Below are 229,164 nucleotides of genomic sequence, written 5' to 3'. Positions count from 1 at the left end.
CATCACAAAAAGAGGCTGCGCGCCGAGCGCAGGGCGAGGAATGTATGACGTACAACCGCTGGTCCACGGTGCATATCGCGCCGCTTTCGCGAGCGCAGTTCTGGAGCGATGCCAGCCGCGAGGCGCAGATGCCGCACACGCCCTTGGTCGCGCAGCCCGAGCGCTTCGAGGCCGTGCTGACGTCGCGCGGCGTGGGCGCGGTGGTGCTCAACCGCATCCAGATGGCGGCCGAACATGGCATGGAGCGCCTGCATGACGATGGCCAGCGCGCAGGCCCGCCCTGCCTGCTGTGCGTGCTCTATGCCAAAGGTGGAGCCCAGGTATTCGCACCGGATGCACCTGACGTGCCGGACGTACCGGATGCCTCGGCGTCATCCGGGGAGCCGGGCATGGCGGTTGCGGGCAGGAGGCTGCAGGCGCAACCCGGCCAGCTGTTCCTGCTGGATGAGCGGCGCGGCTACCGCATCTGGCAGAAAGAGGCCGTGGACCTGGTGGTGCTGGCCGTGCCGCTGGCACTGATCGATTCGCGTGGCGGCCTGGCTTCGCAACTGCTGGCACGCAGCCTGCCCGACTGTGCATCGCTTCAACTGCTGGTCCAGCAGATGCAATTGCTGGCCGCGTGGCAGGACCCCTTGCCCGAGGCCGAATCCGCCAGGCTGTCCGACTTGGTCATCAACACCGTGAAGACCGTGCTGCAGGCCAGCGCCGACATGGCGACGGCCCGACCCGGCGCGCCCATGCACGTGCTGTTGCGCAGGGTGCGCCAGCTCATTGCCCGCCAGTACCCGGACCCGGCGCTGGAGCCCGAGCGCGTGGCGTCCAGGCTGGGGCTGTCCGTGCGCTCGCTGCAATCCCAGCTGTCGCGCGAAGGCACCAGCCTCAGCGCCGAACTCATGGCCTATCGCCTGGAACGCGCCCATGCGCTGCTGCGTGGCACGGAGCCTGGAACGCTGGGCATCGCGGAGATCTCGCAGCACTGCGGTTTCAGCTCACCCGCGCATTTTTCCCGGCGGTTCAGGGCACGCTACGGCAGCACGCCGCTGGGGCTGCTGCGGGATGCGGAGGGCGGGGAGGGGGCCTAGGCAGGCTGGGCGGTGCCGCGCCCGGCGTGGCGTGCGCAGATCAGGCCGAGGATTTCGAGCATCATCTGCGCGCCTGCGTGGGCGGTGTTGGTGGTGGCGTCGTAGGCGGGAGACACCTCGACCACATCGCCGCCCACGATGTGGATGCCGGCCAGGCCGCGCACCATGGCCTGTGCCTCGCGCACGGTGAGTCCACCGACCTCGGGCGTGCCCGTACCGGGCGCAAAGGCCGGGTCCAGGCAGTCGATGTCGAAGGAGACGTAGACGGGCGCATCGCCCACCACCTCGCGTGCGCGGGCAATGACGCCGTCCACGCCCAGCGCGGGAATGTCTTCGGCATGGATCACGGTCATGCCCGACTCATAGGAAAACTCCCAGAGATATTCGGCCGCGCCGCGTATGCCGATCTGAATGGTCCGCGTGGGGTCGAGCACGCCGTCCAGCACGGCCTGGCGAAACGGGCCGCCGTGGTGAAAGCGGCTGCCGTCGAAGGGGCCGCCGGTATCGCAGTGGGCGTCGAAATGCACCAGGGCCAGTGGCCGGTCGCGGCCCAGCGCCCGCAGTATGGGCAGGGTGATGGAGTGGTCTCCGCCCGCAGACAGCGGAATCACGCCGGCCGCATGGATCTTCGCGAAGGTCGACTCTATGTCGCGGTGCGACTGCTCCAGGCTGTAGCGGCTGGACAGCGGCACGTCGCCGATGTCCGCCACGCGCAGCTCGCGTGTGGGAGCGGATCGAAGCACATGGTTGTAGGGGCCCACGCGTTCGATGGAACGCAGGGCCCGGGGGCCGAAGCGGCAGCCGCTGCGGTTGCTGATGCCCAGGTCCATGGGCACGCCGATCAGTGCGGCCTGGAGGTCGCCGAAATCCGGGCGGCTCCAGTCCATGGGACGCATGGACGCGTCCAGCAGCGTGGGCATGCCTGCGTAGGGTGCGTTGCGCGTGCCGTTGGCATCGATGATGTGGGCGGCCACGGCGCGGAAATGCGGGTCGTGGATCACGGACTCGTTGGCGCCGCCGAAGCGTGCGCGCAGCGCCTGCAGCCTGTCTGGTGTGAAAAGCGTCATGTCGTCTCCGATTCAGTGCCGGGTTCAGGATTGAATGCCCGACAGCGAGCGCTGCTGCGTGCGCTGCGCCAGGCTGATGAGGATGAAGCTGGCCATGCTCACGGCCAGGCTGGCATAGATGGGCGTGTTGGCGGCCAGGCCGTCCCTGACCATGAAGGCGACGGCCGTGGTACAGCCCAGCAGCATGCTTGCGATGGCGCCCGCCGTGGTGGCCCGGCGCCAGTAGATGGCGCCGATCAGCGGCACCAGCATGCCGCCCACCAGCAGGTTGTAGGCGGTGGTCAGGGCATTGAGCACATCGTCCACCACCAGGGCGATGCCGAGCACGGCCAGCCCCACCAGCAGCGTCAGAAGCCGGTGCCAGCGCACATCGACCAGCGGCCGGCCGCCCCGCAGCAGGGGCACGAGGTCCTCGGCCAGCACGGTGGAGCCGGCCAGCATGGCGGCGCTGGCGGTGGACATCATGGCCGCCAGTGCGGCAGCGATCACAAGGCCGCGGATGCCGTCCGGCAGGCTGGCCTGCACGATGGCGGCAAAGGCATTGTTGGCGTTGTCCAGGTCCGGCAGCAGCACGCGCGCTGTCATGCCCACCAGGGCGCCGACCAGTCCGTAGACCACGCAGTACACGCCGGCGAGGCTGCCCGCCACGGCGGCCACCCGTTCGCTGCGGGCCGTGAACACGCGCTGCCACACGTCCTGGCCGATCATGATTCCGAAGAAATAGATGACGAAGTAGGTGGCGATGGTGTCCCAGCCGATGTGGGTGACATCGAAGCTGGACGCAGGCAGCCGTGCAACCAGCTGGTCCCAGCCGCCCACGCGGTACAGGCAGATGGGCAGCAGGATCAGCATCAGGCCCGCGGTCTTGATCACGAACTGCACGATGTCCGTCAGCGTCAGCGACCACATGCCGCCCACGGCCGAGTAGATGACCACGACGCCCCCGCCCACCAGGATGGAGATCCACAGCGGCAGGTCGAACAGCACCTGCATCACGGTGCCGATGGCGATCACCGACGTGGCCGCCAGCATCAGCGAGTAGGCCAGCATCACCAGGGCGCTGGCCTGCTTGGTACGGGCGCTGTAGCGCCGCTCCAGCACCTGGGTCACGGTGCAGATGCGCAGCCTGAGAAGGGGCTTGGCCAGGAACAGGTTGAGCACCAGCAGGCCCGCGCCCAGCGCCGCGCACAGCCAGAATCCGGAGATGCCGTACACATAGCCCAGGCGCACCGTGCCCACGGTGCTGGCGCCGCCTATCACCGTGGCGGCCATGGTGCCCATGTACAGGCCGGGCCCGAGGTTGCGGCCGGCCACGAGAAAGTCCTCCTGCGTCTTCGCGCGGCGCATGCCGTACCAGCCCAGCAGCAGCATGGCCGCCGCGTAGATCACCACGACCGAGATATCGAGCAACATGGTTTGTCTCCCTTTTGTTGCGGCCCTGTTGGCAGGGGCCTCTTGAAACAGCGGTATCCATGGAAGTGAATCCCCTGGACCGCCCCTCTTGTTCTGTATTGCAGTCCCTCTTTGTTCAATCCAGATGTGCTGCAACAGCCGTGGATGCTAGACAGCAGCCCGGATTGCATCCATTTCAAGTTCCATTTACAAACATCGATAAGAATCGATCTTTTCCGAGTGAAAACCCCATGCTCCATACCGTTTCAGACTTGGACCTGCGGCTGCTGCGCGTGTTTCTGGCCATCGTTGACGCGGGCGGCGTGTCGGCGGCGCAGGCCAGCCTTGGCGTAGGGCAGTCCACGCTCAGCAGTCAGCTGTCCACACTGGAGACGCGGCTGGGTTTCAGTTTGTGCGAACGGGGGCGCGGCGGCTTTCGCCTGACGGCCAAGGGCCGGCGCTTCGTCGATATGGCTCGCACGGCCCTGCAGGGACTGGAAGGCTTCAGTGCGCAGGCGCGCAACATGCACCGGCAGCTGGTCGGCAGCCTGGCCATCGGCCTGATCGGCAATGCACCCATGGAATACAACGCGCTCATGGGGCGGGCCATACAGCGCTTTCGCCAGCGCGACGAGGCCGTGCGCCTGTCGGTGCTGGTGCGCGGGCCGCGCGAGCTGGAGGAAATGCTGCTGCGCGACGAGCTCCAGGTCGCCGTGGGCTATTTCCTGCACCGTGCGCCGGCGCTGGAATACACGCTGCTGTTCAGCGAAAGGCAGGTGGCCTATTGCAGCGCCAGCCATCCCTTTGCCGCACGCGCGGGCCGCATCGGCGCGCAGGAGGCGGGCGAGGCCGACTGGACCTGGCGCACCTATCCACTGCCGCAGGCCCCGCTGACGGGGCGCCCGCGCCATGTCACCTCAGAGGCGGACAACATGGAGGCGGCCGCCATCCTCATCCTGTCAGGCGCCCACCTGGGCTACCTGCCCGAGCACTACGCGGCGCCCTATGTGGCTGCCGGCCTGCTGCATGCGCTGGACGAATCCCTCTTCAGCTATGACGTGGACATCACCATGGTGGCCAAGAAGCGCGCACGCCAGGACGACATCACGGCCGCCTTCACGGACGATATGCGTGCCGTGCTGTAGGGGCACCGCGGCACAGCGGCATCAGTACTGCAGCAGGCTCAGCGCAAACGGCAGGCTGAGCACGCCCAGCAGCGTGGACAGTGTGACCAGCCCCGCCACATATGAGCCGTTGTAGCCCATGCGCGCGGCCAGCACATAGCATGACGATGCGGTGGGCAGGGCCGAAAAGGCCATCAGGATCAGCGCCTGCTCACCGCTCAGGCCAAACGCCCGCACCATGGCATAGGCGATCAGCGGCTGCACCAGATGCCGCACGGCCAGCAGGCACACGGCCAGCAGCTTGCCGGCGGCCAGCGCGCCGAACTGCATGCCGGCGCCGGCCGACATCAGGCCCAGCGCGATGGAGGCTGCGCCTATGCGGGAGATCGACGGCTCGATCAGCGCCGGCAGCTTCAGCCCTAGCGCGCTGAACACCAGGCCCGACAGCGTGCCCACGATCAGCGGATTGCGCACCAGCTGCCCCAGGAAGTGCTGGTTGCTGCCGCGCGCCATGGGCCAGACGGCCGCGATATTGCACAGCGGCACGCTGACGCCGATCAGCACCGAGATGAACAGCAGGCCCTCAGGCCCCGCCAGCCGGCTGGCCAGCGCCAGGCCGATGAAGGAGTTGAAGCGAAACGCCACCTGCACGGCGCCGGCATGCTCGCGTGTGTCGATCCGGCCGCGCAGGCCCGGCCACCAGGGCAGGCTGTAGGCCAGGCCGATGCCGACCAGGGCAGCACACACGCCAGCGGCCAGCAAGTGGGAGGTGGCACCCCAGTCCACCGGGCTCTTGACGATGGAGTGGAACAGCAGCACGGGGAACAGCAGGTAGTACACCAGCGCTTCCACCGCCTGCCAGACCGTGCGGTTGAGCTGTGTGAAGCGGCACAGCACGTAGCCAAGCACGATGAGCGAAAAATCGGGGAAGAGCAGCACGGCGTAGTTCACGGGGGCAGAGCATAAGCGCAACCCCGCAGTCGCCGCGTCTCCCGAGAAACCATGGCGCGAGGCTAGGGGTAAACACCGGGAAATCAGTGCTGCGACAAACTGTGACAACCGGGCCCCGGGCCTTAGCATCGCTGGGGTCCACACAGCCGATCCGAAAGCGCAGGTCCTGACGACCGTCAAGCGCGCAGCGGGCTCCAGGCCCCACCATGGCTGTTCCGTGGCAGCGTTTGCGAGCCTTCGTTTTGCAGACCATCCATCCGCAGGCACGGCCTTGCGGATGTCCATGAAACCTTCTTCGTCAACACGACCCCCAAAAGGAGATCTTGTATGAATCGTCGCAGCTGGATGGGCCTGACCCTGGTCCTCGCAAGCACCGGAGCCCTGGCCCAGGCCTATCCCACCAAGCCGATCAAGCTGGTGGTGCCCTTCGCCCCCGGTGGCACGACCGACATCATCGCCCGCGTGATCGCCGAACCCCTGACCAAGGAACTGGGCCAGCCCGTGGTGGTGGACAACCGCGGCGGTGGCGGTGGCGTGATCGGCGCCATGGAAACCGCGCGCTCGCAGCCCGATGGCTACAGCCTGGGCATCGCCACGGTCTCGACCACGGCGACCAACCCCGCGATCAACCCCAAGATCTCGTACAACACGCTGACGGACTTCACGCCCATCATCAACGTGGCGGCCACGCCCAACGTGATTGCGGTGAACCCCAAGTTCCCCGCCAAGGACTACAAGAGCTTCGAGGCCGAACTCAAGAAGTCCCAGGGCAAGTACTCCTATGCCTCCTCGGGCACGGGCGGCATCCAGCACATGCTGATGGAGCTGTACAAGAGCCTGACCAACACCTTCGTCACCCACATCCCCTACCGCGGTGCGGGCCCTGCGCTCAACGACGTGGTGGCGGGCCAGGTGCCCATGGTGCTGGACAACCTGCCCTCGGCCCTGCCGTTCATCAAGGACAACCGCCTGGTGCCCATCGTGGTGGCCGCGCCCCAGCGCCTGGCCGTGCTGCCCAATGTGCCCACCTTCAAGGAAGTGGGCCTGGAGCCGGTGAACCGCATGGCCTACTACGGCATCCTGGGCCCCAAGAACATGCCCAAGGACGTGGTGGACAAGATCAACGCCGCCGTGCGCAAGGTGCTGCAGGACCCGGCTGTGCGCAAGCGCATCGAGGACACGGGCTCCCTGGTCATCGGCAACTCGCCTGAAGAGTTCGCCAAGCAGATCAAGGACGAGTACGAGACGTACAAGAAGGTGGTTGCTCAGCAGAAACTCACGCTGGAGTAAGCACCGCATTGAGCGGTTGGCTCAGAACCCGAGGCTCCTTGCGGACCTCGGGTTTTTTCGTTGTAGGCTTGATGGGATGTCCCAAGTGCCTGTTGCTTCCATCGCTTCCCCATCGGCTGCCGAATCCGAATCTGCTGCCGATCCTGCATCCTGGCCGGCGCCGCTGCCGGCCAGCCTGGATGCGCTGGACCTGTTCATGGATGCGCTGCTGCTGGAGGACGGGCTGTCGCGCAATACGCTGGCGGCCTATCGCCGGGATCTGACGGCCTGGGGCGGTGGCTGGCGCACCAGCAGCCGCCGCTGGCGCTGGATGCGGCGGGCGAGCTGGAGCTGCAGGGCTATTTCGCGGTGCGGGTGGAGCAGACCAAGGCCAGCTCTTCCAACCGGCGGCTGACGGTGCTGCGCCGCTACTACCACTGGGCGCTGCGCGAGCAGCGCATTGCCGCCGATCCCACGGCACGCATGCTGGCGGCCCGGCAGCCGCCGCGCGTGCCGCATACGCTGACGCAGGCGCAGGTGGAGGCACTGCTCAGGGCGCCCGATGTCGATACGCCACTGGGCCTGCGTGACCGCGCCATGCTGGAGCTGATGTATGCCAGCGGCCTGCGCGTGAGCGAGCTGGTGGATCTGCCCTTGCATGGCATCGATCTGCGCTCGGGCGTGTTGCGCGTGACGGGCAAGGGGCAAAAGGAAAGGCTGGTGCCCTTCGGCCAGGAGGCGCACTGGTGGCTGGAGCGCTACCTGGCCACGGCGCGCGGTGCCATCCTGGGCGGGCAGCGCAGCGATGCGGTCTTCGTGACCCAGCGCGGAGCGGCCATGAGCCGCGTGATGTTCTGGGTCATCGTCAAGCGCTGCGCGCAGGTTGCGGGCGTGACGGCACCGCTGTCGCCGCACACGCTGCGCCATGCCTTCGCCACCCACCTGCTCAACCATGGCGCAGACCTGCGCGTGGTGCAGATGCTGCTGGGCCATGCCGACATCTCCACCACCACCATCTACACCCATGTGGCGCGCGAGCGGCTCAAGGCATTGCACGCTTTACACCATCCGCGTGGTTGATTGGATGTGGAGGGTTCGCCGGTTTGGGTGTTTCTGCCGTTGAAATCGTCGAAGTGGCAAAGCCTGTCCCGGGGATATGCGCTTTGCAGAACAATCACCGCCGTGTTCGATGTGTTTCTGCGGAGTTTTCGATGACTGATTTCCTGCGCCGGCATGTGCTGGTGACTTCCATGCTGGCGGCGACGGTCGCTGCTGCGGCCTTGCCGATGTCCGCGTCGGCCGCCGATGCCGCCTGGCCCAGCCGACCCATCCGCGTGGTGGTTTCCTATCCGGCCGGTGGCGTCAGCGACGTGGTGGCGCGCGCCCTGGGCGAGAAGCTGGCCGCCCGCCTGGGCCAGCCCGTGGTGGTGGACAACAAGGCCGGCGCCGGCGGCGCCATCGGCCTGGACCTGGTGGCCAAGGCCGCACCTGATGGCTATACGCTGGGCTTTTCCTCCATCAGCCCGCTGACGCTGAGCCCGCACCTGGGCAAGCCGCTGTTCGATCCGCAGCGCGATCTCGTGCCCGTGACCAGCGTGATGTATTCGCCCGTGCTGCTGCTGGGCACGGCCCGCTCCACGGCGACCGATTTCAAGGCACTGGTGGCGCAGGCCAAGGCCCAGCCCGGCGAAGTCCGTTGGGCCACGGCAGGCCTGGCCTCGCTGGGCCACATCATGCTCGAGCAGATCATGTATGCCTCGCAGGCCAAGATCACGCACATCCCCTACAAGGGCGGCGGCCAGCAGCTCAATGATGGCCTGAGCGCCCAGTTCGAGGTGCTCTCCACCAACGCCGGGCCGGCCGTGCTGCAGCACATCAAGGCGGGCAAGTTCAAGGCCCTGGCCGTGGGCGCCCCCCAGCGCCTGGAGTCGCTGCCCGGCGTGCCCACGCTGGCCGAGCTGGGCTACAAGAGCGCCAACATGACCTCGGTGTTCGGCATCTTCGCGCCCGCAGGAACGCCCGCGCCCGTGCTGCAAAGGCTCAATGCCGAGATCAACCAGGTGCTGACCCAGCCCGACATGCGTGCCAAGCTGGAGGCCACCGACAACGTGGCCACGGGCGGCAAGGCCGAGGATTTCGCGCGCCAGATCGAGGCCGAGTCCCAGTCCAACGCACGCATCATCCAGGCTGCAGGCATCAAGCTGAACTGATACCGCTGCGGCGCGCGGCATGCAAAAAGGGCTTGCGGCTTCCCGGCCGCAAGCCCTTTGCCATGGTGGCTGACCCGTTCAGACCGTGGCGTCGTCCGCCGTGAGGTTGTCGGCCCAGGCCAGGGCCTGCAGATGCGCCCAGTTGACCTGGTGGTTGGACAGCTGCAAGGCGTTGGCGGCGCGCGCAAAGCCTTCGTCGTCGCCGCTTTCGCAGGCGCGCGTCAGCTCCAGGAAGGGCGCGAACACGCCCTTGTTGTGCACCAGCGCATCGATCACGGGCTGGGGCAGGGCGATGGATTCCAGCGCCTTTTCCATGGGCTGGCCCAGCATCACGTCCAGCAGCGAGAACACGCCCACCACGAAGGCGTTGTCGCATTCCTCGGGCGAGAGCAGCTCGGCCGTCAGCAGCTCCATCAGGCGTCCGCGCACCACGGCGGTCTGGCCCACGGCCGGTGGCGTGCCGCCCGCGCGCGAAGTGGTCAAAAGCAGGGCCGCCCAGCGGAACAGCTTCTTGAGGCCCAGGATCATCACCGCGTGGCGGAACGAAGTGATCTCGCAGGACAGGCCGAATCCCGAGGAGTTGATGAAGCGCAGCAGGTTGAAGGACAGCGTGGGGTCCTTCTTGAGCAGGGCCTCGATCTCGTCCGTGCTGGCCTGCTGGCGCACCAGGTTGATCAGCTGGATGATGGTCGCCTGCGTGGGGCGGATGGTGCGTGCCTGCACGAGTTGCGGCTGGGCGAACCAGAAGCCCTGGAACAGCCGCACGCCCAGGTCGCGCATGCGCTCGAACTGCTCGGAGGTCTCGACTTTTTCGGCCACGATCTGGGCATTGGTATGGGCGCGCGCGAAATTCACCAGGGTCTCGGCATCGGCCAGTGCAAAGGTCTGCATGTCCAGCTTGATGAATGCGGCCGCAGGCAGCCAGCTGGCATAGGCGCGGCGCAGCAGGTGCTGGTTGAAGGCCAGGCGGAAGCCGCGCTGGCGCAGGGCCTGGAAGGTGGGCAGGCGCTCTTCGATATCGGCTGTGGTGGCGTTCTCGCCCAGCGTGGTCACTTCCAGCACCACCTTGTCGGGGTGGATCAGTTCCAGGTGGCCGCCGGCCAGGCTGTCATGCGTGCAGTTGATGAAGACCGTCTTCTTGCCCACCAGCGCCTCGGCTCCCGCATACGACAGTGCGTTGAACAGCAGGGCGGCATCGGAGGCCGCCGTGTGCGCATGCTGGGCTGTGGAGCGATCGAAGAGTTCATAGCCGAAGACATCGCGCGCCTCGTTGACGATGGCCTGGCGCGCAATGACGGCCACCTGTCCGTCCTCCACTCCTTCTGGCAGGGGTGGTGGCGGAGCGGAGGAATTGTCGTTGGTAGTCATTTGGAAGCTGAGAAAGATGAAGGAGCGGCGGCGTTGAGTTGCGTGCGATAGCTCATGACTATAGCGAGCTGTCTGCCAGTTGATCGGTCCAGGCCAGGGCCTGCAGATGGGCCCAGTTGATCTGCTGGCTGCTCAGGCGCAGTGCGTCTGCGCTGCGGTTGAAGGCTGCGTCGTCGCTGGCTTCGCAGGCCTGGGCCAGGATCAGCAGCTCCCCCAGCACGCCTTCATGGCGCAGCACGGCGGCGGAGACGGCATCGGGCACGGGGATCAGGCTCATGGCCACGTCCTGGGGCAGGTCCAGCATGCTGCCCAGCAGCGAGAAGATGCCGACGACGAAGGCCTGGTCGGAGTCTTCCTCGCTCAGCGATTCCTGGGCCAGCAGCTCCATCAGCCGCCCGCGGATCACGGCGGTCTGGCCGATGGCCGGCGGCGGGCCGCCGTTGCGCGATGCGGTCAGCAGCATGGCCGCCCAGCGGAACAGCTTCTTGAGGCCCATGAGCATCACGGCCTGGCGGAAGGAGGTGATCTCGCGTTGCACGCCAAAACCCACGGAATTGATCAGGCGCATCAGGTTGAAGGCCAGGCCCGCATCCTTCTTGAGCACATCCTCGATGGCATCGGTGCTGGCCTGCTGGCGCACCAGATTCAGCAGCTGGACGATGCTTTGCTGCGAGGGCGACAGCAGCTTGGTACGCACCACCGTGGGCCGCGCAAACCAGAAGCCCTGGAACAGCTGTATGCCCAGGCGGCCGACCTGCTCATGCTGCTGGGCGCTTTCCACCTTCTCGGCGATCAGCTCGGCGCGCGTGTGGCGGCCAGCGAAGTTGACCAGCACGGCCAACTGGTCAGGGGCCAGCACGGACAGGTCGAACTTGATGTAGTCGGCCAGGGGCAGCCAGGCCGCATAGGCGGACTCCAGCACCGTGTGATTGAAGGCCAGGTTGAAGCCGCGCGCGCGCAAATTGCTGAGGATGGGCAGGCGGGCCTGCACCTCTTGTTGTGCGGCCAGGCCCAGCGGCGGGATCTCCAGCACCACCTTGTCGGGGTTGAGCAGCTCCAGATGTCCGCCGGCCAGGCTTTCATGCGTGCAGTTGACGAACATCAACTTGGTGCCGACCAGGTCCTCTTCGCCGGCATGCGACAGGGCCGTGAACACCAGGGACACGTCCGAGGCCGCCGTATGGTCCGGGTAGGCGCGCGAACGGTTGAAAAGCTCATAGCCGATGATCTGCTGCACCCCGTTGACGATGGCCTGGCGCGCGATCATTCCCCGGTCTGTGGACGCGGGGCTGGCCGCAGGGGCATCGTTGAAGAGATGGACAGGCAATTCGGTCATGGAGTGTTCGGTCGAAGAGGCACGGTAGGCAGCAGATCTGATTGTAGGAATGTTCTGAATAAATATGCCGACAGGCAGTGTCTGCTGGGACAAGTCCGATTGCGGAGTCGGACCCATCCTAGTTTGTAAACCATTGTGCGGCCATGCGGACGGGACGGGCCCGTCCGCGCGGCTGCGGCAGTCTTTCTTCAGACCTGCTGCAGCCAGGCCAGTTCGGTATCGGTGAAGCCAGCGGCGCGGCGCGCGCGCTCGTTGAAGGGCGGGCGCAGGCGCGGTGCCTCGTAGCGCTGCGTCAGGTGCTGGTAGTGCGCTTCCGGCTCCAGGCCTTCACGCTCGCACAGCCAGCGGTACCAGTGGTTGCCTATGGCCACGTGGCCCACTTCCTCGCGCAGGATGATGTCGAGGATGTCCACGGCCGCCAGCGCATCGGGCGCGCGCGTGTTGCGCAGCTTGTTCTGTATCTGGGGCGTGGCGTCCAGGCCCCGTGCCTCCAGCGTGCGTGGCACCAGGGCCATGCGGGCCACCACGTCATGCGCGGTCTTCTCGCACATGGTCCACAGGCCCTGGTGGGCCGGGAAGTCGCCATAGTCGTGGCCCAGGTGCGCGCGCAGATGCTCGCGCAGCAGGCGAAAGTGCTTGGCCTCCTCGGCGGCCACCTGCAGCCAGTCCAGGTAGTACTGCTGCGGCATGCCGTCAAAGCGCCAGACGGCATCCAGCGCCAGATTGATGGCGTTGAACTCGATGTGGGCAATGGCGTGGATCAGCACGGCCCGGCCTTCGGGCGTGGCCGGCGAGCGCCTTGCAACGGCAGTGTGGTGGCGCAGCTCGGGCCGCAGCGGGCGGCCCGGCAGGTCCGGTGCGGGATCGGGCAGGGCCGGTGCCTGCGCTGCTATTGAATAAAGCGCCTGCCGTGCATACATGTCCAACGCGGCGGCGGCCTTTTCTTCGGGGTCCGGGAGGCACAAAACCTCAAGGGCGCGGTGACGTAACTCCATCCCTACAATTCTAGGTTTCTTGCCATCACCAATAATTGACGGAGACAAAGACCCATGGCGATTTATGAACTGGATGGAGTGGCCCCTGAAGTGGCAGCATCGGCCTGGGTGGCCGACAGCGCCGAGGTCATGGGCAATGTGCAGCTGGCCGAAGACGCCAGCATCTGGTTCGGCGCCGTGCTGCGCGGCGACTGCGAGAGCATTTCCATCGGCGAGGGAAGCAACATCCAGGACGCCAGCGTGCTGCATGCCGACCTGGGCAAGCCGCTGGTCGTGGGGCGCCATGTGACCGTGGGCCACCAGGTCATGCTGCATGGCTGCACCATCGGCGACGAATCGCTGATCGGCATCGGTGCCGTGGTGCTCAACGGCGCGAAGATCGGCAGGAACTGCCTGGTCGGCGCAGGTGCCCTCATCACCGAGGGCAAGGAGTTTCCCGATGGCTCGATGATCATCGGCAGCCCGGCCAAGGCCGTGCGCCAATTGACGCCCGAGCAGATCGAAGGCTTGCGCCGCAGCGCCCAACACTATGTCGATAATGCGCGCCGGTTCAAGACCGGGCTGCGCAAGCTGGGCTGAGCGAGGCCCGGCACTTTTTTACGGAATCCATCAGCGTGTCTGAACTGCATAAATTCATCTTCGAAGGCCTGCCCGTGCGCGGCTCCATCGTCCGCCTCACCGACGCCTGGCAGGAAATCCTGCAACGCCGCGCGGGCAACGGCGAGACCGGCGCCTACCCCGCTGCCGTGCGCGAACTGCTGGGCGAAATGGCGGCTGCCGGCGTGCTCATGCAGTCCAACATCAAGTTCAACGGCGCCCTGGTCTTCCAGGTCATGGGCGACGGCCCGGTCAAGCTGGCCGTGGCCGAGGTGCAGTCCGACTTCGGCCTGCGCGCCACCGCCACCCTGATCGGGGAGGCGCCCGAAGGCGCCACGCTGGAGCAATTGCTCAATGTGAACGGTGGTGGCCGCTGCGCCATCACGCTGGACCCCAAGGGACGCCAGCCGGGCCAGCAGCCCTACCAGGGCGTGGTGCCGCTGCAGGATGCGCAAGGCCGCAGGTTCTCCAAGGTGTCCGATGCTCTGCAGCACTACATGCTGCAGTCCGAGCAGCTGGACACCGTGCTGGTGCTGGCCGCCAATGACCAGTTGGCTGCCGGCCTGCTGATCCAGCGCATGCCGGTCAAGGGCGAGGCCAACCTGGCCTCCGCGACTGAAAGCGAGCAATCGGGCCAGGACGCCATCGGCCTGAACGAGGACTACAACCGCATCGCCACGCTGGCCGCCAGCCTGACGCGCGACGAACTGCTCACGCTGGATGTGGAAACCATCCTGCGGCGCCTGTTCTGGGAAGAAAAGCTGATGCGCTTCGTCCCCCAGCAGGACGAAGAGCGCCCGCGCTTTGCCTGCACCTGCAGCCGTGAGCGCGTGGGCGCCATGCTGGTGTCGCTGGGCATTGAAGAGGTGGACAGCATCCTGGAGGAGCGCGGCAATATCGAGGTGGGCTGCGACTTCTGCGGCAAGCAGTACGAATTTGATCCCATCGATGCCGCCCAGCTGTTCACCGAGGCCGGCAAGCAGCCGCCGACCTCGACGAACGTCCAGTAAATACGCTCGGAGTCAGTCTCGCCCGCTGCGCAGCGCGTCGAACAATCGCCGCTCGCAGTCCGGGTCGCTGCATTGCTCGCAGCCGTAGGGGCGAAGGCGCGCGCTGCGTTGCGCGGGGCTTGCGGGCAGCCAGGACCAGTCCATTTGCGGAGCCTTGAGCCTGAGCGACTCGGCCAGCTGTTGCCATTGCCGGGCGGTATTGCCGTAGAGCACCACGTAGTCGCGCGACTGGCCTTGCAATTGGTCGCGCCAATGCTGGAGCTGAGCGGCAGGGCCATTGCTCACTCCTTCGTGCTCGGTGACGGAGGCTCTCCAATCCAGTCCCAGCAGGTAGACGGCCCCATGTTCCGGCAGACACTGCCCCGGCTCGGCCGCCAGGCATTGCCAGTCAGCAGGAGATGCTCCGTGGTGCCGCCAGGCCTGGCGCAGTGCATGGGCCATGGAAAGCGCGAGCGCGGGCGGCGATCCCAGAAGAATCACAGGGGCGGGGGCAAGCGGTCTGTGTCCAAGTACCTGTCTCGGCTTGAGCGCGGGCCCGGTAACGGGCGCAGGCGCCTTGTTGCAAAAGCACAAGGCCGGCATGAAGCCGGCCCTGATGCAGGAAATCCCAACCCTCAGCGCCGCACGATCTGCACGAAGATCTCGTTGGGCTTGACCATGCCCAGCTCGCTGCGGGCCTTTTCCTCGACCATGGCCAGGCCGTCCTTGAGGTCGTTGACTTCGGAGGCCAGGCGGTCGTTCTCGGCCTTTTCCAGGGCATTGGCCACGTTCTGGTCGTGGATCTGCTGCTGCAGTTCCTTGACGTAGGCCACGCTGCCATGGCCCAGCCACAACTGCGCGTGCACGGCGGCGAGCAGGGCGAGCAGGACAAGGGGGACGACACGGTTGACCATGGCAGCAGATGTTGCGGAAAGGAAAAAGGCTTGCAGGCCGGATGGCTTGCAAGCCTAACGCTTTTCAGCGCAGGTTGTAGAAAGCCTCGCGGCCGGGGTAGTGGGCGATGTCACCCAGGTCTTCCTCGATGCGCAGCAGCTGGTTGTACTTGGCGATGCGGTCCGAACGGCTCAGCGAGCCGGTCTTGATCTGGCCGGCATTGGTGCCCACCGAGATGTCGGCAATCGTCGAATCCTCGGTTTCACCCGAGCGGTGCGAGATCACGGCCGTGTAGCCTGCGCGCTTGGCCATTTCGATGGCGGCGAAGGTTTCGGTCAGTGTGCCGATCTGGTTGATCTTGATCAGGATGGAGTTGGCGATCTTCTTGTCGATGCCTTCCTTCAGGATCTTGGTGTTGGTAACGAACAGGTCGTCGCCCACCAGCTGGACCTTGGCGGCCAGGCGGTCGGTCAGGATCTTCCAGCCATCCCAGTCGCCTTCGGCCATGCCGTCCTCGATGGAGATGATGGGGTACTTGTCGCACCAGCCGGCCAGCATGTCGGTCCACTGGGTGGCGGTCAGCGTCAGGTTGCCTTCACCGGCCAGCACGTACATGCCGTCCTTGTAGAACTCGCTGGCGGCGCAGTCCAGGCCCAGGGCGATCTGTTCGCCGGCCTTGTAGCCTGCGTTTTCGATGGCCTGCAGGATCAGCTGGATGGCGGCTTCGTGGTTTTCCACGGAAGGCGCAAAACCGCCTTCGTCGCCCACGGCCGTGCTCATGCCCTTGTCGTGGATGATCTTCTTGAGCGCGTGGAAGACTTCGGCACCCCAGCGCACGGCTTCGCGGAACGACGGCGCGCCCACGGGGATGATCATGAATTCCTGCAGGTCCAGGCTGTTGTTGGCGTGCGCGCCGCCGTTGATGACGTTCATCATCGGCACGGGCAGCTGCATGCCGCCCATGCCGCCCAGGTAGCGGTACAGGGGCAGGCCGGCCTCTTCGGCAGCGGCACGGGCCACGGCCATGGAGACGGCCAGCATGGCGTTGGCGCCCAGGCGGCCCTTGTTGTCCGTGCCGTCCAGGTCGATCAGGGTCTTGTCCAGGAAGGCCTGCTCGGAGGCGTCCAGGCCTAGAACGGCTTCGGAGATCTCGGTGTTGATGTGCTCGACGGCCTTGAGCACGCCCTTGCCCAGGTAGCGGCTCTTGTCGCCGTCACGCAGCTCGATGGCTTCGCGCGAGCCGGTGGACGCGCCCGAAGGCACGGCGGCGCGGCCCATCACGCCCGATTCCAGCAGCACGTCGCATTCGACGGTGGGGTTGCCGCGGCTGTCCAGCACTTCGCGGCCTACGATGTCAACGATTGCACTCATGGCATTTCCTTTGCGGTTTTTGAAATCGGTGTGCAGGCGGGTTCCGGTGAGGTTGCGCCCTGGTGCTTGCCGGGCAAGCGGTATGGGTGGTCGATGGCGTGGCAGGCTGCCGCGCCACCGGGCACAGCCGTGCTCCGCGGCGCAGTATCTGCGATCGGGCGGCGGCTATTGTGCACAAATTGGTTGTATGGCTTTGTATGCGCTGCGCTCTTGACGAGCCGGGGTGGCTGGCCGTCAGACGCCTTCCACGCAGACCATGCGCATGATGGATGCGCCTTCACGCGCCTCGCGGGCACGCAGGTACTCGGGCGTGTCGTAGAAGGCCCGGGCTGCCTCGAAGCTGGGGAACTTGAGGATCACGGTGCGGCCGGGGTTCCAGTCGCCTTCGAGCACTTCGACCTTGCCGCCGCGCACGCAGACTTCGGCGCCATGCACGCGCATGGCCTCGGTGCTCCACTTGCGGTATTCCTCGTACTGCTCGGGCTTGGTGACGGTGACGGACGCAATGATGTAGCCGCTGGCCATGGGTCAGACTCCAAAGTCGTTTTCGAGGAAGCCGTTCTTCTTGGTCACGTCGTCGAGCGCGACCAGGGTTTCGAGCAGGGCCTTCATGTGCTTGAGCGGCACGGCGTTGGGGCCGTCGCTGAGGGCGCAGGGAGGGTTGGGATGGGTTTCCATGAACAGGCCCGCCACGCCCACCGCCACGGCCGCGCGCGAGAGCACGGGCACCATCTCGCGCATGCCGCCGCTGCTGGTGCCGTTGCCGCCGGGCAGCTGCACGCTGTGCGTGGCGTCGAAGACGACGGGCGCGCCGGTCTCGCGCATGATGGACAGGCTGCGCATGTCCGAGACCAGATTGTTGTAGCCGAAGCTGGCGCCGCGCTCGCAGGCCATGAAGCTGTCCTCGGGCAGGCCGGCTTCCCTTGCAGCCGCACGGGCCTTGTCAATGACATTCTTCATGTCATGCGGGGCCAGGAACTGGCCCTTCTTGATGTTCACCGGCCGGCCCGACTGGGCGACGGCGCGGATGAAGTCGGTCTGGCGGCACAGGAAGGCCGGCGTCTGCAGCACGTCCACGACCTGGGACACGGCCGGGATTTCGGACTCGGTGTGCACGTCGGTCAGGATGGGGACCTGCAGGTCCTTCTTCACCTTGGCGAGGATCTCCAGGCCCTTGTCCATGCCCGGGCCGCGAAAGCTGGCGCCCGAGCTGCGGTTGGCCTTGTCGTAGCTGCTCTTGAAGATGAAGTGGATGCCCAGGGCCGCCGTGATTTCCTTGAGATGCCCCGCCACGTCCATCTGCAGCTGTTCGGACTCGACGACGCAGGGTCCTGCAATGAGAAAGAAGCGCCGGTCGAGGCCGACATCGAAGCCGCAGAGTTTCATGGTGGGGATTCCTTGGGAAATGGTGGGCGGCGTTGCGGGGGTCAGGGCTTGCGCGGCGCCTTCTGGCGTTCGATCGCAGCCTTCACGAAGGCATTGAACAGCGGGTGGCCGCTCCACGGCGTGGACTTGAACTCGGGGTGGAACTGCACGCCGATGTACCAGGGGTGAACTTCCTTGGGCAGCTCGACGATCTCGGTCAGCTGCTCGCGCTGCGTCAGCGCCGAGATCACCAGGCCCGCTTCGCGCAGCTGGTCCAGATACTGGACGTTGGCTTCGTAGCGGTGGCGGTGGCGCTCGGTGACCACATCACCGTAGATGCTGTGGGCCAGCGTGCCGGCCTGCACGTCGGAGGACTGGGCACCCAGGCGCATGGTGCCGCCCAGGTCGGAGTTCTCGTCGCGGGTCTTGACCGTGCCGTCGGCATCCTTCCACTCGGTGATCAGGGCGATCACGGGGTTGGCGGACTTGGGGTCGAACTCGGTGGAGTTGGCGCCTTCGAGGCCGGCCACGTGGCGGGCGTATTCGATGGTGGCCACCTGCATGCCCAGGCAGATGCCCAGGTAGGGCACCTTGTTCTCGCGGGCGTAGCGAGCCGTGGAGATCTTGCCTTCCACGCCGCGCGAGCCGAAGCCGCCGGGCACGAGGATGGCGTCGTACTGCGAGAGCTTGTCACGCGCATTGGCGTCGCTGATGGTCTCGGAATCGACGTGGGTGATCTTCACTGCCACATGGCTTTGCATGCCGGCGTGCTTGAGCGCCTCGTTGACGGACTTGTAGGCGTCCGACAGCTCGACGTACTTGCCGACCATGGCGATCTTGACCTCGCCCTGCGGGTGCTCGGTCTCGTGGACCAGGTCGTCCCAGCGCTTGAGGTTGGTGGGCGGTGTGTTCAGGCGCAGCTTGTCGCAGATCAGGCCGTCCAGGCCCTGCTCGTGCAGCATGCGGGGCACCTTGTAGATGGTGTCCACGTCCCACATGGAGATCACGCCCCACTCGGGAACGTTGGTGAACAGCGAGATCTTTTCCTTCTCCTCTTCCGGCACCTGGTGCTGCGCGCGGCACAGCAGGGCGTCGGGCTGGATGCCGATCTCGCGCAGCTTCTGCACGGTGTGCTGCGTGGGCTTGGTCTTGAGCTCGCCCGCCGTGGCAATCCAGGGCAGGTAGGTCAGGTGCACGAAGGCCGTGTTGTTGGGCCCCTGCTTGAGGGCCAGCTGGCGAACGGCTTCGAGGAAGGGCAGGGACTCGATATCGCCCACCGTGCCGCCGACTTCGCAGATGGCGACATCGACAGCGTCAGGCGTGCCCAGGCCGGCGCCGCGCTTGATGTACTCCTGGATTTCGTTGGTCACGTGCGGGATCACCTGCACGGTCTTGCCCAGGTAGTCGCCGCGGCGCTCCTTTTCCAGAACGCTCTGGTAGATGCGGCCGGTGGTGAAGTTGTTGGACTGCTTCATGCGCGTTTCGATGAAACGCTCGTAGTGGCCAAGGTCCAGATCGGTCTCGGCGCCATCATCGGTCACGAACACTTCACCATGCTGGAAGGGCGACATGGTGCCCGGGTCCACGTTGATGTAGGGATCCAGCTTGATGAGGGTGACTTTGAGGCCGCGCGATTCGAGGATCGCAGCAAGGGAGGCTGAGGCGATTCCCTTGCCCAGGGAAGACACCACACCGCCTGTGACGAAGACAAATTTGGTCATGTCTTTTATTGGTGGTGGTAAAGCAGGATTATAGATGCGCCGCCGAATTCGCCGCGCCGCGCGGGGCTGCTCGGATGCTCCGGCTCTGCTAAATTGCGCGCCATGACTGAAGTGTTCGCAGGTAAACATCTGGTGCTCGGCCTCTCCGGAGGCGTGGCTTGTTACAAATCTGCCCAGCTGGTGCGCCTGCTGGTGCAGGCCGGGGCCACCGTGCAGGTGGTGATGACCGAGGCGGCAGAGCAGTTCATCACGCCGGTGACCATGCAGGCGCTGTCCGGCCGTCCGGTCTATGGTTCGCAGTGGGACGCGCGCGAGCCCAACAACATGCCCCACATCAACCTCAGTCGCGAGGCCGATGCCATGCTGATCGCGCCCTGCAGCGCCGACTTCATCGCACGCCTGGTGCAGGGCCGTTCCGACGAGCTGCTGAGCCTGATGTGCCTGGCTCGCCCCATGGACCGCGTGCCCCTGTTGCTGGCGCCTGCCATGAACCGCGAGATGTGGGCGCACCCGGCCACGCAGCGCAATCTGGCGCAGGTGGCGGCCGACGGTGCGCTGGTGCTGGGCGTGGGAACGGGCGACCAAGCCTGTGGCGAGGTGGGCGACGGCCGCATGCTGGAGCCCGAGGAAATCATGGAGGAGCTGGCTGCCTTCTTCACGCCCAAGCTGCTGCAGGGCCGCCAGGTGCTGGTCACGGCGGGCCCGACCTTCGAGGCCATCGACCCCGTGCGCGGCATCACCAACCATTCCAGCGGAAAGATGGGCTTTGCCATTGCGCGCGCCGCCCGCGAGGCGGGCGCCCAGGTGACCCTGGTGGCCGGGCCCGTGCACCTGCGCACGCCGCGCGGCGTGAAGCGCATCGACGTGCAATCGGCGCAGCAGATGTTTGACGCCGTTCACCAGCAATTGCCGCAAGCCGGCGTGTTCATCGCCACGGCGGCCGTGGCCGACTGGCGCCCGGCCACCGCGTCAGACCAGAAGATCAAGAAGGACGGCTCGGGCCAGGCCCCCACGCTGACCTTCGTCGAGAACCCCGACATCCTGGCGGCAGCCGCGCAGTCCGAGCCCGCACGCAGCGGCCGGCTGTACTGCGTGGGCTTCGCCGCCGAAAGCCATGACCTGCTGCAGCACGCCAGCGCCAAGCGCCTGCGCAAGCAGGTGCCGCTGCTGGTGGGCAATATCGGTCCCGCAACCTTTGGGCGGGATGACAATGCCCTGCTGCTGATCGACGAGGCTGGCACCATGGAGCTGCCGCACGCCTCCAAGTCCCTGCTGGCGCGCCAGCTGGTGGCCGAGATCGCCCGGCGCCTGCCACCCGTCCGTTGACACCACCGAAGGCCCGCATGTCACAGAACACCTACGAAGGCCCCCGCCACGGCGACTATGTGCGCTATGTGGATGAGCTGCTGCGCGCCAGCCCCCTGTACCGCTCTGCGGCCCACGGCTGGATGGTGCAGGGACGCAGCGATTTCACCGATGCGGTGGCCACGCCGGGCGCGCAGTCCCAGTCCGTGGTCGAGCGCGTGCGCGAGCAGGTGCAGGCTGCGGCCGAGAAGGCGCGCATCGCCGCGCAGCAGGCTTCGGTGCCCGCCCTGCCGGGGCGCCAGCCATCTGCAGGCGACAGGCATGGCGACAGGAACGGCGATAGAAATGGTGGCAGGGCCGATCGCGGCCGGCAGGCTGCGCGGGCACAGCAAGCCCAGGCGTCCTCCGCCGTCAAGGCCGTCAAGAAGACGGTCTTCAAGATAGGTCCGGGCCAGTTGCTTGGTATCGTGATCGGCCTGATCCTGGCCGTGGTGATTCCGGGCATCGGCCCTTTCATCCTGCTGCTCACCATCATCAATGCCATCGTCAAAGGCTTTCGCAGCGGGCTCAAGTCGTCCGGGTGACGGCGCGGGGCACAATGCGCGCTTTGCTTTTCAAGAGAGCCTGCCGTGAGGCGCTCCCCAGATTGTTTCCATGAACGTTGATATCAAGATCCTTGACGCGCGCCTGCGCGAGAACATGCCCGCCTACGCCACGCCGGGAAGCGCGGGGCTGGACCTGCGCGCCTGCATCGATGCGCCGCTGACGCTGGAGCCCGGCCAATGGCAACTGGTGCCCACGGGCATGGCCATGTACCTCAAGGACCCCGGCTACGCGGCCATGATCCTGCCGCGCTCGGGCATGGGCCACAAGCACGGCATCGTGCTGGGCAACCTGGTCGGCCTGATCGACAGCGACTACCAGGGCCAGCTCATGGTCAGCGCCTGGAACCGCTCGACCACGGCCTTCACGCTGCAGCCCATGGACCGCCTGGCCCAGCTGATCATCGTGCCCGTGGTGCAGCCCAGCTTCAATGTGGTCGAGGAGTTCGAGTCGGCTTCCGAGCGCGGCGCGGGCGGCTACGGCTCTACAGGCAAGCAATAAGGCGCTCAGCCAGAAAACGCCCGCAGCCGCGCTGCCCGGGCATCGCTCCAGGGAGGAATCCGCATGGCCAGGCCATCCCGGCGCACGCGCCACCGCCCATCCGCGTCATGGACGCGCGTGATGCTGACGCAGGAAGACCGCATGCGCCGCCGTCTGCAGCAGCGCCACTGGCTGCGTCTGCATGCGGCACTGACGGGCGGGTTGAGCCTGGCCGGCATGTCGCTGTTGAGCCTGGGCCTGCTGCACGCGGGCATGCACAGCATGGCGCTGCGCTATGGCGTGGCCCTGGCCTGCGGCTATCTGCTGTACCTGCTGCTGCTGCGCCTGTGGGCCGAATGCATGCTGCGCCGCGACTGGGAGGGGTCCGATGTTCCCGATGTGACGCCCGGCGGCAGTGGTTCTTCACCGGCCCGCACGCCGGAGGCTGGCGGATTCGACAGCGGGCAGGGCGGCTCGTATGGCGGCGGTGGCTCCAGCGGCAGCTGGGATGACGGCGGCGCCATGTCCGAGGCCGCTTCCTCGGCCTCGCAAGGCTTTGATCTGCCGGGCATCGATGGGCTGGACGACGGCGCCGTCGTCCTGGTCCCCGTGCTGCTGGTGTTTGCGGCGCTGCTGGTCGCGGTCACGGGGGCAGGGTCGCTGCTGTGGCTGGTCTTTGGGGCCGACCTGTTCCTGGCCGTGGCGGTGGAGGTGGCCTTTGCGCTGCTGATGGCGCGCACGCTCTACGTGGTGGAGCGCGAGGGCTGGCTGCTGGCCGCGCTGCGCCTGAGCTGGAAGCCGGTGCTGGGCGCACTGGTGGCCGCCGTGGCGCTTGGCGCGCTGGCCGACTGGCTGTTTCCCCAGGCAGACACCCTGGTGCAGGTGCTGCGCGCGCTGAGAGGGCACTGAGCCGCTGCTGCGCGGCTCCTGCCGTCACGCCTGTCTTTTTGCCCCCGGCAGGCGCAGTTGCATGCGCAGGCCGCCCAGCGGCGAGCGGCTGGCTGCGATGCTGCCGCCATAGGTCTGCACCAGGTCACGCACGATATCCAGGCCCAGGCCTGCGCCGGGCCTGCGTTCGTCCAGGCGCTCGCCGCGCTCGAAGATGCGGCCAAGGTCGGCGTCTTCGATGCCGGGGCCGTCATCGTCCACTGTCAGCAGCAAGGGGCCGCCGGCCTGGTCGTGCTCCAGGCCCTGGACTTCCAGGCTCACGGCCTGGGCCGCCCACTTGCCGGCGTTGTCCAGCAGGTTGCCCAGGATTTCCATCAGGTCCTGGCCATCGCCCAGAAAGTCCCAAGGCTGCGCATCGCCCTTCAGCGCGAAGCGGATGCCGCGGCCGGCGTGCAGCCGCTCCATGGTGCGCACCAGCGAGGCCAGCGGCGGCTCCAGCGGCGTGCGCAGGCCTGTGGCCTGGCGGGCCGCAGCGCGGGCGCGTGCCAGATGGTGGTCCACCTGGCGGCTGGCGCTGGCGACCTGCTCGCGGACCAGTTCGGCCAGCGCCCCGCCTTCCTGCGCGGCGGCATTGCCGAGGATGGACAGCGGCGTGTTCACCGCATGGGCCAGGTTGCCGGCCTGCGTGCGCGCGCGCTGCACCATGTCGGCGTTCACATCCAGCACATGGTTGAATTCCTGCACCAGGGGGCGCAGTTCCTGCGGAAACCGGCCTTCGAGGCGCGGCGTTGCCCCCTTGCGCACGTCGGACAGGCCCTTGCGCAGCAACTGCAGCGGCCGCAGCGCCAGTCGCAGCTGCAGCACCACGGCCAGCACCAGCCCGGCCGCCAGCGTGCCCAGTGCGGCGATCAGCATGGTGGTGAAGCGCTGCATGGGCTCGGCCAGCAGGGCGCTGTCGGCCGCAACGATCAGGCGCAGCGGTGGCGCGTCGGCTTCGGGCAATTGCAGGGGGCGTGCCACGGCCACGAGCTGGTGGCCCTGGCCATCGGGCAGCATGCCGGTGTTCAGCGCCGTGTCCTCGTGGTGCTCATCCGGGCGGCCGGCGTCGGCACGGAACTGGTGCCAGTCCAGCGTCTGGTCCCACAGCGAACGAGAGCGCAGCAAGCCGGCCTTCTCGGGCGGACCCGCGCCATCGCTCACCTGGTCGATCTGCCAGTACAGGCCCGACAGCGGCTGCGCCAGGCGCGGATCGCCCACGGCCAGTCCGACTTCGATGCGCCCGCCGGGCAGGCTGTTGACGGCTGCGCTGAGCTGGTCGAGCTGCAGCACCAACTGCGCCTGCAACTGCTGCGCGATGTGGTCGCGGAACAGGCCGCGCAGCCCCCAGCCGGCCAGCAGCACGGCCGCCAGCACCCAGGCCAGCGTGCCGGCCAGCAAGCGCAGGCGCAGCGAATCGCCAAGCCGGGATACCTGTCTTTCCTGTGGCGCGTTCATGCAGCGGGCGCGCCTTCCACCAGCCGGTAGCCCAGGCCGCGCACGGTCTCTATGCTGCCGGCCGGCAGCTTCTTGCGCAGGCGGCCGACGAAGACCTCGATGGTGTTGGAGTCGCGGTCGCTGTCCTGCGGGTAGATGTGTTCGGACAGTTCGGTTCGCGATATCACCTGCCCCACGCGCTGCATCAGCAGGGCCAGCACCTTGAATTCATGGCTCGTGAGCGTGAGCGGCTGGCCGGAGACGCTCACGCGGGCATGGCGCGAGTCCAGCACGATGGGGCCGCATTGCCACTGGGCGCTGGCGTGCGGGCTGAGCCGGCGCAGCAGGGCGCGTAGGCGGGCCATCAGCTCTTCCATGTGGAAGGGCTTGGCCAGATAGTCGTCGGCGCCGGCATCCATGCCGGCCACCTTCTCATGCCAGGCGCCGCGCGCCGTGAGGATCATCACCGGCATGACCCGGCCCTGCGCGCGCCAGGCGCGCAGCACGGTGAGCCCGTCGCGCACGGGCAGGCCCAGGTCCAGCACGGCGGCGTCGAATTCCTCGACCTCGCCCAGGTACTGGGCCGTTGCGCCGTCCGCGGCCGTCTCCACCGTATGGCCTGCCTGCTGCAAGGCCTGTACCAGTTGCCCGCAGAGCGTGGGCTCGTCTTCCACCACGAGGATTCGCATCTGCGTCTAGTCCTTGCGCTTGAAGCTCAGCACCTTGCCATCGCGTGCATCGATCTTGAGCTTGGCCACGCGGCCGCCCGATTGCAGCAGCCGGATCTCGTAGATGAAGCGGCCGTCGTCATGCTCGAACTCGACCTTGATGACCTGGCCCTGGTAGTCGCGCTCGACCTGGTCGAGCACGGTGCGCAGCGGCAGCACGCGGCCTTGCTGCAGGGCCTGGCGTGCGAGTTCATGGTCGCTGTCGCCGGCGTCCGAGGGCGTGGTCCAGGATGCCAGGGCCGCCGCCATCAGCAGCAGTGCGGCCAGCAGCATCCAGGACCTGCGAGGAATGGAGAAGGATGGAGTGGGCATGGAAAACTTTATAGCCCAGCGTGGATGAACCTCGGATGAACGGCTGCTTCAGCTTGCGTTCATGGCCTGCATCGAACAATGGCTGCACGCCGTCGCAATCCAACGGAAACGAAGGCGCAGCAGCCGGCAGATGCGGCCTTTTCAGATGCATCGCCAGCCCAATCGCCGACCCAATCGCCGGCCCAGTCGCCGACCTTCACATGCCAAGGAGAACCTCATGCCTTCCATCCGACAACTGATTTCCCGCGCTGCACGCCATGGCCTGACGGGCCTGGGCATTGTGCTGATCGCCACTGCCGGGCTGGTCGCCCAGGTGCAGGCCCAGGCCGCCGCCACGGGCGGGCCTTCCGTGACCGTACAGGCCGGCGAGGCCGTGGCCACCACGGTGGCCTCCGTGCGCGGCGCCTTCCAGGGGCCGGGCCTGAGCATCCGCGAAATCTTCGAGCGCATGGAAGTCCTGGGCTACCGCGACCTGCGTGAGATCGAGTGGGAGGACGGCCTCTACCAGGTCAAGGGCCAGACCGGCGATGGCCGCCCTGTGAAGCTCTACGTCGATGGCAACAACGGCAACGTGCTCAGCATCCGCGCACGCAATTGAGGCCGGGTGGGCAGGCTGATTTTTGTCAGCAAGTGTTCTGTCCGGTCGGCAGGCATGCGGCCTGGGACGTTGAAGCGGTATGCAGCCGCCGGCCGGTCCGGTGGCTGCCCTTGATCGATCCACGGACAGTACACAGGAGATTCTCATGCCTTCCATTCATCGCTTGAGCGCCATGGGCGCCGGCTGCATTGCCGCGCTGCTGCTCAGCGCCTGCGCGGGCTACCCCCAGCAGGGCGGATACCCGGGTGGCGGCTATCCGACCAGCGGCTATCCAGCCGGGGGCTATCCGACCAGCGGCTACCCCAACGGCGGCTATCCCAACGGCGGCCAGCCCGGCACGGCCTACCCGGGCGGCGGTGGCTATGTGCAGCAGGGGCGTGTGACCAATGTGCAACTGGTGCAGATCCAGCAGCCCAGCGGCATTGGCGGCTCGGGCATAGGCGCCGGGGCCGTGGTGGGCGGCGTGGTCGGCGGGGTGCTGGGCCGCCAGGTGGGCAAGGGCAGTGGGCGCGACATCGCCACCATTGCGGGCGTGGTGGGCGGTGCCATGGCGGGCAATGCCATCGAGAAGAACACCGGCCCTGGCGACCTGCGCGATGTCTACCGCGTCACCGTGCAGTTGAACGACGGCAGCACGCGCGTGTTCGACTACCAGAACAATCCGCAGCTGCGCATAGGCGAGAGCGTGCGCGTGGACAACAACCAGCTGATTCGCTGAGTACCAGGCTCGCTCCATGCAAAAGGGCTCCCCGCAGGGAGCCCTTTGCCATTTCAGCGCGGCAATTTCAGTGCAGCGTGTCGTTGCCCGGCGCCATGGGCTGGATGCGGAAGAAGCCGGTACCGGCCGAGCCGCGGCCGATTTCTTCCTCGGTGGCTTCGCGCACGCCTTCGACCTTCAGGTGCAGGCGCAGCGCAATGCCGGCCAGCGGGTGGTTGCCGTCCAGCACCACGTGCTCTGGATAGATTTCCGTGACGGTGTAGAGCAGATCGGGCTGCACGGCGCTGCAGCCCTTGGGCAGAGCGCTGGCCTCGAAGCTCATGCCTTCTTCCAACTCGGCCGGGAACAGGGCGCGCGGCTCCAGGAAGATCAGGCTTTCGTTGTAGTCGCCAAAGGCTTCCTCGGGCTCCAGGTGCAGGTCCAGGGTCTTGCCCTGGCCGTGGCCCTGCAGGGCTTCCTCGATGCGCTTGAGCAGATCGTCGCCGCCGACCAGGAACTCCACGGGCTCATCGAGCACGTCCAGTTCCTCGCCCAGGGTGTCCTTGAGTGTCCAGGTCAGAGCGACCACGCATTGTTCTGTGATTTCCATGGTGTGCAGCTTGTGCGGCCCATGCCGCGGTGGGGAAAAAGAAAGACCGCCGCGCGCGCCCGTGTTTGACGAAGGCGTGCCGGCGGCCGCGTTGGCGCGATTTTCCCACGGCTGCCCGGCTGCTGCGCAGGCCGGGCGGCGAGTCCTGCCGATCAGAACGGATAGTTGCGGGGGGTGGTCTGCATGGTGATCCAGCGCGTCTCGGTGAAGGCATCGATGCCTGCCTGGCCGCCGAAGTGGCCGTAGCCCGAGTTTTTCACGCCGCCAAAGGGCATCTGTGCCTCGTCGTGCACGGTGGGGCCGTTGACGTGGCAGATGCCGGCCTCGATGCGCGCGGCCACGCGCCAGCCGCGTGCAGTGTCGCGGGTGTAGACGGACGAGGACAGGCCGAATTCGTTGTCATTGGCCATGGCGATGGCCTGCTCCTCACCGCGCACGCGCACGATGGCCTTGACGGGGGCGAAGGTTTCCTCGCGGAAGATGTCCATCTCGGGCGTGACGCCGTCGATCAGCGTGGCGGCCATCAGCGTGTTGGTGGCCTTGCCGCCGCACAGCAGCCTGGCGCCCTTGGACAGCGCGTCGTCGATCAGGCGGTTGGCGCGCTCCACGGTGGCCATGTCCACCACCGAGCCCAGCACCACGGGGCCCTTGCGCGGATCGCCCAGCGGCAGCGAAGTGGCGCGGGCCACCAGCTTGTCCAGGAAATCACCGGCCACGGACTCGTCCACGATGATGCGTTCGGTGGACATGCAGATCTGGCCGGAGTTGGCGAAGGCACCGAAGGTGCAGCCGGCCACGGCGGCGTCGATGTCGGCATCGTCCAGTACCACGAAGGGCGCCTTGCCGCCCAGCTCCAGAATGGCGGGCTTGAGGTACTTGGCGCAGGTCTGGCCGAGGATGCGGCCCACGCGCGTGGAGCCGGTGAAGTTCACGCGGCGCACGGCCGGGTGGGCCACCATGGCTTCGACCACGGCCCCCGCATCTTCGGGCGCATTGGTCACGAAGTTGACCACGCCGGGCGGCAGGCCGCCTTCCTGCAGGGCCTCGATGATCAGGCCGTGCGTGGCGGGGCACAGTTCCGAGCCCTTGAGCACCACGGTGTTGCCGCAGGCCAGCGGCGTGGCAATGGCGCGCACGGCCAGGATGACGGGCGCATTCCAGGGCGCAATGCCCAGCACCACGCCGGCGGGCTGGCGCACGGCCATGGCCAGGCTGCCGGGCACGTCCGAGGGAATGATCTGGCCATTGATCTGGGTGGTCAGCGATGCGGCCTCCAGGAACATGTTGGCAGCCAGGTGCACGTTGAAGCCGGCCCAGATGCCCGATGCGCCGGTCTCGGCGGCCATGGCGGCGGCAAAGGCCTCGGTCTTGGCCTCCAGCGCCTGCGATGCCTTCATCAGCATCTGGCGGCGCTCGGTCGGACCCAGCGCGGCCCAGGCGGGGAAGGCCTTTTGCGCGGCCTCGACGGCGCGCACGGCATCTTCGGGCGTGGCGGCCGGGGCGCGCGTGGCCACCGATCCGTCCAGCGGATTGCGGCGCTCGAAGGTGGCGCCATTGCCGGCCTGTGCGGCCTGGCCTGCGATGAGCATGGTTTGTTCGATCATGACTGTCTCCTTGGTATGCGGTTGTGGCGTTGGCATTGGCAATGGCGTTGGCGTTGGCGCTGCCGGGCGTGCCGGTCATCGTAGAAGCAGGCGATGGCGCAGGCAGCCCGCTGCGCGCACAAAGCGCATGACGGATCGTGCACAGGCTCCGGGGTTTACCCTTGTCCTGGCTGTCCGCGGGGAAAGCCATGGGGCGCGACGGGCCTGCACTTTCCCATAATCACGTCCATGGCCGCACACAGATCCTTCACCCGTGCGGCGAGCAGGAGAGACCGCACATGACCGATGCCATGGTGTTGAGCACCGACGGACTGCCGCCCGGCGAGACGGCGTCGGCCTGGCACGCCTGGATGTCGCGCCTGTTTGCGGGCCTGGATACCGATGTCTATGGCGATCGCCTGTTCGAAGGCCATGTGCGCGTGGCCAATGCCGGCGATGTGGTGCTGACCCGGCTGGAGGCGGGCCGCCACCGCGTCATGCGCAGCATGCAAGGCCTGCGCGCCCATGAGTCCCCCTATCTGAAGATCGTCGCGCCCTGGGAGGGCGTGGCCAGCGTGCGCCAGCACAACCGCGAGGCCAGCGTGCGCAAGGGCAGCTGGGTGATCTATGACACGGCGCAGGAGTACGAGGTCACCAACCCCGAATGGTCCGAACACCTCATCGTGATGCTGCCGCGCCAGGCCATCGTGGAACGGGGCATCCGGCTGGAAGGGCTGATGGGGCGCAATGTGGGCGGCAGCTCGGGCATTGCCCGCATCGCGCTGGAAACCATGCGCAGCACCTACCAGGAGTTGCCCGGCATGGCGCCGCATCTGGCGCGCCGCGCGGGCGAGCTGCTGGTGGACATGGTCCATCTGTCGCTGCAGGAGCTGGCCGGGCAGGGCACGGCAGGCACGCAGCAACTGGCGCTGCAGGACCGCATCCGCGCCCATGTGGCGGCCCATCTGCGCGACCCGGGCCTGTCGGTGGAGTCCGTGGCCGCCGCGCTCAACTGCAGCAAGCGCCACCTGCACAACGCCTTCGCGGACAGCCAGACCAGCCTGGGCGCCTTCATACAGCACAGCCGCCTGGAGCTGTGCATGCGCGAGTTGCTGCAGCCCGCCCAGGCGCAGCGCACCATCACCGAGGTCGCCATGGATTGCGGCTTTGGCAGCACCGCGCATTTCAGCCGCGCTTTCAAGATCTATACGGGCCTGTCGCCCTCGGATTTCAGGGCCATGCGCAAGCCGGCCGGCTGACTGCCACGAAGCCATTGCGGGGCAGCTTGCGCTGGCGCCAGGACAGGGCAATGCCCGCATAGGACAATGCCGCCCTGTCTCTTCGCTCACTTCGGACCATTTCATGGACACCAACACACCGCTTGCCCTGCTGGGCGGGCTTACCGCTTCCCAATTCATGCGCCGCCACTGGCACAAGAAGCCCTTGCTGGTGCGCCAGGCAATCCCGGGCTTCAAGCCCCTGATTCCCCGCGCCAGGCTGCTGGCCATGGCAGGCGAGGACGGTGTGGAATCGCGCCTGATCCAGCAGCAGGACGGTGGCCACTGGAAGCTCAGCCACGGCCCGCTGTCGCGCCGCAGCCTGCCCTCGCTGCAAAAGCCCGGATGGACCGTGCTCGTGCAGGGCGTGGACCTGCACGACGACGGCGTGCACCAGCTGATGCAGCAGTTCCGCTTCGTGCCCGAGGCGCGGCTGGACGATCTGATGATCAGCTTTGCCACCGACCAGGGCGGCGTCGGCCCGCATTTCGACAGCTACGACGTCTTCCTGCTGCAGGCGCATGGCCGCCGGCGCTGGCGCATCGGCCGCCAGAAGGACCTGTCGCTGCAGCCCGATGTGCCGCTGAAGGTGCTCTCGAATTTCGAGCCCGAGGAGGAGTTCGTGCTCGAGCCCGGCGACATGCTCTACCTGCCGCCCAAGTGGGCCCATGACGGCATCGCCGAGGGCGAGTGCATGACCTACTCCATCGGCTTTCGCTCGCCCGCGCGCGACGAACTGGCCCGCGAGCTGCTGCTGCGCATGTCCGACGAGCCCGATGAACCCGAAGCGCCCATGGTCTACCGCGACCCCGACCAGCCCGCCGTCGAGGCCCCGGGCGAGATTCCGTCGAGCCTGCACGACTTCGCGCGCAAGGCGCTGGAGCGCGCGCTGGCCGAGCCGCTGGCGCTGGAGCGCGCGCTGGGCGAGTACATGACCGAGCCCAAGGCCAATGTCTGGTTTGAGCATGGCGAGGAACACGGCATGTTCGAGAGCGTGGTCCTCGACCGCCGCACGCGCATGATGTATGACGCAAAACACATCTTCATCAACGGCGAAAGCTATCTGGCCGGTGGCCGCGATGCCACCCTGATGCGCAAGCTGGCCGATACGCGTGCCCTGTCACGCGCCGATCTGGCCAAGGCCAGCGATGACGCGCTGGAGCTGCTGTCCTCCTGGTTTGACGCCGGCTGGGTGCGAGGCGGGCCGCTGTCCTGAACCGGGTAGACGCTGTGACGCAGTCATGCTAAGTTCGGGCATTCACCGTTGACAGCGTTCTGCTGATTCATGACGGACTCCGATAGATTTGTAAAGAATTGTCTTGGGTTCGTCAGTAAATTGACAGCAACCTGGTTTTGTTACACAGTGGACGCCAAGGCAGCTTCTTGCTGCCCCATTCGGACTTGGCAAGAGGATTTGTGCGGAATTGTTCAGAGGTTGTCAGTTTCAGTCAGCCTCGAAAAAATCTCCCTATAATTCGCTCCAAGTCGAATGAATGTGTTTGACGTGGCCTGGCTGCCGCGTACCGGTTGCCCGCATCCGGTGGCGCAAGTGGCGGGGCCCCTCCTGTGTACTGTCTTCTTACCTACTCTCTAGGAAACTGTGATGAAGAACTCTCTGATCCTGGCTACCGTGATCGCTGCTGCAGCTCTGGCCGCTTGCGGCAAGAAGGAAGAGGCTCCGGCCCCCGCTCCCGCACCCGCCGTTGAAGCTCCCGCACCGGCAGCTCCCGCTCCCGCAGAAGCTCCTGCTGCTCCCGCCGCCGACGCTGCTGCTCCCGCAGCCCCTGCCGCCGACGCTGCAGCACCTGCTCCCGCTGCTGACGCTGCCGCTGCAGACGCCGCCAAGGCTGCTGCCGACGCTGCCGCCAAGGAAGCCACCAAGCAGTAATTCGGCCCTTGCCGATGGCAGAGGTTTCGGCCTCTGCCGCGAAAGAACCGCATCCTTCGGGCTGCGGTTTTTTTTCGCCTTCGCTTTGCTTTAGTCCAGTAAAAAAGCCACCGGCAAATGACTGCGCGGTGGCTGCAAGCCAAGGGCAGACGCTGCCGCCCCAAGGCCCGAAAAGAGGCTTGCTTACTTCATGTCGTCGGTGATGACGCGCACGATGCGCTGGGCATTGGCCGATGTCTCGGGCTGGCCCTGGGTGTTGAGCACGGTGACGGTGGACTTGTCGCCTTCGCTGCGCACCTGGATCTGGTACTTGACCGGCGCGGCCGCATCGGGCGAGCGGCTGAACAGCTTGCTGAAGAAGCCCTTGGGCTCGACCTTGGCGTCAGGCGCGACATAGCGCACGAAGTAGATGCCGCGGCTGCGGTCACGGTCTTCCACGGTGAAGCCCGTGCGGTCCAGGGCCACGCCGACACGGCGCCATGCGCGGTCAAAGCCTTCGTCGATCTGCAGCACGGGCTGTCCGTTGGCGGATTCCATGCGCACGCTGCCGGTGGCGGCTGCCGTGGTGGTGTTGGCCTTGGCCACGGCATCAGCCTGCTCCTGGCTCACGCCGAGCTTGACCATCAGGCGGCGCAGGAATTCGGTTTCCAGTTCCGGGTCGGAGGGGCGCGGCTGCCAGATGGTCTGGTCCTTCTGGGCGCTGGTGTAGACCTCCTGCATGCCGCGGTGCGTGATGTAGACCTCGGTGGAGCCGTCGGCCGAGCGCTCCAGGCGTGTGCGGAAGCGGTCGCGCTCGCTGGTGGAGTACAGGCCGTCGAAGACCTTGCCCAGCGTCTTGCGGATCACGTCCTGCGGGATCTTGGCGCGGTTCTCGGCCCAGTCGGTCTCGATGATGCCCAGCTGGCGGTCTTCGGTGGTGAAGATGAAGCCGTTTTCCAACCAGAAGTCACGCACCGGCTCCCACAGCTGGTCTGCCGGGCGCTTGATCACCAGCCAGCGCTGTTCGCCATTGCGCTCGATGCGCACATCGCCCATTGCAACGGTGGCCGTGCGGCCTTCGCTGGGCTTTTGCGCCTTGGAGTTGGCTTCCATGGCTGCGGCGGAGACCACGCCGCCGGGCACGGCATAGCGGGAATCCGTGGACAGCTGGGTCAGATCCGGGGGGACTTCCAGGGTGGGCGCCTGCTGCTTGCCGGCGCTCTTGTAGTCGATCTTGCTCTCTTGGAACGTGGTCGTGCAGGCTGTCAGGCCGATGGCCAGGCTCAGCAGGCTCAGACGTGCAATGGGCTGTTTCACGCGAATATCCTTGGTGCGTTCGGTCGGTGGGGCGGGGCGCCTCACAGCAGGCCAGCGGAGCCCAGGGCGGCTTCCACGGTGGCTTCCAGGTTCTTGCTCAGAGGTGTCATCGGCAGGCGCATGGCCGGGCCGCACAGGCCCAGGCGCGCTGCGGCCCACTTGACGGGAATGGGGTTGGCCTCGACGAAGAGGTTCTTGTGCACGGGCATCAGGCGCAGCTGGATGTCCATGGCGGTGCGCACATCACCGGCCAGGGCCGCCTTGCACAGATCGCTCATCAGGCGCGGTGCCACGTTGGCCGTGACGCTGATGTTGCCATGGCCGCCGCACAGCATCAGGGCCACAGCGGTCGGATCATCGCCGGAGTACACGCCGAAGTCCTTGGGCACTTCGCGGATCAGCCATTGGGCGCGCTCGATGTTGCCCGTGGCTTCCTTGATGCCGATGATGGCGGGGATCTGCGCCAGGCGCAGCACGGTGTCGTGCTGCATGTCGGCCACGGAGCGGCCGGGCACGTTGTAGAGCACCACTGGCAGGTCGCCCACCGCTTCGGCAATCGCCTTGAAGTGCTGGTACTGGCCTTCCTGCGTGGGCTTGTTGTAGTAGGGCACGACCTGCAGCTGGCTGTCGGCGCCGACCTTCTTGGCGTAGCGGGCCAGCTCGATGGCTTCGTGCGTGCTGTTGGCGCCGCAGCCGGCCATCACGGGCACGCGGCCTGCGGCCTGCTCGACGGACACGCGGATGATTTCGCAGTGCTCCTCCACGTTGACGGTGGGGGATTCACCTGTCGTTCCCACCACGCCGATGCAGTCCGTGCCTTCGGCCACATGCCAATCGATGAGTTTTCGCAGCGCCGGGTAGTCAACACTACCGTCCTCGTGCATGGGCGTGATGAGGGCAACGATGCTGCCAGTGAGAGCGACGGAGGAGGATGTCATGTCCGCAAGAAAAAACGGGAAAGGATCATTCTAACGAGTGTCGGAGGCAGGCCCAAGGCGGGCGCCTGTAGGGATTCAGGCGATTGCAGAGCCTGACGCCTTCTGATGCGCCAGCATGGCCACGGGTTCCCGGCCTGTTGCATCGGGGCGCAGCGCCGCAATGCGCTGGACCATGCGATCGGGCTCGCCCAGCTGGCCGTGCTCGTAGGCCACGATGTGCCAGCCCGCGCAGGCCTGCAGCAGCTCGCCGGGCGCCAGCAGGAAATCGGGGCGGGAAGGCTTGCCGAAAGCCTCGTTGCCCTGGGCAAAGGTTTCGTACAGCAGCACGCCGCCGGGGGCCACGCTGTCCAGCAGCGCCGGCCACAGCGGGCGCCACAGATAGTGGGTCACGACCACGGCGCCGAACTGCCGGCCGGGCAGGGGCCAGGGGCCGTTTTCGATGTCGGCGCACAGCCGCTCGCCCACGCCCTGCAGGCCGGCCAGGGCCTGGGCGTCGCGGTCCACGCCGGTGACGGCGTGGCCACGCGCATGGAACCAGCGCATGTGCCGGCCGGGCCCGCAGGCCACATCAAGCACCGAGGCCTGGGGTGCCAGAAGGTGCGACCAGCGTTGGATCCAGGGCGAGGGCGGCGTGGCTGCGTGCATGTGCAATTTTGGAAATAAAGTGAAAGCGGCCGACATTGTGCCGGCAGGCCTTCGCCGCTGCCGCTTCCATTTCAGAAGCAGGCCCAGATCTGGTCTGCCATGCCCAGTATGAACTGCGGCTGCAGGTAGAGCATGAAGACCAGGCCCAGCACCAGCAGCACGGCGGCCCACAGCGCCAGCCTGCGCAGGATGCGTGGGCGGGGCCTGGTGGATGTGGTCATGGATGTCGTCATGTCAGGCCGCGGCCTGGGCCGCGCGCAACCGTGCCACCGGGGCTTCGCGTATGGGCAGGTTCAGCAGGCCGGCGGCCACGCCCAGGCCGATGGCCAGGTACCAGACCACCTGGTAGCTGCCTGTGTGGTCATACAGATAGCCGCCCAGCCAGACGCCCAGGAAGCTGCCCACCTGGTGGCTGAAGAACACCATGCCGCTCAACATGGACAGATGCTGCACGCCGAAGATCTGGGCCACGGTGGCATTGGTCAGCGGCACGGTGGACAGCCACAGCAGGCCCATGGCGGCAGAGAAGATGTAGACCGACCAGGGCGTCAGCGGCGCCAGCAGGAAGAGCACGATCACCACCGAGCGCGTGAAGTAGATGGTGGACAGCAGATAGCGCTTTGGCAGGCGCTGGCCCAGGTTGCCGGCCACGTAGGTGCCAACGATGTTGAACAGCCCCACCAGCGCCAGCGACACGCTGGCCACTTGTGGCGCCAGCCCGTAGTCCTTGAGGTAGCTGGGCATGTGCACTCCGATGAACATCACCTGGAAGCCGCAGACGAAGTAGCCGGCCGTCAGCAGCACGAAGCTGGGTGTGCGCAGGGCCTCGGCCACGGCCTGGCCCGCGCTCTGGTCGCGCACGGGACGGGCGTTGCCGGGCTGGAAGCCCGGCTCGCGCAGGCCGAAGGCCAGCGGAATGATCATCAGCGCGCACAGCGACAGCAGCAGCAGGGCGTTGGACCAGCCGAAGTTCGAAATCAGGCTGCCTTCCACGGGCACCATGAAGAACTGGCCGAAGGAGCCCGCCGCCGCCGTCACGCCCATGGCCCAGCTGCGCCGCGCCACGGGAATCTGGCGGCCCAGCACACCGTAGATCACGGCATAGGTGGTGCCTGCCTGGGCTGCGCCGATCACTACACCGGCCGTCAGGGCGAACCAGGTTGTCGTGGGCGCCATGGCCATGCCGGCCAGGCCCAGCGCATACAGCAGCGCGCCCACCAGGAGCACGCGGAAGGCGCCGAAGCGGTCGGCCAGCATGCCGCCGAAGATGCCGAGCACGCCCCAGGACAGGTTCTGGATCGCGATGGCCAGCGCGAAGGACTCGCGCGTCCAGCCCATCTCCTGGGTGATGGGCTGCAGCCACAGGCCGAAGCCATGGCGGATTCCCATGGACAGCGTCACGACTGCGCCCCCGCACAGCAGTATCTGCACCATGGACATGGGTTGGTTGTTTTTTTGCATGCGGCAAACTTTAGCGAAACTCCGGGTTTTGCGCTGTGCCGCTTGGGTCGCCCGTGCGCCAGCGCGGCCCTTGATGGCAGCGGCTTTTTCGGGATAGTCACTGTCAATGACTGTGAATGCATCCAGCACTGAGCCGGGCCGCGCACTACAATCCGCCCCCATGGCAGTCAAACCATCTCCCACTTCCGCCAGCGAATACTCCGAAGGCTCGATACGCGTGCTCAAGGGCCTTGAGCCCGTCAAGCAGCGTCCCGGCATGTACACGCGCACCGACAACCCCCTGCATGTGCTGCAGGAGGTGATCGACAACGCGGCCGACGAGGCACTGGCCGGCTTCGGCAAGAAAATCCGCTTCACCCTGCATTCCGACGGCTCCTACAGCGTCGAAGACGACGGCCGGGGCATCCCCTTCGGCATGCATCCCGAGGAAAAGGCGCCCGTGGTGGAGCTGGTCTTCACCCGGCTGCATGCGGGCGGCAAGTTCGACAAGGGCAAGGGCGGCGCCTACAGCTTCTCGGGCGGCCTGCACGGCGTGGGCGTCTCGGTCACGAATGCGCTGGCCACGCGCCTTGAGGCCTGCATCCACCGCGAGGGCAAGGTGGCCACCATCGCCTTCTCGGGCGGCGACGTGGTCGAGCCCCTGCAGTCGCGGCCACTGGCCGCGGGCGAACGCAAGCAGGGCACGACCGTGCGCGTGTGGCCCGATGCCCGCTATTTCGAATCGCCCCAGCTGCCCATGGGCGAGCTGATGCACCTGCTGCGCAGCAAGGCCGTGCTCATGCCCGGCGTCTCGGTGACCCTGGTCAACGAGAAGACGCGCGACACCCAGACCTGGCAGTTCAAGGGCGGCCTGCGCGACTACCTGCAGCAAAGCCTGCATGGCGAGGCGGTCATCCCACTGTTCGAGGGCGGGGGCTTTGCCGACCGCCACCACGACAGCTTTGCCGAAGGCGAGGGCGCCGCCTGGTGCGTGGCCTTCACCGAGGACGGCGCACCGCTGCGCGAAAGCTATGTCAACCTGATCCCGACCACCGCCGGCGGCACGCATGACAGCGGCCTGCGCGACGGCCTGTTCCAGGCGGTCAAGGCCTTCATCGAGATGCACTCGCTGCTGCCCAAGGGCGTCAAGCTCATGCCGGACGACGTCTTTGCGCGCGCCAGCTATGTGCTCAACGCCAAGGTGCTGGACCCGCAGTTCCAGGGCCAGATCAAGGAGCGCCTGAACTCGCGCGATGCCGTGCGCCTGGTCAGCGGCTATGTGCGCCCCGCGCTGGAGCTGTGGCTCAACGAGCACGTGGAATGGGGCCGCAAGCTGGCCGAGATCGCCATCAAGGCCGCGCAGACCCGCCAGAAGGCGGGCCAGAAGGTCGAAAAGCGCAAGGGCTCGGGCGTGGCCGTGCTGCCGGGCAAGCTCACTGATTGCGAAAGCCGCGACCTGAGCCTGAACGAGGTCTTCCTGGTCGAGGGCGACTCGGCCGGCGGCAGCGCCAAGATGGGCCGCAACAAGGAAACCCAGGCCGTGCTGCCCCTGCGCGGCAAGGTGCTCAACACCTGGGAGGTGGACCGCGACCGGCTGTTCGCCAACAACGAAATCCATGACATCTCGGTGGCCATCGGCGTGGACCCGCATGGCCCCAACGACACGCCCGACCTGTCGGGCCTGCGCTACGGCAAGGTCTGCATTCTTTCGGATGCCGACGTGGACGGCTCGCACATCCAGGTGCTGCTGCTGACGCTGTTCTTCCGCCATTTCCCCAAGCTCATCGAGGCCGGCCACATCCATGTGGCGCTCCCGCCGCTGTTCCGTGTGGACGTGCCTGCGCGCGGCAAGAAGCCTGCGGCCAAGATGTACGCGCTGGACGAGGGCGAGCTGACCGCCATCCTGGACAAATCGGCCAAGGACGGCGTGCCGCGCGAGAAATGCCAGATCAGCCGCTTCAAGGGCCTGGGCGAGATGAATGCGGAGCAGCTGTGGGAGACCACGCTCAACCCCGACACGCGCCGCCTGCTGCCCGTGCAGTTCATGAACCTGGACTTCGCGGCGGCCGAGCAGGTCGTCACCAAGCTCATGGGCAAGGGCGAGGCCGCAGCGCGCCGCGAGCTCATGGAGCTCCATGGCGACGCCATTGAAGTCGATATCTGACCCATGACTGTGCTCCGCGCCGCCCCGAAGCACCGCCCGCCCCTGGCGCGCGGCGCCGGGGTGCGCGCGCTGGCGGCGCTGGGCCTGGCCCTGGCGCTGTGGGGGCTGGCGCGGCCGGCGCATGCCGATCTCTGGGCCTTCGTGGACGAGCGCGGCATCACGCACTTCGCTGCCGAGGCGCTGGACGAGCGCTACAGGCTGTACTTTCGCGGCTCGGTCTACGACAGCGCCGAGCAGGGGCTCAAGCCCCCGATGGTGCAGGCCGAGGCCGCTGCCGACGCTGACGGCAGCGGCGATGCCGGCCGCAGGCTGCAGGCGCATACGCGGCTGCAAAGCTTCTTCGACATCTCGCCGCGCTACAAGAGCGTGCGCGGCCATCTGCGCAAGGCGGCGGACCACACGGGCGTGGACTACGACCTGCTCAAGGCCGTGATCGCCGTCGAGTCGGGCTTTGACGCGCAGGCCATCTCGCCCAAGGGGGCGGTCGGCCTGATGCAGCTGATGCCGGCCACGGCCCAGCGCTTCGGCGTGGAGGCCAGCCGCCAGCGCAGCGTGCAGCAGCAACTGGCCGATCCGGCCGTCAACGTGCCGGCCGGCGCGCGCTACCTCAACCATCTGATGGGGCTGTTCCCCGGCCGGCTGGACCTGGTGCTGGCCGCCTACAACGCAGGCGAGGGCGCCGTGCGGCGCGCGGGCCAGGCCATCCCTCCCTTCCAGGAAACCCGCAATTACGTGAAGGCCGTGCTCGGCATCTACGAGCAGCTGCAGGGCGGGCGCGAGCGCGCGGGCCCTGCAGCGCCTGCAGCAGCGGCGTTGCCGGGCACCACGCCCCGGGTGCGCATGACGCTGCCCACAGGACTGCCCACGCCGCAATGAGCGGCATTCATTGCATTTTTTGAGATCACGAATTTCTTCATGAGCGACCAAACCTCTCTGGATCTGGCACAACAGGCGGCCGGCGATGCACTGGACCTGGGCCAGTACGCGCAACGGGCCTATCTCGAATACGCACTGTCCGTGGTCAAGGGCCGGGCACTGCCCGATGTGACCGACGGCCTCAAGCCCGTGCAGCGGCGCATTCTGTACGCCATGGACCGCATGGGCCTGAGCTACAGCGGTCCCAACCACAACACGGCGGCCAAGCCCGTCAAGAGCGCACGCGTGGTCGGCGATGTGCTGGGCCGCTTTCACCCGCACGGCGACCAGTCGGCCTACGACGCGCTGGTGCGCATGGCGCAGGACTTCAACCAGCGCTATCCGCTGGTCGATGGCCAAGGCAACTTCGGCAGCCGCGACGGCGACGGCGCAGCCGCCATGCGCTACACCGAGGCGCGCCTGTCCAAGATCACGGGCCTGCTGCTCGACGAGATCGACATGGGCACGGTGGACTTCGTGCCCAACTACGACGGCAGCACGCAGGAGCCGCAGCAACTGCCCGCGCGCCTGCCGTTCGCCCTGCTCAATGGCGCCAGCGGCATTGCCGTGGGCCTGGCCACGGAAATCCCCAGCCACAACCTGCGCGAGGTGGCCGACGCCTGCGTGGCCCTGATCAAGCGGCCCCAGCTCAGCGACGAGGAACTGTTCCAGATCATCCCCGGCCCCGACTATCCGGGTGGCGGGCAGATCATCAGCAGCGCCTCCGACATCCAGGACGCCTATCGCACGGGCCGTGGCAGCCTCAAGCTGCGCGCGCGCTGGAAGATCGAGGAGCTGGCGCGCGGCCAGTGGCAGATCGTGGTGACCGAGCTGCCGCCCGGCGTCTCGGCGCAGAAGGTGCTCGAAGAGATCGAGGACATCACCAATCCCAAGGTCAAGACCGGCAAGAAGGCCTTGAGCCAGGAACAGACCCAGCTCAAGGCCAGCATGCTGGCCGTGCTCGACGGCGTGCGTGACGAGTCCAGCAAGGACGCGCCCGTGCGCCTGGTCTTCGAGCCCAAGACCGGCAAGGTGCCGCAGCAGGAGCTGATCACGGCGCTGCTGGCGCATACCAGCCTGGAGTCGTCCAGCTCCATCAACCTGACCATGATCGGCCTCGATGGCCGCCCGGTGCAGAAAAGCCTGCGCCTGATGCTCGAGGAATGGATCGCCTTCCGCCAGACCACGGTCACGCGGCGCAGCCAGCACCGGCTGGCCAAGGTGCTGGACCGCATCCACATCCTCGAAGGCCGTCAGGCCGTGCTGCTGAACATCGACAAGGTCATCGCCATCATCCGGGCCAGCGACGAGCCCCGGCAGGCGCTGATCGATGCCTTCGCGCTGTCCGAGCGCCAGGCCGACGACATTCTGGAAATCCGCCTGCGCCAGCTGGCGCGGCTGGAGGCCATCAAGATCGAGCAGGAACTCAAGGAGCTGCGCACGGAGCAAGGCAAGCTCGAAGACATCCTGGGCAGCGAAAGCACCATGCGCCGCCTGATCTGCAAGGAGATCGAGGCCGATGCCAAGCAGTTCGCCGATGCGCGCCGCACGCTGATCCAGGAGGAAAAGAAGGTAGTCGCCGAGGTCAAGGTGGTCGATGAACCCACCACGGTCATCATCTCGGACAAGGGCTGGGTGCGCACGCGCCAGGGCCATGGCGTCGATGCGGGCACGCTGAGCTTCAAGGCCGGCGACAGCCTGCACGGCACCTTCGAATGCCGCACCGTGGACCAGTTGCTGGCCTTTGGCAGCAATGGCCGCATCTATTCGGTGCCGGTGGCCCAACTGCCCGGCGGGCGCGGCGATGGCCAGCCCGTGACCACGCTCATCGAGCTGGAGGCCGGCACCCAGATCCTGTACTACTTCGCCGGTGCCGAGGGCACGGCGCTACTGCTGTCGGGGTCGGGTGGCTACGGCTTCGTGGCCATGGTGAGCGACATGGTCTCGCGCCAGAAGGCGGGCAAGGCCTTCGTCACGCTGGCCGATGGCGAGACGCTGTGCGCCCCGTCCACGGCCTACGGCGTGCCCATGGGCGCACGCGCCGAGCCGCAGGAAGGCGAGCAGGGCGCGGGCCTGCTGCTGCCGGCCACGCATGTGATCTGCGCTTCCACGGGTGGCCGCATCCTCACCTTCGAGATCGCCAGCCTCAAGCACATGGCCAAGGGCGGTCGCGGGCTGATGCTGCTCGATCTGGAGGACAAGGACACGCTGGCGGGCGCTGCCGCCTACACGCGCAGCATCCGCATCGATGGCCTGGGCCGCGGCGGCAAGGAGCGCAGCGAGACGCTGGAGATCCGCAGTCTCAACAATGCCCGTGGCACGCGCGGCCGCAAGGGCAAGTCGGCCGACCTGGGCTTCAAGCCGCAAAGCGTGACGCGCGTGGAGTAAGAGCGCGGCTGCCCCTGCAATGCCCTCCGCGAAAGGGGCGGATCAGGGGTTTCCTCTGGGTTTTTCCGCCCACCAGGCCCTCTTCCAGGCCTCAACATGGAGTCTTCCAAAATGAGGGAGACTGGATATGCTGCGACTTTGCATGGCACACAAGCTGTGGCTTGCAGTGGCCGCCATCGTGGTGGCGCTGGTGGGCGTGGTCGGCTTGTCGGGCTATCGCTCGGCCCAGGTCCAGGCCCGGTCCGAGGCGGTGACCCAGGAGATGCAGGCGCGGGTCCAGGCCGCCGTGCGCTGGATGGGGCTGACCGAAACCAACGCAGCCCGCACCCAGGCCGTGGTGGTCAGCAGTGATGCTGCCGTCGAGGCCGAGTTCAAGGACGTGATCAGCGCCACCTCGGCGCGGATCACCGAGGTGCAGAAATCGCTGGAAGCCATGCCCCTGTCCGACGCAGACAAGGCGCAGATGGCCAGGATTGCGGCAGCCCGCAAGACCATGATCGAACTGCGTGCCCAGGCACGCCAGCTCAAGGCCGACGGCCGGCAGGAGCAGGCGTTGGTCCTGGTCAAGCAGTCCTACAACCCCGCCGTGGATGCCTACCTGCAGTCGCTGCGCGACTTCGTGCAGATGCAGGAGCAGGTGGCGCGCAGCAGCCAGCAAGAGATGGCCGCCTCGCGCAGGCTCACTGTGGGCTTTGCCGCTGCGGCCGTGGGCCTGCTGCTGCTGGGCATCGTCATCGGCGCCCATTTCCTGATTGCCAGCATCCGCCGGCCCCTGGCCGAGGCCAGCGAACTGGCCGAACGCATTGCCGCAGGCGACCTGAGCGCAGGCGTGCAGGGACAGGCACAGCGTGCTGATGAATTCGGCGACCTGCTGCGCTCGCTGCAGGCCATGAGCGAATCGCTGTCGAGCATGGTGCAGCAGGTGCGCCAGAGCACGGACAGCATCGCCATCGCCAGCGCCGAGATCGCCACCGGCAACCAGGACCTGTCCGTGCGCACCGAGCAGACCTCCAGCAACCTGCAGGAGACGGCTGCCGCCATGGAGCAGTTCACCAGCACGCTGCAGCAAAGCGCCAGCAGTGCCCAGCAGGCCAGCAGCCTGGCGGCGGGCGCGTCACAGGTGGCCCAGCGCGGCGGCGAGGTCGTGGCCCGGGTGGTCGAGACCATGAAGGGCATCAACGACAGCAGCCGGCAGATTGCCGACATCGTCGGCGTCATCGACTCCATTGCCTTTCAGACCAACATCCTGGCGCTGAACGCCGCCGTGGAGGCGGCCCGCGCCGGAGAGCAGGGCCGTGGCTTTGCCGTGGTGGCCAGCGAGGTGCGCACGCTGGCACAGCGCAGCGCGGCGGCTGCCAAGGAAATCCGCCAGCTCATCGGCGCCTCGGTGGAGCGGGTGGAGGACGGCGCCCGCCTGGTGGGCGATGCCGGCACCACCATGGAGGGCATCGTGCAGTCCGTGCAGCGCGTGGCCGACACCATCAGCGAGATCACGGCGGCCTCTTCGGAGCAAAGCGCGGGCGTGGCCCAGGTCAATCAGGCCGTGGGACAGCTGGACCAGATGACGCAGCAGAACGCGGCCCTGGTCGAGCAAAGCGCGGCTGCAGCGCAAAGCCTGCGGGAGCAGGCCGAGCAGCTGTCGCGCACGGTGGCGGTGTTCAAGGTGGCGCACCTGGCGCCTTCGCCGACGACGCTCGCAAGGCAGGCTGCGCCGGCGGCGCGCACTGCGCACAGCGCTGCCGCAGCGCCAAGGCGGCCGGCAGCAGCCGTGGCGCCTGCGGCTGCCGGGCCGGTTGCCGCGCGGCCTGCCGCAGCAAGGGCGGCGGCGCCCAAGCTGGCCTCGGCACCCCGGCCTGCCGCACCGGCAGCCGAGGATGGACAATGGGAGAGTTTCTAGCCGCCTGCGAGCACGGCGGCGCCGTGCGGCGGCATGCTGCCGATCAGGCCAGTTCGGCGATCAGCTCGATTTCCACGCAGGAGCCCAGCGGGATCTGGGCCACGCCGAAGGCGCTGCGCGCATGCGTGCCGGCATCGCCGAAGACCTGGCCCAGCAGCTCGCTGCAGCCGTTGGCCACCAGGTGCTGCTCGGTGTAGTCGCCCGTGGAGTTGACCAGGCACATCAGCTTGACGATGCGGCGCACGCGGCCCAGGTCGCCGCCGGCGGCATGCTGCAGCGTGCCCATCAGGTCGATGGCGATGGCGCGCGCGGCCTGCTGGCCGTCGGCAGTCTGCAGATCACGGCCCAGCTGGCCGGCCCAGACCTTGCCGTCCTTGCGCGCGATATGGCCGCTCAGGAACACCAGATTGCCCGTCTGCACATAGGGCACGTAGGCCGCCGCCGGGATGGCGGGCGACGGCAGTTCGATGTTCAGGGCCTTCAGTTGTTCGTAAACGCTCATCGTTGATTCCTTCGAGACAAGAAAAATCCGGCACCAGTGCCGGGGTGGCGGACAGTGTGACACAGCCCCTTGCACCCTGGCATGTCAGGGCCTGGGCTTCCGTCAGTCTGATTGTTGTCTGAATCCGAGGCGGTGCATGGTGGCTGCGCGGCATCCGCTCCTAGCATGTGTGGATGCACCCTGCGGCACCTGCCCAAACCCTCTCGCCGTCTTCCTGGACGCCCCTGCTGCTCGGCTGCGTGGCCGGTGCGGCCTGGCAGGTCACGCAGCCGCGCCTGTGGCCGTTGTGGATGTATCTGCTCTTGGCGGGCATGGGGCTGGCAGGCCTGGCCTGGAGGGCGTGGCGGGCATGGGCAGGCCGGTGCGGCCATGGTGTGCACGGCCTGTGGGCCGCTGTCTGCGCCGCTTTGCTGGTGGGCGGGTTGACCGGCTGGCGGGCCCAGGACTTTGCGGGCCAGGCGCTGTCTGCGCCGTTGGAGGGGCGTGACCTGCGCATCGTCGGCGTCGTGGCATCGCTTCCCCAGAACATGGCCCAGGGCATACGCTGGCGCATGGAGGTGGAGCAGGCTCGGATCGTCGGCAGCGAAGAGGTCTTGGCGCCGTTTCCTGCACTGATCGAACTGTCCTGGTATGCCCCCCGGGGCCGGCAGTCCAGGGGTGTTGCCATGCTGCCCGATCTGCGACCGGGCCAGCGCTGGGCGCTGACCGTGCGGCTCAAGCGCCCGCATGGCGCGCGCAATCCCCATGGCTTCGACTATGAGCTGTGGCAGTGGGAGCAGGGCGTGCAGGCCACGGGCCATGTGCGCGAACAGCCCGCTGCACGCCCACTGGCCGACACCGGAAGCCATGCCCTGCAGCGCTGGCGCCAGCAGATGCGCGACGCCATCCTGGGCCGCACATCCGCGCTTGCGGCATCCCTGCAGCGCATCGGCCTGGACCCTGCCCATGCGCCGCGCATGCTGGGTGTGGTGGCCGCCCTGGCCATGGGTGATCAGCAGGCCATTGCGCGGGATGACTGGGCGCTGTTTAGGCATACCGGCGTGGCCCATCTGATGAGTATTTCCGGCCTGCACATCACCTTGTTCGCCTGGCTGGCAGCCCTGGTGGTGGGGCGGCTTTGGCGCTGCAGCGCACGGGCCTGCCTGTGGTGCCCGGCGCCGCAGGCGGCCCTGCTGGCCGGCGTGCTGCTGGCGGGCGGCTATGCGCTGTTCAGCGGCTGGGGGCTGCCGGCGCAGCGCACCGTCTGCATGCTGGCCAGCGTGGCTGCGTTGCGCGGCGCCGGACTGCGCTGGCCCTGGCCCGCCGTCTGGTGCCTGGCGCTGGCCGTGGTCGTGGTGCTGGACCCCTGGGCCCTGTGGCAGGCCGGCTTCTGGCTGAGCTTTGTGGCCGTGGGCGTGCTGCTGGCCACCGATGCGCGCATGCAGAGCACGCAGCGGCCTTCGCTGCCTGCCCGTGCGCTGGCCTTGTGGGGCGAGCAATGGCGCATCTCGCTGGCACTGGCGCCGCTGGGCCTGATGCTGTTCGGCCAGCTGTCGCTGTCGGGGTTGCTGGCCAATCTGGCGGCCATTCCCTGGGTGACCTTCGTGGTCACGCCGCTGGCCCTGCTGGGTGCCTTGTGGTCGCCCTTGTGGACAGGCGCTGCGCTGGCGCTGGCCCCGCTGCTGGAGCTGCTGCAATGGCTGGACCAGTGGGCATGGGCCGTGGTGCAACTGCCGCAGCCACCGCTGTGGGCAGGGCTGGCTGCGCTGTGCGGTGGCCTGGCGCTGGTGGCTCCGGTGCCTGCCGGATGGCGCTGCTGGGGCCTGGCCATGTGCCTGCCGGCCCTGTGGTGGCCGTCGCCAGCACCGGCGCATGGCGAGTTCGATCTGATGGCCGTGGACATAGGCCAGGGCAATGCCGTGCTGGTGCGCACGGCGCGGCACAGCCTGCTGTATGACACGGGGCCGCAGTACGGCCTGGACAGCAATGCCGGGGACCGGGTGCTGGTGCCGCTGCTGCAGGCTCTGGGTCTGAGGCTGGATGCCCTGTGGCTCAGCCACCGCGACAATGACCACACGGGCGGTGCATTGGCCGTGCATGCCGCGCAGCCGCAGGCGGAGGTCTGGGGATCGGATTCCGTGATCCTCGACCCTGCGCTGGCCGGCCTGGGCGCTGTGCGCCGCTGCCAGGCGGGCCAGCACTGGGAATGGGATGGCGTGCGGCTGGAGGTGCTGCATCCGTCTGCCAGCGAACGGTTGCCCTCCGCACGGGCGCTGGCCCATGCCAATGCGGGCAGCTGCGTGCTGTTGCTGCGCTCGGCATCTGGCGTGCAGGCCTTGCTGGCCGGTGACATCGAGGCTGCGCAGGAGCGGTCCCTGGCACGGGCCGGCGCCCTCACGCCCGTGCAGTGGCTGCTGGTGCCCCACCACGGCAGCCGCACTTCATCGAGCACCGCCCTGGTGCAGGCCCTGGCACCGCGCTGGGCCATGGTGCAGGCGGGATATCGCAGTCGCTATGGCCATCCTGTCCCCGAGGTGGTGCGCCGCTATGAGGCCCATGGCGCCGGCGTGGTGCAGTCGGCCCGCTGCGGTGCGGCGCACTGGCGCTCTTCGGACCCCGTGCACCTGGTCTGCGAGCGGGAAAGGGCGCGCCGCTATTGGGATGTGCACGTCACGCAGGGGCAGGGCGGATAGGGCGTGCGCCGATGTCGGAACAGGATGCATATGCTGGATACCGCTTGTCCGGATTGAGGTTACCTATCGCTACACTGGTGCGATACGAGGGCTGGCCCGTAGCTTGCTAGACCCCGTACACATGCAGCGACAGGAGGTGACGAATGCATCCATTTGACGAGATGTACACGATGACGCCGTTCGACGGCAGCGATGTGCGCCTGCACTACAAGGACTACGCGCAATGGCTTGCGCGCCAGTCCGAACAGACGCTGCGAGCGCGCAGCGCCGAGGCCGAGATCATCTTCCGGCGCGTCGGCATCACGTTCGCCGTCTACGGCGACAAGGACGAAAGCGGCGCTGGCAACGAGCGCCTCATCCCCTTCGACCTGATACCGCGCGTCATTCCCGCACATGAGTGGTCGCGAATGCAGGCGGGCCTGGTGCAGCGCGTGACGGCGCTCAACCGCTTCCTGCACGATGTCTATCACGACCAGGAGATCCTGCGCGCGGGCCTGGTGCCGCGCGAACTGGTGCTGAACAACAGCCAGTACCGGCCCGAGATGCGGGGCCTGGCGGTGCAGGGCGGCATCTACGCCCACATTGCCGGCATCGACATCGTGCGCGCCGCCAATGCCCAGGGCGAGGGCGTGTACTACGTGCTGGAGGACAACCTGCGCGTGCCCTCGGGCGTGTCGTACATGCTGGAGAACCGGCGCATGATGATGCGGCTGTTCCCGGACCTGTTCTCGCGCCATCCCGTGGAGCCCGTGGCCCACTATCCCGACATGCTGCTGGAGACGCTGCGCGCCAGCGCGCCGGCCGGCACGCCCGAGCCCACGGTGGTGGTGCTGACGCCCGGCATGCACAACAGCGCCTACTTCGAGCATGCCTTCCTGGCCCAGCAAATGGGCGTGGAGCTGGTCGAGGGCCAGGACCTGGTGGTGGACAAGGACGTGGTCTACATGCGCACCACGCGCGGCCCGCAGCGCGTGGACGTGATCTACCGGCGCGTGGACGATGATTTTCTCGACCCCGAAGTCTTCCGCCCCACCTCCACGCTGGGCTGCCCCGGCCTCATGCGCGCCTACCGTGCCGGCAACGTGAGCATCTGCAATGCAGCGGGCACGGGTGTGGCCGATGACAAATCGGTCTACCCCTATGTGCCGGAGATGATCCGCTTCTACCTGGGCGAGGAGCCCATCCTGCAGAACGTGCCGACCTGGCTGTGCCGCAAGCCCGATGACCTGCGCTACGTGCTCGACCACCTGGACGAGCTGGTGGTCAAGGAAGTCCACGGCGCCGGTGGCTACGGGATGCTGATCGGGCCTGCCGCCTCGCGCGGCGAGATCGAGGATTTCCGCCGCGCGCTCATCGCCAATCCCGGCGGCTATATCGCGCAGCCCACGCTGGCGCTGTCCACCTGCCCCACCCTGGTGGAGCAGGGCATCGCACCAAGGCACATCGATCTGCGGCCCTTCGTGCTCAGCGGCAACCAGGTGCGCATGGTGGCCGGCGGCCTCACGCGCGTGGCGCTCAAGGAGGGTTCGCTGGTGGTCAATTCATCACAGGGCGGCGGCACCAAGGACACCTGGGTGCTGGGGGCCGGTGAGTCAAACGAGGGAGGACATTGAATGCTCAGCCGTACTGCCGATCATCTGTACTGGATGTCCCGCTACACGGAGCGTGCGGAGAACACCGCCCGCATGCTCAACGTCTCCTATGACACCTCCATGCTGCCCCAGGCGCCGCAGGTGGCGCGCAAGGCCTGGCAGGGCGTGCTGTCCATCAGCGAGCTGATCCCCTCCTACGCCGCCCGCCACGGCGAGGTGCAGCGCGAGGCCGTGCTGCACTTCATGGTGCGCGACGAGAGCAACTCCTCGTCCATCGCCTCCTGCCTGCGCGCTGCGCGGGAGAACGCGCGCGCTGTGCGCGGCGCCCTGACCACCGAGGCCTGGGAGACCCAGAACCAGACCTGGCTGGAGCTCAAGCGCCTGCTGGCCGAGGGCGACTGGGAGCGCGATCCGGGCCAGTTCTTCGAATGGGTCAAGCACCGCTCGCACCTGTCGCGCGGCGTGACGCTGGGCACCATGCTGCAGGACGAGGCCTTCCACTTCCTGCGCCTGGGCACCTTCATCGAGCGCGCCGACAACACGGCACGCCTGCTGGACGTGAAGTTCCACGCCATCGAGCGCGACTACCACGGCAGCGCACGCAACGGCGCATCGGGCAAGGCGGCCACGCCGTTCGACTTCTACCACTGGAGCGCGCTGCTGCGCAGCGTCTCGGCCTTCGAGGTCTACCGCAAGGTCTACCGCGACGTGATCACGCCCGAGCGCGTGGCCGAGCTGCTGATGCTGCGCAGCGACATGCCGCGCTCGCTGCTGGCCAGCATGCTGGAGGTGGTGGCCAACCTGGAAAGCGTGGCCAACGCCCAGTCGCGCGAGACCCAGCGCAAGGCAGGCCGCCTGCTGGCCGACCTGCGCTATGCGCGCATCGACGAAATCCTGGCCACGGGCCTGCACGCCTATCTCACGCAGTTCCTGGACCGCGTGCACGACCTGGGCCAGGGCATCAGCCGGGACTTTCTGGTGCCCGCCTGAGTCCGCCGGCCGCCATGCAGCACAAAGCCGCCCTCGGGCGGCTTTGTTCATTGGTTCATTGGGCGGGCCGAATTCAGGCCTGCGCGCTGTCCAGGTCCAGCACAACGCCCTCGGCGCCGCCGATGGGCAGCACGTCGCAGTTGTCGCCAGGGCCGCCACGGTCGATCACGATGAAGCGCGCCGGCGCATTCAACGCGATCAGCGAGTGGTGCCAGACGCCGCGCCGGTAGTTCACGCCCTGGCGGCCGTTGGTGATGAAGGCGCGCAGGTCGGCGGTTGCCACCTGTTCGCCCAGGGGGGCAACCACCACGATGAAGGGCTGTGCATCCAGCGGCATGAAGGCCTGGCTGCCCAGGGGGTGGCGCTCCATGCTGGTCAGCCGCAGGGGCAGCGCATAGGGCCGGGCATGGAACAGGTTGATCAGCCCATGGCCTTCGCTGCCGCCCGTGTCCACGCGGGCCAGGGCGTGGTAGCGCTCGGTCATGCCATCGTTGATGAGCAGCGGTGTGTGGCCTGTGCTGTCCAGGACCTCGCCAAACTCGGCAAAGGCCTCGGCGGTCAGCGGCTGGGCGCGCAGGCAAAGGCTGGCGGGGCGGGTCTCTGACAAGGTGTTCACGAAGTTTTGCCTCTTGTTTTCGTACTGGTAATACCAGTTTGCAGTTGGACCGGATTTTTGTCAAACCTCGGGGAATTAGTTTTGCTTGCGTTGAATTGGGGTAAATGCGAGTGCACATGGCAAAGCGCTGGGGGTACCGTTCGCTTCGTAATTTCATACCGGTAATACCAGTTGGTCGCAACTCCTCAACCAAGGACTCCCTGATGTCATCTCTTCCCGCATCCGCCGAGGCCGCCGGCGCGGCGCCGGCGCTGGCCAGCGAAACGCCGGCCGAGGCCGCCGTCTACCGCAAGGTGGCCTGGCGCCTGCTGCCCTTCATCATGGCCTGCTATGTGGCGGCCTACCTGGACCGGGTGAACGTGGGCTTCGCCAAGCTGCACATGCTGGCCGACCTGCAGTTCAGCGAGGCCATGTACGGCCTGGGTGCGGGGCTGTTCTTCATCGGCTACTTCTTCTTCGAGGTGCCCAGCAACATGCTGATGCACCGCATAGGCGCCAAGGCCACCATCTCGCGGATCATGATCATGTGGAGCCTGATCTCGGCGGCCATGATGTTCGTGAGCACGCCCACGCAGTTCTACGTGCTACGCTTTCTGCTGGGCGCGGCCGAGGCGGGCTTCTACCCCGGCATGATCCTGTACATGACCTACTGGTTTCCGTCGTACCGGCGCGCCCGCATGGTGGCGCTGTTCATGTGCGCGATTCCGGTCTCGGGCATCCTGGGCGGCCCGCTGTCGGGCGGCATCATGGACCTGATGCAGGGCGTGGCGGGCCTGCGCGGCTGGCAATGGCTGTTCCTGCTCGAGGCCATTCCCTCGATGATCCTGGGCCTGGCCGTGCTCTGGTACCTGGACAACGGCATCCGCGCCGCACGCTGGTTGACCGAGGCGGAAAAGACCCTGCTGGAGCGCAACATCGCCCGCGAGAACGCCAGCAAGAGCGATAGCCATGTGACGCTGCGCGCGCTGTTCTCCGACCCGCGCATCATCAAGATGGCCCTGATCTGCTTTTGCACCGTCATGGGCCAGTACGGGCTCACGTTCTGGCTGCCCAGCCTGATCCGCCAGTCGGGCGTGGAGGGGGCCTTTCACATCGGCCTGCTGACGGCCGTGCCGTTCTCGGTGGCCGTGGTGTCCATGAACCTGGTCAGCCGCAGTTCGGACCGCATGCGCGAGCGCCGCTGGCACCTGATCGTGCCGTTCTGCGTGGGCGCAGCGGGCCTGATGCTGTCGGCCATCTTCAGCGGCAACGTCTATCTGTCGCTGGCCGCCCTGGCGCTGGCCGCGGGCGGCAGCCTGGCGACCTCTCCGCTGTTCTGGAGCCTGCCCACGGCCATCCTGTCCAGCGCGGGTGCGGCAGCCGGCATTGCGCTGATCAACTCCTTTGCCAACCTGGCCGGCTTCATCAGTCCCTACATGATCGGCCTCATCAAGGATGCGACACAGAGCACCAATGCCGCCATGTTCGTGCTGGCCGGCGTGCTGCTGTTCGGCGCCTTCCTGACCTATACGGTGCCGGCCAAGCTGGTCAACAAGTAGAGGCACCAACGCTGCACGACCCACGACCATGCGGCAGCGGTGCGCAGTCGCTAAGATCAGCGCACCTGCCGCCCCCGACCCCGAGACCTGCCAACGCATGGAACCCAGCACCGCTTCCAGTCCTTCCGCCAGCACCGCCGTTGCCGGCAATGCCGCCCGCGTGATCCGCGAGTGGATCGAGGGCGGCGTGTATCCGGTGGGCGCGCTGCTGCCGTCGCAGCGCGACCTGTCGGAGCAACTGGGCATCAGCCGGACCTCGCTGCGCGAGGCGCTGTCCACGCTGCAGGGGCTGGGCCTGGTCGTGGCGCGGCCCGGCAAGGGCATGTACGTGACCGAGGCCACCGACGCCCCGGCCTCTGCCGCAGAGGCCTGGCGCTTTGCCGACTCGCATGCGCTCACCGATGTCTATCAGCTGCGCTATGCGCTGGAGGGCTTTGTCGCACGCCTGGCCGCCCTGGTGGTGCAGCCCGAAGACGTGGCGGCCCTGCAGGCCAACCTGCAGGCCATGCAGCAGAGCATCGAGCTGGCCGATTTCGTGCAGGCCACGCGCCTGGATTTCGAATTTCACCTGCAGATCGCCACTATCTCGGGCAACCATGCGATTGCCGACGTGCTGCGCGGCAGCGGCGAGGTCATGCAGGAAAGCCAGCGCCTGCCGTATTACAAGCGCGGCGCGCGCCATGCGACCGCCGAGGAGCATGCCGCCATCATCGAGGCCCTGTCCCAGGGCCGGCCCGAGCTGGCGCAGCAGGCCATGGCCACGCACATCGTGCAGGCTGCCCAGCGCGCGGGCGTGCACTTTCCCACCGGCCTGTAGGCGCGCCGGCACGAGCCCGATCGGCCGGGTTTTTGGCCTTACCATCCTTGGCGCAACGCATTTTTCCCCTCTCCACAGACCGCCACGGATGCCGATCCATGACAAGCCAAGGAAATGAACTCTGCATACTGGCAGACGCCCTCGCGGCGCAGCGCGAAGGACTCTTGCAGACATGGCGCAAGGCCGTCAGGCGGGACCCGGCACTGACCGCCGGCGAGGCGCTTCCCCGCACCCAGTTGAACGATCACATTCCGGCCGTGCTGGCCGCGTTCGAGCAGCAATTGCGGGCCCTCGGCGGTGCCCCGGCAGGCGCTGCCGAGCCGCCGGTCGATGGCGAGCAAGCCGCCGCCCACGGTCTGCACCGCTGGCAACAGGGCTATGACCTGCATGAAGTCGTGCGCGAGCTGGGCCTGCTCAACGAAGTCATGGTGGCGCAACTGGAGGCCTATGCCGAGGAGCATCCCGATGCGCATGGCGCCATGCCCGTTGCGCGCAAGGCCTGGGCTGCCACCTACACGCGCGACGTGCAGGACAGCAGCACCCAGTATTTCCGCCTGCAGCAGCAGGAGGCCGAGGGCCATGTGCGGGACCTGGAAGCGGCGCTGCATGACGTGAGCACGCTGGACCTGCAGCGCTCGCAACTGTGGGAGCAGGTCGCGCATGACCTGCGCAGCAACGTCGGCGTGGTGGCCAATGTGACCCATGGCCTGGGCATGCAGCATGCGCCGGCACAGTCGCGCGAGAAACTCCTGCGCATGCTGGACCGCAACGTCCAGTCGCTGCGCCATCTGCTGGATGACGTGACGGAGCTGGCCAAGCTGCACGCCGGGCGCGAGCATCGCCAGCTGACCTCCTTTGACGCAGCCGAGGTGATCACCCATCTGTGCGAGGGACTGCAGGCCCTGGCCAACGATCGCGGCCTGTACCTGCACCTGCAGGGGCCGGGGACGATGCCGGTGGAAGGGGATGCCTTGAAACTGCGCCGCATCGCGCAGAACCTGATACTCAACGCGCTCAAGTACACCCAGGAGGGCGGTGTCACGGTGAAGTGGGCTCTGGGCGATGGGGAGGACCGGCGCCGCTGGATGCTCTCCATCGGGGACACGGGCCCTGGCATGGCGCCTGCGGCGCCTTTGGTTGCCGCCCTCAAGCAGGCCACGGACATGGACCCTTCGGGCCACCTGGGGACGGCGGCGTCCGGGGAGGTCCGCACCGGGGGCGTGCCGCAGCAAGGCGGTGCGGCGGCCAGCTACCGCAGCGGCGCAGGCGAGGGGATCGGCCTGTCCATCGTCAAGCGGCTGGCGGAATTGCTGGACGCCACGATCGAGGTGCAGTCGGCCGCGCAGACCGGCACGACCTTTCTTCTGTTGTTTCCGCTGCGATACGCCGACGAGTGACCGATAGCCGGGCCAGAAGATGAAAAAACGGGCACACAGGCCCGTCGTTTCGAGTGCGGGGTGCGGCCTGTGCCGCCGCCCCTGAGTCCGATGCTCAGGACTCTTCGTCCATCTGCGACTGCAGGTAGTTCTGGATGCCGACCTTGTCGATCAGGTCCAGCTGGGTTTCGAGGTAGTCGATGTGCTCCTCGGTATCGTCCAGGATCTTTTGCAGCAGGTCGCGCGAGACATAGTCGCGCACGCTTTCGCAGTGGGCGATGCCATCCTTGATGGTCTGCTGCGCGGTTTTCTCGCTGCTCAGGTCGCAAGCCAGGGCTTCGGGCACGTCCTCGCCGACTTGCAGCTTGCCCAGGTCCTGCAGGTTGGGCAGGCCGTCGAGCACGAAGATGCGGTCCATGAGCCAGTCGGCGTGCTTCATCTCGCCGATGGACTCCTTGTATTCCTTCTTGGCCAGCTTGTCGAAGCCCCAGTGCTTGTACATGCGGTAGTGCAGGAAGTACTGGTTGATGGCCGTCAGCTCGTTCTTGAGCTGGGCTTGCAGCCAGGTGATGACTTGTGCGTCGCCTTGCATGGGGAACTCCTTTGTTGTACGTGGGGGACCGCGCCGATCGCCGGCCGCTATAGGGGTGGATTGTCTAGGGTTTCTGCGTCAGATCAAGCAAACCCCTGTTATCGCGCATTGGCTGCTTATGAGGCGCGTTCTCGTTTGCGGGCCGGCTGCCGACGCGGCTGCGGGGTTGCTGCATTGCCTTGTCATATTTCGGCCCAAAATAGCCTCTTCAGGCCGGTGGCGGGCTGGTCAAGCCCGCAGGCCTGGAGAGCAAGGATGTTCACATAGTTTTTGGCAATCGGATGAATTCAATCAATTCATTGGATCAATCGATTGCCTGGGCCTAGACTTCGTCCTGTGTTCACTCACCAACCACAAAGGAAACAGCAATGTCCGTGATCAACACCCAAATCAAGCCCTTCAAGACGCAGGCCTTCAAGAATGGCAAGTTCATCGAAGTGACCGAAAAGGACGTCCTGGGCAAGTGGGCCGTGTTCTTCTTCTACCCCGCTGACTTCACCTTCGTGTGCCCCACCGAACTGGGCGACGTGGCCGACCATTACGACGAACTGCAAAAGCTGGGCGTGGAAGTCTTCTCCGTGTCCACCGACACCCACTTCGTGCACAAGGCATGGCACGACACGTCGGACACCATCCGCAAGATCAAGTACACGATGCTGGGCGACCCCACCTGGGAAATCAGCAACAACTTCGAAGTCCTGCGTCCCGGCCAGGGCCTGGCTGACCGCGGCACCTTCATCGTCGATCCCGATGGCGTGATCCAGGCTGTGGAAATCACCGCCGAAGGCATTGGCCGCAACGCCGTCGATCTGCTGCGCAAGGTCAAGGCTGCCCAGTACGTCCGCAACCACCCCGGTGAAGTCTGCCCCGCCAAGTGGGAAGAAGGCGACAAGACCCTGGCTCCTTCGCTCGACCTGGTCGGCAAGATCTAAGCGGTACACCGCTTCCTGTTCACAGTTGAACTGTTGAAGACGCCCGGGTGCCTGGCGCCCGGGCTTTTTTTTCCGAAAATTCGTATTTCCCTAGGAGTCCGACATGCTTGACAACAACCTGAAAGCCCAATTGCAGGCCTACCTGGAGCGCCTGCAGCGTCCGGTGGAGCTGGTGGCTTCGCTGGATGACAGCCAGGGTGCGCGCGAGCTGAAGGAACTGCTGCTGGAAATCCGCGAGCTGAGCGACAAGATCACCGTCGTCGAGCACAACGACGCCGAGGTGCGCAAGCCCTCGTTCCTGATCACCAATCCAGGCGTGGACAGCGGCGTGCGTTTCGCAGGCGTCCCCCTGGGCCATGAATTCACCTCGCTGGTGCTGGCCCTGCTGCAGGTCGGCGGCCATCCGTCCAAGGAATCGGCCGAGCTGCTGGAGCAGGTGCGCAATATCGACGTGCCGCTGCACTTCGAGACCTATTACTCGCTGTCCTGCCACAACTGTCCCGACGTGGTGCAGGCGCTGAACCTGATGTCCGTGCTCAATCCCAAGATCAGCCATACCGCCATCGACGGCGGGCTGTTCCAGAAGGAAGTCGAGCAGCGCGAAGTCATGGGCGTGCCCACCGTCTTTGTGAACGGCGAGCGCTTCGGCCAGGGCCGCATGGAGCTGGCCGAGATCGTGGCCAAGGTCGATACCGGTGCCGCTTCGCGTGAAGCGGCCAAGATTTCCGCCAAGGATGCCTTCGACGTGCTGATCGTCGGCGGCGGCCCGGCCGGCGCGGCGGCTGCCATCTATGCGGCACGCAAGGGCATCCGCACCGGCATCGCCGCCGAGCGCTTCGGTGGCCAGGTGCTGGACACCGTGGACATCGAGAACTTCATCTCGGTCTCCAAGACCGAAGGCCCGCAACTGGCCGCCGCCATGGAGCGCCATGTGCGCGACTACGAGGTGGACATCATGAACCTGCAGACGGCGTCCAAACTGATTCCGGCTGCCACGGAAGGCGGGCTGATCGAGGTGCAGACCGCCTCGGGCGCCAGCCTCAAGGCCAAGACCGTCATCCTCTCGACCGGCGCGCGCTGGCGCAACATGAACGTGCCGGGCGAGGACAAGTACCGCACCAAGGGCGTGACCTACTGCCCGCACTGCGACGGTCCCTTGTTCAAGGGCAAGAATGTGGCCGTCATCGGCGGCGGCAACTCGGGCGTGGAAGCGGCCATCGACCTGGCCGGCATCGTGCGCAGCGTGACGCTGCTGGAGTTCGCCAGCGAGCTCAAGGCCGACGCCGTGCTGCAAAAGAAGCTGCGCAGCCTGCCCAACGTCACGGTCATCCTCAACGCCCAGACCACCGAGGTCAACGGCGATGGCAAGAAGGTCACCGGCCTGACCTACAAGGACCGCACGACGGAAGAGGTCAAGACCGTGGCGCTGGAAGGCATCTTCGTGCAGATCGGCCTGCTGCCCAACACCGACTGGCTCAAGGGCACGGTGGAGCTGACACGCTTCGGCGAGATCGTGATCGACGCCAAGGGCCACACCAGCGTGCCCGGCGTGTTCGGCGCAGGTGACTGCACCAACGTGCCGTACAAGCAGATCATCATCGCTGCCGGTGCCGGCTCCACGGCTGCGCTGTCGGCCTTCGACCACCTGATCCGCCACTGACCAGCCATTGACCAGTTGCTGCTCCGCCATGGCGCGGAGCAGGCGGAGAAAGGGCCCGGATGCCATGGCATCCGGGCCCTTTTTTCATCGCCCGACCAGGGGCAGAAGGCCTGGCGCAGCAAGGGGAGGGCGGGGGCTGTTTTTCATGCCCGCGTCTTCAGGCGCGGGCCTTGTCGCTGTGGGTGTCGCGCAGATAGCTGCCTGGTGGCACTCGGCGCCAGCAGGGATTGTTCCGGGGACCATGCGCCAGATCAAACCAATAAATGAGAACTATTCGCATATAATTTTTCTTCATCCAGCCAGCACATGACGCGCCAACGGCTGGCGGGCCACCCGCCAGCCGCTGCAAGCAGAAGCCAGCTCTCGCACATCCATGTTGATCAGAGAGAGAGGGCTTCGCAATGGCTTACGACTTCGCAATGCAATCAAGCGCCCGGCGGGCGCGCCATCCCCTGGCCGCCGCCTGCGCGCTGCTGTGCGCCTCCGCTGCCCTGGCCCAGGATCCGGGGCAGGCCGCCGCAAACGTTGCAAATGCCGGGGATGCCGACACGCAATTGCTGGCGCAGGCCGCGTCCGGGGTACGGACCCGTGCCCCGGCCCTCAAGGAGATGGTGATCAGCGCCTCGCGCGAGGTGCAGGACCCTGACACCCTGCCCATGAGCATCGACGTGATCGACGCCGGCCGCATGGAACGCGAGCAGGCCAGCGACATCCGCGAGATGGTCAACCTCCTGCCCAATGTCGAGGTGCCGCGTGCCCCGGCCCGCTTCTCGCTGGCGACCTCTCCGGCCGGGCGCGATCAGAACAGCGGTTTCAACATCCGTGGCCTGGACGGCAACCGCGTGCTCATGCTGGTCGATGGCGTGCGCCTGCCGCGCAGCTACAGCTTCAGCGCCAACAGCTTCGGCCGCGACTACCTGGACCTGGGCCTGGTGCAGCGCGTGGAAATCCTGCGCGGCTCCACGCCGGCGCTCTATGGCTCGGACGGCATGGGCGGCCTGGTCAACTTCGTGACCGTGCAGCCGGACGATCTGCTGGGCAAGGACAAGCGCATCGCCGGCCGCGTGGCTGCCGGCTACGACGGCTCGGACAACGGCCGCAAGCTGGGCGCCACCGTGGCGGGCCGTGCCAGCCCCGAATGGGCATGGCTGCTGTCGGCGGGCCTGGGCCGCTCGCACGCGCTGGAGAACATGGGCACGAACAACGTGACGGGCGCGGCGCGCACCACGCCCAATCCCGAGAAAGACCGCAGCGAATCGCTGATGGGCCGCCTGGTCTTCACGCCCAGTGCCGTGCAAAAGCATGTCTTCACCTTCGAGAACGTGGACAAGCGCGCCGACTACGCCCTGCTGTCCGCGCGTTCGGCCACCGTGGCCAATTCCGACTCGCGTACCGACATGAAGCGCTGGCGGGCCAGCTGGCAGGGCCAGTGGCAGCAACTGGGCACGGCGCTGGCCGACGAACTGCAGCTGATGGCCAGCTACCAGAAGTCCGACGCGCGCGAATTCGTCACCGAGACGCGCATCGGCCTGCCCTACCGCGAGCGCGACGTGACCTATGACGAGGACGCGATCCAGCTGCACGCCCAGGCCAGCCGCCTGCTGCGCTGGAGTTCTTCGGCCAGCGGCAAGTTCACCTACGGGCTGGACTACCTCCGCAACAAGGTGGTCAACGCGCAAAACGGCATCACGCCGCCCGTGGGCGAGAGCTTCCCGCTCAAGCGCTTCCCCGACACCACCGAAAGCGCCACCGCCCTGTTCGCCCAGGCCGAGTTGCACAACGGCCCCTGGAGCGTGACCCCGGGCCTGCGCGCCGAGCACTACAGCATCAAGCCCCGGCAGAACGGCTTTGTGCCCACCGTGGTCAGCAACTCCGACTCCGCGCTCTCGCCCAAGCTGGGCGTGATGCTGCAGGCCAGTCCGGTCTGGTCCGTCTATGGCAACTATGCGGCGGGCTTCCGGGCGCCCAATGCCGGCCAGATCAACGCTTTCTTCGAGAACCCGGTGGCGTTCTACCGGAACATTCCCAACCCGAATCTGCGGCCTGAAAAGAGCCAGACCTTCGAGCTGGGCCTGCGCGGGCGCATGGACAGGCTGCGCCTGGACGCCGCCGTGTTCACGGGGCGCTACAAGGACTTCATCGTCGACCAGCAGTTGGTTGCGGGCCAGCCCGGCAACACGGCCAACCCCGCCATCTACCAGTCCATCAACGTGGGCCGCGCCCGCATCAGCGGCTTCGAACTCAAGGCCGATTACGACTGGGGCCGCTGGGCCGGCGGCGACTGGCAGACGCGCCTGGCCTATGGCTATACCGACGGCAAGGACACGCAGTCCGACAAGCCGCTGGACACCATCTCGCCCCAGCAACTGGTGCTGGGCGTGCGCTATGAGCGCTCTGCCGTGGGCGTGCAGTTCAACGTCTCGCACTGGAGCGGCAAGAAGCCCGGCGACGTGTCCAACGGCAGCGCCGCCTGGCTCAGCCCCTCGGCCACCGTGGCCGACCTGAGCGCCCAGTGGCGCATACGCCCCGACCTGCGCCTGAACGCCGGCATCTACAACCTGACCGACAAGAAGTACTGGCGCTGGGCCGATGTGCGCGGCCTGGCTGCCAGCACGGCGATTGCCGACGCCTACAGCCAGCCCGGCCGCCATGTGCGGGTGTCGATGGTCAAGGATTTCTGAAGCATGCGCCTGTGGCGCGGGCGCATGCATGTGCAACGCTGCCAACTGAAACGCAAGGAGAACCCCATGCATCCATCCAAGAGTGAGAGCCTTGCCCAGGACGAGGAATACCTGCTGCCCGAGAACGAGGCCGCGCTGGCTGCCACGCTGGCCCTGATGACCGGCTTCGGCCACGGCTGCTGCGACACCCATAGGCCGGCCATGGCCGCCCGGGTGGCCGAGCAGCTCGAAAACCTGGCCTGCGCGGGCGGCTTGTCCCATGACATGCGCGCGCTGCTGGGGCGGCTGCAGCAACGCTGGCAGGCAGTGGCCGATGCGGGCGCGCCGTCGCGCTCGCACCGCGCCGTGTCTGAGGCCGGAGTGTCTCTGCCCGGAGTCCATGCAGCCCAGCCGGTGCCCCATGCGCTCTGGCACGCACCGCTGGACACCCTGCAATGAGCAGCGCCGTCCACGATGCCGAGGAGGGCGGGCTCCTGATTCCCGTCGATGCTCCCGCAGTCCGCCAACGCTTTGCGCGGGCGCGCCAGGGTGGCCTGCGCGCCAAGGAGGCCGCCGATTCCCTGGGCCTGCCGGAAGGCGCCGCCATTGCCGCGCATGCGGGCCAGCATGAGGGCAGCCTCCAGGCCGTGCCGCTGCGCGCCGAATGGCTGGCCATCCTGAAGGGCTTGCAGGACTGCGGCCCCGTGATGGCGCTGACGCGCAACGAGTCCACGGTCCACGAAAAGACCGGGGTCTACCAGAAGCTTTCGGCCAACGGCGGCGTGGGCCTTGCCCTGGGCCGCGACATCGACCTGCGAATGTTCTTTGCCCAATGGCATGCCGGCTATGCCGTGACCGAGCAGCCTGCCCAGGCCGGCAGGCCGGCCATGCGCAGCCTGCAGTTCTTCAATGCGCAGGGCCGTGCCGTGCACAAGGTCCATGCGCGCGAGTCCACCGACCTGCAGGCGTGGGAGGCGCTGGTGCAGCGTTTCGCCGAGCCCAGCGCTGGTTACCTGTTCCGCCATGCCCGCCCACGTGCGCTGCCGCAGGCCGACGAGGCCATCGACGTGCCCGGCCTGAGCACTGCCTGGGCCGCCATGCAGGACACGCATGAATTCTTCAATCTGCTGCGCCGGTTCGGCGCCGAGCGCCAGCAGGCCTTCCGCCTGGTGCCCGGCCACTGCGCGCGGCTGGCGCCCGAGTCCGTGGCCCAGTTGCTGGGCGATGCGGCCGTGGACGGCCTGCCCATCATGGTCTTCGTGGACAGCGGCGGCTGCATACAGATCCACACCGGCCCCGTGCACAACATCCAGCCCATGGACACGCCCGGCGGCGCACAGTGGATCAATGTGATGGACTCGGATTTCAACCTGCATCTGCGCTGCGACCTGATCGCCAGCGTCTGGGCCGTGCAAAAGCCCACGGCCGATGGCGTGGTCACCTCGGTCGAGGCCTTCGATGCCCAGGGCGACCTGATGGCCATGTTCTTTGGCGAGCGCAAGCCGGGCCGGGCCGAGCTGCCGGGTTGGCGCGAACTGGTGGCAGGCCTGCCGCGCCTGGCAGCGCAGGCGCTGGCCTGAACGCACCCAGGCCCTGAAAACAAAGATCCGGCCATGCGACGGGCCGCGTCAGAGATGCACGGTGGCGGCCACCAGCCTGCCCACCAGCGGACGCACCACCATCACGCAGACAAAGGCCACGGGCATGGCCAGCACATAGGCCTGTATCACGCGCTGCAGGTAGTCGGCGCCCAGGCCGCTGTTGGCGCCGACGATGGCGCAGCACATCAGAAACGCCATGATTGCCGACATGTAGAAGGCAAAGACGATGGGTGCGAAGCGGCGGTGCAGCTTGCGGCTGCGGGGGGCTGCAGGGGTTGCGGGAGCGATGGAGGCAGAGGTATCGGGCATGAAGGCGTATCCGGTCAGACCGCTTGTCGATTCGGCGCGGCAAGTGCAGGACTGTAGGCAAGGCCCGTGCTGCCGTGTAGAGGGCTGCAGCTTGGTGCACTCGTAAGCTATATTGATGAATCCATTTTTCATCCATAGTTTTTTGTGCCTAATCTGCGCTCCATCGAGACCTTCGTCAAAGCCCTGGAAGGCGGCTCCATTGCCTCGGCTGCGCGCCAGCTGGGCATTTCTCCGGCGGCGGCCAGCCAGAACATCGCCCGGCTGGAGCGCGAGCTGGGCACGCGGCTGATCACGCGCACCACGCGATCCATGGCGTTGACCGAGGCGGGCGAGCGCTATCTGGCGCGCGTGGGCCCCGTGCTGCAGGAGCTGGAAAAGGCGCAGTCCGACCTGTCCCAGCTGCACGGCGAGTTGCAGGGCCGGCTGCGCATCGCCTGCATGGCAGCCTTTGGCCGCCATGTGCTGGCGCCGCTGCTGCCGGCCTTTGCCGCGCAGCATCCCCGGCTGGAGCTGGAGTTGCTGGTGGTGGACCGGCAGGTGGATGTGCTCAAGGAAGACGTGGACATCAGCGTGCGTTACCGCGATGTGCTGGAGCCCGGCATGGCCGTGCGCCAGCTGGCGGCCGTGCCGCGCGTGCTGTGTGCATCACCGGCCTATCTGCAGGCCCATGGCAGGCCACGGACGGCCCAGGATCTGCTGGACCATGCCTGCCTGCTGTACCGGCGCGAGGCCGATGGCCGCTTCATGCGCTGGCCGTTTTCACGCGACGGCAAGCGTGTGGACCCGCAGCTGCGCGTGACCGCCATCGCCAGCGACGTGGATGCCCTGACCGAGATGGCCGTGGCCGGGGGCGGCATTGTCTGGATCGGCAGCTTCATTGCCCACCGCTACATGCGCGAAGGACTGCTGCAGCCGCTGGCCCTGGGCCCGGCCCGCAAGGGGCAGCTGCATTTCGAGGACACCACGCTGGATTTCTTCGCCTGCTTTCGAGACCGCCAGTACGTGCCGACCAAGGTGCGGGCCCTGGTGGACTACCTGGTCGACACGCTGCCGCGGCAGCCCATGCTGCGCTGGAACGTCCCGGCCTGAGCAGCGCAGGGGAGGCTAGTGCCCCAGGTGCTGGGGCAGCACCTCCTGCAGGATGGTGGTGGCGATTTCCTCGATGGACTTGGTCGTGCTCGACAGCCACGGTATGCCGCTGCGGCGCATCATGGATTCGGCCTCGGCCACCTCGTAGCGGCAATTGACGAGGCTGGCGTACTTGGAGTCGGGCCGGCGTTCGTTGCGGATGCTGGACAGGCGCTGCGGATCGATGGTCAGGCCGAACAGCTTCTTGCGCGAGGGCACCAGGGCGGGCGGCAGCTGCTTGCGCTCGAAATCCTCGGGGATCAGCGGGTAGTTGGCCACCTTGAGGCCGAACTGCATGGCCAGGTACAGGCTGGTGGGGGTCTTGCCGCTGCGCGAGACGCCGACCAGGATCACGTCGGCGCCCGTCAGGTCCTGGTGGGTCTGGCCGTCGTCATGGGCCAGCGTGTAGTTGATGGCCTCCATGCGCTCCAGGTATTCCTTGCTCTCGCTGATGTCGGCGAAGCGGCCCACGCGATGCAGCGATTTCTGGCCCAGCTCCAGCTCCAGCGGCCGCACGAAGGTGCCGAACATGTCGAACACCTTGCCCTTGCACTGGCTCTCGATCAGGTCGAGCATGTCCTGGTTGACCAGGGTGGTGAAGACGATGGGCTTGTGGCTTTCCGACTCGGCCACATGGTTGATCTGGCGCACGGCCTGGTGCACCTTGTCCATGGTGTCCACGAAGGGGATGCGGACCAGACGCGACTTGGTGTCGAACTGGGCCATGATGGCCGTGCCGAAGGTCTCGGCTGTAATGCCAGTGCCATCGGAGATGACGAAGATGGTGTGGGTGTGCATGGTGGTCGGACTCTGGACAGGGGGGCTGCCGTCGGTTCACGGCAAACGCCTACAATGGCGCCCATTATTCCCAATTTCCCATCCATGCTCGCTGCCGGCCTCCAACCAGAACAGCAAAGCCTCGCGCATGCCTGCGTGGATGGATCGACCGTGCCCGGCTTTGGCAGCCGGGGCGGCGCACGACGGTTTTCAACTTCTGGAGCTTTCCCATGTCTCAACTGTTCGAGGCCACCGCCCTCGTCGTTCCGTTTGAACAACTGAGGATGACCGATGTCGAGTCCGTAGGCGGCAAGAACGCCTCGCTCGGCGAAATGATCTCGCAGCTGCCGCAGGGCGTGCGCGTTCCCACGGGCTTTGCCACCACGGCCCACGCCTTCCGCCAGTTCCTGGCCCACGACGGCCTGGCCGACAAGATCAGTGCCAAGCTGGCCGCCCTGGACGTGGAAGACGTCCGCGCCCTGGCCCAGGTCGGTGCCGAAATCCGTGCCCTGGTCGAGAACCAGCCCTTCCCGGCCGATCTGGAGCAGGCCATCCGCGAGGAATTCGTGCGCCTGCAGGGCGGCAACGAGGCAGCCTCGTTCGCCGTGCGCTCCTCGGCCACGGCCGAAGACCTGCCCGACGCTTCGTTTGCCGGCCAGCAGGAAACCTTCCTGAACGTGGTGGGCATCGAGTCGGTGCTGCACAAGATGAAGGAAGTGTTCGCCTCGCTGTACAACGACCGCGCCATCTCCTACCGCGTGCACAAGGGCTTTGCCCACGACGTGGTGGCCCTGTCGGCCGGCGTGCAGCGCATGGTGCGCTCCGACCTGGGCGCGGCCGGCGTGATGTTCACCATCGACACCGAATCGGGCTTCGAGGAAGTCGTCTTCATCACCTCCAGCTACGGCCTGGGCGAGACCGTGGTGCAGGGCGCCGTCAATCCTGACGAGTTCTATGTGCACAAGCCCATGCTCAAGGCCGGCAAGAAGGCCCTGATCCGCCGCAACCTGGGCTCCAAGCTGATCCAGATGGTCTTTGCCTCGCCCGAGGAAAAGGCCGCCAGCGGCAAGCTGGTCAAGACCACCGACGTCGCCCATGAGCTGCGCAACCGCTACTCGCTGTCCGACGAGGACGTGCAGCAGCTGGCCCACTATGCCCTGGTCATCGAGCAGCACTATGGCCGCCCCATGGACATCGAGTGGGGCAAGGACGGCACGGACGGCCAGCTCTACATCCTGCAGGCCCGCCCCGAGACCGTGAAGAGCCAGGCCAAGGGCCAGGCCGAACAGCGCTACGCCCTCAAGGGCACGGGCAATGTGCTGGCCGAAGGCCGCGCCATTGGCCAGAAGATCGGCACGGGCCCCGTGCGCCTGGTCAATGACATCGCCAACATGGACCAGGTCCAGCCCGGCGACGTGCTGGTGACCGACATGACCGATCCCAACTGGGAGCCGGTGATGAAGCGCGCCTCGGCCATCGTCACCAACCGTGGCGGCCGTACCTGCCACGCGGCCATCATCGCGCGCGAACTGGGCATTCCGGCCGTGGTCGGCTGCGGCAATGCCACCGACCTGCTCAAGGACGGCACCCTGGTCACCGTCAGCTGCGCCGAAGGCGATACCGGCAAGATCTACGACGGCCTGATCGAGACCGAGATCACCGAAGTGCAGCGTGGCGAGATGCCAGCCATCAAGACCAAGATCATGATGAACGTGGGCAACCCCCAGCTGGCCTTCGACTTCGCCCAGCTGCCCAACGAGGGCGTGGGCCTGGCCCGCCTGGAGTTCATCATCAACAACAACATCGGCGTGCACCCCAAGGCCATCCTGGACTACCCCGCCGTCGATGCCGACCTCAAGAAGGCCGTCGAGTCCGTGGCCCGCGGCCATGCCTCGCCGCGGGCCTTCTATGTGGACAAGGTTGCCGAAGGCGTGGCCACGATTGCCGCCGCCTTCTGGCCCAAGCCCGTCATCGTGCGCATGTCGGACTTCAAGTCCAACGAGTACCGAAAGCTCATCGGCGGCAGCCGCTACGAGCCCGAGGAAGAGAACCCCATGCTGGGCTTCCGTGGCGCCGCGCGCTACATCTCCGAGGACTTCGGCGAGGCCTTCCGCATGGAGTGCGAGGCACTGCGCCGCGTGCGCGAGGACATGGGCCTGACCAACGTGCAGATCATGATTCCCTTCGTGCGCACGCTCAAGCAGGCCGAGCGCGTCACCCAGCTGCTGGCGGCCAACGGCCTCAAGCGCGGCGACAACGAACTCAAGCTCATCATGATGTGCGAGGTGCCCTCCAACGCCATCCTGGCCGACGAGTTCCTCGAGTTCTTCGACGGCTTCTCCATCGGCTCCAACGACCTGACCCAGCTGACGCTGGGCCTGGACCGCGACTCCGGCCTGGAGCTGCTGGCTGCCGACTTCGACGAGCGCGACCCGGCCGTGCGCAAGATGCTGTCGCGCGCCATCAAGGCCTGCCTGGACCAGGGCAAGTACGTGGGCATCTGCGGCCAGGGCCCTTCGGACCACCCGGACTTCGCCCAATGGCTGGCTGACGAAGGCATTGCCTCCATCTCGCTGAATCCCGACAGCGTGGTCGCCACCTGGCAGCGCCTGGCGCAGTAAGGGCTGGCAGCGTCGCCATGCATACGCCGAAAGCGCACTTGCATGACGACGCGGTCGGGGGACCGTCCGAAGGCGAGACCTTTGCCCCCGACCTGCACGACATCCGCCATCTGTGGCTCAAGGCCGTGCTGTTCGCGGTCTGGGTGGCCGTCTCGTTTGGCGCCTGCTACTACGCGCGCGACCTGCAGGCGCTGATGCCGGACTGGCCGCTGGCCTACTGGTTCGCGGCCCAGGGGGCAGTCCTGATGTTCCTGGCCATCGTCATCGTCTATTGTCTGTCCATGGACCATTTCGAGCGCCGCGAGGCCCGGGCCGCTTTTGCGACGGCACCGGCTCCCGCATCCCTATCGGCCGATACGCAACCGTCCGCACCGCCATCGCCTCCCGGCCATGGCTGAGCGCGCACCGCTGACGGCGGCCTCCCACTGGCGGCTGCACCGCATCGTGGCCCTGTACACGCTGGGCGTGCTGGGTTTTCTGGCCCTCATGTTCTGGGCCGAGCAGCAAGGCCTGTCCCGCCACTGGATAGGCCCCATCTTCCTGTTCTTCACCGTCATGGTCTATGCGGCCATCGGCGTGTACCTGCGCACCAGCGACCCCGAGGAGTACTACGTCGCGGGCCGGCGCATTCCGCCCTTCTACAACGGCATGGCGGCTGCGGCGGACTGGGTCAGCGCGGCCTCGTTCATCAGCCTGTCGGGGGCGCTGTACTTGCAGGGCTTTGCCGGCGTGCCGGGCCAGGCCGGTGGACTGGCCTACCTGCTGGGCTGGACGGGCGGCTTTTGCCTGGTTGCCATGCTGATCGCGCCGCACCTGCGGGCGATGAAGCTCTACACCATTCCCGATTTCTTCCAGCAGCGCTACGGCGGGCGCTGGCCGCGTGTGATCGCGGCGCTGGCGGCCGTGATCTGCTCGTTCACCTATGTGGTGGCGCAGATCTACGGCGTGGGGCTGATCGCCTCGCGGCTGACGGGCGTGCAGTTCGAGATCGGCATCATGCTGGGCCTGGGCGGCGTGCTGCTGTGCTCCTTCCTGGGCGGCATGCGCGCCATCACCTGGACCCAGGTCGCGCAGTACGTGGTGATCCTGCTGGCCTTTCTGATCCCCGTGTCCTGGCTGGCCTACCGGCAGATGGGCAATCCCGTGGCGCCGCTGGCCTATACGGCCCAGCTCAGCCAGATTGCGGAGATGGAGCAGCGCCTGCTGGACTCGCCGGCCGAGCAGGAGGTGATCGCCGCCTACCGCCTGCGCGCCGAGGTGCTGGAGGACAAGCTCAAGGACGTGCCGCGCGTTCTGGCCGCCGAGCGCCAGGCGCTGGCCGAGCGCATACGCGATCTGCGCACGCGCAGTGGCGATATCGGCGCCATCATGGCCGCCAGCCGCGAACTGGCCGCCATGCCGCGTGACGAAGCGGCCGCGCGCGCGCTGTGGACACGCCAGCTGCAGGAAATGCGCGAGCGCGAGAAGCCGCTGGGCGGCATCCCGCTGCACAGCCTGCCATTCGCCGGCAACCCCGACGGATCGCCCCAGGAGCAGCAGATCTACGAGGACAGCCGGCGCAACTTCCTGGCGCTGATGTTCTGCCTCATGGCCGGCACGGCCGGCCTGCCGCACCTGCTCACGCGCTACTACACGGCGCCCTCGGTGTCGGGGGCGCGGGCCTCGGTGGGCTGGACGCTGTTCTTCATCGGCGTGCTGTACATGAGCGCGCCGGCACTGGCTGTGCTGGTCAAGTTCGAGGTCATGAACAACCTCGTGGGCATCCGCTTTGACGAGCTGCCCAACTGGATGGCGCAGTGGGCCCGGGTGGATGCCTCCTTGCTGGCCGTGGAGGATGTCAACGGCGACGGCGTGCTGCAGTTCGGCGAGATCCGCATGGGCGCCGACCTCATCATGCTGGCCACGCCCGAGCTGGGCGGCATGCCCTACGTGGTCTCCGGCCTAGTGGCGGCCGGCGGCCTGGCTGCGGCGCTGTCCACGGCCGATGGACTGCTGCTGACCATCAGCAACGCGCTGGTGCGCGACCTGTACTTTCGCGAGCGCCGCCGCCGCGCCTCGCCCGAGCAGCGCGTGATCCTGTCCAAGTTCGCGCTGCTGGTGATGGCGCTGTCGGCCGCCTTCGTGGCCTCGCGCCGTTCCTCGGACATCCTGCCCATGGTCACGGCATCGTTCTCGCTGGCGGCCTCGGCTTTCGTTCCGGCCATGGTGCTGGGCATCTTCTGGCGTGGCACCACGCGCCGGGGCGCCGTGGCCGGCATGCTGGCCGGGCTGGGCGTCACGCTGTACTACATGGTCTCGCATGTGCCGGCACTGCAGCCCGTGCTGCCCGAAGCACTGCACGCGCGCCTGTGGTGGGGCATACAGCCGATTTCATCGGGCGTCTTCGGCGTGCCGGCCGGCCTGCTGGTGACCTGGCTGGTCAGCTGCCTGGACCCGCGCCGCCGGGCACCGGCGCGTTCCGTGCCCGCAAAAGCGTCCTGACGGCAGAGGCCGCCGGGCGGGAGGATGGCCATTTTCTGCCCCGTTTTTGCGCTTTTGGCAGATCTGGATCATTGCCGGCCCCACTGAAGCCCGTGCGTGCTGGAAAACCCGCTTTTGGGAGCCGGAGGCTCATGACACGCTGCGAGCCGTGTCCGATCCGATCCCTTGCAGAGAATCCCGTCCGCCATGTATTTTGTGAAAACGTCCGCCGGCCAACAGGCATTCAAGGAACGCCATGCCGATCTCTCGCCCCGGTTGCGCTCGGCCTTTTTGCTGTTTGACGGGCAGCGCAGCTTGGCGCAGGTGCTGCAGGCCGTTGCCGGCATGGGCGTGACGCAGGACGAGATCCTGGCGCTGGTGGAGCGCGAATGGCTGGCACCGCGCGACGCGGCCGAGCCCCGGCTGGGCGTGGTGGCCGTTGCGGTGCCTTCGGTCCCTGCCGCGCCTGCTGCAGCGGCTTCTTCCACGGATTCGGCTGGCGATGCCCCCGCGCAGTCCGAGCCATCGCTGGCCGTGCGCTATCGCAACGCCTATCCGCTGGCCGTGGCCATCACGGCCAACCTGGGTCTGAAGGGGTTCCGGCTCAACCTTGCCGTGGAAGCGGCCATGGGCTACGACCAGCTGGTGGCGCTGGCGCCGCGCCTGCGCGAGGCGGCCAGTCCTGCCAGCTACCTGCCGCTGCACGAGGCGCTGTTCGGCAAGGCACCTTGAATGAGGAATGGCCCCCACGCTCGCCGAGGGTGCGCTTTTCATCTTGGATGGCCCGGCAATGAAAAAGGGCAAGGCGCCTTCGCACCTTGCCCTTGCATGAACCCGTGGGTGCAGGCTCAGACGGCCAGCAGCTCCACGTCGAACTTCAGCGTGGCGTTGGGGGGATCACGCCGCCGGCGCCGCGGGCGCCATAGCCCAGCTCGGCCGGGATGATCAGGGTGCGCTGGCCGCCCACCTTCATGCCTTGCACGCCTTCGTCCCAGCCCTTGATCACCATGCCGCCGCCCAGGGGGAAGACGAAGGGATCGTTGCGGTCCTTGCTGGAGTCGAATTTGGCGCCCTGCACGCCGTTGTTGTAGAGCCAGCCCGTGTAGTGCACGGTCACGCTGCGGCCGCGCTGGGCTTCGGCGCCGTCGCCCACGACGGTGTCTTCATACTGCAGGCCGGATGCGGTGGTGGTGAAAGCCATGGTGGTATTCCTTGAGAGAGAAACGGTAGGGGGAAAGGAGACGACCCGGCGGGCCGGTGGCCCTGCGCGGGAAGAGGCCGTGGCGCCTGGTTCCGCGCCCGGCCTGACATCACTTCTTGGCGCGCGCGGCTACCCAGCGGTTGGCAAAGGCCTGCACATCGGACAGGCGCTTGAGCAGGTCCTGGCCGGCCAGCGTCACGGTGTAGCCGTCGGAGCCATGCTCCAGCAGCCCGCACTCGCGCAGCTCCTTGATGCGGGTGTTCAGCGTGTTGGGCGTGATGCCGCCCACGCTGTCTTGCAGCAGTCGAAAGGTCTGAGGATGGCCGTCCCGCAGCGCCCACAGCACGCGCAACGCGTAGCGGCATTCGAGTTTCTCGAACAGCTGGTTGATGGCGGCGTTTTCCTTGGAGCTCATGACGCTTCTCCTTGCGCAATGGTGTGGGTGAGCCGGCGGGTGCGTCCGGGTGGGACGCGCGCCGAGCCAAGTCCCGGGGAACTATAGCTCTGGATCCATTCTGCTACAAGTTTGGTAGCTCAAAACCCACAGCGGCAATGCCCCACGCTAGAGGAATACGCGTATGACCAAGCCAGTGTTGCAGGCCCGCCACGTGGCCTGCCCGCTGCGCGGCGGTTTCTCAGCTCTTGAGTTTGAGCAGATAGGTCATCACGCTGGCCGTGGTGTGCTCCAGCTCCAGAAAGCCGTTGAAATCGCGGCCCGCCTGCCAGGAAGGCTCCCAGCGGTTCTGGCGCAGGGCGCGTTGCCAGCTCTCGTGCTGCGTGGCCTGCTCCACGGCGCCCAGCAGGGCCTGGGCACGTGCGGCGCTGACCTGCTTGCCAGTGAAGACGGCGCGCCAGTTGGCCATGTCCGCATCCAGCCCCTGCTCGCGGAACGAGGGCAGGCCGAACAGGCTGCGGCGCGAGGACACGCCGATGGCGCGCAGCTTGCCGCTGGCCAGCGCCTCGCTGAACTCGCTGTAGCCGGACACGCCCATGCGCGCATCGCCCTTGAGCAAGGCCTCCACCACCTGGGCGCCGCCTGGAAAGGGCTTGTAGACCAGTTGCTCGGGCGCCGCCTTGGCCGCGCGCGTGAGCAGGCCGGCGAACATGTGGTCCACGCCACCGGCCGAGCCACCCGCAAACGACTGGTGGGCCAGGTCGCTGCGCAGCGCGGCCACCAGGTCCTTGGCATTGCGGATGGGGGAGTCGGCCGGTACGGCCACGACCAGGTAGTCGCTGGTCAGGCGGGCAATCGGCTGCACATGCGACATGTTGACGGCCGGCTTTTGCAGTGCCACCGCGCCGACCATCACCATGCCGCCGATCAGCAAGGCGTCGGGGTCCTTGCCATGGCGCTCGGCAAACTGGGCCAGGCCGATGGTGCCTCCCTTGCCGCCCACGTTTTCGTACTCCACGCGCTCTGCCGCGCCGCTGGCCACAAGGGCCGCGCCCAGCGCGCGGCCGGTCTGGTCCCAGCCGCCGCCGGCATTGGCCGGAATGACGATGCGCAGGCTGGTCGCCACGCGCTGGGCGCTGCCGGCAGCCCGTGGCGCATGGGCTGCAGGTGCTGCCGCTGGCGGTGCGGCATGGGCCAGAGGAGAGCACAGCATGGCCAGGGCAGCGCCCTGGGCCAGCATCTGGCGGCGGTTCTGGCGCGTTCCATCGGCGGTATGGGCGGCGGTATGGGCGGCGTTGGCGGCGGTTTGCGAAAAGCTCGGAAGGCGCATGCAGTCTCCAATCGGGTTCGCGCGCCATTGTGGGCGCAAATGAATCAGAAAAGCAGATTATGTAAGCATGTGCGTCAGCTGCTTGACACAACACAGTACAGCGCAGTCCGGCCCGCGCGGCTCTGGGGTCCCTGGGCCGGTGCGGTCCCTCAGCGCTCAGAAGTCGTAACGCATGCTCACGTTGACGCTGCGCGGCGCACCCCAGGTGTAGTACAGGCCCTGGGCATTGAAGTTGGTCACGCCAGAGAAGTAGTGCTTGTCGAACAGGTTGTTGACGTTGGCCGCGATGCTGAGATGGCGGTTGATCTGGTAGCGCGCCATCAGGTCCATCACCCAGTAGGCGTCCTGGCGCAGCGTGGCGGCGCCGCGGCTGGTGGAGATGGCGCTTTGCCAGCGCGCGGCGCCGCCCACGGTCAGGCCGGACAGCGCGCCCTGCGCGAAGCGGTAGGTGGTGCCCAGCTTGAACTGGTGGCGCGGGCTGGTGGCGGCGTTGTCCAGATTGCTGTTGATGGTCACGTAGCTGCCCTGGGCCTGCCAGCCCTTGGCCAGCTCGCCGGACAGTTCCAGTTCGAAGCCGCGCCTGCGCGCGCCCTGGACCGCGCGGTAGGCCGTTTCGCCATTGGGCATGAGCCCGTCTTCCACGGCCGTGTTGTCGGTGCGCATCCAGAAATGGGCGACGCTGGCGTTCAACCGCTTGTCGAAGAATTCGCCCTTGGCGCCGATCTCGTAGGTCAGGCCCTCCTCGGGCGGCAGGGTGCGTTCCTGCAGATCCTTGGCGCTTTGCGCCTTGAAGATGCTGGCGTAGCTGCCATACAGCGAGATGTTCGGGCTGACGTCATACACCAGGCCCGCATAGGGCGTGACCACGCCGTGCTCGCGCATGTTGTAGTTGTACCAGCTGATGTCGGTCACATCCTTCTGGTCGTAGTTGGTCACGCGCAGGCCGGCGATCAGCTTCAGCGGATCGGCCAGATTGAAGCGCGCCGCGCTGTAGAGATAGCTGCGCTTGTTGCTGAACAGGTCGTTGGAATAGGGGATGTTGTCCGCTGGCGCCGGGATGGCTGCGCCGCCCTGGCTGAAATCCACCTGCGGCAGGTCCAGGCCGGGGCGCGCGCCGCGCAGCAGCGTGGTGCGGTTGCGTGCGGCGCCCGCGCCCACCAGCAACTCATGCTGGCGGCCGAACAGCGTGAACGGGCCCTGCACGTCGATGCTGATGTTCTGGTTGCGGGACTCGATGTCCTTGTAGGCCGCGAACTGGGCCGAGCTGGGCAGGGCGTAGCGCAGCAGGCCGATCTGCATGTCGGGCGTCTTCACCTCTTCATGCGACATCTGCAGCTTGGCCTTCCAGCCGCTGGCAAAGCGGTGCTCCAGGCGCGCGAAGCTGTTGAGCGACTCCTGCTCGTAGCCCGACCAGGGCGCGGCGATGTTCAGCGAGCGCGGCATCCAGCCGACGAACTGGCCGGTGCCCGTGTAGCCCTGGATGGGCGTGGTGCCGCCCGAGCCGCGCAGCTCGCGCTGGCGGTAGGTGATGCCGGCGCTCAGCAGGGTGTCGGGGGTGAGGTCGTATTCCAGCGTGCCGTACAGCATGGAGCTGTTGCTGTGCTGGTGGTCGCGGAAGCTGTCGCCGCTCTTGCGCGAGGCCACCAGGCGGCCGCGCAGGCTGCCTTCCTGGTTCAGCGGGCCGGCAATGTCGGCATCGGCACGGTAGGTGCCCCAGCTGCCCGCGCTGGCCATTGCGCTGGCCTGGAAGTCGCGCGTGGGGCGCTTGCGGATCAGGTTGACCGTGGCTCCGTAGGCGCCGTCGCCATTGATCAGGCCCGACGAGCCCTTGAGCACTTCAACGCGGTCGATCTCGGCCAGATCGTCCAGCGAGTACATGATGTGCGTGTTCCAGCCCCAGCCATTGGTGAGCTGGCGGCTGCCATCGGTCTGCAGGTTGACGCTGGAGCCGCGCACGTTGAAGGTGGTCATCTCGCTTTGGCGGACCACGGCCACGCCGGGCGTCTGCTCCAGCACGTCGGCCAGCGTCTCCAGCTTGAAGTCGTCCATGCGCTGGCGCGTCATCACGCTCACCGACTGCGGCGTCTCGCGCAGCGACAGGCCCAGGCTCGTGGCCGTGCTGCTGGGTCCGGTCGCGGTGTAGGCGCCCGTGCCTTCCGTGGCGCTGCCGACCTCGGCCTTGGCGGTGACGTGCACCTCGCCCAGCGTGGTGGCGCCCACGGCTGATGCGGCAGGCGCTGTCGAGGACGCAGGCGATGCCTGCGAGCGGCGCAGCGTATAGCCGCCGTTGCCTGAGGTCGCGGCCGCCAGGCCCGAGCCCGCCAGCAGGCGGGTCAGCGCCTCGGCCGGCGCATGGCTGCCCTGCAGGCCCGGGCTTTGCAGATCGCGCACCAGCTCAGGCGTATAGGCCAGCAGCACTCCCGAGGCCTTGGCGAAGCGCGTGAGCGCGGCCTCCAGCGGTCCTGCCGGAATGTCGTAGGCCTGGGTGCGCTCGGTACCTGTCTGGGCCTGGGCCTGGGCCTGGGCATTCGCGGGCAAGGGCAGGGCGGACAGGCTGGCCAGTGCGGCGGCCAGGGCCAGGGTCAACGCGGACAGGTGGAACACGGGCGCAGGCTGCGCGCGGCGGAGGACGCGTGCCGCCGCGGTAGCGAGGCGGCGCTGGTGATGGAGGTCGGACATGTTGGTGCGGTCTTTGGATCAGGGAGGAAACATGGCGCCGCAAAGCGCCTCTCCCCTGCTTGTCACGCGAGATGGGAAAAGGTACAGACCGATGTCACCCGGCCGGATTGTCCCGCCGCCTTTTCTTCATGCCGGACCTATGCGCACCCAGTAGCGCACCGGCACATGGATGCGCACGGGCAGCACCTGTACCAGGGACTGCAGGATGCGGTCCGTATCGGCGAGCGGGAAGACGCCCGACAGGCGCAATCCGGCCACCTCGGGTGCCAGCGTGATCAGCCCGGGTCGGTAGCGGCGCAGTTCGTCGATGAAGCGGTCCAGGCGCATGTCCGAGGCCACGAGCACGCCTTCGTCCCAGCCCGGCCCCTCGCCGGCCGCGCCGGCCGGCAGCGCCTGCGTGGCACTGAGCCTTGCGGCTTCGCCGCTGTCGACACGCAGCAACTCGCCCGTGCGGCTGCGGGCCTCGACCGCACCCTCGAAAACGGCCACGCGCGTATCCGCAGTCTCCATGTCATGGCGCACCGTGAAACGCGTGCCCAGGGCGCGCAGCCTGCCCGCGGGCGTGTCCACCACAAAGGGGCGCGCGGGCTGGGCCGTGTCATGGGCGGTGGTGACCATCAGCTCGCCGCGCAACAGCAGCACGCGGCGCAGCTGGTCGTCGAAGGCAAGGTCCACGGACGTCTCGGTGTTGAGCAGCAGCTGCGTGCCATCGGGCAACTGCAGGGAGCGCCGCTCGCCCTTGGCGGTGCTGACATCGGCATTCCAGGCCTGCCAGGGCAGGCGCTCATGCGCAGTCCATGCCGCAGCACTTGCGCCGGCCAGGCCAGCGACGCTGGCCAGCAGGCGGCGGCGTGACTGGGCGGTCTTGAGGCTGCGCGCCAGCGTGGCCGTGGCAAGGGGGCCATTGAGGGGACCGCTGTCCGGGCGTGCGTCGGGCAGCCTGAGCCGCGCATTCGTGGCCTCGATGCGCTGCCAGGCCCGCTCATGCAGCGGATGGGCCGCGCGCCAGTCCAGCCATTGCGCGCGTTGTTCCTCTGTGCACTCGCCTGACCACAGCTGCACCAGCCAGTCCACGGCGCTGTGGACCACGTCAGGCGGCAGCGCGGGGTCGGCACTATGGGTGGAGCCATCGGCGCCATGGACGCGCCCGGCAGCGCAGCGCTGTGTCATGCCGCATGTTCCGGGAAGTAGCAATGCCGGATGGCGCGCGCCATGTACTGCTTGACCGAGCTGACCGAGACCTGCAGCAGCAACGCGATCTCGGCATAGGCCATGCCGTCCAGCTGGGCGTGCAGAAAGGCCGCGCGCACCTTGGGCGGCAGGCCGTCGAGCAGGCGGTCCAGCTCGCACAGCGTCTCCAGCACGATGGCGCGTTCCTCGGGCGAGGGCGCCAGCGGCTCGGGCTGCAGCGCCAGCGTGTCCAGATAGGCACGTTCAATTTCTCGGCGGCGCAGGTGGTTGGCCATCACGCGCTTGGCCACCGTGGTGAGGAAGGCGCGGGGCTCCCGGATCTCGGACAGTTCGGTGCGGGACTCCATCACGCGCACGTAGGTGTCCTGTGCGAAATCTGCCGCATCGCCTGCATGGCCCAGCCGGCGCTGCAGCCAGGTGCGCAGCCAGCCATGGTGCTGCTGGTAGAGATGGGCAAGGGCCTGGTGGGGAGTCACGGCGGGACAGGACACGAAGGGTGAAGAGGGGGATGCAAGTGATAAGCATTCTTATTTTACTTTGGGTGATGCTGGCACCGCCTTGGCGTGGCGCACGATTAAGCCGGTAAAGCTTGTGTAAATGCGATCAATTCTTATTTGTGGGCGGTAGAATCCCCGGGCCTTTCCTTTCCTGGGCTCCCGTGCCCGCCATCCGTGATGGTTGACGCCGCGTGGCGCTGCCGCCTTTTTCTGTTGCGATGACATCCCCCAAACCGGACCCTCGGCGCCGTTCCTACTGGCTCAAGACACTGCACGAGTGGCACTGGGTCAGCTCCGCGCTGTGCCTGATCGGCATGCTGCTGTTCGCCGTCACGGGGTTCACGCTCAACCATGCGGGGCAGATCGAGTCCAAGCCGCGCATCGTGCGTGGCGAGGCGGCATTGCCCGATGCGCTGCGCGTGCAGTTGGTCCAGCAGCAGGCCAGCCAGCCGCGCGACCGGGCGCCCGTGCCTGCGCCGTTTGCGGACTGGGTGCGCGGCCAGTGGGGCCTTGAGGCCGAGGGCCGCGAGGCCGAATGGACGGCCGACGAACTCTATGTCTCCCTGCCACGCCCTGGCGGCGATGCCTGGGTGCGCGTTGCCCTGGCCGATGGCGAGGCCGAATACGAGCGCACCGACCGGGGCTGGATCGCCTATCTGAACGACCTGCACAAGGGCCGCAACACGGGCGCCGCCTGGAGCTGGTTCATCGACATCTTTGCCGCAGCCTGCCTGGTGTTCACCGTCACGGGCCTGTTCATCCTGAAGATGCATGCAGGCAACCGCCCCTTCACCTGGCCCATGGTCGGCATGGGGCTGGTGATTCCCATGCTGCTGGCCCTCCTGTTGATCCACTGAGAACCGAAAGAGCCTTGCCAATGAATCCGCACTTCTCTCTGCGCTACACCATGGCGCTTGGCGCCTGCCTGGGCGCGGTCCCGGTCTTTGCCGCCGGCCTGAACGTGGGCGTGGAAATTCCGCGCCTGGATGTCGCCGAATACCACCGCCCCTACGTGGCCGTGTGGATCGAGCGCGCCGACGCTTCGGTGGCCTCCACGCTGTCGGTCTGGTACGACGTGAAGATGCGCAATGCCGAAGGCACGAAGTGGCTCAAGGACATGCGCCAGTGGTGGCGCCGCACGGGCCGTGACCTGACCCTGCCGATCGATGGCGTGACCAGCCCCACGCGTCCCGTGGGCAAGCACCAGCTGAGCTTCACCGAAGGCGCCAATCCCTTCGCCAAGCTGCCGCCCGGTGAATACAAGCTCGTGGTCGAGGCCGCGCGCGAAGTCGGCGGCCGCGAAGTGGTCACCGTGCCCTTCAAGTGGCCCGCGGCCAAGGCCGAGCAACTGAGCGCCAAGGGCAGCAGCGAGCTGGGCGAGATCAGCGTCGAGCTCAAGCCTTGAAATTGAAAGCCGCCGAGGCGCTGTGCACATTCCCCCTCACGAGGGGACGACGCCATCGCTGCACGTGCCAGACCCATCCACGAACCAAGGAGATTTTTCATGAAGTCCAAGACCCGCTTTGCCGTCCGTCTGGCTGCCAGCCTCGCCATTGCCTGCGGCGCCTTCCAGGCCGCGCAGGCCCACAACCTGTGGCTGCTGCCCTCGACCACGGTGCTGTCCAAGGCCGAATGGATCACGGTGGATGCCGCTGTCTCCAACGACCTGTTCTTCTTCAACCACGTGCCGCTGGGCCTGGACAACCTCGTTGTCTCGGCGCCGGACGGCTCGGCCGTCGCGCCGCAGAATGCCCATCGCGGCAAGCTGCGCAGCGTGTTCGACCTGGACCTGCAGCAAAGCGGCACCTACCGCCTGGCCATCGTCAACGACGGCCTGTTTGCCTCCTGGAAGGACAAGGCCACGGGCCAGAACCGCCGCTGGCGCGGCTCGCCCGAGAAGTTCGCCGCCGATGTGCCCGCCGACGCGCAGGACCTGAAGGTGACCCAGTCCGTGGGCCGCATCGAGACCTTCGTGACCGTGGGCAAGCCCAGCGCCGTCAAGCCTTCCGGCAAGGGGCTGGAGCTGGTGCCCGTGACCCATCCCAACGACCTGGTCAAGGGCGAGAAGGCCACCTTCGCCTTCCATGTGGACGGCAAGCCCGCCGCCAACCTGGAAGTCGTGCTGGTGCCCGGCGCCACGCGCTACCGCGACAACAAGGGCGAGATCAAGGCCACGACCGACGCCAAGGGCGAGTTCAGCGTGACCTGGCCCACCGCCGGCATGTACTGGGTGGATGCCGATGCCCAGGACAGCAAGACATCGCTGCCCCAGGCCAAGGAGCGCCGCCTGTCCTACGTGGGCACGTTCGAGGTGCTGCCCTGAGCCTTGCGTCCCCACCCGGGGCTCCGTCTGCGCCCGTGCCCGTGCGCGTGAGCTTCGCGCCCGCCCTGTTGCAGGGCAGCGCAGGCCGGGGCCTTGCCACGCCTGTGCCCACAGGCGCGGCGTCCTTTGCCGTCTCCGGCTACGCGCCGCAGGCGGTGCGGCGGGCAGACCCCGCCGCGCTGCAAACGCTCACCGGCGAGGCCATGGGCACGACCTGGAGCGTGCGCCTGCACAACCCGGATTTCCGCCCGCTCGATGAGGCGTGCCAGGCCATAGAGGCTGCACTGGCCCTGGTCGTGCGCCAGATGAGCAACTGGGAAGCCGGCTCCGACATCTCGCGCTTCAACCGCGCCGAGCCCGGCAGCTGGCATGCACTGCCGCCCGAATTCGTCACCGTGCTGGCCTGTGCACTCGAGTGGGCACAGGCCAGCGGCGGCGCCTGGGACCCTACCGTGGGGCCGCTGGTTGATCTGTGGGGCTTCGGCCCGCGCGCGGCAAAGGCGCAGGGCGCCGGCATCCCCGATGCCGATGCGCTGCGGCGGGTGCGCGAGCGCGTGGGCTACCAGCGCATCGTGCTGGACCTGGCGGGCCGGCGCGCGCTGCAGCCCGGCGCCGTCCATGTGGACTTCAGCGGCATCGCCAAAGGCTATTCGGTGGACCTGGTCGCCGAGCGCCTGCAGGCGCTGGGCCATACCGATTTCCTCGTCGAGGTGGGAGGCGAGCTGCGTGCCTGCGGTCAGCGCCCTGGCAACCAGCCCTGGCGCGTGGCAGTGGCCAGCATGGCGGACCCGTCCACGCCGCTGGCGCTGCCGCTGCGCGACATGGCCATCGCCACCTCGGGCGACCACTGGCATGCCTTCGAGCAGGGCGGGCGCCGCTACTCCCACACCATCGATCCGCGCAGCGGCGAGCCCGTGGCGCATGGCCTGACCAGCGTCACCGTGCTGCATGCCGAATGCATGCAGGCCGACGCCCTGGCCACCGTGCTCACCGTGCTGGGGCCGCGCGAGGGCCTGGACTTTGCCGAGCAGCGCGGCGTGGCGGCGCTGCTGTGCGAGCGCACTGCGCAAGGCCCTGCCATGGCGATGACAACGGCTTTTGCCGCGCTGCTGCCGTGAGCGTTTCCTTCCCTTTTTCCGCCGTGTAGATTCCCGGTCCCCGCCATGACCTTGTCCGAACCTGGGCTGCGCTTACTCGCAGCCGCCGTGCTGGTCCTGCTCTATGCGGCCATGTGCGCCGCCATCTGGTGGCGCGAGCGCCGCCAGCGCATGCGGGCCCGGCAGGAAGCGGCTGCGCTGACCAGCGCACGCGAGGGCGCGCTGCCCCTGCTTGTGGCCTATGCCAGCCAGACCGGCCAGGCCGAGGAGCTGGCGCGCGAGACCGCCCGGCTGCTGCACACGGCCGGAGAAAGCGTGCACCTGTGCGCCCTGGACGCTGTGGATGCCGACCTGCTGGCGCGCACGCAAAGGGCGCTGTTCATCGCCAGCACCTATGGCGAAGGCGACCCGCCCGACAACGCGGCGCTGTTCCTGGCGAACGCCATGGCCGATGCACGGCCGCTGTCCCATCTGCAATACGGTCTGCTGGCGCTGGGCGACCGGCAGTACGCGCAGTTCTGCGGCTTTGGCCGCGCGCTGGACAGCTGGCTGCGTGCCGGTGGCGCCAGGCCCTGGTTCGAGCGCATTGAAATGGACAACGGCGCGCCGCAGGCGCTGACCGCCTGGCAGCACCAGCTGACCCAGATCAGCAGCCTGGGCGACATGCCGGCATGGGAGCAGCCGGTCTTCAGCGAATGGACGCTGGCCGCGCGCCGGCACATGAACCCGGGCAGCGCAGGCGAGCCGGTGTTCCACATCGAGCTGCAGCCCCCTGCAACGGAGCCCGCGCTGTGGGAGTCCGGCGACCTGGCGCAGGTCTGCATTCCTGCGGACCCGCAGCATCCGCGCGAGTACTCCATCGCCTCCATCGCCCAGGATGGCTGCGTGCACCTGCTGGTGCGCCAGGCGCGGCGCGAGGATGGCTCGCCGGGCCTGGCCTCGGGCTGGCTCACGCAGGGCGCGCCCCTGGGGGCTGCCATCACCCTGAGGCTGCGTGCGCACCGCAATTTCCGGCTGGAAGACAACCTGCAGCGCCCGCTGGTGCTGATCGGCAACGGCACGGGCCTGGCCGGCCTGCGCAGCCACCTGCGCGCGCGTGCTGCGGCGGGCCTGGGTCCCAACTGGCTGCTGTTCGGCGAGCGCAATGCGGCGCACGACCGGCTGTACGGCGACGAGCTTCAGGCATGGTGCGATGGCGGCGTGCTGCAGCGCCTGGACCTGGCCTTCTCGCGCGACCGCAGCGAAGGCGCGCCGCGCGCCTATGTGCAGGACCTGCTGGCGCAGTCCGGCGATGTCTTGCGCCAATGGGTGGCGCAGGGCGCAGCCATCTACGTGTGCGGCAGCCTGCAGGGCATGGCCCAGGGCGTGGACCAGGCGCTGCACGCCGTGCTGGGTGAGGCGCAGATGGACCAGCTGGTGCGCAGCGGCCGCTACCGGCGTGATGTGTATTGAGGTGGTGAGAGCAGCTTGCGCCAGCGCAAGCATTGGTGCCGTCAGCGCTTTCTGCTCCTAGGAACGTAGCATCCGTGCGACAGATAAATCCTATTGTGATCATGAGAATGGAAATGATTCTCAATGTTCATATAATTTCGTTGCATATCCCCATCCCATCGCATAACCAAACATTTCAAAGCGAGTTTCACGGGCCCCACAGCCCGTTTTCCGTTTCTGGAGTGTTTGCATGTCGTATCGCGATCTGCGCGGAGTTCTTCCGTCGCGTCCTTCCCATCTGGCCCTTGTGGTGGCTGCCGTCTGCGCTTCGGGTGCCGTCTCTGCTCAGACGGCAACAGGCAATGCCGCGTCCGCCACGGAGCTGCGCGAAGTCGTGGTCTCCGCCTCGGGTTTCGAGCAGGACATCAAGGAGGCGCCGGCCTCCATCACCGTCATCCCGCGTGAGGAACTGGCCAAGGGCCGCTTCGGCAGCCTGACCGACGCGCTGGAAAGCGTGGAAGGCATCGACGTGGGCGCCCCCGCAGGCAAGACCGGCGGCCTGAACATCAGCATCCGCGGCATGCCCAGCGACTACACGCTGGTGCTCATCGACGGCCGCCGCCAGAACTCGGCCGGCAACGTCACGCCCAACGGCTTTGGCGAGACGCAGACCAGCTTCATGCCGCCCATCGGCGCCATCGAGCGCATCGAGGTCATCCGCGGCCCCATGTCCACGCTCTACGGCTCCGACGCCATGGGCGGCGTGATCAACATCATCACCCGCAAGGTCGGCAAGACCTGGACGGGCAGCGTCAGCGCCGACTACACGCTGCAGCAAGAGTCGGAGTTCGGCGACATCAAATCCGGCAAGTTCTACCTGAGCGGCCCCATCAAGGAGGACCTGCTGGGCCTGTCGATCCGCGGCAGCACGCAGCGCCGGGCCGCTTCGGACATCACCTATGCGGGCGCCAACGGCCAGCCCGCCGTTCCCCTCATGGGCGGCAACCCCGTCAAGTCCGAGATCAACAACCTGGGCCTGCGCCTGGCGCTCACGCCCAACAGGTACCACGACATCACGCTGGACCTGGACTCGGGCCGCCAGACCTATGACAACTCGCGCGGCCAGCTCGGCACGCTGGGGCTGCAGGGCGGCTACGGCCCCGAGCAGAAATACAACCGCGACCAGCTCACACTGGCGCACACGGGCCGCTTCGGCTTCGGAACCTGGGACACCAGCTTCATGGTCAACCGCACCGAAACCATGGGCCGCACCGTTCCCCCGGGAACGCCGGGCGCGACACCGGGCGCTGCGCGCACGCTGGAGGTGGAAAGCAAGGTGCTGGACAGCAAGCTGGTCCTGCCCTGGGGTGCCCACCTGACCACGCTGGGCGGCCAGTGGTGGGATGCCGAGATGAAGGACGGCGTGGCGCCGAACAAGTTCGCCTTCACGCAGAAGGCCCTGTTTGCCGAGGACGAATGGAGCCTGACCGACGCCTTCAAGCTCACCATGGGCGCGCGCTATGACCGCCACAGCCTCTTCGGCGGCAAGCTCAGCCCGCGCATCTACGGCGTGTGGAATGCCGCGCCGCAGTGGACCGTGAAGGGCGGCGTCAGCAACGGCTACAAGACGCCGCGCGTGGAGCAGCTGGCGCCCGGCATCAACGGCTTCGGCCAGCAGGGCCGCCTGCCGCTGGTGGGCAGCCCCAACCTCAAGCCCGAAACCAGCCGCACCACCGAACTGGGCGTCTATTTCGACAGCCCCACGGGCTTTGCGGGCAGCGCCACGGTGTTCAACAACGAGTTCAAGGACAAGATCACCAGCGGCCCGGGCCTGATCAACTGCGACTTTGCGGCAGCGCCCAACCGCCCCGGCTGCGTGAGCTTCGGCAACTGGCCCCTGGTGGATGCCTTCGGCCAGTCCATCAACGTGGACGAGGCCGTCACGCGCGGCCTGGAGCTGAGTGCGCGCATGCCGCTGGCGCGCGGCTGGAATGCCAGCGCCAACTACACCTTCACCAAGAGCGAGCAAAAGAGCGGCCCCAACCGCGGCAACCCGCTGAGCGACACGCCCAAGCATGCGCTCAACGCCCGCCTGAACTGGGAGCCGGGTGCCCAGTGGAACCTGTGGCTGCGTGCCGAATACCGCAGCGAACGCTACCGCGACCCCGGCACCAGCGCCAGCTCCCAGGCCGCCAAGGCCGCGCTGGGCAACTACAAGGCCTATACCCAGTTCCACCTGGGTGGCAGCTACCGCGTGAGCAAGCAGTTCACCATCAACGCGGCCATCTACAACCTGTTCAACAAGGATTTCGTGGACTACCAGCCCTACAACGTACCGGGCCAGGTCCAGGGTACCGTGATCTTTGGCAACCGCTACGCGAACAACCAGGAAGGCCGCCGCCTGTGGGTGTCCGCCAACTACGAGTTCTGAGGCGGGTTACGGGGCGCCTGGCTGGCCTGCATGCGTGAAGGGGCTAGCCTGACCAGCACCTGCAGCGTGCGGTTCAGCGGCACGGGCACGCCCAGGGCCTCGCCGCGCCGCACCACGTAGCCGTTCAGGTGGTCGATTTCGCTGGGCTTGCCCAGCGCCAGATCCTGGGCGGTGGACGAGAACTGGCCCGGCATGGTGGCCGGCAGGCCCCGCACGGCAGCGGGCACGTCGCCGGGCAGGGCCACGCCGTCGGCCCTTGCCACGGCCAGGCATTCGGCCACCACATCGTCCACCACGTGCGCCACGCCGGGCGCCTGCACCAGCGGGCCGTAGGGCAGCTGGCACAGCGCCGACAGCGCGTTGTAGGCGCAGTTGATCACCAGCTTGGCCCACAGCGCGCCGCGCACATCGGGCGATACCTGCACGGCAATGCCCGCCGCGCCAAATTGCCGGGCCACCTGTTCGCTGAGTGCAGAGGGCGCGATGACCAGCTCGCCACGCCCGAAGTGGCGCACATGGCCGGGACCGGCCATGGCCGTGGCCACATAGACCACGGCGGCCGCCACGGCAACGGACGGGCCCAGCACGGCGCGCACGCGCTCGTCGTTGTCCACGCCGTTTTGCATGGTCAGCACCAGGGCGCCCGGCGCCAGGTGCGGCTGCATCTCGCGGGCCGCTTCCTCGGTGGCCGTGGACTTGACGCAGAACATCACCACATCGGCATCGCGCACGGCGCTGGCCTCGGTCGATGCCTGCATGGGCACCTGGATGTCCAGCGCCGCCGTCTCCAGCCGCAGGCCATGCTGCTGCACGGCCTGCACATGGGCGGGACGGCCAATCAGCGTGACCTGGTGGCCGGCGCGTGCCAGCAGTGCGCCGAAATAGCAGCCCACGGCGCCTGCGCCCATGACGGCGATGCGCAGCGGCGCGGTGGGGGAGGAGGGGCTGGCGGAAGAAGCGTCCATGGTGCGAATCGGATAGGCCTTTGATGGCACCCAGTCTAGCCAGGCTGCCGTCAAGGGCCCATGCTGTCTTCCCTGCGGGGGGGCACTGCGGACTTCAGGCCGTCCTCATGCCGTGCTCATACCGTGCTCATGCCGTCTGCAGGCACAGGTACTTGGTTTCCAGGTATTCCTCGATGCCGTGGCGCGAGCCCTCGCGGCCCAGGCCGGACTGCTTGACGCCGCCGAAGGGCGCGACCTCGTTGGAGATCAGGCCGGTGTTGATGCCCACCATGCCGTACTCCAGCGCACGCGATACGCGCCAGATGCGGCGGTTGTCGTTGGTGAACAGATAGGCGGCCAGGCCGTAGATGGTGTCGTTGGCGCGGCGCACCACTTCGTCCTCGTCGTGGAAGCGGAACAGCGGCGCCAGCGGGCCGAAGGTCTCTTCCTCGCAGACCCGCATGCTGTCGTTCACATCGGCCAGCAGCGTGGGCTCGAAGAACAACTGGCCCGGCACCGGGCGCCTGCCACCGGCCAGCAGGCGTGCGCCCTTGGACAGCGCGTCGGCCACATGGCTTTCCACCTTCTGCACGGCGGCCTCGTTGATCAGCGGGCCATGCGTCACGCCGGGCTCCAGGCCGTTGCCGACCTTGAACTCCGCCATGGCCCGCGCCAGGCGGCGGGCCAGTTCGTCATGGATGCGGTCGTGCACATAGATGCGGTTGGCGCATACGCAGGTCTGGCCCGCGTTGCGGAACTTGGAGGCCAGGATGCCGGCCACGGCCTGGTCGATATCGGCATCGTCGAACACGATCAACGGCGCATTGCCGCCCAGCTCCAGCGACAGCTTCTTGACCGTGTCGCTGCACTGGCGCATCAGCAGCCGCCCGGTGGCCGTGGAGCCCGTGAAGCTGAGCTTGCGCACCACGGGGCTTTGGGTCAGCGCCTGGCCGATGTCCTGCGGGTGGCCGGTCAGCACCTGGAAGACGCCGGCTGGAATGCCGGCCTCCTCGGCCAGCACGGCCAGGGCCAGGGCGGTGAAGGGCGTGCTTTCGGCCGGCTTGACCAGCATGGTGCAGCCGGCGGCCAGCGCCGGGCCGGCCTTGCGCGTGATCATGGCGGCCGGAAAGTTCCAGGGCGTGATGGCGGCGCACACGCCAATGGGCTCGCGCAGCGTCAGCAGCTGCTGGCCGGCCGTGGGCGACTGCAGCAGTTCTCCGTCCACGCGCTTGCCTTCCTCGGCAAACCATTCGATGAAGGAGGCCGCGTAGGCGATCTCGCCGCGCGCCTCGGCCAGGGGCTTGCCCTGCTCCAGGGTCATCAGCCGCGCCAGATCGTCCTGGTGCGCCAGCATCAGGTCGAACCAGCGGCGCAGGATGCCGGCGCGCTGCTTGCCCGTCAGCGCGGCCCAGGCGGGCAGGGCGCGCTGTGCGGCGGCAATGGCGGCTTCGGTCTCGCCGGCCTGCAGGGCAGGCACCTGGCCCAGGCGCTCGCCCGTGGCGGGGTTGAAGACGTCGATGGCGGGGCCGGAGCCCACGGCTCGCCAGCCCTCGGCGAGCAGGCAGGCCTGGCGGAACAGATCGGGGCGTTGCAGTGAAAGACTCATGGTGCAGCAGGGTGTGGCTGGGATGGGGATTCAGGCGGCGACTGGCTGGGACGCGCTCTGGGTGATGGCGCTGTCGATGATGTCCAGGGCCCTGGCGAACAGCGGCTGTGGAATCGTCAGCGGATAGAGAAAGCGGATGGCGTTGCCGTACAGGCCGCAGGTCAGCAGCAGCAGGCCCTGCTCCTGCGCGTGCCGGACGACGGCGGCCACGCGCTGCGCATCGGGCTCGCCGCTGCCGGGAAGGCGGAACTCCACGGCCAGCATCGAGCCCAGTCCGCGCACGTCGGCAATGCCGGCATCCTGCGCCTGCAGGGCTTGCAGGCGCGCGCGCAGCTGGTTGCCCAGTGCGTGGGCGCGCTCGCACAGCCGTTCTTCATCGATCACGTCGAGCACGGCATGGGCCGCGGCCACGGCCAGCGGGTTGGCGGCATAGGTGCCGCCCAGGCCGCCGGGATGGGGTGCGTCCATGACGGCCGCGCGGCCCACCACGCCCGAGATCGGCAGGCCGCCGCCCAGGCTCTTGGCCATGGTGATCAGGTCGGGCTGCACGCCGTAGTGCTCCATGGCGAACAGCTTGCCCGTGCGAGCGAAGCCGGTCTGCACCTCGTCGGCGATCAGCAGCATGCCGTGCTGGTCGCACAGCTGGCGCAGGCCGGTGAACAGGGCGGCAGGCACGGGGTGAAAGCCCCCTTCGCCCTGTACGGGCTCCACGATGATGGCGGCCACGCGCTGCGGGTCCACCGAGGTCTTGAGCAGCATGGCAATGGCGTCCAGCGACTGCTGCACGCTTACGCCGGCCTGCTCGCTGGGGAAGGGCGCGTGGAAGACTTCGCCCGGCATGGGGCCGAAGCCCTGCTTGTAGGGTGCCACCTTGCCTGTCAGTGCCATGCCCAGCTGGGTGCGGCCATGGAAGGCGCCCTGGAAGGCGATCACGGCCGAGCGGCCCGTGGCATGGCGCGCGATCTTGACGGCGTTCTCCACGGCCTCGGCGCCCGTGGTGAAGAAGGCGGTCTTGGCCGGGCCGTCGATGGGCGCCAGCGCATTGATGCGCTCGGCCAGTGCAATGGCGCTTTCGTAGGGAACGATCTGGAAGGCCGTGTGCGTGAAGCGCTCCAGTTGCTGCTGCACGGCCTGGACCACGCGCGGATGGCGGTGGCCCGTGTTGAGCACGGCAATGCCGGCCGCGAAATCGATGTACTGCCGGCCCTCGGCATCGGTCAGCAGGGCGTTGTCGGCCTGCACGGCATGGAAGCCGCACATCACGCCCACGCCGCGCGGCATGGCGGCGTTGCGCCGGTTCTGGAGTTGCTGGTTCGGGGAAGAGGCGGTGGCGCTGGACATGAGAGGGTTCTCCGTTGATGGGGATGCAAGGCTTCCCGTTATAGTGGCCATTGGTTCCATGACTGGAGCCATCTTTTGAAAAGATGGTGGTGCCAATTGAGCGCGCCTCCACCTCCACCTCTATCCTCACTCCACCAAGGCAGGCATGGCAAAACCCTCCGTGTGCGCGGATCTCATCCTCCAGATGGACTGGCGCGGGCTGGGCGGCGACCGCACTCATCTCAACCGGGGCCTGTACCTGGCCATCCGCCAGGCCATAGACAGCGGGGCCCTGTTGCCGCGCAGCCGTCTGCCTGCCTCGCGTGACCTGGCGCGCGAGCTGGGCGTGTCGCGCAATACCGTCAACCACGCCTACGAGCAGCTGCAGGTGGAGGGCTATGTGCGCAGCCAGGTGGGGCGGGGCACGCATGTGGTGGACACCCTGCCTGCGGCCTTGCTGCTGAGCGGCGGGCGTGCACCCGCACGCCGCGCCACCGCCGCGGCGCCCGCACCGGGCGGCGGCCTGTCTGCACAGGCGCAGGCCCTGCTGAAAACGGCCCAGGCCTCCGAGCAGCAATGGGGCGCCTTCATGCCCGGCGTGCCCGACGTGACCGAATTTCCGCGCGCCACCTATGCGCGCATCCACAACCGCCTGCTGCGCCACGCCGGGCCGCAACTGCTGACCTACGGCACGCGCGGCGGCGTGGACACGCTCAAGCAGGCCCTGGCCGAGCACCTGCGCGTGGCGCGCTCGGTGGACTGCGGGCCGGGCCAGGTGCTGATCACCGAAGGCGTGCACCAGGCCATCGACCTGGTGGTGCGCAGCCTTGCCGATCCCGGCGACTGCGTGTGGATGGAGGAGCCCGGCTACTGGGGCATTGCCAACGTGCTGCGCATGCAGCACGGGCTGCACCTGCACAGCGTGCCCGTGGACGAGGAGGGCATGCAACTGCCCGAAGGCCTGCCCGCGCCCCGGCTGATTTTCGTCACGCCCTCGCACCAATATCCCCTGGGCGCCGTCATGAGCATGGCCCGGCGCCGTGCGCTGATTGCCTATGCGCGCCGCGTGGGCGCCTGGATCGTGGAGGACGACTACGACAGCGAATTCCGCTTCTCCGGCAGTCCCGTGCCCAGCATGCAGGGCATGGAGGAAGGTGCGCCCGTGATCTACATAGGCACCTTCAGCAAAACCCTCTATCCGGGGCTGCGCATGGGCTACATGGTGCTGCCACCGGCGCTGGCCGAGCCCCTGCGGCGCATCCATTCCGAGCTGTACCGCGAGGGGCACCAGCTGCCCCAGCAGGTGATTGCCGAGTTGATCACCGAAGGCCACTACGCTGCCCATATCCGCAAGATGCGCCTGCTCTACGGCAAGCGCCGCCGCATGCTGCTGTCCCTGATCGAGCGCTACCTGGGCGCCGACCACCTGCCCTGGGTGGAAAGCAGCGCAGGCCTGCATTTCGTGATGCAGCTGCCGGGCCAGGACGACGATGTGGAGCTTGCCGAGGATCTCCGGCAGGTGGGCATCTTCGTCAAGCCGCTGTCGCGCTACTACGCAGGCCCGCACAAGCGGCGCGGCCTGCTGCTGGGATACGCCTGCGTCTGCGAGGAGGAGATCGGTGCCGCCTTCTTCCGTATGCTGGCGGTGCTCGCAGCCCGGCATGGCCGGGGCTGAGGTTCTCTTTCCCAACCCCTTTGCCTGACGCAGAAAGCTCCATGATCTCCATCCGCACCGTTGATCCCCATGAATGGCCGCAGTACCGCGATATCCGCCTGCGTGCCCTGCGCGATGCCCCCGACGCCTTCGGCAGCACCTGGGCGGCAGAGGCTGCAAGGGCGGACGCGGACTGGGCTGCACGGCTGCAGGCCGCTGCTGCCGGGGGCAGGGACAGGGTGCTCTTCGCCGTCAACGGCGAACAGGCCTGCGGCCTGGTCTGGTGCAAGCTGTGTGCCGACGAGCCCGGCGTGGCCGACCTCTTTCAGATGTGGGTCGATCCTGCCGCGCGTGGCCGGGGCGCGGGCCAGGCGCTGCTGGCGCAGGCCGTCGCCTGGGCCTGGCAGATGGGCATGCGGCGTGTGCGGCTGGGCGTGACCGCAGCAGACTCTCCCGCCATGCGGCTGTATTTGGCGCATGGCTTCCGGGCGCAGGGCGATCTGCAGCCGCTGCGGGAGGGCTCCGGATTGCAGGTGCAGGCCATGGCCCTGGACCGGGCAGGCGGCTGAACCGCTGCACAGCGCAGGCAGTTCCGGCAGTCAGTCCCGGCAGTCAGTCCCTATAGCCCCGGGGCGTCCACAGGGCCGTCCTGCTTCAACCCGGCAGCACGGCCGGCGAAGGCAACTGCCGGGTCTTGGCCAGTTGCGAATTGCTGTAGCGCAGGTCGGTGGTGACCTCCGCGCCCAGCCAGGCGGGCGATGGCGGCTGGATATCCTCGCTCGCCAGTTCGATCTCGGCCGTGACCAGGCCGGCCAGGGGGCCTTCGAACACATCGACCTCGAAGTCGAAGCCGTCCACCGGCACGATGTAGCGCACCTTGTCGATGGCGCCATGCGCGCAGTGCTGGGCCAGCAGCGTCTCGGCATCGGCCAGCGGGATCCGGTATTCGAATTCGGCCCGGCTCATGCCGCGTGCCGGGCCCTTGAGCGTGAGAAATCCGGTGTCTCCGGCGATGCGCACCCGCACCCACATGCCGTTGTCGGCGATGTATCCCTGCGCCATGCGCACGCCGGTCAGGCCTGCCACGATGCCAGGGTCGGCCACCAGGTATTTGCGTTCGATTTCGAGAGCCATGCTGTTGCCCGTGCAGACAAAGGCGGCAGTCTATCGCGCCACCGTCGCCCTGCCGGCAGATGGCCCGCCACAAACAAAAAGCCCCGCAGGGGAGTGCGGGGCTTTCCTGGGGGGCGATTGCCGGCCCGGGGGCCGGCATCCACAGCGCCTTACAGCGAGTCGATGAAGCTGCGCAGCTTGTCCGAGCGGCTCGGGTGCTTGAGCTTGCGCAGGGCCTTGGCCTCGATCTGGCGGATGCGTTCGCGCGTGACGTCGAACTGCTTGCCCACTTCTTCCAGCGTGTGGTCGGTGGACATTTCGATGCCGAAGCGCATGCGCAGCACCTTGGCTTCGCGCGGGGTGAGGCCGTCGAGGATGTCCTTGACGACGTCGCGCAGGCCGGCCTGCATGGCGGCGTCCACGGGAGCGGTGTTGTTGGTGTCCTCGATGAAGTCGCCCAGGTGCGAATCGTCGTCGTCGCCGATCGGCGTTTCCATGGAGATCGGCTCCTTGGCGATCTTCATGATCTTGCGGATCTTGTCCTCGGGGATCTCCATCTTGGCCGCCAGGATGGACGCATCGGGCTCGAAGCCGAACTCCTGCAGATGCTGGCGCGAGATGCGGTTCATCTTGTTGATGGTCTCGATCATGTGCACCGGGATGCGGATGGTGCGCGCCTGGTCGGCGATCGAGCGCGTGATGGCCTGACGGATCCACCACGTGGCATAGGTCGAGAACTTGTAGCCGCGACGGTATTCGAACTTGTCCACCGCCTTCATCAGGCCGATGTTGCCTTCCTGGATCAGGTCCAGGAACTGCAGGCCGCGGTTCGTGTACTTCTTGGCGATGGAGATCACCAGGCGCAGGTTGGCCTCGATCATCTCCTTCTTGGCGTCACGGCTGGCGCGCTCGCCATCGTTCATGCGCTTGTTGATGCGCTTGAGCTCGTCCAGCGGCACGACCACGCGCGATTGCAGGTCGATCAGGTTCTGCTGCAGCTCCTGCACGGGCGGGATGTTGCGCTCGAGCACATTGCTCCAGGGCTTGCCGGCCGCGACCTGCTGCACCACCCACTGCAGGTTCAGCAGGTTGGGCGGGAACTGGGCGATGAAGGTCTCCTGCGGCATGCCGCACTTGTCCACGATGATCTTGCGCAGCTCGCGTTCCTTCTTGCGCACGTCATCCACCTGGGCGCGCACGAGGTCGCACAGCTTCTCGATGGTCTTGGCCGTGAAGCGGATGGTCATCAGCTCTTCGGTCAGGGCCTTCTGCACCTTCATGTACACGGGCGTGCCGTAGCCGTCCTTGTCGTACACCTTGTGCATCTTGTCGAAGTTCTCGCGCATGGCGTCGAAGCGGCGCAGCGCCTCGTTCTTGAGTTCTTCGAGCTTCTTGGTCAGCGCCTTGGAGCCGCCCTTGCCGTCGTCGTCGTCCTCTTCGTCGTATTCGTCGAAGTCTTCTTCGGCCACGTAGTCGTCGTTCTCATTGGCGTTGACGAAGCCGTCGACGATGGTGGAGATGACGACCTTGCCTTCGCGGATTTCCTCGGACATGGCCAGGATCTCGGCGATGGTGGCAGGCGAGGCCGAGATGGCCTCCATCATGTCCATCAGGCCGCCTTCGATGCGCTTGGCGATTTCGATTTCGCCTTCGCGCGTCAGCAGCTCGACCGTGCCCATTTCGCGCATGTACATGCGCACGGGGTCGGTGGTGCGGCCGAACTCGGAGTCCACCGTGGACAGGGCGGCTTCGGCCTCTTCCTCGGCTTCCTCTTCGGTGGTGGCGGACTGGCCCGTGTTGTTCAGCAGCAGGGTTTCCGCATCGGGAGTCTGCTCGTAGACGGCCACGCCCATGTCGTTGAGCATGGAGATCACGACTTCCAGCGTCTCGGCATCGACCAGCTTGTCGGGCAGGTGGTCGTTGATTTCGCTGTGCGTCAGGTAGCCGCGCGTCTTGCCCAGCTTGATCAGCGCCTTCAGACGCTGGCGGCGGGTGGACATTTCCTCTTCGGTCAGGACGGTTTCGTCCAGGCCGAATTCCTTCATCAAGGCGCGTTCCTTGGCCTTGCTGATCTTCATGCGCAGGGGCTTGACCTTTTCGGCCGGGGCCGAAGTGGTCTCGACCTCGACTTCCACTTCGGTCTCGACCTCGGACTCGCCTTCACCTTCGCCGTCGATGTCGCCATCGATATCGGACAGGTCGGCATCATCGATGTCGTCGCCGCCTTCCTTGGCCTTGGGCTTGCGGCCGCGCTTGGCGGGGGTCTTGGCAGCGGCGGTGGAGCTTGCGGCTGCCTTGGCCGGCGCCTTCTTGGCGGCGGCAGGCTTCTTTTCGGTCTGGGCGGGGGCGTCGTCGCCTTCGGCTGCCTTCTTGCGGCCGCGCTTGGGGGTCGCGGCGGCGAGCAGCTCGTCGGCCATGGCTTTGAGTTCGGCTTGGGACTTGGTTACCACGTCGGTATCTTTCTTTGCTTTGGCCGCAGATGCGGCGCTCTTCGGTCCTGCAGCGGCTTTGCCGGCACCGGCCTTGGCCGGGGCTGAAGAGGTTGTCGAAGTCTTGGGCTTCGCTGGAGCTTCGGGGGCCTGCTTGGACTTCACGGACTTTGAAACGGGCATGAACACCTCACGGTCAGGAGCGAACACACACAAAGGGAAACTCAAACAAGCGCCGCCTAGGCGCACGCGCGGACGGACTAGGTCCGCCAGGGAAGCGAAAAACGTTCCAGGCAAGATGTCTGGGCGAACATTTGGTGTGCAGTCCTTGCGGGAAATTGGGCCGTGCAGTTGCTGCAATCACGTGAGTTCTTCACGGGGCCCGGTCCGGAGGTGCTGCTGTCGCTCTTGCCGATAGCCCCTAATTATATCTGCTTACCTCGATTTCAAGAGGAAGTACGCATCTGGTTTTCCAGGACCTGCTGTCGGGCAAAGAGATCGCGATAGCGCTGGGCGGCGCTGGGGTCCCGTGCCATGTCGCGCACGGCTTCGTCGATCTGGGCCTTGATGTGGTCGATGACGATGCGGTTGAGCACGCCGCGCAGCTCGCGGCGCAGCTCGGACAGCTCGCCTTCGGGGTGGGCGTGGGGGCCGCTCATCAGCTTGTCCGCCAGCACCTCATGGGGCAGGCCGCGCAACTGCTCGCGCAGTACGGCGAAGGGCCGGGGGCCGGATTCCTGGAACTGTGCTTCCATCCAGCGGAACAGCGCGCCGTGCCCGGCGGCGCAGCGCGCCAGCGCCTCGAAGTCCTCGTGGGTGAGTTCTTCCATGAACTCCATGTGCGCCATGAGCAGGCGCGCCGCCTGGTCCGTGCGTGTGGCGGGGGCTACGCGCGGCCCCATGGGCGGCGGGTTGAAGTCGCTGCGGCCATTTTTGTCCCAGGGCTTGCGCGGCCAGGGCTTTTTGCCGCCGCGCCCGGGCTCGCCGCCACGCCAGCCGCCTGTGCCGCCGCCCTGGCTGCCCCCCTCGGGCCAGCCCGATGGGGCGTTGTATTCGGCCGGCTGGCCCCAGTCGGCCGCGGCCGGTGCATGGCTGGCCTGGCCCGGATGGTGGGCGCCACCGGCCATGGAGCCCCGTGCCGGGCCGCTGCGGGCGGCTTCCTGCGACCACAGGTCCGAGAGATCGCGCGCATCCAGCTGCACGAGTTCGGCGATCTCGCCCAGCAGCTGGCGCTTGAGGGCGCCGTCAGGCAGTGCCGTCCACAGCGGGCGGGCATTGCTGGCCATGTGGGCACGGCCTTCGGCCTGGCCCAGGTCGCAGCCCTCGCTGGCGGCTTCGATGAGAAAGCGGCTCAACGGCAGCGCGTCGCCCACGTAGCGGGCAAAGGCTTCGCTGCCGTATTCGCGGATGAAGCTGTCCGGGTCATGCTCGGCGGGCAGGAAGAGGAATTTGACGCTGCGCGTGTCGCTGGCATAGGGCAGGGCGGCATCAAGCGCCTTGCGCGCGGCGCGCCGGCCCGCCGCGTCGCCGTCGAAGCTGAAGACGACGGCCTCGGTAAATCGAAACAGTTTGTGAATATGGTCGGGCGTGCAGGCCGTGCCCAGCGTGGCGACGGCGTTGGCAAAGCCCAGCTGGGCCAGGGCCACCACGTCCATATAGCCTTCGGTGACCAGCGCATAGCCCATGTCGCGCAGGGCGGTGCGGGCCTCGAACAGGCCGTAGAGCTCGCGCCCCTTGTGAAAGACCGGGGTTTCGGGCGAATTCAGGTATTTGGGCTTCTCGTCGCCGAAGACGCGGCCGCCGAAGCCGATGCACTCGCCCTTGACGTTGCGGATGGGAAACATCAGCCGGTCGCGGAAGCGGTCGTAGCGCTTGTCGTCGCCCTCGCCAACGATGACCAGGCCCGATTCTTCGAGCTGCGGATCGTCGTACTGCGGAAACACGCTGGCCAGCGACCGCCAGCCCGCAGGCGCGTAGCCCAGGCCGAAGCGCTTGGCGGTCTCGCCCGAGACGCCGCGGCGCTTGAGGTAGTCGATGGCCTGGGGCGATGCCTTGAGGTGCTTGCGGTAGGCGTCGCCTGCCTTCTCCAGCACGTCGGTGAGGGTGGCCTGTTTCTGCTTTTGCGCGGCCTGGCGCTCGCGCTCGGCGGGGCTGATGTCGTCCTGCGGCACCTGCAGGCCGACCTGGCCGGCAAGATCCTGCACGGCTTCGACGAAGCCCATGCCGGCATGGTCCATCAGAAAGCCGATGGCGTTGCCATTCTTGCCGCAGCCAAAGCAGTGATAGAACTGCTTGCTGGGACTGACGGTGAAGGAGGGCGACTTCTCGCTGTGGAACGGGCACAGGCCCATGAAGTTGGCGCCGCCCTTCCTGAGCTGCACGTAGCGTCCCACGATATCGACCACGTCGACGCGCGAGAGCAATTCCTGGATGAACGATTGGGGAATGGACACCCGCGTATTGTGCCTTCGCGGGGCCATCCGGCCGTGCCCCGGGGGCACTGGCTGGGGGCCCGGCCCTCAGCCCAGGCGCTGGAAGGTCAGCGTGAAGGCCACGCCATCGCGCGTGTTGTGCGCCTTGATCGTGCCGCCCATCTTCGCCATGTAGGTCCTGGCCACGAACAGGCCCTGGCCCCGGTGCTCGGCGCTGCCGGCGGCCGCCGGCTCCTGGGGGCGGACACGCCCAGCTCGAAGATGCGCTCCAGCAGGTCCTCCGCAATGGTGGCACCCTGGTTGTGCAGCGTGGCGCTGGCGGCGGACTCCGAGGCCGACAGCGACAGCGTGATGGCCGTGCCCGCGGGCCGGTAGCTGTCGGCATTGCGCAGGATGTGGGTGACCACGTCTTCCAGCGCAAACTCGTCGGCGCGCACGATCACGGCGCCCGTGACGTCCCTGTTCCCGCCCCCGTCCTCGCTCCCGCCTTCGTAGACCACGTTGGCAATGCCCGCGAAGTGCGCGTTGGCGGCCACGTGGGACAGGAAGGCGTTCAGGTCCAGCCGGCCTTCGGGCACGTTGGCGGCCTGCAGCGCCTCGGCCGGCGATGCCGTGCCGTAGAGCACATGCACGGCCTGCTGCATGCGCTGCACGTAGCGGTGGCCGGGGTCGTCGGGCCCGTAAAGCACCATCAGCGATTGCAGGGGCGACATGATTTCGTGGCCCACGGCATGCCACATGTCGCGTTCCTGCTGGGCGCGCAGCTGTTCGCGCTGCAGGTCGTCCTTCACGCGCTGCAGCAGGTCGGCCAGGCCACCGGCCAGAATGCCCAGCTCGTCGGAACCACGAAGGTCCGACACTTCAAGGTCGCCCAGGCGCGGGCCGACATGGCCGTCCTGCACGTTGTACGACACGGCGGCGGCGCGCCGGGTGAGGGCGGTTACGCGGCGGATCAGCCCCAGCTCGACGATCAGCCAGGCCAGCGCAATGGCGGCCAGCATGGCGCCCAGGTACCAGGACAGGCGCGTGGCCACGGCGGCCAGGCCCTGCTCCACATCGCGCGGGTGGCCGGTGAAGCTGACGGTGTAGTTGCCCGTGGGCGTGTCCAGAATGTCCTGGCCCGTGGGCACGGCCGGGGTCATGGTGGCGGCGGAGACGCCGGCCGCATCCAGCGGCAGCCAGCTGATCAGGCGCAGCAGCCAGGGCGCCGACGGCGCGGCCTGCACATCCACGCCCTTGAGGGTGATGGCGCTGGCTTCGTCGGCACCCACCTTGCGGATCTGCACGCGCTCGCCCGGCAGCAGGCTGCGCGAGATGTCGTTGAGCGAGGCCGCAAGCTGCGCCCCAGGCGAGTTGCTGTCGAACAGCGGCGGCTCCGTGTCCCCGGGGGCCAGCATTTCCACGCGCACACGCATGCTGCCCAGGTCTTCGGGCGGCCAGACGGGGCGCACGTCCCTGCGGAACAGGGCTTCGCGGAACAGCTCGACCGGCAGGCGGATGGAGTAGTACGTGCGGCGCAGGCAGTCGGCTGCAGGGGGTGTCTTGTCATTGCCCGCACTGCCCTGCACGCCAGGCGGCAGGTCGCGGCAATGGCCGTTCTGCCAGAGCCAGCCACGGAAATCGCGCACGGGCCGCGCGCGGGCCTCAAGCTGGGGCGTGCCGTTGTCCACAAAGCCGGTGAGCCGGCCGTGCTCGCCGTTGCCGGACTTGTTGCCCTGCTGCGGCATGGCCTCATAGGGCGCAATCCAGCGGTAGGTGCTGCCGCGCATGTCCAGCGTGATGCGGGCGCGGTGCGCCTGGGCGGGCTCGCGCGAGCCGCGTTCGCGCGGTGTCAGCTCGCCTGCGAAGAAGCTGCCCACCAGATAGATGAATCCGCCTGCGTAGGGATTGTTGCCAATGGCTGCGCACAGCGAGGCGCCATCGGAGTACTGGACCGAGCAGCCGGCCATCTCCACGGCCTGCTGCGACTTTTGCGGATCGTCGAAGTCGATGGCCGCGTAGGGCAGTAGCAGCGGCGCCAGCGGCGTCACGCCCTGGCCCAGGTGGCCGGCGTTGAGCAGGGCCAGCCGGCCCGAAGGATGGCGCAGCCGCGCCATGACCTCGGCCTGGCTGCGCACAAAGCCGTGCTGGTAGGCCTGCCAGGCGCGTTCCTTCTCGTCCTTGAGCACCACCACGCTCAGCGCCACCGTGGCCACTGCCAGCAGCACGAACACGCCGCGCAGCAGGATGCGCTGGCGGAAGGCGGCCAGGCCCAGGCGAGGCACCTCCAGCCGGGGCAGCTCCAGCCTGGGGTTGAGCAGGCGCTTCATGTGCGGACGGCGGCGCCGGCCTGGCCCACCCAGCGAAAGCCGCGCATGGGCACGTTCTCTATGCCTTCGAAGCCCGGGTCCACCTCGCGCAGGGCCTCGCGGATGGTGCTGACGTGCTTGCGCACGTTGTCGCGGTTGCGGCCGCTTTTGACCACCTCGAACAGCTCGTCGTAGGACACCACTTCGCCGCTGCGCTGGTGCAGCGTGGCAAGGATGCGCTGGGCAGTCAGCGGCAGGTTGATGCGCTCGCCGCGCCAGGTGGGCGTGCGCTGCCACAGCGGGTCCAGCACCAGGGCGTCGCCTGCGGGCGCTGCGGCGGCCTGCGCGGCCACGGGCGCTGCGCGCTGCGTGGTGCGCAGGATGTCCAGGAAGGTCTCGATGAAGTCCGCCTCCTCGAAGGTGGTCTTTTGCAGGTAGTCCCAGGCGTCCAGCGCCTTCATGATGCTGCGGTAGATGGCGGCCGGCATGGCCGAGACCACCAGCACCGGCGTGCCCTGGCCCAGCTTGTTGATGGCGTTGATCAGCGCCACGCCCGCATGGCGCTCGCGGCCCAGCTCGATGTCCAGCACCACGGCGTCGTAGTGCTCGCGGGCCAGGGCGGCCTCGGCCTCGTCGCGCGTGAACCACTGGTCGATCACGATGCCGCTGCGCGCACTGCGTATCCATCCCGCCAACTGGTTGCTGGTGGGCAGGTCGTCTTCGATCACGGCGATACGGGTCATGGGGCTGTGCAGTGGTGGGGTCGGGGGAGGCCGCCGTGGCGGTGTTCGCGGGATTATCTCGGCCCTGCGCCGGCCCGGGTGTGAGTTTTTCTTCCGGGGCCGGAGCGTTTGCGCTGCCGGTGTGAGCGCTTTGGTCCGTGCGCTGCGTTGTTGCTTCCGGGGTGGATCCGAACAATCGGTCCTCAATGAGCCACCCCTGTTTCCGGTGCCTCAGAAACAGCCAACAACAGCCATCACAGCCGAGAGAGAGAACACCATGAAAGCCACCTGGAACCGCATCATGCAGGCCCTGACGGGCCGCAAGTCCGCCCGTCTGGACGAAGCCGGCACTGCCGCGCCCGCAGCCGGGTCCGATGCTGCAACGCTGCCGGGCAACGCGCCCCGCCGCCAGCCCGTGGACTGGGCGGTCCTGCTGCCCACGGCACGTACCGTGCGCTGGTTGGCCATCGGCGCCGTGGTGGTGGCGGCAGGTCTGGTGGTGGTGCGCAACCCGCCCGTGCAGCACCTGGAGCAGGGCACGCTGGGCGTGCGCCTGAACCAGTTCACAGGCTCCGTCAGCCTGTGGCGCGATGGCAGCGTGTGGGTGGTGCCGGGCCTGCACACGGTGCGCGTGTTCTCCCTGCGCGACCAGAGCTACCGCCCGGAGGCCATGCGCCAGGCCAATGGCAGCGCACCCCTGCAGTCGGTCGAGGGCCTGTCCCTGGGTCTGGACCTGAACGTGCGCTATGCGCTCGATCCCGCATCGCCCGCCGTCAAGGCCGGCAACCTGCCTCTGGACATAGGCGGCGACATCGTGGAGCCCGCCGTGCAGGGCCTGGTCTACAAGGTGTTTGCGCGCTACACCGTGCGCGAAATCTTCTCGACCAAGCGTGCCGAGATCGCCCAGATCATGGAGACCGAACTGCGCACGCGCCTGGCGGCCGACGGCGTCACGCTGCGCAGCATCCAGATCGGCAAGGTGGACCTGCCCGCCGAGTACCGCCGCGGCATGGACAGCCTGCTGGCCGAGGAGCTGGCCTCGGAGAAGATGCGCTACACGCTGGAACTCAAGGACAAGCGCGTCAAGGAAACCGAGCTGGATGCCAATGCCGACAAGGTGCGCCGCGAAGTGGCCGCCGAAGCCGCCGCCCGCGAGCAGGTGATTGCGGCGCGTGCCCAGGAAGAGGCCATGAAGCATGTGCTGCCCTTCAAGCAGCGCCAGATCGAGCAGCGCCAGCTGGAGGCCGAGGCCGAGCGCGTGGCCCGCGTGAAAGCCGCCGAGGGCAGCGCCCAGGCCCGCCGCATCGAGGCCAATGGCGAAGCCGATGCACGCCAGAAGCTGGCCGAGGCCGAGGCCTTCCGCATGGACCGCCTGGGCAAGGTCAACGCCGAGCAGATGGCGCGCGAGGGCACCCTGGTCACGCGCTACCCGCTGCTCATCCAGAAGACGCTGGCCGACAAGCTTTCGGACAAGATCCAGGTCATCATCGCGCCCCCGCCGACCAATGGCGACTTCATCGGCGCGGCCCTGCTGGGCGGCAGCCGCAATGCACAGGCCGGCGCAGCCTCCGTGGCGGCCGAAGATGCCAACGCAGCCGTTCAGGAGCAATAAGCCATGCTGACCGTATCGACCTTGGCCGCCGCAGCGCTGGCCACCGGCATGGGCAGCGCCATCGTGGTGCAGGACCAGGCCAGCCTGCGCGCCGCGCCGCGCGATGGCGCCCAGCAGCAGGCCAGCCTGTGGCAGGGAGAGGTGCTGGAGATCAGGGGCGAACGCCTGGACTACCTCCAGGTCTGGGACCACAAGCGCGAGCGCGGCGGCTTCATCCGCGCCGGCGATGTGCGCCGCGTGGCCATGACCGAGGCCGATGCCCCCGCCTTGCTGGCCGTGCTGCGCTTCGTGCAGGACACGCCCGGTGCCGAGGCGCTGGGCATCGGCCTGGTGGCCGCCTACCTGCAGGCTGCGCCCGCCAGGACCCTGGCCGGCGCCGAAGGCGCGCAGGCCTTCGACGCACTGGGCGGCTTTGCCGACCGGCTGGCGCGGCGCGCCTCCGCTGCGGCGCCCGGCAAGGCCTCGGGCGCCACGCTGTCGGCCCACCTGGATGTGGCCAACGGCTACGGCCTGCGCTTTGCGACCTATGAGGTCGAAGGCCGCATGCAGGTCTGCTATGAAGGCGAATTCTTCCGCCGCGTGCTGGCCATGCCCGCCGCCGACGCGCCGCAGCGCGCCCGCGCCGCCCTGGCGCTGACAAGGCCCGAATGCGTGGACCCCGATCTGCCGGCCCATGAGCGCGCCCGCATGCATGCCTGGCAGGCCGATGTGCTGGAGCGCGTGGACGTGACCGGCCTGCCGCCCTACCTGCGCGGCCGCGTGCAGATGCGCCGCGCCAGCGTGTGGGCGGCGCTGGCCTTTCAGCAGGCGCGCAAGAGCATGGCCGACCCTGCCGTGGCGGCATCGGCCGCCCGGGCGCTTGCCGAGTTCACGGGCGTCAGCAAGTCCGAGCTGCCCGATGAAGACCAGAGCGCCTACAACGACGCGGCCATGCGGGTGAGCGCCGTGCGCTGGGCGCTGTCGCCTGTTGCTGCTGCGGCTCCTGCTGCCGGAGCCCGCCCGACGCTGCTGACCGAGCCCGGTGCTGCCGGCGAAACCTGCGTGCTGCTGGTGGACGCCCAGCACGGCGCCAAGGCCCCGCTGCTGCGCCGCTGCACCTATGGCGTGGTGTGGGCTGCATCGGCCAGCACCAACCGCGAGGGCACGGCCGTGGCCCTGGCCGTGCAGCCGCTGGAAGGCTGGCGCGAACTGTGGGTGCTGCGCAAGACCGAAGGCGGCTGGCTGGCCGACGTGCTGCCCCCGGCCGCCACCGCCCCGGAGACCGGCGTGGCCGAATGGGCGGGCTGGGTGCCTGGCGGCCAGCTGATGCTGGTGGCGCGCGAGGCCCGTGGCCAGGGCCGCTACCGCAAGAGCTTCGAGGTGGTGCGGCTGGACGGCCTGGCCACCGAGCGCGTGACCGGCGATGTGTCTGCCCTGCCGCTGTTCCAGCGCTGGCAGGACCCGGCCTGGAAGCGCCAGTCCCTGAGCCTGCGCTGAAGCAAAAAAAAGCCTGCACCGGTGGGGTGCAGGCTCGTCTCCAACGATGCCTGGAGCGTTGCCAGGCGACTCCTCTAGGAACTCCTTGTTCGCCTTCCAGCGGTGCTGGCCGGCGAATCCAAGCGGCGATTCTACGAGTGAAGCCGGGGCCGTGCGGCCGAGTCATCTGATAAATGATGTCTTATAGAGGACTGTGGTTGTGCAGTCGCCTGGGGGACAGCCGGAGGCGTGTCCGCAGGCAGGTCAAGTGATTGTTCTGCATAGGTATTTTCAATTTCCATGAAATTCTGAAAGTTGTGATGCCCTGCAAAGACCATGCATGCCGCTTTGGTTATCCGGGCCTGTGCGGTGGCGAGCCGGGTGGATGCGCATCAAGCTTGTGTAAGCCTGTCTTGCTATATCTTCAGGTTTCGCCAGCCTGCGGCGGCAGGCGGGCATCTCACCAGAAAACCCAGCGAACCGGAGACCACGATGACCCACATTTACGACCAGCATCTGGAGCGCAACAGCGCCAACCATGCGCCGCTCAGCCCCTTGGGCTTCATCGCCCGCACGGCCGAGGTCTATCCCGAGCGGCTGGCCGTGGTCCACGGCACGCTGCGCCGCAACTGGGGCGAGACCTATGCGCGCTGCCGCCAGCTGGCCAGCAGCCTGCACAAGGCGGGCGTGGGCAAGAACGACACCGTGGCCGTGATGCTGCCCAATACGCCGCCCATGGTGGAGGCGCATTTCGGCGTGCCCATGGCGGGGGCCGTGCTCAATGCGCTGAACACGCGGCTGGATGCGGAAACCATTGCCTTCATGCTGGACCACGGCGAGGCCAAGGTGCTGATCGTGGACCCGGAGTTCACGGGCGTGGTGGCCAAGGCACTGAAGCTGCGCCAGCGCAGCGCGCCGCTGCTGGTGATCCAGGTCGAGGACGCGCTGTACGGACCGGCCGCCGAGCAGGTGGGCAGCCTGGACTACGACGACTTCGTGGCCGGTGGCGATGCCGGTTTCGACTGGCAGCTGCCTGCCGACGAGTGGGATGCCATCGCGCTGAACTACACCAGCGGCACCACGGGCAACCCCAAGGGCGTGGTCTATCACCACCGGGGTGCGGCCATCAATGCCATCAGCAATGTGCTGGAGTGGGACATGCCCAAGCACGCCGTTTACCTGTGGACCCTGCCCATGTTCCATTGCAACGGCTGGTGCTTTCCGTGGACGGTGGCGGCGCGCGCGGGGGTCAATGTCTGCCTGCGCCGGGTGGAGGCCCAGGCCATCTTCGATGCCATCCGCAACCACGGCGTCACGCATTACTGCGGCGCGCCCATCGTGCACGGCCTGCTGGTCAATGCGCCGGCCGCCATGAAGGAGGGCGTGCCCGCCGGAGTCAAGGCCATGGTGGCGGGCGCCGCGCCACCGGCGTCGATGATCGAGGGCATGGAGCAGCTGGGCTTCGACATCACCCATGTCTACGGCCTGACCGAGGTTTACGGCCCGGCCACGGTCTGCGCCAAGCACGCGGCCTGGGATGCGCTGGACATCGGCGAACGCGCGCGCCTCAATTCCCGCCAGGGCGTGCGCTACCACCTGCAGCGCTCGGCCAGCGTGCTCGATCCGGAGACCATGGAACCCGTGCCCCATGACGGCCAGACCATGGGCGAGATCATGTTCCAGGGCAACATCGCCATGAAGGGCTATCTGAAGAACCCGCAGGCCACGGACGAGGCCTTCCGCGGCGGCTGGTTCCACACGGGCGACCTGGCCGTGCAGCATCCGGACGGCTATATACAGATCAAGGACCGCAGCAAGGACATCATCATCTCGGGCGGGGAGAACATCTCGTCCATCGAGGTCGAGGACGTGCTCTACCGCCACCCGGCCGTGCTGGCCGCCGCCGTGGTGGCCAAGCCCGATCCCAAGTGGGGCGAGACGCCCTGCGCCTTCATCGAGCTGAAGGCCGGCGCGCAGACCACGGCCGAAGACATCGTGGCCCACTGCAAGAAGCACCTGGCCGGCTACAAGGTGCCGCGCGCCGTGGTCTTTGGCGAGCTGCCCAAGACCAGCACGGGCAAGATCCAGAAGTTCGAGCTGCGCCGCCAGGCCGGATCGGTCCAGGCCATCACGGGCTGATGGCCGGGCCGCGGCGCGGGCAGCGGCTCAGTGTCCGGCCGTCTTGGAAAACAGCTGGATGACCAGCACGCCCGCCACGATCAGGCCCATGCCCGCCAGCGCGGGCAGGTCCAGCGTCTGGCCCTGCCAGAGCCATCCGACCAGGGAGATCAGCACGATGCCCGCGCCGGACCAGATCGCATAGGCCACGCCCGTGGGCACGGTGCGCAGCGTCAGCGACAGGAAGTAGAAGGCCAGCGCGTAGCCCAGGACCGTGACCACGCTGGGCCACAGCCGCGTGAAGCCTTCGGACTGCTTGAGGCAGGAGGTGGCCGCCACCTCGGCGACGATGGCCAGGCCCAGGTACAGGTAGTTGGACGCCATGCTCAGATGGCCGCGTAGCTGCCCGTGCCCTCGGGCCAGCGCGTGAGCACGTCGAAGCCCGTGTCGGTCACCACCACCATGTGCTCCCACTGGGCGGACAGCGACTTGTCGTTGGTGATCACCGTCCAGCCGTCGGCCAGTTCGCGCGTGGCCGCCTTGCCGGCGTTGAGCATGGGCTCGATGGTGAAGATCATGCCGGCCTCCAGCACCATGCCCTGGCCGGGCTGGCCGTAATGCAGCACCTGGGGGTCGTCGTGGTAGACCTTGCCGATGCCGTGGCCGCAGTACTCGCGCACCACGCTGAAGCGCTCGCGCTGGGCCACGGTCTGGATGGCATGGCCGATGTCGCCCAGCGTGGCGCCGGGGCGCACGGCGCGGATGCCGGCCAGCAGGGCCTCGTAGGTGGTCTCCACCAGGCGGCGCGCCTGGTTGGAGGGCTGGCCCACGTAGTACATGCGGCTGGTGTCGCCGATCCAGCCCTCGGGCGTGGTCACGGCCACATCGACATTGAGGATGTCGCCCTCGCGCAGGATCTGCCGGGCGTCGGGGATGCCGTGGCAGACCACGTGGTTGGGCGAGGTGCAGACCGTCTTCGGAAAGCCGTGGTAGCCCACGTTGGTGGGCACGCAGCGCAGTTCATCGACGATGAAGTCATGGCAGAGCTTGTCCAGGTGCTCGGTGCTGACGCCCGGCTGCACGTGGGGCACCAGCATCTGCAGGACGCGGGCGGCCAGGCCACCGGCCTTGCGTGATTGCCCGATATCGAGGGCATCGTGCAGCGGGACGCTGCGCAGCTTGGCCCCCCTCATTGCAGACCTCCCGACAGGCGCACGGGGCGCGGGCGGCGTGCTGCCGTATCGGCGGGAGCCGGTGCCGCTTCGGGCTCGCCCAGCTTCAGCGTGGCCGCGGCCTCTTGCAGCAGCAGGGCGCAGATGCCTGCGTAGTCGAGATGGGGATGGTGTTCGGCCAACTGGCCGACACGCAGCCAATGCTCGGCCTGGGCGTTGATGGATCGACCCAGGGCCGCGCTGGACAGGCGGATCTGGTCGTGCAATTGGTCGGATATTTTGACGATTCCCATGGGGTGGCGATCATACGGGGAATATACGTTTCGTATATTGACAATCGCAAATCGCGGGCTCTGCGGCGGGACATTCGTGCAGGTCTTCAGATGCAGGCCGCCATGTCGTCGGCAAGACTGCGCGAAGTACGGTGTGAATGCTCTTGTGTTGATAGCGCAATGATCAGGTCTGGCTGGCCATCCGGCAGGGATGATGTTTTTCCTGCAGAGCGGTCCTGTACAAGACTGGGCCTTGCGCGATCTGCGGTCTTCTATCAGATATCTGTTGCAGATCTGGGGCTTACCCCTAGCAAGTCGCCTGCTACCCAAACTGACAAGAATCAAGACTGTCTGGAAGCGAATGTCCTGCAAGCCGGCGCATGGTGCGGCCGGCCGGGCCTTCCGGCAGGGAGCAGCAATGGGCAAGGAACAAGAAGCGGGTTCGGCAACGGGATCGGGCGGGGCGCGCATCGTCGTCGTGGGCGGTGGCGTGGCGGGGCTGGAGATTGCCACGGCGCTGGGCAAGGGGCGCACGGGGGCCATCGGCTCGGTGACCCTGGTGGACAGCGATTCGGCCCATGTCTGGAAGCCCATGCTGCACACCATTGCGGCCGGCACGCGCGACCTGGCCCAGCAGCAGACCACCTACCTGGCCCAGGCCAGCGACGCCAGCTTTGCCTACCAGCCCGGCGAAATGTGCGGCCTGGACCGCGAGGCCCGCGAGGTGCTGCTGGCCCCCATCGAGGCGCCCGATGGCCGCGAGATTGTGCCGGGCCGGCGCATTGCCTACGACAGGCTGGTGATCGCCGTGGGCAGCGGCGCCAATGATTTCGGCACGCCGGGCGTGGACGAGCACTGCTTCATGATCGACTCGCGCCGCAAGGCCGATGCCTTCAACAGCGAGATCCGCCTGCGCATGGTGCGCTGCATGACCAGCGGCGAGCAGCTGCGCGTGGCCATCGTGGGCGGCGGCGCCACGGGCGTGGAGCTGGCGGCCGAGCTGGTGCAGCTGGCCGAGAGCGCCCGGGCCTATGGCGCGCTGGGCGAGGCCGCGCGCTTCGGCATCGTGCTGATCGAGGCCGGGCCGCGCCTGCTGCCCGGTTTTCCTGAAGAGATTTCCGAAGCCACGCGCCTGCGTCTGCAGGCCCTGGGCGTTTCGGTGATCGTCAACGGCCGCGTGCAGTCGGCCAGCGAAGAGGGGTTCGTGCTGGCCAGCGGCGAGTTCGTCCCCGCAGGCCTGCGCGTCTGGGCAGCGGGCGTGAAGGCCCCGGCCTTCCTGGCGCAGCTGGGACTGGAGACCACGCAAGGCAACCAGCTCAAGGTCAACGGCCAGCTGCAGACCAGCGACCCCCATGTCTACGCCGTGGGGGATTGCGCCAGCTTCACCCTGCCCGGTGCCAGCGTGCCGCTGCCGCCCACCGCCCAGGTGGCGCACCAGCAGGCCCGCTATCTGGTGGAGACGCTGCCGCGCCTGCTGAAGGAGCCGGGTTTCCGCCCCGAAGGCTTTGCCTACCGCGACTTTGGCGCCCTGGTGTCATTGGCCCATTACGACGCCTATGGATCGCTGGGCAAATTCGGCCTGTTCAACGGCGGCGTGATCCGCGGGCGCATGGCCATGCTGAGCCACATCATGCTGTACCGCTCGCACCAGGCGCGGATCTACGGCTTTTGGCGCGGGGGGCTGCTGTGGCTGATCGATTTGATGAATTCGCGCCTGCGCCCGTCGATCCGGCTGGACTGAGCAGCCGGGCCCGGCATCAAAGCAGCCCCTCGATGGGCAGCCAGCCCAGCACGCGCAGCATCAGGCGCTTGAATGCACTGCTGCCGGGCTCGGTGGTGGTGGTGAGTGGCTCAGGCGGCGTGCCGCTTTCCGTAGTCCAGCTCAGGCGGCCCTGTGCATCGATCTGCACATGGTAGGCGGCCGCTGACAGACTCTGGTCGAGCATGCGGCTCATCTGCGAAGCCATCTCGGGGCTGTCGATCAGCAGGCCCATTTCGGTGTTGAGGTGGGCCGAGCGCGGGTCGAAGTTGAACGAGCCCACGAAGATGCGCTCGCCATCGACCGCAAAAGTCTTCGCATGCAGGCTGGAGCCCGAGCTGCCGGGGCGGCTGCCCGAACCCACGCCCGACTTCCCGCCCGAGGACGCGGCGGGCGACGGTAGCCCTTGCCTGGGCTCGCCTGCATCGGCTGCGGGCGTGTCCGGCTCGCCGATCTGGCGGCGCAGCTCATACAGCTGCACGCCTTCCTCGATCAGCGGGCGCCGGTACCGGGCATAGCCGGCATGGACCACGGCCACGTCGGTCGCCTCCAGGCTGTTGGTGAGCACGCGCACGGCAATGCCCTGGTGGCGCAGGCCGGCCAGGGCGCGCACACCGGCCTCGGTGGGCACGAAGTAGGGCGAGACCAGGTCCAGCTGGCGCTGCGGCTGGCCGATGGCGGGTGCCAGCTGCGTGATCAGCAGCCCCTGCCTGGGCACCTGGCCCAGCACCTTGGCCGGGTCGTCGCTGACCAGGGTGGTGCGGGCCCAGCGCAGGGGCAGGCGGCCGGCCAGCAGCTCTTGCGTGAACGGGCTTTGCGCCACGGCGCGCACATAGGCCTGGGCCTCGGGGCGCTGCACCTCGGTGGCCAGGGCCTCGCTGGCGCGCGCCACCGCATAGTCGGGCAGCGGCGGCAGCAGGCTGGCCACGGGGTAGGCCGAGGCGCTGGCCCAGTACTGGTCGAACGAGTGCGCGATATCGGCCACCACCGGCCCCATGGCGACCACGTCCAGGTCGGCGAACAGCACGCCGTCGGTGGCCGCGAAGTACTCGTCGCCGATGTTGCGTCCACCCACGATGCTGGCCTGGCTGTCGGCCGTGAAGCTCTTGTTGTGCATGCGCCGCTGCGTGCGCGAGAAATCCGTCACATAGCCCAGCGCCTTGGGCGTGCGCTGCGCAAAGGGGTTGAACAGCCGCACCTCGATCTGCGGATGCCGGTCCAGCGCGCTGAGCTGCGTGTCCAGCCCCGCCGTGCCGCCGTCGTCCAGCAGCAGGCGCACGCGCACGCCCCGGTCGGCGGCCTGGCGCAGTTCGTCAAGCAGCAGGTGGCCCGTGGTGTCGTCACGCCAGATGTAGTACTGCACATCCAGCGTGCGCTGGGCCACGCGGGCCAGCAGGGCACGCGCCGCGTAGGCGTTGCGTGCATCGGAAAGCGCGTGGATGCCGGTAAGCCCCGGATGCTGGTCCAGCAGCGGTGCCAGCGCCTGGCCCAGCAGCGTGGCCTGGGCGGCCCCGGGCGGCAGCGCCGTGGATTCGCTGCGGCCGGCCAGCGGCGGCAGGCTGCAGCCTGCCAGCAGCAGGGCCAGGACGAGCGCCTGGGTGGTGGCAAGGGCGCGGCGCAGCAGCGGCATGGTGCGTTCGGTGTTTGCGGTGGTCAGTGCAGCCAGCGGATGAACAGCTGGATCACCGTGGCATTGACGATGTCGACGAAGAAGGCGCCCACCATCGGCACGATGAGGAAGGCCTTGTGCGAGGGGCCGTACTGGTTGGTGATGGCCTGCATGTTGGCCACGGCCGTGGGCGTGGCACCCATGCCGAAACCGCAGTGGCCGGCGGCCAGCACGGCCGCATCGTAGTTGCTGCCCATGATGCGGAAGGTCACCAGCGCGGCGTACAGGCCCATCACCAGGGTCTGGGCCGCCAGGATCACCATCAGCGGCGCCGCCAGCCCCGCCAGCTCCCACAGCTTGAGCGACAGCAGGGCCATGGCCAGGTAGATGGACAGCGAGGCATTGCCGAAGACGTCGATGGCCCGGTCGAATACCTGGAAGTGAAAGACATAGTCCAGCGTATTGCGGATCACGACGCCGCCTGCCAGCGCCCAGACGAAGGCGGGCAGGGAGAACAGGGTGCCGGCGGTGAACTGCGCCATGAACTCGGCAAAGCCCAGGCAGCCTGCGAACAGGGCCAGTGTTTCTATGGCCGCGCTGGTGGTGATCAGGCGCGTCTGCTCGGGATTCTCGAAGCCGCCGTGGCTTGCACTTTCGCCCAGCGGGGGCTGTTTTTCGGGGGCGGCTGCGGGGTCGTGCACGGCAAGCCTGCGGCGCGTGATCAGGGCCTTGGCCAGGGGGCCGCCGATCAGGCCGCCGATCACCAGTCCGAAGGTGGCACAGGCAATGCCCAGCGTGACCGCGCCCTGGATGCCGTACTCGCGCTCGAAAACCTGGCCCCAGGCGCCTGCCGTGCCATGGCCGCCCGTCAGGGTGACGGAGCCTGCGATCAGCCCGAACAGCGGATCGAGCCCGAGCATCGTGGCCAGGCTCACGCCCACCAGGTCCTGCAGGCCGATGAAGACGGCGACCACGGCCAGGAACAGCAGCAGCGAACGGCCGCCTTCGCGCAGCTTGGCGAAATTGGCGCTCAGTCCGATGGATGAGAAAAACACCAGCATGAAGGCCATCTGCAGCTCGCTGCTGAAGCTGAAGGTGTAGCCCAGGGTCTGGTTGAGCACGAACAGGGCGACGGCGGCGACCAGACCGCCGGCCACGGGCTCGGGGATGTTGAATTCGCGCAGCAGGCGCAGGTGCTGCACCAGCCATTTGCCCAGCAAAAGGACGAGGGCGGCGAAGATCAGGGTGTAGTAGGCGCTGAAAGTCAGGTGCATGGCTTCCGTGTTCTGGTGGGCGGGGCAAGGCAGCTCACCATACGATAGGCGGCATGCCGGGTGGCGATGTCAGGATAGCCACTGATTCCGAGGCCTGCTGAAAGTGCCCTTCGGTCGTGCCCTGCGTCAGTGCCCTGTCAGCTGGCTACGGGGCCGGGCCGCCTGTCCTCGACGGTGAAGCGGGCCAGCGTGTAGATGCGGCTGTCGGCGCGCATGGGGTTGGCCACGGCACGCAGCTCGCTGGTCCAGCGTTCGGGCGTGATGTCTGCCAGGCCATAGCCGCGTTCCTCGCAGCGTGCGTACAGCACCTGCGGGTTGTGGGCGACGATGGCATCGACCTTGGCCTGTGTGGTGCCGCTGCGCGAGGTGATCGAGGTGCTGCAGAACTCGCTGGCCACGATGGGGTTGCGCCGTTCGGGCGCGGCCTCGGGATCGGCGTGCACGGCACAGACGTAGTTCTGGTGCAGGTCGCCGCCCAGCAGCACGCTGTTGCGCGGCGTGGGCTGGGCGCCCGGCGTGAGGTGGCGCACCAGGCGCTGGCGCGCGGCCGGGTAGCCGTCCCAGCTGTCCGTGGCCTGCGATCCCGAAGGCGGCCGGTGCGCCGACAGCAGGGTGGGCTGGGCCAGGATGCTCCAGCGCGGCCCCTCGCTGCCCTGGTGGCGTGCGTCCTCGGCCAGTTGGCGGTACAGCCACTGCTCCTGGGTCCAGCCCAGGAAGCTGCGCGCCGTGTCCGACAGGGCCGCACATTGCGCAGGGCGCACGCTGCCCTTGTCTGCCTCGCCCTCGATGCGGCAGGCCTGGGCGCTGCGGTACTGGCGGCCGTCCAGCAGATGCAGCCGGGCCAGCCGGCCCCATTGCAGGCTGCGGTACAGCTGCAGGCCGCCGCCGCCATGCGATGCCCCGGCGCCCGTCAGCGCGCTGGCACGCAGCGGCATGTTTTCGTAGAAGGCCTGCCAGGCGGCCATGCGCCGGGCCAGGAAACGCGCGGCATCGCCCTGGCCCTGGTCGCCCGCGTAGTTGTTTTCCACCTCATGGTCGTCCCAGCCCACGGACCAGTTGCACAGGGCGTGCGCGGCCTGCAGCAGCGGGTCGCTCTTGTGCAGGGCGTAGCGGTCGCGGTAGTCCTGCAGGGTCTGCGCGGCGCGCAGGCTGTGCGTGCGGGCCAGGCCCAGCGTCATGGCGGGCGTGGCGTATTCGTAGATGTAGTCGCCCAGGAAGATCACCAGGTCCGGCGCATCCTGCACCACCTGGCGCCAGGCCGCGTAGTAGCCGTGCTCCCAGCGCTGGCAGGAGGCATAGGCCAGGCGCAGGCGCTGCGGCATGCTGCTGGGGGCAGGCGCCGTGCGGCAGCGGCCCGTGCCGCTGACCGCCTGTCCCAGCATGAAGCGGTAGTGGTACCAGCGGTCGGGCGCCAGTCCTCCCACCTGCACATGCACGCCGTGGCCCCATTCGGGCTGGGCCATGGCCTCGCCGCTGCGCACGATCTGGCGGAACAGCGGGTCGTGCGCCAGCTCCCAGCGGATCTTGAGCGCAGGCATGGCCGTGGTGTCGGTCTCGCCCAGCTGGGCCAGCGGTGGCGTCAGCCGCGTCCACAGCAGCACGTTGTCGGGTTCAGGGTCGCCGCTGGCCACGCCCAGCGTGAAGGGGTTGTGCGCAGGCCGCTCGCCCAGCCGGGCCCAGGCAGGCAACTGGCCCAGCGCCGTGGCCAGGCCCGAGCCGACCAGAAACTGGCGCCGCGGTGCAGGGACGGAGGCGCTGAAGGGCAGGTGCATGGCGGTTCGGGGCAGGTGGCGCAAAAAAGCGGGGAAAGACGGGGCGTGGCCTTGGGTGGATCAAAGGCCGGCGCCTGCGTTTCCAACTGGCTGCCATTGTGCGCCTGATGCCGTGGCAATGCAGTGCTTGCCGCGCTCCTTGGCCTGCAGCATGGCGGTGTCGGCGCGGCGCAGCACGTCCATGCCGTTTTCGTGGCTTTGCAACTGGGCGACGCCCGCGCTGAAGCTCAGGGGCCGGGGTGCGGGCTGGCCTGGGGTCTGCGCAGATGCGGGCAAAGGCGCCTGCTCCAGCAACTGCAGAAGGCGCTGCAGTGCCTGGGCGCCTGCCGTCTCCGGGGTCTGCGGCAGCAGCAGCACGAAGGCCTGGCCTTCATAGCGGCCCACCACGTCTTCAGGGCGCAGCCCTTGGCGCGCCAACTGGGCCACATGCACCAGCGCGGCATCGCCCATGGCATGTCCCAGCTCGGCATTGAGGGCCTGCATGCCGTCCATATCGACCAGGGCAACGCTCAGCGGCTGGCCATGGCGCTGTGCGCGTGCCACCTCGCGGTCCAGTGCCTCGCTCACGCCCAGGCGGTTGAGCTGGCCGGTCAGCGGGTCGTGGCGTGCGCGGCGCGCGGCCTCGTCCAGTTCCTGCTGCAGTGTTTCGATGCGGGCCTCGCAGGCATCGACATGGGCGCGCAGCGCCTGCAGCTCCTCCTGGGCCACGCGGCTGCCGGCAGCCATGGTGCGCGTGGCCTCCAGCACCTGCTGCAGCAGCGGGGCTGCGTCTTCCAGGCGCTGGATGCCGTCCAGCTGGCGTGCCGCCTCTTCCATGCGGGCGCCCAGCGTTTCGTTGCTGCTCGTGATCTGCGCCAGATGCTGGACGAAGCCGCCCAGCATGTCCCTGAGCGCCTGCTGCGCGGCGGCCATGCCGTCCTGCAACTGCAGGCGCCGGTGGATCACGGTCTGCAGCTCGCGCCGTGCATCGGCCAGGGGCGCGGGCGACAGCGGCGGGGTGATGGCCTGCTCGATGGCCGTGAGCTGCTGCACCAGCCAGCTGCCATGCGTGGGGTCCTGGGCCAGGTGCTGCACCAGGGTCTGCAGCAACTCCTGCATCAACTGCAGGACCTGAAGCTGGTCGGCGATGGCGAACGACAGCTGGTAGTGCTGGTCGTGCAGGCGCCGCGCCAGGGCCTTGGCATCCACGGGCGGCGATTGCAGCTGCTCCATCAGCTGCTGGTGCAGTTGCCCGGTCTTGGTGTCCTGGGTGTCCAGCAGCGTGGACAAGGCCTCGAAGCGCCGCGCCAACTGCTGGGTCAGGTCGTCGGGCAGGGCCTGGACGGGCGGCGGCACGGGCAGCTCCACGGGCCTGGCCTCATGGGCAGGCGGCTGCAGGGCCGCGTTGGCATAGGCGGTGATGACCTGCTGCAGCCCTTGCCAGTCGCTGCGCTCTATGGCGGCGCCCAGCTGGTCGCGCAGGCGCTTCTGTCCGGGCGTCTGCGCAGGCAAAAGCGCATGCACGTGGCGCAGCGGGCCCTGGGGAAAGCTGGCGGGGCTGGGCTCGCCAGCCGCCTGTTCATAAAGGCGGGTGTAGTTTTCCGGGGTGGGCGGCAGGCGGTTCAGCGCCAGTTGCCGCAGGGTTTCGCGTGCCAGTTCGGAAGCGGAGCGCTCGGCCATGGGTGGGCAGTTGTTTCAGAATGCAATGCCCTCCAGTGTGGCATGGCCAGCGCCCGGTTCACTGCTCGTTGACCATCACCAGCTTGCCCTGCACCTGGCGCGATCCCATGCGCGCATAGGCGGCGTGCAGCTCGGCCATGGGCATGGTGCGGTCGATCACGGGCTTGATCTTTCCCTGGCCGTACCACTGCGCCAGCTCCTGCATCATGGCCGCATTGGCCTTGGGCTCGCGCCGGGAGAACTCGCCCCAGAAGACGCCCACCAGCGATGCGCCCTTGAGCAGCGGCAGGTTCAGCGGCAGGGCAGGAATCGGGCCTGCGGCAAAGCCCACGATCAGATAGCGGCCGCGCCAGGCGATGGAGCGGAAGGCCGGCTCGGCGAAGTCGCCGCCCACGGGGTCGTAGACCACGTCGGGGCCCTTGCCGTCGGTGGCTTCCTTGATGGCGGCGCGCAGATCGCCCTGGCTGTAGTTGATGGTGGCATCGGCGCCCTGTGCCTTGCACAGCGCGCACTTTTCGTCGGTGGAGGCCGCTGCGATTACACGCGCACCCGCCGCCTTGGCGATCTGGATGGCGGCCGTGCCCACGCCGCCCGCTGCGCCCAGCACCAGCACGGTCTCGCCCGCGCGCAGCTGGCCGCGGTCGATCAGCGCATGGTGCGAGGTGGCATAGGTCATGATGAAGGCCGCAGCATCGACAAAGCTGAAACCGTCTGGCAGCGGCATGCACAGCGCGGCCGGCGCCAGCGTATGGGTGCCGAAGCCACCCGTGCCCGACAGGCAGGCCACGCGCTGGCCCACGGCCAGGTGGCTCACGCCTTCACCCACGGCCTGGACCACGCCCGCGTATTCCGAGCCCGGCACGAACGGCAGCTCAGGCTTCATCTGGTACTTGTTCTGCACGATCAGCAGATCGGGAAAGTTCAGGCTGGCCGCCTTCACTTCGAGCAGTACCTGCCCCGGGCCCGGCGTGGGCGTGGGCAGCTGCGTCCACTGCAGTTGATCGACGCCTGTGGGCGTGGTGCAAAGCCAAGCGTGCATGGTGGTTGTCTCCTGTGATTGAATGCCTGGCCGATGATAGGAGTGTGGTGGGAATGCCTCCTGTCCCTCGGGCGACGAGACGCCCGCCTACAATCGCCCGCAATCCCTGCTGTATCCATGAAGATTCTCATTTGTAACGACGACGGCTACCAGGCGCCCGGCATCCAGGCCCTGTACGAGGCGCTGCGCACGGTGGCAGACGTCGAGGTGGTGGCACCGGAGCACAACAACAGTGCCAAGTCCAACGCCCTGACGCTGAACGCGCCGCTGTATGTGCACCAGGCCCACAACGGCTTTCGCTATGTCAATGGCACGCCTGCGGACTGCGTGCACATCGCCCTGACCGGCCTGCTGGGCTACCGGCCCGACCTGGTGGTCTCCGGCATCAACAACGGCGCCAACATGGGCGACGACACCATCTATTCCGGCACCGTGGGCGCCGCCATGGAGGGCTTTCTGTTCGGCATTCCCTCCATTGCCTTCTCGCAGGTGGACAAGGGCTGGTCCGAGATCGAGGCCGCTGCCGCCGCCGCGCGCCAGCTGGTCATGGACATGCAATCGCAGGAACTGATCGGCCTGTCGCCCTGGCTGCTCAACGTGAACATTCCCAACATGCCCTTGTCCGCGCTCAAGCCCCTCAAGCTGTGCCGGCTGGGCCGCCGCCATGCGGCCGAACGCGTCATCACCCAGGAGAGCCCGCGCGGCGAAATGATGTACTGGATAGGCAGCGCAGGCGCGGCCAAGGATGACTCGGAAGGCACGGACTTCCACGCCACGGCGCACGGCCATGTGTCCGTCACGCCGCTGAAGGTGGACCTGACCGACCATGACAACCTGGGCTACTGGGCACAGACGGCGGCCAGGCTGGCGTCGGCCGGCCAGGGCGTGCAGGCAGCCCAGGGCGGGGCGGTGCAACCGTGAGCGAGCGCCGTCCCGGAGTTCCCTCGTGGGTGGCGCGCTCGGTGCAGACCCCTGCGCCGGCCTCGCGCGCGGCGCCTGCGCGCTCTGCGCTGGCGCCGGCCGGTGCCCGTGCCCCGCAACAGCCCTCGGGCATCGGCCTGGACTCGGCCGCCGTTCGCGCCCGCATGGTGCAGCGGCTGGCTGCCACCGGCATACAGTCGCCGGCCGTGCTGGCCGCCATGGGATCGGTGGAGCGCCACCGCTTTGTGGACAGCGCCCTGGTCAACCAGGCCTATGAAGACACCAGCCTGCCCATTGGCCTGGGCCAGACGATCTCCAAGCCCAGCGTGGTCGCCCGCATGACCGAGCTGCTGCTGGGCTCGGAAGCCGCGAAGTCGGGCCTGGGCCGCGTGCTGGAAATCGGCACGGGCTGCGGCTACCAGGCGGCGGTGCTGGCGCGCGTGGCACGCGAGGTCTATTCGATCGAGCGCCTGCGCGGCCTGCACGAGAAAGCGCGCAGCAACCTGCGTCCCTGGCGGCTGACCAATGTCCATCTGATCTTTGGAGATGGCATGGAAGGCTATGGCAGCGGCGCGCCGTATGCGGGCATCATCTCGGCCGCTGGCGGCGAGAGCATGCCCTCGGCCTGGTGCGACCAGCTGGCCGTGGGCGGGCGGCTTGTCGCCCCCATGGTGGTTACGGGTGGTAAGCAGGCACTGCTGGTGATTGACAAGAGTTCACACGGGTTTACGCAGTCGATTTTGGAGGCCGTGAACTTTGTCCCCCTAAAATCGGGCATCGCCTAGAAGGGAATAACTTATGTTGGTATCGCGAAGTCTTGGGGCTTGGGGAACGGTGGTGCTGGCCGGCATGGTTCTGGCAGGCTGCACATCCCAAGTGAACAGGGCTCCCGTGGAGGACCGTGGAACGACCACCACCTCCTCCACCTCTTCCTCGCCATCGGCAGCCGTCAAGCCGCTGCCCGGCGTCGAAAACGCCGGCAAGCCCGGCTACTACACGATCAAGCCCGGTGACACGCTGATCCGCATCGGCCTGGAAACCGGCCAGAGCTGGAAGGACATCGCGCGCTGGAACAATCTGGAGAACCCCAACCTGATCGAAGTCGGTCAGGTGGTGCGCGTCGTGCCGCCGACCAGCTCGGACAGCGTCGGCACGCGCCCGTCGTCCACTGCCTCCTCCACGCCCAGCGGCTCGCCCGTGGTGGCAACGCCGCTGCCACCCGTGGCATCGTCGGGCGGCTCCACGGCAACGCCTGCACCCGCACCGACCCCGGCACCCGCCCCTGCACCCGCAGCCGGCAAGGGCGCCGACGATGTGGACTTCATCTGGCCTGCATCGGGCAGCCTGATCGCCGGTTTTGACGAGGCGCGCAACAAGGGTTACGACATCGCAGGCAAGGCCGGCGATCCCGTGATGGCCGCTGCCGATGGCCGCGTGGTCTATGCCGGCGCCGGCCTGCGTGGCTATGGCAACCTGATCATCCTCAAGCACAACAACACCTACCTCACGGCCTACGCGCACAACCAGACGCTGCTGGTCAAGGAAGACCAGACCGTGCGCAAGGGCCAGAAGATCGCCGAGATGGGCAGCACCGACGCGGACCGCGTGAAGCTGCACTTCGAGGTGCGTCGCCAGGGCAAGCCTGTCGATCCTTCGCGCTACCTGCCTTCTCGCTGATGAGCCGCAGCACCAGGCAAACCGGACAAGCCCCTGCCCCGCAGGGGCTTGTTTCTTCTGCGCCCGGCGAATCGCCGTGGGAGCCGGTCGAGGACGAGGCCGAAGGCGGTGAGGTCGAGGCCGCCGCAGCCGAGCTGCGCGAGATCACCGTGCCGCCGGCCCAGCACGGCCTGCGCGCCGACAAGGTGCTGGCCGAATGCGTGGCCGAGTTCTCCCGCAGCTATCTGCAGCAACTGCTGGCGCAGGGCGCGGTCACGCTCAATGGGCGTGTGCTGGTCAAGCCGGCCACCAAGGTGGCCGCCGGCGACCGGATGGTGCTGGAGATGCGGCCCACGCAGCAGAGCATGGCCTTCCAGCCCGAAGACATGGCGCTGGACGTGGTGTATGAGGACGAGCACCTGCTGGTCGTCAACAAGCCGGCTGGCCTGGTCGTGCACCCGGCCCCGGGCAATTGGACGGGAACCCTGCTCAACGGCCTGCTGGGGCGCGACCCCAAGGCGCGGGAGGTGCCGCGCGCCGGCATCGTCCACCGCCTGGACAAGGACACCAGCGGACTCATGGTGGTGGCGCGCAGCCGCGCCGCCATGGACGCGCTGGTGGCCATGATCGCCGCGCGCGATGTCAGCCGCCAGTACCTGGCGCTGGCCCACAAGGCCTGGGGCCCGCGCAAGCGCCGCGAGGTCGATGCGCCCATCGGCCGCGACCCGCGCAACCGCCTGCGCATGGCCGTGGTCGACCTGGCGCAACATGCAGGCAAGACCGCGCGCACCGACATCGACCTGCTGGCCGGCAACGAGGAAGTCAGCCTGGTGCGCTGCACGCTGCACACGGGCCGCACCCACCAGATCCGCGTGCACATGGCATCGCTGGGCCACCCGCTGGTGGCCGATGCCGTCTACGGCGGCAAGGAGGCTGGCGGCATGGCGCGCCAGGCGCTGCACGCCTTCCGGCTGGCCTTCAACCATCCCATGACAGGCCAGGCCCTGGTGCTGCGCGCGCCGCTGCCGCCCGATATGGCACAGGCGCTGGAAAATTGGGGGCTGAGCTACAATCCCGCCGAAAGCCTCTGACCATCTCTCGCATGGCATCCGTGGAGCGCTTGCTTCCTCTTCTTTGATTCGGCGCACCCTGGCTGCCACCTCTGGTGGCACGCGCGCCTTTGTTCCCGAGACGCTGAGCCATGAATACGGTAGATGCCAAGCGGGTCCTGGAAACTGCATTGATCTGTGCGCCGCAGCCTGTCACGCTGCGTGAGCTGCGCTCGCTGTTCGATGACGTGCTGGGCTCCGACACGCTGAAGGACCTGCTGCTGGACCTGCAGAAAGACTGGGCGCAAAAAGGTGTGGAGCTGGTGCAGGTGGCGTCTGGATGGCGCTTCCAGAGCCGGCCCGAGATGCGGGTCTATCTGGACCGGCTGCATCCCGAAAAGCCGCCACGCTACACCCGCGCGACCCTGGAGACGCTGGCGATCATCGCCTACCGCCAGCCAGTGACGCGTGGCGACATCGAGGACATACGCGGCGTGACGGTCAACAGCCTGCTGATCAAGCAACTGGAAGACCGGGGATGGATCGAGGTCATTGGCCACCGGGAAACCGTGGGCCGGCCCTCTTTGTTCGCCACCACGCGCCAGTTTCTGGACGACCTGGGTCTGCAGTCGCTGGACCAGTTGCCCATGCTCGAGGAGCCCGAATCCCAGCAAAGCCTGTTCAAGGCGCTGGAAGAGTCGGGTGCGCAGGAATTGGCAGCGGACGAGGCCGCGCCAGCCGGTGACGCTCCCTTGCCCGAAGAGCCCCAGGGCGAGACAGATGCCTCGGGATCGGACGGGGCAGATGCCGCAATGGCAGCAGATGCGGCTCAAGCAGATACAGCAGACCTGGCGGTTGCGGCAGATGCAGCGGATGCGGCAGAGGCAACAGACGCAACGGATACAGCGGATACAACGGATACGGACGGCACTGCAAAGCAGGCCGAAGAAGGAAAGCCATGACGGGTAGTGATATCTCCAAAGACCAGGACGCCCAGCCGGCGTCCGATGAGGCCGGCGCGCAGCGCAAGGCCCGCCCCGCGCGCTCGCGCGCTCCCAAGGCCGGGGCGCGGCCCGGCGCCAAGCCTGTGCGCAAGCCGCGTCCGGCCGCCGAGGCGGTGCATGCCGAAGACACCGTGCAAGAGCTGGTGACGGCTGACGCATCAGAGTCAAGCGACTCAGGGTCTGTCGAAGGCTACGGTTTTGCGGACGTCATCTCGGGCGAACTCGACGCCGCCGAAGAGCGCGACGATGCCGCGCCTGCCAAGCGCGTGCTGCTGCCCCAGGTCGATTCGCCCAAGCTGCACAAGGTGCTGGCCCAGGCCGGGCTGGGATCGCGCCTCGAAATGGAGCAGCTCATTCTTGAAGGCCGCATCTCGGTCAACAACGAGCCTGCCCACGTGGGCCAGCGCATCCAGTTCGGCGACCAGATCAAGGTCAATGGCCAGCCCATCCGCTTTCGCATCGACCCGCCGCCGGCGCGTGTCATCGCCTATCACAAGCCCGTGGGCGAGGTCGTCACGCATGACGATCCGCAAAACCGTCCCACGGTGTTCCGCAAGCTGCCTCGCCTGCAGCATGGCAAATGGCAATCGGTGGGTCGCCTGGACCTGAACACCGAAGGCCTGCTGCTGTTCACCAGCTCGGGCGAGCTGGCCAACTCCCTGATGCACCCGCGCTTCGGCCTGGAGCGCGAATACGCGGCCCGCGTGCTGGGCGCGCTCAGCAAGGAAGAAAAGCAGCGCCTGACCGATGGCGTGCAGTTGGAAGACGGCGTGGCCGCCTTCGGCTCCATTGAAGACGGCGGTGGTGAAGGCGCCAACTGCTGGTACCGCGTGACCATTTCCGAAGGCCGCAACCGCGAAGTGCGCCGCATGTTCGAGGCGGTGGGCCATGCCGTGAGCCGGCTGATCCGCATCCGCTACGGCGCCATGGTGCTGCCGCGCGGCCTCAAGCGCGGCGCCTGGGTGGAGCTGGACCAGGCCGATATCCAGTCCCTGGCTTCGGCAGCCGGCATGCAGGCGCGTGCGCCCGCTGCACCCAAGCCACCGGCCGGAGGCCGCCGTGGTGGCCCGGCAGACCGCAACACCGTTCGCCGCGAAGGCGGCGGCCGCTACTTCGACGGCAATCGCCCGGCGCCCAACGCCATGCTCGACGGCCCGCGTGCCAAGCCTGCAGCCAAGGGCGGCAAGGCTGACGGCGGCCAGGGACAGGGCAAGGGGCAGGGCGGCGCAGGCGGGCGGGGCAAGGGCGGCGGCAGCCAGCAGCCCGATCCGATGCGTACATCGGTGGGCTACATCGGCTCCGACAGCCTCTCGCGTGCACGCCAGAACGCCAAGCGCAAGCCGGGAGGACGCCGCTGAAAGGCGGCCGGGCCGTCCGCCTTCTGGTTCATCCAGAGGTGGTCGGCCCGCCCTGTAAGCCTGCCATTTGGCAGCACCATGTCATCAAGGACTTTGATGGCACAGCTAGAATCAACGGTTTTGTCCAATTGACAAAAATCCATAGTAACCCTGATTAGGAACCATTCAAATGGCCATCGAACGCACTCTTTCCATCATCAAGCCCGACGCCGTTGCCAAGAACGTGATCGGCCAGATCTACGCACGCTTCGAAGGCGCTGGCCTGAAGGTCATCGCTGCCAAGATGGTGCACCTGTCGCGCGGCGAAGCCGAGCAGTTCTACGGCGTCCACAAGGAGCGTCCTTTCTTCAAGGACCTGGTGGACTTCATGGTCTCCGGCCCCGTGATGATCCAGGCTCTGGAAGGCGAGAACGCCATCCTGAAGAACCGCGAACTGATGGGCGCCACCGACCCCAAGAAGGCTGAGAAGGGCACGATCCGCGCCGACTTCGCCGACAGCATCGACGCCAACGCCGTGCACGGCTCTGACGCCGCTGAAACTGCAGCCGTGGAAGTGGCTTTCTTCTTCCCCGGCATGAACGTCTACTCGCGCTAATCCCCGCGTCTTCCGCGGCCGTCATGGTCTGTCCGGTGCAGGCCGTGCCTGCCGCGGAAGAGCCGAGAGCGGCGTGGCACCGGCCTGCCGACATGAATACCAATTTGCTAGATTTTGATCTCGACGGACTTGCCGCTTACTGCGAGCAACTCGGCGAGAAGCGTTTCCGCGCGACGCAGCTGTTCCGCTGGATCCACCAGCGAGGCGCCAGCGACTTCGACCAGATGAGCGATCTGGCCAAGTCCCTGCGCGAAAAGCTCAAGGCGTGTGCCCACATCACGGCCCTGCCGGTTCTGACCGAGCATGTGTCTGCCGATGGAACAGTCAAGTGGCTGTTCGACGTGGGAGGCGGCGATGCCGTCGAAGCCGTTTTCATTCCCGAAGATGACCGGGGCACGCTGTGCGTGTCGTCCCAGGCGGGCTGCGCCGTGGGCTGCCGCTTCTGCTCCACGGGTCACCAGGGCTTCAGCCGCAACCTCAGCACGGGCGAGATCCTGGCCCAGCTGTGGTATGCCGAGCATGCGCTGCGCAAGCGCCTGGGCACGGGCGGCGAGCGCGTCATCTCCAACGTGGTGATGATGGGCATGGGCGAGCCGCTGCAGAACTACACGGCCCTGGTGCCGGCGCTGCGCGCCATGCTCGACGACCATGGCTACGGCCTCTCGCGCCGCCGCGTGACCGTGTCCACCTCGGGCGTGGTGCCGATGATCGACCGGCTGTCCCAGGACTGCGCCGTGGCCATGGCCGTGTCGCTGCATGCGCCCAATGACGAGCTGCGCGACCCCCTGGTGCCGTTGAACCGCAAGTACCCCATCCACGAGCTGCTCGATGCCTGCGAGCGCTACCTGGAATTCGCGCCCCGTGACTTCATCACGTTCGAATACTGCATGCTCGATGGCGTCAATGACCAGCCTGAGCATGCGCGCCAACTGATAGAGTTGGTCCGCGCGCGTGGCGACGGCCGCAGCTGGTGCAAGTTCAACCTGATTCCGTTCAATCCGTTCCCGGCCTCGGGGCTGCTGCGTTCACCCGCAGCGCGGGTGACGGAGTTCGCCAGCCTGCTGAGCAATGCCGGCATCGTGACCACGGTGCGCAAGACACGTGGCGACGACATCGACGCAGCCTGCGGACAGCTGGCTGGCGATGTCAAGGACCGCACGCGCGCTGCCGAGCGCATGGCCAGGCAGCGCACCATTGTTCTCAAGCAGGTGCCTTGAGAAGACCTGGGGCATGCCTGGCATGCCCCGACGGAACAAAGGACAGTTCATGAAGTCAGTGGCTCGGCGGCTGCGAACGGGGGATTTCGGTACAGGCATGCGCTGGGCAGTGCCCGCGCTGGTTCTTTTCTTGGCGGGCTGCGCAGGCAAGCAGCCTTTGGTGCCCCCGACGAATTCTGGCGCCGGCAACGCTTCCTCCGTCTCCAATGCCTCGATGGCTTCTGCCGCCGAGGCCGATCCCCGCCGCCGCGCAAGCATCCGCCTGGAGCTGGCGGCTTCCTATTTCCAGGCTGGCCGCATCGATGTGGCCCTGGAAGAGGTGAACCAGGCGCTGGCCGCTGACCCCAGTTCCGCCGACGGCTACGGCCTGCTGGCCCTGATCTACATGCGCAACCAGGACTGGGACCAGGCCGACGCCAGCCTGCGCAAGGCGATGTCGCTGCGTCCCCAGGACGGCGACCTGCAGCACAACTACGGCTGGCTGCTGTGCCAGCGCAAGCAATACGCGCAAGCCCAGGAATGGCTGGACAAGGCCCTGGCCCAGCCCGGCTACCTGGAGCGCCCCAAGACCTGGATGGCCAAGGGCCTGTGCCTGCAGCAGGCCGGCCTGCTGGTCGAGGCCCAGCAGGCGCTGCTCAAGGGATATGAACTCGATCCCGCCAACCCGGTGATCGCCTACCACCTGAGCAACGTGATGCTGCAGGGCGGCGACGCTAAGAGGGCGCAGTTCTACATCCGGCGCCTGAACAGCAGTCCCCAGTCCAATGCGGAAAGCCTGTGGCTGGGGATCAAGATAGAGAGGGCGCTGCAGCAATCTGCAGCGATGCGGCAGCTGGCTGACCAGCTGCACCAGCGCTTCCCCGAGTCCCGCCAATGGCTGGCCTACGAGCGTGGAGCATTCAATGAGTGAGGTGTTGGCGGTGCATGACGAAGCAGGTACGCAAGGCGAGAACGCACAAACTTCCATGACGGCGGGTACGCTGCTGCGTCAGGCGCGCGAGGCGGCGGGTCTGTCTCTGGCCGGGCTTGCGGCGGCACTCAAGGTGCCAGCCCCCAAGCTGGAGGCGCTGGAGGCGGATGACTACGCCGCATTCCAGGACCATGTCTTCATGCGGGCCCTGGCGCAAAGCGTCTGCCGCACGCTGCGCATGGACTCTGCATCGGTGCTGGCCCTGCTGCCGCGCACCCAGCTCAAGAGCCTGGCCGATGATCGCGGCAGCATCAACGCCACGTTCAAGGAGCGCTCCTTCAAGGCCACCGGGACATCGCTGGGACGTGAAAACGGCTCGCGCAAGGTGGCCATCATCGTGCTGCTGCTGCTGGCCGCTGCCGCTGCCGTCTACTTCCTGCCCAAGCATGAAGGCGATGCCGAAGAGCCGCAGGCCGGCGCTTCCGATGCCGCTGCCCTGGTGCAGCCTGCAGGGACTGTGTCCGAGCCCGTGGCCGCCCAGGAGCCCGTTGCGCCTGCTGCGACGACGCCGGCCGATGTGCCGGCTGCATCTGCATCTGCACCGGCAACTTCAGCGCCTGCAGCGGCAGCCGTTCCGGCTCCTGCGTCCACCACAACGCCTGCTGCCCCTGCCGCCGATGCGCCTGCCGAGGGCGCCGCAGCGACATCGGCAGCCACCGCGGCGCAAACGCCTGGTGGCGTGCTGGTCATGAAGGCCAACGCACAATCATGGGTACAGGTCAAGGATTCCAGCGGCCGCGTGGTGCTGCAAAAGACGCTGGCGGCCGGTGAATCCATTGGCGCCGAGGGCGCGCTGCCGCTGTCGGTCATCATCGGCAATGCCAGCGGCACCGAGGTGCGTGTGCGTGGCGAATTGCTGGAAGTCGCCAAGACCACCCGCGACAATGTGGCCCGCTTTGAGGTGAAGTGACCGTGCAAGATCTCCCCATCACGCAGCAGCCGATAGCGATTGCCTCGCCGCTGCCGCGCAAGTCCCGCCAGGCCCGTGTGGTCTGGCGCAACAACGTCGTCACCGTGGGTGGCGATGCGCCTGTGCGCGTGCAGTCCATGACCAACACCGATACGGTGGACGCGGTCGAGACGGCCATACAGGTGCGCCAGCTGGCCCAGGCCGGCTCGGAGATGGTGCGCATCACCGTCAACACGCCCGAGGCCGCCGCCGCCGTGCCCTATATCCGCGAGCAGCTGGACCGCATGGGCGAGTACGTGCCGCTGGTGGGTGACTTCCACTACAACGGCCACCGCCTGCTCACCGAATACCCGGCCTGCGCCGAGGCACTGTCCAAGTACCGCATCAACCCCGGCAACGTGGGCAAGGGCGACAAGAAGGACAAGCAGTTCGGCCAGATGATCGAGGCGGCGGCCCGCTACGACAAGGCCGTGCGCATCGGTGTCAACTGGGGCTCGCTGGACCAGGAACTGATGGCCCGGCTGATGGACGAGAATTCGCGCCGCGCCCAGCCCTGGGACACGCGCCAGGTCATGTTCGAGGCGCTGATTTCCTCGGCCGTCGATTCCGCGCGCTTGGCCGAGTCCATGGGGCTGAACGGCGACAACATCATCCTGTCGTGCAAGGTCAGCGGCGTGCAGGACCTGATCTCGGTCTACCGGGCCCTGGCGCAGCGCTGCGACTATGCGCTGCACCTGGGCCTGACCGAAGCCGGCATGGGCACCAAGGGCACGGTGGCCTCGGCCGCCGCGCTGTCCGTGCTGCTGCAGGAAGGCATTGGCGACACCATCCGCGTCTCGCTCACGCCCCAGCCCGGCGAGGCGCGCACGCAGGAAGTGGTGGTCGCCTCCGAAATCCTGCAGGCCCTGGGCCTGCGCATCTTCGTGCCCAGCGTTACGGCCTGCCCGGGCTGCGGTCGCACCACCAGCACCACCTTCCAGGAACTGGCCAAGCAGATCGATGACTATCTGCGCGGCCAGATGCCGCTGTGGCGCATGAAGTATCCCGGTGTCGAGGCGATGAAGGTGGCCGTGATGGGCTGCATCGTCAACGGCCCCGGCGAGAGCAAGCACGCCAACATCGGCATCAGCCTTCCCGGCACGGGCGAGGCGCCCGCCGCCCCGGTCTACATCGACGGGGAAAAGGCGCTCACGCTGCGCGGCGAGCGGATTGCCGAGGAATTCCAGGCACTGGTCGAAAATTATGTGGCGCGCACCTATGGCGCCACCGCCGCTGCACCCGCCTGATCGGCTGCATCGAGCATTGCAGTTATTGCAAAATAGATAGCGCACCACGCTTTGCCTCATTGGCTCTTACGCGAAACAGGCGTTGAGAGCATGGGGCGAAAAAAGCGGGGTCAGCGCCTGTTTCCGAGCATTCATCGAACGAGAACAACGTGGCCAAACCCGAAAAACTTTCCGCCGTCAAAGGCATGAACGACATTCTTCCCGCCGAGTCCGCTCGCTGGGAATGGCTGGAAGCGCAGGTGCGTGAATTGATGGCGCGCTTTGCCTACCGCAATGTGCGCACGCCCATCGTCGAGCATACGCAGCTGTTCGTTCGTGGCATCGGCGAGGTGACGGACATTGTCGAGAAGGAGATGTACTCCTTCGAGGACAAGCTCAACGGCGAGCGCCTGACGCTGCGCCCCGAAGGCACGGCCAGCCTGGTGCGCGCCACCATCGAGAACAACTTGCTGTACGACGGCGGCAAGCGCATGTGGTACATGGGCCCCATGTTCCGCCATGAGCGCCCGCAGCGCGGCCGTTACCGCCAGTTCCACCAGATCGGCGCCGAGGCCCTGGGCTTTGCCGGCCCCGATGTCGATGCCGAACTCATCATGCTGGCCGTTTCCCTGTGGAAGCAGCTGGGCCTGACCCAGTGGCGCCTGGAAATCAACAGCCTGGGCCAGCCCGAGGAGCGCCAGGCACACCGCCAGGCCCTGATCGCCTACCTGGAGCAGCACCAGGACGTGATGGACGAAGAGGCCAAGCGCCGCATGTACAGCAACCCGCTGCGCGTGCTGGACACCAAGAACCCCGCCATGCAGGAAATGGTCAACGGCGCGCCGCGCCTGCTGGACTTCCTGGGCGAGGGCTCGCTGGCCCACTTCGACGGGCTCAAGGCCATCCTGGACGCCAACGGCGTGCCCTGGACCGTGAACCCGCGCCTGGTGCGCGGCCTGGACTACTACAACCTGACGGTGTTCGAGTTCATCACCGACATGCTGGGCTCGCAGGGCACCATCTGCGCGGGCGGCCGCTACGACTACCTGATCGAGCAGGTGGGCGGCAAGAGCGCGCCTGCCGTGGGCTGGGCATTGGGTGTGGAGCGTGTGCTGGAACTCGTCAAGGAGCTCGGCACCGACATTCCCGCGCCCACGCTGCATGCCTACGCCATCGTCCCCGATGTGGCGGCCATGCCCGTGGCGCTGCGCACCCTGCAGCAGCTGCGCGAGGCCGGTGTGCGCGTGCAGATGCACGCGGCCAGCGCCGAAGGCATGGGCAGCATGAAGTCGCAGTTCAAGAAGGCCGATGCCAGCGGCGCACATTTCGCGCTGATCTTCGGCTCCGATGAACTGCAGCAGGGCCTGGTCACCGTCAAGTCGCTGCGCGACGGCGCGGGCCAGCAGGTGCAGCAAGCCCTGGCTGATGCGGCCCAATGGGCTGCCACCCTACAATCGGCGGTTTGACCAGCATCCGCAGCTTTTCAAGCGACCGCTCCAGCGGCGACCTCCATACTTAAAGCGACACAGGCGATCCATGGCAAACCATTTCGATCTCGAAGAACAAGAGCAGATAGAGCAGCTCAAGCATTTCTGGAATACCTGGGGCACGTTGATCACCGGCGTGCTCGTGGTCATCTTCGTCGGCTTTGCCGGCTGGAATGGCTACCAGTACTGGGAAAAGCGCCAGGCCACGCAGGCTGCCGCTCTGGCGCATGCCGTTGACGTGGCGCTGGCTGGCAAGGACGCGGCGCGCGCCGGCCAGGCCTTCGCCGATCTCAAGGACAAGTACGCCGGCACCACGCAGGCGGCCCAGGCCGGCCTGCTGCTGGCCAAGGCTGCAGTGGACGAAGGCAAGCTCGATGACGCCAAGGCAGCCCTGAGCTGGGTGGCCGACAAGGGCGACGAAGGCTACAAGGCCCTGGCCAAGCTGCGCCTGAGCGCCGTGCTGGAGCAGCAAAAGCAATACGACGAAGCCCTCAAGGCGCTGGAAGGCAGCATGCCCGAATCCTTCGCCGGCATCGTGGCCGATCGCCGTGGCGACATTTTTGCGGCCCAGGGCAAGCAGGCCGAGGCCATTGACGCCTACCAGCGCGCCCATGCCGCCCTGGACAAGGGCGTGGACTATGGCCGTCTGATCGAGTTCAAGCTCAATGCGCTGGGTGCTGAACCCACCGTGCTGGCACAGGCCAAGACGTCGACTTCGGAGAAGCAACCTTGAAAACCTCGGCTGATCAATTGATGGCGATTTCGCGCCCGCGCGGCGTTGCGCGCTGGATGGCTCTGGGCCTGCTGGCCGGTGCCCTGGGTGGCTGCTCCACCGTGTCCTCGTGGTTCAGCAGCGACACCAAGCCCAAGCCCCAGGAGCTGGGTGCCAACCCCGGCCTGCTGGCCGTGCACCAGGCCTGGACCGCCAAGCTCGGCGCCGAAGTGCCGCTGGCCACCGACATCCATGTGCAGGGCGACACGCTGCTGATCGCTGCCAAGGACGGCAGCGTCACGGCCCTCGATGCACGCAACGGCAGCCAGCTGTCGCGCTTCACTGTTGGCGAGCCGCTGACCGCGGGCGTGGGCGGTGACGCCGAGCGCCAGGCCGTGCTCACGCGCAGCAACCAGGTCATCGTCTACTCGCAAGGCAAGCAGCTGTGGAAGCAGCCGCTGCCCGCAGCCGCCTACACGCCGCCGCTGGTGGCGGGAGGCCGCGTCTTCGTGCTGGCCGCCGACCGTTCGCTGGCCGCTTTCGATGCCGCCAACGGCCGCAAGCTGTGGACCGCGCAGCGCCCGGGCGAGCCCCTGGTGCTGCGCCAGCCCGGTGTGCTGATCGCCGTGGGCAACACGTTGGTGGCCGGCTTGTCGGGCCGCATGGTGGGTATCGATCCCGACACCGGCGCCGTGCGCTGGGAGGCCCCGCTGGCCAGCCCGCGCGGCACCAATGACGTGGAGCGCCTGGTGGACCTCGTGGGCCGCGTCAGCCGTGTCGGTGACAGCGTCTGCGCGCGTGCCTTCCAGGCTGCCGTGGGCTGTGTGGATACGCAAAACGCATCGGTGCGCTGGACCCAGCCGTCCAAGGGTGCCGATGGCATCGACGGCGATGGTGATGCCGTGTTCGGCGCCGAGAGCAATGGCACCGTCCAGGCCTGGCGCCGCGGCGACGGCTCGCGCGTGTGGTCCATCGACCAGCTGCAGCACCGCCGCCTGACGGCGCCGTTGATGCTGGGCCGCTCGGTGGTGTTTGGTGATGACTATGGTGTGGTGCACCTGCTGTCCAAGACGGACGGACAGGCGCTGGCACGATTGAAGACGGACGACTCCGGCGTGGCCTCGCCCCCGGTATCGGCTGCCAATACGCTGGTGGTGGTAAGCCGCAGCGGAACTGTGTACGGCTTCAGGCCGGATTGATAGGTATTTTCGGGAATGAAGCCAGTTATTGCCCTGGTAGGGCGACCCAATGTGGGCAAATCGACGCTGTTCAATCGGCTGACCAAGTCGAGGGATGCAATCGTCGCGGATTTCGCGGGCCTCACGCGTGACCGCCACTATGGACAGGGCCGCCAGGGTAAGCACGAGTACATCGTGATCGATACCGGCGGTTTTGAGCCAGATGCATCCAGCGGCATCTTCAAGGAGATGGCGCGCCAGACGCAGCAGGCTGTTGCCGAGGCTGACGTCGTGGTCTTCGTTGTCGATGCGCGCCTGGGCATGTCCGCCCAGGACCACGACATCGCCAAGTACCTGCGCCGGCTGGGCAAGCCCTGCGTGCTCGTGGCCAACAAGGCCGAGGGCATGAAGGAAGGCGTGCAGCTGACCGAGTTCTACGAACTGGGCCTGGGCGATGTGCTGCCGGTTTCCGCAGCACACGGGCAGGGCGTGCGCGACCTGCTCGACCTGGCCCTGGGCCAGCTCAACCTGCCCGAGCCCGAGGAAGACGACCCGTTCGACGATGTGGCCCAAAAGCCCATCCGCCTCACCGTGGCAGGGCGCCCCAATGTCGGCAAATCCACGCTGATCAACACCTGGCTGGGTGAGGAGCGGCTGGTCGCCTTCGACATGCCGGGCACCACGCGCGACGCCATCTCGGTGCCCTTCGAGCGCGCCGGCCAGAAGTTCGAGCTGATCGACACGGCAGGCCTGCGCCGCAAGGGCCGGGTGTTCGAGGCCATCGAGAAGTTCTCCGTGGTCAAGACGCTGCAGGCCATCGAAAGCGCCAACGTCGTGCTGCTGCTTATCGATGCCACGCAGGGCGTGACCGACCAGGATGCGCACATTGCTGGCTACGTGCTGGAAAGCGGCCGTGCCGTGGTGCTGGCCGTGAACAAATGGGATGCGGTGGACGACTACCAGCGCCAGATGCTGGAGCGCTCGATCGAGACGCGCCTGTCCTTCCTCAAGTTCGCTCCCATGCATTTCATCTCGGCGGAAAAGCGCCAGGGCCTGGGTCCGCTGTGGAACTCCATCATCCAGGCGCACAAGGCTGCCACCTGCAAGATGCCCACGCCGGTGCTCACGCGCCTGCTGATGGAGGCCGTACAGTTCCAGACGCCCAAGAAGACGGGCATCTACCGCCCCAAGATGCGCTATGCGCACCAGGGCGGCATGAACCCTCCGGTCATCGTCATACACGGCAATTCGCTTGAGCATGTGACGGAAGCCTACAAGCGCTTCCTCGAAGGGCGATTCCGCAAGGAATTCAATTTGGTCGGCACGCCGTTGCGGATCGAGTTGAAAACCTCTCATAATCCTTTTGCCGACAAGGACAAGTAACAAGCCACGGGATTTCGGGAAAACCCTTGTGCGAACAAGGGCCCCAAAACACTGTGGTAAGGTGTCGGTTTACAACAACACTCTTCGAACACGGAGAATATCGTGAGCAACAAAGGCCAACTCCTCCAAGACCCGTTCCTGAACGCGCTTCGCCGCGAACATGTTCCGGTGTCCATCTACCTCGTCAACGGCATCAAGCTGCAAGGCCAGATCGAATCCTTCGACCAGTACGTGGTTCTGCTTCGCAACACCGTCACGCAGATGGTTTACAAGCACGCCATCTCCACCATTGTTCCCGGCCGCGCCGTGAACTTCTCCACGGCCGAAGCTGCCGGCAGCGACGCCAGCGCTTGAGCTCGCTGCGCCCTGATGCCTCCCCGCACCGCCGGGGAGCTTCCTCACCCTTCGGGAGAGGTTTTTCTTGAGTTCTGAATCTTTTGACCGGTCCACGCCAACGCCAGTGCTGCTGGTGGGCGTGGATTTCGGCTTTCCCCATTTCGATGGCGAGTTGGAAGAGCTGGGCCTGCTGGCCGGCACGGCCGGCCTGCGTCCCGTTGCACGCCTGACCTGCAAACGCAAGGTGCCCGATGCGGCGCTGTTCGTGGGCAGTGGCAAGGCCGACGAAATCCGCATGCTCGCCCAGATGCACGGTGCCCAGGAAGTGCTGTTCGACCAGGCCCTGAGCCCGGCCCAGCAGCGCAATCTGGAACGCCATCTGCAGATGCCGGTCAACGACCGCACCCTGTTGATCCTGGAGATCTTCGCCCAGCGCGCGCGCAGCCATGAAGGCAAGCTGCAGGTGGAGCTGGCGCGCCTGCAATACGTGGCCACGCGCCTCGTGCGGCGCTGGACCCACCTGGAGCGGCAGATGGGCGGCATCGGCGGCCGTGGCGGCCCTGGCGAGAAGCAGATCGAGCTGGACCGCCGCATGATCGACGAGTCGATCAAGCGCACCAAGGAGCGGCTGCAGAAAGTCAAGAAGCAGCGCGCCACGCAGCGTCGGCGGCGCGAGCGCCATGGCATCTTCAATATCTCTCTGGTTGGCTACACCAACGCCGGCAAGTCCACGCTGTTCAATGCGCTGGTCAAGGCGCGCGCCTACGCGGCCGACCAGCTGTTCGCCACGCTGGATACGACCACGCGCCAGCTGTACCTGAATGAAGCCCAGCAATCGGTGTCCCTGTCGGATACCGTGGGGTTCATCCGCGACCTGCCGCACGGCCTGGTCGATGCATTCCAGGCCACGTTGCAGGAGGCGATCGATGCCGATCTTCTGCTGCATGTGGTCGACGCCTCCAATCCGAATTTCCCAGAGCAAATCCAACAAGTCCAGAAAGTTCTGAAGGAAATCGGTGCCCAGGAGGTGCCTCTGGTACTGGTTTTCAACAAATTGGACGCCGTCGATCCGGAGCGGCTTCCAGCGCAGTTGCAGGACCAGTACGAGCTTGACGGACTGCCTGTTTCACGGGTGTTCGTCAGCGCCCGCTCCGGCGAGGGGCTGCCGCAGCTGCGGCAGTTGCTGGCCGAGCATGCGCTGCGCGCGGAGGCGGAACACGCCGAAGCGCACGGTGGTGATGAGCGGGATCAGGAGGAGGTGGATGGCGCGATGCCCCCTGGGCAGGACGCCGAATACTAGGGGCTAGCGCCCTGATTGGGCAAAATGCCGATTGGGTCCCTGTCTTTACCGAAGAAACCGAGACTTCTCGCATGAATCTTTCACAACGCGCCCATCGCTGGGCGATGCTGCCGCAGCGCCTTCGCGGGATGTTCAACCTGAATGATCCGCGATGGGGACGTGGCGACGACAAGAACGACGATGCTTCGCGCCCCGATGCCGACCGTCCCGCGCCGCCGCCCCCGCCTGCGGAGCCTGCACGCGACAACCGCGACAGCCGTGACAACCGCCCCTCGTCGGGCGGCGGCCAGCCGCCTGATCTGGATGAGCTGTGGCGCGACCTCAACCGCAAGCTCTCGGGCCTGTTCGGCGGCAAGCCGGGCGGCGGCCGTGGCCAGCCGCCCATCCGCAATGGCGGCGGCAGCCAGCCGCCGGACATGCGCAGCGCCGGCATGGGCGTGGGCCTGATCGCCGGCATTGCCTTCATCATCTGGATGGGCACGGGCATCTTCATCGTCCAGGAAGGCCAGCAGGCCGTCATCACCCAGTTCGGCAAGTACAAGAGCACGGTGGGCGCCGGCATCAACTGGCGGCTGCCGTACCCGATCCAGCGCCATGAACTGGTCTTCGTGACGCAGATCCGCTCGGCCGACGTGGGGCGCGACACCATCATCAAGAGTACGGGCCTGCGCGAGTCGGCCATGCTCACCGAGGACGAGAACATCGTCGAGATCAAGTTCGCCGTCCAGTACCGCCTGAGCGACGCGCGCGCCTGGCTGTTCGAGAGCAAGAACCCGTCCGAGGCCGTGGTCCAGGCCGCAGAGACTGCCGTGCGCGAAGTCGTCGGCAAGATGAAGATGGACACGGCGCTGGCCGAGGAGCGCGACCAGATCGCCCCGCGCGTGCGCGACCTGATGCAGACCATCCTGGACCGCTACAAGGTGGGCGTGGAAGTCGTGGGCATCAACCTGCAGCAAGGCGGCGTGCGTCCGCCCGAGCAGGTTCAGGCCGCCTTCGACGACGTGCTGCGTGCCGGCCAGGAGCGTGAGCGTGCCAAGAACGAAGCGCAGGCCTACGCCAACGACGTGGTGCCGCGCGCAGCCGGCTCGGCGGCGCGCCTGCTGGAAGAGTCCAACGGCTACAAGGCCCGCATCGTGGCCCAGGCCCAGGGTGATGCGCAGCGCTTCAGCTCGGTGTTCACCGAGTACCAGAAGGCTCCCCAGGTCACGCGCGACCGCATGTACCTGGAAACCATGCAGCAGATCTACGGCAACGTGACCAAGGTGCTGGTGGAATCGCGCCAGGGCTCCAACCTGCTGTACCTGCCGCTGGACAAGATCATGCAAGGCGTGAGCGGCAATGTGCCGGCAGCCGACAGCTCGGCGGCCCCCAGCACCCAGGCGCCTGCGCCTGCCGCCATTCCCGGCCTTTCGAACGATGCGCGCAGCCGCGACAGCAGTCGCAGCCGTGACCGCGAAGCACGCTGAGGAGCAGCCCAAGTGAACCGAGTTGGATTTTTCATCACCAGCATTCTTCTGGCGCTCGCGCTGCTCAGCTCCATGCTGTTCGTCGTCGATCAGCGCCAGTTCGGCGTGGTCTATGCCCTGGGTCAGATCAAGGAAGTGATCACCGAGCCGGGCCTGAACATCAAGATGCCGCCGCCGTTCCAGAACGTGCGCTACATCGACAAGCGCCTGCTCACGCTGGACAGCACCGACACCGAGCCCATGCTCACTGCCGAAAAGCAGCGCGTGGTCATTGACTGGTACGTGCGCTGGCGCATCTCCGATCCGTCGGAGTACATCCGCAATGTGGGCCTGGACGAGTCGGCCGGCGCCATGCAGCTCAACCGCGTGGTGCGCAATGCCTTCCAGGAGGAAATCAACCGCCGCACCGTGCGCGAACTGCTGTCCAGCAAGCGCGATGCGCTGATGAACGACGTCAAGCGCGAAGTGCTGGAGACCGTGCGCGGCGCCAAGCCCTGGGGCGTGGACGTGGTCGATGTGCGCATCACGCGCGTGGACTATGCCGAGACGATCACGGAATCGGTCTACCGCCGTATGGAAGCCGAGCGCAAGCGCGTGGCCAACGAGCTGCGCTCCACCGGCGCCGCCGAAGGCGAGAAGATCCGCGCCGAGGCCGATCGCCAGCGCGAGATCACCATCGCCAATGCCTACCGTGATGCCCAGAAGATCAAGGGCGAGGGCGATGCCGAGGCCGCCCGGACCTACGCCGAGGCCTTTGGCAAGGACCCGCAGTTTGCGCAGTTCTACCGCAGCCTGGAGGCCTACAAGGCCAGCTTTGCCAAGAAGAGCGATGTGCTCGTGCTCGATCCTTCGCAGACCGATTTCTTCAAGGCCTACCGCAGTGGTGGAAGCTCTGGAAAATAAGCGCGCCTGAGCGGCAACGCCGCCCGGCCCCTGCACGGCGCCCCTGTTGGGGCGCCGTTTTTTCTTGCGCCGCCGCTGTCGCCCGTGCACCGAATCGATTCGGAATACCGAACACCCGCCGTGGGCCTTGGGTCACCCCCAATTTGGGCTGGCCCGCAACAGCCGGTAGAATCACGTTTTTAACAGCCTCCCCCTTTTCCATGTCTGCTTGGGTCCTGCCGGATCACATCGCCGATGTCTTGCCTTCCGAGGCCCGGCACATCGAAGAATTGCGTCGAGGCCTGCTCGATACAGCGCGTGGCTATGGCTATGAACTGGTCATGCCGCCCATGCTGGAGTACCTCGAATCCCTGCTCACCGGCACAGGGGAGGCGCTGGACCTGCAGACCTGCAAGCTCATCGACCAGCTGACAGGCCGCACCATGGGTCTGCGTGCAGACACCACGCAGCAGGTGGCCCGCATCGACGCCCATCTGCTCAACCGCAAGGGCCTCACGCGCCTGTGCTACTGCGGCCCCGTCGTCCATGCCCGCCCTGACCGCCCCCGCGCCACGCGCGAGCCGCTTCAGTTCGGTGCCGAGATCTACGGCCACCAGGGCATGGAGGCCGACCTGGAGGCACTGCACCTGGCGCTGGACTGCCTGCGCAGCGCAGGTGTCACCAACATCAATGTCGATCTGGCCGATGTGCGCATCGTGCGCAGCCTGCTGGCTGGCGTGATGGTGGACATGCAGGTGCTGCGCGGCGTGCACGCTGCGCTGGCTGCCAAGGATGCGAGCGAACTCGAGCGCCTCACGCGCGACTTCCCTGCCGCATCGCGCGAAGGCCTGATGGCCCTGCTGCAGCTGTATGGCGGCATCGAGGTGCTGGACCGCGCTGAGAAGCTGCTGGCCCGCACCGCAGGCGTGCAGCCGCTGCTGGACCAGCTGCGCTGGCTGGCGCAGCGCCTCGAAGGCGTGAGCGTGAGCTTCGATCTGGCCGATCTGCGCGGCTATGCCTACTACAGCGGCACGCGCTTCGCCATCTATGTGCCGGGTGCCAGCGATGCGCTGGTGCGCGGCGGCCGCTATGACGAGGTGGGTGCGGTCTTTGGCCGCAACCGGCCCGCCGCCGGCTTCAGCCTGGACATCAAGCAGCTCGTCGCCGTCGTGCCCGAGCGCCCGCTCAAGGCTGCCATCCGCGCGCCCTGGGGCGACGATCCCCAGGTTGCGGCTGCCATTGCTGCATTGCGCCGGCAGGGCGAGACCGTGGTCTGCGTGCTGCCAGGGCATGAAAGCGAAGTGGACGAATTCCACTGCGACCGCGAGCTCGTGCAGGTTGCCGGGCAGTGGGCCGTGCAAGCCATCTGACGCATTTGTCAATTTCTTCGGATTTCATCGGATTTGAATATGAAAGCTACCAAAGGTCGCAACGTGGTCGTGGTCGGCACCCAGTGGGGTGACGAAGGCAAGGGCAAGCTGGTGGACTGGCTGACCGAAAGCGCCCAGGGCGTGGTCCGCTTCCAGGGTGGCCACAACGCTGGCCACACGCTGGTCATCAACGGCGTGAAGACCGCACTGCACCTGATCCCCAGCGGCATCATGCGCCCCGGCGTGAAGTGCTATATCGGCAACGGCGTGGTGCTCTCTGCCGCCAAGCTGTTCGAGGAAATCGAAGGCCTGGAGAAGGCTGGCGTGCAGGTGCGTGACCGTCTGCGCGTGTCCGAAGCCTGCCCGCTGATCCTGCCCTTCCACTCGGCGCTGGACGTGGCGCGCGAAGCTGCGCGCGAGCAGGGCGGTACCGAGAAGATCGGCACCACCGGCCGTGGCATCGGCCCCGCCTACGAAGACAAGATTGCCCGCCGCGCACTGCGCGTGCAGGACCTCAAGTACCCCGAGCGCTTCGCCACCAAGCTGCGCGAACTGCTGGCCCTGCACAACCACATCCTGGTCAACGTGCTGGGTTCGAAGAACTTCACCTTCGGTGACGCGCTCAAGCCGTACATCAAGGATGGCGAAGTGCAATTCGACGCGGTGTACGAAGAGGCCATGCGCCATGCCGAGCTGCTCAAGCCCATGATGGCCGATGTCTCGCGCGAGCTGAACGCCGCGCACGCCGAAGGCGCCAACCTGCTGTTCGAAGGCGCGCAGGGCACGCTGCTGGACGTGGACCACGGTACCTATCCCTATGTCACCTCGTCCAACTGCGTCGCCGGCAATGCGGCTGCAGGCTCGGGCGTGGGCCCCGGCATGCTGCACTACATCCTGGGCATCACCAAGGCCTACTGCACCCGCGTGGGCGGCGGTCCTTTCCCCACCGAACTGGATTGGGAAAAGGAAGGCACGCCGGGCTGGCACATGAGCACCGTGGGCGCCGAAAAGGGCGTGACCACCGGCCGCTCGCGCCGCTGCGGCTGGTTTGACGCCGCGCTGCTCAAGCGCAGCGCCCAGGTCAACGGCCTGTCGGGCCTGTGCATCACCAAGCTCGACGTGCTCGACGGCCTGCAGGAACTGCTGCTGTGCGTGGGCTACGAGCTCGATGGCGAGAAGATCGACCTGCTGCCCATGGGCGCCGACGAGATCGCCCGCTGCAAGCCCATCTATGAGTCCATCCCCGGCTGGACCGATTCCACCGTGGGCGTGACCGACTACGACAAGCTGCCGGCCAATGCCCGCCGCTATCTGGAGCGCATCGAGGAAGTGACGGGCGTGCCCATCGCCATGGTTTCGACCAGCCCCGACCGGGATCACACCATCCTGATGCAAAACCCCTACGCCGCCCAGTGAACTGCTGGCGGCTGAACCCCAAGATTGAACCAGGAGCCATTCCATGCTGACGGAAGACGGTCAACACCTGTATGTGAGCTACGACGAATACCACGGACTGATCGAAAAGCTCGCGATCAAAGTGCACCAGTCCGGCTGGGAATTCGACACCATTCTCTGCCTGGCCCGTGGCGGCCTGCGTCCCGGTGACATGCTCAGCCGCATCTTCGACAAGCCGCTGGCCATCATGTCCACCAGCTCCTACCGCGCCGAAGCCGGCACGGTGCAGGGCCATCTGGACATCGCGCGCTTCATCACCACGCCCAAGGGCGAGATCGCCGGCCGTGTGCTGCTGGTCGATGACCTGGCCGATTCGGGTCACACGCTGAACGCCGTGATCGCCATGCTCAAGACCAACTACCCGCCGATCACCGAGCTGCGCAGCGCCGTGATCTGGACCAAGGGCCTGTCGGCTTTCACGCCCGACTACTCGGTGGACTACCTGCCGACCAACCCCTGGATCCACCAGCCCTTCGAGCACTACGACACCCTGCGTCCCGAAAAGCTCATGGAGAAGTGGAAGATCTGATCGCCACTGCGCCTTTGGGTGCATGCCAGCGAGAAGGGAGCCTGTCGGCTCCCTTTTTCGTTGTGGCGGGTATTTCCATGCGCCGTTGTCATGCCTTGATGCAAGTCATGGATTGGCGCGCTTGCCGCGATATCTCGGGCCAACGTCGCGCAAATGTCGGTTTTTTGCACAGCAGCAAAAGCCGATGCCCCAGAGCGTCCGAGGGGCTGATTGGCGCAGCTACACTGCGCAGATTCTCAGAAGGTGGTGCTTTGTGAAACGTCTTTCCGTCGGGCGCTTGAGCGCGGCTGTGGCTTTGGTTGTGGGCGGCGGTGCGCTGGCCTGGCTGGCCGTGGCATCCCTGCCCGGATCCAAATCGGCCCGCGCGGCCTCGGCCACGTCTGCTGCCGTGCAGGCGCAAGCCGCATCGGCCCAGGCGGCCGCCGTTCCTGCCGCGCCTTCCGTTCCCTCGGCTACGGCCGCTCCCGCGGCCCCGGTCGCGCGTGTCACGCCGCCACCGCAGACCCAGGGCCCCACGCCCATCTTTGTGCTCAACTCGCTTGATGCCAACATCAGCATCGTGGACCCGGTCACCTGGCAGGAGACGGCACGCATTCCCACGGGCAAGGAGCCGCATCACCTGTACCTCACGCCGGACGAGAAATCGCTGGTCGTGGCCAATGCGCTGGGCGACACCCTGACCCTGGTCGATCCGCGCACGGGCGAGGTGCAGCGCGTGATCCGCGACATCATCGACCCCTATCACCTGCGCTTCAGCCCGGACATGAAGTGGTTCGTCACGGCGGCCAACCGCCTCAACCACATCGACATCTACCGCTGGGATGGCCAGAACCCGCAGCTGGTCAAGCGCGTGCCCACGGGCAAGACGCCCAGCCATCTCTGGATCGATGCCAAGAGCACGACCATCTATTCCACCATGCAGGACAGCGATGCCCTGGTGGCCATCGACATCGCCACCCAGACCATCAAGGCCCGCGTGCCCACCGGCCCCATGCCGGCCGATCTCTATGGCAGCCCGGACGGCACCAAGCTGTTCATCGGCCTGACCGGCAGCGATGGCGTGGAAGTCTTCGACATCACCGGCCCCGAGCCACGCAGCGTGGCCCGCATCAAGACAGCCGCTGGCGCCCACGCCATGCGCGCCGCCGGCGACGGCCGCCACCTGTATGTGAGCAACCGCGTGGCCAACACCATCAGCAAGATCGACATGCAGACCAACCAGGTCGTGGCCAACTACCCGGCACCGGGCGGTCCCGACTGCATGGACGTCTCCGCCGACGGCCGCTACCTGCTGGTCAGCTCGCGCTGGGCGCGCAAGCTGTCGGTGATCGACACCGTGGAAAAGAAGGTGGTCCAGCAGGTCAAGGTCGGCAAGTCGCCGCACGGCGTGTGGACGCTGGCCCACGCGCAACGCTGATGGACCGCCGTCTCTTTGCGCAATCGCTGGCCGGTGCGGCGGCTTTCGGCCTGCTGCGCCCCGCGCTGGCGGCAGGGCAGGGCACAGGCTGTGCCAAGACCGTGTATCTGACCTTCGACACGGGCCACATGGGCATTGCCGACCTGGTGGCCGATGTGCTCAAGCGCCATGCGGTGCCAGTGACGTTTTTCGCGGCCAACGAGCCCACCCAGCAAGGCGATGGCAGCCTGGGCGAGACCTGGGCGCCCTGGTGGCGCGCACGCGCTGCCGAAGGCCATGAATTCGCCTCGCACACCTACGACCACATGTACTGGCGCGGTGATCTGCGCGCCTCGAAGAACGGGCCGGTCACGGGTTTTCGCGTGCGCCCCTCGGCAGGGCCGCGCGCCAACGAGAACTTCACGGTCGATGCGGCAGGCTATTGCGACGAGATCCGCCGATCCGCACAGCGGCTGCAGCAGATCACGGGGCGCAAGCCCCTGCCGCTGTTCCGTGCGCCCGGCGGCAAGACCTCGCCCGCGCTGCTGGATGCCGCGCGGCAGGGCGGCTACATGCATGTGGGCTGGGCCAGCGCGGGTTTTCTGGGCGATGAGCTGCCCAGCGACCGCTACCCGAATGCGCAGCTGCTGGCCCAGGCGCTCAAGAACATCCGCAGCGGAGACATCCTGCTGGCCCATCTGGGCATCTGGTCACGCAAGGACCCCTGGGCACCTGCCGTGCTGGAACCTTTGATCACGGGCCTGCTCAAGCAGGGGTTCTGCTTCCGCACGCTGCGGGAGCATCCCGACTATCGGGATTGGGTAGCAAAATTCGCATAGTGTCCGCGCGCGCAGCGCGGCGGGCGATGGGAGCGTGGTGTGGACTGGTGGATTCAGTGGTTCGGTAATGCGCAGCAGCGCCTGTTCGAGGGCGTTGTCCAGCCCCTGCTGTTCGGCCTGGGGCAGGCCAGCCTGCTGGAGGACGCCTATGGCGCCACGGGCTGGCTGCTGGTGGGCCTGCTGCAGATCTTCATCATGGTGGCGGTGATCGCGCCGCTGCAGTACTGGCGGCCGGTCGAGCCCGTCACCGACCGGCGCGCCATCCACGTGGACATCATCTACACCGTGGTCCATCGGCTGGGCCTGTTCCGGCTGGCCCTGTTCTTCACGCTGGACCCGCTGTGGGACGAGCTCATGGGTCGCCTGCATGTCTGGGGGCTGCCGAGCTTTCACCTCGACGGCGTGTGGCCCGGCGTCACCGACCTGGCCTGGGTCAGCCTGATCATCTACCTGCTGGCCTTCGACTTCCTGGACTACTGGATACACCGCGGCCAGCACAGCATCGGCTGGTGGTGGAAGCTGCATGCGCTGCACCACTCGCAGCGCCAGATGACGGTGTGGAGCGACAACCGCAACCACCTGCTCGACGATGTGATCCGCGACACCATCATCGTGCTCGTGGCCCAACTCATCGGCGTGGCGCCGGGCCAGTTCGTGGCCATCGTGGCCTTCACCCAGCTCAGCGAGAGCTTCCAGCACGCCAACCTGCGCGTCTGGTTCGGCACCATCGGCGAGCGGCTGTGGATCAGCCCGCGCTTTCACCGCCGCCACCACGCCATCGGCATTGGCCACGAGCCCATGGCGCCCGTGCGCAACAAGAAGGCGCATGGCAACAACTTCGGCGTGCTGCTGCCCTGGTGGGACATGCTGTTCGGCACCGCCAACTTCGAGCTGCGCTTCGATCCCACCGGCGTGCGCGACCAGGTCCAGCCCAATGCCCAGGGCCAGCTGCGCGACTACGGCCAGGGCTTTTGGGCCCAGCAATGGCGTGGGTTCCTAAGGTTGATGGGTCGCGCTTGAGGCTGGGCTCGGGGTATGCTTGCCGGCATGGGCTTGCTACTCGATTCCTTCTGGCGTGCGACGGCGTATTGCCTGCATAAGCGGGTGATTGCATGGTCGCTGTTTCCCTTGCTGTTCATGGCCATCACGGCCTGGCTGCTGGGCTATTTCTTCTGGGCCGATGCGGTCGTCTGGACGGAAGGGGTCCTGCAGGGCGTGGGCTGGCTGCACACCGTCTGGTCCTGGATGGGCGTGCAATCGCTGCCCGAGCTGGTGGCGCCGGTGCTGGTCGTGCTCTCGGTCACGCCGGTGCTGGTCGTGGTCTCGCTGCTGCTGGTGGCGCTGTTCATGACGCCGGCCCTGGTCGAGCTGGTGGCCCAGCGGCGTTTTCCCGCGCTGGAGCGCAGGCAGGGCGCCACCCTGGTCGGCAGCCTGGTGTGGTCCGCAGGCTCTTCGCTGATTGCCTTGATCGCGCTGCTGGTGTCGGTGCCGCTGTGGTTCGTGCCGCCCCTGGTGGTGGTGATCCCGCCGCTGATCTGGGGCTGGCTGACCTACCGCGTCATGGCCTTTGACGCGCTCTCTGCCCATGCCAGCAAGCCCGAGCGCCGCAGCCTGTTCCTGCGCCACCGCCTGGCGCTGATGCTCATGGGCGTGGTCTGCGGCTATCTGGGCGCGGCGCCGGCCATTGTCTGGGCCTCCGGCGTGGTCTTCATCGCGGCCTTCTGGATACTGATTCCGGTGGCCATCTGGATCTATGCGCTGATCTTCGCTTTCTCCTCGCTGTGGTTTGCCCACTTCTGCCTGGCCGCGCTGCAGCGCATGCGCGAGGAGGAGCCGGCGCTGCCCGACACTCCCATCGTGCCCTACGCTCCCGACGCGCCGCTTGGAGCCGGCGCGGCCTCTCCCCCCTCCACCCCGCAAGAAAAGACCTCATGACCCTTCAAGTAGGCGCACTCATCATCGGAGACGAAATCCTGTCGGGCAAGCGTGCCGACAAGCACCTTCCCAAGCTGATCGAGCTGCTGGGCGCGCGTGGCCTGTCCCTGGCCCATGCCGAGTACGTGGGCGATGACCGGGCGCGCATCACCGACGCCCTGCGCCGCGCCTTCGCATCGCAGGCCGTGGTCTTCAGCTTTGGCGGCATAGGCGCCACCCCCGACGACCACACGCGCCAATGCGCGGCCGAGGCCCTGGGCGTGCCGCTGGCACTGCACCCGGAAGCCGTGGCCCTGATCCGCGAGCGCATGCGCGATGTGGCCACCGAAGAAGGCAAGCCCTACGAACCCCAGCGCGCCGACAACCTGCACCGGCTGCAGATGGGTAACTTCCCCGAAGGCGCGCGCATCATCCCCAACGTCTACAACAAGATCCCGGGATTTTCCTGCTCGGGCACAGCGGGCACCGTGCACTTCGTGCCCGGTTTCCCTGTCATGGCCTGGCCCATGGTCGAGTGGGTGCTGGAGCAGCGCTACGCCAAGCATTTCCACAGCACGGTGCAGCGGGAGCATTCGGTCATCGTCTACGGCGGCATGGAGGCCACGCTGACGCCGCTGATGGTGGCCATAGAGCGCGACCACCCGGGCGTCAAGGTGTTCAGCCTGCCCAGCGTGGATGATTCCAAGCACGGCCGGCACATAGAACTTGGTGTCAAGGGCGAAGCTGGTGCTGTCACCAAGGCCTGGCCCACGCTGCTCGAAGGTCTGCACTCATTTGGTGCAAGTCTTGGCCCTGAATTGGTGCGCAATATCTGATTTACGGGCCGGCCCCTGAATCTGCACCGATTTGGTGAAGATGCTGGGCGGTGGATCGAATGCCGACAGAGGCCTCAATGTCATCCACAAGCCCTTCCCAAGGCGGCAGAATCACGGGGCTGGCGCGCCAAGCAGGTGCCAGTCTGCAGGCATGCACTCAATGGATGCAGCCTGGCACGCAAACTGCTTAAGAGTATTTATCTTTTTTGATCAGCCAGATTGGCAGGAGAGATCTGATGGCAAAGACCGTTGCAGACGTGTTGAACATGGTGAAGGAGAACGAGGTCAAATTCGTGGACCTTCGTTTTACGGACACCCGTGGCAAGGAGCAGCACGTCACGGTGCCGGTGTCGCACTTCGACGAAGACAAGTTCACCTCGGGCCACGCCTTCGACGGCTCGTCGGTGGCAGGCTGGAAGGGCATTGAAGCATCTGACATGCAGCTGATGCCCGATCCCGCTACCGCGAACATCGACCCCTTCTTTGAAGAGACCACGCTGTTCCTGCAGTGCGATGTGATCGAACCCGGTGATGGCAAGGCCTACGACCGCGATCCCCGCTCCGTGGCCAAGCGCGCCGAAGCCTATCTGAAGGCATCGGGCCTGGGCGACACCGCCTACTTCGGACCCGAACCCGAATTCTTCATCTTCGACGGCGTGCGCTGGAACACCGAACCCGGCAGCACCTTCTACGAAATCGAAGAGTACGAAGCACCCTGGAATTCGGGCGCCAAGTTCGAATCCGGCAACCGCGGCCACCGTCCGCGCAACAAGGGCGGCTACTTCCCCGTGCCCCCCGTGGACAGCACCCAGGATCTGCGCGCCGAAATGGTGCTGCTGCTCGAGCAACTGGGCATTCCCGTCGAAGTGTTCCACCACGAAGTGGCAGGCGCCGGCCAGAACGAGATCGGTACCCGCTTCAGCACCCTGGTGGAGCGCGCCGACTGGACACAGGTCATGAAGTACGTGATCTGGAACGTGGCCAACACCTACGGCAAGACCGCCACCTTCATGCCCAAGCCCTATCCGGGCGACAACGGCTCGGGCATGCACGTGCACCAGTCCGTCTGGAAGGATGGCAAGAACCTGTTCGCAGGTGACGGCTACGCCGGCCTGTCCGACTTCGCGCTGTACTACATCGGCGGCATCATCAAGCACGCCCGTGCCCTGAACGCCATCACCAACCCCGGCACCAACAGCTACAAGCGCCTGGTGCCCGGCTTCGAGGCTCCGGTCAAGCTGGCCTACTCGGCCAAGAACCGCTCGGCATCGATCCGCATCCCCTACGTGGCCAACCCCAAGGGCCGCCGCGTCGAGGCACGCTTCCCCGATCCGCTGATGAACCCCTACCTGGGCTTCTCGGCCCTGCTGATGGCAGGTCTGGACGGCGTGGAAAACAAGATCCATCCCGGCGAAGCCGCGACCAAGGATCTGTACCACCTGCCCCCGGAAGAGGACAAGCTGGTGCCCACGGTCTGCCACAGCCTGGACCAGGCCCTGGAAGCGCTGGACGCGGACCGCTCGTTCCTGACCAAGGGCGGCGTGTTCTCGGACAGCATGCTCGATGCCTACATCGAGCTGAAGATGGGCGAAGTGACCCGTTACCGTCAGGCCGTGCATCCGGTCGAGTACGACATGTACTTCTCGCTGTAAGGCGAGTCGGCAAAAAGGCGGCGCAAGCCGCCTTTTTTGCTTTCGGCCAGGACCTGGGTATGCTGGGCGCGGAACCAAAAGGGGTTGGCCCGCTCAAGAAATGACGTCCAGCCCGGAAGATGGAGCGATACTTGCCCGGATAAGCCGGGCCCTTCCGATCTGGCTACCCGAGGGAATGGAATGAAGAAACTGTTTGTGTCACTGCTGCTGCCCCTGCTGTCGGTGGGAGCCTGGTCCCAGGATGTGATCTACCGCTGCGGCAACGAGTACACCAACAACGTCAGCCAGGCCAAGGCCAAGGACTGCAAACCGGTGGATGGCGGGCATGTGACGGTGATCCATGGCGGCAGCAAGCCGGCGGCCTCGGGCGGCAGCCAGGCACCGCGCACCTCCGCCGCTCCGGCCGCAGGATCGCCCGCTCCGGCCAAGGTCAACAGCAGCGCCCAGAAGGCCCGCGACTCCGACGCGCGGACCATTCTGGAAAGCGAGCTGGCCCGCGCCCAGGAGAAGCTGACACAGCTGCGTCAGGAGTACAACGATGGCAATCCCCAGCGCACCGCATTGGAGTTGCGCAATCCCCAGGGCTATCTGGAACGTGTCGAGCAGCTCAAGAGCAGCATCTCGCGGCAGGAAGGCGATGTCGCCGGCATCCGCCGTGAGCTGGATCGACTTCCCAAGAACTGACGGGCCCGCGCGGCCCACCGGAGCCCGGCCATGATCCAGGACGACCGGCCGGCGCCCCCGGCCTCCTATCAGGCGCTTGACCTGCTGTGCACGCTGATGACCGTGCTCGACGAGCAGGGTGCCGTGCTTTTCGCCAACGCCGCCCTTGAAAACGCACTGGGCCTGTCGCGCCGCATGCTCGAAGGCAGCGAGCTGGCGGCCTGTTTCACCGAGCCTGCCTTGCTGGACAAGGCCTTGCGTGGCGCCCAGGACAACGACTTCGCGGCCCTGCGCTTCGAGGCCAGCCTGCACCGCGTGGGCGGCGATGCGCTGCCCGTGCACGTCACGGTCTCGCTGGCCGAGCGGCCCGGCCATGTGCTGGTCGAGTTCTGGCCGCTGGAGCAGCAGGCCCGCCAGGACCGCGAGGAGCGGCTGCGCGAGCAGGCCCAGGCGCACAAGGAGCTGATCCGCAACCTGGCCCACGAGATCAAGAACCCGCTGGGCGGCATCCGTGGCGCAGCCCAGCTGCTGCAGATGGATCTGGACGCCCCCGAGCTGCGCGAGTACACCGAAGTCATCATCCACGAGGCCGACCGGCTGCAGGCGCTGGTGGATCGGCTGCTGGCGCCGCACCGCCATCCGCATGAGGTGGGCGACGTCAACATCCACGAAGTCTGCGAGCGCGTGCGCTCGCTGGTGCTGGTCGAGCACCCTGCCGGGCTGACCATCACGCGCGACTACGACATTTCCATCCCGGAGTTCCGAGGCGACAGCGCCCAACTGATCCAGGCCGTGCTCAACATCGTCCAGAACGCCGCGCAGGCGCTGCAGGAGCGCATTGCGGCTGGTGATGCCGAGATCATTTTGCGAACGCGTGTGGCCCGGCAAGTAACTTTTGGTCGCCAGCGCTATCGGTTGGCATTGGAATTGCATGTGATCGACAACGGGCCAGGCGTTCCCGATGCCATCAAGGAGCGGATCTTCTATCCGCTGGTATCGGGAAGGGATGGCGGTTCGGGACTGGGGCTGACGCTGGCGCAGACCTTCGTGCAGCGCCACCAGGGGCTGATCGAATGTGAAAGCCAGCCGGGCCGCACGGATTTCCGCATCCTCATTCCCCTGCCTTGAGGCCCACGGAAGTCAACACTGCAACAAGGGAAGGATGCACCACCAATGAAACCGATCTGGATCGTGGATGATGACCCTTCCATCCGCTTCGTGCTGGAAAAGGCACTGGGCCGGGAAGGCTGGGCAACGCGCAGCTTCATCCAGGCTCGCGATGTGCTCACGGCACTGTCCGATGTCGATGCCGGCGACCCGGCGCGCCAGCCACCCCAGGTGCTGGTGAGCGACATCCGCATGCCCGGCGGCTCGGGGCTGGAGCTGCTCGAGCAGATCCGCGCCCAGCAGCCGGGCCTGCCCGTCATCATCATGACCGCGTACTCCGACCTGGACAGTGCCGTCTCGGCCTTCCAGCGCGGAGCCTTCGAATACCTGCCCAAACCCTTCGACCTGCCCAAGGCCGTGGAACTCATCCGGCGCGCGGTCGAGGAAAGCCTGCGCGAGGATGTGGCGGAGGCCCAGGCTCCGCTGCAGGCCGAGATGCTGGGCCAGGCGCCTGCCATGCAGGACGTGTTCCGCGCCATCGGCCGGCTCAGCCAGAGCCAGGTCACGGTGCTGATCACGGGCGAGTCGGGCTCGGGCAAGGAACTGGTGGCGCGCGCGCTGCACAAGCACTCGCCCGTGGCGGGTGGCCCCTTCGTGGCCATCAACACCGCCGCCATCCCCAAGGACCTGCTGGAGTCCGAACTGTTCGGCCACGAGCGCGGCGCCTTCACGGGCGCCCAGACGCAACGGCGCGGACGCTTCGAGCAGGCCGAGGGCGGCACGCTCTTTCTCGATGAAATCGGCGACATGCCCTTCGACCTGCAGACGCGCCTGCTGCGTGTGCTGTCGGACGGGCACTTCTACCGCGTGGGCGGCCACCAGGCCGTCAAGGCCCATGTGCGCGTCATCGCCGCCACCCACCAGGACCTGGAGCAGCGCGTGCGCAACGGCGGCTTCCGCGAGGATCTGTTCCACCGCCTCAACGTCATCCGCCTGCGCCTGCCCGCGCTGCGCGAGCGCAATGAAGACGTGCCCATGCTGGCTCGCCACTTCCTGCAGCAAAGCGCGCGGCAACTGGGCGTGGAGCCCAAGCGCATGGGGGTCGATGCCATGCAGCGGCTGCAGACCTTCGCCTTCCCCGGCAACGTGCGACAGCTGGAGAACATCTGCCACTGGCTGACCGTCATGGCCCCTGCCCAGGTCATCTCGGTCAAGGACCTGCCCCCCGAGGTGCTGGGCGAAGCCGCCCCGCCAGTGGGCGGTGGCAACGGCGGCGTGCCTGCACCGGCCACGCTGCCGCATGCGCCTGCACCGCTGGCGGAAGAGGGCCTTGGCCGACTGGCCGTGCCCGTGTCCGCGCTGGCCCCGCCGCATGACGCGGCCCTGGCCGCATCCGACCTGGACTGGGTCCATCTGCTGGGGCAGCAGGCGCGCCAGCTGCTGGAGCACACCCACGCCCAGGGGCATGGTGAAGTCTGGGACCAGCTGTCCCGCCGCTTCGAGGCGCAGCTGATCCGCTCGGCCCTGGCCGTCACCCACGGCCGCCGGGTCGAGGCCGCCCAGCGCCTGGGCATCGGCCGCAACACCATCACCCGCAAGCTGCAGGAGCTGGGCATGGACGAGGACGCCTTCGAGTAAGGCAAGCCGGCGGGCGGCCGGGCCCTTGCCTCGGCAAGGGTCCGGCTCCTACAGGCCGGCGCCCGGGGTGCTGACGGGCCGGGCCGCCCGGGCTTGGGACAATGGAGTCCTCTTCGCTGGAACGGCCTACGTCCCGACCTATCGTGCCCACAGTCCTCTCCAACCTCTGGCAAAAATCCAAGCCCGCTCGTCCGGGCCTGATGTACCCATCGACACCGCGCACGCTTGGCGAGCCGGTCGATGCGTACTGGCATGACCGCTACTTCCTGGAGCCTTACTTCGTTGCGGGGCGTGGTTACGACCAATACCGTCCCGCCTACGCACTGGGCTGGAAAGCGTCACTTGAACCCGAGCACGCGCAGCAGGATTTCGACGATGTCGAATTCGAGCTCGAAGAGCGCTGGGAGCAGGTTCGGGGCAGCAGCCTGCTGCGCTGGAGCCAGGTGCGCGAGGCCGTCGAGGCCTCATGGCTGCAGGCGCGCCAGCGCACGCCCACACAGCCAGTGGCCACTACGCTGGAATTGCAGAGCACGGCCCTGCTCAATGCCGTGCTGGCCCTGGGCCGCCAGGCCCATGCACGCCTGGGTGAATGCATGGATCCCATGCCCCAGGGGCTGATCGGGCAGGTGCTGGCGCGGCACTTCAATGCCAGCCAGATCCTGGTCGAGGACCTGGAACGCGCCATCGGCTCCAGCGGCGGCGTGGTCCTGCCCGTGCGCGACAGCCGTGCCGCACTGCGTCGCAACGCCTTCTGGGACGGGCTGCTGGGCAGGGAAGAGGGCGCGGACTACGTGCTGGACCAGGCCGAGTCCTGCCAGCAGCAATGGCTAAGCGCCTATGAGGCCGCCGAGCAGGTACGTCTGCCCAGGGCGCTCAACGAGATTCTTCACCGCCAGTCCCTGATGCTGCGCGGCCATATCGAGGCCATCCACTGGCTGCGCCGGTACATGCTGTAGCCGGCTGGCTGGAATTCAGCCCAAGGTCACGACCACGGGCGCGTGGTCGCTGGGCTGCGGGTTCTTGCGCGGCGCGCGGTCCACGCTGCAGGCGGTGACGCTGGGGCGCAATGCCTCACTGACCAGGATATGGTCGATGCGCAGGCCCCGGTTCTTCTGGAAACCCAACATCCGGTAGTCCCACCACGAATAGCTTTTCTCGGGCTGGTCGAACATGCGGAAGGCATCGGTCAGGCCCAGCTGCAGCAGCGCCTGGAAATGCGTGCGCTCTTCCACCGTGTGGTGGATCGTGTCCTTCAGGCCGATGGGATCGTAGGAGTCGCGGTCCTCGGGCGCCACGTTGAAGTCGCCCACCAGCACCAGGCGCGGGTGGGCCGCCATTTCGCTTTTCACCCAGTCCTGCAGCGCCTGCAGCCAGCGCATCTTGTAGGCGAACTTGTCGGTGCCCGGCGCCTGCCCATTCACGAAGTAGCCATTGATCAGGCGCACCGGGCCGCCTTCGGCATCGAGGGTGGCGGCAATGATGCGGGCCTGCTCGTCATCCAGGCCCGGGATATTGCGCACCACGTCGCGCACCGGCGTGCGCGTCAGCCAGGCCACGCCGTTGTAGGTCTTTTGCCCATGGCTGACCGCGTGGTAGCCGGCCTCCTGCAGCGCCTGCAGCGGAAACTTGTCGTCGGTGAGCTTGAGTTCCTGCAGCGCCAGCGCATCGACAGGATTGGCCTGCAGCCAGGCCAGCACCTGCGGCAGGCGCACGGACAGGGAGTTGACGTTCCAGGTGGCGATTTGCATAAATAAATCCAATTAAATCAAATGATTGCGTGATTTTTCGATGGTTGCTCTTGTGGCGGTTGCCAGCCTGTTCACCCGAAAAATCATGCCCTTGCCGCAGCAGTCAGCCCCTATTTTGATGCGCGATTGCGCTTGGGTGTTTTTCAGGCGATTCGGCAGCGCGGCTGTCAGCCCTGGCTTCGGCCAGCGTATCGGCATGCGGGGCTGTTGACGTGATGGGGCCTGCCTCGCCACGACCTTCATGGCACCGGGCAGACCTTGAATCAGATTGATCTGATTTCATCTCGGATGAAAGGTATCTACGATTGAAAATTTTCCAAGGAAATGCGGCCTTGGAATTTTTTCATTATCCGGAGGTATTCAAAATGCATATATTCATAGGTGCTTTTTGCAGAATAAACAAGGCTGTCATGATATTTATTTTGGCAATGATGGCCACCTCCGCATGGTCCGCATGCGCAATTGAAAATACAACTGATGGGTCAGGCTATTACAAGTATGTGTTCAGTAATTTCAATCCTCCAGAATTCAATTCCAATGTGGCCAAGAATACGGTGATTTACTCAAAAACCGCTGTAGCGGTAATAAGTAATGGGCTTGGCGCTAGATTGATGAATTGTGTTCCATCGGTCACGGGCTATATTTTAGGTAAATCTACACCAGTCAATAATATATATCCGACGACAGTCGAGGGTATTGGCATGAGGGTTTCGACTAGATATGGTGCTGCGCCTGTAAGTGGTTTGGGGTATTCCAATCACCCCGGATCTTTTGCATATCCACTTATCGATGTCACAGTTGAGTTGATCAAGACCGCAGATGGCGATATCACTGCAGGTGGCGTGCTGGACAGCGATTTCCTGTACGAACGCGCGAATAATGCATTTGGCCAGATTCTCGCTCAATACAACTTTTCCTCGCCCGTCGTCGTCCGGCCCAAGGTGCCCACCTGTACCCCACAGGCGCCGGAGCCCGTGCGCATGGCCCAGACTGTCACTCAAAAACTCACCTCAATCGGCTCAACCGGTGCTCCCCGCTCCTTCCTCATCTCGTTGTTGTGCAAGGGCGGCATCCCAGGTTCGTTGACCAACGCCTATGTCACGCTGACGGATGTGGCAAATCCTGGAAATATCGGCAATGCTCTGACCCTGTCCAAAACCTCGGTGGCAAAAGGTGTGGGTGTGCAGATCCGCAAGGATGACCAGATACTGGGCTTTGGCCCGGACTCCAATGCCGCCGGCAACAGGAATCAATGGTTTGCAGGGGCTGTTGCCTACGGGCAGGCGCGGTTGGATATCCCGCTGACGGCGCGCTATGTCAAGACCGAAGAGAACGTGACCATAGGCAGTGCCAATGCGGCGGCGACCTTCACCATCAGCTACCAGTAGTTCCCCCTGATCCCTTGCGCTTTCGGTCTGACCGCTGGCAGGCCATTCAGCGTGGTCAGGCAAGTCTGCGGGTGTGCGGCCATGCCCGCAGAATACGCAGATGCTTGATCTACTCGTCATTCACGCCACGCTGCCCGACGGCCGCCAGGACATGTCCATCGCCGTGCGGGGCGGGCGCATCGTCGAGGTCGCGGCCGGTCTTTCGGCGCCTGCCCATCAGGTCATCGATGCACAGCACCAGCTGGTGTCGCCGCCCTTCGTCGATCCGCATTTCCACATGGATGCCACGCTGAGCCACGGCCTGCCGCGCGTCAACCGCAGCGGCACGCTGCTGGAGGGCATAGCGCTGTGGGGCGAGCTCAAGCCGCTGCTCACGGCCGAGGCGCTGATCTCTCGCGCGCTGGAGTATTGCGACTGGGCGGCGGCCAAGGGGCTGCAGGCCATCCGCAGCCATGTGGATACCAGCGATGCCCGCCTGCTGGCCGTCGATGCGTTGCTGGAGGTCAAGCGCCAGGTGGCTCCCTATATCGACCTGCAACTGGTGGCGTTTCCGCAGGACGGCGTGCTGCGCTCGCCCGGCGGCGTCGCCAACCTGCGGCGGGCGCTGGACAAGGGCGTGGACGTGGTGGGCGGCATTCCCCACTTCGAGCGCACCATGGCCGAGGGTGCCGACAGCGTCAGGCTGCTGTGCGAGCTGGCGGCCGAGCGCGGCCTGCTGGTGGACATGCACTGCGACGAGTCCGACGACCCGCTGTCGCGCCACATCGAAACCCTGGCCTTCGAGGCGCAGCGCCTGGGACTGCAGGGCCGCGTCACGGGCTCGCACTGCACCTCCATGCACAGCATGGACAACTACTACGTGAGCAAGCTGCTGCCGCTGATCGCCGAAAGCGGCGTGGCCGTGATTGCCAATCCGCTGATCAACATCACGCTGCAGGGCCGCCAGGACAGCTATCCCAAGCGCCGCGGCATGACGCGCGTGCCCGAGCTGCTGGCCGCAGGCGTCAACGTGGCCTTCGGCCATGACTGCGTGATGGACCCGTGGTATGGCATGGGCTCGGGCGACATGCTGGAGGTCGCCCACATGGGCCTGCATGTGGCGCAGATGACCAGCCAGGACGGCATGCGCGACTGCTTCGACGCCGTGACCACGCGCGCGGCGCGTGTGATGCACCTGGACGGCTATGGCATCGAGGCCGGCTGCGATGCCAGCTTCGTGCTGCTGCAGGCGCGCGATGCGGCCGAGGCGATACGGCTGCGCGCCACGCGCCTGAAGGTGTTCCGCAAGGGCCGGTTGCTGGCCGAGGCGCCTGCTGCAACGGCTGCGCTGCATCTGCCGGGCCGCCCGGCAAGAATCGACTGGCGGCGCTGAACCGCAGCTGAACCGGCGCCGGCCTCAGGCGCCGGCCAGGCTGGCCTCGCGCACGATGGTCTGCAGGGCCACCAGGTCCCTGACCACCAGGCCCTGGGCTTCCACGCGAATGCAGTTGTCGCGCTCCATGCGCTTGAGTTCCTGGTTCACGCGCTGGCGCGAGGCACCCAGCAACTGGGCCAGCTCCTCCTGCACCAGTTGCAGGCCTATGCGCAGCTCGCGCGGGTCGTCCAGCACCTGTGTGCCGTAGCTGCGCGACAGGTGCAGCAACTGCTTGGCCAGGCGTGCGCGCAGGGGCAGGGTGTTGAGGTCTTCCACCAGCCCGTAGGTCTGGCGTATGCGGTGGGCCTGCAGGCGCAGCAGGGCGTCGTAGAACTCCACATGCGTGGCCAGGATGGCGTGAAAGCTCTCCTTGTCCACGCACAGCAGCGTGGTGTCGCCATGGGCATAGGCATCGCGCGTGCGGGGCTCGTCAAGAAAGGTGGACATGGCACCGAACCAGGCACCCGGCTCCACATAGGCCAGCGTGGTCTGCCGACCCGACAGGCTGGTCGAGCTCATGCGCACGGCGCCCTGCGCACAGGCATACCACCTGTGCGGCACATCGCCGCGTGCATAGATCAGTGCCCCGTTCTTGAGCCGCCGGACCGTGGTCTGGCGCAGGATGTCATGGCGCAGCGAGGGCGAAAGGCTGCAGAACCACTGGCCGGAATTGATGGCCTCGCGCTCGGCGGGGGTGAGCATGGGCTCGTGGGTACTCGTTTGCAAACCGCTTGTCTCCAATCGGCCGCAATTTTAGGGCGTGCGGGCCTGCGGATAGGCGTGCAATTGCTCGCGCAGCAACTGCACGAAGCAGTCAGCCCTTTCGGTGGGCGCGTATTGGGGCGGCAGGGCCAGCACCACCTCCACCGCGCAGGCTGGAAGCAGTGGCAGCACACGCAGGTCGCGCGCGAACACCGAGGCCATGTAGGGGTTGACCACGCCCAGCCCCAGCCCCTGTGCGGCCAGGCTGCAGATTGTGGAGGAGTAGGTGGTCTCCATGGTGGAGCCGGCCTCTATGCCCTGCTCCTGCATGGTGCTGCGCAGTTGCAGGTAGATGTCGTCATCGGCGTTGAGGGTCAGCAGCAGCTGGCCCTGCAGGTCACGCACATGCAGCCGCGTGCGCGTGGCCAGCGCATGGTCCGGGTGCATGACGCAGACGGCGCGGCTGCGGTGCAGCACGGTGGCATCCAGCTCGGGCGTGCTCAGCGCCATGGTGCTGACCACCAGGTCGAAGTGGCCATGCAGCAGGCCCTCGCGCAAGGGCGTGGAGCCCAGGGTCTGCAGGCTGATGTGGGTGCCCGGGTAGCGCTGCGCGAAGCTGCGCACCACGGCCGGGATCACGCTCAGGCCCAGGGCCGGCGTGCAGCCTATGCGCAGCGTGCCGGCGCCGGACTGGCGCAGTGCGGCCAGGTCGCGCTCTATGCGCTCGCGCCCCAGGAAATGCTGCTGCACGGTGGCGAACAGTTCCACGGCCTCGGCCGTGGGGCGCAGCCGGCCCTTGTGCATGTCGAACAGCTTGAGCCCTGCGGCCGCCTGCATCTGGGCCAGCAGCCGGCTGACCGAAGGCTGCGTGGTGTGCAGCAGCCGCGCGGCGGCCGTGGTGGTGCCGGTCTGCATGACGGCACGGAAGGCTTCGATCTCTCGGGCGCTCAGGGGTCTGGACATGGCGATTCGGTCCTGCTCGGGTGGCTGGCAATGTATATCTTTTCTGTATAGAGGCCACGGAAAAATGCATTTTTCCAAAGATGCCCGGATTTCTACACTGGCCCCATTGCATCGTTTGCCCAGGCGCAGCAGCGCCATCGAAAGGATTCCATGATCAAGACAAGCGCAGGCCGCAAAGCCGCCATGCTCGCTGCGGCCATCTCCGCCTCGGTGGCAGGCACGGCGCCCGTCGCCGCCATCGCGCAGGATGGCTTTCCCCAGCCAGGGCGCCAGCTGCGCATCATCGTGCCTTTCACTGCCGGCGGCAGCTCCGACGTGCAGGCACGCATGCTGGCTGACCGCCTGAGCAGGCTCTGGGGCCAGCCGGTGGTGGTGGAAAACAAGCCCGGCGCGGGCGGTCATCTGGGAGGCCGATATGTGGCCGATCAGCCGGCTGACGGCTACACGCTGATGGTGGGCTCCATCGGCCTGCATGCCGCCTATGGCGTATACAGCAAGCTGGCCTATGACCCCGCAAGGGATCTGCGCGTGGTGACCGTGCTGGCCGAGATGCCGCATGTGGTGGTGGCCACGCCCAGCCTTGCCGCCAGCAACCTGGCCGAGCTGACGGCGCTGGCCAAAAAGGCGCCTGGCACGGTCAACTTCGGCTCGGCCGGCGTGGGCTCGTCCGTGCACATGATGGGCGAGCTGTACAAGCTGCAGGCGGGCGCGCCCATCGTGCACGTGCCTTATCGCGGCAGCTCGGCCGCGCTCAACGACCTGCTGGGCGGCCAGATCCAGCTCATGTTCGAGAACCCGCCCACGGTGCTGGCCCACATACGCGGCGGCAAGCTCAAGGCGTTGGCCGTCACGGGCAGCCAGCGCCTGGCGGCCCTGCCGGACGTGCCCACGGCGGCCGAGTCCGGGCTCAAGGACTATGTGGCCACCTCCTGGACCACGGTGGCCGTCTCCTCCAAGGTGCCCGAGGCCATCGTCAAAAAGCTCAATGACGACATCCGAAAGGTCGTGGCCACGCCCGAGTTCCGCAAGGGCCTGCAAGAGCAGGGCATGAGCGCCGTCGCCAACAGCCTGCCTGAGGCGCAATCCTTCGTTGCCCGCGAAAAGCAGCGTTGGGACCGCGTGATCGCCGAAGGCCACATCTCCGCCCAATGAAACGCTCCATGACTTCGAACACCCCCGCATCCTTCGTCCCCTGCCGTCGCCTGGGCGATGGCCGCCAGCACCACTTCTTCGGCTACTACAACAAGTCCAGCTGGGACCGCAGCAATCGCCTGGTGCTGGCGCAGCAAACGCCGTGGATGGACCAGTACCTCACGCCCCAGGCGCGGGCGTCCATCGGCTACTTCGATACCGAAAACGGCGACCGCTTCCACGCCGTGGGCGAGACCGGCGCCTGGAACTGGCAGATGGGCAGCCAGCTGCAGTGGCTTGACGGGCTGGCGGGCCGCCAACTGATCCACAACGACAGGACGGCAGAATCCGGGGGGCGCTATCCGGGGTTCGGCTCCGTGGTCATCGATGTGGACAGCGGCGAGCGGCGCACCCTGCCCATGCCCGTCTATGTGGTGGCGCCCAGCAGCGCCTGGGCGCTGTGCGTGGACTACCGGCGCCTTTACATCACGCACGAAACCATCGGCTACAGCGAAGAGGGTGCTCCCTTCGCCTTGCCCCTGGCGCCCGAGGACGACGGCATCTGGCGCATGGAGGTCGCGACGGGCGAGGCAAGGCTGCTGGCCAGCTATGCGCGGCTCAAGGCCTTTCATCACCGCACATCGATGGACAAGGCCATCCACTGGGTCAGCCATATCGAGGTCAACCCCTCGTCAACGCGCATCCTGTTCCTGCACCGCTGGACCGAACGCGTCAAGGACGAAACCTGCTTTCTGCACCGCCTGATCACCATGGCGCCCGACGGCTCCGACATGCGCCTGCTCGAATGCTCGGACCATCCGCTGCCCCAGCTGGCCGACGACTTCGACCCGATGGCCGTGGGCACGTTCGACTACGAAAAGTCCGAATACCAGATCTCGCATCCGCTATGGCAGGACGACAGCCACATCATTGTGTGGGGCCCGCATGCCGGGGAGATCCACTATCACCTCTATGACGATGTGGAGGGCGGTGACGTGCAAGTGGTGGGCGCAGGCGTGCTGGTGGAGAACGGCCACATGAGCTTCTCGCCCGTGGACACGCGCTGGCTGCTCAGCGATACCTACCCCGACGACCGCACGCACGAGCGCTTCCTGTTCCTGTACGACATGCACACGGGCGAGCGCCACGACCTGGGCAGCTTCTACGCCTCGCCCGATCTCAGCAAGGAAAACCGCTGCGACCTGCACCCGCGCTGGAGCCGTGACGGGCGCCAGGTCTGCATCGACTCCGTGCACGAGCACCAGCGGCAGATGTATGTGCTGGATGTGTCGGGGATCGTGGAGGCTTGACTCGGGTAGTCGGGGGCGCGTGAGCAGCCCCCGGCTACAGCGTACGACTCAGCGCGGCTTGCGCATTCGCGTGCGGCGTCCGGCCAGGACTGCGACGCCCAGCATCAGCGCTGCCAGCATCCACTGACCCCATTGCGAAAGCGTGGGAATGGCCGCGGGGCTGCCGCCGGCAGCGGCAGCCACCACGGCCACGCCGCCCGGGTCACTGATGAAGGCGTTCACATCCAGGTCGTCATCGCCGTTCCTGCCGTCTTCAATCGTCAGCGTCACGCTGTTGTCGCTGGCGTTGAACTGCGCGCCGGTGAAGTGATACCAGTGCGGCGTTGCGTTGTCGGACGTGGGGCCGTACTTCCAGTACTGTGCATTGCGGGGCAGATTGTTCGGGAACGTGAGCTTGATGCTCACCGTGGATCCCGGCGCACCGTTGTGGACAGCGAAATCGAACAGGCCCAGCGGGAACTGAAGATTGGCAGGCGGTGCGTCGGCAGGTGACCTGATGTGCCCCTGCAGCGGGATGAAGCCCGCAGTCTGCGCCGGGCCTGTTCCCATGGGTGTGAAGACCCATGGGCTTCCCGCAGCAATCTCTGCCGAGACCGTCGTTCCGCCCACGGCACCGGTGATGGTGCTCAGAGAGTGGGGGGGCAGGGTGATCGTGAAGGTCTGGTTCACGGGCGTTGCCGCGGCGTACTCGGCATCGCCGGCCTGGCTGGCCTGCAGCGTGCAATCTCCCGTGCGCATCAGCCGCAGCGAGGTGCCGGTGACCACACAGGTCTGAGGAGTGAGGCTGCTGAAGCTGATGGGCAGGTTGGAGTTGGTTGCGGCGGCGTTTGCCAGCGACAGGGCCTGGGGGCTCAGATAACGCAGGGACGAGAAATCGAAGGTGATGTTCTGGATTGCCTTGCCGACTGCAATCTGTACCGAGCCGGTGGCCTGTGCATGGTTGGCATCGGCCGCCTTGGTCGCCGTCACCGTGCAGCTGCCTACGGCCGTGCCGGTGACAGTGCTGCCGAACAGCGTGCAGTTGCCAGCGCCTGCCGTCAGCGCCAGCGTGAGTGCACCGCTGCCGCTGCCGCCAGTGACGGTGACCGTGCTGGAGTCGCCTTTGGGAATGCTGGCGGGTGATGCCACCACGGACAGGGCCACCTGGCTTGCCTGTGACACCGTCACCGAAGTGCTGGCCGTGGCCTCTTCATGGTCGGCATCCGCTGCCTTGGTGGCCGTGACCGTACAGGTTCCGACACCCAGGCCGGTGAGCGTGGAGCCCGCGATGCTGCAGGGGCCCGCGACGCTCAAGCCGATGGCGCCGGTGCCCGAGCCGCCCGTGGTGCTCAGTTGCGAAATGCCGCCAAAGCTGATGGCTGCAGGACTGGCCTGCACCGACAGTGCTGTCTGTCCAGCCTTGGCCACGATGACGGTGGTGCTGGCGCTGATGGCCTGGTGGTTGATGTCGCCAGCCTTGGTGGCCGTGATGGTGCAACTGCCGGCGCCAATGGCACTCAACTGGTTGCCCGTCACCGCGCAGAACTGGGCACCACCCGTCACGGCGTAGGTGACGGCGCCGCTGCCCGAACCCCCAGTGGTCGCCAGGGTTGCCGTGGCGCCGAAGGTCAGGGTCGAAGGCGTGGACTGCATGCTCAGGGTGACCTGGACTGCAGGGGTCACGGTCACCACGGTGGTGGCCAGCGTGTCCTGGTAGTTGGCATCGCCCAGCTTGGTGGCAGTCACTGTGCAGGAGCCCGTGCCTTCCGCAGTGAGCGTGTTGCCGTTGACGGAGCAAAAGGCGGCTCCATCCGTGATGGAAAAGCCCACGGCGCCGGCCCCTGCGCCGCCACTGGTTGACAGCGCGGCCGTGCTGAAGGCCACCAGCGTGCTGGGCGTTGCCATCGCCGTCAGAACAGGCTGCTGGGCCTTGATCACCGAGATGTCCACGGTGGTCGTGGCGGCCAGGTAGCTGGCGTCTCCCGCCTTGGTCGCCGTCACGGTGCAATCGCCCACGGCCGTGGCTGTGACCGTGTTGCCTGTCAGGGCGCAATAGGCCGCGCCTGCGGTTACGGCGTAGCTGATGGCGCCTGCGCCAGAGCCGCCGTTGGTGCTCAGCGTGGTGGTGCTGGCATAGGGCAGGGTCTGGAGTGCTGCACTTGCCGTCAGTGCAGCCTGCGGGCTCTTGTCATTGGTCAGCGAGAACGAGGTGCTGGCCGCCCCTGCCTGCGCCGTCACGGTATAGCTGCCGGCGAACAGGTTGGCCGTGGCACTCAGCGATGCGATGCCCTGGGCGTTGGTCGTGACCGAGGTTCTTGTGGCAAAGGTCGTGGATGGCCCCGATGCGGCAGGCGCATTGAAGTCCACCATGATGCCGGCAAGCGGCTGGTCGTCGATGTCGGTGACCTTGACCGACAACGGCGTGGCAAAAGGCTGCTGGATGCGGGTGGACTGTTGAGAGCCAGTGAGCACCGCCATGGCCGCAGGTGGGCCGAAAGGATCGATGCGAAATACCAGGCCATTCGAAAGGCTCTCGTTTGCGCTGAGGGCGCTGTTCGCAGGGTTGGTCAGGCCGTTGGTGCCCGATGTGGTGGTGGCGCCGCCCACGGAAAGAAGGGTCCTGCCCTGCACATTGGTTGCGGCCAGGCTGCGCATGGCCTCGTTTTCCGAGGTGCCCAGGAACCCGGCATAGTCCCAGCTGTTCGGATTGTTGGTTGCGACGCTGACCAGGAAGCCGTCCTGCTTGCCACCTGGCGTGGTGGACAGGCCGCTTTGAGCCTTGACGGGAAAGCCTGCGCCATTGTTGGTGCTGCCCGTGGCGAACCAGTTCCTGCTGTCGCTGGCCAGCCCTTCCACGCTGTCGTAGCCATTGCCACCCAGGTAGGTGGCGTCCAGCACCTGGTCTCCTGATGCATTCAGGCGCAGCACAAAGCCGTCCATGCCGGTGCTGCGCGCGATCTGCGGCCCGAGGCCCTGGCGCCGTCCGCTATTGTCGGCGGGAAAGTTGTCGGACCCGGTCTCCCCGCCCACGAGCAGTGAGCCGTCATACATCAGGTTCAGGGCCAGTGCACGGTCCGCACCGGCGCCCGAGCCTGTCAGCAGCGTGAAGTAGTCGAAGGCGCTGCCGTCGGCCCGGATCTTGGCGACGAAGCCGTCTGATCCATCGATGGCGCGCGAATTGATTTGTGTCCTGAGGCCCGTGGCGCTCGGCATCCCCGAGACAGAGTCGGTCGCGCCAGCCACATAGGCCGCGCCGGTGCCGTCCACGGCAATGGCATATCCGATGTCGGCGCCGCCGTCGCCGCCGATGTATCCGGCGTACTCCAGCCCGCTGCCTGAAGCGTCGATGCGGGCCACGAAGGCATCCCGCATTTCTGACTGCGCAGGGCCGGAGCCGTGGTTGAGCTGCGGCCCGTTCACGGCAGGAAAGCCTTTGCCTTCCGTGAATCCGGTCACATAGACCCGGCCAAGGGTGTCCAGAGCCAGGGCATTGGCCTGATCGTCACCCGTTCCACCAATCAGGCCCGAATACAGAATGCCGGCACCGTCTGGTGCCAGGCGCATGACGAAGGCATCCCTATCCGTCGTGCTCTTGCTGCGCCGAAAGCGTTGGTTGGCATCTGTGCCAAGCAGGGGGAAGCCGGTGGATTCCGTGCTGCCCGCCAGGTGGATGCGGTTTTGTATGTCCACGGCCAGGCCGTTGCAGGCGTCGTCTTCCGATCCGCCCACATAAGTGACGCTCATGGGGACACCCTTGGGATCGAATCTGACGACGAAGGCATCCTCGCCACCTTTGCTGCTGCCCGCGTTGGGCAGGTCGGACGATTGCGTCACGCCACAGGCGTAGGTGTTGCCGTCGCTGTCTCGCGCCACGGCGTTGACCTGGTCGGCCGAGTTGCCTCCGACCAGGCCCGAGTAGCCGGTCCAGGCCGGATCGATGACCAGCGGCAGGCCTTTGTCATGGCTGCCCAGCTCAAAGCCCACGCGCCAGGTGGTGGCGTCCACCTGCTCCAGCCGGTAGCGGGCGGGCACGTCCACGCGGCCATTGCCCCGGGGTTGGTAGACCAGCGGTGCATCGTCGGTGAAAAGGTCGTTGCCTATGCTCCACTGCAGCGCTCCCGTGGGCAGGATGCGTGCATCCGTCGCACCTTCCACGCGCAGCCAGACCTGTGCGGCATCGGCACCAGGAGCCAGTTCAAACTGGTACTTCAGACCGCCGGGCTCGCCCTGGAAAACGGCATCAATGCCTGGCCAGACGCTGCGGTAGCCCAAGGCGCCGAAGCTGCGCAGGCCCTTGCGCCATTGCGCGGCTTCGCCGACCAGCCAGTGGTAGAGCGTGGGCGAAGGGTGCAGGCCCTGCGGGGCCGACATCGATGCGTTCTCGAAGCTGTAGCGCAGGCGCGAATCCGGGCGCAGGCTCAGGCTCCGGGCCACGCCGGATGCGGCCACCGACCGGCCTTGCACGCCGTTGGTCTGGCCGGGCAGGTCGATGCTCATGCCTTGCGCATCGAAACTGATGCGCTTGCCTGCGGCCATGGCGCGAAAGCCGGCACCGGGTATCTCTATGAAGCGGTTGTCCCTGCCGGAGAATTCGCGTTGGACCAGGGGATCGGCCTGGACCCCCGTGGTCAGGGCCAACATGGTCAGGGCCGCAATGGAACTGCGCATAGGTGTACTCAGCTCCGTGCGGGGAAGATGCCCTGCAAGGCGATGATGAAGTTCATGACCAGGTAGGGCGGAAGATTGTTGTGTGGCTGGCTGCCGCCCGCAGGTTGAGGGGGAGCCATGGTGACCGCAGAGGTGTTGGAGGCTGGCGCGATGTAGGGGCGCGTCGGTGCGGTGCCCAGGACGGCGCCTGCCGGGCTTGCTACAGCGGGATCCGCAGGCGTGCCCGCTCGGGCCAGATGGCTGTGGACGGGAATTTCCGATGCCTGCAGCGTCACGGTTTCAACACCGCCGGATTCGCCCAGATCGCGCAGTGACAGTCCAGGTCCTTGGCCCGGGTGCATGGGCATGCGGCCCTGCAAGTCGGGAAGCGCGAAGTTGGACTTGCCATCTCCACCATATGCCGTTCCCAGCAGGGAAAACAGCGCCGTGTTCTGAGAAAGCGGTATGAGCTGACCATCGCAAAAGGCCCAGCCCTTGGGTGCGAAGTTGAACCCGCCAAGGCGGATTTCGGCGACGAAGGGATCGGACATGGTCTTCAGGTCTGAGAAGGAAAGAGGCCTTGCATGGCCATGCAAAAGCTCAGTGCCAGATAGGGCGGCATATTGAGGTGTGGCTGGCTGCCGCCCACATTGGCCAACAGGGCGGGCATGGTCGTATTGCCGCTTTGCGCATAGTGGCCGCGCGCCGCTGCAGGCAGGTTGCCGTTGCCCGATGTCGCCTGGCCCGTGGTGCCGGAAGCGGCCATGGCGTGGCTGTGCTGCGGTATCTCTGGCAGGGTCAGGGTATGGGCTTGCTCGCCTGCTCTCTCTCCCAGCGTATGGCCGGCTCCCATGTGCATGGGCATGCGGCCGCGCAGGTCGGGCAGTGCAAAGTTGGTCTGCCCGTTGCCACCGTAGGTCGTGCCCAGCAGCGAGAACAGTGCCTGGTTCTGGTTGATGGGCAGCAATTGCCCATTGCAAAGGGCCCAGCCTTTGGGGGCGAAGTTGAAGGAGAAGACGCGAACCTCTCCGAGAAAAGGGGTAGACATCAGGTGGGGGAGGGATAGATGCCGAACAGCGAGATGATGAAGTTCACGCAAAGGAAGGGCGGCATATTGGTATGCGGCTGCGACCCTCCTGCCGAACTCACCATCGATGTAGCCATGTACGTGGCGGGGGCGCCGTTCACAAAGGCCTTGTGATCCCTGTGCTTGGCAAACACTGCGTCGGCGGGCGAGGCCAGAAAGCCGGTGCCGGAGGAAGCGGGAACGCCGTGCGTGTGGGCTGGAATCTGATTGACGGTCAGCGTGACCTCTTCGACTCCAGCGGCCTGGGCCAGCGTGAATTCGTTGCCTGCGTGCAGGGGGATGCGGCCACGCATGTCTGGCAGGGCGAACGTGCTTTGGCCATCACCGCCGTATGTCGTGCCGATCAGAGTGAAAAGGGTTTCGTATTCCGAGATGGGCATTTGCTGCCCTTCGCAGAACATCCAGCCTGATGGCGCGAAGTTGCCGGCAAACATCCGGATTTCCCCAACATAGGGTTGAGCCATGGCAAAGTGGGGTGAAGTTAGAAAACGTTAATAATTGCAAAATAGTTTAGTATGCCAACCTGTTACGCGGCAAAAATATTTTGCTGCCGTTGCTTTGGCAGGAAGGGCCACGATGAAGACAGGACGCCGTGCTTTCATGCAGGTTGCAGGGGCCTTGCCCGCTGCAGCGGCTGCTTCCAGCATTCCGATGGGCGTCAGCGCTGTGGCCATGGAGTTGCGCCGCAGCCACTTTCAGCCGCTGCTTGGCCACAATTTCTCGGTCGCCGGGGAAGAGGCTGAGTTACGTTTGGTTTCGCTGGGCGCGCTGCCGCATGCGCTGCAGAGTGACCGGTCTTTCAGCGCCCTGTTTGAGTTGTCCCGCCCTGGTGCCTTGCCACAGAACACCTGGGAAATCGCTCACCCGGCTCTGGGGCGCCACGCCGTCTTCCTGAGCCCCAGCGACGCGCAAGGCGGTCTGCTGGAAGCCGTGTTCAACCGCGGCTGAGCGCCGCGGTCCTGCGCATGCGCAGGTAGATGCCTTCCTGGTCCTGCTCGACAAAGCCCAAACGCGTATACAGGCGCCGGGCTGGATTGTTGGCTTCCACGAACAGCTGCATGTCGCGCCCTTCTTGATCTGCCCAGCCGGCCAGCCATTGCATGAGGGCCGTGCCCAGTCCCTGGCCTTGAACAGCGGCGTCGAGCGAGATGTCCATCACTCCCAATGGCCCGGGTGCGAGATTGAGGTAGAGCCGGCCTATAGGCAGACCTGCCCTCTCGATCACGAAAAACGCGCTGTGTGCGTAGTGCTTGCGGTAGTGCTGGTCCTGCAAAGCGAACTGCGAATCGCAGAAGGCATGCTTTTCAGCTTCGCTCCAGGGCACCGGCGCCAGTTCGGCAGCGCGTACCTGGCGGTACAGGGCGCGGAGAAAAGCGTAGTCGGCTTCTTCGGCCAGGCGCAGCCGCACATCCTCCAGATTCAGCGGTGGCAGCTCGGGCACGAACGGCTCAGACGGCATGGGAAAAGCAGGCCTCGTAATCGACATGGCCTGCCGACTGCGCAATGGGCGTGATGAAGATGGCGTAGTCACCGAGCTGCGCATGGCGCACGCGGTAAGTGCGCTGCGGCAGCTGCGGCTGGCGCGGACCGCGAAACACCAGGGAGAACTGCAGCATGCCGGGCGTGTCGGCCGATGTCTGCATTGCGCTGAGCACTTGCATATCGATGCCGATGGTGTGCTCGCCTTCGCGCATGAAGAAGCTCACGGTCTGCTGGGCCAGGGCCTGTGCGTCGCTCCACTGCAGGATTCGGGCGTAGAGCGCGTCGTCAATTTCGAAGTTCGCAGAGCTTGGTGCAGTCATTGGTGTAGAGGGGCATGTCGTTGGCGGCAGCCAGCATAGCCCAGGCTTTCGTTTGCTGGTGGCGGAACCCGCTGCTGTAACTGATTTTGGTGACTTGTTAAAAAGTACGGGTGCATGCAACATCGCGTTCAATAGCCATTGCGGCATTTTCTCCATTCATTTCCGTTTCCCCTTTTTATGCATCAAGCCTTTCGAGTCTTTTCATTGAGTGCGCTTGCCTGCGCGACTTTGTTTGCTTTTCCTCAATCGCATGCGCGGGAACTTGCCTCCATTGATGCCTTGGCGGACGCGCCGTTGCTTGTGCACGCCCAGTCTGCCCGCGCGACTGTTCTGCCTGAGCGAGTGCAAAAGCTCTCACGAGAGGAGCGTCTGGGCTTGCCCACCTTTGTTCAGTTGCGTACGGATCGCACGGGTCGCAGTGGCGAGGTACGGGCCCAGGCTGCGGCAGTCGACGCGGAAGGCGCGGCACGGCGTGAACTCAAAGCCGTGGCGGATCTCTACGGTCTGACTTCCCAGGAGGTGGATGCAGCGCCGCTTGGCCATGTGCAGGCTCTGCGGGGAGGTGCACGCTTGGTGAGCCTGGGCAACCAGCGCGATGGCATCGAGGTCTTTCGAGACCAGGCTACCGTCTTGCTCGATGGTCAGGCCCGGGCTGCGGCCATTGGAGGATATCTGGGAAGCACCGCACTGGCGGCGGCCTCGGGCTCGGCCAAGCTGGGCGCACCTGAGGCCGTGGCGAGGGCGTTGCAGGACTATGGTTTTGGGGCCGAGGTGGCGTCCTCGCTGCACGAGGTCGCTCCTCCCGCCAAATCAGAGGTGGGTCCCTACAAGTGGCTGGCGTTGCCGAAGGGGGTGAAGGGGGCGCATGGTGCCGTGCTTGAGGGCCCCGTGCGCGTCAAGCCTGTCTGGTTCCGCCTGCCCCAGGGCCTGAGTGCTGCTTTCTACGTTGAATTGCTGGTGCATGAGCAGGGTGAGGAGTACGGCTTCGCCTATGTGGTGGCTGCCGATGATGGCCGGCTGCTGCTGCGCAACAACCAGTCTGCCCATGCCCACGACTACCGGGTTTGGGCTGACCCTGTCTCGGGTGTGCCGCATCCCGGTCCTCAGGGGCGCAATGGCTCCCCACACCCCACGGGTCTGGCCGATGGCTATGCGCTACCTCTGGTGCAGCCCAGCCTGGTGAGCGGTGGAGGGGGCGTCAACCCCTGGCTGGCTTCAGGGGCTACGCTGACCGACGGCAACAATGTTCAGGCCTTTGCCAACCTGGTCTTGCCAGATGGCCTCGGTCCCGTGGATGCCAACGAATGCGCCGGAGGTCCTGTTGCGGCGGACTTCCGCGCTTGCGTTACGGCCCCCGGGGTTTTTGACCATTACTACGATGTGACTCGGGGGCCTTGGCAGACAAGACCCAGGCTGCAGCCTCCGTGGTGCAGTTGTTCTATGTGACCAACTGGCTGCACGATTGGTTTTATTCCGCTGGCTTCAACGAAGCGGCGGGCAATGCGCAGAACGACAACTTTGGGCGAGGTGGCCTGGGTGGCGATGCCCTGCTGGCCCAGGCCCTGGATTTCAGTGGGACGAACAATGCCAACATGCTGACGCGCGCTGATGGCGCGCCGTCCCGCATGCGCATGTATCGGTTCAACAACCGGGGCGTCAGCGCATCGGTACTGCCTCCTTCTTCGTTGGCTGGAGGTGTGTCCGTTGCAGGAGCTGCGTTCGGCCCGGAGCAGTTCGAGGTGGCCTCCGACCTTGTCTCCGCTCAGCCTGCCATTGCGTGCTCGGCGCTCACCAATGCGGCGGAAGTGGCTGGCAAGATTGCGCTGGTTGAGCGTGGTTCCTGCTCCTTCGATGCCAAGGTGGCTCAGGCGCAGAACGCAGGTGCTGTGGGTGTGGCGGTGATCAACAACGTGGCAGGCACGCCATCCCAGATGGGGGCCAACGATTCTTCGCTGAATATCACCATTCCCTCTGTTCATGTTGCACAGTCCGACGGCAATGCATGGAGAGCCCGGCTGACGGCTGGTGAGGTTGTGCCGTTGCGTCTCACGGGCATTGCTGCGGAGCGCAGCAGTGCGCTGGACGGCAGCATCATTGCCCACGAGTGGGGGCACTTCATCAGCAACCGCCTTATCGGCAATGCCAATGGCCTCGGGAGCAACCATGCGTCGGGCTTGGGCGAAGGCTGGGGAGACTTTCATGCCCTGCTGATGATGGTTGCCGACCAGGACCGCAACCAGGCCGGCAATCACCAATTCCAGGGCGCCTACAGCGTCGCCGCGTATTCGCTGGGAGCTGTCGAGGGCCCTGCAGATGCCGACATCCGCAATACGGCACTGTATGGCATGCGCCGCTATCCGTACTCCACGGACATGGCCAGGAATCCGTTGACGTTCAGGCATATACAGAATGGCATCTCTCTGCCTCCCAGCCCGGCGCCAGCCTTTGTGTCTGGCAATGCCGAGGTTCACAACATGGGGGAGGTATGGGCCTCCATGCTTTGGGAATGCTATGTGGCCCTGCTCAATGCCCATCCATTTCAAGAGGCCCAGGATCGCATGAAGCGCTACCTGGTCTCCGGCTACAAGCTCACCCCTGTCAATCCGCTGCTGACCGAGGCGCGCGATGCACTGCTGGCTGCCGCTTTGGCCGAGGATCCTGCCGATCACCAGCGCTTTGCCCAGGCCTTTGCCAAGCGCGGAGCAGGCACCTGGGCCCGGTCCATGGCCGATCGCTATTCAGAAACCAATGTGGGCGTGGTTGAAAGCTTCAGCCTCAGTGGTGCCTTGGAGCTCGATGCCATGGCCTTGAGCATGGCCGATGCCAACAGCCAGCGCTGCGATGCCGACGCCATCCTCGACAACGGCGAAACCGGCGTGCTTCGCCTTACCTTGCGCAATCGCGGCGCTTTGCCGGTGACAGGGGCACAGTTGCAGTTGTCGTCCAGCATGCCGGGACTGTCATTTCCTGACGGTGCAGCAGTCGCCGTGCCTGGCATCGGTGCAGGGCAGAGCCTGGTGGTCACGGCAAGTTTGAAGCTCGACGGCCTGTTGGTGCCCGCCAATGCACGCATCACGGCCATGCTCAGCCATACGGAGCAGGAAAACGGCCCGGTGCAGCAGCAATTGGATCTGCCTCTGAATATCGATGTGTTGCCGGGGCGACTGGCATCGGACGATGGGCAGGCTGTTCCCAGTGTCATGCAGATGGGCAGCAGCCTGCCTGTGTTTGCAGACAACTGGAGAGTGCGCGCCGATGGCGCCTCCAACCGTCTCTACGGCGGCGGCTCCCCCGAAGCGGCTGGCTCGCACTGGTTGATGACGCCACCGCTGCAGGTTGCCGCCACAGGCAACTTCATCGTGTCGTTCAATCACCGCTATCGTTTTGAGCAGGATGGCCAAAACAACTATGACGGCGGGCAATTGATGCTTTCCACGGACGACGGTGCGACATGGGCTCGCATCATGACTCCCGGCTATTCGGATTTGCTCTATGTGGGCTCCGGCAATCCTGCAGAAGGCCAGCCCGCCTATGTCGGCCAAAGTCCGCACTGGCCTGCGGCGGAAAGCGAACAGGTGAATCTGGGTCCCCTCTATGCCGGGCGGACTGTTCGGCTGGCCTGGGTCATCCAGACCGACATGGGGGGAGGCGAGGAAGGCTGGGAGGTTGACGACATCGTCATCTCGGGAATTTCCAACACACCGTTTCCCGAAACCGTTGCCGACGCCCAGACCTGCGCTGCGCCAGGCGTACTGAGCACGGCAGCGGGCACGCCTCAATCGGCGCCTGTAGGGGCAGCATTCGGGCAGAGCTTGCGTGTCCGCTTGTTGGGCGCGGGTGGCGCGGCACTCGCGGGACGTCCTGTGAGCTTCACTGCGCCCGGGGCCGGTGCTTCGGCAAGCTTTGCCGGCGGGCGGGTGCAGACGCAGGTCAGCACCGATGCCAACGGCTATGCGGAGACTGCAGTCACTGCCAACGGCTTGATGGGCGACTATGCGGTGACTGCTACGGCAGCTGGTGGTTCAGCCAGCTTCACCCTGCGCAATACGGTTGCGCCAGTTGGCACGGGTGGGTTGGCGGGTGGTGGCGGGCTCTTGTCCGTCAGTGGTCCTTCGCCCAGCGGTGCGGGCACGGTGACGGTCACGGTTCAGTCGGCCGCACAGGCCTTGCCCGCGCATGCCTATTTCTCACAGGCCGGATTCAACACCACAATCGACGCTGGCGTGCCGCCACTGGCAGGCCGCAGCTTCCCTTTCGGGCTGGTGAGCTTTGTGCTTGAGAACGTGGGTGCGGGCAACTCCGTGCGCATGCGCCTCGACTATCCGTCTGCCGTGCCGGCCGGCGCAACCTACTGGAAATATGGCCGCAGCACCCCTGCGGGGGTGTTGCACTGGTACCAAATCCCGATTGTTGCCACCGGTTCATCCTGGGTGGAAATCGATCTCATTGACGGTGGTCAGGGCGATAGCGACGGCTTGAAGGACGGCCGTATCACCGACCCGGGCGGCTTGGCCATCCTGGCCGCACCTGTGGCGCCCGCAGGTGCCGCACCGATTCCCTTGCTTTCGCCTTGGTCACTCGGTTTGCTGGTCCTGTGCATGGCCTGGCTAGGCGGGCGGCGCAGACGGCGTGGATGAGGCCGGTTGCGCGCGATTCTTGGGCCATCGACTCCCTCAGCGCCCCCAGCGCAGCACCAGCGGATCCAGCCGCCGTGCAATGTCCAGCAACTGGCGGCGCACCTCGGGGTGCATGGGCGGCCAGGGCGCGCGCGGCGCGTCGCAGGCGATCACGCCGCCGGCCTTCATCAGCGCCTTGGCGGCCAGGAAGCCGGCCTGGCGGTTTTCGTGGTTGATCAGGGGCAGCCAGCGCTGGTAGAGGGCGAATGCGGTGTCGGGGTCGCCGTTCCTGTGCGCTTCGATGATGGGGCGTATGCCGTCGGCAAAGCCGCCGCCCGTCATGGAGCCCGTGGCGCCGGCCTGCAGGTCGGCCAGCAGGGTGATGGCTTCCTCGCCATCCCAGGGGCCTTCGATGGCCTCGCCACCCAGGGCGATGAGTTCGCGCAGCTTGCCGGCGGCGCCTGCGGTTTCCATCTTGAAGTAGCAGACTTGCTCGATCTCGCGGGCCATGCGCGCGAGGAAGGCGGGGGACAGCGGCGTGCCTGCGGCCGGCGCGTCCTGCACCATGATGGGAATGGCGATGGCATCGGACACGGCCTGGAAGAAGTCCTGGATCTGGGGCTCGCCGAAGCGGAAGGTGGCGCCGTGGTAGGGCGGCATGACCATCACCATGGCCGCGCCCATGTCCTGCGCGCGGCGGCTTCGCTCGGCGCACACGCGCGATGAGGTGTGCGTGGTGGTGACGATCACGGGCACGCGGCCCGCCACATGCTCCAGCGCCGTGCGCGTGAGGACCTCGCGCTCGTCATCGGCCAGCAGGAACTGCTCGGAGAAGTTGGCCAGGATGCACAGGCCGTCCACGCCCGAGTCGATCATGAAGTCCAGGCAGCGCTTCTGGCTGGCCAGGTCCAGCGTGCCGTCCTCGTGGAAGGTGGTGGGTACCACGGGGAAGATGCCGCTGTAGCGCGGCCGAGAAATTCCGGGCATGGCGTGCTCCCTCATTCGACGATGCGGAACTGGTCCAGGTACTCGGTCTTGAGCGTGAGGCCCAGGCCCGGCACATCGTCCCTGAGCTGCAGGAAGCCGTTCTCGGCCACGGGCTCGCCGTCGAAGATGTACCAGAACAGCTCGTTGCCCACCTCCACGTCGAAGATGGGGAAGTACTCAGCCATGGGCGAGGCCAGCGTGCTCATGGTCAGGTGGTAGTTGTGCATCTGGCCCGCATGCGGGATCACGGGCACGCTGAACGCCTCGCACAGCGCGTTGATCTTGTGCGCCGCCGTGATGCCGCCCACGCGGTTGGTGTCGTACTGCACGACGCTGACGGCCTTTTTGTCCAGCAGCTGCTTGAAGCCGTAGAGGCTGAACTCGTGCTCGCCGCCCGAGATCGGAATGCTGGTGAGCCGGTTGAGTTCGGCATAGCCGTCGATGTCGTCGGCGATCACGGGCTCCTCCAGCCAGCGCGGCTCGAACTTCTCCAGCTTGGGCAGCATGCGCCTGGCGTACTCCAGGTTCCAGCCCATGTAGCACTCCAGCATCAGGTCGCAGTCGTAGCCTATGACCTCGCGCACGGCCTCGACCGAGCGCAGGTTCTCGCGCACGCCTTCCTGCAGATGGGCCGGGCCGTAGCCGAAGCGCATCTTGAAGGCCTTGAAGCCCTGGTCCAGGAATTTCTGCGCCTCTTCCTGCATGGCCTTGAGGTCGGTGCGGTAGAGCTTGCTGTAGTAGCAGGGAATCCTTTCCTTGGTGCGCCCGCCCAGCAGCTTGAACACAGGCTTGTTCACGCTCTTGCCCAGGATGTCCCAGATGGCCAGGTCCACGGCCGAGATGGCGGCCATGGTCACGCCCTTGCGGCCCCAGGCGTGCGTGGCGCGGTACATGCGCTGCCACAGGTATTCGTAGTCCCACGGGTCCTGGCCGATGACCAGGGGCGCCAGGTACTCGTCGATGATGGCCTTGGCGATGCGCGGCGCCAGCGCCACGTTGCCCAGGCCGACGATGCCGTCGTCGGTCTCGATCTCCACCACCGTCCAGGAATGGAAGCGGAAGGTGGACATGGTCTCCTGCGGCGCATAGAGCAGGTCCATGGCGTTGGAGCAGAAGTTGCCCTGGGGCGGCACGGTCTTGCCTTGCCATTCGTAGACGCGGGCGCGGACGGATTTGATTTTCATGATGGTGATGGCGAGGGAGTGAAGTCAGTCAGGGCAGGCGCGTGGCGCCCATGCGGCAGGCGATCAGAAAGGCCTGCCAGGTGGCCTCCACGCTGGCCCGGCCCTGGCCCGCGATGTCATAGGCCGTGCCGTGGGCCGGCGTGGTGATGGGGATCGGCAGGCCGCCCTGCACGGTCACGCCGCGCGAGAAGCCCAGCAGCTTGATGGCGATCTGGCCCTGGTCGTGGTACATGGTCACGATGGCCTGGTACTCGCCCGCCTGGGCCTTCAGGAAGATGGTGTCGGCCGGGAAGGGGCCGTGGAACGGATCGGGCGTGGGCCAGTCGCGGGCCTGCAGCGCGCGCACGGCCGGCGCGATGATGTCGATCTCCTCGCGCCCGCAGGTGCCGCCGTCGCCGTTGTGCGGGTTGAAGCCCGCCACCGCCACCTTGGGGGCCGCCATGCCGCTGGCCAGCAGCGCGCGGTAGATCAGCTCGGCCGCCTGCGCGATGCGCTCCTGGCTCAGATAGCCGGCCACGTCCCTGAGCGGCACATGCGACGAAATGCGCGAGGTCCACAGATCGCCCAGCGTATTGAATTCGCAGAAATAGCCGGTCACGCCCAGGTGCTCGGCAAAGTGGTGCAGCTCGTCCTCATGGCGCAGGCCGCCCAGCTTCATGGCCTGCTTGTTGAGCGGCGCAAAGCAGATGGCGTCGATCTGGCCGGCCTGGGCCGCGTCCATGCACCGGTCCAGCACCTGCAGCACCGAGCGCCCGCCTGCGGCTTCGGCACGGCCCTGGTGCACGGCTTCGGCGGCCACCGTGTCCAGGGCCAGGAAGGCGGGCAGGGCGGTATCGGTGCGGCCCCGTGCATGGGCCATGCTGGCGATGGGTGTGGTGGCCACCTGCAGGCCCGCGATGCGCTGGCCCTGCTGCCACAGCCAGGGGTCGCCGGCCAGCACGATGTTGGCCTTTTGCATGGCCTCGGGCCGCGCCAGCAGGCGTGCGATCAGTTCGGCGCCTATGCCGGCGGGATCGCCCAGGGTCAGGGCGACGACGGGAAGTTCGGATGCGGGCATGTGCGGCTCAGTCGATCTTGATGTGGTTCTTGCGGATGATTTCGCCAAAGCGCTGGTACTCGGCGTTGTGCAAGGCGATGAACTCCGCCTGGCCCATGGGCTGCAGCTCGGCGCCCACGGCCTCCAGGCGCGTGCGCGTCTCGGGCATGGCCAGCACCTTGTTGACCTCGTCGTGCACCCGGGCCTGCACGGCGCGGGGTGTGGCCGCTGGCATGTAGATGCCGTACCAGGCGCCTATCTCCACGCCGGGCAGGCCGGCCTCGGCCAGCGTGGGCACCTGGGGCAGTTGGGCGTTACGCCGGGCCGATGTCACGCCCAGGGCGCGCAGCTTGCCGGCCTTGATCTGGCCGATCACCGAAGGCATGGTGTCGAAGCTCATCTGCACCTGGCCGCTGACCAGGTCCACCAGGGCGGCGGCGCTGCCCTTGTAGGGCACGTGGGTCAGTTCAATGCCGGCCGCGTCCTTGAACATCTCGGCCGCGATGTGCTGGGTGCTGCCCGTGCCGCTGCTGGCGAAGTTGATCCTGCCGGGCTCCTTGCGGGCCAGGGCGACCAGTTCCTGCACCGAGTTGGCGGGCAGGTTGTTGCCCACCACCAGCACATTGGGCACTGCGCCCACATAGGCCACGGGCACCAGGTCGCGGTTGCTGTCGTAGCCCAGCTTGAGCAGGTGCGGGGCAATGGCATGGGCCGTGACCACGCCCATCACCATGGTGTGCCCGTCCGTGGACTTGGCCGTCATGTCCACGGCCAGGGTGTTGGAGACGCCGGGGCGGTTTTCCACGATCACCGGCTGGCGCAGCAGCGGCGCCAGCCGGTCGGCCACGGCACGGGCCATGGCGTCGGTGCCGCCGCCCGGGGCCGAGCCCACAAGCATGCGCACAGGCCGCGTGGGCCAGTCCGGCGAGGTTTGGGCCAGGGCGATGGCGGGCAGCAGGGCAGCTGCGGCCAGCAGCAGGGGGCGGCGTTGCATGTCTTGTCTCCGGTGCTTTTGTTGTGGACCCATGCTAGGCAGATGATTGATCGCCGTAAACTGAAAGTTGCTGATGAATCAATAACCTTGGGTAATCAATTCACGGGATATTCCTATGGGCTCCATCGACCGCAGGGACAGCACGCCGCAACTGCTCAACCGCCTGCGCATGCGGCAGGTGGCGCTGATGCTGGCCATCGACCAGAAGGGCACGCTGCGCGGCGCCGCAGCCGAGCTGGGACTGAGCCAGCCGGCCGCCACCAAGATGCTGCATGAGCTGGAAAGCGCGCTGGGCCTGCCCCTGTTCGACCGCGTTGGGCGCGGCCTGCAGCTGAACGCGGCGGGCGAGCGCGTGACGGGCTACTTCCGCTACCTGCGCGGCGGCATGGAGGCGCTGAACCGCGAGCTGCAGGAACTGCGCGAAGGCAGCGCGGGGCGGCTGGCCGTGGGCAGCATCATGGCGGCCTCGCCGGGGCGGCTCACGCAGGCGCTGCTGGCGCTCAAGCGCCAGTGGCCGCTGCTGTCCATCGAGGTGGCCGTGGACACCAGCGACCGGCTGCTGGCGCAATTGCAGGACGGCGTGCTGGAGGTGGTGGTGGGCCGGCAGACCGGGCAGGCCGATCCCGCCCATCTGTTCCGCACGATTGATGACGAGGCCCTGTCCATCATCGTGGGCTGCAGCCATCCGCTGGCGCGTGCCCGCAGCCTGGGCTTTGCCCAACTGCAGGCCCATGGCTGGGTGCTGCAGCCGCCCGGCAGTCCCATGCGCGCACTGATCGACCAGGAATTCCAGGCCCATGGCCTGCCGCTGCCGCGCGGCCTGATCGAGACGGGCTCCATCCTCACCACCATGAACCTGGTGCGCAACTCCGACCTGATCGCCGTGATTCCGCAGGCCGTGGCCCGGGACAGCGCCGCGCACGGCATGGTCCGCATCCTGCCCTATCGCATGCGCCGCAACCTGCAGGCCTACGGCAGCCTGGTGCGCCGCGACCGGCCGCTGAGCCAGGCGGCCGCCAGCTTTCTGGCGCTGTTGCATGGGCAGGAGCCGCCGCCGGCATCCGCGCCCTAGCCGATGTACCGCGCCAGATGCGGGCTGACCCGCTTGCAGTAGCTCTTGCAGACGCGGCGCAGCACCTGGGCAGTGTCGGTGACGCCGGGCGGCGGGCTCTTGGGGTACCAGGTGGTGATGCGAAAGGAGGGCGGCGTGGGCAGTTCCAGCTCCACCAGCTCCCCGCTTTCGAGCTGCGGCGCCACCAGCATGCCGTGCATGATGGCGACGCCCAGGCCCTCGCGCACCAGCGAGACCAGCGCCGCCAGCGAGGGCGATCCCGAGATGCGCAGGTCGCTGGAGACCATGCCGCTTTGCACGGCCAGCTGCTGTGCCATGGCCACGGCCTGCTCGTAGGGGCCGGTGCCGCGCATCTGGGTCAGCAATTGCTTGCCCAGCGCCTTGTGCAGACCATCCTTCCTGGGCACCAGGCCCCGCCTGGCAATCCAGTGCACGGGCACTTCCAGCAGGTTCTCGACCACGGCGAACTGGGGGTCCACCCCGCTGCCGGTGCGCACGATCAGGTCCAGGTCGCGCCGCATCATCTGCTCCGACAGGTGGGTGCTCAGATCGACGGTCAGGTCCAGCTCGATGTGCGGCAGGCTGGCACCCATCGCCTTGACGAATTCGGGCAGGAAGGTGTGTACCGCCGTCTCCAGCACACCGACCCGCAGGCGGCAGCCGATGGCGTCGTCGGACCTGGCGGCACGCTCCAGGGTGCGTGTGGCTTCGATGACGGCTTCCGCATGCCGCAGCAAGCGGGCGCCGGCATCGGTGATCTGCAGCGTCTTGCGGTCCCAGTGGAACAGGGTCACGCCCAGGTCCGACTCCAGCCCGCGTATGCGCATGGAGACGGCGCCGGGGCTGGCATGCACCAGTTCGGCCACGCGGCGCACGCTGCCGATGCGTGCCAGCAGCACAAAGGTTTCCAGAAAGCGGATGTTCATGGGGGGCTGCGCGGGCTGCAGTGGCTGTTCAGTTTTCCTGGGGGAGGCTGCGCACAATTCCTGAATGGACCGGTGGCCTGCTGCTTTTTACATTGGGGGGGCATCTCCATTCAATAGAGGCTCCCCCATGACGCATTGGACCCATCCGACCGAATTCCGCCAGGAGGTGCGCGCCGGACGCTTTCGCGGGCAGACGGCCGGGCAGTGCCCCGGCTACACCCAGGGCAACCTGGCGATACTGCCGCGCGAGTGCAGCGAGGAGTTCCTGCGCTTTGCCCGGCTGAATCCCAAGTCCTGCCCGCTGATCGGCGTGACCGAGCCCGGCAGCAGCCGCGTGCCCGAGCTCGGCGATATCGATCTGAAGACCGATCTGCCCTCGTACTGGGTGTTTCGCGATGGTCACAGGGCCGAGCAGGTGAATGACCTCACGGACCTGTGGCGCGACGACCTGGTGGGCTTCGTCATCGGCTGCTCCTATTCCTTCGAGGACGCGCTGCGCGACGCCGGCGTGCCCGTGCGCCATATCGACGAGGGCCGGGGCGCTCCCATGTTCATCACCGACATTGCCAACGGCCAGGCGGGCCGGTTCGGTGGCCGGATGGTGGTCAGCATGCGGCCCATGACGGCCGCCCAGGCCATCCGTGCGATCCAGGTGACTTCGCGCTTTCCCAGCGTGCATGGGGCGCCCGTGCACCTGGGCGACCCCGCGCAGATCGGCATTGCCGATATCGAGCGGCCGGACTTCGGCGAGCCCATGGCGCTCAAACCCGGGGAGATCCCCGTGTTCTGGGCCTGCGGCGTGACGCCCCAGCAGGCCATCCGCTCGGCGGCCCTGCCATTCGCCATCACGCACGAGCCGGGCCACATGCTGGTGACGGAGTTGCGCAACAGCCATCTGGCCGCGTTCTGACGGCCTGCCTGCCTGGCATGGGGCCCGCTTCGGCGGGCCTTTTTCTTTGCGTTGACGGCCGGCAAGGGGCCGCTCCTGTTCAGTTTTCGTGAACAGAGGGGGCGAAAACTTCTCGATGGACGCGGTCCAGGTGCACTTTTAGATTGGACGCCAGTGGTGGGCACCGGCGGAGGGCCGTGCTCCAGGCCACGGTTTTCCTGACTTCAACTTCGAGACAAACGGGTTCCGACACCATGCAAGAACGCTCCACTCCCCATGACAGGCGCTGGCAATTCTGGATAGACCGCGGCGGCACTTTCACCGACATCGTGGGCAAGCGGCCCGATGGCAGCCTGGCCACGCACAAGCTGCTGTCGGAAAACCCCGAGCAGTACCGTGACGCGGCCGTGGCCGGCATCCGCCACCTGCTGGGCCTCAAGCCCGGCGAGCCGGTCACGCCGGACCTTGTGGAGTGCGTGAAGATGGGCACCACGGTGGCCACCAATGCGCTGCTGGAGCGCAAGGGCGAGCCCACGCTGCTGGTGACCACGCGGGGCTTTCGTGATGCGCTGCGCATTGCCTACCAGAACCGCCCGCGCCTGTTCGACCGGCATATCCAGCTGCCCGAGCTGCTGTACAGCGAGGTGGTGGAGGCGCTTGAGCGCGTGGATGCCCATGGGCAAGTGCAGCAGGAACTGGATGTGCTGCACCTGCACACCGCGCTGCTGCAGGCCCATGCCCGGGGCCTGCGCAGCGTGGCCATCGTCTTCATGCATGGCTACCGCTACATGCGGCACGAGCAGATTGCGGCGCGCATTGCGCGGCAGGCGGGATTCACGCAGGTCAGCACCTCGCACGAGACCAGTCCGCTGATGAAGTTCGTGAGCCGGGGCGACACCACGGTGGTCGATGCCTACCTCTCGCCCATCTTGCGCCGCTATGTACAGCAGGTCGCTGGCGAGATGCCGGGCGTGCGGCTGTTTTTCATGCAGTCCTCCGGCGGGCTGGCCGATGCGGGCAGCTTCCAGGGCAAGGATGCCATCCTGAGCGGGCCGGCCGGCGGCATCGTGGGCATGGCCCGCACGGCGGGGCTGGCCGGGCACGACAAGGTCATCGGCTTCGACATGGGCGGCACCTCCACCGATGTCAGCCACTACGCTGGCGCCTTCGAGCGCCAGTTCGAGACCCAGGTGGCCGGTGTGCGCATGCGCGCGCCGATGATGAGCATCCACACGGTGGCCGCCGGTGGCGGCTCGGTACTGGCCTATGACGGCTCGCGCTTTCGCGTGGGACCGGAGAGCGCGGGCGCCAACCCCGGCCCCGTGAGCTACCGCCGTGGCGGGCCCCTGGCCGTGACCGATGCGAACGTGATGGTGGGCAAGGTCCAGCCGCGCCACTTCCCCAGCGTGTTCGGCCCGGCCGCCAACGAGCGGCTCGATGGCGAGGCCGTGCGGGCGCGCTTCGATGAACTGGCGGTGCAGACGGGGCGCAGGCCCGAGGAAGTGGCCGAAGGCTTCATCCGCATCGCCGTGCAGCAGATGGCCAACGCCATCAAGAAGATCAGCGTGGCGCGCGGCTATGACGTGACGCGCTACACGCTGCAGTGCTTTGGCGGCGCGGGTGGCCAGCATGCCTGCCTGGTGGCCGATGCCCTGGGCATGACCCGTGTGTTCGTGCATCCGCTGGCCGGCGTGCTCAGCGCCTACGGCATGGGCCTGGCGGACCAGACCGTCATCCGTGAACAGGCGATGGAGGTGGCGCTGTCTGCGGCGGCCTTGCCGCTGATCGCGGAGTCGCTGGATTCGCTGGGCGACGCGGCCAAGGCCGAGCTTGAGCGCCAGCAGGTCGGTGCCAGTCCCGTGCAGGTACGCTACAACGTGCATGTGCGCTATGAGGGCACGGATTCCGCCCTGGCCGTGCCCTTCGGCGGGCTGGACGACATTCAGGCGGCCTTCGAGTCGGCCTATCGCCAGCGGTTCGCCTTCCTGATGGCGGGCAAGGGCCTGGTGGTGGAAGCCGTTTCCGTCGAAGCCGTGATTGCGGGCGATGCGCCCAGCGAGCCGGTGCTGCAGGAGCATCCGCCGCGCGAGCATCCGCGCCGTGAAACCGTGCGCATGTACTCCGACGGTGCCTGGCATGACGCGGCCCTGGTGGTGCGCGAGGACCTGCGGCCCGGCGACGCCATTCCCGGCCCGGCCATCATCGCCGAGCGCAATGCCACCACGGTGGTCGAGCCCGGTTGGCTGGCGCGGCTCACGGCGCTGGATCATCTGGTGCTGGACCGCGTGGTCGCGCGCAAGGCCGAGTACGCGGCCGGCACCTCGGTGGACCCGGTGCTGCTGGAGGTCTTCAACAACCTGTTCATGAACATCGCCGAGCAGATGGGCCTGCAGCTGCAGAACACGGCCTACTCGGTGAACATCAAGGAACGGCTGGACTTCAGCTGCGCGCTGTTCGATGCCGAGGGCCACCTCATCGCCAATGCGCCGCACATGCCCGTGCACCTGGGCTCCATGGGCGAGAGCATCCAGACGGTCATCCGCAAGAACGCCGGGCGCATGGCCCAGGGCGATGTCTATGTGCTCAACGACCCCTACCAGGGCGGCACCCACCTGCCCGACATCACGGTCATCACGCCCGTGTACGTGGCCGACGAGGCATCTCCCACCTTCTACGTGGGCAGCCGGGGCCACCATGCCGACGTGGGCGGCATCACGCCCGGTTCCATGCCGCCGTTTTCCACGCGCATCGAGGAAGAGGGCGTGCAGATCGACAACTTCAAGCTGGTCGATCGCGGCGTGCTGCGCGGCCAGGAGATGGTCGAGCTGCTGCAAAGCGGCGAGTACCCGAGCCGCAACCCGCACCAGAACCTGGCCGACCTGAAGGCCCAGATCGCGGCCAATGAAAAAGGCGTGCAGGAGCTGCGCAAGATGGTGGCCCAGTTCGGCCTGCCCGTTGTGCAGGCCTACATGGGCCATGTGCAGGACAACGCCGAGGAGTCGGTGCGCCGCGTCATCACGCGGCTCAGGAACGGGCAGTTCACGCTGCCGCTGGACAACGGCGCGCAGATCCGCGTGGCCGTCACCGTGGATACGGCGGGCCGCAGCGCGGTCATCGACTTCTCGGGCACCAGCGCCCAGCAGACCAACAACTTCAATGCGCCGCGCGCCGTGTGCATGGCGGCCGTGCTGTACGTGTTCCGCACGCTGGTGGACGACGACATCCCGCTCAACGCGGGCTGCCTCAAGCCCTTGAAGGTCATCATTCCCCAGGGCTGCATGCTCAACCCCAATGCACCGGCCTCGGTGGTGGCGGGCAATGTGGAGACCTCCTCCTGCATCACCAATGCGCTGTTCGGCGCGCTGGGCGTGATGGCGGGCAGCCAGCCCACCATGAACAACTTCACCTTCGGCAATGCGCACCACCAGTACTACGAAACCATTGCCGGCGGCAGCGGCGCGGGCGCGGTGCTGGACGCCGAGGGCCGGGTGGAGCGCGGGTTCAACGGCACCAGCGTCGTCCAGACGCACATGACCAATTCGCGCCTGACAGATCCGGAGGTGCTGGAGTTCCGCTTCCCCGTCATGCTGGACAGCTATGCCATCCGCGAGGGCTCGGGCGGCAGCGGGCGCTGGCATGGGGGCAGCGGCGGTGTGCGGCGCGTGCGCTTCCTGGAAGCCATGACGGCCAGCATCCTGTCCAACGGACGCCTGAACCCGGCCTTCGGCATGGCGGGCGGCCAGCCGGGGCAGCCGGGCATCAACCGTGTGCTGCGCGCCGATGGCCAGGTCGAGGCGCTGGAGCACATCGGCGCCGTGCAGATGCAGCCCGGCGATGTGTTCGAGGTCTGCACGCCGGGGGGCGGCGGCTACGGAACGGCGGCCTGACACACCGCCTGCAGGGGTCTGTCCGGGTGGTAGATGAGGGCCGCCCGGCCAGACCTGGTTCATCACCGATGCAATGCCATTGAAGGCAAGACGCTTCTGCATACCGAAGCGCAAGGAGACTGAAAAATGACAAGCCTTGACAATGCCAAGCCCCTGGCTGGCGAACAGTCGCAGGGCAGCTGGCTGGGCCAGCTCGAACCCCGGGAAAAACGCGCACTGACGGCCTCGTTCGGCGGCTACGCGGTCGATTCCTTCGACTACTACACGCTGCCTCTGGTCACGCCGATCCTGCTGTCGCTGTGGGGCATGAGCAAGACCGAGGTCGGCCTGATCGGCACCTCGACCCTGGTGGCCTCGGCCATCGGCGGCTGGATGGCCGGCATTCTGGCGGACCGCTACGGGCGTGTGCGCGTGCTGCAGTGGACCATCCTCGTGTTCGCCCTTTTCACCTTCGCCTGCGGCCTGGCGCAGACGCCGGGCCAGTTGCTGCTGGCCCGCACGCTGCAGGGGCTGGGCTTTGGCGGCGAATGGGCCGTGGGCTCGGTGCTGATCGCCGAGACCATAAGGCCGGCTTTCCGTGGCAAGGCGGTGGGGTTGGTGCAAAGCAGCTGGGCCATAGGCTGGGGGGCGGCCGTGCTGGTGTCCATGGCGCTGTTCTCGTTTCTGCCGCCCGAGATCTCATGGCGGGCCATGTTCCTGCTGGGCCTGCTGCCGGCCTTGCTGATCCTGTTCATCCGCCGTTCCGTCAAGGACCCCGAGGTCTACCTGAAGACCCGCGCCGCCGTGGGCCGGGGCGAGCGCAGCGGACACTTCCTGGACATCTTCAAGGGCGGCATGCTCAAGACCACGGTGCTGGCCAGCCTGATGTTCACGGGCATGCAGGGCGGCTACTACGCCATTGCCGTGTGGCTGCCCACCTTCCTGAAGAACGAGCGCCATCTGACGGTGCTGGGCTCGGGCGGCTACCAGTTCATGTTCATCTTTGGCGCCTTTGCCGGCTACCTGTGCGGTGCCTACGCCTCCGACCGGCTGGGCCGGCGCCTGGCCTTCACGCTGTTCGCCATCGGCGCCGGCAGCCTGGCCTATGCCTATACGCTGCTGCCCATCACCGATGCCTGGATGCTGGTGCTGGGCTTTCCGCTGGGCTTTTTCATGTCGGGCATATTCAGCGGCGCCGGAGCCTTCCTGGCCGAGCTGTTCCCCAACGAACTGCGCGGCTCCGGCCAGGGCTTTTGCTACAACTTCGGCCGCGGCATCGGGGCCACCTTCCCCGCGCTGGTGGGCGTGTTCAGCGACCGGCTGGGCCTGTCGCTGGGCACGGCCATCGGTATCTGCGCCACGGCCGGCTACGTGATGGTGGTGATGTTCGCCATGTGCCTGCCGGAGACGCGGGGCCGGGATCTGGCCGCGCAGTGAAGCGCTGGCCAGACCGGCCACGGCACGCTCAGTAGCTGCCCATGTAGTCGCGCTTGCCGACCTCGACGCCGTTGTGGCGCAGCAGGGCATAGGCGGTGGTCACATGGAAGAAGAACTGCGGCAGGCCGTAGTGCAGCAGGTAGGCGCTGGCGCTCAGCTTCTTTTCCTTGGGCGTGCCGGGGCGCAGCACGATCTCGCGGGACTCGCTTTGCGCGAACTGCTCGGGCGCGAACGAGCCCACATGGTCCAGCGCCTTGGTGATCAGCGCCTGCAGGTCGGCAAAGCTGGTCTGCGTGTCGGGCCACGAAGGCACCTCGGCGCCGGCCAGGCGCGAGGCGATGCCCTTGGCGAAGTCCGCAGCAATCTGCACCTGGCGCACCAGCGGGAACATGTCGGGGAACAGGCGGGCCTGCAACAGGGCGTCGGGATCGATGTTCTTCTGCGCGGCGTGTTCCTCGGCCTTTTTGAGCACGTCGGACAGGGCCTTCAGCATCTGCTGCAGGACGGGAATGGAGGCGGTGTACAGGGGGCTGGTCATTGCGGGCTCGCTAAGGATTGTGAAGGGCTGGCAATCGCATGCACCTGCATCCATCGCCAGCCGGCACAGGCTAACAGCAACTGCTTTCACTTGCCGCCTGCGCTAGCATGCGCGCCATGCAAATCCCTGAAGCCGCTCCCTCGTTCGCAGGTCTTGGCCAGGCCGGATTCGGCGCCGCCATCTTCGACATGGACGGCCTGCTCATAGACTCCGAGCCCTTCTGGAAGCGTGCCGAACGAGAGTCCTTTGCCGAGGTCGGCATCGACATCACGGCCGAGATGTCCCGCGTGACGGCGCCCATGACCACGGCGCAGGTTGCCGCGCACTGGTATGCCCACCGGCCCTGGCAGGGGCCCAGCCAGCGCGATCTGGAGAGCCGCGTGGTCGCGCGCGTGGCGGCCCTGGTCAGCGCGCATGGGCAGGCCCTGCCCGGCGTGCGCGAAACTCTGAGCGCCTGCCGTGCCCTGGGCTGGCGCGTGGCGCTGGCCTCGAACTCTCCTTTGTCTTTGTGCCACCACACTCTGGATGCGCTGGGCCTGCGGCCGGCGTTCGACGCCATCGTCTCGGCCGAGCAGGTGGTGCGCGGCAAGCCTGCGCCCGACATCTACCACTTCGCGGCGCAGCGCCTGGGCGTGCCGGCCGGGCGCTGCCTGGTGTTCGAGGACTCCGTCTCGGGGACACATGCGGCGCGGCAGGCCGGCATGACCGTCATCGCCGTGCCGTCCGAGGACCAGTGCTTCGACGAGGCACAGCCTGCGCCGCACTGGGTGGTGCCCACGCTGGTGACGCTGCATGGGGCAGCGGGCCGGTAAGGCATTGGCGGGGCCCGCATCGCATGGCGCGTGCCGGCCGCAAAGGTGTTGATGAGAACCATTCTCAGTACAATCGCCGCCCGTGCCGTTCTTCTTCGTCCTGTCCGTTTCCCATGCCGGCCTGCCTGCCCGCGTCCAGACCGCCGTGCCGGGAGCCTCCCCGTGAGCGCGCGCGTGCCAGGCGCGGACGATGATGCCGCTCCCTCGCTGCTGGCCCGCGTGTATGCGCGCTGGCACCAGCCTCTGCGCCGCCTGCTGGGCCGGCAGATGCGCAACCGCGAGGATGCCGAGGATGCGGTGCAGGAGGTCTTCGTGCGCTATGCGGCCTCAGGCAAGGCCCTGCCGCCCGAGGAGCAGGAACCCTATCTGCGCGTGATCGCCCGCCATGTCTCGCACGATGCCTGGCGCCGCTCGGCGGGCGCGCCGGGGCGCGAATCGGTCTCGCTGGATGAACACATGGAACTGGCGCAGCAACTGCCGGCCGGCGAGGGGTCGGACCCCCTGCAGGCGGCGCACCACCGCGAGCGGCTGGGCCGGCTGGAGCAGGCCATGGCCGAGCTGCCCGAGCGCCGCCGCGAGGCCTTCGTGCTGCACAGCATCGACGGTCTCACGCAGACCGAGGTGGCGCAGCGCATGGGCATCTCGCGCCGCATGGTGCACAACCATGTGACGCTGGCCATGGCCTATTGCGAACTGCGCGTGCAGTACGGCAGCGCCGAAGACATGCGCCTGATGCAGGGCCTGCTGGCGCAGGCCGCGACGGACGGGGAGGGCCGGGAATGACGCTGACCCCGCAACGCCTGCAATTGCATGCCCGCGCCGCCGACTACTTCGCCCGCCGCCGCGAAGCCGACTGGACCGGCGCCGACGAGCGCGAACTCGACGCCTGGCTGGCCGCCGACCCGCAGCACCGCAGCATCTTCGAGAGCTTGGGGCGCACGGTGCTGGACCTGCAGCAGTTGCGCAGGCCGGCGCTGGCCTGCGACGCGGCTGCTGCGCCGCAAGCCAGGGCGAGCGGGCCGCGTGCGCAGACACAGGCCCACTTGCCCGCGCCGGCACGTCAGCGCACACGCCGCGGCCTGATGCCTGCGTTGCTGTCGGTGGCTCTGGTCACGACGCTGGCCCTGGGCGGGGGCTGGTATGCCTGGGACAACCACGCAAGCCATGTGATCGAGATGGCCACCGGCCCCGGCGAGGTGCGCGAGGCCGAACTGCCCGATGGCACGCGGGTCACGCTGAATTTTTCCTCCAGGCTGCAGGTGCGCTACTACCCGCGCCGCCGCGAGACGGTGCTGGACCAGGGCGAGGCCTTCTTCCAGGTCGCCGCCGACCGCTCGCGGCCCTTCACCGTGGACAGCGGCGCCAGTCAGGTCCGCGTGGTGGGCACGGCCTTCAATGTGCGCGCCGGGCCGCCCGCGCTGGTGGTGAAGGTGCTGGAGGGCAAGGTGGAACTGCGTCCCGACCGCCATGCTGCGGACGGCAGGCGCCTGCTGCTGGGCGCGGGTGCCGGCATGTCCGTCGATGCCCGCGACGGCACGCAGCATCCGCTGGCGGCCGGTGCGGACACGGTGGGCGACTGGCGCAGCGGCCAGATGGTGTTCCAGCAGGCAACGCTGGCCGAGGTCGCCGCTGATCTGTCGCGCTACCTGGGCCAGCCCGTACGGGTGGATGGCGATGCGCGGCTGGCCGCGCTGTCCGTGTCCGGCGTGGCGCTGACCGGCAAGCCCGAGGTGTTTCTGCGCTCGTTGCCGCACTTGTTGCCGGTGCGTGTGCAGGCCGAAGCGCAGGGCGGCTGGCGAATCTCGGCGCATTGAGTGCCTTGTCTATTTGTAAATTAATGTAAACAACCCGCTTTCTCGATTCGTCCACGTTCCCACTTTGGCGCGGTAGCGGGTTTTACCTTCATGGAGGCCGGGTTTTTTCGCGCCTCCATGGTTGCCAGCCAGGCCGCTGCCCAGTGCACAGCTCAGCCAACAACCGCGACGGCCGCGCACGCGCGTGGCGGGTGGACGCTCAACTGTCTGCCTGCCACCCGCCGCGCACACCGCGACAGCGGGCAATGGACACAGTGCAGCAGGAGCAGGGATGCAAGCAGGAAAAGAACAGGGCAGCGCCGCCATGGGCGCGGGCATTTGGGGAGGAGAGTTTCAGCACAGGGGCAGGCCATGGCGGCGGGCAAGGATGCCGTCGCTGGTGGCCGCAGCCCTGGTCGCGCTGGCGCAGCCTGCGGTGCAGGCGCAGCAGCCATCGTCCGTGCAGGCGGGGCAGGCGGGGCAGGCAGGGGAGCTGGCCTTCAGCATCGCGCCCCAGCCGCTGGCCGGCGCGCTGCGCCAGTTCACGCAGCAGGCCCAGCACCAGGTGCTGTTCGATCCGCAGATCGTTGCAGGCCGCACTTCGCCGGCCTTGCAGGGCCGCTTCACGCCGCGCCAGGCGCTGGACCGGCTGCTGGCCGGCACGGGCGTGACCGTGATCGACGCCGTGCCGGGCGCCTACACGCTGAAGGCACCCGCCAGGGAGCCGTCGCCGGCAGCCGATGCTGCGCTGGGCACGGTGCTGGTCACGGCCCAGGCACACGCTGGCGATACCACGGAGGGTTCGGGCTCCTATGCGGCCTCGCGCGTGTCGCTGGGCAAGGGGCAGAGCGTGCGCGAGACGCCGCAGTCCATCTCCGTGGTCACGCGCCAGCGCATCGAGGACCAGGGCCTGGTCTCCGTGGGCGACGTGATGCAGCAGACCACGGGTGTGACGGTGGACTACGCGGGCTCGGGTGGCCTGGGCGGCACGGCCAACAGTTTCTACGCGCGGGGCTTCCAGATCAGCAATGTCCAGATCGACGGAGCGGCGGTGGATGCCTTCAGCCAGGGCACCTTCGATCCCAACATGGCCATGTACGACAGCGTGCAGGTGATCCGCGGCGCGGACGGCCTGTACAGCGGCAATGGCGAGCCCGGCGGCTCCATCAACCTGGTGAGAAAGCGCCCCACGGCGCAGCCGCAGGTGCTGGCCTCGGCCTCGGTGGGCAGCTGGAACCAGCGCCGTGCAGAACTTGATGTGGCGGGCCCCCTGGCTGCCGATGGCCGGGTGCGCGGCCGCGCCGTGCTGGCGCACAGCGACCGCGAGTTCTTCTATGACTACGCCGATGCGCGCAACACCTTGCTCTACGGCATTGTGGAAGCCGATCTCACGCCTGCGACCAAGCTGACCCTGGGCGGCAGCTACGACAAGTCGGCCAGCCTGCCTTGGCGCGGTGGCCTGCCGCGCGCGGCCAATGGCGACGATCTGCACCTGCCGCGCCATACGGCACTCATGGCGGGCTGGGGCCATTACGACAGGACCAACAAGGAGCTGTTCGCCCAGTTGGAACAGAAGCTGGAGGGCGACTGGCGCGTCCGCGCCCATGCCAACTATGTCAAGGTGGACAGCGACAGCCGGTTGGCCGACGTCACCGGCGCGGTCGATCCGACGACGGGCCTGGGAGCCACGCTCAACGGCTTCTCCAACGATTTCTATTCCACCAAGAAGGCGCTGGATGCCAACGTCAGCGGAACGTTCTCCCTGCTGGGGCGCAGGCACCGGCTGCTGCTGGGCGCGGACTGGGCCAAGATCCGTGACACGCAGGACACCTTTCTGTCCGAGGTGGACATGCCGGGGGGCATCAACGTGTTCGGCTTCGACCCGGGCGCCATTCCCCTGCCCAGCTTCGTCTGGAAGACGCGCAGCTTCGCGGGCTATGGCGCCACGCAGAAAGGCCTGTACGGCCGGCTCAACCTGAGCCTGACGGACCGGCTGACGGCCATCGTCGGCGCACGCCGCGCCAGCTATGCAACGCAGACACCCTGGCTGCGCTTCGACCGGGCCGGCAATCTCACCAGCCGCATCGTGTCGTCCAATAGCGAGAGCGGTATCTTCACGCCCTATGGCGGCCTGGTCTACGACATCGACGACCGCTGGACGGCCTACGGCAGCGTCGCCGAGATCCACAAGTCCCAGGCCGACAAGCTGGGTGGGCCCTTGCCCGGCACGCCGCTGGACCCCATCAAGGGCCGCAATTTCGAGCTGGGCGCCAAGGGCGAGTTCAACGAGGGCCGGCTGATGGCCTCCATGGCCCTGTACCGCATAGAGCGCAATGGCGAGGCCGTGGCCGATCCCTCCTACCCCAACACCGACATCGGCGACGCGGGCCTGAACTGCTGCTGGCTGAGCAAGGGCAAGGTGGTCAGCCAGGGCGTGGAAGGCGAGATCTCGGGCGAGCTGGCGCGCGGCTGGCAGCTGTTTGCCGGCTACACCTTCAACCGCAACCACAACAAGACGCCGGGCATCGAAGGCATCTACCACTCCGTCACGCCCAAGCATCTGTTCAAGCTGTGGAGCACCTACCGCCTGCCGGGCGAGCTGTCGCAATGGACGATTGGCGGCGGGGCCAATATCCAGAGCGCACATTTCGTCAGCGGCACGGCCAAGACCTTCAATCCTGACTCGGGCAAGTTCGATGGCGCGGCCGTGCCCTTCAAGTTCAGCCAGGGTGGCTATGCCGTGTGGAATGCCAGCGTGCAGTACCGCATCAACCGCAACTGGCAGGCCGTGCTCAACCTGAACAACCTCTTCGACAAGGTCTACTACCGCACGGTGGGCACCAGCGGTGGCAACAACTGGTATGGCGAGCCACGCAATGTGATGCTGACGCTGCGCGGTAGCTTTTGAAGACCCCCTGAGGCGCTGCGCGCCTTCCCCCTGAAGGGGGACGACACCCTCGGTGCGAGGCGGCTCTTCCTCGGTGTCTCTGGTTCTGGAGCGCGCCGGTTTGCGAAGGGGAGGGCATCAAGGCCTAATCCTTATAGAATGAGAATCTTTCTCATTCATGTGGCGCACGCCTGCACGTGCTGCCGCACCAGGAGCCTGTCTTGCCCGCCGCCCCCGCCGCTTTGCACCAAGAGGTCGATACGCTGTACCGCGTCCACCATGGCTGGCTCCAGGGCTGGCTGCGGCGGCGATTGGGCAATTCCACGGAGGCGGCCGATCTGGCGCAGGACACTTTCATGCGCCTGCTCACGCGCAGCGAGCCCATTGCCGCACGCGAGCCGCGTGCCTTTCTGACCACGGTGGCGCAGGGCGTGGTGGCCAATTTCATGCGGCGCAGGCAGATCGAAGAGGCGTACCTGGCCACGCTGGCGCATTTGCCCGAGCCGCAGGTGCCGGGCCCCGAGACGCGCGCCATCCTGCTGGAGACGCTGGTCGAGCTGGACCGCCGCCTGGACACGCTGGCACCCCCCGTGCGCCGTGCCTTCCTGCTGTCGCAGCTCGACGGCATGAAGCAGGCCGACATCGCGGCCGAGCTGCAGCTGTCGCTGGCCACCGTGCAGCGCCATATCGCCAAGGCCGCGCACTGCTGCTTCTTCGGCGGCTGAGCGCCAGCCCATGACCGAATTCCGCCACGCATCCACCGGCCTGCCCGTTTTTGAAGGCCCACCCGTTTCAGAAGCCGTGAGCCTGCAGGCCGTGCAATGGCTGGTGGCCCTGCAGGCCTGCGATGCCGGCGAGGACACGCAGGCCTCGTGGCGGCGCTGGCGTGCCGATCATCCCGACCATGAGCGCGCCTGGCGGCACATCGAGGCCTGCGGCCTGCACCTGCGCGATCTGCCCGCACCGCTGGCGCATGGAGCGCTGCAGCCGCGCCGCAGCCGTGCGCGCGGCCGGCGCCAGGCCATGAAGCTGCTGGCCCTGGCCGCGTTCACGGGCAGCAGCGCCTGGTGGATACAAGGCGGCGATTGGCGCGAATGGTCGGCCGACCACCGCACGGCCACCGGCGAGCGCCAGGCACTGACCCTGGCCGATGGCACGCGCATCCACCTGAACACGGCCAGCGCCATCGACGTGCGCTTTGACGCCAGCCAGCGCCTGCTGCGGCTGCTGGGCGGCGAGGTGCTGGTCACCACGGCCAGCGACCCGCATGCCCGCCCCTTTCTGGTTGAAACCGCGCAAGGGCGGCTGCGGGCGCTGGGCACGCGCTTCGCGGTGCGCCAGCGCGATGGCGCCAGCCATGTGGCTGTCTTTGAGGGCGCGGTCGAGGTGCGGCCGGCCGACGCCCCGCAGGCCGTGCGCATTTTGGCCGCGGGCGAGCAGGCCGGCTTTGACCGCCTTGCCGTGGACGTGCCCCAGCCCGCCGACGAACTGGCCGCCGCCTGGAGCACAGGCCTGCTGGCCGCGCGGGACATGCCGCTGACCGACTTCATTGCCGAGCTGGCGCGCCACCGCAGGGGCCGCCTGGCCTGCGATCCCACGCTCGCCTCGCTGCGCGTCTCGGGCATGTATCCGCTGGACGATACCGACCGCGTGCTCGACATGCTGGTGCGCACCCAGCCCATCGAGCTCACCGGCTTTGGCCGCTACTGGCTGACCGTGCGCGCCCGGCAGAGCAGGACATGAGCCAAGACAGGCTGGATGGCTGTTGTTGCGAATTGTTGCAATTTGATCGATGCCTGGGACCCGTTGGCATGAGGTGTTTTCTTTTCTCGCGTGGCAAGTCCTGAAGAAGCCACTTTTCAGGGAAGAGATATTTCATGGTCCAACGACTTGCTCACACTGCGGCACCGGCCTTCCGGCGCCATTCGCTGGCACTGGCTGCCAGCACCACGCTGGCGCTGTGCGCCGTCAGCGCAGCCCTTGCGCCGCAAACCGCGCAGGCCCAGGCCCAGGCTCCCTCCGAAGTGCGCAGCTACGCCATACCGGCAGGCCCGCTGGAAGGCGCGCTGGCCCGCTTCGCCCAGGAAAGCCGCGTCATGCTGTCGTACACGGCGGCCGACATCACGGGCAGGCGCAGCGCGGGCCTGAGTGGAAACCATGCAGCGCCTGCGGCCCTGGATGCGCTGCTGGCCGGCACGGGGCTGGCCGCCCATGCGCAGCCCAATGGCGGCTATGCGCTGCGCCCCTTGCCCGAGGTGCGCACATCGCGCGGCCAGGCCGCCGCTGGGGCAGAGGCGGGCCTGCCGGCCGTCATGGTGACCGACACGCGCATCCGTGACGGCGTCACCGAAGGCTCGGACTCCTACACCAGCGGCACGGTCACGCTGGGCAAGACCGCGCAGGCGCTCAAGGACATTCCGCAATCGGTCAGCGTGCTCACGCGCCAGCGCATGGATGACCAGGGCATGACCAACCTGCCCGACGCCATCCACAACGCCACCGGCATGGTGGCCGTGCAGGGCGTGGGCGCGGGCCTGGCCATCAATGCGCGCGGCTTTGCGGTGGACTCGCTGCAGTACGACGGCCTGCCGTTCACGCGCAATACCTACAGCCTGGGCAACTGGGAGCAGGAGTCGCTGGTGTTCTATGACCGCGTGGAAATCCTGCGCGGCGCGGCCGGCCTGCTGCAGGGTGCGGGCAGCCCCGGCGGCGCGATCAACCTGGTGCGCAAGCGCCCGGGCCGCGAGCGCTCCGTGGTCTTCACAGGCAAGCTCGGCTCCCATGACCACTACGGCCTGCAGATGGATGCCAGCACGCCGCTCAATGCGGAAGGCACGCTGCGCGGCCGCGTGGTGCTGGACGGGGACTACAGCCACGGGTTCACCGAATACACGCGCGACCGAGTGCGCAACATCTACGCGGCGCTGGACTACGACATCAGCGCCAGCACCACGGTGGGCCTGGCCGTGGGACAGCGCCACAGCCGCTCGCGCCCCATGATCGTGGGCCTGCCGCGCTTTGCCGACGGCAGCGACATCGGCCTGCCGCGCTCCACCTACACAGGCGCCATGTGGAACCGTGCAGGCAATGACCAGAACATGCTGTTCGCCGACCTGGAACACCGCTTCAATGCGGACTGGCGCTTCAAGATGGTGGGCATGGCCATGAACGAGAAGAACACCAACGTGCACCAGCGTGCCGTGGGCCCCATCAAGCCCGATGGCAGTGGCATGAGCTACGGCGATTTCGGCGTGGACTTCAACAACCAGCAGCGTGGCCTGGACATGTCGCTGTCGGGCCGCTTCAAGGCGCTGGGCATGGAGCAGGAAGTGCTGCTGGGCGCCAACTACGCTGACTACACCACCAGCGACCGCTTCGTGCGCGCCTGGACCGCGGGCGGCAACATCTTCGATATAGACCACAACCGCCCCTGGCAGGACATGGAAAGCATCGCCGCGCGTGGCGCGGATGTGCGCAGCAATTACGACATCACGCAAAAGGGCCTGTACGGCACCTGGCGTGTCAGGCCCACGCAGGCGCTCACGCTGATCGCCGGGGGGCGCCTGGGCTGGTATGACTTCGCCTACCGCGCGCAATCGGGCGATTCTTCCACCAGCAAGACCACGGGGCGTTTCATCCCCTACGCGGGTGCCGTCTATGCGCTCAACGACAACTGGTCGCTGTACAGCAGCTACTCCACCGTCTTCGAGCCGCAGACCGCGCGCACCGTGCAGGGCGACCTGATCAAGCCGGTGCAGGGCCGCAACTACGAGGCCGGCATCAAGGGCGAGATGGCCGACGGCCGCCTGAACATGGCATTGGCCGTGTTCCGCTACGAGCACAAAAACCGCGCCGTCAATGACTACGACAGCGGCTTTGCATGTGATGACTGGTACTGCTCGCGCTCCTCGGGCAAGGTGCGCAGCCAGGGCCTGGAGGCCGAGGTCTCCGGCAAGGTCGCCACAGGCCTGGAACTGGCGGCCGGCTACACCTACAACACCACGCGCTACCTGTCCGACCCCGACTACCAGGGCCAGATCTTCAACACCTGGACGCCCCGGCACATGCTGCGCCTGTGGGGCAGCTACCGCCTGCCGGGCGAGCTGGGCCGCTGGACGGTGGGCACGGGCGTGAATGCACAGACCGACACCCTCAGCTCCGACCGCGCCTTCCGCCTGGCAGGCTTTGCGCTGTGGAATGCACGCGTGGCCTACCAGGTCTCGCCCGAGCTGAGCGTGGCGCTCAACGTCAGCAACCTGCTGGACAAGCGCTACTACGTGCCTTCTTACAACACGGTGTCGGGCAACAACTACTACGGTGCGCCCAGGTCGCTGTTGCTGACGCTGCGCTACGCGCCGCGGATCTAGCGCGTGTCATGCGGCAGCGGCCGCCGCAACGCCGAACTCCTCGCTGTCCGCCTGGGCGCCGTCGTCGAACACCAGGCGGCGCTCGGGCCAGCGCATGGCGGCAAGCTTGAAGCGCTGCTGCGGGTCTTCGCCGGCCAGGCGGGCGTTCCAGCGGCCGCCGACCGAGTAGTCCACGCAGAACACATTGCCGCGCCGGCCGTGCCAGGACAGCGGACCGGTCTGGCCGAACAGGTTCTCGGCCTGGGCGCCGTGGAAGGACGGGCCGCCCCGGTTCAGGCGCCGCCAGTAGTGGCCCACGACCACGGCCTGGGCATCCTCATATTCGTTCCACCAGGCCACGCGCTCGACGAAGCGCCACTTGCCGCCCGCGTAGAAGGGATTGCGGCATTCGCGCTCCACGCCCGAGGTCAGCACCTTCAGCGGGTTGACCATGGCCTTGGCCAGTTCGCTCTCGCTGTGCGCGGGCAGGAAGGGCGGCAGCCAGTTGCGGTCTTCCAGGTCATGCGGCCATTGCTGGCGTTCGGCACGCATGCGCTCGGCCACCTTGTTGACCTGGGCCTGCTGGGCAGCCAGGGCCTCGTAGTGGTCGTAGGCGCTGCGTGCGCTGCCCAGCGGCAGCTCGCGCGCCATGGCGATCTGCTGCGGGCGCCAGGCCGCATGGACCACGCGCAGGTCCTCGCGCTCCATGGCGATGGGCAGGCGTTCCAGCAGGGCCAGGGTGTCAGGGATATCGCACAGCGGCATGCGCGCGAACGGCGCGTACTTGGGCGTATCGGAGGCCACGCGGCTGTCGAAGAACCAGCCGGAGCCGTCCTTGGCATCCTCGCGCAGCAGGTTGATTTCATGGTTGCCGAGCACGGCCAGCGCATGGCCCGACTCCAGCATGGGCACGACGCGGGCGAGCACACCCGGGCTGTCGGGCCCCCGGTCGCAGAAGTCGCCGACGAAGACCAGGCGCCGACCCTGGGGATGGCGGCCCAGCGCGTCGTAGCCCAGGTGCCCCAGCAGCTGGTCCAGCGCCTCGGACTCTCCATGGATGTCGCCGACGATGTCGAGCGGACCGGGGGGCAAGGGCTGGACGAGGCTCATGGCGAAGAGGCGCGAAAGACGGCGAAGGCGTGGAAAAACGACATTATTTGCACAGACCCGCCGCGCCCGCCAGCCCCGTGTGCGACAGGGGTATGTCAGCGTCGTTGCAGGCGCACAAAGCTGTAGGGCAGCCCGTTGGCGGCCACATGGCGGCTGCGTGACGCTTCCTGCCACTCGGGGCCGAGCGTGGGGGCGAAGGCATCGCCTTCGTAGTCGCGCTCTATCTCGGTCACCTCGATGCTGTCGGCCAGCGGCAGGGCCTGGGCGTAGATCTGGGCACCGCCCATGACCCAGACGTCGGCCGATGCCTGGCGGCCCAGTTCCATGGCCTGCTCCAGGCTGGTGGCATGCAGCACGCCGGGGGCGGCCGGCTCGGGCGCCCAGTCCGCCTGTCGCGTGACGACGATGTTGGTGCGCCCGGGCAGCGGCCTGAAGCGGGCCGGTAGCGAGTCCCAGGTCTTGCGGCCCATGACCACGGCCGAGCCCTGGGTCAATTGCTTGAAGTGCGCCAGGTCCTCGGGCAGGTGCCAGGGCATGGCATTGTCCTTGCCGATAACGCCGTTGGCGGCGCGTGCGTAGATGAGATGGATGGCCATCGGGCGGGTCTTTCTGCAGCCTCAGACGGCCACGGGGGCCTTGATGGGCTCGTGGTGCTGGTAGCCGACGACCTCGAAATCCTCGTACTCGTAGCCGAAGATGGAGTCGGGCCGGCGCTTGATCTGCAGCGTCGGGTAGGCGAAGGGCTGGCGCGCCAGCTGGGTCTCGACCTGGGCGAAGTGGTTGTTGTAGATATGGCAGTCGCCGCCGGTCCAGATGAAGTCGCCCACCTGCAGGTCGCATTGCTGGGCCAGCATGTGGGTCAGCAATGCGTAGCTGGCGATGTTGAAGGGAACACCCAGGAAGATGTCCGCGCTGCGCTGGTACAGCTGGCAACTGAGCTTGCCGTCGGCCACATAGAACTGGAAGAAGGCGTGGCAGGGCATGAGCGCCATCTGCGGCAGGTCGGCCACGTTCCAGGCGCTGACGATGATGCGGCGGCTGTCCGGGTTGCTCTTGAGCTGCTTGACCACTTCGGCGATCTGGTCGATGTGGCCGCCGTCCGGCGTGGGCCAGCTGCGCCATTGCACGCCGTAGACCGGGCCCAGGTCGCCGTCCTCGCGTGCCCATTCGTTCCAGATGGTGCAGCCACGCTCCTGCAGCCAGCGCACGTTGCTGTCGCCGCGCAGGAACCACAGCAGTTCCAGGATGATGGATTTGAGGTGCACCTTCTTGGTGGTGACCAGCGGAAAGCCTTCGGACAGATCGAAGCGCATCTGGTGCCCGAACACGCTGCGCGTACCCGTTCCGGTACGGTCGGTCTTGGACACGCCATGTTCGTAGACATGGCGCATGAAATCTTCGTACTGTGAGCGGGCAGGGCGGGGCGCGGCAGTCATGTTCATGGCGGGGATTATCCCTTGATGAATACGGCGCCTTGTCCGACGGTATCCATGCCCCTCGAAACAAGGTTTGCAACCCCCGGTGCGAAAATGACTGCCGACGGGCGCCGGTGTCTTGCCTGGGCTTTCACACCGGCGCCATGGTTTTTTCGCATCCGCTTTGACAAGGAGCTTGCGCATGTCTTCCATGCTCTCCCCCTGGCAGGCCGGAATCGCACTGGGTGCCGCCATGCTGGCGCTGACAGCCTGTGATCCGCGCTCTCCCACCGTTCCCACTCCCAAGGCCGTGCAGTCCGTGGCACTCGATGTGGCCGCGCCCGCGCCCGCATTGACGCTGAACTTTCCCGAGCGCACGCGCCTGCCGTCCACGGCCAAGGCGGGCGAGCCCGGCCTGGACAGCCTGGCCGAGTACGTGGGCAAGTATCCCTACGACGGCACCAACTACCTGGAGCAGGGCGTGCTGGCCGACCGGCTCAAGGCGCTGCTGGGCACCAGCTACCCGACCCTGCTGAGCAATATGCGCACCGTGGGCCCTCTGACCAAGGAAGGCGATGTGTGGAGCATCGTCGGCCTGCGCCCCCACCAGGGCGGCGAGGAGATGGGCGCCATCGTGATCGATCCCGCGCGCAACGCACTGCGCGTGTGGCTGCTGACCGATGGCAAGCAGACCGACTTCTCCGACGCGGCCGGTGCCGACATCGCCTGGCCCAGCCAGGTGCAGAAGTCCTTTGCCGTGGTCGAGAGCAACAAGCCCGCTTCCTGATCTGCACCTGGCCGCACCTGGCCGCACCTGGCCGAGTTTGGCCGCACCTGACCGCGTTTGGATGCAAGAAGGGGCAGCGCCGCCACGCGGCCCTGCCCCTTCTTGATAAGCCGGCGCTGCCGGATCAGGCGCGCGCCAGGATGCAGCCGGGATTCATCAGGCCTTGAGGATCCAATGCCTGCTTGATGGCGCGCATCATGCCCAGGGCCACGGGCGACTGGTACTTTTCCAGCTTGTCCACCTTGAGCGCGCCCACGCCGTGCTCGGCAGAGAACGAGCCGCCGAATTCGGCCACGGCCTCGTAGACCAGGTGGTTGACCAGGTGCTCGCGCTCATTGAGGAAGGCCTTGGCGTCGCCGCCCACGGGTGCCTGCACGTTGTAGTGCAGGTTGCCGTCGCCCAGGTGGCCGAAGTTGACCAGGCGCACGCCCGGGATTTCGCGCTGCAGCACGGCATCGGTGTGTTCGACGAAGGCGGGAATGCGCGATGCCGCAATGGAGATGTCGTGCTTGATGTTCAGGCCTTCCTCGGCCTGGGCCAGCGGAATGCTCTCGCGGATGTGCCACAGCTCATGGGCCTGCGACAGGCTTTCGGCCACCACGGCGTCGAGCACGCAGCCGTCCTCGAAGGCCAGCTCCAGCAGCGCCTCGAAACGCTCGCGCGCATGCTGCTCGGACTCGCTGTCCGAGTTCTCGACCAGCACGTAATAGGGCGGCGCGCCGTCCAGGCCCGCAAAGGGCACGCGCAGCTGGGGCATGTGCTTGATCACCAGCGACAGCGCGAACTGGCCCATGACCTCGAAGCCCGTCAGGCCCGCGCCCAGGTACTGGTGCGCCATGCCCAGCAGGCGCACGGCCGCTTCCATGGAGGGCACGGCGGCGAAGGCCGTGAGCTGTGCCGCAGGCTGCGGGAACAGCTTCATGGTGGCGGCGGTGATGATGCCCAGCGTGCCTTCGCTGCCGATGAACAGGTCGCGCAGGTCGTAGCCGGTGTTGTCCTTGCGCAGGCCCTTGAGGCCGTCCCAGATCTCGCCCTGCGGGGTGACCACTTCCAGGCCCAGGCACAGCTCGCGCGTGTTGCCGTAGCGCACCACCTGGGTGCCGCCCGCGTTCGTGCCCAGGTTGCCGCCAATCGTGCAGCTGCCTTCGGCGGCCAGCGACAGCGGGAACAGCAGGCCCTCTTTCTCGGCAAGCTCCTGCAGGCTTTGCAGGATGCAGCCGGCCTCGACGGTGAAGCTCAGGTTGTCGCGGTCGATGTTGCGCACGGCATTCAGGCGCGTGAGGCTGAGCACGACCTGCGTGCCGCTGTCGTCCGGTGTGGACCCCACCGACAGCCCGGTGTTGCCGCCCTGCGGGATGATGCTGGTGCCTGCGGCCGCGCATTCGCGCACCACGGCAGCCACCTCGGCCGTGCTGGCCGGGCGCACCACGGCCAGGGACTTGCCGCGCACGCGGCGGCGCCAGTCCTGTTCATAGGCGACGAGGTCGCCCTCGGTGAGGACATGGGCTTCGCCGACGATCTGGCGCAGGCGTTCAAGCAGTGCAGTCATGTTGCAACTTCTTTCAAAGACGTGAAGGCATGAAAACGGGGACTCAGCCGCCGGCCGCCTGGGCCGCGCGGCGCGCGCTGCGCTGGCGCCAGCGCACATGCAGGGCGCAGGCGGTGAACAGCATCAGGCACAGGAAAACTTCGAGCAGCGCCAGCCAGCGGCCGGGCGCCGGGTCGCTCCAGGCGCGCACGACGCCCTCGGTGAAATAGATCCACACCAGCAGGCTGACCCAGCGGTAGGTATACATGCGGTGCTTGAGCAGGCCGATCAGCGGAATCGCCAGCGGCAGGGCCTTGAGCACCAGCCAGGAGCCCCCTGGCCGCATGGGCGCCAGCCACAGTTCCCAGGCCAGGCTCAGCACGATCAGGCCCATGAGGCTGGAGACCGCCAGCCAGCGGGTGGCGGCGACATCGGCGCCGGGGCGAGAAATGGAATCAGTCATCGGGGTGGCATCATATCGGCCATGGTCTTGTCCTTTGAACATGTGATTGCTTGGATGGTCACGCGCGTTCCCGTTTCAGGCACGCGCGTTGCAGCGGAGATATGGCGATGAGCGGCGGCCCCGGGCAGGAGCCTGCCGGTGGCCTGGAGGACGGTGCCGTTGCACTGCCCGCGCCCGAACGGGAGCGCAGCCTTTCGCTGATGGAGCGGCCCGAGCCGGTGGTGCCCCCATCCTGGCGCGAGCGCCTGCGCTGCTTTCCCTGGCGCAATACCGCGCACACGCTGCGCGAACGCTTTCGCGAGGACCGGCTGGGCGTCACCGCCAGCAGCCTGACCTTCACCACGGTGCTGGCCCTGGTGCCGTTCTTCACGGTGGCGCTGGCGCTGTTCACGGCGTTTCCCATCTTCTCGCGCGTGCAGATCGTGCTGGAGCGCTGGCTGATCGACAGCCTGATCCCCGAGACCATTGCACGCCAGGTGCTGGGCTATCTGACGCAGTTCGCCTCCAAGGCCAGCCAGCTGGGCATGGCCGGTTTTTCCATTCTGGTGATCACGGCGGTCGCGCTGATCCTCACCATAGACCGCACGCTCAACAACATCTGGCGCGTGCGCCAACTGCGGCCGCTGGGCCAGCGCGTGCTGATCTACTGGGCCGCGATCACGCTGGGCCCGCTGGTGCTGGGCCTGAGCCTGGTGCTGTCGTCCTATGTGATGTCGGCCTCGCGCGGGCTGGTCAATGCGCTGCCCGAGGGGTTGCGCTTCATCTTCGATTCCATCGAGTACCTGGCGCTGGCCGCTGGCATGGCGGGCCTGTACCACTACGTGCCCAATACGGCGGTGCGCTGGCGCCATGCCTGGGTGGGCGGCCTGTTCGTGGCCACCTGCATGGAGCTGGCCAAGAAGGCGCTGGGCCTGTACCTGGCCTCGGTGCCTACCTACTCGGTCATCTACGGCACCTTTGCCACCTTGCCGATCCTGCTGATCTGGATCTACATGGCCTGGATCATCGTGCTGCTGGGCGCCGTGGTCACCGCGTATCTGCCCATCGTCATGGCCGGCGTGCAGCGCATGCCCGGACAGCAGGGCTGGCAGTTCGAGATGGCCGTGGAAATCCTGCAGTACCTGGAGCAGGAGCGCGAGTCGCCCGCCAAGGGCCTGTATGCCAGCGATCTGGCACGCCGCCTGCATGTGGACTGGCAGCAGATCGATCCGGTGCTGCAGGCGCTGTCTGTGCTCGACTGGGTGGGAACGGTGCAGGCGCCAGGCGTTGCGGCGGGCAGCGAGGGCACCGAGCCACGCTACATGCTGCTGGTGGACCCGCAACACACGCCCTTGGCACCCCTGGTCGAACGCCTGCTGCTGGCTCCTTCTGCGGCCGTGCAGCCGTTGTGGGAGCGCACGGGCTTGGCAGGCATGACGCTGGCCAGCCTGCTGGAGAGCCGGCCCCGGCCGTAGTGCCCGGCGCGGCGCTTTAGAGCGCAATGCGTCCGGTGAGGATGTCGCGCCACATCACCCAGTCGCCGCGAAAGCTGTACAGCGGGCGCTTGAAGCTGGCGGGCCGGTTTTTCTCGAAGCCGAAGTGCCCTATCCAGGCAAAGCCGTAGCCGAACAGCAGGCCGCCGAGCAGGAACCAGAAACTGCCGGTCAGGAACAGCGCGAACAGGCACAGCAGCGCCAGCGTGGAGCCGACGAAGTGCAGGCGCCGGCAGGTACGGTTGCTGTGTTCCTGAAGGTAGAACGGATAGAACTCGGCAAAGCTCTTGAACTGGCGCGGGTCCACGGCAGCCTGTGCGGCGCCGGGCAGGGGAGCGGAAGCGTGTGACATGGCAGGCCTTCGCGTGCATGGGGTGGCTTCAACTTATACGCCGCTGCCTGGCCTCTCACCATCGGAGGAACCCGCGCGCCCTGGTTCGCAAAAGCTGCCCCGAGAGAGACAAAAGCTGCCGCATTCCGCCCAGCGCGTCGCCACGGTGTCGCCCTCTGGCGGCATGCAGGCGCATGATGTCTGCCGGGCCGGCGCCGACCGGCATGGAGTTTTTTTCGATGCCTTCCTCGTGCATGACCGACATCCCCGCATCCTTGAACGAAATCCGCATTCCCACGCCGCAGGGCAGCATCTACGTCAGGCGCTGGCAGGCGCCGGCGGCCGGCGAAGGCGAACAAGGCCCGGCGCGCGCGCCCATCGTGCTGCTGCACGACTCGCTGGGCTCGGTGGCGCTGTGGCGCGATTTCCCGCAGCAACTGGCCGAGGCCACGCGCCGCGATGTGCTGGCCTATGACCGGCTGGGCTTTGGCCAGTCCGACCCCTATCCGGGCACGCTGGGGCCTGGCTTTGTGGCCCGGGAGGCAGAGACCGTGTTCCCGGCCGTGCACCAGGGGCTGGGCCTTGGGGATTTCATTGTGCTGGGCCACAGCGTGGGCGGCGGCATGGCCGCCATGGTGGCGGCCCGATATGGCGCGCAGTGCAAGGCGGTTGTCACGGAGTCCGCCCAGGCCTTTGTGGAAGATCGCACCTTGCAGGGCATTCGCGCGGCCCAACAGGATTTCGCCCGGCCCGGCCAACTGGCGCGCCTGGAGAAATACCACGGCGACAAGGCGGCCTGGGTGCTGTCTGCCTGGGTCGATACCTGGCTGTCCCCGCCTTTTGCCGACTACCGGCTGGACGAGGCGCTGGAGCGCGTGCGCTGCCCGGTGCTGGCCATCCATGGAGAGCTCGACGAGTTCGGCTCCCTGGTCCATCCCGAGCGCATCCGCGACCGGGCCAGCGGCCCGGTGGAGGTGGAGATCGTGGCCGGCGGCGGCCACGTCCCCCACCGCGAGCAGCCCGAGCGCATTGCCCAGCGCATCGCGCGTTTCCTGGCACGGGTCTGATCCCGGGCGGGCTTCATTGGCCCGCCTGGGTGGACGCCGAGAGTTCCGGCGGAAACAGCGTCTTCTTGATCACGGCGTGCACGCCCCAGTTGCCGTCCACCACCTGCGTCACGGCGAAGTCCACGGCCACGGAGATCAGCGATACGGCCTCGTCCTCGTCCAGCCCGTGGGCCAGCATCAGATAGCGCCTTGCCTTGTGGAAGGCGTCACGCATGGCGCCTTCCAGCGATGACTTGCGATAGACCTGGGACTGCGCCTGGCTGCCCAGTTCGGCCAGGTGGTCGGTGAAGCTGAAGCCCTGTATCACCCATTCGGAGCCGGTCTCCAGGAAAGGGTGGTCCAGCTCTGCAAGGAAGCGGTTGTCCAGCGCGGCGCGCTTGTGCACCCGCAGCTCGAAGCTGCCGGTCAGCGAACATTCGATGGCCGTGCCGCACAGTTCCGAGTCGCCTTGGGATGCATGCGGGTCTCCCACCGAAAACAGCGCGCCGGGCACCGATACGGGCAGGAAGAGCGTCGCGCCCTTGCCGGCGCGCCAATTGTCCAGGTTGCCGCCGAAGTAGCTCGGCGGTATGGAGTCGATCAGGCCGGCCTCTCGCGGTGCCACGGCCAGCATGCCGAAATGCGGACGCAGCGGCACGCGTGCCTTGTCCAGCACACCAAAGCGCCGGGTGATGCTGGCGGGGTCCACGGGCACGCCCGGGTAGTCGATGGTCGGATGGACCACGCCGAAGGGGTCGGTCTGCGGCGTCCAGCGGTAGTTGTAGACAGCGCGGGCCGTGGGCTCCTCGGGCAGTGCGTGGTCGATTTCGTAGATGGTGACCACTTCGCGCTGGCGGGGCTCCGTGATCTGGTCGCGGTAGTGAAAGCCCCACCAGGCGGCGGCGTTGCTGCCGAAGACACGGCCGTGGTGGGCGGGGCTGCAGCTGGGGCGTGGCTGCACGTCGAGGATGCGTATCTCCAGCAGGTCGCCGGGTTCGGCCTCATGCACATAGATGGGGCCGGTGCAGATGTGCACGCCGAAGCCCTCGCCCGCGCCGCGGCCGTAGATCGAGGCGTCCATCGGGCCCGCGCCGCGCCGGTCCACGGCCTTCTGGGCTGCGGTCCAGTGGAACACGCTTTCGGCGCCGGGATCGCCCTCGATCATGCGTTCCCAGTCGTCCGAGGCATGCTGGGTCAGCGTCTCCATGGTCACCACGTCACCCGAGCGCACCGAAAGCACGGGCTTGAGTGAACGGCTCAGGTAGCCCCAGTGCACGGTCTTGTCGGAGACCGGAAGGTAGTAATGCTGGGGCGACGCACCGCCATTGTCCGCGTGCGCCGAGCGCTTGGGCACAAGGGCCAGCGCCTGGGCGTAGCGTGCATGGTCGCGCAGCAGGGCCTGGAACGGGCTGTGTGCCAGGCGCGCTGCGGCCGGTTCTGCACCCTGCGCAGCGCTCTCGGCGGGCGAGGGGCGTCCGCGCTGGCCGGGCGGCGCATCCTGCACGCGCGCGGGACTGGCGCGATAGGCCTTGGGGGACAGACCATAGCGGGCCGTGAAGGCGCGGCTGAAGTTGGCGGCATCGCCAAAGCCCCAGCGAAAGCACAGCTCGGCAATGGAGAAATGCTGCAGCGAGCGGTTGCTCAGGTCCATGCGGCAGCGCTCCAGCCGGCGTTCGCGCAGGTAGGTGCTGAAGCTGGTGGCCGCTCCCTTGAACAGCTTTTGCAGATAGCGCGTGGACAGCCCCTCGGCGTCGGCGATGGCATCGATGGACAGCTCGGCATCGCCCAGCCGGGTTTCGATGGCGCGGCAGATGCGGCGCAGATGGCCAAGCTGCACGGCGCTGGGCGGCTCGGTCGCCTCGGCCTGCTCCTGCTCGGGATTGCTGGCGCGCGGTGTCAGGCAGGTGACCAGCATGTCGGTGAGCGTGGCCTCCACCGACAGCAGATCGTCCTGTGCCAGTGTGTCGATCTGCTCTGCCAGTGAGGCCGCCATTGCCATGCACATGGCCCCCACACCGCCTGTCCCGCCGATGTGCCGGGCCTCGGGCGGGCACGAGCGCAGCAGGCGCAACAGAAAGCTCGAGGACTCCAGCCGCGCAAGCAGCAGGCGGCCGTCGCCGGGCAACTGCAGCTGCCAGTCCCGGTCTGACTCCAGCAGCAAGGCCGAGCCGGCCTTGAGCGGGAACGCGGCGTCCTCGATCACCGCATTGGCGCTGCCTTGCAGCAAGGCGCACAGCAGCAGGCCCGGGCCGCGCAGCCGCTTGGCCACGGCCCGCAGCGTCAGGGGCGAGGTGGCCAGCGTGATGAATACCGATCCCAGTGGCGAGCTGCGCAGCGCCAGGTGGGTGGCCGGTGGCGTGGGCGCTTCGCCATGGATGTCTGCCCTGGACAGCGCCTCATTGAGCGCAGCCTGCCGCAAGGCATCGGGAAATGCGTGGGTGGAAAAGCGTCTTGGATCGTCGTGCATCAGGGGCGAACTATGAACTGCCGCGTACTGCCTGTCCAAGCCCGGCGCACCGGATGGCAGCCGCGACAAGTTTTTGTGCGCGCAGGAACAACCGGCCTGGACATGCTCGCCTGGACACTGGCGCTGCCGGCACCGATCCACAACAGCAGGAGTATTTTCGATGACCATCCCCCACCAAGAACATATCTGCGGCCCAGGCTGCCAGCACGGTGCTTCGCCAGCCGACGAGAAGCTGATCCGCGAGGAATTCCAGGTTGCACGCCGTTCCTTCCTGCGCGACGCCATGGTGGTCGGTGGCGGCGCGGTCTCGGCCGGCGCCATCAGCGGCGCGATGGCACCGTCCCGGGCCTTTGCCCAGGGCGCGCCTGGCGCCCGGGCCGGCCAGGGCATGGCCAGCCACTACTACATTCCCGCCTCTGCCAGCACCGTGCTCTGGGGCTACTTCAGCAGATCGGCCAAGCCGGTGGTCGAAGTCGAATCGGGTGACTACGTGACCATGGAGACGCTGACCCACCATGCCAATGACGATGCCGAACGCATGGTCCGGGGCGACCCTGGCGCCGAGAGCGTGTTCCACTGGGACAGCCAGCGCAAGAACGTCGATCGCCGGGGCGCCGGTCCCATGGACGCCAAGAACGGCGCAGGCGGAGGCCAGGGCGTGCACATCTGCACGGGGCCGGTACGCATCAAGGGCGCCCAGCCCGGCGATGTGCTGGAAGTGCGCATCATTGATGTGGTGCCACGCCCCTCGGGCAACCCGCAGTTCAAGGGCCGGACCTTCGGCAGCAATGCGGCGGCGAACTGGGGCTTTCACTATGGCGACACGCTCACCGAGCCCCGAAAGCGCGAGGTGGTCACCATCTACGAGGTGGATGCGACCGGCGAGCGCAACTGGGCCCGCGCCGTCTACAACTACCGCTGGACGCCGCAGACCGACCCCTTTGGCGTGGTCCATCCGACCATCGACTATCCGGGCGTGCCCGTGGACCACCGCACGATCAGCAAGAACGAAAACGTGCTGCGCAATATCCGCGTTCCCGTGCGCCCGCACTTCGGCACCATCGGCGTGGCGCCGGCCGAGGTGGAGATGGCCAGCTCCATTCCGCCCAACCACACGGGCGGCAACATCGACAACTGGCGCATCGGCAAGGGGGCGACCATGTATTTCCCCGTGGCCGTGCCAGGGGCCAACTTCACCGTGGGCGATCCGCATGCCTCGCAGGGGGACTCCGAGCTGTGCGGCACGGCCATCGAGTGCTCGCTGACCGGCACCTTCCAGCTGGTTCTGCACAAGAAGGCGGACCTGCCTGGAACTCCGCTGGCCGAGCTGGCCTATCCGCTGCTCGAAACCCAGGACGAATGGCTGCTGCACGGCTTCAGCTACGCCAACTACCTGGCGGAGCTGGGGCCTGATGCACAAAACCAGATCTTCAAAAAGTCTTCCGTGGACCTGGCGCTGCGCGACGCCTATCACAAGATGCGCCACTTCCTCATGACCACCCAGGGGCTGGGAGAGGACGAGGCCATCTCGCTGATGTCGATTGCCGTGGACTTCGGTATCACCCAGGTGGTGGATGGCAACTGGGGCGTGCACGCGCTCGTGAAAAAGAGCATCTTCCCCGCGCGCGGCGCGTAAGTGCGTCCGGGCCCTGCGGGCAGGACCCGGCCGGGCTCAGCGCGCCAGGAAATCCCGGATGGCGAACAGCGTCTGGTCGGGCGCCTCGGTCATCTGGTTGTGGCCGCTGGGCAGGTGCACGATGCTGACCTGGCGCTGCGCGCCCCGGGCCGCCTCGATCAGGCCCTTGGCGGCCTTGGGCGGCGTCATCTGGTCCTGCTCGCCCAGGGCGAACAGGACCGGGCATTGCAGCGCCGCCATGGCCGCCTCGCCGCCCGCGTAGCTGTCGCAGGCCTTGAAGCCGGTGTGCAGCAGGTTGGTGCGGTCATTGCTGGCCAGCACGCGCCGGCCCAGCGCCATGCCGGCGCCGAACACCCAGCTGCCTGCGCCGCTGGGTGGCGCCAGCGTGGCGCGCGAGAACACGTTCACCATGCGGATGGCCTGCTCTGGCGTGCTCAGTGCGGAGTCCAGCAGGGCGGGCGAGACCTTCATCGGATAGGCCGTGCCCACCAGCACCAGGTGGCTGACGCGCGCGCCCAGACGCGCGGCCGCTTCCATGGCGATCAGGCTGCCCCAGCTGTGGCCGACCAGCGCGGCCTTTCCGATGCCTGCCGCATCCATGAGCTGGCCGATGAAATCCGCTGCTGCCTCCACGCTGGCGGGCGCGTCACCCGCGCTGCGGCAGTGGCCGGGCAGGTCTATGGCCAGCACGTTCCAGCCGTGGTTGGCCAGGTAGCGGCTTTGCAGGGCCCAGACGCTGTGGTCGCACAGCACGCCGTGGATGAGGATGGCCGTGGGCTGGGCGGGGTTGAAGGCCTTGCCGCCGGTATAGGCGTAGATGGCGTGGCCCTGAACATCGATCTTCATTGTTGGTGTCTCCCTTGTCGGCTCACGCTGCCTTTTCAGCGGCCTTGAGGGCGCGCTTGAGGTCATCGATCAGGTCGTCGGCATCCTCCAGTCCGATGGACAGGCGTATCGTGCCCTGGCCGATGCCGGCCTGGGCCAGTGCTTCGTCGCTCATGCGGAAATGCGTGGTACTTGCCGGATGGATCACCAGGCTGCGGCAGTCGCCCACGTTGGCCAGGTGGCTGAAGACCTTGAGCGTCTCGATGAACTTGCGCCCCTGGTTGCGGTTGCCCTTGATGTCGAAACTGAACACCGAGCCCGCGCCGCGCGGCAGCAGCTTCTTGGCGAGCTGGTGCGAGGGATGGGTCTCCAGCAGCGGGTGGCCCACGCGGCCCACCAGCGGATGGCTGGCCAGGAATTGCACCACCTTCTCGGTATTGCGGATGTGGCGCTCCATGCGCAGCGGCAGCGTCTCTATGCCCTGCAGGATCAGCCAGGCCGTGTGCGGGCTCATGCAGGCGCCGAAGTCGCGCAGGCCTTCGCGCCGCGCGCGCAGCAGGAAGGCGCCGGTGCTGCTTTCCTCGCTGAACACCATGTTGTGGAAGCCGTCGTAGGGCTCGGTCAGCTCCGGGAAGCGCCCCGACTTTTCCCAGTCGAAGCTGCCGCCATCCACCACGATGCCGCCGACCACCGTGCCGTGGCCCGACAGGAACTTGGTGGCCGAGTGGTAGACGATGTCCGCGCCGTGCTCCAGCGGCTTCATCAGCCAGGGCGAGGTCAGCGTGGAGTCCACCAGCAGCGGCACGCCGGCCTCATGTGCGATGGCGCTGATGGTGGGGATGTCCAGCACATCCAGGCCCGGGTTGCCCACCGTCTCGCCGAAGAACAGCTTGGTGTTGGGGCGCACCGCAGCGCGCCAGCCGTCGATGTCGCCGGGCTTGACGAAGGTGGTCTCTATGCCGAAGCGCGCCAGCGTGTAATGCAGCAGGTTCTGCGAGCCGCCGTACAGCGCCGTGCTGGCCACGATGTGGCTGCCCGCGCCCATGAGCGTGGCCACCGACAGGTGCAGCGCCGCCTGGCCGCTGGCCACGGCGATGGCGCCCACGCCGCCTTCCAGGGCCGAGACGCGCTGCTCCAGCACGGCGTTCGTGGGATTGGAGATGCGGCTGTAGACGTGCCCTGGGCGCTCCAGGTTGAACAGCGAGGCCGCATGGTCGCTGGACTCGAACACGAACGAGGTCGTGAGGTGGATGGGCGTCGCGCGCGCTCCGGTGGCGGGGTCGGGCTGTGCGCCCGCGTGCAGCGCCAGGGTGTCAAAGCCGGGGTCCGAGTAGCCGGGCATTCCTGTCTCCATGGTTGTCAAGGCAAGCGGGCATTGTGGGCTATATTTCCTGTCAGACACGGGCTTGCCGCAACCACGGCGACACAGACAAATTTGGAGATACGGCATGAAAGTAAGTGACATCCTGCGCGTCAAGGGCAACACCCTCTACACGGTGTCGCCGGACGAAAGCCTGGCCAGCGCGGTGCAGGTGATGTCGGAGCGCGATATCGGCTCCCTCGTGGTCATGGAGCATGGCGACGTGGTCGGCATGCTGACCTTCCGCGAAGTGATCCAGGGCTTCGTCAAGCACGGCGGGGTGGGCGAGACGCTGGTGCGCTCGGCCATGGACGACGCTCCCATGACCTGCACCATGGAAACCGACATGGATGAGGTGCGCCGCATGATGCTGGACCGCCACGCACGCTACATGCCGGTGATGGACAAGCGCATGCTGATGGGCGTGATCAGCCTGTACGACGTGGCCAAGGCCGTGGTGGACAGCCAGAACTTCGAGAACCGCATGCTCAAGGCCTACATCCGCGACTGGCCCGAGGGCGAGCGCCAGGGCGCGGACTGATCATCGGGGCGATATCGACCTTTCGACCATTCGACCGTTTCACCTTGGGCAGCAAGGCCTCCGAACGCAAAATGCGGCGGAGGCCTTTGTCTTTGCGCGCAGGGCGCAAAGCAGACAGTCGCGTGAACAGCGAATGGATGGGCCGCAGGACCTGTCAGTGCACCCGGCGGCGTTTGGGCTTGAGCAAGGCGCTGGGCGGCACGTCATAGGCCTGTCTGAAGACGCGGCTGAAGTGCGAGAAGCTGGTGAAGCCACAGGCCAGCGCCACGTCCGTCACGCGCCGCGCATTGTCTGCCCGAAGCAGCAGGTGCGCCTGGGCCAGCCGTTCGTTCCAGAGCCAGCGGCTCGGGGTCAGGCCTTCGGTGGCAAACAGCCGCGCCAGGCTGCGCAGCGACATGCCCATGTCCTGGGCCACCTGCAAGGGCTTGAGCTCGGGGTCGTCGAGCCGGGCCCGCATGTACTGCTTGGCCTGGGCAAGCCTGTTGCGGGTTCTGAAATCGCCAGGGCTGGACGATGTCAGCAGCACATTCAGCAGCGAGGGGCGAAGGTCCTGCTCCTCGTCCTTGTGCTGAAGGCCTGGCGATGCCGGTGGAGTGCTGCGCGCAGGGTCGCTGTGATCCTGGCTTTGCGTTGAGTCGTAAGAGGCCTGCATTTCACGAACCTCCCGCAGTTTGCGGCTGGTGCCTGTGTAGTGATCCGCAGGCGGTTGAAAAAGGGTGGATTGCAATTTTAACTATGAATATTTGCAATCCGATAGCTATATTTGTTTTTGCTGGACGATGGCTGCCTGCGCAATGCACCGCCGCCGCGGGCACGGCGCTTGCGGGCTACCCGGGCATAATCGTCGGCCTATGAGCGGCAACACCTTCGGCACCCTATTCACTGTCACCAACTTCGGCGAATCGCATGGCCCGGCCATAGGCTGCGTCATCGACGGCTGTCCGCCCGGCATGGCGCTGAACGAAGCGGATATCCAGCAAGAACTGGATCGCCGCCGTCCCGGCACCAGCAAGTTCGTGACCCAGCGCAACGAGCCCGATGCGGTGGAAATCCTCTCGGGCGTCTACGAAGGCCGCACCACGGGCACGCCGATCGCGCTGCTGATCCGCAATACCGACCAGCGCAGCAAGGACTACTCCAACATTGCGCAGAGCTTTCGTCCCGGCCATGCCGACTACGCCTACTTCCAGAAATACGGCATCCGTGATCCGCGCGGCGGCGGCCGTTCCTCGGCACGGCTGACGGCCCCACGGTGGCCGCTGGTGCCGTGGCCAGGAAGTGGCTCAAGGAAAAGTTCGGCACCGAGTTCCGCGCCTGCATGACCCAGGTGGGCGAGCTGTCGCTGCCCTTCGAGAGCTGGGAGCATGTGCGCAACAACCCCTTCTTTGCGCCGGTGGCCGATGTGTCCCAATACGAGGAATACATGGATGCGCTGCGCAAGTCGGGCGACTCCTGCGGCGCTGCGCTGCGCGTGCAGGCCAGCGGCATGCCGGTGGGCCTGGGCCAGCCGCTGTATGACCGCCTGGATGCCGACGTCGCCTACGCCATGATGGGCCTGAACGCGGTCAAGGCCGTGGAGATCGGTGCCGGCTTCGACAGCGTGGTCCAGCGCGGCACCACGCACGGTGACTCGCTGAGTCCCGAAGGCTTTCGCAGCAACAACGCCGGTGGCATCGTCGGCGGCATCAGCACGGGCCAGGACCTGGAAGTGCGCATAGGCATCAAGCCCACCAGTTCCATCATCACGCCGCGCGAATCCATCGACGTGCAGGGCCAGAGCACCGAGGTCATCACCAAGGGTCGCCACGACCCCTGCGTCGGCATCCGCGCAGCGCCCATCGCCGAGGCGCTGCTGGCCCTGGTGGTGATGGACCATGCGCTGCGCCACCGCGCACAGTGCGGTGACGTGGATTCGGGCCTGGCTCCCATCCCTGCCGCCGCACCCTGAAAGCACTGCCAGGCCACCAAAGAAAAAGCCGCCCAAGGGCGGCTTTCTTGCGTCCTGCCGGCCTGATCAACCGGGATTGCGCACCTCATCCATGACGTTCTTGAAATCGTCCACATCCTCGAAACTGCGGTAGACGCTGGCGTAGCGGATGTAGCCGACCTTGTCGAGCAGCTTGAGCTCGCGCATCACCATCTCGCCCAGGCGGCTGGAGAGCACTTCGCGCTCGCCCAGGTTGCGCAGCCGCTCCTCGATGCGCTCGATCGCGGCATCGATCTGCTCTGTGCTCACGGGGCGCTTGCGCAGCGCGATCTTGAACGAGCCCAGCAGCTTGGCGCGCTCGTACTCGATGCGCCGCCCGTCCTTCTTGACGATGGCGGGAAAGCTGACCTCGGGCCGCTCGTAGGTGGTGAAGCGCTTGTCGCAGCCGCCGCACTGGCGGCGGCGGCGGATGAAGCCCCATCCTCGGCCTCACGGGTCTCCACGACCTGGGTGTCCGGATGGCTGCAGAACGGGCACTTCATGGCAGGCCTCTATGCGTGCAACTCAGGCGCCGTAGACCGGGAAGCGGGCCGTCAGCTCGGCCACCTGGGCGCGCACGCGGGCCAGGTTGGCTTCGTCGGCGGGGTTCTCCAGCACGTCGGCCAGCAGGTTGGCTGTCAGGCGGGCTTCCTCTTCCTTGAAGCCGCGCGTGGTCATGGCGGGCGTGCCCACGCGGATGCCGCTGGTCACCATCGGCTTTTCGGGATCGTTGGGGATGGAGTTCTTGTTGATTGTCATGTGGGCGGCACCCAGCGCGGCTTCGGCCGCCTTGCCGGTGATGCCCTTGGCGCGCAGGTCCACCAGCATGACGTGGCTTTCCGTGCGGCCGGAGACGATGCGCAGACCGCGTGCCGTCAGCGTTTCCGCGACAACCTTGGCGTTCTTCACGACCTGTTCCTGGTAGGTCTTGAACTCGGGCGACAGCGCTTCCTTGAAGGCCACGGCCTTGCCGGCAATGACATGCATCAGCGGGCCGCCTTGCAGGCCGGGGAAGATGGCGCTGTTGATGGCCTTCTCGTGCTCGGCCTTCATCAGGATCACGCCGCCGCGCGGGCCGCGCAGGCTCTTGTGCGTGGTGGTGGTGACCACGTCGGCGTGGGGCACGGGGTTGGGGTACACGCCTGCGGCGATCAGGCCGGCGTAGTGGGCCATGTCCACCCAGAAGATGGCGCCGACTTCCCGGGCGATCTTGGCGAAGCGCTCGAAGTCGATGGCCAGGGCGTAGGCCGATGCGCCGGCCACGATGATGCGGGGCTTGTGCTCGCGCGCCAGCGCTTCCATCTTGTCGTAGTCGATGGCTTCTTCGGCATTCAGGCCGTAGGAGACCACGTTGAACCACTTGCCCGACATGTTCAGCGGCATGCCGTGCGTCAGGTGACCGCCTTCGGCCAGGCTCATGCCCATGATGGTGTCGCCGGGCTTGGCAAAGGCCATCAGCACGGCCTGGTTGGCCTGGGAGCCGGAGTTGGGCTGCACGTTGGCGGCTTCGGCGCCGAACAGCTTCTTGACGCGGTCGATGGCGAGCTGCTCGACCACATCGACGTTCTCGCAGCCGCCGTAGTAGCGCTTGCCCGGATAGCCTTCGGCGTACTTGTTGGTGAGCTGGGAGCCCTGGGCTTCCATCACGGCAGGCGAGCAATAGTTCTCGCTGGCGATCAGCTCGATATGTTCTTGTTGACGCAGGTTCTCGGCCTGGATGGCGGCAAAGACTTCGGCGTCGACCTTCTCGACGGTATTGGTGCGTTGAAACATGGCAGTCCTGTGAACTTGAAATTCCCTTGAGGCCAAGGGCTGCCCAGGCGAACGGCGGAACACTCCAGATCCCGCGTGCGCATGGAGGCTGGGCGGTACGCTCCCCGGTGGTTCACAGAAGGTGGTCCTTCTCGGGCCTTCTGCTGGTTTCCACGTCAGCGGCAGCGGTGCGTGAAGCGGCTGCGCCTATCGCCAGTTGCGTACCCCGCTAGTGTAGCTGAGCCGGTGGCGCCGAAGACCTGGCAGGGGCGTTGCAGAAGGCGTTTGCGTGGGCCGCCTGCAGTTGGATCGGGCATGAAAAAAGCTGGCCTTGGCCAGCTGTGCACTCACTATGCCGGGAAGTCAGGCTACAGCGCCGGCTCCTGGGACTGAAGGGCCACCTGCTCGGAGCGGGCAGAGGTGTTGCTCGAGCTGACCGGCACGGCTGCAGGCGCAGCCGCTGCTGCCGGGACCGAGGCCTCGGCCACGGGGGTGGCCGGCTTGGTGGAGGCGATCTGTACGGCCTGCCGGGGCTGATCGACCTTGGCGGTCATCAAAGGCACGGCACGCAGGCCGGCGGCCATGCGCAGGCGCTGGTGCTCGGCCAGCACCTTGGCGGCGTAGCCACCATCGGTGGGCAGGTTGGCCGCGCCCACGTAGTAGCGCAGGCCTCCTTCGATGGAGCCGGCGCGCTCGATGCATTCCTTGAGCACGCGCACGCCCACGCGCAGATTGCTGACCGGGTCGAAGGCAGCATTCTGGCCACCGAAGTTCTCATACTTGTCGGTATGCACCGTGGTCATCACCTGCATCAGGCCCTGCGCGCCGACAGCGCTTTGCGCAAACGGGTTGAAGCTGGACTCGATGGCCATGATGGCCAGGATCAGCGTGGGGTCCAGGCGGTTGACCTTGCCCAGGTCATAGGCCTCGCTGACCAGTGCCGCGATCGGCTCAGGCGCCACGCGGTACTTCTTGCTGAGCCAGAAGGCCACGGCTGCCTGCTCCTTGGGCAGGTTCTTGGGGTTGGTCGCCGTCGCCCGATCGCTGGCAGCGAGTTCGACGGGAACACCCAGCTCGGCCATCTGGCGAGCGGTCAGCCAGGAGCGCAGCTGGCTCTCTCCGGCATCGCGCAGGTCAGGGCGGGCGAACAAGGTGATGGCCATGAAGGCCACAGCAAGGCCCAGCAGGGCGAAGCTGTTGTGGATGATGGCAAGAAAACCGTTGGCCACATCGATGGCGAACGTTCGCGCGGCGGCGAAAAATTTTCCTGACGCTGGCATAGCTTTTTCCTTTCTAGGGGCACCAACCCGAAACGGCCTTCGCCGAAGCGAAGGCCGGTGAGGCTGACACCCTGGATTGGGTGCTGCGGATCCGGGAGGCTGGCGCTTGGTGCGCCATTGCGTTGTAGGCCTGCGGGATCTGCTCAGTCGTGAGGCAGCAGAAACAAAAAACGCTCTATTCGAGCGCTGGCGGATTCTAGGAGTTCACCAAATACACGGTCAACACTATGAAATCAACTTTTTAGATCAATGAATAATAACAAACCATGGATGTAAACACAGTTTTGAGGTCTTGAAGAGCGGGTGGCGTGCTACCGATGTACGCCGCTTCCGCCGTTTTCAGAGTGCGTCATGAAATTGCAATGAAATGCAAAAGCACTGGCAGGCCGACCCTGCGTCCTTCTATATTGGAGGCGACTGCTCCTGCAGTCGTCTCGCCAAGGTGGAAGACAGGTAAAAGTGGTGTTCGATAGTGCGGACACCGTGGTTCAAGTCTTCTTCCGCGGCCTTCCTGGAAGCAATCTCTTGCTTCCAAGCAGCAAGGACCATCCTCTCCTTGACTGCGGAAAACGGTCGGGACTTGTGCCCGCCGTAAAGCCCGGAAACCGGTTCACGGCTTCCGGGCTTTGTCGTTCAAGGATGGCCGCAACGTCAAGAAATGTGCCGTGGTGCGGACCCAGCCGTTGCTGCCGCCCCAATTTCTGGTGCAATGCAGCCGTTGCCCTGTCCTGTGTCCCAGGATGAGGGCTGTACTAGTTACCAGAGCCCCATGCAATCTCTCTTCAAGCACCGCTGGCTGCGCAGGCTGGCCATCGCCCTTGTGGCGTTCCTTTTGCTGTGGCTGCTGCTGTGGGCGCTGGTGCCCGTTGTGGCCAAGAGTCAACTGGAAAAGCAGGCATCGGCCAAGCTGGGTCGTCAGGTCCGTGTGGGTGCAGTGGAGTTCCGGCCCTGGTCGCTGGAGCTGACCCTGCGGGACCTGAGCATTGCCAGGAGCCAGGCGGAAGGCGCGGCGCCGGAGTCCGTGCCGTCTGCATCTTCGTCCCCCCAGCTTCAGATCGACCGTATCTATGTCAATGCCAGTATCCAGTCGCTGTTTCGGCTGGCGCCGGTGCTGGATGCCATCGAGGTCGATGCGCCGGTGCTGCGCCTGACCCAGCAGAGCCTGGGGCATTTCGATGTGGACGATGTGCTGGCCAGGCTGGCCGAACCCGGCGACACGCCGCCCTCCAGGCCCGTGGGCTTTGCGCTGTACAACATTGCGCTGCGCGACGGCCGCGTGGAATTGCAGGACGAGGTCCAGCAGCGCCAGCACATGCTCGAGCAGTTGCAGCTGCGCCTGCCCTTCATCAGCAACCTGGAGTCCAAGCGCGAGATCAAGGTGCTCCCGCACCTGTCCTTTGCGCTCAACGGCAGCCGGTTTGAATCGAGCGCCCAGAGCACGCCCTTCACCGAGCAGCGCCAGACCGCTGTCGATCTGAGCTGGCAGGGCGTGGACCTGACACCTTATTTGGGCTATGTGCCCGTCACCGCGCCTGTCAAGCCGCGTTCCGGCGTGCTGGATGCCAACCTGCACATCTCCTTTGAGCAGGCCGAGCAGGCCGTGGTCCGCATCACCGGGGAGGTCAGCCTGTCCGGCGCCGAGCTGCACGACCGCGACGGCGCCCCCCTGCTGCGCTTCGAGCGCCTAGCCGCCGTGCTCAAGAACGTGCAGCCGCTGCAGTCGGTTGCGGAGCTGGAGTCCGTGCAGTGGAGCGCTCCCGAGATTTTTGCGGCCCGCGATGCGCAAGGCCGCATCAATTGGACGGCGATGGGGGGTGCTTCCTCCCCGGATGCCAGGCCGGCAGCGGAAAAGCCTGCCTCCGACGCGCCCCAGCCGTGGAAGGTCAGCCTGGACAGGCTGTCCGTTGCCAATGCCACGGTGCACTGGCGCGATGCCGCTCCCGACGCTGGAAAGTCGGGCGCTGCGCTGCAGGCGCGCGAGCTGTCGTTGCAGGCGCGCGATATCCGCTGGCCCCTGGAGCAACCGCTGCAGCTTGCTGCCAGCATGCAGGTGCAGCCCGAATCGGCGGGGGAGGGGGCGAAACCTGCAGAGTTGCAGCTGCGAGGCGCCTTGACCGACAAGCAGGGCCAACTGGCCATCTCCGCGCGGCAATTGCCACTGCAACTGGCAGCACCGTACCTGTCTGCCCATATCAGACCCGAGCTGACGGGCCTGTTGAGCACCGACGCCGGCCTGGGCTGGAACGGTTCCGCCATGGTGGTTCAGGTGGCCGGGCTGGGCGTGGAGCAGTTGAGCCTCAAGGACAAGGCCGCGCCCGTCGATATCGCGCACCTGCAGCTGGAGCAGGTGCAGGTCAATCTGGCCAGCCAGCAGGTCTCCGTTGGCCGCTTGGCATTGCAAAAGCCGCAGCTGGCCGTGTTGCGCGATGCCCAGGGCCGGTGGATGTACGAGCAATGGCTGCCGCCCGCCTCCTCGGCACCCGCATCGCAGGACGCCGGCAAGGACAAGTCCCGGCCCTGGGGCCTGAAGCTGCAGGCGGTGGAGGTCGATGGCGGCGCCATTGCGCTGCGTGACGAAGCGCCCGTGCGCAACGCGGATTCCGCGCGCACCGTGTCGCTGGACCTGGGTTCACTGCGCCTTCGCATGGGCGCCATCGAGCCGCTGGCCGCCAAATCCGCGCCCACGCCGCTGGAGCTGTCCGCGCAGGTCAGCTCGGGCCGGCGTGTCCAGGCGGGCTCGCTGAGCCTACGGGGGGACCTGGGGCTGGCGCCGCTGTCGCTTCAGGGCAAGTTGCAGGCGCGCAGCCTGCCGCTGCATGCGCTGGAGCCCTACTTTGCCGACATGCTCAATGTCGAGTTGGTGCGTGCCGACGGAAATTTCCTCGGACAACTGCGCTTTGTCAGCCAACCGGCCGGCCCCGAGCTGGCGGTGCAGGGGGATGTCGAGCTCGTGGATCTGCGCATGCGCTCCGCGCTGGCCTCTCCCGTGCAAGCAGCGGGCGAGGCCGCAGGGCAGGGCGCGCCACGCACGGCGGCAGGTGCCGTGGCTGCCGTGCTCAGCGAGTCCACGGCCGACCGGGCCAAGGCCCAGTCGGTTGCCTTGGGACTCGGCCTGCGCGATGAACTGCTGGCCTGGAAGACGCTGGCCGTGCGCGGCCTTGACCTGCAGATGCAGCCCGCCCAGCCGCTGCGCCTGAGCGTGCGCGAGACGGCTCTCAGTGACTTCTTTGCGCGCGTCATCGTTCAGCGCAACGGGCGCATCAACCTGCAGGACATCGTCAAATCGGCGAAGTCCCAGCAGTCCCTGGAGCAGAACGCCGCGCCGGCCGCGGATGGCACGGCGGCTTCCGCCGAACCGGCGCCGCCGCAGGCTGCCTCCGGGCCTGCGCCCGTCATCAAGATCGGGCCGATTGTGCTGACGGGCGGCAGGGTCCAGTTCTCCGACTACTTCATCCAGCCCAACTACTCGGCCGACCTCAGCGAGCTGGCGGGTCGCCTGAGCGCCTTCTCGTCCGAGCAGCCTGCCAGCCAGCAGGCGCCGCAACTGGCGGATGTGGAACTGCGCGGCCGCGCCCAGGGCACGGCTTCGCTGGAGATCACCGGCCAGGTCAATCCCCTGGCCAAGCCGCTGGCCCTGGACATACGAGCCCAGATGCGCGACCTGGAACTGCCCCCGCTGTCGCCGTACTCCATCAAGTACGCGGGCCACGGGATCGAGCGCGGCAAGCTCAGCATGGACGTCAACTACAAGATCGAGCCCGATGGCCAGCTCACGGCGCGCAACAAGCTGGTGCTGCATCAGCTCACCTTCGGCGAAGCTGTCGAAGGCGCGCCCGCCTCGCTGCCCGTGCGCCTGGCGGTGGCGCTGTTGGCTGACCGCAACGGAGTCATCGACCTGGACCTGCCGGTCAGCGGCTCGCTCAACGACCCGCAATTCAGGCTGGCGCCGGTCATCTTCAAGATCATTGGCAACCTGATCATGAAGGCCATCACCTCGCCGTTCTCGCTGCTGTCGGGCGCTTTTGGGGGCGGCAGCGAATCGGGCGTGGTGGCCTTCGCGCCGGGGCGTGCCCAGATCGACGGCAAGGCCCGCGAGAGCCTGGACAAGGTGGTTGCCTCCCTCAAGGATCGCCCGGCCCTCAAGCTCACCGTGATCGGCGAGGCGCGCGAGGCGCAGGACAAAGAGGCCTGGAAGCAGGCGGAGCTCGATCGCCTGCTGCTCGCCCAGAAACGCCGCCAGGTGCTGCGCGACGGCAAATCGGCAGAGTCCGTGACCGAGTTGCCCGCCTCCGAAGTGCCGGCCTTGACCAAGGCGCTGTACAGTCGCGCCGACTTTGCCAAGCCGCGCAATGTCATCGGCATGGCCAAGGACCTGCCCACCGACCAGATGCGAAGTCTGCTGCTGGAGCAGATTGCCGTGCCCGACGACGCCATGCGCGAACTGGCGCTGGCCCGCGCCGTGGCCGTGCGCGACTACCTTGCCCAGCAGCAGTTGCCGCTTGAGCGCCTGTTTCTGGGGGCTCCAAAACTGGACTCCGACGACCAGGAATGGAGTCCGCGCGCCCAGCTCAGCCTGTCCACGCAGTAGCCCGGTTTTGGCTCCGCTTCAAATAACGGCGAGAATATGGTTTTCCCGGTCCGGCTAGCATGCCCGCATGCGGCCTGGCCGGCCGCGTCTGGCGGCCCGCGGCAGCCAGACATTCAACGATTGATTCATGTCTTCTCTTTCCCCCCGCAGCACCATGTCCGATGCACCTGAAGTGAGCCCTGCTTCTGCCAAGAATCCCGAACAACACCCCTTGGATGTGCTCACGGGCGGTGCCTTCTCCGCCGAAACCTCGGGTGATCGCGCCGCGCGCATCCGCGACTGGCTGGCAACCCAGCCTTCGGTCGAGCAATTGCAGGACGTCCTCAAGGAACTGAGCGCGCGCGACAAGGGCGCGGCCCGTGCCGTGCGTGAGCGCCTGGACGAGATCCGCCGCACCAAGGACCAGGAAAAGATCGCAGTGGAGTGGGCTGAAAAGGCCCAGGCGCTGCTGGTCGCATCGCCCTTCAATGCCGCCGACGCCATCGCCTGGCAGCGCGACGCCGCCAAGGCGGGTGCCCCGCTGTCGCGTGAACCTCTGTCGCAGCACAAGGCCCAGCTGGCCGAGCGTGTCAAGGCCATCGAGGAGCTGCAGCACCGCGTGCAGGTCCAGCGCGAAGTGGCCGTTTTGCTGGCCCAGCGCATCGAGGTCCTGTCCACCAAGCCCTGGCGCGATGCCCAGGCTGTGCTCGACAACCTGCGCGCCGACGTGGCCCGTTGGCAGGAGCAGGCCGGCGAACTGACTGGCGATGACAACTGGGCCAGCGTGGACGGACGTTTCCCGCCCCAGCTGGAAGCCGCCAGCGCACAACTGATCCTGGTCTGGGATGCCTTCCAGTCTGCACTGGCGCTGACCGAAGCTGCCGCCGCCGACGAAGCCGCTCCGCTGCCCACCGTGCCCGTGTGGGCCGATGAGCTGCGCGTGGCGCGTGGCCTGCCTCCCGAGGCAGCGGCTGCCGAGCCGTCCAAGCCCGCTCCCGCTGCCCGCAGCGCAGCCCAGCCCAAGGCGAAGACATCGCCTGAGCAAGTGGCTGCTGCCAGCAGTGCACTGACCCAGGCGCTGGAGCAGCTCCAGGCCGAGACGGCTGCAGGCGAAAGCAAGGCCGGTTCCGCCGCCGTGCAGGCCGTGCGCGCCGCCATCAAGGCCCATGGCCGCCTGGTGGACGATGCACTGGTCACCAAGGTGCATGAGGCCCTTCTGGCCGCTGGCGAGTCCGAAGGCTGGCCGCGCCAGAACGCCGACAAGCTGCGCGAGGAACTGGTTGCCAAGGCCGAAGCCCTGCTGAACCGCCCTGAAGGCCAGGCGCTGGGTGGCCGCAAGATCCAGGAATCGCTGCGCAGCCTGCGCGAGCAATGGAAGCTGGCCGACCAGGGCAGCGCAGCCAACCACGCACTGTGGAAGAAGTTTGACGAAGCCTGCAACACGGCCCACAAGGTGGTCGAGTCCTGGCACGACAAGCTGCGCACCGAAACCACCCAGTCCAAGGCACAGCGCCTGGCGCTGATCGAAGAGATCAAGGCCTGGGCAGCGCAGCAGTCCGCCAGCGAAGACCTCAAGGGCGCGGCGCGCGCACTGCGCCAGTTCGCTGAACGTTGGCGTGAAAGCGGCCACATCGGCGAGAAGCTGTTTGCCGAACTGCAACCCCAGTTCAAGCAGGCCATGGCCCTGGCCGAGGCTCCGTTGCATGCCGCGCAAAAGGCCAGCCTGCAGCGTCGCCACGCCATGATCGACGAAGCCACGGCGCTGGGCGCTGCGCCCAACCTGCGCATCGACGCCGTCAAGGCCCTGCAGCAGCGCTGGCAGGCCGAGGCGCAGGCCGTGCCTCTGGACCGAAAGCACGAGCAAAAGCTCTGGGATGCCTTCCGCAAGCCACTGGACGAAGCCTTCAACCGCAAGGGCACCGAGCGGGGCCCCCGCGCCGCCGCCGTGGCGCTCAGCGACCATGATCGCCGCGTGCTGGAAGCGTCGCAGGCCGTGGAAGCTGCCAACACCTCGGGTGATGTGCAGCAAATCCGCGCTGCGGTGGAGGCTCTGGAGCAAGCGCTGCGTGGCCGTGCCGATGCTTCCGTGAATGCGGCCCAGCCAGCACAGGAGCCTGCCGCTGCTGCAGCGGGTTCGGAAGAATCCGAAGCCAAGCCGGTGCCGGTGCGCCCCGTGGTTGCCGTGCGCGGCGACGATCGTCCTGGCATGAAGAAGGAAGAGGGCGGTGCACGCGCTGCCCGTCCTGGCGACCGCCGCGATGGTGGCCGTGGCCGCGACGGCCGGGATGGCCGAGACAGCCGCGACAGTGGCCGTTTCGGCCGCGAGCCGCGCGAAGAGCGCGGACCGCGCCTGGCGGACCCCGCCTTCCGCGCCCAGCGTGAAGCCATGGAACATGCCCAGGACGCCCTGCGCAAGCTCGCGGCCCAGGCCCATGGTGAAGCACTGACCCAGTTGATGGCGGCGTGGGAGTCGCGTGATGCTGCCCAGATGCCGGCCGCCCAGCAGCTTGGCGGCCGTGTGTCTGCGCAAGTGCGCAGTGCCTGGTCGCAGGCCCTGGGCCAGGCTCCCAAGGGAGACGCGGGCGAAGCCCTGCTGCGCCTTGAAATGGCCGCCGACGTTCCCACGCCTGCGGAACATCTGAGCGCCCGCCGTGCCCTGCAGCTGCAGCTGCTGACGCGCCGCAACGATCCTGCTCCGCAGGAAACCTGGGGCAACGATGCCGCCCGGGTGCTGGCATCGCCGCGCGATGATGCCAGCGCGCGTCGCCTGCAGAACGTGCTCAAGCAACTGCTGCGCAAGTGATGCACGGGAGGTGATCCTCTCATCCAGGAAGGGAGCCGCTGGCTCCCTTTTTTTTGTGCCATGGATGCGATCTTCTGGGGTCGATGCGTCTGCAGCGCCCAAGAAAAAAGGCCGTTGCATGTGCAACGGCCTTTTCATGTTTGGTGCCCAGGAGAGGACTCGAACCTCCACGGAGTTACCCGCTAGTACCTGAAACTAGTGCGTCTACCAATTCCGCCACCTGGGCATTTCAGAGTGAGCAAATTATATAGCGCGAAATCTCCGTCTGAAGCCGATTTCCCAAGTTTTTGAGAAATTTCTGCGGGATGGGGGAGGGGCTTGCGACGGTGCCGGCGAGGCAAAGAAAAAAGGCCGTTGCGTGTGCAACGGCCTTTTCATGTTTGGTGCCCAGGAGAGGACTCGAACCTCCACGGAGTTACCCGCTAGTACCTGAAACTAGTGCGTCTACCAATTCCGCCACCTGGGCATTTCAGAGTACGCAAATTATATAGCGTGAAAGCGATGTGCCGGGCAGGTTTGCAAAGATTTTCCTGAACTTTTCTTGGCGAGATGCCCTTGTCATCGGCTTTCAGCGATCAGAAAAGAAAAAGGCCGTTGCGTGTGCAACGGCCTTTTCATGTTTGGTGCCCAGGAGAGGACTCGAACCTCCACGGAGTTACCCGCTAGTACCTGAAACTAGTGCGTCTACCAATTCCGCCACCTGGGCTTACTGAAGCTGAAATTTTACTGCATTTTTTTGCAGAAGTATCCCGATCTTCGATTTTTTTCTTGAGACTGTCATCTACCAAGTCATGAAGCCAGGGAACTGCCTTCTGCTGAAGATAGTTCCTTAGTTCACCGCAACCTCTGCAGGTTGTCGTTAAACTTGGTGCCCAGGAGAGGACTCGAACCTCCACGGAGTTACCCGCTAGTACCTGAAACTAGTGCGTCTACCAATTCCGCCACCTGGGCATCTCAGGAAAGATTTAGATTGTATACCAAGAAAATGAACCCTCACGCCAAAAGCGCCGATGTGAACGACGAAATCGAGGGCAGTGTGCAGGGGCACCGCGACGGACATGGCTTCGTCATCCGCGATGACGGCGAAGGCGACATCTTCCTCCCCCCCAATGAAATGCGTGCCGTGCTGCACAAGGACCGCGTGAAGGTCCGCATCGTGCGGCAGGACCGCCGCGGCCGGCCTGAAGGCCGTGTGGTCGAGATCATCGAGCGCCCTGCGCACAACATCATTGGCCGCTTCTTGCAGGAAAGCGGTGTGTGGCTGGTGGCGCCCGAGGACAAGCGCTACGGCCAGGACATCCTGATCCCCGCCAATGCGACAGGATCGGCCAAGATCGGCCAAGTGGTGGTGGTGGAACTGACCGAGGCGCCTGCGCTGTTCGGCCAGCCCGTGGGACGCATCATCGAAGTGCTCGGTGAAGTCGATGATCCCGGCATGGAGATCGAGATCGCGGTGCGCAAGTACGGCGTCCCGCATGTGTTTTCCGATGCCTGCCTGGCGCAGGCCAAGGCGCTGCCGGACAGGGTGCGGCCTGCCGACTGCAAGAAGCGCATCGACCTGACCGATGTGCCCCTGGTGACCATCGATGGCGAGGACGCGCGCGATTTCGACGATGCCGTCTACTGCGAGCCCGCCAAGGTCGGGCGCAGCAAGGGCTGGCGCCTGCTGGTGGCGATTGCCGATGTGAGCCACTACGTGACCACGGGCAGCGCCATCGACATCGATGCCTATGACCGCGCCACCAGCGTCTATTTCCCGCGCCGCGTGATCCCCATGCTGCCCGAGAAGCTGAGCAATGGCCTGTGCTCGCTCAACCCCGATGTGGACCGCCTGTGCATGGTCTGCGACATGCTGATCACCGCCAAGGGCGAGATCCATGCCTATCAGTTCTATCCGGCGGTGATGCACAGCCATGCGCGCTTCACCTATACCGAGGTGGCGGCCATCCTGGCCAATACGCGCGGCCCGGAGGCTGCGCGGCGCTCGGAGCGCGTGGGTGACTTGCTCAATCTTCATGGCGTCTACCAGGCGCTGCTCAAGTCGCGCGAGGCGCGCGGCGCCGTGGACTTCGAGACCACGGAGACGCAGATCGTCTGTGACGAGAACGGCCGCATCGAGAAGATCGTGCCGCGCACGCGCAACGAGGCGCACAAGCTGATCGAGGAGGCCATGCTGGCCGCCAATGTCTGCAGTGCGGACTTCATCGAGCAAAGCGGTCGCGTCGGCCTGTTCCGCGTGCACGACAAGCCCTCGCTGGAAAAGCAGGACATTCTGCGCAACTATCTGAAGGCCATGGGGGTCGGTGTGGCGCTGAGCGAGAACCCGGCCACGTCCGAGTTCCAGGCCATTGCCAACGCCACCAAGGACCGTCCCGACGCCCAGCAGATCCACACCATGCTGCTGCGCTCGATGATGCAGGCCTTCTACACGCCCGAGAATTCGGGCCACTTCGGTCTGGCATTCGATGCCTATACGCACTTCACCAGCCCGATCCGTCGCTATCCCGATTTGCTGGTGCACCGCGTGATCAAGGCCGAGCTCGAAGGCACGCACTATCGCCTGCCCGAGCTGCCCACCCCCGGAGAAGCCGAGGCCAAGCTGGCCAAGCGTCTGGCATCACGCGTCAGCCCACCCGGCCAGAAGCCGCGCAAGCGCGCGCCCGCCGCCGAGGTCCAGGCCTGGGAAGCCGCTGGCCTGCACTGTAGTGCCAACGAGCGCCGGGCCGACGAGGCCAGCCGCGATGTCGAAGCCTGGCTCAAGTGCAAGTACATGCGCGAGCATCTGGGCGAGGAGTTTGGCGGCATGGTCTCTGCGGTGACCACCTTCGGCATCTTCGTCACGCTCGACGCCATGTATGTGGAGGGGCTGGTCCACATCACCGAGCTGGGCGGCGACTATTTCCGCTTTGACGAGGCGCGCCAGGAACTGCGCGGCGAGCGCTCGGGCATTCGCTATGGCATCGGCACGCGGCTGCGCGTGCAGGTCAGCCGCGTGGACCTGGATGGCCGGCGCATCGATTTCCGCCTGGTGCGCGATGGCGAAGAGCAGCCGGCCTCGGGCCGGCCCGGCAGGGCGCCGGCGCGCACGGAAACCCATCAGGGCGAAAAATGGGGCCGCCGCGATGCCAAGGAAAAGCGGGCGCAGCGCAATTCGGGAGGCTCCGGCGGTGCAAGGCCTGAGTCTGATGCAGCGGCGTCGGCCGGCAAGCAGGGGCGCAAGGCGTCTAAAAAGGCCATGGTCAAGGGTGTGAACCTGGCCGCGCTGGAAGCTGAATATGCGAATGCCCAGCCGCGCCCGGCTACCACGGCGCGGCAGAGCGATATGGGCGAGGCGGTTGCGGAGCCATCATCCGCTGGCTCTGCTGCGCGACCCCGCAGAGGCCGGGCGTCCGAGGCGCGCAAGTCCGAGGCACGCAAGCCTGCGGCCACGGATGCTGCTGCCCACGGCCTGCCGCAGCTGCCTCCACCGTCGCCGGTGCAGGCACTGCGCGCCTTGGGCAAGAAGGCCTTGGGTGCCGTCAAGTCCAAGGTGACGGGCAACACATCCAAGCCCCGGCGCAAGTCCTGAGGGTTTTTATGTCCCGAGCTGCTGGGCCAGTGCGCTGGCGCTGAACGGGATGTGCGCAGGCCAATGGTCTGCTGCAAATCCATGGCGCCAGGCCGCCAGGGCTGCTGCCTGCGTGGGCTCCAGGCCCTGGGCCCACAGCGCGGCAATCAGCCCGGCGAGCACATCGCCGGTTCCTCCGGTCGACAGGCGGGCGTTTCCCGTGGGATTGATCCAGCAAAGCGGTGCATCACTCTCTCCCTGGGGCCCGGCGATCACGGTGCCGGAGCCTTTGAGCAGCGCGGTGCAGTCGAAGCGTTGCGCCAGCTGCCTGGCGGCGTGCAGCCGCTGTGCCTGGACCTGTGCGGTGTTCGTCTTCAGCAGGCGGGCGGCCTCCAGCGGGTGTGGCGTCAGCACCGTGTGCAGGTCGCGCTGGCGGCGCTCTTTCAGGAGCGAGGCCAGCGATTCATCTTCGGCAACGGCATTCAGTGCGTCTGCGTCCAGCACCAGCCTGGGGGCTTGTTCCAGTATCTGGGGCAGCCAGGTGCGCACCGCCATGCCTCCCCCGCATCCGCAGGCCACGGTGGTGCTGCGCCAGTCCTGCGCCTCGGGGCTGCGCAGCATGATTTCGGGCCAGGGCGCGGTGGCCTGGCCTGAGCCGGCCGAGGCATCGAGCAGGGCGAGCATCACGCGCCCCGCGCCACCATGCAACGCGGCCAGGGCAGCCAGCCAGGCGGCGCCGGTCATGGAAAGGCCGCGCTGTCCCAGCCCCTCTCCGCCAAGAATGGCCACGTCGCCAAAGCTTCCCTTGTGGCTGGCATGCGGGCGCGGGGTGCTGGCGCCTGGTGAGAACAGTTGTGCGCAGGGCAAGGGAGTGAGGATTGGCTCGCCTTTCGCCAGTCCCGTGTCCAGGTCATCCCACCATATCTGGCCGCAGGCATCGCGGCCACTTCCTGTGAACAGTCCGGGCTGCAGCGTCAGCAGTGCCAGCGTGTGCCGTGCGCTGGCTGGGGCGTTCGGGGGTGCGAATCCAGGCAGGTACTGCCCGGTGTCGGCATCCAGTCCGGAGGCTATGTCCGCGCAAAGGACCGGGCTGGTGCTGGACTGCAGGCTGCGCAGCAGAGTGAGCAGACGCTCATTCGTGCTGGTGCGTGGGCTTGCGGCGTCTGGCTGGCGCAGGCCGATGCCCAGCAATGCGTCAATGCACAAGTCCTGTGGCCCCATGTCGGCGGGCATGTGCTCGGTCCATTGCACGCCGGCTTCGTGGGCGGCGTCCCAGGCGGCGCGTGCATCGTCTGGCATGTGGGCGCGTTCGCGCACGCAGCTGACCAGAATGCGGCAACTGCGGGCCTTTTCTGGCGCCGCATTCAGGCTTTGTTGCAGCCAGGCGGCTGCCTGCAAGCCATCGCCGCCGTTGTTGCCGGGGCCACAGGCTATCCAGATGCAGCGTGCATGGGGAGCGATGGCGCGTGCCAGGCGTGCCAGGCCCGCGCCCGCGCGTTGCATGAGGCTGTGCGCGGGCAGTCTGGCTGCCGCCTGCTGTTCCAGGGTGCGAGTGGCCGCCGTATCAAACAGCGGCAAGGCGGTGGATGTGGGAATGCGCAGCATGGACCGAGCATAGCGGTCCGCCGCCGGGTGGCGGACGGGTGGCGATCAGCCGAAGCGGCGCGGGTCGAGCAGTGCGCTGTCCAGGAAGCTGGCGCGGTTGTCCATCAGGTCGCTCAGCATGCTTGCGCACCCCTGCGCGATGGCGGCGCCGCAGCTGCCGTGTCCCAGGTTGAGCCAGATGCCGGGCAGTCCGCTGGCGCCCACCAGCGGCAGTCCATCGGCCGTGCACATGCGCGTGCCATGCCAGATCTGCACGCCCGAGGCCAGCACCGCGCTGCCGGGAAAAACCATGTTGAGGCGGTGATACATGCGCTGCAGCGTGGCCTCATGCATGGGGCTGCGGCGGCCCAGCTCCGCGCCGGCCACGATGCGCATGCGCTGGCCCAGGCGGACCAGGGTCATCTGCTCACTCCAGTCCACGATGGCGTGGCGGGGGCATAACCTTGTTCGCGCAAAGGGGCGCTGACGCCATAGCCGTGCAGGGCGATCATGGGTGGGCGCAGGCCCAGCGGCGTGAGCAGGTTCGCGGCCTCGGCGCCGGCGCAGACGACGATGGCGTCGTGCGAACGGGGGGGGTCTTCGCCCAGCAATTGCAGGCGTGCGGTGCGCCCGGCGCCGCCGGGCTGCAATCTCTGCACCAGGCGCTGCGTCTCGAATCGTGCTCCTGCCGACTGCGCTGCCTGGCGTTGCATCAGCGTGGCAAGGCGGCCATTGGCTGCGCCTGCCTGTGGAAAATACAGGGCGCCTGCGAGCGTGGTTTCCTCGCCCAGCGCGGGTTCGCGCAGCCGGGTCTGGGCGGCATCCAGTGCCTCGCAGCGTGTGCCGGCCTCGGCCAGTGCGTCCAGCGCAGGCTTGAGTTGTTCGTGCTCGGCCTCGCTGCCCAGCAGCACCAGGCTTCCGGCGACATATTCCGGGTCAAACTCCCATTGCCGCCACAGCGATTGCTGGAACTGCTGGCTGCGCTGAGTGAGCGCCTCCAGCGCCGCCATGGCGGCTGTGGGCACGTTACCTTTGCGCAGTTGCCGTCCGGCCTGGCGCCATTGCCATAGCCAGCGCAGCTGGGCTGCGAGGTTTCCGGGGCCCAGTCGCGGCAGGGCCTGCCGGCCGGGAAGGGAGGGGGAGCGTTCGGCGGTCGAAAGGCCGGGTACGCTCCAGGGCTGGAGCAGGCTGGGGCCCAGCCAGCCGGCATGTCCGAAGCTGGCTTCTTCGGCAGCGGTGCCGTGACGCTCGTAGACGGTGACCTCGTGGCCGGCCTGTGCCAGTGCGTGGGCTGTCGCAACGCCAATGCTGCCGGCGCCCACAATCGCGATGTTCATTTTTGGGTGGAATCTGCTGAAGTGCCCGGATTATCAAGCGGATGCAGCTATCACTACAGGAGTGTGTGCATCTTGTGCAACTGCCGTGGCCGTGAGGGGTGGTGGGCGCGCTTTGAGAGCGAAGCCTCGATTGAGGGGTGGCGTGTGCTAGAATCTTGCGGCTTTGCTGGGGGTTCCCCCTGATTTTCTCCGCGATTGCCGGGGGTCAGGCGAGAGCTTTTGGGTGCGGGGTGTTCGTCAAGAACGCCTGCCCATGCTTGGGGATCCTGCGCAAAGTCAATCGCAAACCAGTCCCTTCAAGGTGTTGCGCCCTGTACTTCAGGGGGCAATTGTCGGGCTGGATTTTAGACCTAACCTTTGAGGTATTCATATGTCCGTCACTATGCGCGAGATGCTGGAAGCAGGCGTCCACTTCGGTCACCAGACCCGTTTCTGGAACCCCAAGATGGCCCCCTTCATCTTCGGTCACCGCAACAAGATCCACATCATCAACCTGGAAAAGTCGCTGCCGATGTTCCAGGACGCCCAGAAGTTCGTCAAGCAACTGGCGTCCAACGGCGGCACGATCCTGATGGTCGGCACCAAGCGCCAAGCCCGCGAGATGGTGGCTGCTGAAGCCCAGCGCGCTGGCGTGCCCTTCGTTGACCAGCGTTGGCTGGGCGGCATGCTGACCAACTTCAAGACCGTCAAGACGTCCATCAAGCGTCTGAAGGAAATGAAGGCCCAGCAAGAAGCCGGCCTGGAAGCCATGAGCAAGAAGGAACAGCTGATGTTCGTTCGCGAACTGGAAAAGCTGGAAAAGGACATCGGCGGCATCCAGGACATGAACAGCCTGCCCGACGCCATCTTCGTGATCGACGTGGGCTTCCACAAGATCGCCGTGGCCGAAGCCAAGAAGCTGGGCATCCCCCTGGTTGGCGTGGTTGACTCCAACCACAACCCCGAAGGCATCGACTATGTCATCCCCGGTAACGACGACTCTGCCAAGGCTGTGCAACTGTACGCCCAAGGCATCGCCGACGCGATCCTGGAAGGCCGCGCTGCTGCACTGACCGACGTGGTCAAGGCTGCATCCGGCGAGAGCGGTGACGAGTTCGTGGAAGTGGAAGAATCCGCTGCCTGATTGAGCTTGTCCGGCTGAGCGACCTCGTCGCTGAATAAGAAGCGGGGCTCAGGGTAGCCCCGTTTTTTTAGCCGAAATCCTGTAACGAATCGAACTGACATTGGAGAAATACGATGGCTGCAATTACCGCAAGCATGGTGGCTGAACTGCGCGCAAAGACTGACGCGCCCATGATGGAATGCAAGAAGGCCCTGACCGAAGCCGAGGGCGATCTGGTCAAGGCCGAAGAGCTGCTGCGCGTCAAGCTGGGCACCAAGGCTGGCAAGGCTGCCTCGCGCGTGACCGCAGAAGGCGTGATCACCGCCTTCATCGATGGCAACAAGGGTGCCATGATCGAAGTCAACAGCGAAACCGACTTCGTGTCCAAGAACGACAGCTTCATCGCGATGGCCAATGCCGCCGCCAAGCTGGTCGCCGAGCAAAACCCCGCTGACGTGGCCGCGCTGAGCGCCCTGGCCTATGAGCAGGACGGTTTCGGCCCCACCCTGGAAGACGTGCGCAAGGGCCTGATCGGCAAGATCGGCGAGAACATGTCCTTCCGCCGTTTCAAGCGTTTCGACGGCACCAGCCTGGCTTCGTACCTGCACGGTTCGCGCATCGGCGTGATCGTCGAGTTCGAAGGCGATGCAACCGCTGCCAAGGATGTCGCCATGCACGTGGCCGCCATGAAGCCCGTGTCCGTGACCAGCGCTGACGTGCCTGCCGAGCTGATCGAAAAGGAACGCACCGTTGCTGCCGCCAAGGCTGCCGAATCCGGCAAGCCTGCCGAGATCGTCGCCAAGATGGTCGAAGGCTCGGTTCAGAAGTACCTGAAGGAAGTCTCGCTGGCCGACCAAGTCTTCGTGAAGGCTGCCGACGGCAAGCAGACCGTGGCCCAGATGCTCAAGGCCGCCAACACCAACGTCAAGGGCTTCACCCTGTACGTGGTCGGCGAAGGCATCGAAAAGAAGGTTGACGACTTCGCTGCCGAAGTGGCTGCCCAAGTGGCCGCTGCCAAGGCCGGCGCCTGATTCGTCTGAGCGCCTGAACCGTTCCCTTCACCATCCACCACCATCCACCTTTCGGAGAAACACCATGTCCAACGCCGCACCGGCCCACAAGCGCATCCTGCTCAAGCTGTCCGGTGAGGCGCTCATGGGCGACGACTCGTTCGGCATCAACCGTGCCACCATCGAGCGCATGGTCTCCGAAATCGCCGAAGTCACCCGCGTGGGTGTCCAGGTGGCCGTGGTGATCGGTGGAGGGAATATTTTCCGTGGCGTGGCTGGTGGTTCGGTCGGAATGGACCGCGCCACCGCCGACTACATGGGCATGCTGGCCACCGTGATGAATGCCCTGGCCCTGGCCGATGCCATGGACAAGCAGGGCCTCATCGCCCGTGTCATGTCGGCCATTGCCATCGAGCAGGTCGTGGAGCCCTATGTGCGCCCCAAGGCCCTGCAGTATCTCGAAGAGGGCAAGGTGGTGGTGTTCGCCGCTGGCACCGGCAACCCGTTCTTCACGACCGACACGGCCGCGGCACTGCGCGGCGCGGAGATCGGTGCCGAAGTGGTGCTCAAGGCCACCAAGGTCGATGGTGTCTACACCGACGACCCGATGAAGAATCCCAACGCGACCCGCTATCACAAGCTGGCTTTCGACGAGGCCATTTCGCGCAACCTGGGCATCATGGACGCCACTGCCTTTGCGCTGTGCCGCGATCAGAAGCTGCCGATCCGGGTGTTCTCCATCATCAAGCCCGGCGCGCTCAAGCGCGTGGTCATGGGCGAGGATGAGGGCACGCTGGTGTACGCTTGAGCGTTTTGATCCCGCGTTTCACAGCTCTTCAAGGAACAAGAACATGACGATTGCAGACATCAAGAAGACCACCGAGTCCAAGATGGGCCAGTCCATCGAAGCGCTCAAGAACAATCTTGCGCGTGTGCGTACCGGCCGTGCCAACCCCTCGCTGCTGGACTCCATCCATGTGGATTACTACGGCTCCATGGTGCCGCTGTCCCAGGTGGCCAACGTGAACCTGCTCGATGCGCGCACCATCAGCGTGCAGCCCTGGGAAAAGAGCATGTCCGCCAAGGTGGAGAAGGCCATTCGCGAAAGCGATCTGGGTCTGAACCCTGCCTCGCTGGGCGATCTGATCCGTGTGCCCATGCCTCCCATGAGCGAGGAGCGCCGCAAGGAAATGACCAAGCTGGCCCGCAACGAAGGCGAAGCTTCCAAGATCGCCGTGCGCAACCTGCGCCGCGACGCCAACGAAGCCGTCAAGAAGCTGGTCAAGGACAAGGAAGCCTCGGAAGACGATCAAAAGCGTTGCGAAGCCGATGTCCAGAAGATGACCGACAAGCACATCACCGAGATCGACGCGCTGGTGGCTGCCAAGGAACAAGACATCATGGCGGTCTGAGGCGTTCTGCCTCGCTTGCCTCAGGGCCCGTACCTTTGACAAACCAAGACTCCGGCGCGGTGCCGCGCCATATTGCCGTCATCATGGATGGCAATGGACGCTGGGCCAATCGCCGCTTTCTGCCGCGACTGGCCGGCCACAAGCAGGGCGTGGAATCGCTGCGCCGCTGTGCCCGCGCCTGCGTCCAGCGCGGCGTGCAGGTCCTGACCGTCTTCGCCTTTTCTTCCGAGAACTGGAACCGCCCCGAAGAGGAGGTTTCCGGTCTCATGGGCCTGTTGGCCAATGCCCTTGCCAAGGAAGTGCAGCAGCTGAGCCGCGATGGCGTGCGCCTGCACTTCATCGGCGACCGCAGTGGCCTGAGCGAGAAAGTGTGCGCAGGCCTGGCCCAGGCCGAGCAGGTCACGGCACACAACAACCGCCTGGTGCTCAATGTCTGCTTCAACTACGGCGGGCGCTGGGACATTGCCCAGGCCGCAGCCCGGCTGGCAGAGCAGGGCGAGCCCATCACCCCGCAGAGCCTGGACCGCGCACTCGCGCTGTCCCATGTGCCCGACCCGGACCTGCTGATCCGCACTGGCGGGGAGATGCGCATCAGCAACTTCCTGTTGTGGCAGGCCGCGTATTCAGAGCTCTTCTTCAGTGCCAGCCTGTGGCCTGATTTCGACGAGGCCTGCCTGGACGAGGCCATTGCCGCCTTCACTTCGCGCGAGCGGCGCTTCGGCCAGACCTCCGCGCAAGTACACCAATCACAATCGAAGTCGTCCCATCAACAGACGACCTGAACAAGGGGGAGCCATGCTCAAGCAGCGAGTCATCACCGCCCTGATCCTGCTGGCCATCTTGCTGCCTGCGCTGTTCTACCCGACGGGCGTTCCGTTCGCCGTGGTGGTGCTCGTGCTCATGGCGGCGGGTGCCTGGGAATGGGGCCGTCTCAACGGCTTTGGCTCCGCTGGTGCCATCGGCATAGGTGCCATCTGCACGGCGATGTGCGTGGGGACCTGGGCCGCAGGCTGGCTGGAGCGTCCCCTGACCGCGGTCTGGGTGGTCGCTGGCTCCGCTTGGGTGCTGGGCGGCGCGGCACTGCTGCGCGCAGGCGTGGCCGGCTGGCCGCGCATTGCGGGGCCTGTGCGACTGGTTGGCGGAGTGCTGGCCCTGTGGCTGGCCTGGGTGGCCGTGGTGCAGGCACGCATGATGGGCATCAACTTCCTGCTGTCGGTGCTGGTGCTGGTCTGGGTGGCCGATGTCTTTGCCTATTTCGCAGGCCGGACCCTGGGCCTGAAATTCACCAAGTCCAAGCTCGCGCCGTCCATCAGTCCTGGCAAGAGCTGGGAAGGCGTGTGGGGCGGCATGGCCGGCGTGCTGGTGCTGGCCTTGGCCTGGGTCTGGGCGGACCGCCACTACGCGGTGGCCGTGCCCAGTTTCTATTCGTTGCTGTTGGCGCGCGGGGCCTGGTTCCTGCTGCTGGCGGTTGTGTTCATGGCCGCGATGAGCGTGGTCGGCGACCTGGTCGAATCCCTGGTCAAGCGCAGCGTGGGTGTCAAGGACAGCAGTGGTCTGCTGCCCGGCCATGGCGGCGTGCTTGATCGCGTCGATGCCCTGCTGCCGACCCTTCCGCTGGCCATGATGCTTTCCTCTTTCGCGCATTCATGAAGCAGAAAA

188 protein-coding genes, 4 tRNA genes, 6 pseudogenes and 1 riboswitch (1 of these 199 cut by a window edge) are annotated in these 229,164 nt (G+C 66.8%); of the genes and pseudogenes, 113 read left to right on the top strand and 85 right to left on the bottom strand.

The features are described from left to right. The first annotated feature begins 44 nt into the window (after nt 1-44). On the top strand, nt 45-1,082 hold the full coding sequence (locus CLV01_RS24175; protein ID WP_180288449.1) for a helix-turn-helix transcriptional regulator: 1,038 nt from the start codon (nt 45-47) through the stop codon (nt 1,080-1,082). Here CLV01_RS24175 and speB read toward each other — a convergent pair. Both speB and CLV01_RS24165 read right to left on the bottom strand, forming a co-directional pair. Beyond that, nucleotides 1,079-2,149: an agmatinase gene (speB, locus tag CLV01_RS24170; protein ID WP_099733027.1), complete on the bottom strand. Its 1,071-nt coding sequence runs from the start codon at nt 2,147-2,149 to the stop codon at nt 1,079-1,081. The genes CLV01_RS24175 and speB overlap by 4 nt on opposite strands. 24 nt (nt 2,150-2,173) lie before the next feature. Beyond that, nucleotides 2,174-3,562 (bottom strand): sodium:solute symporter, encoded by a 1,389-nt coding sequence (locus CLV01_RS24165; protein ID WP_099733028.1) that lies wholly within the window; start codon nt 3,560-3,562, stop codon nt 2,174-2,176. 230 nt (nt 3,563-3,792) lie between these two features. Here CLV01_RS24165 and CLV01_RS24160 point away from each other — a divergent pair, with 230 nt between their 5' ends. After that, nucleotides 3,793-4,686 (top strand): LysR family transcriptional regulator, encoded by an 894-nt coding sequence (locus CLV01_RS24160; RefSeq protein ID WP_012206919.1) that lies wholly within the window; start codon nt 3,793-3,795, stop codon nt 4,684-4,686. A gap of 21 nt (nt 4,687-4,707) precedes the next feature. On the opposite strand, the gene CLV01_RS24155 is transcribed toward CLV01_RS24160, so the two are convergent. Beyond that, on the bottom strand, nt 4,708-5,616 hold the full coding sequence (locus tag CLV01_RS24155; protein WP_180288448.1) for an AEC family transporter: 909 nt from the start codon (nt 5,614-5,616) through the stop codon (nt 4,708-4,710). Between the two features lie 327 nt (nt 5,617-5,943). Here CLV01_RS24155 and CLV01_RS24150 point away from each other — a divergent pair, with 327 nt between their 5' ends. The 3 genes and pseudogenes from CLV01_RS24150 to CLV01_RS24140 all read left to right on the top strand — a co-directional run bounded on the left by CLV01_RS24150 (nt 5,944) and on the right by CLV01_RS24140 (nt 9,095). Continuing rightward, nucleotides 5,944-6,906 (top strand): tripartite tricarboxylate transporter substrate binding protein BugE, encoded by a 963-nt coding sequence (locus CLV01_RS24150; protein ID WP_012206917.1) that lies wholly within the window; start codon nt 5,944-5,946, stop codon nt 6,904-6,906. Between the two features lie 76 nt (nt 6,907-6,982). Then, nucleotides 6,983-7,965: pseudogene (gene xerD, locus CLV01_RS24145) on the top strand (site-specific tyrosine recombinase XerD). Nucleotides 7,966-8,096: 131 nt separating this feature from the next. Beyond that, complete coding sequence (locus CLV01_RS24140; RefSeq protein ID WP_013801099.1) at nt 8,097-9,095, top strand: Bug family tripartite tricarboxylate transporter substrate binding protein; 999 nt, start codon at nt 8,097-8,099, stop codon at nt 9,093-9,095. A gap of 78 nt (nt 9,096-9,173) precedes the next feature. Here CLV01_RS24140 and CLV01_RS24135 read toward each other — a convergent pair whose 3' ends face one another. The 3 genes from CLV01_RS24135 to CLV01_RS24125 form a co-directional block, all read right to left on the bottom strand. Next, on the bottom strand, nt 9,174-10,463 hold the full coding sequence (locus tag CLV01_RS24135; protein WP_012206914.1) for an EAL and HDOD domain-containing protein: 1,290 nt from the start codon (nt 10,461-10,463) through the stop codon (nt 9,174-9,176). 58 nt (nt 10,464-10,521) lie between these two features. Further along, entirely contained in the window at nt 10,522-11,799 is a 1,278-nt protein-coding gene (locus tag CLV01_RS24130) for an EAL and HDOD domain-containing protein (RefSeq protein WP_034396453.1), read from the bottom strand. 188 nt (nt 11,800-11,987) lie between these two features. Continuing rightward, nucleotides 11,988-12,794: a ferritin-like domain-containing protein gene (locus CLV01_RS24125; RefSeq protein ID WP_013801101.1), complete on the bottom strand. Its 807-nt coding sequence runs from the start codon at nt 12,792-12,794 to the stop codon at nt 11,988-11,990. 54 nt (nt 12,795-12,848) lie between these two features. On the opposite strand from CLV01_RS24125, the gene CLV01_RS24120 reads away from it, so the two are divergent. Both CLV01_RS24120 and hslO read left to right on the top strand, forming a co-directional pair. Beyond that, the gene (locus CLV01_RS24120) at nt 12,849-13,373 is read left to right on the top strand and encodes a gamma carbonic anhydrase family protein (RefSeq protein WP_012206911.1); all 525 of its coding nucleotides are present in this window, start codon (nt 12,849-12,851) and stop codon (nt 13,371-13,373) included. A 35-nt stretch (nt 13,374-13,408) separates the two neighbouring features. Further along, a complete protein-coding gene (hslO, locus tag CLV01_RS24115; RefSeq protein ID WP_012206910.1) occupies nt 13,409-14,401 on the top strand; it encodes an Hsp33 family molecular chaperone HslO in 993 nt (330 codons plus the stop codon). A gap of 12 nt (nt 14,402-14,413) precedes the next feature. Here hslO and CLV01_RS24110 read toward each other — a convergent pair whose 3' ends face one another. From CLV01_RS24110 to CLV01_RS24085, 6 genes are all read right to left on the bottom strand, one after another. After that, entirely contained in the window at nt 14,414-14,842 is a 429-nt protein-coding gene (locus tag CLV01_RS24110; RefSeq protein WP_099733031.1) for a hypothetical protein, read from the bottom strand. 173 nt (nt 14,843-15,015) lie between these two features. Next, the gene (gene ftsB, locus CLV01_RS24105) at nt 15,016-15,294 is read right to left on the bottom strand and encodes a cell division protein FtsB (RefSeq protein WP_012206908.1); all 279 of its coding nucleotides are present in this window, start codon (nt 15,292-15,294) and stop codon (nt 15,016-15,018) included. A gap of 64 nt (nt 15,295-15,358) precedes the next feature. Continuing rightward, nucleotides 15,359-16,645 (bottom strand): phosphopyruvate hydratase, encoded by a 1,287-nt coding sequence (gene eno, locus CLV01_RS24100; RefSeq protein WP_012206907.1) that lies wholly within the window; start codon nt 16,643-16,645, stop codon nt 15,359-15,361. Between the two features lie 234 nt (nt 16,646-16,879). Then, nucleotides 16,880-17,170, bottom strand: coding sequence for a DUF1330 domain-containing protein (locus CLV01_RS24095; RefSeq protein WP_012206906.1), 291 nt, complete (start codon nt 17,168-17,170; stop codon nt 16,880-16,882). A 3-nt stretch (nt 17,171-17,173) separates the two neighbouring features. Beyond that, complete coding sequence (gene kdsA, locus CLV01_RS24090; protein ID WP_013801105.1) at nt 17,174-18,031, bottom strand: 3-deoxy-8-phosphooctulonate synthase; 858 nt, start codon at nt 18,029-18,031, stop codon at nt 17,174-17,176. A 41-nt stretch (nt 18,032-18,072) separates the two neighbouring features. Then, entirely contained in the window at nt 18,073-19,731 is a 1,659-nt protein-coding gene (locus CLV01_RS24085; RefSeq protein ID WP_012206904.1) for a CTP synthase, read from the bottom strand. A 102-nt stretch (nt 19,732-19,833) separates the two neighbouring features. Between CLV01_RS24085 and coaBC the strand changes: the two genes are divergently transcribed. The 4 genes from coaBC to CLV01_RS24065 all read left to right on the top strand — a co-directional run bounded on the left by coaBC (nt 19,834) and on the right by CLV01_RS24065 (nt 23,028). Further along, nucleotides 19,834-21,057, top strand: a complete 1,224-nt coding sequence (gene coaBC / locus CLV01_RS24080) for a bifunctional phosphopantothenoylcysteine decarboxylase/phosphopantothenate--cysteine ligase CoaBC (RefSeq protein ID WP_099733032.1) — start codon at nt 19,834-19,836, stop codon at nt 21,055-21,057. Between the two features lie 17 nt (nt 21,058-21,074). Next, the gene (locus CLV01_RS24075; RefSeq protein WP_099733033.1) at nt 21,075-21,620 is read left to right on the top strand and encodes a hypothetical protein; all 546 of its coding nucleotides are present in this window, start codon (nt 21,075-21,077) and stop codon (nt 21,618-21,620) included. Nucleotides 21,621-21,690: 70 nt separating this feature from the next. Then, a complete protein-coding gene (gene dut / locus CLV01_RS24070) occupies nt 21,691-22,140 on the top strand; it encodes a dUTP diphosphatase (RefSeq protein WP_034396440.1) in 450 nt (149 codons plus the stop codon). A gap of 63 nt (nt 22,141-22,203) precedes the next feature. Further along, nucleotides 22,204-23,028, top strand: a complete 825-nt coding sequence (locus CLV01_RS24065; protein ID WP_099733034.1) for a hypothetical protein — start codon at nt 22,204-22,206, stop codon at nt 23,026-23,028. Nucleotides 23,029-23,052: 24 nt separating this feature from the next. On the opposite strand, the gene CLV01_RS24060 is transcribed toward CLV01_RS24065, so the two are convergent. From CLV01_RS24060 to CLV01_RS24050, 3 genes are read right to left on the bottom strand one after another with little or no spacing between them, the layout of a single operon-like run. Continuing rightward, nucleotides 23,053-24,501 carry a sensor histidine kinase gene (locus tag CLV01_RS24060; RefSeq protein WP_099733035.1) on the bottom strand — a complete coding sequence of 483 codons (1,449 nt, stop codon included), beginning with the start codon at nt 24,499-24,501 and terminating at the stop codon, nt 23,053-23,055. Further along, on the bottom strand, nt 24,498-25,169 hold the full coding sequence (locus CLV01_RS24055; protein ID WP_099733036.1) for a response regulator transcription factor: 672 nt from the start codon (nt 25,167-25,169) through the stop codon (nt 24,498-24,500). Before CLV01_RS24055 ends, CLV01_RS24060 begins: the two co-directional genes overlap by 4 nt. A gap of 6 nt (nt 25,170-25,175) precedes the next feature. Beyond that, entirely contained in the window at nt 25,176-25,481 is a 306-nt protein-coding gene (locus tag CLV01_RS24050; protein WP_012206897.1) for a PepSY domain-containing protein, read from the bottom strand. 256 nt (nt 25,482-25,737) lie between these two features. On the opposite strand from CLV01_RS24050, the gene CLV01_RS24045 reads away from it, so the two are divergent. Together CLV01_RS24045 and CLV01_RS24040 are read left to right on the top strand one after the other, a co-directional pair. Next, nucleotides 25,738-26,118 (top strand): PepSY domain-containing protein, encoded by a 381-nt coding sequence (locus CLV01_RS24045; protein ID WP_013801111.1) that lies wholly within the window; start codon nt 25,738-25,740, stop codon nt 26,116-26,118. 145 nt (nt 26,119-26,263) lie between these two features. Then, nucleotides 26,264-26,836, top strand: coding sequence for a glycine zipper 2TM domain-containing protein (locus CLV01_RS24040; protein WP_099733037.1), 573 nt, complete (start codon nt 26,264-26,266; stop codon nt 26,834-26,836). A 67-nt stretch (nt 26,837-26,903) separates the two neighbouring features. On the opposite strand, the gene CLV01_RS24035 is transcribed toward CLV01_RS24040, so the two are convergent. Together CLV01_RS24035 and CLV01_RS24030 are read right to left on the bottom strand one after the other, a co-directional pair. Next, nucleotides 26,904-27,425, bottom strand: coding sequence for an FKBP-type peptidyl-prolyl cis-trans isomerase (locus CLV01_RS24035; RefSeq protein ID WP_012206894.1), 522 nt, complete (start codon nt 27,423-27,425; stop codon nt 26,904-26,906). A gap of 152 nt (nt 27,426-27,577) precedes the next feature. Continuing rightward, complete coding sequence (locus tag CLV01_RS24030) at nt 27,578-29,029, bottom strand: aldehyde dehydrogenase (protein ID WP_099733038.1); 1,452 nt, start codon at nt 29,027-29,029, stop codon at nt 27,578-27,580. A 278-nt stretch (nt 29,030-29,307) separates the two neighbouring features. Between CLV01_RS24030 and CLV01_RS24025 the strand changes: the two genes are divergently transcribed. The 3 genes from CLV01_RS24025 to CLV01_RS24015 all read left to right on the top strand — a co-directional run bounded on the left by CLV01_RS24025 (nt 29,308) and on the right by CLV01_RS24015 (nt 32,173). Beyond that, nucleotides 29,308-30,267 (top strand): helix-turn-helix domain-containing protein, encoded by a 960-nt coding sequence (locus CLV01_RS24025; RefSeq protein ID WP_013801114.1) that lies wholly within the window; start codon nt 29,308-29,310, stop codon nt 30,265-30,267. Nucleotides 30,268-30,370: 103 nt separating this feature from the next. Then, the gene (locus CLV01_RS24020) at nt 30,371-31,501 is read left to right on the top strand and encodes a cupin domain-containing protein (RefSeq protein ID WP_013801115.1); all 1,131 of its coding nucleotides are present in this window, start codon (nt 30,371-30,373) and stop codon (nt 31,499-31,501) included. Between the two features lie 387 nt (nt 31,502-31,888). Continuing rightward, a complete protein-coding gene (locus CLV01_RS24015) occupies nt 31,889-32,173 on the top strand; it encodes a hypothetical protein (protein ID WP_012206890.1) in 285 nt (94 codons plus the stop codon). Between the two features lie 183 nt (nt 32,174-32,356). Here CLV01_RS24015 and bamC read toward each other — a convergent pair whose 3' ends face one another. From bamC to CLV01_RS23995, 5 genes are all read right to left on the bottom strand, one after another. Continuing rightward, nucleotides 32,357-33,469, bottom strand: coding sequence for an outer membrane protein assembly factor BamC (bamC, locus tag CLV01_RS24010; protein ID WP_034396421.1), 1,113 nt, complete (start codon nt 33,467-33,469; stop codon nt 32,357-32,359). Between the two features lie 41 nt (nt 33,470-33,510). Beyond that, complete coding sequence (gene dapA, locus CLV01_RS24005; RefSeq protein WP_012206888.1) at nt 33,511-34,407, bottom strand: 4-hydroxy-tetrahydrodipicolinate synthase; 897 nt, start codon at nt 34,405-34,407, stop codon at nt 33,511-33,513. A gap of 75 nt (nt 34,408-34,482) precedes the next feature. Next, nucleotides 34,483-35,052, bottom strand: a complete 570-nt coding sequence (locus tag CLV01_RS24000) for a class I SAM-dependent methyltransferase (protein ID WP_099733039.1) — start codon at nt 35,050-35,052, stop codon at nt 34,483-34,485. 71 nt (nt 35,053-35,123) lie between these two features. After that, nucleotides 35,124-35,273: a hypothetical protein gene (locus CLV01_RS29265; RefSeq protein ID WP_180288447.1), complete on the bottom strand. Its 150-nt coding sequence runs from the start codon at nt 35,271-35,273 to the stop codon at nt 35,124-35,126. Between the two features lie 13 nt (nt 35,274-35,286). Further along, on the bottom strand, nt 35,287-36,513 hold the full coding sequence (locus CLV01_RS23995; RefSeq protein ID WP_099733040.1) for an MFS transporter: 1,227 nt from the start codon (nt 36,511-36,513) through the stop codon (nt 35,287-35,289). Nucleotides 36,514-36,673: 160 nt separating this feature from the next. On the opposite strand from CLV01_RS23995, the gene CLV01_RS23990 reads away from it, so the two are divergent. The 4 genes from CLV01_RS23990 to CLV01_RS23975 all read left to right on the top strand — a co-directional run bounded on the left by CLV01_RS23990 (nt 36,674) and on the right by CLV01_RS23975 (nt 43,856). After that, a complete protein-coding gene (locus CLV01_RS23990; RefSeq protein WP_099733041.1) occupies nt 36,674-38,656 on the top strand; it encodes a DNA topoisomerase IV subunit B in 1,983 nt (660 codons plus the stop codon). Nucleotides 38,657-38,659: 3 nt separating this feature from the next. Beyond that, nucleotides 38,660-39,532, top strand: a complete 873-nt coding sequence (locus tag CLV01_RS23985) for a lytic transglycosylase domain-containing protein (RefSeq protein WP_099733042.1) — start codon at nt 38,660-38,662, stop codon at nt 39,530-39,532. Nucleotides 39,533-39,571: 39 nt separating this feature from the next. Beyond that, nucleotides 39,572-41,959, top strand: a complete 2,388-nt coding sequence (gene parC / locus CLV01_RS23980; RefSeq protein WP_034396406.1) for a DNA topoisomerase IV subunit A — start codon at nt 39,572-39,574, stop codon at nt 41,957-41,959. 127 nt (nt 41,960-42,086) lie between these two features. After that, nucleotides 42,087-43,856: a methyl-accepting chemotaxis protein gene (locus CLV01_RS23975; protein WP_099733043.1), complete on the top strand. Its 1,770-nt coding sequence runs from the start codon at nt 42,087-42,089 to the stop codon at nt 43,854-43,856. Between the two features lie 43 nt (nt 43,857-43,899). Here the strand turns inward: CLV01_RS23975 and CLV01_RS23970 are convergent, their stop codons facing one another. Next, nucleotides 43,900-44,358 carry a RidA family protein gene (locus CLV01_RS23970; RefSeq protein ID WP_012206880.1) on the bottom strand — a complete coding sequence of 153 codons (459 nt, stop codon included), beginning with the start codon at nt 44,356-44,358 and terminating at the stop codon, nt 43,900-43,902. A 173-nt stretch (nt 44,359-44,531) separates the two neighbouring features. On the opposite strand from CLV01_RS23970, the gene CLV01_RS23965 reads away from it, so the two are divergent. The 3 genes from CLV01_RS23965 (at nt 44,532) to CLV01_RS23955 (ending at nt 49,612) form a co-directional block, all read left to right on the top strand. After that, on the top strand, nt 44,532-47,030 hold the full coding sequence (locus CLV01_RS23965; protein WP_099733044.1) for a DNA internalization-related competence protein ComEC/Rec2: 2,499 nt from the start codon (nt 44,532-44,534) through the stop codon (nt 47,028-47,030). Between the two features lie 143 nt (nt 47,031-47,173). After that, nucleotides 47,174-48,643: a circularly permuted type 2 ATP-grasp protein gene (locus tag CLV01_RS23960; protein ID WP_012206878.1), complete on the top strand. Its 1,470-nt coding sequence runs from the start codon at nt 47,174-47,176 to the stop codon at nt 48,641-48,643. After that, nucleotides 48,644-49,612, top strand: a complete 969-nt coding sequence (locus CLV01_RS23955; RefSeq protein WP_012206877.1) for an alpha-E domain-containing protein — start codon at nt 48,644-48,646, stop codon at nt 49,610-49,612. Nucleotides 49,613-49,685: 73 nt separating this feature from the next. Here CLV01_RS23955 and CLV01_RS23950 read toward each other — a convergent pair whose 3' ends face one another. Continuing rightward, the gene (locus tag CLV01_RS23950; protein ID WP_034396397.1) at nt 49,686-50,228 is read right to left on the bottom strand and encodes an ureidoglycolate lyase; all 543 of its coding nucleotides are present in this window, start codon (nt 50,226-50,228) and stop codon (nt 49,686-49,688) included. A 203-nt stretch (nt 50,229-50,431) separates the two neighbouring features. Here CLV01_RS23950 and CLV01_RS23945 point away from each other — a divergent pair, with 203 nt between their 5' ends. The 3 genes from CLV01_RS23945 to CLV01_RS23935 all read left to right on the top strand — a co-directional run bounded on the left by CLV01_RS23945 (nt 50,432) and on the right by CLV01_RS23935 (nt 53,980). Further along, nucleotides 50,432-51,766: an MFS transporter gene (locus CLV01_RS23945; protein WP_099733045.1), complete on the top strand. Its 1,335-nt coding sequence runs from the start codon at nt 50,432-50,434 to the stop codon at nt 51,764-51,766. A 97-nt stretch (nt 51,767-51,863) separates the two neighbouring features. Continuing rightward, on the top strand, nt 51,864-52,583 hold the full coding sequence (locus CLV01_RS23940) for a FadR/GntR family transcriptional regulator (RefSeq protein WP_043795813.1): 720 nt from the start codon (nt 51,864-51,866) through the stop codon (nt 52,581-52,583). Between the two features lie 98 nt (nt 52,584-52,681). Continuing rightward, nucleotides 52,682-53,980 (top strand): sensor histidine kinase, encoded by a 1,299-nt coding sequence (locus tag CLV01_RS23935; RefSeq protein ID WP_099733046.1) that lies wholly within the window; start codon nt 52,682-52,684, stop codon nt 53,978-53,980. A 94-nt stretch (nt 53,981-54,074) separates the two neighbouring features. On the opposite strand, the gene bfr is transcribed toward CLV01_RS23935, so the two are convergent. Further along, on the bottom strand, nt 54,075-54,551 hold the full coding sequence (gene bfr / locus CLV01_RS23930; RefSeq protein ID WP_016447611.1) for a bacterioferritin: 477 nt from the start codon (nt 54,549-54,551) through the stop codon (nt 54,075-54,077). A gap of 368 nt (nt 54,552-54,919) precedes the next feature. Between bfr and ahpC the strand changes: the two genes are divergently transcribed. From ahpC to CLV01_RS23905, 5 genes are all read left to right on the top strand, one after another. Next, the gene (gene ahpC / locus CLV01_RS23925) at nt 54,920-55,483 is read left to right on the top strand and encodes an alkyl hydroperoxide reductase subunit C (protein ID WP_012206871.1); all 564 of its coding nucleotides are present in this window, start codon (nt 54,920-54,922) and stop codon (nt 55,481-55,483) included. Nucleotides 55,484-55,586: 103 nt separating this feature from the next. Further along, nucleotides 55,587-57,143 (top strand): alkyl hydroperoxide reductase subunit F, encoded by a 1,557-nt coding sequence (gene ahpF, locus CLV01_RS23920; RefSeq protein ID WP_012206870.1) that lies wholly within the window; start codon nt 55,587-55,589, stop codon nt 57,141-57,143. A gap of 401 nt (nt 57,144-57,544) precedes the next feature. After that, nucleotides 57,545-59,824 (top strand): TonB-dependent hemoglobin/transferrin/lactoferrin family receptor, encoded by a 2,280-nt coding sequence (locus tag CLV01_RS23915; RefSeq protein ID WP_099733047.1) that lies wholly within the window; start codon nt 57,545-57,547, stop codon nt 59,822-59,824. 66 nt (nt 59,825-59,890) lie between these two features. Then, nucleotides 59,891-60,262 (top strand): hypothetical protein, encoded by a 372-nt coding sequence (locus CLV01_RS23910; RefSeq protein ID WP_043783655.1) that lies wholly within the window; start codon nt 59,891-59,893, stop codon nt 60,260-60,262. Further along, a complete protein-coding gene (locus tag CLV01_RS23905; protein WP_099733048.1) occupies nt 60,259-61,383 on the top strand; it encodes a hemin-degrading factor in 1,125 nt (374 codons plus the stop codon). Before CLV01_RS23910 ends, CLV01_RS23905 begins: the two co-directional genes overlap by 4 nt. A gap of 48 nt (nt 61,384-61,431) precedes the next feature. Here the strand turns inward: CLV01_RS23905 and CLV01_RS23900 are convergent, their stop codons facing one another. Next, nucleotides 61,432-61,713 (bottom strand): DUF2798 domain-containing protein, encoded by a 282-nt coding sequence (locus CLV01_RS23900; RefSeq protein WP_099733049.1) that lies wholly within the window; start codon nt 61,711-61,713, stop codon nt 61,432-61,434. 144 nt (nt 61,714-61,857) lie between these two features. Between CLV01_RS23900 and CLV01_RS23895 the strand changes: the two genes are divergently transcribed. Continuing rightward, nucleotides 61,858-62,802 carry a LysR family transcriptional regulator gene (locus CLV01_RS23895; protein ID WP_099733050.1) on the top strand — a complete coding sequence of 315 codons (945 nt, stop codon included), beginning with the start codon at nt 61,858-61,860 and terminating at the stop codon, nt 62,800-62,802. Between the two features lie 15 nt (nt 62,803-62,817). On the opposite strand, the gene ppsR is transcribed toward CLV01_RS23895, so the two are convergent. Then, the gene (gene ppsR / locus CLV01_RS23890; RefSeq protein WP_012206864.1) at nt 62,818-63,639 is read right to left on the bottom strand and encodes a posphoenolpyruvate synthetase regulatory kinase/phosphorylase PpsR; all 822 of its coding nucleotides are present in this window, start codon (nt 63,637-63,639) and stop codon (nt 62,818-62,820) included. Between the two features lie 209 nt (nt 63,640-63,848). Between ppsR and ppsA the strand changes: the two genes are divergently transcribed. The 4 genes from ppsA to CLV01_RS23870 all read left to right on the top strand — a co-directional run bounded on the left by ppsA (nt 63,849) and on the right by CLV01_RS23870 (nt 69,431). Continuing rightward, nucleotides 63,849-66,239: a phosphoenolpyruvate synthase gene (ppsA, locus tag CLV01_RS23885; protein WP_012206863.1), complete on the top strand. Its 2,391-nt coding sequence runs from the start codon at nt 63,849-63,851 to the stop codon at nt 66,237-66,239. 17 nt (nt 66,240-66,256) lie between these two features. Continuing rightward, nucleotides 66,257-66,637 (top strand): DUF4212 domain-containing protein, encoded by a 381-nt coding sequence (locus CLV01_RS23880; RefSeq protein WP_099733051.1) that lies wholly within the window; start codon nt 66,257-66,259, stop codon nt 66,635-66,637. Then, nucleotides 66,630-68,720 (top strand): VC_2705 family sodium/solute symporter, encoded by a 2,091-nt coding sequence (locus CLV01_RS23875; RefSeq protein ID WP_034396370.1) that lies wholly within the window; start codon nt 66,630-66,632, stop codon nt 68,718-68,720. Before CLV01_RS23880 ends, CLV01_RS23875 begins: the two co-directional genes overlap by 8 nt. Nucleotides 68,721-68,906: 186 nt before the next feature. Then, nucleotides 68,907-69,431 carry a hypothetical protein gene (locus CLV01_RS23870; protein ID WP_099733052.1) on the top strand — a complete coding sequence of 175 codons (525 nt, stop codon included), beginning with the start codon at nt 68,907-68,909 and terminating at the stop codon, nt 69,429-69,431. Nucleotides 69,432-69,547: 116 nt separating this feature from the next. Here the strand turns inward: CLV01_RS23870 and CLV01_RS23865 are convergent. The 6 genes and pseudogenes from CLV01_RS23865 to CLV01_RS23840 form a co-directional block, all read right to left on the bottom strand. Continuing rightward, a pseudogene (locus tag CLV01_RS23865) lies at nt 69,548-69,900 on the bottom strand (FKBP-type peptidyl-prolyl cis-trans isomerase). Between the two features lie 109 nt (nt 69,901-70,009). Next, nucleotides 70,010-70,315, bottom strand: a complete 306-nt coding sequence (locus tag CLV01_RS23860; protein ID WP_012206858.1) for a winged helix-turn-helix transcriptional regulator — start codon at nt 70,313-70,315, stop codon at nt 70,010-70,012. Between the two features lie 220 nt (nt 70,316-70,535). Beyond that, nucleotides 70,536-71,624: a Bug family tripartite tricarboxylate transporter substrate binding protein gene (locus CLV01_RS23855; protein ID WP_043819155.1), complete on the bottom strand. Its 1,089-nt coding sequence runs from the start codon at nt 71,622-71,624 to the stop codon at nt 70,536-70,538. Between the two features lie 156 nt (nt 71,625-71,780). Continuing rightward, on the bottom strand, nt 71,781-74,303 hold the full coding sequence (locus tag CLV01_RS23850) for a TonB-dependent siderophore receptor (RefSeq protein WP_099733053.1): 2,523 nt from the start codon (nt 74,301-74,303) through the stop codon (nt 71,781-71,783). Nucleotides 74,304-74,429: 126 nt separating this feature from the next. Further along, a complete protein-coding gene (locus CLV01_RS23845; RefSeq protein WP_099733054.1) occupies nt 74,430-75,473 on the bottom strand; it encodes a FecR domain-containing protein in 1,044 nt (347 codons plus the stop codon). Beyond that, on the bottom strand, nt 75,470-75,970 hold the full coding sequence (locus tag CLV01_RS23840) for a sigma-70 family RNA polymerase sigma factor (RefSeq protein WP_230355034.1): 501 nt from the start codon (nt 75,968-75,970) through the stop codon (nt 75,470-75,472). The genes CLV01_RS23845 and CLV01_RS23840 overlap by 4 nt, the downstream gene beginning before the upstream one ends. A gap of 239 nt (nt 75,971-76,209) precedes the next feature. Between CLV01_RS23840 and CLV01_RS23835 the strand changes: the two genes are divergently transcribed. From CLV01_RS23835 to CLV01_RS23810, 6 genes are all read left to right on the top strand, one after another. Then, a complete protein-coding gene (locus tag CLV01_RS23835) occupies nt 76,210-76,848 on the top strand; it encodes a PepSY-associated TM helix domain-containing protein (RefSeq protein WP_013801140.1) in 639 nt (212 codons plus the stop codon). 20 nt (nt 76,849-76,868) lie between these two features. Further along, entirely contained in the window at nt 76,869-77,396 is a 528-nt protein-coding gene (locus CLV01_RS23830) for a DUF2271 domain-containing protein (RefSeq protein WP_034396360.1), read from the top strand. A 99-nt stretch (nt 77,397-77,495) separates the two neighbouring features. Then, nucleotides 77,496-78,314: a DUF4198 domain-containing protein gene (locus CLV01_RS23825; RefSeq protein WP_012206854.1), complete on the top strand. Its 819-nt coding sequence runs from the start codon at nt 77,496-77,498 to the stop codon at nt 78,312-78,314. A gap of 41 nt (nt 78,315-78,355) precedes the next feature. Beyond that, nucleotides 78,356-79,432, top strand: coding sequence for an FAD:protein FMN transferase (locus CLV01_RS23820; RefSeq protein ID WP_099735068.1), 1,077 nt, complete (start codon nt 78,356-78,358; stop codon nt 79,430-79,432). Between the two features lie 45 nt (nt 79,433-79,477). Then, nucleotides 79,478-80,863: a sulfite reductase subunit alpha gene (locus CLV01_RS23815; RefSeq protein WP_099733055.1), complete on the top strand. Its 1,386-nt coding sequence runs from the start codon at nt 79,478-79,480 to the stop codon at nt 80,861-80,863. A 229-nt stretch (nt 80,864-81,092) separates the two neighbouring features. Then, nucleotides 81,093-83,273 carry a TonB-dependent receptor domain-containing protein gene (locus CLV01_RS23810; protein ID WP_099733056.1) on the top strand — a complete coding sequence of 727 codons (2,181 nt, stop codon included), beginning with the start codon at nt 81,093-81,095 and terminating at the stop codon, nt 83,271-83,273. Here CLV01_RS23810 and CLV01_RS23805 read toward each other — a convergent pair. The 3 genes from CLV01_RS23805 to gabT form a co-directional block, all read right to left on the bottom strand. Further along, a complete protein-coding gene (locus tag CLV01_RS23805) occupies nt 83,261-84,238 on the bottom strand; it encodes a ketopantoate reductase family protein (RefSeq protein WP_099733057.1) in 978 nt (325 codons plus the stop codon). The genes CLV01_RS23810 and CLV01_RS23805 overlap by 13 nt on opposite strands. A 127-nt stretch (nt 84,239-84,365) precedes the next feature. Further along, nucleotides 84,366-85,823, bottom strand: a complete 1,458-nt coding sequence (locus CLV01_RS23800) for an NAD-dependent succinate-semialdehyde dehydrogenase (RefSeq protein WP_099733058.1) — start codon at nt 85,821-85,823, stop codon at nt 84,366-84,368. A gap of 30 nt (nt 85,824-85,853) precedes the next feature. Then, entirely contained in the window at nt 85,854-87,164 is a 1,311-nt protein-coding gene (gene gabT, locus CLV01_RS23795; RefSeq protein WP_013801148.1) for a 4-aminobutyrate--2-oxoglutarate transaminase, read from the bottom strand. A gap of 145 nt (nt 87,165-87,309) precedes the next feature. On the opposite strand from gabT, the gene pdxR reads away from it, so the two are divergent. Then, nucleotides 87,310-88,818: a MocR-like pyridoxine biosynthesis transcription factor PdxR gene (gene pdxR, locus CLV01_RS23790; RefSeq protein ID WP_099733059.1), complete on the top strand. Its 1,509-nt coding sequence runs from the start codon at nt 87,310-87,312 to the stop codon at nt 88,816-88,818. A 41-nt stretch (nt 88,819-88,859) separates the two neighbouring features. Then, the gene (locus tag CLV01_RS23785) at nt 88,860-89,366 is read left to right on the top strand and encodes a GNAT family N-acetyltransferase (RefSeq protein ID WP_099733060.1); all 507 of its coding nucleotides are present in this window, start codon (nt 88,860-88,862) and stop codon (nt 89,364-89,366) included. Nucleotides 89,367-89,451: 85 nt separating this feature from the next. Here the strand turns inward: CLV01_RS23785 and CLV01_RS23780 are convergent, their stop codons facing one another. From CLV01_RS23780 to CLV01_RS23760, 5 genes and pseudogenes are all read right to left on the bottom strand, one after another. After that, nucleotides 89,452-89,931 (bottom strand): CYTH domain-containing protein, encoded by a 480-nt coding sequence (locus CLV01_RS23780; protein WP_012206845.1) that lies wholly within the window; start codon nt 89,929-89,931, stop codon nt 89,452-89,454. A 149-nt stretch (nt 89,932-90,080) separates the two neighbouring features. Then, nucleotides 90,081-92,522 carry an RNA polymerase sigma factor RpoD gene (gene rpoD / locus CLV01_RS23775; protein ID WP_013801152.1) on the bottom strand — a complete coding sequence of 814 codons (2,442 nt, stop codon included), beginning with the start codon at nt 92,520-92,522 and terminating at the stop codon, nt 90,081-90,083. 263 nt (nt 92,523-92,785) lie between these two features. After that, a complete protein-coding gene (gene dnaG, locus CLV01_RS23770) occupies nt 92,786-94,819 on the bottom strand; it encodes a DNA primase (RefSeq protein ID WP_065346030.1) in 2,034 nt (677 codons plus the stop codon). A 39-nt stretch (nt 94,820-94,858) separates the two neighbouring features. Then, nucleotides 94,859-97,080, bottom strand: a pseudogene (locus CLV01_RS23765) (sensor histidine kinase). Then, a complete protein-coding gene (locus CLV01_RS23760; RefSeq protein WP_012206841.1) occupies nt 97,077-97,802 on the bottom strand; it encodes a response regulator transcription factor in 726 nt (241 codons plus the stop codon). The pseudogene CLV01_RS23765 and the gene CLV01_RS23760 overlap by 4 nt, the downstream one beginning before the upstream one ends. A gap of 256 nt (nt 97,803-98,058) precedes the next feature. On the opposite strand from CLV01_RS23760, the gene CLV01_RS23755 reads away from it, so the two are divergent. The 3 genes from CLV01_RS23755 (at nt 98,059) to CLV01_RS23745 (ending at nt 102,987) form a co-directional block, all read left to right on the top strand. Next, on the top strand, nt 98,059-99,393 hold the full coding sequence (locus tag CLV01_RS23755) for an SPFH domain-containing protein (protein WP_013801155.1): 1,335 nt from the start codon (nt 98,059-98,061) through the stop codon (nt 99,391-99,393). A gap of 3 nt (nt 99,394-99,396) precedes the next feature. Then, nucleotides 99,397-100,869, top strand: coding sequence for a hypothetical protein (locus CLV01_RS23750; protein ID WP_099733062.1), 1,473 nt, complete (start codon nt 99,397-99,399; stop codon nt 100,867-100,869). Between the two features lie 471 nt (nt 100,870-101,340). After that, nucleotides 101,341-102,987: an acyl-CoA synthetase gene (locus CLV01_RS23745; RefSeq protein ID WP_012206838.1), complete on the top strand. Its 1,647-nt coding sequence runs from the start codon at nt 101,341-101,343 to the stop codon at nt 102,985-102,987. Between the two features lie 27 nt (nt 102,988-103,014). Here CLV01_RS23745 and CLV01_RS23740 read toward each other — a convergent pair whose 3' ends face one another. Genes CLV01_RS23740 through CLV01_RS23730 form a run of 3 tightly spaced genes read right to left on the bottom strand, consistent with a single transcriptional unit; the run spans nt 103,015 to nt 104,431 of the window. Continuing rightward, nucleotides 103,015-103,350, bottom strand: coding sequence for an SMR family transporter (locus tag CLV01_RS23740; protein WP_012206837.1), 336 nt, complete (start codon nt 103,348-103,350; stop codon nt 103,015-103,017). Between the two features lie 2 nt (nt 103,351-103,352). Beyond that, nucleotides 103,353-104,159: a type I methionyl aminopeptidase gene (map, locus tag CLV01_RS23735; protein WP_034396318.1), complete on the bottom strand. Its 807-nt coding sequence runs from the start codon at nt 104,157-104,159 to the stop codon at nt 103,353-103,355. After that, nucleotides 104,156-104,431 (bottom strand): ParD-like family protein, encoded by a 276-nt coding sequence (locus CLV01_RS23730; RefSeq protein ID WP_012206835.1) that lies wholly within the window; start codon nt 104,429-104,431, stop codon nt 104,156-104,158. The genes map and CLV01_RS23730 overlap by 4 nt, the downstream gene beginning before the upstream one ends. Nucleotides 104,432-104,828: 397 nt before the next feature. Here CLV01_RS23730 and CLV01_RS23725 point away from each other — a divergent pair, with 397 nt between their 5' ends. Next, nucleotides 104,829-106,151 (top strand): NAD(P)/FAD-dependent oxidoreductase, encoded by a 1,323-nt coding sequence (locus CLV01_RS23725; protein WP_016447575.1) that lies wholly within the window; start codon nt 104,829-104,831, stop codon nt 106,149-106,151. Between the two features lie 16 nt (nt 106,152-106,167). Here the strand turns inward: CLV01_RS23725 and CLV01_RS23720 are convergent, their stop codons facing one another. From CLV01_RS23720 to CLV01_RS23700, 5 genes are all read right to left on the bottom strand, one after another. Continuing rightward, nucleotides 106,168-107,799 (bottom strand): phospholipase D family protein, encoded by a 1,632-nt coding sequence (locus CLV01_RS23720; protein WP_099733063.1) that lies wholly within the window; start codon nt 107,797-107,799, stop codon nt 106,168-106,170. Nucleotides 107,800-107,822: 23 nt separating this feature from the next. Further along, the gene (gltS, locus tag CLV01_RS23715; RefSeq protein WP_099733064.1) at nt 107,823-109,052 is read right to left on the bottom strand and encodes a sodium/glutamate symporter; all 1,230 of its coding nucleotides are present in this window, start codon (nt 109,050-109,052) and stop codon (nt 107,823-107,825) included. A 137-nt stretch (nt 109,053-109,189) separates the two neighbouring features. Continuing rightward, the gene (locus CLV01_RS23710; RefSeq protein ID WP_099733065.1) at nt 109,190-110,824 is read right to left on the bottom strand and encodes an alkaline phosphatase D family protein; all 1,635 of its coding nucleotides are present in this window, start codon (nt 110,822-110,824) and stop codon (nt 109,190-109,192) included. Nucleotides 110,825-110,884: 60 nt separating this feature from the next. Next, the gene (locus CLV01_RS23705) at nt 110,885-112,483 is read right to left on the bottom strand and encodes a GGDEF domain-containing protein (RefSeq protein ID WP_099733066.1); all 1,599 of its coding nucleotides are present in this window, start codon (nt 112,481-112,483) and stop codon (nt 110,885-110,887) included. Between the two features lie 58 nt (nt 112,484-112,541). Then, nucleotides 112,542-113,522 (bottom strand): NADPH:quinone oxidoreductase family protein, encoded by a 981-nt coding sequence (locus tag CLV01_RS23700; RefSeq protein WP_012206829.1) that lies wholly within the window; start codon nt 113,520-113,522, stop codon nt 112,542-112,544. A gap of 117 nt (nt 113,523-113,639) precedes the next feature. Here CLV01_RS23700 and surE point away from each other — a divergent pair, with 117 nt between their 5' ends. The 32 genes from surE to CLV01_RS23540 all read left to right on the top strand — a co-directional run bounded on the left by surE (nt 113,640) and on the right by CLV01_RS23540 (nt 147,566). Further along, the gene (surE, locus tag CLV01_RS23695; RefSeq protein WP_013801165.1) at nt 113,640-114,443 is read left to right on the top strand and encodes a 5'/3'-nucleotidase SurE; all 804 of its coding nucleotides are present in this window, start codon (nt 113,640-113,642) and stop codon (nt 114,441-114,443) included. After that, nucleotides 114,440-115,228 (top strand): protein-L-isoaspartate(D-aspartate) O-methyltransferase, encoded by a 789-nt coding sequence (locus CLV01_RS23690; RefSeq protein ID WP_065346020.1) that lies wholly within the window; start codon nt 114,440-114,442, stop codon nt 115,226-115,228. Before surE ends, CLV01_RS23690 begins: the two co-directional genes overlap by 4 nt. A gap of 13 nt (nt 115,229-115,241) precedes the next feature. After that, on the top strand, nt 115,242-116,120 hold the full coding sequence (locus CLV01_RS23685) for a peptidoglycan DD-metalloendopeptidase family protein (protein WP_012206826.1): 879 nt from the start codon (nt 115,242-115,244) through the stop codon (nt 116,118-116,120). Next, nucleotides 116,120-117,190, top strand: a complete 1,071-nt coding sequence (locus CLV01_RS23680; protein WP_099733067.1) for an RluA family pseudouridine synthase — start codon at nt 116,120-116,122, stop codon at nt 117,188-117,190. Before CLV01_RS23685 ends, CLV01_RS23680 begins: the two co-directional genes overlap by 1 nt. Before the next feature lie 110 nt (nt 117,191-117,300). Next, a complete protein-coding gene (gene scpB / locus CLV01_RS23675) occupies nt 117,301-118,110 on the top strand; it encodes an SMC-Scp complex subunit ScpB (protein ID WP_099733068.1) in 810 nt (269 codons plus the stop codon). Further along, nucleotides 118,107-119,510 carry a pseudouridine synthase gene (locus CLV01_RS23670; RefSeq protein WP_099733069.1) on the top strand — a complete coding sequence of 468 codons (1,404 nt, stop codon included), beginning with the start codon at nt 118,107-118,109 and terminating at the stop codon, nt 119,508-119,510. Before scpB ends, CLV01_RS23670 begins: the two co-directional genes overlap by 4 nt. Before the next feature lie 169 nt (nt 119,511-119,679). Further along, nucleotides 119,680-120,105, top strand: coding sequence for a nucleoside-diphosphate kinase (gene ndk, locus CLV01_RS23665; RefSeq protein WP_012206822.1), 426 nt, complete (start codon nt 119,680-119,682; stop codon nt 120,103-120,105). A 92-nt stretch (nt 120,106-120,197) separates the two neighbouring features. Continuing rightward, nucleotides 120,198-121,322, top strand: a complete 1,125-nt coding sequence (rlmN, locus tag CLV01_RS23660; RefSeq protein ID WP_034396288.1) for a 23S rRNA (adenine(2503)-C(2))-methyltransferase RlmN — start codon at nt 120,198-120,200, stop codon at nt 121,320-121,322. Between the two features lie 49 nt (nt 121,323-121,371). Beyond that, nucleotides 121,372-122,232, top strand: a complete 861-nt coding sequence (pilW, locus tag CLV01_RS23655) for a type IV pilus biogenesis/stability protein PilW (RefSeq protein ID WP_257221485.1) — start codon at nt 121,372-121,374, stop codon at nt 122,230-122,232. Then, on the top strand, nt 122,225-123,202 hold the full coding sequence (locus CLV01_RS23650; protein WP_099733071.1) for a RodZ domain-containing protein: 978 nt from the start codon (nt 122,225-122,227) through the stop codon (nt 123,200-123,202). The genes pilW and CLV01_RS23650 overlap by 8 nt, the downstream gene beginning before the upstream one ends. Nucleotides 123,203-123,204: 2 nt before the next feature. Next, a complete protein-coding gene (ispG, locus tag CLV01_RS23645; protein WP_012206818.1) occupies nt 123,205-124,488 on the top strand; it encodes a flavodoxin-dependent (E)-4-hydroxy-3-methylbut-2-enyl-diphosphate synthase in 1,284 nt (427 codons plus the stop codon). Between the two features lie 185 nt (nt 124,489-124,673). Next, nucleotides 124,674-125,933, top strand: a complete 1,260-nt coding sequence (gene hisS / locus CLV01_RS23640; RefSeq protein ID WP_212739077.1) for a histidine--tRNA ligase — start codon at nt 124,674-124,676, stop codon at nt 125,931-125,933. 70 nt (nt 125,934-126,003) lie between these two features. Continuing rightward, nucleotides 126,004-126,687 carry a YfgM family protein gene (locus CLV01_RS23635; RefSeq protein WP_099733072.1) on the top strand — a complete coding sequence of 228 codons (684 nt, stop codon included), beginning with the start codon at nt 126,004-126,006 and terminating at the stop codon, nt 126,685-126,687. A gap of 20 nt (nt 126,688-126,707) precedes the next feature. Further along, nucleotides 126,708-127,865, top strand: a complete 1,158-nt coding sequence (bamB, locus tag CLV01_RS23630; protein ID WP_043819101.1) for an outer membrane protein assembly factor BamB — start codon at nt 126,708-126,710, stop codon at nt 127,863-127,865. A 15-nt stretch (nt 127,866-127,880) separates the two neighbouring features. Further along, a complete protein-coding gene (gene der, locus CLV01_RS23625) occupies nt 127,881-129,227 on the top strand; it encodes a ribosome biogenesis GTPase Der (RefSeq protein WP_012206814.1) in 1,347 nt (448 codons plus the stop codon). A gap of 102 nt (nt 129,228-129,329) precedes the next feature. Beyond that, on the top strand, nt 129,330-129,581 hold the full coding sequence (gene hfq, locus CLV01_RS23620) for an RNA chaperone Hfq (RefSeq protein WP_012206813.1): 252 nt from the start codon (nt 129,330-129,332) through the stop codon (nt 129,579-129,581). Between the two features lie 67 nt (nt 129,582-129,648). Next, nucleotides 129,649-130,863, top strand: coding sequence for a GTPase HflX (gene hflX / locus CLV01_RS23615; protein ID WP_012206812.1), 1,215 nt, complete (start codon nt 129,649-129,651; stop codon nt 130,861-130,863). A 71-nt stretch (nt 130,864-130,934) separates the two neighbouring features. Continuing rightward, nucleotides 130,935-132,329, top strand: coding sequence for an FtsH protease activity modulator HflK (hflK, locus tag CLV01_RS23610; RefSeq protein ID WP_012206811.1), 1,395 nt, complete (start codon nt 130,935-130,937; stop codon nt 132,327-132,329). 12 nt (nt 132,330-132,341) lie between these two features. Continuing rightward, the gene (gene hflC / locus CLV01_RS23605) at nt 132,342-133,232 is read left to right on the top strand and encodes a protease modulator HflC (protein ID WP_012206810.1); all 891 of its coding nucleotides are present in this window, start codon (nt 132,342-132,344) and stop codon (nt 133,230-133,232) included. Between the two features lie 200 nt (nt 133,233-133,432). Continuing rightward, nucleotides 133,433-134,581: an ATP phosphoribosyltransferase regulatory subunit gene (locus CLV01_RS23600; protein ID WP_012206809.1), complete on the top strand. Its 1,149-nt coding sequence runs from the start codon at nt 133,433-133,435 to the stop codon at nt 134,579-134,581. Between the two features lie 39 nt (nt 134,582-134,620). Next, on the top strand, nt 134,621-135,997 hold the full coding sequence (locus CLV01_RS23595) for an adenylosuccinate synthase (protein ID WP_012206808.1): 1,377 nt from the start codon (nt 134,621-134,623) through the stop codon (nt 135,995-135,997). 43 nt (nt 135,998-136,040) lie between these two features. Then, nucleotides 136,041-136,565, top strand: a complete 525-nt coding sequence (locus tag CLV01_RS23590; protein ID WP_012206807.1) for a phosphoribosyltransferase — start codon at nt 136,041-136,043, stop codon at nt 136,563-136,565. 184 nt (nt 136,566-136,749) lie between these two features. Beyond that, nucleotides 136,750-137,982, top strand: a complete 1,233-nt coding sequence (locus CLV01_RS23585; protein WP_012206806.1) for a YncE family protein — start codon at nt 136,750-136,752, stop codon at nt 137,980-137,982. Then, nucleotides 137,982-138,800 carry a polysaccharide deacetylase family protein gene (locus CLV01_RS23580; RefSeq protein WP_043819097.1) on the top strand — a complete coding sequence of 273 codons (819 nt, stop codon included), beginning with the start codon at nt 137,982-137,984 and terminating at the stop codon, nt 138,798-138,800. Before CLV01_RS23585 ends, CLV01_RS23580 begins: the two co-directional genes overlap by 1 nt. Nucleotides 138,801-138,839: 39 nt before the next feature. Then, nucleotides 138,840-139,820 carry a sterol desaturase family protein gene (locus CLV01_RS23575; RefSeq protein WP_012206804.1) on the top strand — a complete coding sequence of 327 codons (981 nt, stop codon included), beginning with the start codon at nt 138,840-138,842 and terminating at the stop codon, nt 139,818-139,820. Nucleotides 139,821-139,835: 15 nt separating this feature from the next. Further along, nucleotides 139,836-140,735: an EI24 domain-containing protein gene (locus tag CLV01_RS23570; RefSeq protein WP_043782572.1), complete on the top strand. Its 900-nt coding sequence runs from the start codon at nt 139,836-139,838 to the stop codon at nt 140,733-140,735. Beyond that, nucleotides 140,732-141,550, top strand: a complete 819-nt coding sequence (locus CLV01_RS23565; protein ID WP_099733073.1) for a competence/damage-inducible protein A — start codon at nt 140,732-140,734, stop codon at nt 141,548-141,550. Before CLV01_RS23570 ends, CLV01_RS23565 begins: the two co-directional genes overlap by 4 nt. Nucleotides 141,551-141,786: 236 nt before the next feature. Next, nucleotides 141,787-143,202, top strand: coding sequence for a type I glutamate--ammonia ligase (gene glnA / locus CLV01_RS23560; protein WP_012206801.1), 1,416 nt, complete (start codon nt 141,787-141,789; stop codon nt 143,200-143,202). A 180-nt stretch (nt 143,203-143,382) separates the two neighbouring features. Beyond that, on the top strand, nt 143,383-143,886 hold the full coding sequence (locus tag CLV01_RS23555; protein WP_013801180.1) for a hypothetical protein: 504 nt from the start codon (nt 143,383-143,385) through the stop codon (nt 143,884-143,886). Nucleotides 143,887-143,916: 30 nt separating this feature from the next. Further along, nucleotides 143,917-144,993, top strand: a complete 1,077-nt coding sequence (gene glnL, locus CLV01_RS23550) for a nitrogen regulation protein NR(II) (protein WP_012206799.1) — start codon at nt 143,917-143,919, stop codon at nt 144,991-144,993. A gap of 45 nt (nt 144,994-145,038) precedes the next feature. Then, the gene (gene ntrC / locus CLV01_RS23545; RefSeq protein WP_099733074.1) at nt 145,039-146,610 is read left to right on the top strand and encodes a nitrogen regulation protein NR(I); all 1,572 of its coding nucleotides are present in this window, start codon (nt 145,039-145,041) and stop codon (nt 146,608-146,610) included. Between the two features lie 143 nt (nt 146,611-146,753). Next, a complete protein-coding gene (locus tag CLV01_RS23540) occupies nt 146,754-147,566 on the top strand; it encodes a hypothetical protein (RefSeq protein WP_257221480.1) in 813 nt (270 codons plus the stop codon). Between the two features lie 15 nt (nt 147,567-147,581). On the opposite strand, the gene xth is transcribed toward CLV01_RS23540, so the two are convergent. Then, nucleotides 147,582-148,358 carry an exodeoxyribonuclease III gene (xth, locus tag CLV01_RS23535; RefSeq protein ID WP_099733076.1) on the bottom strand — a complete coding sequence of 259 codons (777 nt, stop codon included), beginning with the start codon at nt 148,356-148,358 and terminating at the stop codon, nt 147,582-147,584. 12 nt (nt 148,359-148,370) lie between these two features. Beyond that, nucleotides 148,371-148,556, bottom strand: coding sequence for a hypothetical protein (locus CLV01_RS28975; RefSeq protein ID WP_143290004.1), 186 nt, complete (start codon nt 148,554-148,556; stop codon nt 148,371-148,373). A gap of 107 nt (nt 148,557-148,663) precedes the next feature. Here CLV01_RS28975 and CLV01_RS28970 point away from each other — a divergent pair, with 107 nt between their 5' ends. Then, nucleotides 148,664-149,746: a fimbrial protein gene (locus tag CLV01_RS28970; protein WP_143290005.1), complete on the top strand. Its 1,083-nt coding sequence runs from the start codon at nt 148,664-148,666 to the stop codon at nt 149,744-149,746. Between the two features lie 100 nt (nt 149,747-149,846). Further along, complete coding sequence (locus CLV01_RS23525; RefSeq protein WP_099733078.1) at nt 149,847-151,118, top strand: amidohydrolase family protein; 1,272 nt, start codon at nt 149,847-149,849, stop codon at nt 151,116-151,118. 24 nt (nt 151,119-151,142) lie between these two features. On the opposite strand, the gene CLV01_RS23520 is transcribed toward CLV01_RS23525, so the two are convergent. Together CLV01_RS23520 and CLV01_RS23515 are read right to left on the bottom strand one after the other, a co-directional pair. Further along, nucleotides 151,143-151,862, bottom strand: a complete 720-nt coding sequence (locus CLV01_RS23520; protein WP_099733079.1) for a Crp/Fnr family transcriptional regulator — start codon at nt 151,860-151,862, stop codon at nt 151,143-151,145. Nucleotides 151,863-151,913: 51 nt separating this feature from the next. Then, nucleotides 151,914-152,825 carry a LysR family transcriptional regulator gene (locus CLV01_RS23515; protein WP_099733080.1) on the bottom strand — a complete coding sequence of 304 codons (912 nt, stop codon included), beginning with the start codon at nt 152,823-152,825 and terminating at the stop codon, nt 151,914-151,916. A 150-nt stretch (nt 152,826-152,975) separates the two neighbouring features. Between CLV01_RS23515 and CLV01_RS23510 the strand changes: the two genes are divergently transcribed. Together CLV01_RS23510 and CLV01_RS23505 are read left to right on the top strand one after the other, a co-directional pair. Beyond that, nucleotides 152,976-153,977, top strand: a complete 1,002-nt coding sequence (locus tag CLV01_RS23510) for a Bug family tripartite tricarboxylate transporter substrate binding protein (protein WP_099733081.1) — start codon at nt 152,976-152,978, stop codon at nt 153,975-153,977. Then, on the top strand, nt 153,974-155,266 hold the full coding sequence (locus CLV01_RS23505; RefSeq protein ID WP_099733082.1) for a hypothetical protein: 1,293 nt from the start codon (nt 153,974-153,976) through the stop codon (nt 155,264-155,266). The genes CLV01_RS23510 and CLV01_RS23505 overlap by 4 nt, the downstream gene beginning before the upstream one ends. Nucleotides 155,267-155,314: 48 nt before the next feature. On the opposite strand, the gene CLV01_RS23500 is transcribed toward CLV01_RS23505, so the two are convergent. Genes CLV01_RS23500 through CLV01_RS23485 form a run of 4 tightly spaced genes read right to left on the bottom strand, consistent with a single transcriptional unit; the run spans nt 155,315 to nt 161,413 of the window. Continuing rightward, a complete protein-coding gene (locus tag CLV01_RS23500; protein ID WP_099733083.1) occupies nt 155,315-159,913 on the bottom strand; it encodes an IPTL-CTERM sorting domain-containing protein in 4,599 nt (1,532 codons plus the stop codon). An 8-nt stretch (nt 159,914-159,921) separates the two neighbouring features. Next, nucleotides 159,922-160,443 carry a phage tail protein gene (locus CLV01_RS23495; protein WP_013801404.1) on the bottom strand — a complete coding sequence of 174 codons (522 nt, stop codon included), beginning with the start codon at nt 160,441-160,443 and terminating at the stop codon, nt 159,922-159,924. Nucleotides 160,444-160,448: 5 nt separating this feature from the next. Then, on the bottom strand, nt 160,449-160,940 hold the full coding sequence (locus CLV01_RS23490; protein ID WP_013801405.1) for a phage tail protein: 492 nt from the start codon (nt 160,938-160,940) through the stop codon (nt 160,449-160,451). Continuing rightward, nucleotides 160,940-161,413, bottom strand: coding sequence for a phage tail protein (locus CLV01_RS23485; RefSeq protein WP_099733084.1), 474 nt, complete (start codon nt 161,411-161,413; stop codon nt 160,940-160,942). The genes CLV01_RS23490 and CLV01_RS23485 overlap by 1 nt, the downstream gene beginning before the upstream one ends. 142 nt (nt 161,414-161,555) lie before the next feature. On the opposite strand from CLV01_RS23485, the gene CLV01_RS23480 reads away from it, so the two are divergent. Beyond that, complete coding sequence (locus tag CLV01_RS23480; protein WP_099733085.1) at nt 161,556-161,927, top strand: DUF6916 family protein; 372 nt, start codon at nt 161,556-161,558, stop codon at nt 161,925-161,927. On the opposite strand, the gene CLV01_RS23475 is transcribed toward CLV01_RS23480, so the two are convergent. Beyond that, nucleotides 161,914-162,438, bottom strand: coding sequence for a GNAT family N-acetyltransferase (locus CLV01_RS23475; RefSeq protein WP_013801408.1), 525 nt, complete (start codon nt 162,436-162,438; stop codon nt 161,914-161,916). The two genes, CLV01_RS23480 and CLV01_RS23475, sit on opposite strands and share 14 nt — an antisense overlap. Beyond that, nucleotides 162,428-162,781, bottom strand: a complete 354-nt coding sequence (locus CLV01_RS23470) for a DUF6916 family protein (RefSeq protein WP_013801409.1) — start codon at nt 162,779-162,781, stop codon at nt 162,428-162,430. Before CLV01_RS23470 ends, CLV01_RS23475 begins: the two co-directional genes overlap by 11 nt. 177 nt (nt 162,782-162,958) lie before the next feature. Between CLV01_RS23470 and CLV01_RS23455 the strand changes: the two are divergent. Next, a pseudogene (locus tag CLV01_RS23455) lies at nt 162,959-167,418 on the top strand (XrtH-dependent M36 family metallopeptidase). 36 nt (nt 167,419-167,454) lie between these two features. Here CLV01_RS23455 and CLV01_RS23450 read toward each other — a convergent pair. The 4 genes from CLV01_RS23450 to CLV01_RS23435 are packed head-to-tail and all read right to left on the bottom strand — an operon-like array spanning nt 167,455 to nt 171,598. Then, complete coding sequence (locus CLV01_RS23450) at nt 167,455-168,384, bottom strand: dihydrodipicolinate synthase family protein (RefSeq protein ID WP_099733087.1); 930 nt, start codon at nt 168,382-168,384, stop codon at nt 167,455-167,457. Nucleotides 168,385-168,395: 11 nt separating this feature from the next. Then, nucleotides 168,396-169,568, bottom strand: a complete 1,173-nt coding sequence (locus CLV01_RS23445) for an L-rhamnonate dehydratase (protein WP_065345999.1) — start codon at nt 169,566-169,568, stop codon at nt 168,396-168,398. Between the two features lie 28 nt (nt 169,569-169,596). Further along, nucleotides 169,597-170,625, bottom strand: a complete 1,029-nt coding sequence (locus CLV01_RS23440; RefSeq protein ID WP_099733088.1) for a 4-hydroxythreonine-4-phosphate dehydrogenase PdxA — start codon at nt 170,623-170,625, stop codon at nt 169,597-169,599. Nucleotides 170,626-170,632: 7 nt separating this feature from the next. After that, a complete protein-coding gene (locus CLV01_RS23435; RefSeq protein WP_099733089.1) occupies nt 170,633-171,598 on the bottom strand; it encodes a Bug family tripartite tricarboxylate transporter substrate binding protein in 966 nt (321 codons plus the stop codon). Nucleotides 171,599-171,713: 115 nt separating this feature from the next. Here CLV01_RS23435 and CLV01_RS23430 point away from each other — a divergent pair, with 115 nt between their 5' ends. Next, nucleotides 171,714-172,670, top strand: coding sequence for a LysR family transcriptional regulator (locus CLV01_RS23430; protein WP_099733090.1), 957 nt, complete (start codon nt 171,714-171,716; stop codon nt 172,668-172,670). Here the strand turns inward: CLV01_RS23430 and CLV01_RS23425 are convergent. Further along, a complete protein-coding gene (locus CLV01_RS23425; protein ID WP_013801416.1) occupies nt 172,667-173,596 on the bottom strand; it encodes a LysR family transcriptional regulator in 930 nt (309 codons plus the stop codon). The genes CLV01_RS23430 and CLV01_RS23425 overlap by 4 nt on opposite strands. A 127-nt stretch (nt 173,597-173,723) precedes the next feature. On the opposite strand from CLV01_RS23425, the gene CLV01_RS23420 reads away from it, so the two are divergent. The 3 genes from CLV01_RS23420 (at nt 173,724) to CLV01_RS23410 (ending at nt 179,788) form a co-directional block, all read left to right on the top strand. Continuing rightward, a complete protein-coding gene (locus CLV01_RS23420) occupies nt 173,724-174,506 on the top strand; it encodes a putative hydro-lyase (protein WP_012206776.1) in 783 nt (260 codons plus the stop codon). Nucleotides 174,507-174,739: 233 nt separating this feature from the next. Continuing rightward, nucleotides 174,740-178,372: a hydantoinase B/oxoprolinase family protein gene (locus tag CLV01_RS23415; protein ID WP_099733091.1), complete on the top strand. Its 3,633-nt coding sequence runs from the start codon at nt 174,740-174,742 to the stop codon at nt 178,370-178,372. A 126-nt stretch (nt 178,373-178,498) separates the two neighbouring features. Beyond that, on the top strand, nt 178,499-179,788 hold the full coding sequence (locus tag CLV01_RS23410) for an MFS transporter (protein WP_012206774.1): 1,290 nt from the start codon (nt 178,499-178,501) through the stop codon (nt 179,786-179,788). Nucleotides 179,789-179,816: 28 nt separating this feature from the next. Here the strand turns inward: CLV01_RS23410 and CLV01_RS23405 are convergent, their stop codons facing one another. Then, nucleotides 179,817-180,326, bottom strand: a complete 510-nt coding sequence (locus tag CLV01_RS23405; RefSeq protein ID WP_012206773.1) for a DUF1993 domain-containing protein — start codon at nt 180,324-180,326, stop codon at nt 179,817-179,819. A 116-nt stretch (nt 180,327-180,442) separates the two neighbouring features. On the opposite strand from CLV01_RS23405, the gene hxpB reads away from it, so the two are divergent. The 7 genes from hxpB (at nt 180,443) to CLV01_RS23370 (ending at nt 190,185) form a co-directional block, all read left to right on the top strand. After that, entirely contained in the window at nt 180,443-181,138 is a 696-nt protein-coding gene (gene hxpB, locus CLV01_RS23400; protein WP_257221477.1) for a hexitol phosphatase HxpB, read from the top strand. Nucleotides 181,139-181,300: 162 nt separating this feature from the next. Beyond that, a complete protein-coding gene (locus tag CLV01_RS23395; RefSeq protein ID WP_013801422.1) occupies nt 181,301-181,921 on the top strand; it encodes an RNA polymerase sigma factor in 621 nt (206 codons plus the stop codon). Beyond that, nucleotides 181,918-182,952: a FecR family protein gene (locus CLV01_RS23390; protein ID WP_017406731.1), complete on the top strand. Its 1,035-nt coding sequence runs from the start codon at nt 181,918-181,920 to the stop codon at nt 182,950-182,952. The genes CLV01_RS23395 and CLV01_RS23390 overlap by 4 nt, the downstream gene beginning before the upstream one ends. Before the next feature lie 271 nt (nt 182,953-183,223). Beyond that, the gene (locus CLV01_RS23385; protein ID WP_099733093.1) at nt 183,224-185,839 is read left to right on the top strand and encodes a TonB-dependent siderophore receptor; all 2,616 of its coding nucleotides are present in this window, start codon (nt 183,224-183,226) and stop codon (nt 185,837-185,839) included. A gap of 200 nt (nt 185,840-186,039) precedes the next feature. Continuing rightward, the gene (locus CLV01_RS23380) at nt 186,040-186,543 is read left to right on the top strand and encodes a sigma-70 family RNA polymerase sigma factor (protein WP_043819287.1); all 504 of its coding nucleotides are present in this window, start codon (nt 186,040-186,042) and stop codon (nt 186,541-186,543) included. A gap of 10 nt (nt 186,544-186,553) precedes the next feature. Beyond that, entirely contained in the window at nt 186,554-187,561 is a 1,008-nt protein-coding gene (locus CLV01_RS23375; protein WP_099733094.1) for a FecR domain-containing protein, read from the top strand. A 134-nt stretch (nt 187,562-187,695) separates the two neighbouring features. Further along, nucleotides 187,696-190,185, top strand: coding sequence for a TonB-dependent siderophore receptor (locus CLV01_RS23370; protein WP_099733095.1), 2,490 nt, complete (start codon nt 187,696-187,698; stop codon nt 190,183-190,185). 6 nt (nt 190,186-190,191) lie between these two features. Here the strand turns inward: CLV01_RS23370 and CLV01_RS23365 are convergent, their stop codons facing one another. The 3 genes from CLV01_RS23365 to CLV01_RS23355 form a co-directional block, all read right to left on the bottom strand. Continuing rightward, nucleotides 190,192-191,274: a metallophosphoesterase gene (locus CLV01_RS23365; protein ID WP_013801428.1), complete on the bottom strand. Its 1,083-nt coding sequence runs from the start codon at nt 191,272-191,274 to the stop codon at nt 190,192-190,194. Between the two features lie 95 nt (nt 191,275-191,369). Then, nucleotides 191,370-191,870, bottom strand: a complete 501-nt coding sequence (locus CLV01_RS23360; protein WP_013801429.1) for a dihydrofolate reductase — start codon at nt 191,868-191,870, stop codon at nt 191,370-191,372. Nucleotides 191,871-191,891: 21 nt separating this feature from the next. After that, nucleotides 191,892-192,716, bottom strand: a complete 825-nt coding sequence (locus CLV01_RS23355; protein ID WP_099733096.1) for a thymidylate synthase — start codon at nt 192,714-192,716, stop codon at nt 191,892-191,894. 175 nt (nt 192,717-192,891) lie between these two features. Between CLV01_RS23355 and CLV01_RS23350 the strand changes: the two genes are divergently transcribed. Further along, nucleotides 192,892-193,476: a hypothetical protein gene (locus CLV01_RS23350; RefSeq protein ID WP_071956513.1), complete on the top strand. Its 585-nt coding sequence runs from the start codon at nt 192,892-192,894 to the stop codon at nt 193,474-193,476. A 124-nt stretch (nt 193,477-193,600) separates the two neighbouring features. Here CLV01_RS23350 and CLV01_RS23345 read toward each other — a convergent pair whose 3' ends face one another. Further along, a complete protein-coding gene (locus CLV01_RS23345) occupies nt 193,601-195,025 on the bottom strand; it encodes an FAD-binding oxidoreductase (protein WP_099733097.1) in 1,425 nt (474 codons plus the stop codon). Between the two features lie 43 nt (nt 195,026-195,068). Next, nucleotides 195,069-195,467 (bottom strand): DUF2069 domain-containing protein, encoded by a 399-nt coding sequence (locus CLV01_RS23340; RefSeq protein ID WP_016451330.1) that lies wholly within the window; start codon nt 195,465-195,467, stop codon nt 195,069-195,071. A gap of 107 nt (nt 195,468-195,574) precedes the next feature. Here CLV01_RS23340 and CLV01_RS23335 point away from each other — a divergent pair, with 107 nt between their 5' ends. Then, nucleotides 195,575-196,921, top strand: a complete 1,347-nt coding sequence (locus tag CLV01_RS23335; RefSeq protein WP_065346060.1) for a YihY family inner membrane protein — start codon at nt 195,575-195,577, stop codon at nt 196,919-196,921. Nucleotides 196,922-196,937: 16 nt separating this feature from the next. Here the strand turns inward: CLV01_RS23335 and CLV01_RS23330 are convergent, their stop codons facing one another. Further along, complete coding sequence (locus CLV01_RS23330; protein ID WP_043819042.1) at nt 196,938-197,291, bottom strand: Mpo1-like protein; 354 nt, start codon at nt 197,289-197,291, stop codon at nt 196,938-196,940. A gap of 218 nt (nt 197,292-197,509) precedes the next feature. On the opposite strand from CLV01_RS23330, the gene CLV01_RS23325 reads away from it, so the two are divergent. Beyond that, on the top strand, nt 197,510-198,337 hold the full coding sequence (locus tag CLV01_RS23325; RefSeq protein ID WP_065346102.1) for an alpha/beta fold hydrolase: 828 nt from the start codon (nt 197,510-197,512) through the stop codon (nt 198,335-198,337). Between the two features lie 13 nt (nt 198,338-198,350). On the opposite strand, the gene CLV01_RS23320 is transcribed toward CLV01_RS23325, so the two are convergent. Next, entirely contained in the window at nt 198,351-200,783 is a 2,433-nt protein-coding gene (locus CLV01_RS23320; protein WP_099733098.1) for an acetamidase/formamidase family protein, read from the bottom strand. 160 nt (nt 200,784-200,943) lie between these two features. On the opposite strand from CLV01_RS23320, the gene CLV01_RS23315 reads away from it, so the two are divergent. Then, nucleotides 200,944-202,419, top strand: a complete 1,476-nt coding sequence (locus CLV01_RS23315) for an acetamidase/formamidase family protein (RefSeq protein WP_013801436.1) — start codon at nt 200,944-200,946, stop codon at nt 202,417-202,419. 36 nt (nt 202,420-202,455) lie between these two features. Here CLV01_RS23315 and CLV01_RS23310 read toward each other — a convergent pair whose 3' ends face one another. Beyond that, nucleotides 202,456-203,265, bottom strand: coding sequence for an alpha/beta fold hydrolase (locus CLV01_RS23310; protein WP_012206760.1), 810 nt, complete (start codon nt 203,263-203,265; stop codon nt 202,456-202,458). A gap of 22 nt (nt 203,266-203,287) precedes the next feature. Further along, on the bottom strand, nt 203,288-204,586 hold the full coding sequence (locus CLV01_RS23305) for an O-acetylhomoserine aminocarboxypropyltransferase (RefSeq protein ID WP_012206759.1): 1,299 nt from the start codon (nt 204,584-204,586) through the stop codon (nt 203,288-203,290). A 106-nt stretch (nt 204,587-204,692) separates the two neighbouring features. Here CLV01_RS23305 and CLV01_RS23300 point away from each other — a divergent pair, with 106 nt between their 5' ends. Next, nucleotides 204,693-205,145 carry a CBS domain-containing protein gene (locus CLV01_RS23300; protein ID WP_012206758.1) on the top strand — a complete coding sequence of 151 codons (453 nt, stop codon included), beginning with the start codon at nt 204,693-204,695 and terminating at the stop codon, nt 205,143-205,145. 154 nt (nt 205,146-205,299) lie between these two features. Here CLV01_RS23300 and CLV01_RS23295 read toward each other — a convergent pair whose 3' ends face one another. Beyond that, on the bottom strand, nt 205,300-205,797 hold the full coding sequence (locus CLV01_RS23295; protein ID WP_099733099.1) for a helix-turn-helix domain-containing protein: 498 nt from the start codon (nt 205,795-205,797) through the stop codon (nt 205,300-205,302). A 199-nt stretch (nt 205,798-205,996) separates the two neighbouring features. Between CLV01_RS23295 and aroC the strand changes: the two are divergent. Continuing rightward, nucleotides 205,997-207,093, top strand: a pseudogene (aroC, locus tag CLV01_RS23290) (chorismate synthase). A 66-nt stretch (nt 207,094-207,159) separates the two neighbouring features. On the opposite strand, the pseudogene nrdR reads toward aroC, so the two are convergent. From nrdR to CLV01_RS23275, 3 genes and pseudogenes are all read right to left on the bottom strand, one after another. Next, a pseudogene (gene nrdR, locus CLV01_RS23285) lies at nt 207,160-207,614 on the bottom strand (transcriptional regulator NrdR). A gap of 22 nt (nt 207,615-207,636) precedes the next feature. Next, nucleotides 207,637-208,884 (bottom strand): serine hydroxymethyltransferase, encoded by a 1,248-nt coding sequence (gene glyA, locus CLV01_RS23280; RefSeq protein ID WP_034396192.1) that lies wholly within the window; start codon nt 208,882-208,884, stop codon nt 207,637-207,639. Between the two features lie 34 nt (nt 208,885-208,918). Continuing rightward, nucleotides 208,919-209,094, bottom strand: a riboswitch (ZMP/ZTP riboswitch). Nucleotides 209,095-209,231: 137 nt separating this feature from the next. After that, nucleotides 209,232-210,143, bottom strand: a complete 912-nt coding sequence (locus CLV01_RS23275; protein ID WP_013801441.1) for a lytic transglycosylase domain-containing protein — start codon at nt 210,141-210,143, stop codon at nt 209,232-209,234. Nucleotides 210,144-210,912: 769 nt separating this feature from the next. Between CLV01_RS23275 and CLV01_RS23270 the strand changes: the two genes are divergently transcribed. Both CLV01_RS23270 and CLV01_RS23265 read left to right on the top strand, forming a co-directional pair. Beyond that, nucleotides 210,913-214,731, top strand: coding sequence for a DUF748 domain-containing protein (locus CLV01_RS23270; protein WP_099733100.1), 3,819 nt, complete (start codon nt 210,913-210,915; stop codon nt 214,729-214,731). 154 nt (nt 214,732-214,885) lie between these two features. Then, a complete protein-coding gene (locus CLV01_RS23265) occupies nt 214,886-217,513 on the top strand; it encodes a DUF349 domain-containing protein (RefSeq protein ID WP_043819031.1) in 2,628 nt (875 codons plus the stop codon). A gap of 141 nt (nt 217,514-217,654) precedes the next feature. Here the strand turns inward: CLV01_RS23265 and CLV01_RS23260 are convergent. The 4 genes from CLV01_RS23260 to CLV01_RS23245 form a co-directional block, all read right to left on the bottom strand. Further along, nucleotides 217,655-217,739: transfer RNA gene (locus CLV01_RS23260), tRNA-Leu, on the bottom strand. Nucleotides 217,740-217,894: 155 nt separating this feature from the next. Next, a tRNA-Leu gene (locus CLV01_RS23255) sits at nt 217,895-217,979 on the bottom strand. A 155-nt stretch (nt 217,980-218,134) separates the two neighbouring features. Then, nucleotides 218,135-218,219: transfer RNA gene (locus CLV01_RS23250), tRNA-Leu, on the bottom strand. 160 nt (nt 218,220-218,379) lie between these two features. After that, a tRNA-Leu gene (locus tag CLV01_RS23245) sits at nt 218,380-218,464 on the bottom strand. A gap of 34 nt (nt 218,465-218,498) precedes the next feature. Here CLV01_RS23245 and rnr point away from each other — a divergent pair. After that, nucleotides 218,499-221,081 (top strand): ribonuclease R, encoded by a 2,583-nt coding sequence (gene rnr, locus CLV01_RS23240; RefSeq protein ID WP_099733101.1) that lies wholly within the window; start codon nt 218,499-218,501, stop codon nt 221,079-221,081. 6 nt (nt 221,082-221,087) lie between these two features. Here the strand turns inward: rnr and CLV01_RS23235 are convergent, their stop codons facing one another. Genes CLV01_RS23235 through CLV01_RS23230 form a run of 3 tightly spaced genes read right to left on the bottom strand, consistent with a single transcriptional unit; the run spans nt 221,088 to nt 223,981 of the window. Further along, nucleotides 221,088-222,665, bottom strand: a complete 1,578-nt coding sequence (locus CLV01_RS23235) for an NAD(P)H-hydrate dehydratase (RefSeq protein ID WP_099733102.1) — start codon at nt 222,663-222,665, stop codon at nt 221,088-221,090. A 45-nt stretch (nt 222,666-222,710) separates the two neighbouring features. Further along, nucleotides 222,711-223,067 (bottom strand): FAD-dependent oxidoreductase, encoded by a 357-nt coding sequence (locus tag CLV01_RS29745; RefSeq protein ID WP_257221474.1) that lies wholly within the window; start codon nt 223,065-223,067, stop codon nt 222,711-222,713. Beyond that, nucleotides 223,064-223,981 (bottom strand): FAD-dependent oxidoreductase, encoded by a 918-nt coding sequence (locus tag CLV01_RS23230; RefSeq protein WP_257221473.1) that lies wholly within the window; start codon nt 223,979-223,981, stop codon nt 223,064-223,066. Before CLV01_RS23230 ends, CLV01_RS29745 begins: the two co-directional genes overlap by 4 nt. Before the next feature lie 370 nt (nt 223,982-224,351). Between CLV01_RS23230 and rpsB the strand changes: the two genes are divergently transcribed. From rpsB to ispC, 7 genes are all read left to right on the top strand, one after another. Next, nucleotides 224,352-225,104 (top strand): 30S ribosomal protein S2, encoded by a 753-nt coding sequence (gene rpsB, locus CLV01_RS23225; RefSeq protein ID WP_012206747.1) that lies wholly within the window; start codon nt 224,352-224,354, stop codon nt 225,102-225,104. Between the two features lie 113 nt (nt 225,105-225,217). Continuing rightward, the gene (tsf, locus tag CLV01_RS23220) at nt 225,218-226,114 is read left to right on the top strand and encodes a translation elongation factor Ts (protein WP_013801447.1); all 897 of its coding nucleotides are present in this window, start codon (nt 225,218-225,220) and stop codon (nt 226,112-226,114) included. A 64-nt stretch (nt 226,115-226,178) separates the two neighbouring features. Further along, nucleotides 226,179-226,901, top strand: a complete 723-nt coding sequence (gene pyrH / locus CLV01_RS23215; protein WP_012206745.1) for a UMP kinase — start codon at nt 226,179-226,181, stop codon at nt 226,899-226,901. Between the two features lie 43 nt (nt 226,902-226,944). Beyond that, nucleotides 226,945-227,505 (top strand): ribosome recycling factor, encoded by a 561-nt coding sequence (gene frr / locus CLV01_RS23210; protein WP_012206744.1) that lies wholly within the window; start codon nt 226,945-226,947, stop codon nt 227,503-227,505. Between the two features lie 35 nt (nt 227,506-227,540). After that, nucleotides 227,541-228,287 (top strand): polyprenyl diphosphate synthase, encoded by a 747-nt coding sequence (gene uppS, locus CLV01_RS23205; RefSeq protein WP_065346073.1) that lies wholly within the window; start codon nt 227,541-227,543, stop codon nt 228,285-228,287. Between the two features lie 13 nt (nt 228,288-228,300). Then, complete coding sequence (locus CLV01_RS23200; RefSeq protein WP_063325296.1) at nt 228,301-229,155, top strand: phosphatidate cytidylyltransferase; 855 nt, start codon at nt 228,301-228,303, stop codon at nt 229,153-229,155. Continuing rightward, nucleotides 229,152-229,164: the 5' portion of a 1-deoxy-D-xylulose-5-phosphate reductoisomerase gene (gene ispC / locus CLV01_RS23195; protein ID WP_043819021.1), read on the top strand. Its footprint extends 1,166 nt past the window's final position; 13 of the gene's 1,179 nt are visible here — the first part of the coding sequence; it begins with the start codon at nt 229,152-229,154; its stop codon lies beyond the right edge, outside the window. The genes CLV01_RS23200 and ispC overlap by 4 nt, the downstream gene beginning before the upstream one ends.

The sequence above is a fragment of the Delftia sp. 60 genome (genome assembly GCF_002754395.1).
GTDB classification, from domain to species: Bacteria; Pseudomonadota; Gammaproteobacteria; order Burkholderiales; family Burkholderiaceae_C; genus Comamonas; species Comamonas acidovorans.
Note: the sequence above shows the minus strand (reverse complement) of the source record. Positions and strands in the feature narration are given on the sequence as shown.

Bases quoted from the DNA above. Each gene is read 5' to 3' on its own strand.
- CLV01_RS23995 (WP_099733040.1), bottom strand. From the start codon at position 36,513: ATGCAAAAAAACAACCAACCCATGTCCATGGTGCAGATACTGCTGTGC.
- CLV01_RS23805 (WP_099733057.1), bottom strand. From the start codon at position 84,238: ATGGACGCTTCTTCCGCCAGCCCCTCCTCCCCCACCGCGCCGCTGCGC.
- hxpB (WP_257221477.1), top strand. From the start codon at position 180,443: ATGCAAATCCCTGAAGCCGCTCCCTCGTTCGCAGGTCTTGGCCAGGCC.
- rnr (WP_099733101.1), top strand. From the start codon at position 218,499: ATGAACCCTCACGCCAAAAGCGCCGATGTGAACGACGAAATCGAGGGC.
- CLV01_RS24140 (WP_013801099.1), top strand. From the start codon at position 8,097: ATGACTGATTTCCTGCGCCGGCATGTGCTGGTGACTTCCATGCTGGCG.
- ahpC (WP_012206871.1), top strand. From the start codon at position 54,920: ATGTCCGTGATCAACACCCAAATCAAGCCCTTCAAGACGCAGGCCTTC.
- CLV01_RS23835 (WP_013801140.1), top strand. From the start codon at position 76,210: ATGACATCCCCCAAACCGGACCCTCGGCGCCGTTCCTACTGGCTCAAG.
- CLV01_RS24130 (WP_034396453.1), bottom strand. From the start codon at position 11,799: ATGACCGAATTGCCTGTCCATCTCTTCAACGATGCCCCTGCGGCCAGC.
- CLV01_RS23975 (WP_099733043.1), top strand. From the start codon at position 42,087: ATGCTGCGACTTTGCATGGCACACAAGCTGTGGCTTGCAGTGGCCGCC.
- CLV01_RS23520 (WP_099733079.1), bottom strand. From the start codon at position 151,862: ATGCTCACCCCCGCCGAGCGCGAGGCCATCAATTCCGGCCAGTGGTTC.
- CLV01_RS23430 (WP_099733090.1), top strand. From the start codon at position 171,714: ATGGGCTCCATCGACCGCAGGGACAGCACGCCGCAACTGCTCAACCGC.
- ahpF (WP_012206870.1), top strand. From the start codon at position 55,587: ATGCTTGACAACAACCTGAAAGCCCAATTGCAGGCCTACCTGGAGCGC.
- CLV01_RS23965 (WP_099733044.1), top strand. From the start codon at position 44,532: ATGCACCCTGCGGCACCTGCCCAAACCCTCTCGCCGTCTTCCTGGACG.
- CLV01_RS23445 (WP_065345999.1), bottom strand. From the start codon at position 169,568: ATGAAAATCAAATCCGTCCGCGCCCGCGTCTACGAATGGCAAGGCAAG.
- CLV01_RS23515 (WP_099733080.1), bottom strand. From the start codon at position 152,825: ATGTCCAGACCCCTGAGCGCCCGAGAGATCGAAGCCTTCCGTGCCGTC.
- CLV01_RS23905 (WP_099733048.1), top strand. From the start codon at position 60,259: ATGAGCAGCGCCGTCCACGATGCCGAGGAGGGCGGGCTCCTGATTCCC.
- rpsB (WP_012206747.1), top strand. From the start codon at position 224,352: ATGTCCGTCACTATGCGCGAGATGCTGGAAGCAGGCGTCCACTTCGGT.
- CLV01_RS23265 (WP_043819031.1), top strand. From the start codon at position 214,886: ATGTCCGATGCACCTGAAGTGAGCCCTGCTTCTGCCAAGAATCCCGAA.
- CLV01_RS23815 (WP_099733055.1), top strand. From the start codon at position 79,478: ATGACCTTGTCCGAACCTGGGCTGCGCTTACTCGCAGCCGCCGTGCTG.
- CLV01_RS28975 (WP_143290004.1), bottom strand. From the start codon at position 148,556: ATGCCGATACGCTGGCCGAAGCCAGGGCTGACAGCCGCGCTGCCGAAT.
- CLV01_RS23870 (WP_099733052.1), top strand. From the start codon at position 68,907: ATGTATTTTGTGAAAACGTCCGCCGGCCAACAGGCATTCAAGGAACGC.
- CLV01_RS23440 (WP_099733088.1), bottom strand. From the start codon at position 170,625: ATGCCCGCATCCGAACTTCCCGTCGTCGCCCTGACCCTGGGCGATCCC.
- bamB (WP_043819101.1), top strand. From the start codon at position 126,708: ATGGCGATTTCGCGCCCGCGCGGCGTTGCGCGCTGGATGGCTCTGGGC.
- glyA (WP_034396192.1), bottom strand. From the start codon at position 208,884: ATGTTTCAACGCACCAATACCGTCGAGAAGGTCGACGCCGAAGTCTTT.
- der (WP_012206814.1), top strand. From the start codon at position 127,881: ATGAAGCCAGTTATTGCCCTGGTAGGGCGACCCAATGTGGGCAAATCG.
- CLV01_RS23420 (WP_012206776.1), top strand. From the start codon at position 173,724: ATGACGCATTGGACCCATCCGACCGAATTCCGCCAGGAGGTGCGCGCC.
- CLV01_RS23415 (WP_099733091.1), top strand. From the start codon at position 174,740: ATGCAAGAACGCTCCACTCCCCATGACAGGCGCTGGCAATTCTGGATA.
- CLV01_RS23635 (WP_099733072.1), top strand. From the start codon at position 126,004: ATGGCAAACCATTTCGATCTCGAAGAACAAGAGCAGATAGAGCAGCTC.
- CLV01_RS23600 (WP_012206809.1), top strand. From the start codon at position 133,433: ATGTCTGCTTGGGTCCTGCCGGATCACATCGCCGATGTCTTGCCTTCC.
- CLV01_RS23505 (WP_099733082.1), top strand. From the start codon at position 153,974: ATGAAACGCTCCATGACTTCGAACACCCCCGCATCCTTCGTCCCCTGC.
- rpoD (WP_013801152.1), bottom strand. From the start codon at position 92,522: ATGCCCGTTTCAAAGTCCGTGAAGTCCAAGCAGGCCCCCGAAGCTCCA.
- CLV01_RS23990 (WP_099733041.1), top strand. From the start codon at position 36,674: ATGGCAGTCAAACCATCTCCCACTTCCGCCAGCGAATACTCCGAAGGC.
- map (WP_034396318.1), bottom strand. From the start codon at position 104,159: ATGAGGGGGGCCAAGCTGCGCAGCGTCCCGCTGCACGATGCCCTCGAT.
- CLV01_RS23680 (WP_099733067.1), top strand. From the start codon at position 116,120: ATGAGCCGCAGCACCAGGCAAACCGGACAAGCCCCTGCCCCGCAGGGG.
- CLV01_RS23355 (WP_099733096.1), bottom strand. From the start codon at position 192,716: ATGAACATGACTGCCGCGCCCCGCCCTGCCCGCTCACAGTACGAAGAT.
- CLV01_RS23450 (WP_099733087.1), bottom strand. From the start codon at position 168,384: ATGCCCGGAATTTCTCGGCCGCGCTACAGCGGCATCTTCCCCGTGGTA.
- CLV01_RS24025 (WP_013801114.1), top strand. From the start codon at position 29,308: ATGACCGATGCCATGGTGTTGAGCACCGACGGACTGCCGCCCGGCGAG.
- CLV01_RS23585 (WP_012206806.1), top strand. From the start codon at position 136,750: ATGCCCCAGAGCGTCCGAGGGGCTGATTGGCGCAGCTACACTGCGCAG.
- CLV01_RS23860 (WP_012206858.1), bottom strand. From the start codon at position 70,315: ATGAGCTCCAAGGAAAACGCCGCCATCAACCAGCTGTTCGAGAAACTC.
- CLV01_RS23375 (WP_099733094.1), top strand. From the start codon at position 186,554: ATGACCGAATTCCGCCACGCATCCACCGGCCTGCCCGTTTTTGAAGGC.
- CLV01_RS24150 (WP_012206917.1), top strand. From the start codon at position 5,944: ATGAATCGTCGCAGCTGGATGGGCCTGACCCTGGTCCTCGCAAGCACC.
- dnaG (WP_065346030.1), bottom strand. From the start codon at position 94,819: ATGGCCCCGCGAAGGCACAATACGCGGGTGTCCATTCCCCAATCGTTC.
- CLV01_RS23745 (WP_012206838.1), top strand. From the start codon at position 101,341: ATGACCCACATTTACGACCAGCATCTGGAGCGCAACAGCGCCAACCAT.
- CLV01_RS23475 (WP_013801408.1), bottom strand. From the start codon at position 162,438: ATGCCGTCTGAGCCGTTCGTGCCCGAGCTGCCACCGCTGAATCTGGAG.
- CLV01_RS23580 (WP_043819097.1), top strand. From the start codon at position 137,982: ATGGACCGCCGTCTCTTTGCGCAATCGCTGGCCGGTGCGGCGGCTTTC.
- CLV01_RS23910 (WP_043783655.1), top strand. From the start codon at position 59,891: ATGCATCCATCCAAGAGTGAGAGCCTTGCCCAGGACGAGGAATACCTG.
- CLV01_RS23780 (WP_012206845.1), bottom strand. From the start codon at position 89,931: ATGGCTCTCGAAATCGAACGCAAATACCTGGTGGCCGACCCTGGCATC.
- pilW (WP_257221485.1), top strand. From the start codon at position 121,372: ATGAAGTCAGTGGCTCGGCGGCTGCGAACGGGGGATTTCGGTACAGGC.
- CLV01_RS23570 (WP_043782572.1), top strand. From the start codon at position 139,836: ATGCTTGCCGGCATGGGCTTGCTACTCGATTCCTTCTGGCGTGCGACG.
- gltS (WP_099733064.1), bottom strand. From the start codon at position 109,052: ATGCACCTGACTTTCAGCGCCTACTACACCCTGATCTTCGCCGCCCTC.
- CLV01_RS23495 (WP_013801404.1), bottom strand. From the start codon at position 160,443: ATGTCCGATCCCTTCGTCGCCGAAATCCGCCTTGGCGGGTTCAACTTC.
- ftsB (WP_012206908.1), bottom strand. From the start codon at position 15,294: ATGGTCAACCGTGTCGTCCCCCTTGTCCTGCTCGCCCTGCTCGCCGCC.
- CLV01_RS29745 (WP_257221474.1), bottom strand. From the start codon at position 223,067: ATGACCCTGGTCCGCCTGGGCCAGCGCATGCGCATCGTGGCCGGCGCG.
- CLV01_RS24120 (WP_012206911.1), top strand. From the start codon at position 12,849: ATGGCGATTTATGAACTGGATGGAGTGGCCCCTGAAGTGGCAGCATCG.
- CLV01_RS23595 (WP_012206808.1), top strand. From the start codon at position 134,621: ATGAAAGCTACCAAAGGTCGCAACGTGGTCGTGGTCGGCACCCAGTGG.
- CLV01_RS23435 (WP_099733089.1), bottom strand. From the start codon at position 171,598: ATGCAACGCCGCCCCCTGCTGCTGGCCGCAGCTGCCCTGCTGCCCGCC.
- kdsA (WP_013801105.1), bottom strand. From the start codon at position 18,031: ATGAAACTCTGCGGCTTCGATGTCGGCCTCGACCGGCGCTTCTTTCTC.
- CLV01_RS24135 (WP_012206914.1), bottom strand. From the start codon at position 10,463: ATGACTACCAACGACAATTCCTCCGCTCCGCCACCACCCCTGCCAGAA.
- CLV01_RS23500 (WP_099733083.1), bottom strand. From the start codon at position 159,913: ATGCGCAGTTCCATTGCGGCCCTGACCATGTTGGCCCTGACCACGGGG.
- CLV01_RS23650 (WP_099733071.1), top strand. From the start codon at position 122,225: ATGAGTGAGGTGTTGGCGGTGCATGACGAAGCAGGTACGCAAGGCGAG.
- CLV01_RS23340 (WP_016451330.1), bottom strand. From the start codon at position 195,467: ATGACTGATTCCATTTCTCGCCCCGGCGCCGATGTCGCCGCCACCCGC.
- parC (WP_034396406.1), top strand. From the start codon at position 39,572: ATGAGCGACCAAACCTCTCTGGATCTGGCACAACAGGCGGCCGGCGAT.
- ntrC (WP_099733074.1), top strand. From the start codon at position 145,039: ATGAAACCGATCTGGATCGTGGATGATGACCCTTCCATCCGCTTCGTG.
- CLV01_RS23295 (WP_099733099.1), bottom strand. From the start codon at position 205,797: ATGCAGGCCTCTTACGACTCAACGCAAAGCCAGGATCACAGCGACCCT.
- CLV01_RS23490 (WP_013801405.1), bottom strand. From the start codon at position 160,940: ATGTCTACCCCTTTTCTCGGAGAGGTTCGCGTCTTCTCCTTCAACTTC.
- CLV01_RS23525 (WP_099733078.1), top strand. From the start codon at position 149,847: ATGCTTGATCTACTCGTCATTCACGCCACGCTGCCCGACGGCCGCCAG.
- CLV01_RS23985 (WP_099733042.1), top strand. From the start codon at position 38,660: ATGACTGTGCTCCGCGCCGCCCCGAAGCACCGCCCGCCCCTGGCGCGC.
- CLV01_RS23230 (WP_257221473.1), bottom strand. From the start codon at position 223,981: ATGAACATCGCGATTGTGGGCGCCGGCAGCATTGGCGTTGCGACAGCC.
- CLV01_RS23365 (WP_013801428.1), bottom strand. From the start codon at position 191,274: ATGAGCCTCGTCCAGCCCTTGCCCCCCGGTCCGCTCGACATCGTCGGC.
- CLV01_RS23565 (WP_099733073.1), top strand. From the start codon at position 140,732: ATGACCCTTCAAGTAGGCGCACTCATCATCGGAGACGAAATCCTGTCG.
- CLV01_RS24085 (WP_012206904.1), bottom strand. From the start codon at position 19,731: ATGACCAAATTTGTCTTCGTCACAGGCGGTGTGGTGTCTTCCCTGGGC.
- CLV01_RS23750 (WP_099733062.1), top strand. From the start codon at position 99,397: ATGCTGACCGTATCGACCTTGGCCGCCGCAGCGCTGGCCACCGGCATG.
- CLV01_RS23685 (WP_012206826.1), top strand. From the start codon at position 115,242: ATGTTGGTATCGCGAAGTCTTGGGGCTTGGGGAACGGTGGTGCTGGCC.
- CLV01_RS24060 (WP_099733035.1), bottom strand. From the start codon at position 24,501: ATGAACGCGCCACAGGAAAGACAGGTATCCCGGCTTGGCGATTCGCTG.
- CLV01_RS23970 (WP_012206880.1), bottom strand. From the start codon at position 44,358: ATGAGCGTTTACGAACAACTGAAGGCCCTGAACATCGAACTGCCGTCG.
- CLV01_RS23830 (WP_034396360.1), top strand. From the start codon at position 76,869: ATGAATCCGCACTTCTCTCTGCGCTACACCATGGCGCTTGGCGCCTGC.
- CLV01_RS23330 (WP_043819042.1), bottom strand. From the start codon at position 197,291: ATGTCACACGCTTCCGCTCCCCTGCCCGGCGCCGCACAGGCTGCCGTG.
- ppsR (WP_012206864.1), bottom strand. From the start codon at position 63,639: ATGCACACCCACACCATCTTCGTCATCTCCGATGGCACTGGCATTACA.
- hflK (WP_012206811.1), top strand. From the start codon at position 130,935: ATGAATCTTTCACAACGCGCCCATCGCTGGGCGATGCTGCCGCAGCGC.
- CLV01_RS24125 (WP_013801101.1), bottom strand. From the start codon at position 12,794: ATGGAGTTACGTCACCGCGCCCTTGAGGTTTTGTGCCTCCCGGACCCC.
- CLV01_RS24035 (WP_012206894.1), bottom strand. From the start codon at position 27,425: ATGGAAATCACAGAACAATGCGTGGTCGCTCTGACCTGGACACTCAAG.
- CLV01_RS24050 (WP_012206897.1), bottom strand. From the start codon at position 25,481: ATGCTGCTGGCCGCACTGCTGCTGATGGCGGCGGCCCTGGCATCCTGG.
- CLV01_RS23480 (WP_099733085.1), top strand. From the start codon at position 161,556: ATGAAGACAGGACGCCGTGCTTTCATGCAGGTTGCAGGGGCCTTGCCC.
- CLV01_RS23335 (WP_065346060.1), top strand. From the start codon at position 195,575: ATGAGCGGCGGCCCCGGGCAGGAGCCTGCCGGTGGCCTGGAGGACGGT.
- CLV01_RS23370 (WP_099733095.1), top strand. From the start codon at position 187,696: ATGGTCCAACGACTTGCTCACACTGCGGCACCGGCCTTCCGGCGCCAT.
- xth (WP_099733076.1), bottom strand. From the start codon at position 148,358: ATGCAAATCGCCACCTGGAACGTCAACTCCCTGTCCGTGCGCCTGCCG.
- ppsA (WP_012206863.1), top strand. From the start codon at position 63,849: ATGTCTCAACTGTTCGAGGCCACCGCCCTCGTCGTTCCGTTTGAACAA.
- CLV01_RS23470 (WP_013801409.1), bottom strand. From the start codon at position 162,781: ATGACTGCACCAAGCTCTGCGAACTTCGAAATTGACGACGCGCTCTAC.
- CLV01_RS23825 (WP_012206854.1), top strand. From the start codon at position 77,496: ATGAAGTCCAAGACCCGCTTTGCCGTCCGTCTGGCTGCCAGCCTCGCC.
- CLV01_RS24015 (WP_012206890.1), top strand. From the start codon at position 31,889: ATGAAGAACTCTCTGATCCTGGCTACCGTGATCGCTGCTGCAGCTCTG.
- CLV01_RS23485 (WP_099733084.1), bottom strand. From the start codon at position 161,413: ATGTTTGCCGGCAACTTCGCGCCATCAGGCTGGATGTTCTGCGAAGGG.
- CLV01_RS24000 (WP_099733039.1), bottom strand. From the start codon at position 35,052: ATGCACGCAGCCACGCCGCCCTCGCCCTGGATCCAACGCTGGTCGCAC.
- CLV01_RS24040 (WP_099733037.1), top strand. From the start codon at position 26,264: ATGCCTTCCATTCATCGCTTGAGCGCCATGGGCGCCGGCTGCATTGCC.
- CLV01_RS23955 (WP_012206877.1), top strand. From the start codon at position 48,644: ATGCTCAGCCGTACTGCCGATCATCTGTACTGGATGTCCCGCTACACG.
- dut (WP_034396440.1), top strand. From the start codon at position 21,691: ATGAACGTTGATATCAAGATCCTTGACGCGCGCCTGCGCGAGAACATG.
- CLV01_RS23935 (WP_099733046.1), top strand. From the start codon at position 52,682: ATGACAAGCCAAGGAAATGAACTCTGCATACTGGCAGACGCCCTCGCG.
- speB (WP_099733027.1), bottom strand. From the start codon at position 2,149: ATGACGCTTTTCACACCAGACAGGCTGCAGGCGCTGCGCGCACGCTTC.
- CLV01_RS23710 (WP_099733065.1), bottom strand. From the start codon at position 110,824: ATGCACCTGCCCTTCAGCGCCTCCGTCCCTGCACCGCGGCGCCAGTTT.
- pyrH (WP_012206745.1), top strand. From the start codon at position 226,179: ATGTCCAACGCCGCACCGGCCCACAAGCGCATCCTGCTCAAGCTGTCC.
- CLV01_RS23510 (WP_099733081.1), top strand. From the start codon at position 152,976: ATGATCAAGACAAGCGCAGGCCGCAAAGCCGCCATGCTCGCTGCGGCC.
- CLV01_RS24095 (WP_012206906.1), bottom strand. From the start codon at position 17,170: ATGGCCAGCGGCTACATCATTGCGTCCGTCACCGTCACCAAGCCCGAG.
- glnL (WP_012206799.1), top strand. From the start codon at position 143,917: ATGATCCAGGACGACCGGCCGGCGCCCCCGGCCTCCTATCAGGCGCTT.
- CLV01_RS23725 (WP_016447575.1), top strand. From the start codon at position 104,829: ATGGGCAAGGAACAAGAAGCGGGTTCGGCAACGGGATCGGGCGGGGCG.
- CLV01_RS23755 (WP_013801155.1), top strand. From the start codon at position 98,059: ATGAAAGCCACCTGGAACCGCATCATGCAGGCCCTGACGGGCCGCAAG.
- CLV01_RS23405 (WP_012206773.1), bottom strand. From the start codon at position 180,326: ATGACCAGCCCCCTGTACACCGCCTCCATTCCCGTCCTGCAGCAGATG.
- CLV01_RS24110 (WP_099733031.1), bottom strand. From the start codon at position 14,842: ATGGCCCATGCACTGCGCCAGGCCTGGCGGCACCACGGAGCATCTCCT.
- CLV01_RS23310 (WP_012206760.1), bottom strand. From the start codon at position 203,265: ATGAAGATCGATGTTCAGGGCCACGCCATCTACGCCTATACCGGCGGC.
- CLV01_RS23760 (WP_012206841.1), bottom strand. From the start codon at position 97,802: ATGACCCGTATCGCCGTGATCGAAGACGACCTGCCCACCAGCAACCAG.
- CLV01_RS24065 (WP_099733034.1), top strand. From the start codon at position 22,204: ATGGCCAGGCCATCCCGGCGCACGCGCCACCGCCCATCCGCGTCATGG.
- CLV01_RS23410 (WP_012206774.1), top strand. From the start codon at position 178,499: ATGACAAGCCTTGACAATGCCAAGCCCCTGGCTGGCGAACAGTCGCAG.
- dapA (WP_012206888.1), bottom strand. From the start codon at position 34,407: ATGACATCCTCCTCCGTCGCTCTCACTGGCAGCATCGTTGCCCTCATC.
- gabT (WP_013801148.1), bottom strand. From the start codon at position 87,164: ATGTCCAGCGCCACCGCCTCTTCCCCGAACCAGCAACTCCAGAACCGG.
- CLV01_RS23270 (WP_099733100.1), top strand. From the start codon at position 210,913: ATGCAATCTCTCTTCAAGCACCGCTGGCTGCGCAGGCTGGCCATCGCC.
- CLV01_RS23235 (WP_099733102.1), bottom strand. From the start codon at position 222,665: ATGCTGCGCATTCCCACATCCACCGCCTTGCCGCTGTTTGATACGGCG.
- rlmN (WP_034396288.1), top strand. From the start codon at position 120,198: ATGAATACCAATTTGCTAGATTTTGATCTCGACGGACTTGCCGCTTAC.
- CLV01_RS24165 (WP_099733028.1), bottom strand. From the start codon at position 3,562: ATGTTGCTCGATATCTCGGTCGTGGTGATCTACGCGGCGGCCATGCTG.
- hisS (WP_212739077.1), top strand. From the start codon at position 124,674: ATGAACGACATTCTTCCCGCCGAGTCCGCTCGCTGGGAATGGCTGGAA.
- CLV01_RS23855 (WP_043819155.1), bottom strand. From the start codon at position 71,624: ATGCGCCTTCCGAGCTTTTCGCAAACCGCCGCCAACGCCGCCCATACC.
- CLV01_RS23850 (WP_099733053.1), bottom strand. From the start codon at position 74,303: ATGTCCGACCTCCATCACCAGCGCCGCCTCGCTACCGCGGCGGCACGC.
- CLV01_RS23960 (WP_012206878.1), top strand. From the start codon at position 47,174: ATGCATCCATTTGACGAGATGTACACGATGACGCCGTTCGACGGCAGC.
- CLV01_RS23275 (WP_013801441.1), bottom strand. From the start codon at position 210,143: ATGCCAGCGTCAGGAAAATTTTTCGCCGCCGCGCGAACGTTCGCCATC.
- CLV01_RS23315 (WP_013801436.1), top strand. From the start codon at position 200,944: ATGACCATCCCCCACCAAGAACATATCTGCGGCCCAGGCTGCCAGCAC.
- CLV01_RS24075 (WP_099733033.1), top strand. From the start codon at position 21,075: ATGTCACAGAACACCTACGAAGGCCCCCGCCACGGCGACTATGTGCGC.
- CLV01_RS23785 (WP_099733060.1), top strand. From the start codon at position 88,860: ATGATCTCCATCCGCACCGTTGATCCCCATGAATGGCCGCAGTACCGC.
- CLV01_RS23385 (WP_099733093.1), top strand. From the start codon at position 183,224: ATGCAAGCAGGAAAAGAACAGGGCAGCGCCGCCATGGGCGCGGGCATT.
- tsf (WP_013801447.1), top strand. From the start codon at position 225,218: ATGGCTGCAATTACCGCAAGCATGGTGGCTGAACTGCGCGCAAAGACT.
- CLV01_RS23800 (WP_099733058.1), bottom strand. From the start codon at position 85,823: ATGAGTCTTTCACTGCAACGCCCCGATCTGTTCCGCCAGGCCTGCCTG.
- CLV01_RS23720 (WP_099733063.1), bottom strand. From the start codon at position 107,799: ATGCCGCTGCTGCGCCGCGCCCTTGCCACCACCCAGGCGCTCGTCCTG.
- CLV01_RS24055 (WP_099733036.1), bottom strand. From the start codon at position 25,169: ATGCGAATCCTCGTGGTGGAAGACGAGCCCACGCTCTGCGGGCAACTG.
- CLV01_RS24020 (WP_013801115.1), top strand. From the start codon at position 30,371: ATGGACACCAACACACCGCTTGCCCTGCTGGGCGGGCTTACCGCTTCC.
- surE (WP_013801165.1), top strand. From the start codon at position 113,640: ATGAAGATTCTCATTTGTAACGACGACGGCTACCAGGCGCCCGGCATC.
- CLV01_RS23730 (WP_012206835.1), bottom strand. From the start codon at position 104,431: ATGGGAATCGTCAAAATATCCGACCAATTGCACGACCAGATCCGCCTG.
- bfr (WP_016447611.1), bottom strand. From the start codon at position 54,551: ATGCAAGGCGACGCACAAGTCATCACCTGGCTGCAAGCCCAGCTCAAG.
- frr (WP_012206744.1), top strand. From the start codon at position 226,945: ATGACGATTGCAGACATCAAGAAGACCACCGAGTCCAAGATGGGCCAG.
- CLV01_RS23900 (WP_099733049.1), bottom strand. From the start codon at position 61,713: ATGCCCGATACCTCTGCCTCCATCGCTCCCGCAACCCCTGCAGCCCCC.
- CLV01_RS23300 (WP_012206758.1), top strand. From the start codon at position 204,693: ATGAAAGTAAGTGACATCCTGCGCGTCAAGGGCAACACCCTCTACACG.
- CLV01_RS23325 (WP_065346102.1), top strand. From the start codon at position 197,510: ATGCCTTCCTCGTGCATGACCGACATCCCCGCATCCTTGAACGAAATC.
- CLV01_RS23305 (WP_012206759.1), bottom strand. From the start codon at position 204,586: ATGCCCGGCTACTCGGACCCCGGCTTTGACACCCTGGCGCTGCACGCG.
- CLV01_RS24045 (WP_013801111.1), top strand. From the start codon at position 25,738: ATGCCTTCCATCCGACAACTGATTTCCCGCGCTGCACGCCATGGCCTG.
- CLV01_RS23555 (WP_013801180.1), top strand. From the start codon at position 143,383: ATGAAGAAACTGTTTGTGTCACTGCTGCTGCCCCTGCTGTCGGTGGGA.
- coaBC (WP_099733032.1), top strand. From the start codon at position 19,834: ATGACTGAAGTGTTCGCAGGTAAACATCTGGTGCTCGGCCTCTCCGGA.
- eno (WP_012206907.1), bottom strand. From the start codon at position 16,645: ATGAGTGCAATCGTTGACATCGTAGGCCGCGAAGTGCTGGACAGCCGC.
- CLV01_RS23670 (WP_099733069.1), top strand. From the start codon at position 118,107: ATGACGGGTAGTGATATCTCCAAAGACCAGGACGCCCAGCCGGCGTCC.
- CLV01_RS23425 (WP_013801416.1), bottom strand. From the start codon at position 173,596: ATGAACATCCGCTTTCTGGAAACCTTTGTGCTGCTGGCACGCATCGGC.
- CLV01_RS23390 (WP_017406731.1), top strand. From the start codon at position 181,918: ATGACGCTGACCCCGCAACGCCTGCAATTGCATGCCCGCGCCGCCGAC.
- CLV01_RS23810 (WP_099733056.1), top strand. From the start codon at position 81,093: ATGTCGTATCGCGATCTGCGCGGAGTTCTTCCGTCGCGTCCTTCCCAT.
- CLV01_RS23880 (WP_099733051.1), top strand. From the start codon at position 66,257: ATGCATACGCCGAAAGCGCACTTGCATGACGACGCGGTCGGGGGACCG.
- CLV01_RS23845 (WP_099733054.1), bottom strand. From the start codon at position 75,473: ATGACACAGCGCTGCGCTGCCGGGCGCGTCCATGGCGCCGATGGCTCC.
- pdxR (WP_099733059.1), top strand. From the start codon at position 87,310: ATGGCAAAACCCTCCGTGTGCGCGGATCTCATCCTCCAGATGGACTGG.
- CLV01_RS24160 (WP_012206919.1), top strand. From the start codon at position 3,793: ATGCTCCATACCGTTTCAGACTTGGACCTGCGGCTGCTGCGCGTGTTT.
- CLV01_RS23200 (WP_063325296.1), top strand. From the start codon at position 228,301: ATGCTCAAGCAGCGAGTCATCACCGCCCTGATCCTGCTGGCCATCTTG.
- CLV01_RS29265 (WP_180288447.1), bottom strand. From the start codon at position 35,273: ATGACCACATCCACCAGGCCCCGCCCACGCATCCTGCGCAGGCTGGCG.
- CLV01_RS23350 (WP_071956513.1), top strand. From the start codon at position 192,892: ATGTCTTCCATGCTCTCCCCCTGGCAGGCCGGAATCGCACTGGGTGCC.
- CLV01_RS24175 (WP_180288449.1), top strand. From the start codon at position 45: ATGACGTACAACCGCTGGTCCACGGTGCATATCGCGCCGCTTTCGCGA.
- CLV01_RS23945 (WP_099733045.1), top strand. From the start codon at position 50,432: ATGTCATCTCTTCCCGCATCCGCCGAGGCCGCCGGCGCGGCGCCGGCG.
- ndk (WP_012206822.1), top strand. From the start codon at position 119,680: ATGGCCATCGAACGCACTCTTTCCATCATCAAGCCCGACGCCGTTGCC.
- CLV01_RS23915 (WP_099733047.1), top strand. From the start codon at position 57,545: ATGGCTTACGACTTCGCAATGCAATCAAGCGCCCGGCGGGCGCGCCAT.
- CLV01_RS23940 (WP_043795813.1), top strand. From the start codon at position 51,864: ATGGAACCCAGCACCGCTTCCAGTCCTTCCGCCAGCACCGCCGTTGCC.
- CLV01_RS23875 (WP_034396370.1), top strand. From the start codon at position 66,630: ATGGCTGAGCGCGCACCGCTGACGGCGGCCTCCCACTGGCGGCTGCAC.
- scpB (WP_099733068.1), top strand. From the start codon at position 117,301: ATGAATACGGTAGATGCCAAGCGGGTCCTGGAAACTGCATTGATCTGT.
- CLV01_RS23700 (WP_012206829.1), bottom strand. From the start codon at position 113,522: ATGCACGCTTGGCTTTGCACCACGCCCACAGGCGTCGATCAACTGCAG.
- CLV01_RS23705 (WP_099733066.1), bottom strand. From the start codon at position 112,483: ATGGCCGAGCGCTCCGCTTCCGAACTGGCACGCGAAACCCTGCGGCAA.
- glnA (WP_012206801.1), top strand. From the start codon at position 141,787: ATGGCAAAGACCGTTGCAGACGTGTTGAACATGGTGAAGGAGAACGAG.
- CLV01_RS23590 (WP_012206807.1), top strand. From the start codon at position 136,041: ATGCTGACGGAAGACGGTCAACACCTGTATGTGAGCTACGACGAATAC.
- CLV01_RS23740 (WP_012206837.1), bottom strand. From the start codon at position 103,350: ATGGCGTCCAACTACCTGTACCTGGGCCTGGCCATCGTCGCCGAGGTG.
- CLV01_RS23360 (WP_013801429.1), bottom strand. From the start codon at position 191,870: ATGGCCATCCATCTCATCTACGCACGCGCCGCCAACGGCGTTATCGGC.
- CLV01_RS24030 (WP_099733038.1), bottom strand. From the start codon at position 29,029: ATGATCGAACAAACCATGCTCATCGCAGGCCAGGCCGCACAGGCCGGC.
- CLV01_RS23320 (WP_099733098.1), bottom strand. From the start codon at position 200,783: ATGCACGACGATCCAAGACGCTTTTCCACCCACGCATTTCCCGATGCC.
- CLV01_RS23345 (WP_099733097.1), bottom strand. From the start codon at position 195,025: ATGACTGCACTGCTTGAACGCCTGCGCCAGATCGTCGGCGAAGCCCAT.